This is a genomic window from Acinetobacter sp. A2 (assembly GCF_048537555.1).
Taxonomy (GTDB): Bacteria; Pseudomonadota; Gammaproteobacteria; order Pseudomonadales; family Moraxellaceae; genus Acinetobacter.
This window is the reverse complement of the sequence record NZ_CP183239.1, coordinates 2,132,557-2,363,242: the sequence shown is the minus strand read 5'-3', so window position 1 is coordinate 2,363,242 and position 230,686 is coordinate 2,132,557. Positions and strand designations below refer to the sequence as shown.

Annotated in this window: 197 protein-coding genes, 15 tRNA genes, 3 rRNA genes, 1 other RNA gene, 2 pseudogenes and 1 riboswitch (2 of these 219 running past the window's edge); of the genes and pseudogenes, 119 read left to right on the top strand and 99 right to left on the bottom strand. The window is 42.0% G+C overall.

Going from position 1 to position 230,686, the window contains the following annotated elements; translation table 11 throughout:
• On the top strand, window positions 1-507 hold the 3' portion of the coding sequence (locus ACNS8M_RS11225; RefSeq protein ID WP_228284169.1) for a DUF4422 domain-containing protein. 219 nt of this gene lie to the left of the window's left edge; 507 of the gene's 726 nt are visible here — the last part of the coding sequence; the start codon falls outside the window, past its left edge; it ends in the stop codon at window positions 505-507.
• A gap of 2 nt (window positions 508-509) precedes the next feature.
• On the opposite strand, the gene ACNS8M_RS11220 is transcribed toward ACNS8M_RS11225, so the two are convergent.
• The 4 genes from ACNS8M_RS11220 to ACNS8M_RS11205 form a co-directional block, all read right to left on the bottom strand.
• The gene (locus ACNS8M_RS11220) at window positions 510-1,346 is read right to left on the bottom strand and encodes a capsular polysaccharide synthesis protein (protein ID WP_419224810.1); all 837 of its coding nucleotides are present in this window, start codon (window positions 1,344-1,346) and stop codon (window positions 510-512) included.
• Between the two features lie 215 nt (window positions 1,347-1,561).
• A complete protein-coding gene (locus ACNS8M_RS11215) occupies window positions 1,562-1,780 on the bottom strand; it encodes a hypothetical protein (RefSeq protein ID WP_034686420.1) in 219 nt (72 codons plus the stop codon).
• A 115-nt stretch (window positions 1,781-1,895) separates the two neighbouring features.
• Complete coding sequence (gene aspS, locus ACNS8M_RS11210; protein WP_168542376.1) at window positions 1,896-3,680, bottom strand: aspartate--tRNA ligase; 1,785 nt, start codon at window positions 3,678-3,680, stop codon at window positions 1,896-1,898.
• Window positions 3,681-3,883: 203 nt separating this feature from the next.
• A complete protein-coding gene (locus ACNS8M_RS11205) occupies window positions 3,884-4,639 on the bottom strand; it encodes a DUF4184 family protein (RefSeq protein WP_168542374.1) in 756 nt (251 codons plus the stop codon).
• Between the two features lie 142 nt (window positions 4,640-4,781).
• On the opposite strand from ACNS8M_RS11205, the gene znuD reads away from it, so the two are divergent.
• Together znuD and ACNS8M_RS11195 are read left to right on the top strand one after the other, a co-directional pair.
• Window positions 4,782-6,932, top strand: a complete 2,151-nt coding sequence (gene znuD / locus ACNS8M_RS11200) for a zinc piracy TonB-dependent receptor ZnuD (protein WP_168542372.1) — start codon at window positions 4,782-4,784, stop codon at window positions 6,930-6,932.
• Window positions 6,933-7,037: 105 nt separating this feature from the next.
• Window positions 7,038-8,501, top strand: coding sequence for a phospholipase D family protein (locus ACNS8M_RS11195; RefSeq protein ID WP_168542370.1), 1,464 nt, complete (start codon window positions 7,038-7,040; stop codon window positions 8,499-8,501).
• A gap of 91 nt (window positions 8,502-8,592) precedes the next feature.
• Here ACNS8M_RS11195 and ACNS8M_RS11190 read toward each other — a convergent pair whose 3' ends face one another.
• Window positions 8,593-9,045 carry a hypothetical protein gene (locus ACNS8M_RS11190; protein WP_168397761.1) on the bottom strand — a complete coding sequence of 151 codons (453 nt, stop codon included), beginning with the start codon at window positions 9,043-9,045 and terminating at the stop codon, window positions 8,593-8,595.
• A 178-nt stretch (window positions 9,046-9,223) separates the two neighbouring features.
• Here ACNS8M_RS11190 and ACNS8M_RS11185 point away from each other — a divergent pair, with 178 nt between their 5' ends.
• Window positions 9,224-9,703, top strand: coding sequence for an RcnB family protein (locus ACNS8M_RS11185; RefSeq protein ID WP_168542368.1), 480 nt, complete (start codon window positions 9,224-9,226; stop codon window positions 9,701-9,703).
• A gap of 143 nt (window positions 9,704-9,846) precedes the next feature.
• Here ACNS8M_RS11185 and ACNS8M_RS11180 read toward each other — a convergent pair whose 3' ends face one another.
• The 4 genes from ACNS8M_RS11180 to ACNS8M_RS11165 form a co-directional block, all read right to left on the bottom strand.
• Complete coding sequence (locus tag ACNS8M_RS11180) at window positions 9,847-10,344, bottom strand: phosphate-starvation-inducible protein PsiE (RefSeq protein ID WP_168418561.1); 498 nt, start codon at window positions 10,342-10,344, stop codon at window positions 9,847-9,849.
• A gap of 142 nt (window positions 10,345-10,486) precedes the next feature.
• Entirely contained in the window at window positions 10,487-12,268 is a 1,782-nt protein-coding gene (locus ACNS8M_RS11175) for an acyl-CoA dehydrogenase C-terminal domain-containing protein (protein WP_168542366.1), read from the bottom strand.
• 203 nt (window positions 12,269-12,471) lie between these two features.
• Window positions 12,472-14,274 carry an acyl-CoA dehydrogenase C-terminal domain-containing protein gene (locus ACNS8M_RS11170; protein ID WP_168418591.1) on the bottom strand — a complete coding sequence of 601 codons (1,803 nt, stop codon included), beginning with the start codon at window positions 14,272-14,274 and terminating at the stop codon, window positions 12,472-12,474.
• Between the two features lie 335 nt (window positions 14,275-14,609).
• The gene (locus ACNS8M_RS11165) at window positions 14,610-15,233 is read right to left on the bottom strand and encodes a hypothetical protein (RefSeq protein WP_168542364.1); all 624 of its coding nucleotides are present in this window, start codon (window positions 15,231-15,233) and stop codon (window positions 14,610-14,612) included.
• Between the two features lie 136 nt (window positions 15,234-15,369).
• Between ACNS8M_RS11165 and baeS the strand changes: the two genes are divergently transcribed.
• Together baeS and ACNS8M_RS11155 are read left to right on the top strand one after the other, a co-directional pair.
• Window positions 15,370-17,022, top strand: coding sequence for a sensor histidine kinase efflux regulator BaeS (gene baeS / locus ACNS8M_RS11160; protein WP_168542362.1), 1,653 nt, complete (start codon window positions 15,370-15,372; stop codon window positions 17,020-17,022).
• A 20-nt stretch (window positions 17,023-17,042) separates the two neighbouring features.
• Complete coding sequence (locus ACNS8M_RS11155; protein ID WP_168542360.1) at window positions 17,043-17,729, top strand: response regulator; 687 nt, start codon at window positions 17,043-17,045, stop codon at window positions 17,727-17,729.
• A 107-nt stretch (window positions 17,730-17,836) separates the two neighbouring features.
• On the opposite strand, the gene ACNS8M_RS11150 is transcribed toward ACNS8M_RS11155, so the two are convergent.
• From ACNS8M_RS11150 to ACNS8M_RS11125, 6 genes are all read right to left on the bottom strand, one after another.
• Window positions 17,837-18,223, bottom strand: a complete 387-nt coding sequence (locus ACNS8M_RS11150; protein WP_168542358.1) for an MmcQ/YjbR family DNA-binding protein — start codon at window positions 18,221-18,223, stop codon at window positions 17,837-17,839.
• Between the two features lie 106 nt (window positions 18,224-18,329).
• Entirely contained in the window at window positions 18,330-19,775 is a 1,446-nt protein-coding gene (locus ACNS8M_RS11145) for a protein adenylyltransferase SelO (protein WP_168542356.1), read from the bottom strand.
• Between the two features lie 125 nt (window positions 19,776-19,900).
• Window positions 19,901-21,067 (bottom strand): acyl-CoA desaturase, encoded by a 1,167-nt coding sequence (locus ACNS8M_RS11140; protein WP_168418568.1) that lies wholly within the window; start codon window positions 21,065-21,067, stop codon window positions 19,901-19,903.
• Between the two features lie 291 nt (window positions 21,068-21,358).
• The gene (locus ACNS8M_RS11135; RefSeq protein ID WP_167846257.1) at window positions 21,359-22,072 is read right to left on the bottom strand and encodes a glycerophosphodiester phosphodiesterase; all 714 of its coding nucleotides are present in this window, start codon (window positions 22,070-22,072) and stop codon (window positions 21,359-21,361) included.
• A gap of 168 nt (window positions 22,073-22,240) precedes the next feature.
• Window positions 22,241-22,825 (bottom strand): cob(I)yrinic acid a,c-diamide adenosyltransferase, encoded by a 585-nt coding sequence (locus ACNS8M_RS11130; protein ID WP_168542354.1) that lies wholly within the window; start codon window positions 22,823-22,825, stop codon window positions 22,241-22,243.
• A gap of 139 nt (window positions 22,826-22,964) precedes the next feature.
• A complete protein-coding gene (locus ACNS8M_RS11125) occupies window positions 22,965-24,809 on the bottom strand; it encodes a TonB-dependent receptor plug domain-containing protein (protein ID WP_168542352.1) in 1,845 nt (614 codons plus the stop codon).
• A gap of 35 nt (window positions 24,810-24,844) precedes the next feature.
• Window positions 24,845-25,069: riboswitch (cobalamin riboswitch) on the bottom strand.
• Window positions 25,070-25,261: 192 nt separating this feature from the next.
• Here ACNS8M_RS11125 and ACNS8M_RS11120 point away from each other — a divergent pair.
• The 4 genes from ACNS8M_RS11120 (at window position 25,262) to ACNS8M_RS11105 (ending at window position 29,074) form a co-directional block, all read left to right on the top strand.
• On the top strand, window positions 25,262-25,915 hold the full coding sequence (locus ACNS8M_RS11120) for a phosphoribosylanthranilate isomerase (RefSeq protein ID WP_168418572.1): 654 nt from the start codon (window positions 25,262-25,264) through the stop codon (window positions 25,913-25,915).
• Complete coding sequence (trpB, locus tag ACNS8M_RS11115; RefSeq protein WP_168418573.1) at window positions 25,887-27,131, top strand: tryptophan synthase subunit beta; 1,245 nt, start codon at window positions 25,887-25,889, stop codon at window positions 27,129-27,131. Before ACNS8M_RS11120 ends, trpB begins: the two co-directional genes overlap by 29 nt.
• A 141-nt stretch (window positions 27,132-27,272) precedes the next feature.
• Complete coding sequence (locus ACNS8M_RS11110; protein ID WP_168542350.1) at window positions 27,273-27,794, top strand: DUF1543 domain-containing protein; 522 nt, start codon at window positions 27,273-27,275, stop codon at window positions 27,792-27,794.
• 287 nt (window positions 27,795-28,081) lie between these two features.
• Window positions 28,082-29,074: a DUF2804 domain-containing protein gene (locus ACNS8M_RS11105; RefSeq protein ID WP_168542348.1), complete on the top strand. Its 993-nt coding sequence runs from the start codon at window positions 28,082-28,084 to the stop codon at window positions 29,072-29,074.
• 145 nt (window positions 29,075-29,219) lie between these two features.
• Here ACNS8M_RS11105 and ACNS8M_RS11100 read toward each other — a convergent pair whose 3' ends face one another.
• Window positions 29,220-30,095 carry a metal-dependent hydrolase gene (locus ACNS8M_RS11100; protein ID WP_168542346.1) on the bottom strand — a complete coding sequence of 292 codons (876 nt, stop codon included), beginning with the start codon at window positions 30,093-30,095 and terminating at the stop codon, window positions 29,220-29,222.
• 131 nt (window positions 30,096-30,226) lie between these two features.
• On the opposite strand from ACNS8M_RS11100, the gene ACNS8M_RS11095 reads away from it, so the two are divergent.
• The 5 genes from ACNS8M_RS11095 to ACNS8M_RS11075 all read left to right on the top strand — a co-directional run bounded on the left by ACNS8M_RS11095 (window position 30,227) and on the right by ACNS8M_RS11075 (window position 35,725).
• Entirely contained in the window at window positions 30,227-31,273 is a 1,047-nt protein-coding gene (locus ACNS8M_RS11095) for a helix-turn-helix transcriptional regulator (RefSeq protein WP_323126717.1), read from the top strand.
• Window positions 31,274-31,711: 438 nt separating this feature from the next.
• Entirely contained in the window at window positions 31,712-32,515 is an 804-nt protein-coding gene (gene trpA / locus ACNS8M_RS11090; RefSeq protein ID WP_168418578.1) for a tryptophan synthase subunit alpha, read from the top strand.
• Entirely contained in the window at window positions 32,512-33,408 is an 897-nt protein-coding gene (gene accD, locus ACNS8M_RS11085; protein WP_168418579.1) for an acetyl-CoA carboxylase, carboxyltransferase subunit beta, read from the top strand. The genes trpA and accD overlap by 4 nt, the downstream gene beginning before the upstream one ends.
• The gene (gene folC, locus ACNS8M_RS11080) at window positions 33,405-34,688 is read left to right on the top strand and encodes a bifunctional tetrahydrofolate synthase/dihydrofolate synthase (RefSeq protein WP_168542342.1); all 1,284 of its coding nucleotides are present in this window, start codon (window positions 33,405-33,407) and stop codon (window positions 34,686-34,688) included. Before accD ends, folC begins: the two co-directional genes overlap by 4 nt.
• Window positions 34,685-35,725, top strand: a complete 1,041-nt coding sequence (locus ACNS8M_RS11075) for an SPOR domain-containing protein (RefSeq protein WP_168461650.1) — start codon at window positions 34,685-34,687, stop codon at window positions 35,723-35,725. Before folC ends, ACNS8M_RS11075 begins: the two co-directional genes overlap by 4 nt.
• Before the next feature lie 151 nt (window positions 35,726-35,876).
• Here ACNS8M_RS11075 and ACNS8M_RS11070 read toward each other — a convergent pair whose 3' ends face one another.
• Window positions 35,877-36,518, bottom strand: a complete 642-nt coding sequence (locus ACNS8M_RS11070) for a peroxiredoxin (protein ID WP_168542340.1) — start codon at window positions 36,516-36,518, stop codon at window positions 35,877-35,879.
• Between the two features lie 338 nt (window positions 36,519-36,856).
• Between ACNS8M_RS11070 and secA the strand changes: the two genes are divergently transcribed.
• From secA to ACNS8M_RS11030, 8 genes are all read left to right on the top strand, one after another.
• Window positions 36,857-39,571 carry a preprotein translocase subunit SecA gene (secA, locus tag ACNS8M_RS11065; protein ID WP_168418583.1) on the top strand — a complete coding sequence of 905 codons (2,715 nt, stop codon included), beginning with the start codon at window positions 36,857-36,859 and terminating at the stop codon, window positions 39,569-39,571.
• Window positions 39,572-39,734: 163 nt separating this feature from the next.
• Window positions 39,735-40,097, top strand: a complete 363-nt coding sequence (locus ACNS8M_RS11060; RefSeq protein ID WP_168418584.1) for a hypothetical protein — start codon at window positions 39,735-39,737, stop codon at window positions 40,095-40,097.
• 195 nt (window positions 40,098-40,292) lie between these two features.
• Window positions 40,293-41,513 (top strand): bifunctional glutamate N-acetyltransferase/amino-acid acetyltransferase ArgJ, encoded by a 1,221-nt coding sequence (gene argJ, locus ACNS8M_RS11055; RefSeq protein ID WP_168461651.1) that lies wholly within the window; start codon window positions 40,293-40,295, stop codon window positions 41,511-41,513.
• A 149-nt stretch (window positions 41,514-41,662) separates the two neighbouring features.
• The gene (gene nadA, locus ACNS8M_RS11050) at window positions 41,663-42,730 is read left to right on the top strand and encodes a quinolinate synthase NadA (protein ID WP_168461653.1); all 1,068 of its coding nucleotides are present in this window, start codon (window positions 41,663-41,665) and stop codon (window positions 42,728-42,730) included.
• A gap of 153 nt (window positions 42,731-42,883) precedes the next feature.
• Window positions 42,884-42,960 (top strand) — tRNA-Pro (locus ACNS8M_RS11045).
• 46 nt (window positions 42,961-43,006) lie between these two features.
• Window positions 43,007-43,083 (top strand) — tRNA-Arg (locus ACNS8M_RS11040).
• A gap of 38 nt (window positions 43,084-43,121) precedes the next feature.
• Window positions 43,122-43,197, top strand: a tRNA-His gene (locus tag ACNS8M_RS11035).
• Between the two features lie 18 nt (window positions 43,198-43,215).
• A tRNA-Pro gene (locus ACNS8M_RS11030) sits at window positions 43,216-43,292 on the top strand.
• A gap of 161 nt (window positions 43,293-43,453) precedes the next feature.
• Here ACNS8M_RS11030 and ACNS8M_RS11025 read toward each other — a convergent pair.
• Complete coding sequence (locus ACNS8M_RS11025) at window positions 43,454-43,930, bottom strand: OmpA family protein (protein WP_168418587.1); 477 nt, start codon at window positions 43,928-43,930, stop codon at window positions 43,454-43,456.
• A gap of 131 nt (window positions 43,931-44,061) precedes the next feature.
• On the opposite strand from ACNS8M_RS11025, the gene ACNS8M_RS11020 reads away from it, so the two are divergent.
• The gene (locus tag ACNS8M_RS11020) at window positions 44,062-45,123 is read left to right on the top strand and encodes an RNA-guided endonuclease InsQ/TnpB family protein (RefSeq protein ID WP_168542338.1); all 1,062 of its coding nucleotides are present in this window, start codon (window positions 44,062-44,064) and stop codon (window positions 45,121-45,123) included.
• Here the strand turns inward: ACNS8M_RS11020 and ACNS8M_RS11015 are convergent.
• Together ACNS8M_RS11015 and ACNS8M_RS11010 are read right to left on the bottom strand one after the other, a co-directional pair.
• Window positions 45,097-46,353 (bottom strand): diguanylate cyclase domain-containing protein, encoded by a 1,257-nt coding sequence (locus ACNS8M_RS11015; protein ID WP_168418589.1) that lies wholly within the window; start codon window positions 46,351-46,353, stop codon window positions 45,097-45,099. The two genes, ACNS8M_RS11020 and ACNS8M_RS11015, sit on opposite strands and share 27 nt — an antisense overlap.
• Window positions 46,350-46,856: a YfiR family protein gene (locus ACNS8M_RS11010; protein ID WP_168542336.1), complete on the bottom strand. Its 507-nt coding sequence runs from the start codon at window positions 46,854-46,856 to the stop codon at window positions 46,350-46,352. Before ACNS8M_RS11010 ends, ACNS8M_RS11015 begins: the two co-directional genes overlap by 4 nt.
• Window positions 46,857-47,398: 542 nt before the next feature.
• On the opposite strand from ACNS8M_RS11010, the gene ACNS8M_RS11005 reads away from it, so the two are divergent.
• The 12 genes from ACNS8M_RS11005 (at window position 47,399) to hisC (ending at window position 60,151) form a co-directional block, all read left to right on the top strand.
• Window positions 47,399-48,935 (top strand): 16S ribosomal RNA (locus ACNS8M_RS11005).
• A 61-nt stretch (window positions 48,936-48,996) separates the two neighbouring features.
• Window positions 48,997-49,073, top strand: a tRNA-Ile gene (locus tag ACNS8M_RS11000).
• 64 nt (window positions 49,074-49,137) lie between these two features.
• Window positions 49,138-49,213, top strand: a tRNA-Ala gene (locus ACNS8M_RS10995).
• Between the two features lie 418 nt (window positions 49,214-49,631).
• Window positions 49,632-52,524, top strand: a 23S ribosomal RNA gene (locus ACNS8M_RS10990).
• Window positions 52,525-52,747: 223 nt separating this feature from the next.
• Window positions 52,748-52,862, top strand: a 5S ribosomal RNA gene (rrf, locus tag ACNS8M_RS10985).
• Together the 16S, 23S and 5S rRNA genes with 2 tRNA genes alongside form the textbook arrangement of a ribosomal RNA operon.
• A gap of 213 nt (window positions 52,863-53,075) precedes the next feature.
• Window positions 53,076-54,530 carry an RNA polymerase factor sigma-54 gene (locus ACNS8M_RS10980; RefSeq protein ID WP_168541583.1) on the top strand — a complete coding sequence of 485 codons (1,455 nt, stop codon included), beginning with the start codon at window positions 53,076-53,078 and terminating at the stop codon, window positions 54,528-54,530.
• Window positions 54,531-54,700: 170 nt separating this feature from the next.
• On the top strand, window positions 54,701-55,033 hold the full coding sequence (hpf, locus tag ACNS8M_RS10975; protein WP_096902101.1) for a ribosome hibernation-promoting factor, HPF/YfiA family: 333 nt from the start codon (window positions 54,701-54,703) through the stop codon (window positions 55,031-55,033).
• 138 nt (window positions 55,034-55,171) lie between these two features.
• The gene (gene ibaG, locus ACNS8M_RS10970; RefSeq protein WP_070155716.1) at window positions 55,172-55,423 is read left to right on the top strand and encodes a BolA family iron metabolism protein IbaG; all 252 of its coding nucleotides are present in this window, start codon (window positions 55,172-55,174) and stop codon (window positions 55,421-55,423) included.
• Between the two features lie 7 nt (window positions 55,424-55,430).
• Window positions 55,431-56,687, top strand: coding sequence for a UDP-N-acetylglucosamine 1-carboxyvinyltransferase (gene murA, locus ACNS8M_RS10965; RefSeq protein WP_168418791.1), 1,257 nt, complete (start codon window positions 55,431-55,433; stop codon window positions 56,685-56,687).
• A complete protein-coding gene (gene hisG, locus ACNS8M_RS10960) occupies window positions 56,687-57,394 on the top strand; it encodes an ATP phosphoribosyltransferase (protein WP_168418792.1) in 708 nt (235 codons plus the stop codon). The genes murA and hisG overlap by 1 nt, the downstream gene beginning before the upstream one ends.
• Window positions 57,395-57,573: 179 nt before the next feature.
• Entirely contained in the window at window positions 57,574-58,878 is a 1,305-nt protein-coding gene (gene hisD / locus ACNS8M_RS10955; protein WP_168541585.1) for a histidinol dehydrogenase, read from the top strand.
• Between the two features lie 181 nt (window positions 58,879-59,059).
• Window positions 59,060-60,151 (top strand): histidinol-phosphate transaminase, encoded by a 1,092-nt coding sequence (hisC, locus tag ACNS8M_RS10950; protein ID WP_168541587.1) that lies wholly within the window; start codon window positions 59,060-59,062, stop codon window positions 60,149-60,151.
• A gap of 77 nt (window positions 60,152-60,228) precedes the next feature.
• Here hisC and ACNS8M_RS10945 read toward each other — a convergent pair whose 3' ends face one another.
• Complete coding sequence (locus ACNS8M_RS10945; protein WP_168541589.1) at window positions 60,229-61,566, bottom strand: anthranilate synthase component I family protein; 1,338 nt, start codon at window positions 61,564-61,566, stop codon at window positions 60,229-60,231.
• Window positions 61,567-61,819: 253 nt separating this feature from the next.
• Here ACNS8M_RS10945 and ACNS8M_RS10940 point away from each other — a divergent pair, with 253 nt between their 5' ends.
• The 6 genes from ACNS8M_RS10940 to ACNS8M_RS10915 all read left to right on the top strand — a co-directional run bounded on the left by ACNS8M_RS10940 (window position 61,820) and on the right by ACNS8M_RS10915 (window position 69,985).
• Complete coding sequence (locus tag ACNS8M_RS10940; RefSeq protein ID WP_168541591.1) at window positions 61,820-62,839, top strand: DUF6160 family protein; 1,020 nt, start codon at window positions 61,820-61,822, stop codon at window positions 62,837-62,839.
• 193 nt (window positions 62,840-63,032) lie between these two features.
• Window positions 63,033-63,866, top strand: a complete 834-nt coding sequence (locus tag ACNS8M_RS10935) for a C39 family peptidase (protein WP_168541593.1) — start codon at window positions 63,033-63,035, stop codon at window positions 63,864-63,866.
• 46 nt (window positions 63,867-63,912) lie between these two features.
• On the top strand, window positions 63,913-65,055 hold the full coding sequence (locus ACNS8M_RS10930; RefSeq protein WP_168418798.1) for a hypothetical protein: 1,143 nt from the start codon (window positions 63,913-63,915) through the stop codon (window positions 65,053-65,055).
• A gap of 12 nt (window positions 65,056-65,067) precedes the next feature.
• Entirely contained in the window at window positions 65,068-66,732 is a 1,665-nt protein-coding gene (locus ACNS8M_RS10925) for an OmpP1/FadL family transporter (RefSeq protein WP_168461246.1), read from the top strand.
• Window positions 66,726-68,048 (top strand): putative pilus assembly protein FilE, encoded by a 1,323-nt coding sequence (gene filE / locus ACNS8M_RS10920; RefSeq protein WP_168541595.1) that lies wholly within the window; start codon window positions 66,726-66,728, stop codon window positions 68,046-68,048. The genes ACNS8M_RS10925 and filE overlap by 7 nt, the downstream gene beginning before the upstream one ends.
• A gap of 20 nt (window positions 68,049-68,068) precedes the next feature.
• A complete protein-coding gene (locus ACNS8M_RS10915) occupies window positions 68,069-69,985 on the top strand; it encodes a flagellar protein FilF (protein WP_419224809.1) in 1,917 nt (638 codons plus the stop codon).
• Window positions 69,986-70,078: 93 nt separating this feature from the next.
• On the opposite strand, the gene ACNS8M_RS10910 is transcribed toward ACNS8M_RS10915, so the two are convergent.
• Window positions 70,079-70,627, bottom strand: a complete 549-nt coding sequence (locus ACNS8M_RS10910) for an NUDIX hydrolase (protein WP_168541599.1) — start codon at window positions 70,625-70,627, stop codon at window positions 70,079-70,081.
• A gap of 124 nt (window positions 70,628-70,751) precedes the next feature.
• Here ACNS8M_RS10910 and ACNS8M_RS10905 point away from each other — a divergent pair, with 124 nt between their 5' ends.
• Both ACNS8M_RS10905 and ACNS8M_RS10900 read left to right on the top strand, forming a co-directional pair.
• Window positions 70,752-71,348, top strand: coding sequence for a CoA pyrophosphatase (locus tag ACNS8M_RS10905; protein ID WP_168418802.1), 597 nt, complete (start codon window positions 70,752-70,754; stop codon window positions 71,346-71,348).
• Window positions 71,349-71,395: 47 nt separating this feature from the next.
• Window positions 71,396-71,926, top strand: a complete 531-nt coding sequence (locus ACNS8M_RS10900; RefSeq protein ID WP_168541601.1) for a gamma carbonic anhydrase family protein — start codon at window positions 71,396-71,398, stop codon at window positions 71,924-71,926.
• 6 nt (window positions 71,927-71,932) lie between these two features.
• Here the strand turns inward: ACNS8M_RS10900 and ACNS8M_RS10895 are convergent, their stop codons facing one another.
• Together ACNS8M_RS10895 and ACNS8M_RS10890 are read right to left on the bottom strand one after the other, a co-directional pair.
• Window positions 71,933-72,673, bottom strand: a complete 741-nt coding sequence (locus ACNS8M_RS10895) for a type III pantothenate kinase (RefSeq protein WP_168541603.1) — start codon at window positions 72,671-72,673, stop codon at window positions 71,933-71,935.
• A complete protein-coding gene (locus ACNS8M_RS10890; RefSeq protein ID WP_168541605.1) occupies window positions 72,670-73,440 on the bottom strand; it encodes a biotin--[acetyl-CoA-carboxylase] ligase in 771 nt (256 codons plus the stop codon). Before ACNS8M_RS10890 ends, ACNS8M_RS10895 begins: the two co-directional genes overlap by 4 nt.
• A 28-nt stretch (window positions 73,441-73,468) precedes the next feature.
• Here ACNS8M_RS10890 and ACNS8M_RS10885 point away from each other — a divergent pair, with 28 nt between their 5' ends.
• From ACNS8M_RS10885 to ligA, 5 genes are all read left to right on the top strand, one after another.
• Window positions 73,469-74,278 carry a sulfite exporter TauE/SafE family protein gene (locus tag ACNS8M_RS10885; protein WP_168461233.1) on the top strand — a complete coding sequence of 270 codons (810 nt, stop codon included), beginning with the start codon at window positions 73,469-73,471 and terminating at the stop codon, window positions 74,276-74,278.
• Window positions 74,279-74,528: 250 nt separating this feature from the next.
• Window positions 74,529-75,224: a GntR family transcriptional regulator gene (locus tag ACNS8M_RS10880; RefSeq protein WP_168461231.1), complete on the top strand. Its 696-nt coding sequence runs from the start codon at window positions 74,529-74,531 to the stop codon at window positions 75,222-75,224.
• 10 nt (window positions 75,225-75,234) lie between these two features.
• Entirely contained in the window at window positions 75,235-78,699 is a 3,465-nt protein-coding gene (smc, locus tag ACNS8M_RS10875; RefSeq protein WP_168541607.1) for a chromosome segregation protein SMC, read from the top strand.
• Between the two features lies 1 nt (window position 78,700).
• Window positions 78,701-79,774 (top strand): cell division protein ZipA C-terminal FtsZ-binding domain-containing protein, encoded by a 1,074-nt coding sequence (locus ACNS8M_RS10870; RefSeq protein WP_168461227.1) that lies wholly within the window; start codon window positions 78,701-78,703, stop codon window positions 79,772-79,774.
• Between the two features lie 177 nt (window positions 79,775-79,951).
• Window positions 79,952-81,988 carry an NAD-dependent DNA ligase LigA gene (ligA, locus tag ACNS8M_RS10865; protein ID WP_168541609.1) on the top strand — a complete coding sequence of 679 codons (2,037 nt, stop codon included), beginning with the start codon at window positions 79,952-79,954 and terminating at the stop codon, window positions 81,986-81,988.
• 85 nt (window positions 81,989-82,073) lie between these two features.
• Here the strand turns inward: ligA and ACNS8M_RS10860 are convergent, their stop codons facing one another.
• Complete coding sequence (locus tag ACNS8M_RS10860) at window positions 82,074-83,135, bottom strand: SDR family oxidoreductase (protein ID WP_168541611.1); 1,062 nt, start codon at window positions 83,133-83,135, stop codon at window positions 82,074-82,076.
• 324 nt (window positions 83,136-83,459) lie between these two features.
• Here ACNS8M_RS10860 and ftn point away from each other — a divergent pair, with 324 nt between their 5' ends.
• The 6 genes from ftn (at window position 83,460) to bioD (ending at window position 88,792) form a co-directional block, all read left to right on the top strand.
• Window positions 83,460-83,924 (top strand): heteropolymeric bacterioferritin subunit Ftn, encoded by a 465-nt coding sequence (gene ftn, locus ACNS8M_RS10855; protein ID WP_168418812.1) that lies wholly within the window; start codon window positions 83,460-83,462, stop codon window positions 83,922-83,924.
• 130 nt (window positions 83,925-84,054) lie between these two features.
• Window positions 84,055-84,786 (top strand): hydrolase, encoded by a 732-nt coding sequence (locus tag ACNS8M_RS10850; RefSeq protein ID WP_168418813.1) that lies wholly within the window; start codon window positions 84,055-84,057, stop codon window positions 84,784-84,786.
• 98 nt (window positions 84,787-84,884) lie between these two features.
• Complete coding sequence (gene bioA / locus ACNS8M_RS10845; protein WP_416240597.1) at window positions 84,885-86,168, top strand: adenosylmethionine--8-amino-7-oxononanoate transaminase; 1,284 nt, start codon at window positions 84,885-84,887, stop codon at window positions 86,166-86,168.
• Window positions 86,165-87,322 carry an 8-amino-7-oxononanoate synthase gene (locus tag ACNS8M_RS10840; protein WP_168418815.1) on the top strand — a complete coding sequence of 386 codons (1,158 nt, stop codon included), beginning with the start codon at window positions 86,165-86,167 and terminating at the stop codon, window positions 87,320-87,322. The genes bioA and ACNS8M_RS10840 overlap by 4 nt, the downstream gene beginning before the upstream one ends.
• A gap of 10 nt (window positions 87,323-87,332) precedes the next feature.
• Window positions 87,333-88,139: a malonyl-ACP O-methyltransferase BioC gene (gene bioC / locus ACNS8M_RS10835; protein WP_168541615.1), complete on the top strand. Its 807-nt coding sequence runs from the start codon at window positions 87,333-87,335 to the stop codon at window positions 88,137-88,139.
• A complete protein-coding gene (bioD, locus tag ACNS8M_RS10830; protein WP_168525107.1) occupies window positions 88,136-88,792 on the top strand; it encodes a dethiobiotin synthase in 657 nt (218 codons plus the stop codon). The genes bioC and bioD overlap by 4 nt, the downstream gene beginning before the upstream one ends.
• Before the next feature lie 438 nt (window positions 88,793-89,230).
• On the opposite strand, the pseudogene rluB reads toward bioD, so the two are convergent.
• The 5 genes and pseudogenes from rluB to ACNS8M_RS10805 form a co-directional block, all read right to left on the bottom strand.
• Window positions 89,231-90,103 (bottom strand): annotated as a pseudogene (gene rluB, locus ACNS8M_RS10825) (23S rRNA pseudouridine(2605) synthase RluB); the annotation flags it as partial.
• A 41-nt stretch (window positions 90,104-90,144) separates the two neighbouring features.
• Entirely contained in the window at window positions 90,145-90,738 is a 594-nt protein-coding gene (gene scpB / locus ACNS8M_RS10820; RefSeq protein WP_168525103.1) for an SMC-Scp complex subunit ScpB, read from the bottom strand.
• The gene (locus ACNS8M_RS10815; RefSeq protein ID WP_178319277.1) at window positions 90,735-91,529 is read right to left on the bottom strand and encodes a segregation and condensation protein A; all 795 of its coding nucleotides are present in this window, start codon (window positions 91,527-91,529) and stop codon (window positions 90,735-90,737) included. The genes scpB and ACNS8M_RS10815 overlap by 4 nt, the downstream gene beginning before the upstream one ends.
• Before the next feature lie 232 nt (window positions 91,530-91,761).
• Window positions 91,762-92,379 (bottom strand): L-threonylcarbamoyladenylate synthase, encoded by a 618-nt coding sequence (locus ACNS8M_RS10810; RefSeq protein WP_168418820.1) that lies wholly within the window; start codon window positions 92,377-92,379, stop codon window positions 91,762-91,764.
• A gap of 91 nt (window positions 92,380-92,470) precedes the next feature.
• Complete coding sequence (locus ACNS8M_RS10805) at window positions 92,471-93,133, bottom strand: elongation factor P hydroxylase (RefSeq protein ID WP_104853112.1); 663 nt, start codon at window positions 93,131-93,133, stop codon at window positions 92,471-92,473.
• A 98-nt stretch (window positions 93,134-93,231) separates the two neighbouring features.
• Between ACNS8M_RS10805 and ACNS8M_RS10800 the strand changes: the two genes are divergently transcribed.
• The 6 genes from ACNS8M_RS10800 to lysM all read left to right on the top strand — a co-directional run bounded on the left by ACNS8M_RS10800 (window position 93,232) and on the right by lysM (window position 97,013).
• Window positions 93,232-93,789 (top strand): YceD family protein, encoded by a 558-nt coding sequence (locus ACNS8M_RS10800; RefSeq protein ID WP_104853113.1) that lies wholly within the window; start codon window positions 93,232-93,234, stop codon window positions 93,787-93,789.
• Between the two features lie 76 nt (window positions 93,790-93,865).
• Window positions 93,866-94,051, top strand: a complete 186-nt coding sequence (gene rpmF, locus ACNS8M_RS10795) for a 50S ribosomal protein L32 (protein ID WP_000290730.1) — start codon at window positions 93,866-93,868, stop codon at window positions 94,049-94,051.
• A 204-nt stretch (window positions 94,052-94,255) separates the two neighbouring features.
• A complete protein-coding gene (fabD, locus tag ACNS8M_RS10790; RefSeq protein WP_168541619.1) occupies window positions 94,256-95,242 on the top strand; it encodes an ACP S-malonyltransferase in 987 nt (328 codons plus the stop codon).
• Window positions 95,239-95,973, top strand: a complete 735-nt coding sequence (gene fabG / locus ACNS8M_RS10785; protein ID WP_019837736.1) for a 3-oxoacyl-ACP reductase FabG — start codon at window positions 95,239-95,241, stop codon at window positions 95,971-95,973. Before fabD ends, fabG begins: the two co-directional genes overlap by 4 nt.
• Window positions 95,974-96,056: 83 nt before the next feature.
• Complete coding sequence (acpP, locus tag ACNS8M_RS10780) at window positions 96,057-96,293, top strand: acyl carrier protein (protein WP_001279871.1); 237 nt, start codon at window positions 96,057-96,059, stop codon at window positions 96,291-96,293.
• A gap of 246 nt (window positions 96,294-96,539) precedes the next feature.
• The gene (gene lysM / locus ACNS8M_RS10775) at window positions 96,540-97,013 is read left to right on the top strand and encodes a peptidoglycan-binding protein LysM (protein WP_168418821.1); all 474 of its coding nucleotides are present in this window, start codon (window positions 96,540-96,542) and stop codon (window positions 97,011-97,013) included.
• A 49-nt stretch (window positions 97,014-97,062) separates the two neighbouring features.
• On the opposite strand, the gene ACNS8M_RS10770 is transcribed toward lysM, so the two are convergent.
• The 4 genes from ACNS8M_RS10770 to ACNS8M_RS10755 all read right to left on the bottom strand — a co-directional run bounded on the left by ACNS8M_RS10770 (window position 97,063) and on the right by ACNS8M_RS10755 (window position 102,557).
• Window positions 97,063-97,530, bottom strand: a complete 468-nt coding sequence (locus ACNS8M_RS10770) for a hypothetical protein (RefSeq protein WP_168541621.1) — start codon at window positions 97,528-97,530, stop codon at window positions 97,063-97,065.
• Between the two features lie 302 nt (window positions 97,531-97,832).
• Entirely contained in the window at window positions 97,833-99,116 is a 1,284-nt protein-coding gene (locus ACNS8M_RS10765) for a ribonucleotide-diphosphate reductase subunit beta (RefSeq protein WP_168419341.1), read from the bottom strand.
• A 139-nt stretch (window positions 99,117-99,255) separates the two neighbouring features.
• On the bottom strand, window positions 99,256-99,390 hold the full coding sequence (locus ACNS8M_RS10760) for a hypothetical protein (RefSeq protein ID WP_265087825.1): 135 nt from the start codon (window positions 99,388-99,390) through the stop codon (window positions 99,256-99,258).
• A gap of 344 nt (window positions 99,391-99,734) precedes the next feature.
• The gene (locus tag ACNS8M_RS10755; RefSeq protein ID WP_168541623.1) at window positions 99,735-102,557 is read right to left on the bottom strand and encodes a ribonucleoside-diphosphate reductase subunit alpha; all 2,823 of its coding nucleotides are present in this window, start codon (window positions 102,555-102,557) and stop codon (window positions 99,735-99,737) included.
• A gap of 590 nt (window positions 102,558-103,147) precedes the next feature.
• On the opposite strand from ACNS8M_RS10755, the gene bfmR reads away from it, so the two are divergent.
• Both bfmR and bfmS read left to right on the top strand, forming a co-directional pair.
• Entirely contained in the window at window positions 103,148-103,864 is a 717-nt protein-coding gene (bfmR, locus tag ACNS8M_RS10750) for a response regulator transcription factor BfmR (RefSeq protein WP_168419339.1), read from the top strand.
• Window positions 103,865-103,927: 63 nt separating this feature from the next.
• Window positions 103,928-105,589, top strand: coding sequence for a sensor histidine kinase BfmS (gene bfmS, locus ACNS8M_RS10745; RefSeq protein WP_323126713.1), 1,662 nt, complete (start codon window positions 103,928-103,930; stop codon window positions 105,587-105,589).
• A gap of 86 nt (window positions 105,590-105,675) precedes the next feature.
• Here bfmS and putP read toward each other — a convergent pair whose 3' ends face one another.
• From putP to ACNS8M_RS10720, 5 genes are all read right to left on the bottom strand, one after another.
• Complete coding sequence (putP, locus tag ACNS8M_RS10740; protein ID WP_168541625.1) at window positions 105,676-107,166, bottom strand: sodium/proline symporter PutP; 1,491 nt, start codon at window positions 107,164-107,166, stop codon at window positions 105,676-105,678.
• 225 nt (window positions 107,167-107,391) lie between these two features.
• The gene (locus ACNS8M_RS10735) at window positions 107,392-108,246 is read right to left on the bottom strand and encodes an SPFH domain-containing protein (protein WP_168419337.1); all 855 of its coding nucleotides are present in this window, start codon (window positions 108,244-108,246) and stop codon (window positions 107,392-107,394) included.
• Between the two features lies 1 nt (window position 108,247).
• Window positions 108,248-108,733 (bottom strand): NfeD family protein, encoded by a 486-nt coding sequence (locus tag ACNS8M_RS10730; RefSeq protein ID WP_168419336.1) that lies wholly within the window; start codon window positions 108,731-108,733, stop codon window positions 108,248-108,250.
• A 137-nt stretch (window positions 108,734-108,870) separates the two neighbouring features.
• The gene (locus ACNS8M_RS10725; protein WP_168541627.1) at window positions 108,871-109,788 is read right to left on the bottom strand and encodes a patatin-like phospholipase family protein; all 918 of its coding nucleotides are present in this window, start codon (window positions 109,786-109,788) and stop codon (window positions 108,871-108,873) included.
• A 64-nt stretch (window positions 109,789-109,852) separates the two neighbouring features.
• On the bottom strand, window positions 109,853-110,506 hold the full coding sequence (locus tag ACNS8M_RS10720; RefSeq protein WP_168419334.1) for a 1-acyl-sn-glycerol-3-phosphate acyltransferase: 654 nt from the start codon (window positions 110,504-110,506) through the stop codon (window positions 109,853-109,855).
• A 227-nt stretch (window positions 110,507-110,733) separates the two neighbouring features.
• Here ACNS8M_RS10720 and ACNS8M_RS10715 point away from each other — a divergent pair, with 227 nt between their 5' ends.
• Together ACNS8M_RS10715 and ACNS8M_RS10710 are read left to right on the top strand one after the other, a co-directional pair.
• A complete protein-coding gene (locus ACNS8M_RS10715; protein ID WP_168461209.1) occupies window positions 110,734-112,011 on the top strand; it encodes an MFS transporter in 1,278 nt (425 codons plus the stop codon).
• Window positions 112,012-112,139: 128 nt separating this feature from the next.
• Window positions 112,140-113,261, top strand: a complete 1,122-nt coding sequence (locus ACNS8M_RS10710; RefSeq protein WP_168461207.1) for a porin — start codon at window positions 112,140-112,142, stop codon at window positions 113,259-113,261.
• Window positions 113,262-113,545: 284 nt separating this feature from the next.
• Here ACNS8M_RS10710 and ACNS8M_RS10705 read toward each other — a convergent pair whose 3' ends face one another.
• Window positions 113,546-114,223, bottom strand: a complete 678-nt coding sequence (locus ACNS8M_RS10705; RefSeq protein WP_168525086.1) for a DUF421 domain-containing protein — start codon at window positions 114,221-114,223, stop codon at window positions 113,546-113,548.
• 175 nt (window positions 114,224-114,398) lie between these two features.
• On the opposite strand from ACNS8M_RS10705, the gene ACNS8M_RS10700 reads away from it, so the two are divergent.
• The gene (locus ACNS8M_RS10700) at window positions 114,399-115,445 is read left to right on the top strand and encodes a molecular chaperone DnaJ (RefSeq protein ID WP_168461205.1); all 1,047 of its coding nucleotides are present in this window, start codon (window positions 114,399-114,401) and stop codon (window positions 115,443-115,445) included.
• A 415-nt stretch (window positions 115,446-115,860) separates the two neighbouring features.
• On the opposite strand, the gene ACNS8M_RS10695 is transcribed toward ACNS8M_RS10700, so the two are convergent.
• Window positions 115,861-118,755 (bottom strand): valine--tRNA ligase, encoded by a 2,895-nt coding sequence (locus tag ACNS8M_RS10695; RefSeq protein WP_168525084.1) that lies wholly within the window; start codon window positions 118,753-118,755, stop codon window positions 115,861-115,863.
• Window positions 118,756-119,006: 251 nt separating this feature from the next.
• Here ACNS8M_RS10695 and ACNS8M_RS10690 point away from each other — a divergent pair, with 251 nt between their 5' ends.
• Both ACNS8M_RS10690 and ACNS8M_RS10685 read left to right on the top strand, forming a co-directional pair.
• On the top strand, window positions 119,007-119,675 hold the full coding sequence (locus tag ACNS8M_RS10690) for a hypothetical protein (RefSeq protein ID WP_168541629.1): 669 nt from the start codon (window positions 119,007-119,009) through the stop codon (window positions 119,673-119,675).
• 42 nt (window positions 119,676-119,717) lie between these two features.
• Entirely contained in the window at window positions 119,718-120,524 is an 807-nt protein-coding gene (locus tag ACNS8M_RS10685) for an SDR family NAD(P)-dependent oxidoreductase (protein WP_168417996.1), read from the top strand.
• A gap of 48 nt (window positions 120,525-120,572) precedes the next feature.
• Here ACNS8M_RS10685 and ACNS8M_RS10680 read toward each other — a convergent pair whose 3' ends face one another.
• From ACNS8M_RS10680 to sdsA, 8 genes are all read right to left on the bottom strand, one after another.
• Complete coding sequence (locus ACNS8M_RS10680) at window positions 120,573-121,031, bottom strand: YbjQ family protein (RefSeq protein WP_168417997.1); 459 nt, start codon at window positions 121,029-121,031, stop codon at window positions 120,573-120,575.
• A gap of 31 nt (window positions 121,032-121,062) precedes the next feature.
• Complete coding sequence (locus tag ACNS8M_RS10675; RefSeq protein WP_168417998.1) at window positions 121,063-121,419, bottom strand: YbjQ family protein; 357 nt, start codon at window positions 121,417-121,419, stop codon at window positions 121,063-121,065.
• A gap of 144 nt (window positions 121,420-121,563) precedes the next feature.
• Window positions 121,564-123,009, bottom strand: coding sequence for a multidrug efflux RND transporter AdeIJK outer membrane channel subunit AdeK (adeK, locus tag ACNS8M_RS10670; RefSeq protein WP_168525145.1), 1,446 nt, complete (start codon window positions 123,007-123,009; stop codon window positions 121,564-121,566).
• A complete protein-coding gene (locus ACNS8M_RS10665; RefSeq protein WP_168541631.1) occupies window positions 123,009-126,188 on the bottom strand; it encodes an efflux RND transporter permease subunit in 3,180 nt (1,059 codons plus the stop codon). The genes adeK and ACNS8M_RS10665 overlap by 1 nt, the downstream gene beginning before the upstream one ends.
• Window positions 126,189-126,201: 13 nt before the next feature.
• A complete protein-coding gene (locus ACNS8M_RS10660) occupies window positions 126,202-127,470 on the bottom strand; it encodes an efflux RND transporter periplasmic adaptor subunit (protein ID WP_168460876.1) in 1,269 nt (422 codons plus the stop codon).
• 21 nt (window positions 127,471-127,491) lie between these two features.
• Entirely contained in the window at window positions 127,492-128,109 is a 618-nt protein-coding gene (locus ACNS8M_RS10655; protein WP_168460878.1) for a phosphatase PAP2 family protein, read from the bottom strand.
• Window positions 128,110-128,258: 149 nt separating this feature from the next.
• Window positions 128,259-130,313, bottom strand: coding sequence for a site-specific recombinase (locus ACNS8M_RS10650; protein WP_168418002.1), 2,055 nt, complete (start codon window positions 130,311-130,313; stop codon window positions 128,259-128,261).
• Between the two features lie 12 nt (window positions 130,314-130,325).
• Entirely contained in the window at window positions 130,326-131,303 is a 978-nt protein-coding gene (gene sdsA / locus ACNS8M_RS10645) for an All-trans-nonaprenyl-diphosphate synthase (RefSeq protein ID WP_168541633.1), read from the bottom strand.
• A 452-nt stretch (window positions 131,304-131,755) separates the two neighbouring features.
• Between sdsA and rplU the strand changes: the two genes are divergently transcribed.
• From rplU to ACNS8M_RS10605, 8 genes are all read left to right on the top strand, one after another.
• The gene (gene rplU / locus ACNS8M_RS10640) at window positions 131,756-132,067 is read left to right on the top strand and encodes a 50S ribosomal protein L21 (RefSeq protein ID WP_004972275.1); all 312 of its coding nucleotides are present in this window, start codon (window positions 131,756-131,758) and stop codon (window positions 132,065-132,067) included.
• A 19-nt stretch (window positions 132,068-132,086) separates the two neighbouring features.
• The gene (gene rpmA / locus ACNS8M_RS10635) at window positions 132,087-132,341 is read left to right on the top strand and encodes a 50S ribosomal protein L27 (protein WP_004760935.1); all 255 of its coding nucleotides are present in this window, start codon (window positions 132,087-132,089) and stop codon (window positions 132,339-132,341) included.
• 230 nt (window positions 132,342-132,571) lie between these two features.
• Window positions 132,572-133,270, top strand: a complete 699-nt coding sequence (gene lolA / locus ACNS8M_RS10630) for an outer membrane lipoprotein chaperone LolA (RefSeq protein ID WP_168418004.1) — start codon at window positions 132,572-132,574, stop codon at window positions 133,268-133,270.
• A gap of 568 nt (window positions 133,271-133,838) precedes the next feature.
• A complete protein-coding gene (locus ACNS8M_RS10625) occupies window positions 133,839-134,630 on the top strand; it encodes an RsiV family protein (RefSeq protein ID WP_419224808.1) in 792 nt (263 codons plus the stop codon).
• Window positions 134,631-134,749: 119 nt separating this feature from the next.
• The gene (serS, locus tag ACNS8M_RS10620; protein ID WP_168460884.1) at window positions 134,750-136,021 is read left to right on the top strand and encodes a serine--tRNA ligase; all 1,272 of its coding nucleotides are present in this window, start codon (window positions 134,750-134,752) and stop codon (window positions 136,019-136,021) included.
• 58 nt (window positions 136,022-136,079) lie between these two features.
• On the top strand, window positions 136,080-137,456 hold the full coding sequence (gene cysG, locus ACNS8M_RS10615) for a siroheme synthase CysG (protein WP_168541637.1): 1,377 nt from the start codon (window positions 136,080-136,082) through the stop codon (window positions 137,454-137,456).
• A 39-nt stretch (window positions 137,457-137,495) separates the two neighbouring features.
• Window positions 137,496-137,975: a tRNA (cytidine(34)-2'-O)-methyltransferase gene (locus ACNS8M_RS10610; protein ID WP_168418008.1), complete on the top strand. Its 480-nt coding sequence runs from the start codon at window positions 137,496-137,498 to the stop codon at window positions 137,973-137,975.
• Between the two features lie 193 nt (window positions 137,976-138,168).
• Window positions 138,169-139,391, top strand: a protein-coding gene (locus tag ACNS8M_RS10605) for an IS3 family transposase (RefSeq protein WP_168541639.1) whose coding sequence is annotated in 2 segments (ribosomal slippage) — window positions 138,169-138,505 and window positions 138,505-139,391 — 1,224 coding nt in all. Because the reading frame shifts where the segments join, the coding sequence is not laid out codon by codon here.
• Window positions 139,392-139,449: 58 nt separating this feature from the next.
• Here the strand turns inward: ACNS8M_RS10605 and ACNS8M_RS10600 are convergent.
• The 6 genes from ACNS8M_RS10600 to rpoD all read right to left on the bottom strand — a co-directional run bounded on the left by ACNS8M_RS10600 (window position 139,450) and on the right by rpoD (window position 146,003).
• A complete protein-coding gene (locus ACNS8M_RS10600) occupies window positions 139,450-140,844 on the bottom strand; it encodes an APC family permease (RefSeq protein ID WP_168460888.1) in 1,395 nt (464 codons plus the stop codon).
• Between the two features lie 265 nt (window positions 140,845-141,109).
• Window positions 141,110-142,294: an iron-containing alcohol dehydrogenase gene (locus tag ACNS8M_RS10595; protein WP_168460890.1), complete on the bottom strand. Its 1,185-nt coding sequence runs from the start codon at window positions 142,292-142,294 to the stop codon at window positions 141,110-141,112.
• 1 nt (window position 142,295) lies between these two features.
• Window positions 142,296-142,829, bottom strand: coding sequence for a hypothetical protein (locus ACNS8M_RS10590; RefSeq protein WP_168418011.1), 534 nt, complete (start codon window positions 142,827-142,829; stop codon window positions 142,296-142,298).
• Window positions 142,830-142,904: 75 nt separating this feature from the next.
• Complete coding sequence (gene lipB, locus ACNS8M_RS10585; protein ID WP_168418012.1) at window positions 142,905-143,561, bottom strand: lipoyl(octanoyl) transferase LipB; 657 nt, start codon at window positions 143,559-143,561, stop codon at window positions 142,905-142,907.
• Between the two features lie 150 nt (window positions 143,562-143,711).
• Window positions 143,712-144,005 (bottom strand): YbeD family protein, encoded by a 294-nt coding sequence (locus ACNS8M_RS10580; protein ID WP_168418013.1) that lies wholly within the window; start codon window positions 144,003-144,005, stop codon window positions 143,712-143,714.
• Window positions 144,006-144,116: 111 nt separating this feature from the next.
• Window positions 144,117-146,003 (bottom strand): RNA polymerase sigma factor RpoD, encoded by a 1,887-nt coding sequence (gene rpoD, locus ACNS8M_RS10575; protein WP_168541643.1) that lies wholly within the window; start codon window positions 146,001-146,003, stop codon window positions 144,117-144,119.
• Window positions 146,004-146,376: 373 nt separating this feature from the next.
• Between rpoD and ACNS8M_RS10570 the strand changes: the two genes are divergently transcribed.
• Both ACNS8M_RS10570 and ACNS8M_RS10565 read left to right on the top strand, forming a co-directional pair.
• Entirely contained in the window at window positions 146,377-146,586 is a 210-nt protein-coding gene (locus tag ACNS8M_RS10570) for a PA3496 family putative envelope integrity protein (RefSeq protein ID WP_004972246.1), read from the top strand.
• A gap of 68 nt (window positions 146,587-146,654) precedes the next feature.
• Window positions 146,655-147,179, top strand: a complete 525-nt coding sequence (locus ACNS8M_RS10565) for a YecA family protein (RefSeq protein WP_168418015.1) — start codon at window positions 146,655-146,657, stop codon at window positions 147,177-147,179.
• A 146-nt stretch (window positions 147,180-147,325) separates the two neighbouring features.
• Here ACNS8M_RS10565 and ACNS8M_RS10560 read toward each other — a convergent pair whose 3' ends face one another.
• The 5 genes from ACNS8M_RS10560 to ACNS8M_RS10540 form a co-directional block, all read right to left on the bottom strand.
• Window positions 147,326-147,868, bottom strand: a complete 543-nt coding sequence (locus ACNS8M_RS10560; protein ID WP_168541645.1) for a hypothetical protein — start codon at window positions 147,866-147,868, stop codon at window positions 147,326-147,328.
• Between the two features lie 226 nt (window positions 147,869-148,094).
• Window positions 148,095-148,511 (bottom strand): ABZJ_00895 family protein, encoded by a 417-nt coding sequence (locus ACNS8M_RS10555; RefSeq protein ID WP_168418017.1) that lies wholly within the window; start codon window positions 148,509-148,511, stop codon window positions 148,095-148,097.
• A 45-nt stretch (window positions 148,512-148,556) separates the two neighbouring features.
• A complete protein-coding gene (locus ACNS8M_RS10550; RefSeq protein WP_168418018.1) occupies window positions 148,557-149,171 on the bottom strand; it encodes a DedA family protein in 615 nt (204 codons plus the stop codon).
• Between the two features lie 89 nt (window positions 149,172-149,260).
• Window positions 149,261-149,548, bottom strand: a complete 288-nt coding sequence (locus ACNS8M_RS10545) for a hypothetical protein (protein ID WP_168418019.1) — start codon at window positions 149,546-149,548, stop codon at window positions 149,261-149,263.
• Window positions 149,549-149,883: 335 nt separating this feature from the next.
• Complete coding sequence (locus ACNS8M_RS10540; protein ID WP_168418020.1) at window positions 149,884-150,816, bottom strand: rhodanese-related sulfurtransferase; 933 nt, start codon at window positions 150,814-150,816, stop codon at window positions 149,884-149,886.
• 221 nt (window positions 150,817-151,037) lie between these two features.
• Between ACNS8M_RS10540 and ACNS8M_RS10535 the strand changes: the two genes are divergently transcribed.
• On the top strand, window positions 151,038-151,523 hold the full coding sequence (locus ACNS8M_RS10535; RefSeq protein WP_168418021.1) for a DUF1289 domain-containing protein: 486 nt from the start codon (window positions 151,038-151,040) through the stop codon (window positions 151,521-151,523).
• A gap of 106 nt (window positions 151,524-151,629) precedes the next feature.
• On the opposite strand, the gene panD is transcribed toward ACNS8M_RS10535, so the two are convergent.
• The 11 genes from panD to ACNS8M_RS10480 all read right to left on the bottom strand — a co-directional run bounded on the left by panD (window position 151,630) and on the right by ACNS8M_RS10480 (window position 157,730).
• Complete coding sequence (gene panD / locus ACNS8M_RS10530; RefSeq protein ID WP_168418022.1) at window positions 151,630-152,010, bottom strand: aspartate 1-decarboxylase; 381 nt, start codon at window positions 152,008-152,010, stop codon at window positions 151,630-151,632.
• Between the two features lie 145 nt (window positions 152,011-152,155).
• Window positions 152,156-152,737, bottom strand: a complete 582-nt coding sequence (gene pth, locus ACNS8M_RS10525) for an aminoacyl-tRNA hydrolase (RefSeq protein ID WP_168418023.1) — start codon at window positions 152,735-152,737, stop codon at window positions 152,156-152,158.
• Window positions 152,738-152,755: 18 nt separating this feature from the next.
• Entirely contained in the window at window positions 152,756-153,052 is a 297-nt protein-coding gene (rplY, locus tag ACNS8M_RS10520) for a 50S ribosomal protein L25 (protein WP_168418024.1), read from the bottom strand.
• Window positions 153,053-153,153: 101 nt separating this feature from the next.
• Window positions 153,154-154,107: a ribose-phosphate pyrophosphokinase gene (locus ACNS8M_RS10515; protein ID WP_004972226.1), complete on the bottom strand. Its 954-nt coding sequence runs from the start codon at window positions 154,105-154,107 to the stop codon at window positions 153,154-153,156.
• 36 nt (window positions 154,108-154,143) lie between these two features.
• Window positions 154,144-154,218, bottom strand: a tRNA-Gln gene (locus tag ACNS8M_RS10510).
• Between the two features lie 93 nt (window positions 154,219-154,311).
• Window positions 154,312-154,386: transfer RNA gene (locus ACNS8M_RS10505), tRNA-Gln, on the bottom strand.
• 19 nt (window positions 154,387-154,405) lie between these two features.
• A tRNA-Gln gene (locus ACNS8M_RS10500) sits at window positions 154,406-154,480 on the bottom strand.
• 27 nt (window positions 154,481-154,507) lie between these two features.
• Window positions 154,508-154,582, bottom strand: a tRNA-Gln gene (locus ACNS8M_RS10495).
• The gene (ispE, locus tag ACNS8M_RS10490) at window positions 154,581-155,411 is read right to left on the bottom strand and encodes a 4-(cytidine 5'-diphospho)-2-C-methyl-D-erythritol kinase (protein ID WP_168418025.1); all 831 of its coding nucleotides are present in this window, start codon (window positions 155,409-155,411) and stop codon (window positions 154,581-154,583) included. The genes ACNS8M_RS10495 and ispE overlap by 2 nt, the downstream gene beginning before the upstream one ends.
• Before the next feature lie 19 nt (window positions 155,412-155,430).
• Window positions 155,431-156,009, bottom strand: coding sequence for a lipoprotein insertase outer membrane protein LolB (gene lolB / locus ACNS8M_RS10485; RefSeq protein WP_168418026.1), 579 nt, complete (start codon window positions 156,007-156,009; stop codon window positions 155,431-155,433).
• Between the two features lie 8 nt (window positions 156,010-156,017).
• The gene (locus tag ACNS8M_RS10480; RefSeq protein WP_168460900.1) at window positions 156,018-157,730 is read right to left on the bottom strand and encodes a tetratricopeptide repeat protein; all 1,713 of its coding nucleotides are present in this window, start codon (window positions 157,728-157,730) and stop codon (window positions 156,018-156,020) included.
• Between the two features lie 78 nt (window positions 157,731-157,808).
• Between ACNS8M_RS10480 and hemA the strand changes: the two genes are divergently transcribed.
• Window positions 157,809-159,083: a glutamyl-tRNA reductase gene (gene hemA / locus ACNS8M_RS10475; RefSeq protein WP_168418028.1), complete on the top strand. Its 1,275-nt coding sequence runs from the start codon at window positions 157,809-157,811 to the stop codon at window positions 159,081-159,083.
• Window positions 159,084-159,138: 55 nt separating this feature from the next.
• Here the strand turns inward: hemA and ACNS8M_RS10470 are convergent, their stop codons facing one another.
• Together ACNS8M_RS10470 and ACNS8M_RS10465 are read right to left on the bottom strand one after the other, a co-directional pair.
• Entirely contained in the window at window positions 159,139-161,103 is a 1,965-nt protein-coding gene (locus ACNS8M_RS10470) for a DNA primase (RefSeq protein WP_168541647.1), read from the bottom strand.
• Window positions 161,104-161,301: 198 nt separating this feature from the next.
• Window positions 161,302-162,282 (bottom strand): outer membrane protein assembly factor BamD, encoded by a 981-nt coding sequence (locus ACNS8M_RS10465; RefSeq protein WP_168460904.1) that lies wholly within the window; start codon window positions 162,280-162,282, stop codon window positions 161,302-161,304.
• 71 nt (window positions 162,283-162,353) lie between these two features.
• Between ACNS8M_RS10465 and rluD the strand changes: the two genes are divergently transcribed.
• From rluD to ACNS8M_RS10450, 3 genes are read left to right on the top strand one after another with little or no spacing between them, the layout of a single operon-like run.
• A complete protein-coding gene (gene rluD / locus ACNS8M_RS10460; RefSeq protein ID WP_168418031.1) occupies window positions 162,354-163,406 on the top strand; it encodes a 23S rRNA pseudouridine(1911/1915/1917) synthase RluD in 1,053 nt (350 codons plus the stop codon).
• Between the two features lie 59 nt (window positions 163,407-163,465).
• The gene (gene pgeF / locus ACNS8M_RS10455) at window positions 163,466-164,209 is read left to right on the top strand and encodes a peptidoglycan editing factor PgeF (RefSeq protein ID WP_168418032.1); all 744 of its coding nucleotides are present in this window, start codon (window positions 163,466-163,468) and stop codon (window positions 164,207-164,209) included.
• 39 nt (window positions 164,210-164,248) lie between these two features.
• The gene (locus ACNS8M_RS10450) at window positions 164,249-164,818 is read left to right on the top strand and encodes a flavodoxin family protein (RefSeq protein ID WP_419224807.1); all 570 of its coding nucleotides are present in this window, start codon (window positions 164,249-164,251) and stop codon (window positions 164,816-164,818) included.
• Between the two features lie 98 nt (window positions 164,819-164,916).
• On the opposite strand, the gene smpB is transcribed toward ACNS8M_RS10450, so the two are convergent.
• Complete coding sequence (smpB, locus tag ACNS8M_RS10445) at window positions 164,917-165,393, bottom strand: SsrA-binding protein SmpB (RefSeq protein ID WP_168418034.1); 477 nt, start codon at window positions 165,391-165,393, stop codon at window positions 164,917-164,919.
• Window positions 165,394-165,571: 178 nt separating this feature from the next.
• On the opposite strand from smpB, the gene coaD reads away from it, so the two are divergent.
• The 4 genes from coaD (at window position 165,572) to ACNS8M_RS10425 (ending at window position 166,883) form a co-directional block, all read left to right on the top strand.
• Window positions 165,572-166,063, top strand: a complete 492-nt coding sequence (gene coaD / locus ACNS8M_RS10440) for a pantetheine-phosphate adenylyltransferase (protein WP_168418035.1) — start codon at window positions 165,572-165,574, stop codon at window positions 166,061-166,063.
• Between the two features lies 1 nt (window position 166,064).
• Window positions 166,065-166,328, top strand: coding sequence for a YfhL family 4Fe-4S dicluster ferredoxin (locus ACNS8M_RS10435; protein ID WP_168460906.1), 264 nt, complete (start codon window positions 166,065-166,067; stop codon window positions 166,326-166,328).
• A gap of 27 nt (window positions 166,329-166,355) precedes the next feature.
• Window positions 166,356-166,733, top strand: an RNA gene (gene rnpB, locus ACNS8M_RS10430) — RNase P RNA component class A.
• A 73-nt stretch (window positions 166,734-166,806) separates the two neighbouring features.
• Window positions 166,807-166,883, top strand: a tRNA-Met gene (locus ACNS8M_RS10425).
• A 40-nt stretch (window positions 166,884-166,923) separates the two neighbouring features.
• Here ACNS8M_RS10425 and ACNS8M_RS10420 read toward each other — a convergent pair.
• Window positions 166,924-167,349, bottom strand: a complete 426-nt coding sequence (locus ACNS8M_RS10420; protein ID WP_168460908.1) for a hypothetical protein — start codon at window positions 167,347-167,349, stop codon at window positions 166,924-166,926.
• Between the two features lie 179 nt (window positions 167,350-167,528).
• Here ACNS8M_RS10420 and ACNS8M_RS10415 point away from each other — a divergent pair.
• Window positions 167,529-167,605: transfer RNA gene (locus tag ACNS8M_RS10415), tRNA-Met, on the top strand.
• A 144-nt stretch (window positions 167,606-167,749) separates the two neighbouring features.
• Here ACNS8M_RS10415 and ACNS8M_RS10410 read toward each other — a convergent pair.
• From ACNS8M_RS10410 to gltA, 3 genes are all read right to left on the bottom strand, one after another.
• Window positions 167,750-169,375 (bottom strand): NAD+ synthase, encoded by a 1,626-nt coding sequence (locus tag ACNS8M_RS10410; RefSeq protein WP_168460910.1) that lies wholly within the window; start codon window positions 169,373-169,375, stop codon window positions 167,750-167,752.
• A 354-nt stretch (window positions 169,376-169,729) separates the two neighbouring features.
• Entirely contained in the window at window positions 169,730-170,245 is a 516-nt protein-coding gene (locus ACNS8M_RS10405) for a hypothetical protein (protein WP_168460911.1), read from the bottom strand.
• A gap of 192 nt (window positions 170,246-170,437) precedes the next feature.
• On the bottom strand, window positions 170,438-171,712 hold the full coding sequence (gene gltA, locus ACNS8M_RS10400; protein ID WP_096901013.1) for a citrate synthase: 1,275 nt from the start codon (window positions 171,710-171,712) through the stop codon (window positions 170,438-170,440).
• Window positions 171,713-172,878: 1,166 nt separating this feature from the next.
• Here gltA and sdhC point away from each other — a divergent pair.
• The 9 genes from sdhC (at window position 172,879) to sucD (ending at window position 184,950) form a co-directional block, all read left to right on the top strand.
• Complete coding sequence (sdhC, locus tag ACNS8M_RS10395) at window positions 172,879-173,277, top strand: succinate dehydrogenase, cytochrome b556 subunit (protein ID WP_143228670.1); 399 nt, start codon at window positions 172,879-172,881, stop codon at window positions 173,275-173,277.
• Window positions 173,277-173,642: a succinate dehydrogenase, hydrophobic membrane anchor protein gene (gene sdhD / locus ACNS8M_RS10390; RefSeq protein ID WP_096901012.1), complete on the top strand. Its 366-nt coding sequence runs from the start codon at window positions 173,277-173,279 to the stop codon at window positions 173,640-173,642. Before sdhC ends, sdhD begins: the two co-directional genes overlap by 1 nt.
• A 12-nt stretch (window positions 173,643-173,654) precedes the next feature.
• Window positions 173,655-175,553, top strand: coding sequence for a succinate dehydrogenase flavoprotein subunit (gene sdhA / locus ACNS8M_RS10385; RefSeq protein ID WP_168541653.1), 1,899 nt, complete (start codon window positions 173,655-173,657; stop codon window positions 175,551-175,553).
• A 14-nt stretch (window positions 175,554-175,567) separates the two neighbouring features.
• A complete protein-coding gene (locus ACNS8M_RS10380; protein ID WP_096901010.1) occupies window positions 175,568-176,278 on the top strand; it encodes a succinate dehydrogenase iron-sulfur subunit in 711 nt (236 codons plus the stop codon).
• Window positions 176,279-177,158: 880 nt separating this feature from the next.
• Window positions 177,159-179,981 carry a 2-oxoglutarate dehydrogenase E1 component gene (locus ACNS8M_RS10375; RefSeq protein WP_216076194.1) on the top strand — a complete coding sequence of 941 codons (2,823 nt, stop codon included), beginning with the start codon at window positions 177,159-177,161 and terminating at the stop codon, window positions 179,979-179,981.
• A gap of 16 nt (window positions 179,982-179,997) precedes the next feature.
• Window positions 179,998-181,212, top strand: a complete 1,215-nt coding sequence (gene odhB / locus ACNS8M_RS10370; protein WP_168541657.1) for a 2-oxoglutarate dehydrogenase complex dihydrolipoyllysine-residue succinyltransferase — start codon at window positions 179,998-180,000, stop codon at window positions 181,210-181,212.
• A 60-nt stretch (window positions 181,213-181,272) separates the two neighbouring features.
• On the top strand, window positions 181,273-182,706 hold the full coding sequence (gene lpdA, locus ACNS8M_RS10365; RefSeq protein ID WP_168418043.1) for a dihydrolipoyl dehydrogenase: 1,434 nt from the start codon (window positions 181,273-181,275) through the stop codon (window positions 182,704-182,706).
• 174 nt (window positions 182,707-182,880) lie between these two features.
• Window positions 182,881-184,047, top strand: a complete 1,167-nt coding sequence (gene sucC, locus ACNS8M_RS10360) for an ADP-forming succinate--CoA ligase subunit beta (protein ID WP_168418044.1) — start codon at window positions 182,881-182,883, stop codon at window positions 184,045-184,047.
• A 12-nt stretch (window positions 184,048-184,059) separates the two neighbouring features.
• Window positions 184,060-184,950: a succinate--CoA ligase subunit alpha gene (sucD, locus tag ACNS8M_RS10355; RefSeq protein ID WP_019836778.1), complete on the top strand. Its 891-nt coding sequence runs from the start codon at window positions 184,060-184,062 to the stop codon at window positions 184,948-184,950.
• A 213-nt stretch (window positions 184,951-185,163) separates the two neighbouring features.
• On the opposite strand, the gene ACNS8M_RS10350 is transcribed toward sucD, so the two are convergent.
• Entirely contained in the window at window positions 185,164-186,225 is a 1,062-nt protein-coding gene (locus ACNS8M_RS10350) for a poly-beta-1,6-N-acetyl-D-glucosamine N-deacetylase PgaB (protein WP_228278937.1), read from the bottom strand.
• Window positions 186,226-186,726: 501 nt separating this feature from the next.
• A complete protein-coding gene (trpS, locus tag ACNS8M_RS10345) occupies window positions 186,727-187,740 on the bottom strand; it encodes a tryptophan--tRNA ligase (protein WP_168418045.1) in 1,014 nt (337 codons plus the stop codon).
• Window positions 187,741-187,931: 191 nt separating this feature from the next.
• Between trpS and ACNS8M_RS10340 the strand changes: the two genes are divergently transcribed.
• The 3 genes from ACNS8M_RS10340 (at window position 187,932) to ACNS8M_RS10330 (ending at window position 190,262) form a co-directional block, all read left to right on the top strand.
• Window positions 187,932-188,861: a DUF808 domain-containing protein gene (locus ACNS8M_RS10340; protein WP_168418046.1), complete on the top strand. Its 930-nt coding sequence runs from the start codon at window positions 187,932-187,934 to the stop codon at window positions 188,859-188,861.
• A gap of 70 nt (window positions 188,862-188,931) precedes the next feature.
• Complete coding sequence (locus tag ACNS8M_RS10335) at window positions 188,932-189,837, top strand: neutral zinc metallopeptidase (protein WP_168418047.1); 906 nt, start codon at window positions 188,932-188,934, stop codon at window positions 189,835-189,837.
• Window positions 189,838-189,923: 86 nt separating this feature from the next.
• Entirely contained in the window at window positions 189,924-190,262 is a 339-nt protein-coding gene (locus ACNS8M_RS10330; RefSeq protein ID WP_168418854.1) for an MGMT family protein, read from the top strand.
• Between the two features lie 182 nt (window positions 190,263-190,444).
• Here ACNS8M_RS10330 and ACNS8M_RS10325 read toward each other — a convergent pair whose 3' ends face one another.
• On the bottom strand, window positions 190,445-190,885 hold the full coding sequence (locus tag ACNS8M_RS10325; RefSeq protein ID WP_168418853.1) for a universal stress protein: 441 nt from the start codon (window positions 190,883-190,885) through the stop codon (window positions 190,445-190,447).
• Between the two features lie 189 nt (window positions 190,886-191,074).
• Window positions 191,075-191,713, bottom strand: coding sequence for a CatB-related O-acetyltransferase (locus ACNS8M_RS10320; RefSeq protein WP_168418852.1), 639 nt, complete (start codon window positions 191,711-191,713; stop codon window positions 191,075-191,077).
• 328 nt (window positions 191,714-192,041) lie between these two features.
• On the opposite strand from ACNS8M_RS10320, the gene ACNS8M_RS10315 reads away from it, so the two are divergent.
• Window positions 192,042-193,186, top strand: a protein-coding gene (locus tag ACNS8M_RS10315) for an IS3 family transposase (protein WP_419224806.1) whose coding sequence is annotated in 2 segments (ribosomal slippage) — window positions 192,042-192,306 and window positions 192,306-193,186 — 1,146 coding nt in all. Because the reading frame shifts where the segments join, the coding sequence is not laid out codon by codon here.
• Window positions 193,187-193,343: 157 nt separating this feature from the next.
• Here the strand turns inward: ACNS8M_RS10315 and ACNS8M_RS10310 are convergent.
• From ACNS8M_RS10310 to carA, 4 genes are all read right to left on the bottom strand, one after another.
• Window positions 193,344-193,556 (bottom strand): hypothetical protein, encoded by a 213-nt coding sequence (locus ACNS8M_RS10310; RefSeq protein WP_168418850.1) that lies wholly within the window; start codon window positions 193,554-193,556, stop codon window positions 193,344-193,346.
• A gap of 110 nt (window positions 193,557-193,666) precedes the next feature.
• Window positions 193,667-194,143 carry a transcription elongation factor GreA gene (gene greA / locus ACNS8M_RS10305; RefSeq protein ID WP_168418849.1) on the bottom strand — a complete coding sequence of 159 codons (477 nt, stop codon included), beginning with the start codon at window positions 194,141-194,143 and terminating at the stop codon, window positions 193,667-193,669.
• An 83-nt stretch (window positions 194,144-194,226) separates the two neighbouring features.
• Window positions 194,227-197,457, bottom strand: coding sequence for a carbamoyl-phosphate synthase large subunit (gene carB / locus ACNS8M_RS10300; RefSeq protein ID WP_168542558.1), 3,231 nt, complete (start codon window positions 197,455-197,457; stop codon window positions 194,227-194,229).
• A gap of 15 nt (window positions 197,458-197,472) precedes the next feature.
• Window positions 197,473-198,612: a glutamine-hydrolyzing carbamoyl-phosphate synthase small subunit gene (gene carA / locus ACNS8M_RS10295; RefSeq protein ID WP_168542556.1), complete on the bottom strand. Its 1,140-nt coding sequence runs from the start codon at window positions 198,610-198,612 to the stop codon at window positions 197,473-197,475.
• Between the two features lie 323 nt (window positions 198,613-198,935).
• On the opposite strand from carA, the gene ACNS8M_RS10290 reads away from it, so the two are divergent.
• The gene (locus ACNS8M_RS10290; RefSeq protein ID WP_168418846.1) at window positions 198,936-199,415 is read left to right on the top strand and encodes a hypothetical protein; all 480 of its coding nucleotides are present in this window, start codon (window positions 198,936-198,938) and stop codon (window positions 199,413-199,415) included.
• 123 nt (window positions 199,416-199,538) lie between these two features.
• On the opposite strand, the gene ACNS8M_RS10285 is transcribed toward ACNS8M_RS10290, so the two are convergent.
• Window positions 199,539-200,078 carry a DOMON-like domain-containing protein gene (locus ACNS8M_RS10285; protein WP_070153929.1) on the bottom strand — a complete coding sequence of 180 codons (540 nt, stop codon included), beginning with the start codon at window positions 200,076-200,078 and terminating at the stop codon, window positions 199,539-199,541.
• 9 nt (window positions 200,079-200,087) lie between these two features.
• Window positions 200,088-200,411 carry a ribosome assembly RNA-binding protein YhbY gene (gene yhbY / locus ACNS8M_RS10280; RefSeq protein WP_168418845.1) on the bottom strand — a complete coding sequence of 108 codons (324 nt, stop codon included), beginning with the start codon at window positions 200,409-200,411 and terminating at the stop codon, window positions 200,088-200,090.
• A gap of 297 nt (window positions 200,412-200,708) precedes the next feature.
• Here yhbY and rlmE point away from each other — a divergent pair, with 297 nt between their 5' ends.
• From rlmE to ACNS8M_RS10260, 4 genes are all read left to right on the top strand, one after another.
• A complete protein-coding gene (rlmE, locus tag ACNS8M_RS10275) occupies window positions 200,709-201,359 on the top strand; it encodes a 23S rRNA (uridine(2552)-2'-O)-methyltransferase RlmE (RefSeq protein ID WP_168418844.1) in 651 nt (216 codons plus the stop codon).
• Between the two features lie 136 nt (window positions 201,360-201,495).
• Window positions 201,496-203,385, top strand: coding sequence for an ATP-dependent zinc metalloprotease FtsH (gene ftsH / locus ACNS8M_RS10270; RefSeq protein ID WP_168461406.1), 1,890 nt, complete (start codon window positions 201,496-201,498; stop codon window positions 203,383-203,385).
• Window positions 203,386-203,559: 174 nt separating this feature from the next.
• On the top strand, window positions 203,560-204,411 hold the full coding sequence (gene folP, locus ACNS8M_RS10265; RefSeq protein WP_216075691.1) for a dihydropteroate synthase: 852 nt from the start codon (window positions 203,560-203,562) through the stop codon (window positions 204,409-204,411).
• Between the two features lie 115 nt (window positions 204,412-204,526).
• Window positions 204,527-204,841, top strand: coding sequence for a DUF5713 family protein (locus ACNS8M_RS10260; RefSeq protein WP_168461407.1), 315 nt, complete (start codon window positions 204,527-204,529; stop codon window positions 204,839-204,841).
• A gap of 40 nt (window positions 204,842-204,881) precedes the next feature.
• Here the strand turns inward: ACNS8M_RS10260 and ACNS8M_RS10255 are convergent, their stop codons facing one another.
• The gene (locus ACNS8M_RS10255) at window positions 204,882-205,250 is read right to left on the bottom strand and encodes a hypothetical protein (protein ID WP_228284177.1); all 369 of its coding nucleotides are present in this window, start codon (window positions 205,248-205,250) and stop codon (window positions 204,882-204,884) included.
• A gap of 162 nt (window positions 205,251-205,412) precedes the next feature.
• Window positions 205,413-205,498 (bottom strand) — tRNA-Leu (locus ACNS8M_RS10250).
• Window positions 205,499-205,708: 210 nt separating this feature from the next.
• Between ACNS8M_RS10250 and ACNS8M_RS10245 the strand changes: the two are divergent.
• A pseudogene (locus tag ACNS8M_RS10245) lies at window positions 205,709-207,492 on the top strand (alkaline phosphatase D family protein).
• A 75-nt stretch (window positions 207,493-207,567) separates the two neighbouring features.
• Here the strand turns inward: ACNS8M_RS10245 and ACNS8M_RS10240 are convergent.
• The 3 genes from ACNS8M_RS10240 to ACNS8M_RS10230 all read right to left on the bottom strand — a co-directional run bounded on the left by ACNS8M_RS10240 (window position 207,568) and on the right by ACNS8M_RS10230 (window position 208,592).
• Entirely contained in the window at window positions 207,568-208,299 is a 732-nt protein-coding gene (locus tag ACNS8M_RS10240; protein ID WP_168542554.1) for a hypothetical protein, read from the bottom strand.
• Between the two features lie 118 nt (window positions 208,300-208,417).
• Window positions 208,418-208,503, bottom strand: a tRNA-Leu gene (locus ACNS8M_RS10235).
• Between the two features lie 15 nt (window positions 208,504-208,518).
• A tRNA-Cys gene (locus tag ACNS8M_RS10230) sits at window positions 208,519-208,592 on the bottom strand.
• 153 nt (window positions 208,593-208,745) lie between these two features.
• On the opposite strand from ACNS8M_RS10230, the gene folD reads away from it, so the two are divergent.
• Both folD and ACNS8M_RS10220 read left to right on the top strand, forming a co-directional pair.
• A complete protein-coding gene (gene folD, locus ACNS8M_RS10225; RefSeq protein ID WP_168542552.1) occupies window positions 208,746-209,594 on the top strand; it encodes a bifunctional methylenetetrahydrofolate dehydrogenase/methenyltetrahydrofolate cyclohydrolase FolD in 849 nt (282 codons plus the stop codon).
• 65 nt (window positions 209,595-209,659) lie between these two features.
• Window positions 209,660-210,328, top strand: a complete 669-nt coding sequence (locus tag ACNS8M_RS10220; RefSeq protein WP_168418838.1) for a class I SAM-dependent methyltransferase — start codon at window positions 209,660-209,662, stop codon at window positions 210,326-210,328.
• A gap of 41 nt (window positions 210,329-210,369) precedes the next feature.
• Here the strand turns inward: ACNS8M_RS10220 and ACNS8M_RS10215 are convergent, their stop codons facing one another.
• Together ACNS8M_RS10215 and ACNS8M_RS10210 are read right to left on the bottom strand one after the other, a co-directional pair.
• Window positions 210,370-210,804: a hypothetical protein gene (locus tag ACNS8M_RS10215; protein WP_168461429.1), complete on the bottom strand. Its 435-nt coding sequence runs from the start codon at window positions 210,802-210,804 to the stop codon at window positions 210,370-210,372.
• Window positions 210,805-210,987: 183 nt separating this feature from the next.
• Complete coding sequence (locus ACNS8M_RS10210; protein ID WP_168418836.1) at window positions 210,988-212,817, bottom strand: phosphoenolpyruvate carboxykinase (GTP); 1,830 nt, start codon at window positions 212,815-212,817, stop codon at window positions 210,988-210,990.
• Between the two features lie 406 nt (window positions 212,818-213,223).
• Between ACNS8M_RS10210 and ACNS8M_RS10205 the strand changes: the two genes are divergently transcribed.
• The 5 genes from ACNS8M_RS10205 (at window position 213,224) to ACNS8M_RS10185 (ending at window position 218,450) form a co-directional block, all read left to right on the top strand.
• Window positions 213,224-214,171, top strand: a complete 948-nt coding sequence (locus ACNS8M_RS10205; protein WP_168542550.1) for a diacylglycerol kinase family protein — start codon at window positions 213,224-213,226, stop codon at window positions 214,169-214,171.
• Complete coding sequence (locus ACNS8M_RS10200) at window positions 214,152-214,925, top strand: metallophosphoesterase family protein (protein WP_168525047.1); 774 nt, start codon at window positions 214,152-214,154, stop codon at window positions 214,923-214,925. Before ACNS8M_RS10205 ends, ACNS8M_RS10200 begins: the two co-directional genes overlap by 20 nt.
• Window positions 214,926-215,110: 185 nt before the next feature.
• Window positions 215,111-215,401: a co-chaperone GroES gene (locus tag ACNS8M_RS10195; RefSeq protein WP_004972131.1), complete on the top strand. Its 291-nt coding sequence runs from the start codon at window positions 215,111-215,113 to the stop codon at window positions 215,399-215,401.
• Between the two features lie 60 nt (window positions 215,402-215,461).
• Window positions 215,462-217,096 carry a chaperonin GroEL gene (groL, locus tag ACNS8M_RS10190; RefSeq protein WP_168418833.1) on the top strand — a complete coding sequence of 545 codons (1,635 nt, stop codon included), beginning with the start codon at window positions 215,462-215,464 and terminating at the stop codon, window positions 217,094-217,096.
• A 202-nt stretch (window positions 217,097-217,298) separates the two neighbouring features.
• Window positions 217,299-218,450 carry a LuxR C-terminal-related transcriptional regulator gene (locus ACNS8M_RS10185; RefSeq protein ID WP_160232561.1) on the top strand — a complete coding sequence of 384 codons (1,152 nt, stop codon included), beginning with the start codon at window positions 217,299-217,301 and terminating at the stop codon, window positions 218,448-218,450.
• A gap of 38 nt (window positions 218,451-218,488) precedes the next feature.
• Here the strand turns inward: ACNS8M_RS10185 and ACNS8M_RS10180 are convergent, their stop codons facing one another.
• Entirely contained in the window at window positions 218,489-220,390 is a 1,902-nt protein-coding gene (locus ACNS8M_RS10180) for a hypothetical protein (RefSeq protein ID WP_374855413.1), read from the bottom strand.
• 281 nt (window positions 220,391-220,671) lie between these two features.
• On the opposite strand from ACNS8M_RS10180, the gene ACNS8M_RS10175 reads away from it, so the two are divergent.
• From ACNS8M_RS10175 to ACNS8M_RS10165, 3 genes are all read left to right on the top strand, one after another.
• Window positions 220,672-223,770 carry a multidrug efflux RND transporter permease subunit gene (locus ACNS8M_RS10175; RefSeq protein WP_168542548.1) on the top strand — a complete coding sequence of 1,033 codons (3,099 nt, stop codon included), beginning with the start codon at window positions 220,672-220,674 and terminating at the stop codon, window positions 223,768-223,770.
• A 189-nt stretch (window positions 223,771-223,959) separates the two neighbouring features.
• Window positions 223,960-225,294 carry a magnesium transporter gene (gene mgtE / locus ACNS8M_RS10170; protein ID WP_168542546.1) on the top strand — a complete coding sequence of 445 codons (1,335 nt, stop codon included), beginning with the start codon at window positions 223,960-223,962 and terminating at the stop codon, window positions 225,292-225,294.
• 145 nt (window positions 225,295-225,439) lie between these two features.
• A complete protein-coding gene (locus ACNS8M_RS10165) occupies window positions 225,440-226,030 on the top strand; it encodes a DUF4112 domain-containing protein (protein ID WP_168542544.1) in 591 nt (196 codons plus the stop codon).
• A 96-nt stretch (window positions 226,031-226,126) separates the two neighbouring features.
• Here the strand turns inward: ACNS8M_RS10165 and htpX are convergent, their stop codons facing one another.
• Together htpX and ACNS8M_RS10155 are read right to left on the bottom strand one after the other, a co-directional pair.
• Complete coding sequence (gene htpX / locus ACNS8M_RS10160; RefSeq protein ID WP_168418829.1) at window positions 226,127-227,032, bottom strand: protease HtpX; 906 nt, start codon at window positions 227,030-227,032, stop codon at window positions 226,127-226,129.
• Between the two features lie 122 nt (window positions 227,033-227,154).
• Window positions 227,155-228,021, bottom strand: coding sequence for a lytic transglycosylase domain-containing protein (locus ACNS8M_RS10155; protein ID WP_413784400.1), 867 nt, complete (start codon window positions 228,019-228,021; stop codon window positions 227,155-227,157).
• Between the two features lie 512 nt (window positions 228,022-228,533).
• On the opposite strand from ACNS8M_RS10155, the gene ttcA reads away from it, so the two are divergent.
• Complete coding sequence (ttcA, locus tag ACNS8M_RS10150; RefSeq protein ID WP_168418828.1) at window positions 228,534-229,454, top strand: tRNA 2-thiocytidine(32) synthetase TtcA; 921 nt, start codon at window positions 228,534-228,536, stop codon at window positions 229,452-229,454.
• 236 nt (window positions 229,455-229,690) lie between these two features.
• Window positions 229,691-230,074: an SCP2 sterol-binding domain-containing protein gene (locus tag ACNS8M_RS10145; RefSeq protein WP_004972111.1), complete on the top strand. Its 384-nt coding sequence runs from the start codon at window positions 229,691-229,693 to the stop codon at window positions 230,072-230,074.
• A gap of 134 nt (window positions 230,075-230,208) precedes the next feature.
• On the opposite strand, the gene ACNS8M_RS10140 is transcribed toward ACNS8M_RS10145, so the two are convergent.
• Window positions 230,209-230,686, bottom strand: the end of a protein-coding gene (locus ACNS8M_RS10140) for a transglycosylase SLT domain-containing protein (protein ID WP_168418827.1). 638 nt of this gene lie beyond the right edge of the window; 478 of the gene's 1,116 nt are visible here — the last part of the coding sequence; its start codon lies off the right edge, out of view; it ends in the stop codon at window positions 230,209-230,211.

Below are 230,686 nucleotides of genomic sequence, written 5' to 3'. Positions count from 1 at the left end.
GTTCACTATCGACGTTATTTTGTGAATAAACAAGGTGAGTTACTAACAACAAATGATATTAGCGAATTAGCTGAAAATCATATTTGGGTCGCAAAGAGAAATCAGTTCTTTAAAGTTAAAAAAGTTTTAGGATTACGTTTTGCAAAAAAAGCTATTAGTGTTAAAGAACATTATGCAAAAGATCACTATCTAGCTGACTTTATTTTATTACGTCAAATAATTGAGAAGAATAGTCCTGAATATATTAAGGCATTTGATTGTTTGAGTAATTCGATTAAAGGAATATCTTTATTCAATATGTTTGTCATGCATAAAATTTGGTTAGACAAATACTGTAATTGGATGTTTAAAATTTTATTTGAGCTTGAAAAAGAATTAGATATTTCTTCTTATAATTCATATCAAAAAAGAATATTTGGTTTTTTGTCTGAGCGATTATTTAATGTGTTTTTATTACATCATAATAATGAAATAAAAGTAAGTGAAATTGATGTCGTAATGAAATAATGTTATTTATTTAATATATATTTCTCGTAATATGTGCTGTTGATACTCTGTGATAGGGTATCAACTCTATGAGAAAGCTTATAAATTTTTATACTGTCTTGTTCTAATCGATAATTATTTGTAGGCGTGATAGGTTCGAAAAGTATTTCTGCAAGTAAGAAGATGTTATCGGCCTCAGGAGCGTTATTATCGACTTGTTGTTTAAATGTGAGATTGTTTAAATAATTGAGTTTTATTAAATAATCAATTAAAAAATAGTCAATTAAATAATCATTGTTTTCCCAATAGTTTAAAAAACATTGAAAAATGATTTTTGGCGTTGAGTCACCAGGACTAAATTTTATAAAATTACCAGACCATTTTCCCTCTGGAATCCACTGTTTAAATGTAGAATGATTACTAGAAAGGGTAAAGAAATCATTCATTAACATTTGTTTAGGTACTTTGTTTAGAATTAAATAGGTAGCATCTATCCATGTGCCACCATGTTTAGCTAATAATGCAAATCTTAAAATATCTGAAAAATGAGTTGGAGTGATAATTTTCTTATTGAGCTTATCAATAATAAAATTAGGAATATCTACATATTTTTTATAATTATTAATATCTATTAGGCATACATTGCTATTGTATTGCTTTATAGAATTAATACATGTTTTGACAAGTGGAGGGGCACTTTCTATACCTTGGAGCCAACATACCCAGACTATATCTGAAGATGAGTTTGTAGACTGATTTATAGCGTCTACAAATAGGTATCCATTCTGTTCATATAAATATTGAAGTAACGACTTTTGATAGTATTTTTGAGCGGCTTTGTTGCATAAATATGTAAGCATCTGATTTAAATAAATTTAATTTTGGATAAAAAAATAATCAAAACTTTTAAAATCATATAGTTATGAAATCTTTGTGCAACAAAGCCTTTTTGAGCTGATTTTTCTAAAGAATTTAACCCAAGTTTCTTAAATAATTTGGGGGCTTTTTTAATTAGTCTTAAATAAGTCAAGTTCAAGGGGAACACCAATATTTTGAATGAGTAGGCTAATTTAAATTATTGTTTATCCGCATTCCCCGCCAACACCATATAAATCAGCCCCACAAAAATCACAAACGCACCACCAATACTACTTAAGCTAAAGTATAAAATACGGTCATTGGTGTCTAAGGCAAACAGGTTATTAGCCAGAATATAACGCATGAATAACCATTGAGCGACAGCAAATACAATTAGCATAATGCCACGATTACGAACTGCAGGACGCATAGCCATAGTAACGCTCAACTCAAAATTCAAAACGAAGCGCTATTATGCCACTAGCTTGGCTTTATCTCAATTCATAAAAAAACCCTGCAAATTTGCAGGGTTCTTCTCACATCCTCAAAACTTATTCTTGAGATTCTGCTTTTGGTTTTTCACGTAAACGAATACCCAAATCACGCAATTGAGTCGCTTCAACTGGTGCAGGTGCTTGAGTCAATGGACATTCAGCTGTCTTGGTTTTCGGGAAGGCAATTACATCACGAATAGACGATGCACCTGTCATCAACATCACCAAACGGTCTAAACCAAATGCCAAACCACCGTGCGGAGGCGCACCGTATTTCAACGCATTCAGTAAGAAGCTGAATTTCTCTTCGGCTTCTTCTTCTTCAATACCTAAAGCTTCAAAAATCGCTTTTTGCATTTCTAAAGTATAAATACGCAGTGAACCACCACCAATTTCAGTACCGTTCAAGACCATGTCATAGGCAACAGATAATGCTTCACCTGGATTGCTTTTCACATCTTCAACGCTTGATTTTGGCAAGGTGAATGGATGATGCACAGAGGTCCATTTACCCTCATCTGTTTCTTCAAACATTGGGAAGTCAACTACCCAAAGCGGTGCCCATTCGCAGGTTGCAAGGTTCAAATCGTGACCAATTTTCACACGAAGTGCACCCATCGCATCGTTTACCACTTTGGCTTTATCTGCACCAAAGAATACGATGTCGCCATTTTCAGCGCCTACACGTTTTAATAGATCAAGCACGATTGGCTCAATAAATTTCACGATTGGAGATTGTAAGCCTTCAATACCTTTTTCAAGTTCATTGACTTTAATGTAAGCCAAACCTTTTGCACCGTAGATGCCAACATATTTGGTGTATTCATCAATCGCGCTACGTGGTAATGAACCCGCGCCAGGTACACGAAGCGCAACAATACGACCTTTAGGGTCTTTCGCAGGGCCTGCAAATACTTTGAACTCAACGTCTTGCATCAAGTCAGCAACGTCTACCAGTTTTAGTGGAATACGTAAGTCTGGTTTGTCAGATGCATAATCACGCATTGCTTCTGAATATGGCATACGTTGGAATTTGTCGAATTTCACGCCCAGAAGTTCATCGAACATCTTCACGGTCATGCCTTCCATCAAATCCATAATGTCATCGTCACTCATGAACGATGTTTCAATGTCGATTTGAGTAAATTCAGGCTGACGGTCTGCACGCAAGTCTTCATCACGGAAACATTTTGCGATTTGGTAATAACGGTCAATACCACCCACCATCAACAATTGTTTAAATAATTGTGGCGATTGTGGCAGTGCATAGAAGCTACCGTTAGATACACGGCTTGGCACTAAATAGTCACGTGCGCCTTCTGGGGTAGCACGTGTCAAAATTGGCGTTTCAACATCCAAGAAACCATGGTCGTCTAAATAGTTACGAATTAGGTTGGTGACTTTAGAACGGAAACGTAAGCGATCTAACATTTCTGGACGACGGATGTCCAAGAAACGGTATTTCAAACGAATTTCTTCTGAAATGTTGGTATTTTCGTCGTTCAATGGGAACGGAGGCGTTTCAGATGCTGCAAGAACTTCAATTTCCTTGCCTAAAACTTCAATTTGTCCACTGACCATATTGGCATTTTCTGTGCCTGCATAGCGACGACGTACACGACCTGTAATTTTTAATACAAATTCTGAACGTGCTTTGTCTGCAGTTGCAAATGCTTCTGGAGTGTCTGGGTCGATCACGACTTGCACAAGACCATCACGGTCACGCATATCTAGGAAGATCACACCACCGTGGTCACGACGACGGTGCACCCAGCCACATAGGGTAACAGTTTGATCAATTTGAGCTTCGGTTAAAGAACCGCAATAATGAGTTCGCATCATAGCGTTAAAAATCCAACTATATGGGTTAAGGAAGCGAATACGTAAACAGCGCACCGCCTTTAGCAAAGGTAGGATTATGCCTCTTTGGGCATGTGGCTACAAGAACCTGCTGTAAAAACAGTGGGTTTTTACAAGGAATGTGTCTGAAATAGGATAATGCAGCCAGATTCAGGATAAAGTGATGAGCTTCGACTTTATTTTATCTACCCTTGCCGATCCAAAAACAAAAATAACAGACAACCTAAACTGAACATGAGTAATGCCCCTTGGCTAAACTCATTGATGGCACGCCCTGTAAAGTAATACAGTTCCTCCTGCCAAAGTGCATCGGGAATATGCCGTGCATAATCCCAAAGCGAGAAACAGCCCAAAGCGAAAGATAGTGTAATAAGACCAACTGCATAGCCCAGAACTTTGATGCTTACAGGTTTGATTTGCCGATGCTTCTTATAATAATGCAGGCTCATCCACAATAAAAAAGGTAGGGCCAAAATAGAGCTACCAATTTGCAAGATGCGGTGCATCGGGTAAGTCTGAGTACCCCATTGCACCGATTGTGCTAAAAAATCCTGAAAGGCAAAACTGCGAAAGTCGTGATGGGTTAAACCATCCCAAATTAAATGTGTGGCATTCCCCAGTAATAAGCTGAAGATAATCACCAAAACAAAGCCCAATACGGATGTTGCATGATTCAAATTTAGCGGGTGGTGTATTCCCACAAAGCGATACAACGCAGGGCGATATACCAGATACCAAAGTGCACAGAACATAAGGCCCAAGAATAAGTTTGGATAAAACAAGGCTGACCATAAATGTGGCGTTGGGTCTTGGCGTAGGGTAAACAGGCGATGTAAATCTGGCAGCATACAGCCAATTGCAAGTGCAGCAATGGGTAGCCGTTGTCCTGAGAGTTTAGCTAGCGGAGGCGCAAGTACAGCATGAGATAAGGTAAAGGGCATACCAATAAAAAGAAGAATAAACGTCAGCAGAATTGAAGGCGTAGCTTAACTGAAAATACAGAATGAGAATGTTTTTTATTGCAATACTATTGAAATGTTATATTATAACAACAATTGTTTTTTGCTACTTTGAGCATGGGTCATGGCGTTCCATAAGAATTTAATAACAGTTTCAATTTTTGCAGTACTTAGTCCAGCAGCATTTGCCAATACAGATGCTACAAATACACAATTGGAAACGATTCAGCTACAAGCACATCCTTTGGTACAAACTGCGGCAGATTTCGCTGTAGCAGATCATGTGATTGATCAGAAAACGTTGGCAGAGCGCGGCACCACTATAGGTGATGCAATGGCAGATGAGCTAGGTGTTTATTCTAACCAATATGGTTCAGGTTCTAGCCGACCTGTCATTCGTGGACAAGATGGTCCACGTGTTAAAGTGCTGCAACATGCTTCAGAAACGGCAGATGTTTCTACACTTTCACCTGACCATGCGGTAACGGTAGATCCAATTTTGGCCAAGCAAGTTGAAATTATTCGTGGGCCATCAACTTTACTTTATGGTGCGGGTACCGTAGGTGGTTTGGTCAATGTCACTGACCAAAAAATTCCAACGCAAATGCCAAATAATGGTTTAGAAGGACAAGTCGGTCTGCGTTATAACACAGGCAGTGATGAAAAACTGGCCAGCGCAGGTGTGACCGCAGCAATTGGTGATCAGTTTGCGCTGCGTATAGAAGGTTCTAAGCGTAAGGCTAATGATTACATTACCCCAAACTATTGGGTAGAACATCATAATGATGAAGCAGGACATGACGACCATGATCACGGACATAATGATCCAGGTCATGATCATGATGATGAAGGCACACATTTAGATAAAGCACGTCGTGTAGAGAATACCTTTGCTGAAGGGCAAACGGTGAATATTGGTGGCTCATGGATTCATGATCGTGGTTTTGTGGGCGTGTCATATAGTAATCGTCAGGATAAATATGGGTTGCCAGGGCATAGCCATGAATATCATGGTTGTGGACCAGATCATGACAATCGAAATACGATTAAATGTCTTCCTCATGAGGGAGACGACGATGAACATGCGCATGGCGGTCCATGGGTTGATCTAGAATCACACCGTTATGATTTACGTACCGAGCTTGATCAGCCTTTTGCAGGTTTTGATAAACTACGTGCGCATGCCAGTTTTACAGATTATGAACATGATGAACTGGAAGAAAATAAAGTTATCAGTAACTTTAAAAGCAAAGGCTATGATGCACGTTTAGAGTTGGTGCATCAACCTATTGCGGGTTGGGAAGGTGTGTTTGGTACCCAGTATAGCCAGCAAAAAATTGATTTGACCGGACAGAAAGAAAAACATGGCGATCATTTTCATGAAAGCGTACCTATGCCAGATACGAAAACGCAAAAATATAGTTTGTTCGGTTTAGAGCATAAACAATTTGGCGATGTGCATGTTGAACTCGGCGCACGGGTTGAACATCAAAAAATTGATGTCGATGCGAAGCAAAAAGATTATTCAGATACGGGCGTATCTGCTTCTGCAGCAGCCAACTGGCAGTTTGCACCGAACTATAAACTATCCTTTACAGGCTCACACCAACAGCGTTTACCGTTGGCACAAGAGCTTTATGCAAATGGCATCCACTTTGCAACAAACACTTATGAGCGTGGCAATGCAAATTTAGATGTGGAAAAATCGAATAATTTAGAACTTGGTTTGCACTATGAAGCTGACAAACTGGATTATTCGTTGCATGTCTATCATAACTGGTTTGATAACTATATTTATGGTGCAACCACCGACCATATAGAAACTTTCCGTTTAATTGATTATCAACAAGACAAAGCCAAGTTTTATGGTACAGAAGCTAAGCTAGGGTATCAGATTAGCCCTGATTATAAACTTAGTGTGTTTGGTGATTATGTTCGTGGCGAAATAGATAACCAAAATGCACCACGTGTACCTGCAGGCCGTTTGGGAACTAAACTAGATGCTAACTTTGCCGATGGTTGGTCGGGTATGGCGGAATACTATCGTGTATTTAAGCAAGACAAAATTGCAGCGTATGAACAAGAAACAGAAGGCTATAACATGGTCAATGTTGGCGTAGCTTATGCAGGAAACTATGCCAATAAACAAGATTACCGTGTGTATTTTAAAGCCAACAACTTGTTAGATGATGAAGTCTATTCACATGCATCTTTCTTGTCACATATTCCACAAGTGGGACGTAACTTTACTGTGGGCGTTGAATTTGGTTTCTAAAATTCAATTTGGGCTTTATAGGATGTCTGTGTGAAAACACAGAAATCCTCTTGAAAATCCAAACAATAAAACCTAGTCTGAGCGCATCGGACTAGGTTTTTTGTTATGCGTATTTTTCAGCGAATTCACCAAAAATTGAATTGGTCGCCTCGGGCTTATTTGGGACTGGTTTTAGGTTTACTGGCTTTGGGTTATTTGTCCTCGGCTATTTACCACAGTCTTAAACCGTTACCAGATGGTCTGAATTATACCGGAAAATTACGCCATGCACCTGTCAAATTTATTGCTGATCAGACCTATATTGATGCGCAAGGTGTTCAGCAGCAGCAACACCAAATTTTTAAGGAGATTTTAGGTTTAATTGATGCTGCGCAAACCACCATTGTGTTGGATATGTTTTTGTTTAATGCAGAGGTGGGGACGTCTAAACAACAGCATCAACCACTGACACAGCAATTGACCGAAGCTTTAATTCATAAACGTCAGATGCAGCCAAATATTGAAATTAAGGTCATTACAGACCCAATTAACTCAGTATATGGCGGTATTGCACCTGAGCATTATCGTCAATTACGTCAAGCAGGCATTGATGTGATTGAAACCGATTTAACGCCTTTACGGGCATCGAATCCATTGTGGTCAGGTTTTTGGTATCTCTGCTGTCAGGGTATTCCAAATAATGCAGAAAAAGGTTGGCTGCCAAGTCCTTTCGGGCAAGATAAAATTACCCTGCGCAGTTATTTCAGCCTGTTTAATTTTAAAGCCAACCATCGTAAAACCATTGTGGTCGATACCACCGAAGGTTGGAAAGCGTTGGTGACCTCATTGAATCCGCATGATGGTAGTTCGCGTCATTCTAATATTGCCTTAGTGGTCACAGGCAATACAGCGGTTGATATTTTGCAGACAGAACAAGCTGTAGCACGTATGTCACAAGGCAATGTGTCTGGGGTGATTGTGGGTGAGTTTGAGGCAGATCATTCTTACCCTCAAGTGCAGGTTTTAACGGAACAGGCAATTTGGGATGCTAGTTTAGCAATGATTGAAAATGCTAAGGAGCAAGAGCATCTTGATTTGGCGATGTTTTATTTGTCAGAACGTAAAGTGATTCAGGCTTTAATTGCTGCACAACAACGTGGTGTACAGGTACGGGTGCTGTTAGACCCGAATAAAGATGCCTTTGGTCGTGAAAAAAATGGTATTCCAAACCGACAAGTAGCATCCGAACTGAATGCGGCAGGGGTGAGCGTGCGTTGGTGTAATACGCAAGGCGAGCAATGTCATAATAAAATGATGATCAAATCTAATGCCACACAGGCAGAATTGACACTAGGTTCTGCAAATTTCACCGCACGTAATTTTAAAAATTATAATTTAGAAACCAATTTGCGTGTGGTTGGACAGGTACAAGCCCCTGTATTTCAGGATGCACAACATTATTTTAATACCGCATGGTCAAACCTTGAGGGTAAAAATATGAGTGTGGATTATGCTATGTATGCCGATGAGTCGAAGTGGAAATATGTGGTTTATCGCTTTATGGAGTGGAGTGGTTTATCGACATTCTGACTTTAAACTTTTTCAGTCAGATGTAATATTCCTAGAAAAATCCCTCTTGTTTAAAGAGGGATTTTTAGAAAACAACAATGAAGCTCTAAAATTATTTTTCAGGATTTGGCGGCACCATTTCATCCAAATCTTTATCACTCAGCTGATCTAACTCAGAAATATCAGTCTTGATTTTCCACTGTGCTTCATCATCAACAGGATTCGGCAAACGGGCTTCTAGCCAGTCACAGACCACATCTGGGCTAAATTCTGGATGGTTGCATTGAATCACCCATGATAAAAAATCTTTAGCATCACCATTCATATATGGCGGTGGAGATACAGGCAAGAATTGGGTCGGTAAACGCTCATCTCTGGAAATATAATTCAGGACATGCCCCAATTCTTGTACAGTTTGCCATGCCAGTGGGTGTTCTACATCTATTTGAAATTTAAACCACCATGCATGCTGACCGTCTGAACCATAAGAATCCACACGGGCTTGCTGCACACTTGGAACTTTACAGAAAAACTGATGAAGGCGGTCAAAATTTAATTCAGGCACGAGGTTTCATCCAATTTCAAAAAAAATGTATCTTAGCATAATGTGAAAATGAAACAGGTATGCTGCAGCTTTGTTTCTGTAAGAGCGGAGTTGGAATGAATAAAATTGCTGTTTTTTTATTCATTGTTTATCCTTAATTTGAGGTTAAAATCAAAAGATAACCAGAGGAGTGTTGGATATGAAGGTAGCAATTTTAACTGCATTGAGTGGCATGCTACTTATGGGTACTACGCTGCCAGCATTTGCAGAAACGAATCGTTGGGCAGGTTATACAGGTGTCGATACTCAGCGTTATCATCATCATCCTTATACTTCGCAGCATCATCCTGCATATCCACAACATCGACCATATTATTCACAGCATCCTCAACCGCAGTACTATCCACGACATTACCCGCAGCATCACCCACGTTCTGCACCGCAGTGGGGGCAGCCAACTATTCGGAGTGGTATTAATATTCAATACAATGCACCAAGTACGGTGCAATATAACCACCAAAGCTATAGTTGGGTGAATGGTGAACCGAGCACTGCTCATATTGAAAGTTCGACTTATCGGGTTGTGACCAATTGGCAGCATTTAGGCTTGCCTGCACCGCCACGTGGTATGTATTGGGTTTTTGAGCACGGCCGTTATGTTTTGGTGGAAAATCGTTAGATCATCTTAAGTGTTCAAGAAAAGCATTTGAGCCAAACATATCATTAGGTGAATCTTCAAAAAAAAGCGCGTCATGGTTTATCCTGACGCGCTTTTTTATAGCAGAAGTTTGAGTGGCTTTGAGTGAATTAAGCAATTTCAGTTTAGGCCAGCTCATCATCTTCTGGGCGTGGTGTCTTGCCCTGTGGTAATGGTTTTTCACTGTGTTTATCTCGAATCACCGATGGATAATTCCACGAAGCAAAACGCACCACCAGAATTGCAAAGGCTAGAATTAGAATTGAACCCGTAATAATCACCAAGTCCATATCTGCCTTATGATCATGTTGAATATCGGAAATCAGCAGTCGGGTTAGGGCGGTAATGGCAATATAAATCAGAAAGCGTACTGGCATGTGATTGGTTTTAAAGTAAATTCCAACCATGGCACCAAGTTCTAAATAAATGAAAAGCAGTAAAATATCATCAATCGTGGCATATTGTTTGACGGTTAGAATATCGATCACGGTATGACCAGCAGACCAGATCACCATACAGCCAATGATGAACAGGGCAATATAGTGAAAACTTTCAACGGCTAGATTGCCAAGTCGGTCGAGGAGGGTTTCTATTTTTTCTACTTTGGAATGTTGTGCTTTCATTTGCTCCTCCTGATGATGTTGATGAATGATAAAAACTCATGCAAAAACTGTGCACAACTACAGGAAAAGCTGCGTAAACATAGTAAAAATAAGAGGTATAAAAAACGCCTGACAATGCAGGCGTTTTTTAGAGACAATCGAGTTAAGCTTGATTAGTGAAGTAATCTTCGCTGAAGTTCATAATCACTTCTGCACCCGCTTTTACTTTGGTAATGCGTAATGCAAGTTCTGGTAAAACACGTTGTACAAAGTAGAGTGCCAATGACAATTTGTTTTGATAGAACTCGCCATCTTTTTGCTTAGCGGCATTGGCAATGCGCGCGAACATATAAGCAAAGCTGAGCAAACCTACTGCATGCAAATAATCTACTGCTGCAGCATTCGGGAAGTCTACATTTTCTTTGGCCGCATTAAGAATGTATTGAGTAACTGATTCAACCTCAGTCGCTGCATCCAAAGTTGCATCTTTAATGAAGTTCAGGTCTGCGTCTAAACCATTGGCAAAATCACGGATTTCTGCAATGTATTCTGCAATAAATTCACCATTGCATTTAATGGTTTTACGACCAATCAAGTCTTGTGATTGTACGCCGTTGGTGCCTTCATAAATTTGGGCAATACGTAAATCACGTACACATTGCTCCATGCCCCATTCGCGGATATAACCATGGCCACCGAAGCACATTTGAGCATCTAAAGTCGCTTGGAATGCGGTATCGGTTAAATAGGCTTTTGCAATTGGTGTGAGCAGGGCAACACGGTTATTGGCTTTCTGCACCGCTTCTGCATCGGTAGAGAATTTAGTGATATCGAGCTGTTGACCTACATAAACCGCAAATGCACGAGATGCTTCGTTATTGGCACGCGCATTTAATAGCATACGACGTACATCACCATGCACCAAAATGCTGTCAGCTGCTTTGTTCGGTGACTTAACGCCTGATGCACTGCGACCCTGAATACGGTCAGTCGCATATTGTGCAGCATTTTGATAGGCAAACTCAGATGCGCCTAAGCCTTGAATACCCATAGACAGACGTTCGTAGTTCATCATGACGAACATGGCTGCTAAGCCTTCATTTTCTTTACCCACTAAGTAGCCTTTGGCACCATCAAAGTTCATCACACAAGTTGCAGAGGCTTTGATCCCCATTTTGTGTTCAATTGAACCTGGGCCAACTGGGTTGCGTTCACCTAATGAACCATCTTCATTGACCAAGAATTTCGGTACGATGAATAAAGAAATACCACGTGAACCTGCAGGAGCATCTGGTGTTTTAGCCAAAACCAAGTGAATGATGTTTTCTGCAAGGTCGTGGTCACCACCTGTAATAAAGATTTTGGTACCAGTGATGTTGTAAGTACCATCTGCATTTGGTTCAGCTTTGGTTTTAATAATACCCAAGTCAGTCCCTGCATGTGGCTCAGTTAAACACATGGTACCTGACCACTCACCTGAGTAAATTTTAGGTAAATAGGTTTCTTTTTGCTCTTGTGATGCATAGCTGTTTAAAGCCATACCTGCGCCTACAGACAGCAATGGATACAACATAAATGATGGGTTAGTAGCAAATAGCATTTCATCTGACAAAACAGTCAGCATTTTTGGCATGCCCTGACCGCCCCATTCTTCATCTGCGCCCAAACCAATCCAACCGCCTTCGGCATATTGTTTAAATGCTTCTTTAAAGCCAGCAGGGGTAGTCACTTCACCATTGTTGTACGTTGCGCCTTCTTCATCACCACTACGGTTAATAGGCAGGGTCACGTTTTGGGCAAACTTTGCCATTTCTTCCAAAATTGCTTCGGCCGTTGCAGCATCTAGGTGAGCTAAATTTTCATTGTTTTGCCAGAATTGTTCTGCATTAAAAACATCATTTAAGATGAATTTCATATCGGCAAGAGGAGCATTATAAATTGGCATGTGGTTTCACCTGTTTATTGTTTGAATCTTGATTCGCTGAGTTCAGTGTAATCTACAATTATGAATGTTGTAGGTGGCTCAAACGAAAGAATGCTTTATTTATAAAGAAAAAGGACTGCCAATGCTATGACCGTCCTTTCTCAATTTCTGTACTCAAGAGTACAACATTTTGAATATCTAGTTAAATATTCTCAATATTTAGCTTAGAAAGCAAAGTGTTCAGCATCTAATGCAAGTAAAGGCTCTACACCTGTTGCAATCACATCAACGTGTGAACGAACACGTGGCAAGATTTTTTTGAAGTAGAAACGTGCTGTAGTTACTTTAGCATTGTAGAAGTCTACATCGGTTGTACCTGCAGCTAGTGCTTCTTGTGCAACCAAAGCCATACGAGCCCATAGGTAAGCAAGCGTTACATAACCAGAGAAGTAGAGGTAGTCTACTGCCGCAGCACCAACTTCTTCAGGGTTTTGCATTGCACGCATACCAAGTTGCATGGTCAAGTCGCCCCATTCTTTGTTAAGTGCCGCAAGCGGTTCAACAAATTCTTGCATCGCAGCGTTGTCTTTGTTGGCTTCTGCAAATTTGTGAATAATTTTGGTGAAGTCTTTCAACATTGCACCTTGTGTACCCAATACTTTACGGCCTAACAAGTCAATAGACTGGATTTCAGTTGTACCTTCGTACAAGCAAGAAATACGTGTGTCACGCACAATTTGTTCCATGCCATGCTCAGAAATGAAGCCATGACCACCAAAGACTTGAACACCGTGTTTTGCAGATTCAGAACCTGTTTCAGTTAAGAATGCTTTTGCAATTGGAGTCAGTAAAGACAAGATGTTGTCAGAGAATTTACGCTCTTCTTCAGTTGCACCTTGTTCAACGATGTCTGCATGTTGTGCAAGCAAGTACACCAACGCACGACCACCTTCAGCATACGCTTTTTGAGTTAAAAGCATGTTGCGTACAGCTGGATGCACAATAATTGGGTCTGCTTCTTTTTCAGGTGCTTTCGGGCCAGAAAGTGAACGCATTGCCAAACGGTCTTTGGCATAAGTTAATGCACCTTGGAAAGAACCTTCAGATGCTGCAAGACCTTGTACCGCTGTACCAATACGTGCAGTGTTCATGAACGTGAACATACAGTTTAGACCACGGTTTTCAGGGCCAATCAAGAAACCTTTAGCGTTATCAAAGTTGATGACGCAAGTTGCGTTGCCATGAATACCCATTTTGTGTTCGATTGAGCCACAACGTACACCATTACGCTCGCCTACAGAACCATCTGCATTGAGGTTGAACTTAGGTACGATGAACAAAGAAATACCTTTAGTACCTTTAGGTGCGCCTGGTAAGCGTGCCAATACGATGTGTACGATATTCTCTGCCATGTCGTGTTCGCCAGCAGAGATAAAGATTTTCTCGCCAGAGATTGCATAGCTACCGTCTGCTTGTGGCTCAGCTTTGGTACGGATAATACCCAAGTCAGAACCTGCGTGAGATTCGGTTAAGCACATGGTGCCCGTCCACTCACCCGATACTAATTTTGGCAAATAAGCATCTTTTTGTTCTTGTGAACCGTGGTGTTCTAAGGTACGTACCGCACCATGAGAAAGACCAGGGTACATGCCCCATGACCAGTTCGCTGTACCCACCATTTCTGAAATGGTAATACCTAAAGAGTTTGGTAAGCCTTGACCGCCGTATTGTTCTTCTGCAGAAAGCGAAGGGAAGCCCAGTTCGATATATTTTTGATACGCTTCTTTAAAGCCTGTTGGTGTGGTCACCACGCCATCATTCCAAGTACAACCTTCACGGTCGCCCACTTGGTTCAATGGAGATAATTCATTTTCACAGAAATCTGCTGCAGCTTCCAAATATTGGTCAACCAATTCACGGCTTACGTTTTCTTGGAATGCAGGTAATTTTGCATAGTGTTCTTCAGCATTTAATAATTCATGCAAAACGAATTGCATATCACGTAAAGGCGCTTTGTATTGTGGCATATCGGTTTCCTCAATACTGGTTTGACCAGCGTTATATTTTAAATGGATTTCAAAGCATGCCTTCTCAGACATGACCTGTTGGAATGGTTGTAATCGTGCAACATCTTCTGATTCGGTACAAGCATCTAAATAGCATTTCTTAGTGACTGCAAAGTCAAAGATTTTTATCTTGAAATGGCTAAGTTGTTTGAGTGTAAACAGTTTTACTGAGTTTGAAATGACACAAATAGTCAAAAAGCGTAAAGAGACATGTCTGAGTGCAGTGGATAAAAAGATCAATAAAAAGGCGCTCAATGAGCGCCTTTAAAACAGTGTGAATTGACTGGTACGATTGCTTAACGTGATGCAGATTGCTTGATTTTTAAAGGTTGAATAGGCTGATTTGGCTGAAAACGTACTAAACATTGACCATTGAGTTGTTGGTCGCCTAGTTTAACCTGAACTTTTTGACCATGGGTTTTACCTTCACAAGCTGTGCGCATTGCTTGTTGATGAGCTTGACGCTGTGCCAATCGTTGATCGTACTGTTTGGTCATTTCAGCACGTTGTGCATCGGTCAGTACTTCACCACGTTGCGGGCGCTGCATATTGGCATGCATAGCTTGATGCTGTTTCATCATATATTGACGTTGTTGTTTAAACGATTGACGGTCTGGCTGAAAGCGCATAGTACAGGTGCCCGAAACTGTTTTTTCGCTGAGTTTGAGTTGCAGCTTTGTACCTGCTGCCTTATTGTCACATGCTTGTTGCATCTGGCTACGGAAAGCACGGTGTTCTGCGCGCTTCGCACGATACTGTTCACGTTGTTCTGGGCTAAAACGTGAGTCGGCTACAGCATGATGCTTCATCATACGTGTCTGTTGTCGATCCGTTAAGTCATTGCTGGTTTGACAAGCCGTTAAAGCACCCATCCCCAAAACACTCGCCCCAAGTAACGCGATTTTTGTCATCTGTTTCATCTTACATCTCCTTAACTGGAATCCGACTTTGCTTAAGTTAAGATTAAATAATAAAGATGAAGAAACAATGGAGAGTTTTTTGAAGCGCTGTTGGTTACAATGCTCAAAATTAAGAAAAAATTCTGAGACTGTTCTATTGAAAATTCGCCGCATTCCCATCGCCTTACGCCTGTTTTTAACAGTGCTACTGACGACCTTGCTAATCACCACGGTTAGTTTGGGGGTATTGCATGTCAATATGCAGCGTAACTTCAGTAAATACGTGGCCGACGTAGAAATGCAGAAGCTGGATTTGGTCATCCAAAACTTGGCAGAAGTGTATGCGGTGTACCATGACTGGGGCAATGCCATTCAGGCGCAAATTTTACAAATAGAAGGCGAAGCCGCACCCGATGATTATGACCGTTTATCGCGTTGGTGGTTGCGTCGTCAGTATGATATTGCCTTGCAGCAGCGCTATTTTCAGGAACATAGCTTAGCCAATGTAAATCCGAGTGTGGTTGAGCCGGACCCAATGAAGCGTCAAGCCAATGCAGAAGAGTTACGTTGGTTAGAGCTAAATTTACCTTCGCAGTTTCAGCCTTTTGAGGGGTTAGTATTTCCTTTAAGCGCCAATCAAAATGCATTCCGTTCAGATCGTAAAAACGAAGGGCAGAACAATACAACAGACGCTTCGGGTAAAAAACAGTTTATTTCGATGCCTGACCGTTTGGGGTTGAGTTCACGTTTATCTTTATATGATGCGCAGCGTCAGTTTGTTGTGGGTGAGCCTGCGGAAACTCAGATTTCCTATCGTCCAATTATGGTCGGTGAAAAAATCGTGGGCTATTTGGGGTTAAAACCTGTGCTTGAGCAGGAAGATGCGTTAAGCATTAACTTCTTTAGTAAGCAAACTCGTTATTTATTATTGGTTTATGCCTTAAGTATTTTGGCCAGTTTGATTGCTGCCTTACTGTTGGCGACCTATTTTAAAAAGCCAATTCAGCGTTTATTAAATGGCACACGCGAATTGACCAAAGGCCATTATCAGCATCAGGTCACGGTCAATCGTAATGATGAGTTGGGTGATTTATCGACAGAACTGAACCATTTGGCGGTGATTTTAGATCAACATGAAAACTCACGCCGTCAGTGGGTGGCAGATACTTCGCATGAATTGAAAACCCCATTGGCGGTGTTGCAGGCACAAATTGAAGCCATGCAAGATGGTATCCGCAAAGCCACGCCAGAGCATTTGGCAGCCATGATGCATCAGGTCAATAGTCTGAAAAAACTGACGCAGGATTTGTCTGACTTGGCTCAAGCTGAAGCCATGCAATTGAAGTGCTATTTTGCAAGCATAGACCCTTGGCAAGTGATTGAACAGGAAATTGAAAGCTTCAAGCCGAAATTTGAGCAGGCGCAATTGGACTTGATCGTGTCTGGTGAAGGCACGCAATTACAATTAGATATAGACCGTTTTAAACAAATTATGCTCAACTTATTGAGTAACAGTATTCGCTATACCGAAGCAGGTGGGCAGGTGCATATTCACACCAGTCAAAGCGCAACCGAGTGGACCGTGTATGTAGACGACAGCCCGTTTGGCCTAAGTGATGAACAACTGGCCCGTTTGGGTGAACGTTTTTATCGTGCCGATGATTCACGCACTCGGGCGACAGGTGGTACAGGTTTAGGTTTGGCCTTATCGGTCAAAATTGCCAAAGCATTGGGCGGAGAGTTAAGTTTTGCTCATTCACCGTTGGGTGGTTTACGCTGCAAATTAAGTTTTCCAAAAATCAAATCTTAATGGACTTTAAGGAATCGTGCATGAAACATATCTTACTGGTTGAAGATGAAATTGAACTGGCCCAATTGGTGCGAGATTATTTAGAAGCTGCTGGTTTTGAAGTCAGTATGTTTCATGATGGGCAAGAAGCTTATGACAGCTTTTTGCAGCGTAAACCAAGCCTGATGATTTTGGATTTGATGGTACCACGCATGGACGGCCTGACCATTTGCCGAAAAGTACGTGAACAGTCCGATGTGCCAATTATTATGGTTACCGCTCGAACAGAAGAAATAGATCGGGTGCTGGGTTTAAACATGGGGGCAGATGATTATGTTTGTAAGCCTTTTAGCCCAAAAGAATTGGTCGCGCGCGTGCAGGCGGTTTTGCGTCGCTTAGAACGCAAAGTTGGGCCTGAAAGCAATGATTTATTCCGCATGGATAAAGCGCAGCAGCGTATTTGGTATCAGCAAAAAACCTTGAATTTGACCCCGACAGAATTCCGCTTATTGGAACTGTTTTTAGAGCATGTGGGGCAGGTGTATTCAAGAGCGCAATTGCTAGATCATATTAACCCTGACAGTTTTGAAGTGGCTGACCGTGTGATTGATAGCCACATTAAAAACTTACGCCGTAAAATTTCTGACGCAGCAGAAACAGGTAATCGGCATGAATGGATTCAAGCAGTGTATGGCGTGGGCTATCGTTTTGAGTATCCAGAAGAATAAGTTTAAAAATTCAATAAGCGAATCTTGGAAGATTCGCTTTTGTTTTTCTTAGTTAGATATTATGTTGAAAAAGTGCAGAGCAAATAGCTTTTAAATGTTTTATTGACTCAAGTTGCGCTACGCAAAAGCTCAATCCGTTGTCTTTCTACTTTCTTTAATTTTGCGACCACCAGTTCATAAGAATTTAAAACCAAATCTTGTACCAGTTGTGCATTTAAGTCCTCATCTGCAAAAATTGAAATCCAGTGCTGTTTGTTCATGTGCCAACCTGCACGGATATAGGGATAAAAATCACGTAACATGGCGCCATGTTCAGGCTGAACTTTTAGATTGATTATGGCATGACCATTTAAATACAGACTCAGCATAAACACTTTATCAAATACCTTATGCACCAAACAGCCATCGCCAAAAGGTTCGCTCAAGCTCACTTCTGGTAATTTTTCTGCGGCATTGGCTGCAAGTTGATGCAGTGATTTCTGTGTTTGTGCCATTCATCTTCGCCTTAAAAGTTTATCCTGTGGATAACCACATCTTTATCCACAGAAAATGTGTATAACTTTGCTGGAGTTTTAAACGTCCTGTTGCTTAAAAATAGCATTAAGATGAGCAACTCACCATCACTTCAGGTACATCACTTGGCAAGGGTGCTAAATCTTCAGGCCGTTCCAACTCGGGCTGTTTGCTATACGGTTGGCTGAGTAGGGTAAATAAACGCTCAACTTCTGAAAAATCATCGCGTTCTGCCTGCTCAATTGCCTTTTGTGCCATGTGATTGCGTAAAATATAGTGCGGGTTGGCCTGTTGCATGGCGGCATCTAAAGTTTCAGTATCTTGATGTTCACGAATCTGTAAATACTGTGCCAAAAAGCTTTCCCACTGACGACGATCTAAACAATCATCCAATATTTCTGTGTATTGTTTATTTTGTAGGCGGATAAAACTTTGAGTGTAATCCAGTTGCTCACTTTGCAAAATGCGTAAGAAGTGGGTTGCGCAGTCAAAACTGTCTTTATGGAAGCTTGGCAGTCCCATTTTTTCACACAAGCCGAGTTTGTAATGTTCTAAAAAAGTTGGTTCAAAATGTTCTAAACATGCTGCCAGTGCTTGTTTCCAGTGTTCTTTCTGATCTTGGTTTTGCTCAAGTGGAATTAAATTATTTAGCCAGACCCATAAGTTCCAGTGCGCTACGCTCGGTTGTTGTTGGTAGGTATAGCGCCCTTGGTAGTCCGAATGGTTATTGATCCAGTTCGGGCGAAAACGCTCCATAAAACCATAAGGGCCAAAATCTAAAGTAGAGCCAGTGATATTTAAATTATCGGTATTCATCACGCCATGCGCAAAACCGACCAATTGCCATTTCGCAATCATCACTGCTGTACGCTGAATGACTTGGGTGGCAAAGGCGAGTACAGGCTGTTCGGCAGTCAAGCATTCAGGGTAGTGCCATTCAATACATTTTTGCACAAATTCAGGTAGTAGTTCAGGTTGATACTGATTGATCCATTCGAAATGACCTAAACGAATATGACAGTCAGAGGTGCGTAATAACATGGCGCCCAGTTCTAGTTTTTCACGTTGTACGCCTTGTGTAGATGAAGTGAATCCCACCGCATTGCTTGAAGGTACACCAAGTGCATTTAAAGCATGGCCTGCCAAATACTCACGAATCACAGAACGCAAAACCGCACGGCCATCACCCATACGTGAATAAGGCGTTGAGCCAGCACCTTTTAAATGTAGGTCAATGGTACGCTGTTGCGTGTCTAGCACTTGTGCAATCAGTAAGCCTCGTCCATCTCCCAGTTGACCAGCCCATTGCCCAAATTGATGTCCTGCATACACCATTGCCAAAGGTGGAAATTCCGGAAATGTGGTTTGGCCGCTGCAAATCTCTACCCAGTGCTGCTGTTCCTCGCTACTCCATTGCAGCTCTTTTGCCAATGCTGCATTAAAGTGTCCAGCTTTAGCACCTTTTAAGGGTAGGGGCTGCTGTTGATGATAAAGGCGAGCGGGCAGTGTGGGATAACGTGAATTAAATTGCATAGTGGGGGAGTGTTTGGCACAAAGTGAGGTTCACTATAGCAAACTTGGGCTTTAAAAACTGTAGTCTAAAAATGCATAAAGCCCTGAACAGGTCAGGGCTTTAGCGGTGTATAAGAACACAGTTCTTATTGTGATACTGGATTCTTTTTCAAGTTACGCATTAGCAAATTCAATGTTTCACGATGGTGTGAAAGACGCTGCTCAACCAACTGGAATTCAACTTTGAGTTTGTCATCCATTTGGTGGATTTTTTCAGCCATTGACGCTTTTTTCGCTTGAATTTCTTGCTCTTTTAATTTTGCCCAATCATTTAAAGTTTGGGTAAATGCATCATATTCTTGCGCAATACGACTTTTCACTTGCACAATGTCATCATTCACATTGTGACCATAAACTGCCAAGTCTTGCTCTGCGTATTTAAAGCGCATTGCCAATTCTGCTTTTTTAATATTAAAGCTTGGAATACGACGTAAATTTTTAGCCAAACCTAACTTAGAGCATGTCCAAATTAACCATTTAGTTGGGTCATATTGCCACCATTTTACGCCATTACGATAATCGTATTGGAAAATATGGTGATAGTTATGATAACCCTCGCCCCAAGTGGCAATGGCTAACCAGAAGTTGTCACGCGCAGTGTTTTCGTCAGTGTATGGACGTGAACCCCACATGTGGCACAGCGAGTTAATAAAGAAAGTGACATGGTGGCTTAAAATCAGACGCATTAAACCGCCCAATAGCAACACACCCCACATATCGCCAACAGCCCAGCCAATTGGCACTAAAATGCCAACATGCACTGCAATTACCATTGGCACGTAATATTTGTGCTGGAACATCACCAATTTGTCATTTAACAAATCTGGCGCATTTTTAAAGTTTGGCTCTGCAGCAGGATAGTCACGTAGCATCCAGCCCATGTGCGCAAACCAAAAACCATTGTTGATTGAATACGGGTCTTTTTCGACATCATCAACATGGCGGTGATGGGTACGGTGACCTGAACCCCAGAACAAAATACTGTTCTGAACGGCAAAAGTCCCCATAATCATCAAAAGAATTTTTAAAGGAAGCGTAGCTTCGTAGGCACGGTGTGCCCATAAACGGTGATAACCTGCTGTAATACCCAAGCTACTTACGCCAAGTAATACAAACATACTGATCCAAGCGGCTAAGCTAAAATCATGGTGATAGGCATACCAAGGAATTGCAATCACGGCAACAATAGGTAAGAAAACCAGTGCAAAGATGGCAATCCAGTTGATTGGGGCTTTGGGTAAGGGAGCATTCATCTCCAACAGCACTCCTAGAACCTTTGGGAGGTATAAGTAGACGCTTAATCCGTTATAAAATCATGATCTGCCCGAAGGAAATGATCATAGTATTAAAGTTTATAGGGATTAATTTTTTCGCATATTAGCATGAGCGTATTCACGATCACAGCATTATTGTACAGTTGTATTGTACTGGGTGGTAACAGAATATAATGGTATTTGTAGGTTTTTACGAAAATGTGCGGTATGACAGCCAAACCAGCACAGAAAATCTGTTATTTAAACATATATATGCGCTTAGCCTGCACTTTACAAGTGTTGCATCATCAGTTTTGGATAATCGGTAATTAACCCCTGAACACCCAAATCTTTAAGTTGTTTGGCGCGTTCAATTTGGTTGACTGTCCAAACACTAATATTCAGTTTGGCCTGTTGTGTCGCTTGAATGAGGGCATCTGTGGCGAGTTCGTTCATCCAGCCAATTTGGCAACAACCTAATACTAAAGCTTGATCAATGGCTTGGTATTGCAAATCATCTTCTACCAACAAACCACGTTTAAAGCGTGATTTTTGTTGTTGTAATGCCCAATGAATTTTAGGATCAAAACTGGTGATGATGGCGTTGTGTTCAAAGCCCTGTAAATGTTGCTCTAGGCTTTGAGTGATTTTTTCGGCATCGGCATGTGAATTAACTGCTTTAACCTCAACCTCAATATGATCAAAATTTTGAATAATGGTCATGGTTTGATTAAGCAGGGGCGTGGTTTCAACTTTATTCCAGTCCGACCACATCACTGCGTGGTTATAATGGTTTAAATCTTCCAGACTACATTCATACAGCGCTTTGTCTTGTCCTGTGGTACGAATGAATTGATCATCATGCATAACCACTAAGGCATTGTCTTTGAGTTGACGCACATCAAACTCAACCGCACGAATGCCAATATTTTGAATATATTCAAAACCACCAAGCGTGTTTTCAGGCGCTTCGCCACGCGCACCTCGATGACCAATTATGCGCATAATGTGCCCATGAATTGAAAGTTTGCTTTCATTTTGCAAGTACGACGTGACAAAGAGATGACATCTCTTATTTTGGTCGGATGATGTAAAATTTCAAGCAGCATCCGACGTGATTTTTTAGATGCAAAATCAGGGCTTTATTTTAGTTTCCGATTTTAGCTTGTAATGTTAGTTACCAATACTGTCATTGATGTTCTTTTGCCATAATACTTCGCTGCCTCCTTCGGCACGTTGCAAGCTGCGAGATGCCACAAATAGCCAGTCAGACAGTCGGTTCAGTAGTTGCAAAGACGGTGCCTGGATATTTTGATCACGGTTGTGTACGGTCATTAAACTGCGTTCTGCACGACGGCATACGGCACGAGCTTGATGTGCATAACTACATGCCAATGTACCTGCAGGCAAAATAAACTCTTTGAGCATTGGCAGGCTTTCATTCATGCGGTCAATGTCTTGTTCTAAGTATTCGATCGCAAGCGGTTGTACGAGGTGGTAATTGGGGATACAGACTTCACCGCCTAAATCGAATAGCCAGTGCTGAATCAGGCTGAGCGATTTGTCCCAAGTGTTTTTGTCTTGAATGTTGCTATGTGTAATTTGTGAGCGCAGTACGCCAATACAGGCATTTAGTTCATCGACATCGCCCAGTGCATGAATGCGTAAGTCATCTTTGGCAACACGTGAGCCATCGCCCAATCCTGTTGTGCCTGAGTCGCCTGTGCGAGTGTAGATTTTGCTTAAACGGTGGCCCATGATCGTTCCTTGTTTGAAAGTGAAAGTTGCGTTTACTTGGTCGTAAGAAATAAAAGCTGGCGCAATAAAAAAAGGATAATGTCGGTCATTACATTATCCATAAACTGCGCTGTTTTAAAGTTTTTGTTGTGATGCAGGTTTAGTAGCGGAAAGTTACCCCTGCGGAAGTGAGGCGGCCGCCGTTGATGTAGTAATAACCTTTATCTTGGTATGCGGTCTTGTATTCAACATCCCCGATATTTTGAATATTGGTAAAGAGTTTGACATTTGGGTTTACATTCCAAAACGCATTTACATCAACAGTTGCATAACCCGGGTTCTTATAGTTTTTATCCCAATCTTTAGATTTGGATTTAGCGACCAAAGATGCGCTAATACCATATATTTCATTTTGTAAGCCAGTTGTTAAAGTAAACCCCTGACGTGGACGACGATTTAAATCTTGATGAGTTGCTTCATTTTGAGGTTTAACGTAACTATAGGTTGCTTTAGCAAATAAATCATCTTGCTGCCAGCCTAAATAAGCTTCACCACCTTGGTAAGTTGCCTTTTGAATATTTGTCAGTTTGCCATTTTTGTCTAAGGCGATTAAATCTTCAACTTGTGTGTAGTAAGCAGATAAACCTGTTTGCAAGCCATATGCTAGATTTTGGTCAAAACCAATTTCATAAGATGTACTTTCTTCGGGGTTCAGATCAGGGTTACCATTCCATGAATTATAAAGTTCATTCAATGTTGGTGATTTAAATGCTGTGCCTACATTTACATATGCGCTAGTTGAAGGCAGTAATTGGTAACGAGCAGCAATTTGACCTACAGTATGCACCCCATATTTTTCATTATCTTCTACACGCACGCCCAGTTGGGTGTTAAGTCTACTTCCGTTAAGTTGATGCTGAATATAATATCCAGTTGAGTCTACATCTTCGTTATAGGGTGTGCCATAAGACAGAATATCGCCATCGAGATTGCGATGAGTCACACCTGTAAGTAAAGTCTGCTGAGGCGTGAAGTTCCATTTACTATAGAGTTCTGCTTCTTGAGTTTTGCTATGTGCAAAGTCGGTTGAATCTTTTTGGTCGACTTCATCCGTAAATTGAGATAAACGTGCATTCAGTTCAAATTGATCAGTCAGGTTTATACGACCACGAAGATTGATAATTTCATTTTCAAAGTCTTGTTTCAGCAATGCACCATTAAATGTATAAGCATCATATAAGTTAGTGCCTTTATTTGTGGTGTAGTCAATTGATGTTGCAAAGTTTTCTTTTTCTACACCAAGTTTGGTACTAAAGCCTTTTTGATCAAAAGAAGCAGTTTCATTGCTATAGGTTTTTTGGTTGTTTACTTTTGTTGCATCAGATTCTAATCGTTGGCCACGAATTTGAGCATAAAAACCGTCTTCATATAAATCAGCGCCGATGACAGATTTATAGGTTCTATTTTCGCCTACTTCACCAGTAATAAAAGCACTTGTTTTTTCAGGTTTTTTTGAAATCAATTGGACTACACCGCCAATAGCATCCGTACCATATAAAACAGACGCAGAACCTTTTAGAATTTCGATTTGTTTGATATCTGTAGTGTCAATAAAAGCAAGATTTGCTGTACCAGAAGATGCATTATTTAATCGTATGCCATCACGTAAAATCAAAGTATGGTCTGATTCAGTACCACGTAAATAAATATCGGCAAGTTGCCCCATACCACCACTTTGAACCATGTTGATGGCAGCATCATATTTTAGCAAATCAGGAAAAGACGCAATTGGCGACTGTTCCAAAATCTTTGGCTCGATAATATTAATCCGCGCAGGCACATTACCAATTTTTTCTTCAGAACGAGTTGCCGTGACCACAAGCGTATCTAAAGCAGCATTCACCACACGCTGATCTTGCGATTCTGCAGCAAAAACTGAAGTTGAAAAACCCATTGCAAGCGCAATTGCGCCCACTAAAGCAGTAGGCTGAAAAAGAGTAGACATGACTTTGCTCCGTACATTCACCCCACGTGAATGATTGAGTTAAGGGCACAACAAGCAGGTCTCCGGACTTCAATGTGCCAAGCATCTTCTAATTTATGATTGCTTCGCTGTATATCCACCTTCCCATATTGTTCATACAGTGGTGTAAATCATAAGATTTAAATTGATATACGTTTCATGGTTACCGTTGCGGGGGCAGTGTTGGACTTTCACCAACTTCCCTAAAGCTCAAAGCTAGGACTCGTTGCATTTGCGCGAAGTATAAAGTCTGTATGCCATTTAAACAACGGAAATGCAGAATAATCCGCCTGAACTTCACTCAACCCCTTAAAATTGCATTACAATGATTCGCCCCAATATCTGATTTTGTTAGTGTGAACAGACAATTTAAAAGTCACGCACAGCAAGATCAGCAAAATGAAAATTGAAAATCAGGATTAGAGTCCAAAACGATGCGTACCCGTGCCAAAATTTGCGGAATCACGCGAATTCAAGATATAAACAGTGTTGTGCATGCGGGTGCAGATGCAATTGGCTTGGTGTTTTATCCACTGAGTCCTCGTAATGTCAGCATTGCTGAAGCAGAAAACCTTGTGCAACACATACCCGCTTATGTGCAAGTGGTTGGCTTGTTTGTAAATGCCAGTGCAGACGACATAGCCGCAGTACTAAAACAAGTGCCTTTAGATATTCTGCAATTTCATGGTGATGAAACACCATTGCAATGTCAGCAAATAGCACAGCAAGTCGGACGCAGATGGTACAAAGCCATACAGGTCAAACCTGATTTAAATGTGTTGGATGCGATAAAAAGCTATCAACAAGCAGGTGCAAGCGCAGTATTATTAGATGCGTGGCATCCTGAGCTGAAAGGTGGAACAGGACACAGTTTTGACTGGTCAAAATTCCCCAAACTCGATATTCCTTTAATATTGGCGGGTGGTTTAAACCCTGCCAATATTGAAGATGCAATTCAGACCACCCAAGCCTATGCCGTTGATGTTAGTGGCGGGGTAGAGTCTGCAAAAGGTATTAAAGACCAACAACTCATAGAACACTTCATGCAAGGAGTCCAACGTGGATCAGCAAAGTACAAATCACAATAATCCAGTGATTGACTATACCCAGTTCCCAGATGCAAAAGGGCATTTTGGGATCCATGGCGGACGTTTTGTGTCAGAAACGCTGATGGCGGCTTTACAAGACTTAGAAAAATTGTATTTCCGCATGAAAGATGATCCGCAGTTTTTGGCAGAATTCGACCGCGATCTCGCCTACTATGTAGGTCGTCCTAGTCCTTTGTATTATGCTGAGCGATGGTCTAAAGAGTTAGGTGGTGCGCAAATTTACTTAAAGCGTGAAGACCTGAACCATACAGGCTCACATAAAGTGAATAACACCATTGGTCAGGCATTACTGGCAAAGTTGTCTGGTAAAAAACGCATTATTGCTGAAACAGGCGCTGGTCAGCATGGTGTGGCAACCGCAACGATTGCAGCCCGCTTAGGTTTAGAGTGCGTAGTGTTCATGGGTGCAGAAGACGTCAAACGTCAGGCCATGAACGTGTACCGCATGCGCTTACTCGGGGCAACTGTTGTACCTGTAGAAAGTGGCTCTAAAACCTTAAAAGATGCCATGAACGAAGCTATGCGTGACTGGGTGACCAATGTCGATTCAACGTATTATGTGATTGGTACTGTGGCAGGCCCACATCCGTATCCACAATTGGTACGTGATTTCCAATCTATTATTGGTCGTGAAGCACGTCGTCAAATTCAAGAGCAGGCAGGTCGTTTACCTGACGCACTTGTGGCTTGTGTTGGTGGTGGTTCTAATGCGATGGGCTTGTTCTATCCATTCTTGAATGATGCCGAAGTGAAAATGTACGGTGTTGAGGCTGCGGGCTTGGGCATTGAAACAGGCAAACACTCTGCGCCATTGAATGCAGGACACGTAGGCGTATTGCACGGTAACCGTACTTATTTAATGTCGGATGCGCAAGGTCAGATTATTGAAACCCATTCTATTTCTGCAGGTCTAGATTACCCAGGTGTAGGGCCAGAGCATAGCTTCTTAAAAGATATGCACCGTGTCGATTATGTGCCAATCAATGACCAAGAAGCTTTGCAAGGTTTCCGTGACCTAACCCGTATTGAAGGGATCATTCCTGCATTGGAAAGTTCACATGCGATGGCGTATGTCACCAAGCTTGCGCCAACTATGGATAAAGACCAAATCATTATTGCGACTGTTTCAGGTCGTGGTGATAAAGACTTAATGACTGTTGCACGTTTAGATGGCGTAGAAATGGTAGATATGTAAATTGCCACATGCTCGAAATAGAGCAGGCTAAATTTTTATTCAATCGTGCTGAAGCAATTCGGCACGATTTTTTAATTGGTTCATTTAAAAATTCTCGCTACTTTAAAACCATTAAAGCTAAAAATTATGTAGGGGGCGGGTATGCCTAGTTTATTTATCGTCATGTTGGGTGGGCGTCATGCACGGGCCAATACCGAAGTACATGATGTGGTACTTGCAGTGGGTGATGCTTTAGAAGAAACCTATCCTCAACTCAAGCAGGCTTGGTTTGCAGAACCCAAAGGCTTACATATTGATGCGTGGGCGCAAATCAACGGTGTGGAGTTTGAAGGCAAATCCTACTATTTAAAATTCACAGATGCACAGCCGAATCAATCTGAAAATCGCCTGTATTTAATTAATTTGGGTGGCTATGATCCGCGTGAATTTGGAGAATTGCATCGTTATGTGTTGGTGGTGGCGCAAAATCCAATGGTGGCAAAGCAATGTGGAAAAGCTTATTTTGCCCAGCACTGGCAAAAACAGCATACCGATCGGGTTTTAGAGGTAGATGATTGTTTGGTAATTGATCAGGTGTACGGTCGCTATGTGCAACTGGTTGAAGGTTCATTTTCAGCTAATCGCTGGGAAAATACGTATCTGACTTTGGATTCAGATGTTTAAATCTTCTTAGATTAGCTTTTACTTTAAAATAGATTGTCTTTTATGGGCAGTTTTAGCTACTGCCACCACTCACGTTGAGTCACTAATGTTGAACTCGCGAGCGAAGTCTGATGAATGTACTTACAAGCATTGTTGATTTTATAGTCACTTGAGTGGCGAAAAAAGAAAACAATCTATGTTTTTATAAGTTTTTCAACAAAATCATAAGCTGCGGGTTTTTTGTACATGCATTTGTAGGCATAATACGACCAAAGATGAATTGTTTTAGACAATAGGGAATGTCTTCAATGGATTTAATTCAGGCGAATGGACAACCGCATTATGGACGTTTTAGTGAACTTCCCAAAAAGATTGATTACCAAGCCTACCAATACAAAACACCGTATGGTGAAGTACTGTCGGGTTGGCGTAAGCGATTAAAATATAAAAAGTTTAAATTTTGTAGCATTCAACATGAGCACTATACCATTGGTTTAGCTATTGCAGATATTGCATGGGCAGGTCATGGCTTTGTCTATATTTATAATCACATGACGAGTGAAGTGCAGGAATGGAATGCGATTAATTTTTTATCCCGCAATACCGTGTTGGATGAACAGCCTTTATTCAATCAAAGTTATTTTGATAAATCTCCATTTCAAATTGAAATTCAACATGCCAATGGTGTGCGCTATATCCGTGTGACCAAATATGGCGAAATTAAACTCAGTGCTCGTATTTTTTGTGCAGGTACAGACCCATTAAGTATGTGTAGCCCGACAGGCATTAATGGTTGGACTTATACCCAAAAACTGACCACGTTGGGTTGTGAAGGGTATTTTGTCAATAAAACAGGACAAACTATTCAATTCCATGAACGGACTTTTGCCTCACTAGATGATACCTGTGGTTTTTTGCGCCCTGAAACAGCATGGTTTTGGTTATCGTGTAATTTTTGGGATACCGAAAACCGCCGTGTGGGGCTGAATTTAGCCTCTGGTGTGAATGAAAGTTTTGGCAATGAAAACTGTTTGTGGATCAATGGCGTGCTGTACCCCTTAACAGATGTGCTGTTCCAACATGAAGATGAGGATTTGTGGAGTATTCGCTCATTGGATCATCAGCTGAATTTAACCGTCAGTACAGGTTGGCGCCGTTATGAAAATCTGAATTTGCGTTTGGTGGGTAGCCAGTTTAGCCAATGGCAAGCCAAAATTAGTGGTACGATTCAGCAAGGCGATACCGAGATCATTTTGCTGAATGAATATGGTTTGCTTGAACAGCATTATGCCAAATGGTAATGCTTAGACTAAACACAACCCTGTAGAATTTTAATCACAATCGCTGAGCTACTGAACAGATATTTAAAATATTGAGAGTAGAGCAGCGATTTTTTAATCTAAGAGATAATTTAAGCAAATGCGTTTTCATGGTGCTGCTTAACGACTACTTCGCAGCTTGCCAAAAAGCTTCACCCGCCTGAATTGGATCATTGGTTTCAGCTAAGGTGTGCAGCCAAACATCGTATTGCGCGATAATCGGGTGTTGGCTAGGGTGAAAATCAGGCTTAAACCAGTCTTGAAATTGTGGTTTCATTTTGCGTAATTTTCCATTTTTACCCAATAGCCATTTCAACCCGCGTGCATTCATCTTTAAGCGTTGTATGCGGCTAAAACCATCGTATCTGAGCATGACATTGGCACGGTAAAGGGTAAACCCAAACATCAAGCCTGTGGTGAGTACCAATGCCATTTTTCGGGTCAGTTCAGGCACATTGCCCACCTGTTGCATCACATCAAAAGCCACATCACGATGCTCCATTTCTTCAATCGCATGCCACGCAAATAAAGCACGGACATACGGATGTGCATCTTTCAGGGTGTCTTTTTCGCCATAAAATGTTTCTGCCATAAGTGCTGTTAAATGTTCAGCCGCCGCCGTCATGGCAATGTTGTATTGAGGTGAGCGATATTTCAGTTCAAACTTAAAAATCTTGTTCAGACGCTGAATAAATTGATCTACCGGCATACCTTGATCTTTCATGACCTGATTCATTTTGTCATGTGCAATGCCGTGTTGCGCTTCCTGCCGAATAAAATCTGCAACGCGTTGTTTAAGGTCTGGGTCTTGAATTTGATCGCGAAACAAACGTACAGATTGAATAAAGTAACGCTCTCCGTCAGGAAAGGTCAGGCTAAGCGCATCAAACATACGTGTCAGAAAAGGGTCACCCGCAAACCAGTAACGTGGAATTTCGCTTAACTGAAAATCAAGATTGCTGCGGACAATAGGCGCAGCATGATATTGGACAAGTGCATTCATTTTATTTTACTAAGCAGAGTCGATCATGTTTGCAGTATGTCGGGCTTTCGCGGATTTGTTTTGACAGAACTTGCCAGTTTTTATACATTAAACGACAAAAGAAAATGATTCATGTCAACATGAGCACACACATTCACGAAATTCAAATTCCAAATGGCTATTATCAGTTATGGCTGCGCTACCTTTCTGAGCGTGGTCTAATGCCTGAACAGCTAGGGTTTTCTGCGGCACAATTGCAACAGTTACAGCATGTCCTGTCATTGCCCTTAGATACACAGTCATCTTATGTATTGTTTACTGAGGTTATTCAGCACAGCATCCATTTTTTGAATTGTCCCCAGCTGATTTTTGAGTTGGCAGCTCATATTCAGCCTGAACATTTTGGTGTACTCGGTTATATGGCCTCGCGTAGTAACAGTGTCGCAGAAGCCATTCAGTACATGATGCGCTTTAGCCGTTTGGTGGTGGATGGTTCGGCTGCTGTACCCATGCGTTTATATCAACAACAGGATGCTTTGTATTTGTCTTGGCCCTTGGTCGATGAAAAATATAGTTTGATCCATGAAATGACCTTTGCTTGTATGGTGCAACTGGCCACTCAAATTTTTGACTTTCAACATTCACCCATTCGGGAAATCCACTTTGCCCACGCCGCACGCATGCCTGTGCGACAGTATGAAAATTTTTATCGCTGTAAAATCTTGTTTAAACAAGCGGAATATCAAATTGTTTTAAATTTAGATAGTTTAACGATTCAACCACGACAGGCAGACCCTTCTTTAATTCATTTGCTAACCAAGCAAGCTGAAGATGCGATTGCATTAAAACCGAATGTCGATAGCGTATTGCAGCAGGTTCAGGAAATGGTGGCGCAATATTTACGTCAGGAAGAAAACATCCCCAGTATTGAGTTTGTGGCGCAGGTGTTGTGTTGTTCGGTGCGCACGTTGCAGCGACAGATTAAACAAGAGGGCACAGGCTTTAAACAGATTATTGAAAAAGAGCGCATGCAGCGCTGTGAGCAGTTGCTTATACAAAATCTGGGGCTGTCTGAAATTGCACAACAATTGGGGTATTCAGATCAATCTGCTTTGGCGCGGGCTTATAAGGCCTACACTGGGCAAACTTTGCTTAAAGCCAAACAGGCTTTACAGCAGGGCGAGTATGAAAAGAAATAGATAGACATTCATTCAAGTTCTAGCCTGAAGAAGCACTGTATTTCAGCCCGATGTGTCATAGCATCACGGAACAATAGCATTGGAAAAATAGCGCTGATCAATCGATTTAAATCAGCTTTTGCAAGGTTGTGAAATGAATGATTTAGAAGCTAAGTGTTTTGTTTATATCATTTTTTAAAACTTTAAATGCAAAATTGGGCAAAATGTACAAACCGATAAGCAGGCCAAATTAGGCATCTTTGATCATTGAGAAAAAAGCGCAAATATTAGTAAATGTAGCCTCGCGGTTGTTCTGAATAAATCGTTTTGCAAACAGAAATACAGCAACCCATGCCAGTGCGCTATTCATTGTGTAAAAAATAGCGTTACAATGGGTCGATTTGTATTTCTACAATAGCAAATGTCTCAGTTTTAATCATTCAAGGAAAATACAACCCTATGTCACGTTTAGCCACACGATTTGCACAGCTTGAATCTCAACAGCGTAAGGCCTTGGTTTCTTATGTTATGGCAGGTGACCCTCATCCAGAAGTCACAGTTCCGTTGTTACATCAAATGGTCGAGGCAGGGGTAGATGTCGTTGAATTAGGTTTGCCGTTTTCAGACCCAATGGCCGATGGTCCAGTGATTGCCCTTGCAGCAGAGCGTGCTTTGGCAGGTGGTACCAGTACGCTAAAGGCTTTAGACATGGTCAAAGAATTTCGTCAAAAAGATCAGGAAACCCCTGTTGTGTTGATGGGATACTTAAACCCTGTAGAAGTGATTGGTTATGAAAAGTTTGTTGAATATGCTAACGATTGTGGTGTAGATGGTGTGCTTTTGGTGGATTTACCACCAGAGGAAGCTCAAGATTTTGACAACATCTTAAAGAAATATGAGATGGATCAAATTTTCTTGTTGGCACCAACATCGACACCAGAGCGTATTCAGTTTGTGGCAAATCAAGCCAGTGGCTTTATTTACTATGTTTCCTTGAAGGGCGTGACAGGCGCAGCAACACTTGATGTTGCAGAAGCAGCAACACGCTTACAACAAATTAAATCTGTTACAAATGTGCCGGTTGGCGTAGGTTTTGGTATCAGCGATGCTGCCTCTGCCAAAGCAATGGGTGCAGCTGCCGATGCAGTCATTGTCGGAAGTGCTTTTGTAAAACAATTTGCGAGCCTTGCCCCAGAACAAGCCGTCATTGCAACGGTTAATAAAGTGAAGGAGCTTCGAGCTGCGCTCGATGAGTTAGTATGAATCAAGAAGTGAAAACAGGGAAAATTCTAAGCCCATCGACGCCGTGGACTGAACGTGGTGTGCCTGGTATTGAAACACCAGATGAACAACAAGCCTTAAAAGCTATTTTCACTGAACCAACAATTGAATGTCCTGAATGTCATGCGTTAGTCACCCGTACCGCAATGTCTTTTAATGCGTATGTATGTCCACAATGTGACGAACATTTACGTATGAAAGCGCGTGAGCGTTTAACTTGGTTCCTAGATCAAGTTCAACAAGAATTAGGTCAAGAATTTTCTGCCAAAGACCCGCTGAACTTTGTAGACAGTAAGGCTTATCCTGAGCGTATGTCTGAAGCACAAAAGAAAACAGGGGAAACTGAAGCTTTGGTGGTAATGCAAGGCTTACTCAAAGAAATGCCAGTAATTGCTTGTGCATTTGAGTTCGACTTTATGGGCGGCTCAATGGGTACTGTTGTTGGTGACCGTTTTGTTCAAGCGGCTGAACGTGCTATTAAACAGAAACAACCTCTAATTTGCTTTGCTGCATCTGGCGGTGCACGTATGCAAGAAGGCATGCTGTCTTTAATGCAAATGGCGCGTACCTCTGCAGCGATTCAGCGTATGAAAGAAGCAGGCTTGCCATACATCGTGGTGTTGACTCATCCTGTATATGGCGGTGTAACAGCATCATTGGCAATGTTAGGCGATGTACACATTGCTGAACCTAAAGCGATGATTGGTTTCGCAGGTAAACGTGTGATTGAGCAAACTGTACGTGAAAAACTGGAAGAACCGTTCCAGCGTGCAGAATACTTGCTTGATCATGGCGTGGTCGATCAAATTGTCCATCGTCATGCATTACGTGATACAGTTTATCGCATTGTGTCGAAACTGATGAATTTGCCTTGAACATAGCACCGCTTGCAACCGATGATTTAAATACATGGCTCAATTATTGGAGCCATGTTCACGTTACGGGTATTGATTTAGGTTTGGAGCGGGTGATTCCCGTTGCCGAAAAACTGGGTGTGACTCAGCCAAATGCCAAAGTCATTACGGTTGCAGGAACCAATGGCAAAGGTTCAACCACTACCACTTTGGCAGCAATTTTAAATGCCCAAGGCTATAAGGTAGGATTGTACCAATCGCCACATATTTACCGCTTTAATGAGCGGGTCAAATTAGCAGGAAACGAAGTTGATGATCAAAGCTTGATTGATGCCTTTGTGCAGGTAGATCAAGCTCGACGCGCCTGTGATCTGAGTTTATCTTTCTTTGAAGCGACCACGTTGGCTGCCTTTGTGATTTTTAAAGCACGTGACTGTGATGTTTGGGTGCTTGAAGTCGGTTTGGGTGGACGTTTAGATGTAGTGAATGTGGTCAACCCAGATGTGGCAGTGATTACCAATATTGGGTTGGATCATGTGGATTGGTTGGGCGATAGCATCGAAAAAATTGCTTATGAAAAAGCAGGGATTATTCGTCCGAACATTCCAGTGATTTTTGCAGGTCAGCAAGATTTACCACAAGCTATTCAAGACAAAGCAACAGTGTGCAATGCGCCGTTATTGGTCTTAAATCGTGATTATTTTTATCGTGATTCTGACGATGGCGAATCTTGGATGTTTGCATCTTCAGGTTGTACCTTAAAACTCCCGACAGGTAGCTTGGCATTAGATAATATTTCTACCGCAGTGGCAGCTGTATTAAATAGTGGCCTTGCGGTTTCTCAAACGGCAATTGCAGAAGGGATTCAAGCCGCTAAATTGGCAGGACGTTTTGAAATTCGTCAAATTCAGGGTAAAACCGTGATTTTTGATGCAGGGCATAACCCGCATGGCGTTGAATTTTTGTTAAAGCAATTGCGCAATTTCTTAAATTACAATAAACAGTACACAGAAGTGGTTGGTGTTTTTTCAATGCTGGCAGATAAAGATATAAATTCTGTCGTTGAGTTATTGAAAGATGCGGTGTTAATGTGGAAAATTGCCGCATTAAATGTGCCACGTGCGGCAGAGATCACGGTTTTAGATCAAGCTTTGCAAGGCGAAACAGTACAACACTTCGACAGTGTGCAATTGGCTTTTAAATCAGCGCTGGATGAAACAAAAAATAATCAGCTGATCTTGGTATGTGGATCATTTCATACCTTAGAAGCGGTATGGGAGTATTTGGAAGAATGTCAATGAATAACAAACAACGCTGGATGGGTGGCGTTGTTTTATTAGGTGGTGGTGTTTTATTGGCAGCATTGCTTTTAAAAGGGCAAGAAGAAATACATCAAAATAATGTCAAAACCCCAAGCCAAGCTGAACAAGTTCAGAATAAAAATGCCAATCAAGCAGAAATGGTGCAATTGCAGCCTTTAACTGTAGATGTCGAAACCGAGCAGCGTTTGCTAGAAGAGCAGCGCCGTGCACGTGAAAAAGCGGTAGCAGAGCAAGAAGCGCGTGCAGCCGAATTTTTGGCAATGCAGCAACAGGCTGAAGCTGAAGCAGCACGTAAAGCAGCAGAAGAATACGCAGCTTTAAATGCCCTGCGTTCAGGTCAGCAGCAAAGCTCAGACAATATTCCACCTGAACTGGTAGAAGATGAACAGGCCAAGCAAAAACGTTTGGCTGATGAAAAAGCCGCTCAGCAAAAGAAGTTAGAGCAGCAAAAGGCAGCAGATGCCAAGAAAGCTGCAGAGCAAAAAGCAGCACAAGAGCGTAGTGCCGCAGAGAAAAAAGCTGCAGATGAAAAACGACTAGCTGAAGAAAAACGAATTGCGGAAGAGAAGCGCAAGGCTGAAGAAAAACGCCAAGCCGATGCAAAACGTAAAGCGGAAGAAGAGCGCAAAGCGGCAGAAGCGAAAAAAGAAGCAGAACGTAAGGCTGCTGAAGAAAAACGTAAAGCAGATGAAAAGCGTAAAGCTGAAGAAGCCGCTAAGAAAAAGGCTGAAGCAGAAAAAGCACGTAAGCTTCTGGAAGAAGGCGATAAGCAGTGGATGGTACAAGTGGCTTTGGCAGCCAACCAAGCCAATGCCGATGCTTTGGCAGCTAAATTAAAAGCCAAAGGTTATAAAGTCACACAAAGTCCAACCTCTAAAGGTGTGCGGATTATGGTAGGGCCATCTAAAGATCGTGATGCTGCAGACGCCACTCGTAAAAAAATCACGGCTGACCCTAGTTTGAATATGAAGTCGGCATGGGTAATTGACTGGGTGCCGTTAGAGAAACGCAACTAATTCTTTTTATAAAGTTGTGGTCTTTAAACAGGATTTAATCATTTGGTTAAATCCTTTTTACACGCTATTTATTTAGACATTAAAAACGCCTATCCGAAGATAGGCGTTTTTAATCATTCTGCTAACTTGTGAATTCAGTGTAGAACTAAAATTAAGAGCGACTTGGTTGTTTGGTCAAACGTAAATACGGTTTGATGGCTTTATATCCGCTTGGGAAGCGTTCTTTAAGTTCAGCTTCATCTTGAATAGATGGCACAATCACCACGTCTTCACCATCTTGCCAGTTAGCAGGGGTTGCAACTTTATAATTGTCAGTCAGTTGCAATGAGTCAATCACACGTAAAATTTCATGGAAATTACGCCCTGTAGATGCAGGATAAGTGATGATCAAACGTACTTTTTTATTCGGATCAATAATGATCAGTGAGCGTACAGTCAGTGTTTCACTGGCATTTGGGTGAATAAAATCATACAAAGTAGACACTTTACGGTCTTGGTCGGCAAGAATTGGGAAATTAACTGTCGTATTTTGAGTTTCGTTAATATCTTGAATCCAGCCTTTGTGAGATTCTGCATCATCTACAGAAAGCGCAATCGCTTTAACATTACGTTTGCTGAACTCATCTTTAAGTTTTGCGGTAAAGCCCAATTCTGTGGTGCAGACAGGGGTATAGTCGGCAGGGTGTGAAAATAAAATCCCCCAGCTGTCACCTAAAAACTCATAAAAATCAATCTGGCCTTCATTTGAATCTTGTGTAAAGTTGGGTGCGGTGTCACCTAAGCGAATGGTCATGCTGTGCCTCTAATGTTTTGTGTTGTAGGTTGAATGAACACTACTATGCGTTATTTCTTTTGCAAAAATAAATAGTGTTTTTGTATGTCCTTATGAATAAATAGAATAAGTGATGTGGTTTTTATTGCATTTTCAAAATAGATTCATGTGCTATTGCTATATATCGGCCGCTCGAAATTTGTTACATTAACTGCCACTTAGCAGCGAGAAATGGCAAGTAGAGATTGGAATTTTTAATAGGTTTTTGTGCAAAACCCTTGTACTTCAAATTTCTAGCACCATAATAACCACTAAGAAAAACCTATTTATTTGACAAGCAAGATTTAGAGAGTTTATTCATGTTGGCAAGTCTGATCGGAGGAATCTTCGGTACTAAAAATGAGCGCGAACTCAAACGCATGCGTAAAATCGTAGACAAGATTAATGCGCTCGAGCCGACGATATCTGCCTTAAGCGATGCAGACTTATCTGCAAAAACCGAAGAATTCAAACAACGTTATAACAAAGGCGAAAGTTTAGATAAATTATTACCAGAAGCATTTGCGGTATGTCGTGAAGCGGCCAAACGCGTCATGAGCATGCGTCACTATGACGTGCAGTTGATTGGTGGTATTACCTTGCACGAAGGTAAAATTGCAGAAATGCGTACAGGTGAAGGTAAAACCCTAATGGGAACTTTGGCTTGTTATCTGAATGCTTTGAGTGGTCAGGGCGTGCATGTCATTACTGTGAATGACTACTTGGCACAGCGTGATGCTGAACTCAACCGTCCTTTGTTTGAGTTTTTGGGTTTAAGTATTGGCATTATTTATTCGATGCAAGACCCGACTGAAAAAGCACAAGCTTATCGCGCAGACATCACTTACGGTACCAATAACGAATTTGGTTTCGACTATTTGCGTGACAACATGGTGTTTTCTCTCGCTGAGAAAAAACAGCGTGGTTTGACCTATGCCATCATTGACGAAGTGGACTCGATCCTAATTGATGAAGCACGTACACCATTGATCATTTCGGGTCAAAGTGATGATTCATCTCAATTGTATGCTGCAATCAATACCATTCCACCAAAACTGCATGCGCAAAAAGAAGAAAAAGTAGCAGATGGTGGGCATTTCTGGATTGATGAAAAACAACGAACGGTGGAAATGACCGAAATTGGTTATGAAACTGTAGAAGATGAATTGATTCAAATGGGATTGCTGGCAGAGGGCGAAAGTCTTTATTCTGCATCTAACCTGAATTTGGTGCATCACGTGTCTGCTGCCATTCGTGCGCACTTCTTGTATCAACGCAACGTACACTACATTATTCATGATGGTGAAGTGATTATTGTTGACGAAAATACAGGTCGTACCATGCCGGGTCGTCGCTGGTCAGAAGGCTTGCACCAAGCGGTAGAAGCCAAAGAAGGCTTAGAAATTCAGCCTGAAAACCAAACTTTAGCGACCACAACTTTCCAGAACTATTTCCGTTTATACAAAAAATTATCGGGTATGACGGGTACTGCAGATACTGAAGCTGCAGAAATGAAAGAAATTTATGGTTTGGATGTGGTGATTATTCCAACCCACCGCCCAATGATTCGTAATGACCAGAACGATTTGATTTATTTAAACCGTGCAGGCAAATACAACGCAATTATTCAAGAAATTCAGCGTGTGCATGAAGCGGGTGTAGCGCCAATTTTGATTGGTACCGCAACCATTGAAGCTTCGGAAATTTTATCGGACAAACTGCGTGAAGCGGGTATTCAGCACGAAGTGTTAAATGCGAAGCAACACGAACGTGAAGCCGACATTATTGCACAGGCAGGTTCACCACGAGCGGTGACGATTGCGACGAATATGGCGGGTCGTGGTACAGATATTTTGCTCGGTGGTAACTGGAAAGCCTTGCTTGCCAAAATTGAAAATCCAACCCCTGAAGACGAAGCTCGCTTAAAAGCAGAGTGGGAACAAAACCATGACATGGTGTTAAGTTCAGGTGGTTTGCATATTATTGGCTCTGAACGCCATGAATCACGCCGTATTGATAACCAGCTACGTGGTCGTGCAGGTCGTCAGGGTGACCCAGGTGTGTCACGTTTCTATCTTTCACTTGAAGATGACTTGATGCGTATTTTCGCAGGTGACCGTGTCGTGGCAATGATGCGCGCTATGGGCTTGCAGGAAGATGAAGCGATTGAGCACAAAATGGTGTCTCGTTCCATCGAAAATGCACAGCGCAAAGTTGAGGCACGTAACTTCGATATTCGTAAAAACTTGCTGAAATACGATGATGTGAATAATGAACAGCGTAAGATCATTTATTCACAACGTGATGACGTGTTAGCAGAAAACACCCTGCAAGATTATATTGAAGAAATGCATCGTGAAGTGGTCACAGGCATGATCGCCAATTATATTCCACCTGAATCGATTCACGATCAGTGGGATATTGACGGGCTTGAGCGTGCCTTACGTGATGACTTGGGCATCGACTTGCCAATTAATCAATGGTTGGAAGAAGATCGTCGCCTAGACGAAGAAGCGTTGATTGAACGTATTTCTGATGAAATCTTGGCGCGTTACCGTTCACGTCGTGAGCAAATGGGTGATGAATCTGCAGCCATGTTAGAACGTCACTTTATGCTCAGCTCATTAGATCGCCACTGGAAAGATCACTTGGCGGCAATGGACTATTTACGTCAAGGTATTCATTTACGCGGCTATGCGCAAAAGAACCCTGAGCAAGAATACAAAAAAGAAGCATTTAACTTATTTGTGAACATGCTGGGTGTGATTAAAGCTGATGTGGTCACTGATTTATCACGTGTACACGTCCCAACGCCTGAAGAATTGGCTGCCATGGAAGCGCAACAACAGGCACAGGCCGAAGCCATGCAGTTGAACCTTTCTCATGCAGATGTAGACGGCTTAACGGGTGAAACCTTTGAATCAGAACCGCAAGCGGTAGCTGCTGATCAAGCGGTGGTACCACCTGCAAGCCGTAACTCACCATGTCCATGTGGTTCAGGACTGAAATACAAGCAGTGTCACGGTAAAATTTAAGTTTGATGAACTTTGCAAAGCAGAACTTCGGTTCTGCTTTTTTATCGCATTTTGGCTTAAAACTTTGTAGCAATAGTTTTGCAAGATGTGTATAGCATTTGCAGATTTTGGAATTAAATGCTATTTAGTTGCACATGCAATATATCCATACGTGGAACAAAAAATGAAAAAAGTATTACAACCTTTAATGATTGTCGCACTTAGCTTGCCAACGTTGACCTTTGCGAATGCTACAGCGACAACGACCACTGCTGCAAAAGTTCAGGCTGCTGTAGGACCCACTACAGCACAGGCTCAAGTAGATAATGGTCATGTAACAGTGGCAAGTCCACGTACAGGTATCCGCTATACCTTTGCCAATCCTGATCAACGTCCAATTGTGTTGCATACTGCTGCGATTGCACCAGCGAATGCTGCTAATGTAAATCGTATTGTGGCTTCAAATCCAGCACTGTCTGCAGCAAGCCAAGAACGTGCCAAACAGGCATTGTTGGGCGAAGCAGTTGTGGCAACCAATCCACAATAAGTTTTAAAGCAGACTGGCAAGCGATGCTGCTTGCTCAGCTGTACGTTTAAATATAAAAAAACCAGTCTAAACGGCTGGTTTTTATATTTCAGAGCCTACATAAACAAAAAGCGAAACGACACAGGCGGATGCTCGATTTTTTCTTCATTTTCCACTAAGCTGTGACATTCTCAAATTTGTACTGGAAATTTCAAAATGGCAGTTGGTGACGTCTCTATGCCACATATGCATGTGGTCAAAGGTGTAAAAATTGGTTCAGCTGAAGCCTATGTGCGCTATCAGAACCGACGTGACCTGGTTATTTTTGAATTTGCAGAAGGTTCAAATGTTGCGGGTGTATTTACCCAAAATGCATTCTGTGCTGCGCCTGTGCATGTCTCTAAAGCACATTTAGCACAAACTAATCCACGTTATTTGGTGATTAATACAGGTAATGCCAATGCGGGTACGGGTAAATTGGGTATGCAAAATGCAGAAACCACCTGTGCCAAATTGGCTGAATTGGCGGGTGTATCTGCACAAGAAGTTTTGCCATTTTCTACAGGGGTGATTGGTGAACAATTACCTATTGAGCGTTTGGTCGCAGGTTTAGCACCAGCTTTGGCGTCGTTGCGTGATGATGCATGGCATGATGCCGCCACAGGCATTATGACCACAGATACCAAACCAAAAGGTGCGTCTGAGCAATTTGAGCTCGATGGTATTACATACAGCATGACTGGTATTTCTAAAGGCGCAGGCATGATTCGTCCGAATATGGCGACTATGCTTAGCTATGTTGCGACCGATGCCCCGATTCAACGTGATGTATTACAACAATTGCTCAAGCAAAGTGTAGAGCAATCTTTTAACCGCATTACCGTAGATGGCGATACTTCTACCAATGACTCATGCATTTTAGTGGCGACAGGTCAGGCAGGCGGTACGACAATTAGTAGCAATAATGATCCACGTTATGCGGTGCTATTGGATGTTTTAAATCGTGTGATGCTGCGTTTGGCGCAATTGATTGTTCGTGATGGCGAGGGTGCAACGAAATTCATTACGGTTCGTGTTGAAGGTGGCGCTAATACTCAGGAATGTTGTGATATTGCTTATAGCATTGCACATTCGCCATTGGTAAAAACCGCTATTTTTGCCTCAGATCCAAACTGGGGGCGTATCCTTGCTGCGATTGGTTACGCAGGCGTCCCTAATTTAGACGTTGAAAAAATTCAGGTTTGGTTAGATGATGTGCAAATATGTAAAGATGGTGGCGCTGCCGCAGACTATACCGAAGAAGCAGGTGCAGGCGTCATGGCGCAAACTGAAATGACCATTCGTGTAGATTTAGGACGCGGACAGGCCTCAGATACAGTCTATACTTGTGACTTATCTTATGATTATGTCAAGATCAACGCGGATTACCGTTCGTAAAATTTAAATTGAGTGAGAAAGCCTCCGTTGTGAGGCTTTTTTAGCATTTAATCGGCAAAGGGCTGGTGAATGAGCAAATAGCCCCCATATCATCAGTGACTTGAGTACGCTTGTGTTAGGGCAAGCATGAAGATAGAGAAGACGTTGTTATGAATGATGCGACCAATTTAATTGCCAATGAAGCAAAATCGATTGTGCAGGCGCATTTAGATCGCTTGGGTGAAACCAAAGAGCACCATTTGAGTGAGCAGGCCAAGCAGGAAAAATTTGCGCAAATTAAAGCAGAACTCGAAAAGCGCAATGCTGTCTTGGTTGCCCATTATTACTGCGATCCAGAAGTACAGGAATTGGCAGAGTACACGGGCGGTTGTGTTTCAGATTCTCTGGAAATGGCACGTTTTGGTCGTGATCATGCTGCAACAACATTGGTGGTGGCTGGGGTGAAATTTATGGGTGAAACAGCCAAAATTTTATCACCAGAAAAAACTATTCTAATGCCAACTTTGGAAGCGACTTGTTCACTCGACTTAGGTTGCCCTGTCGATGAGTTTAGCCGCTTCTGTGATGCACATCCTGATCATACTGTTGTGGTTTATGCCAATACTTCTGCTGCGGTAAAAGCACGTGCAGACTGGGTCGTGACATCTAGTTGCGCAGTTGAAATTGTCGAGCATTTAGATAGCTTGGGTGAAAAAATCATTTGGGCGCCTGACCAGCATTTAGGTCGCTATATTCAAAAGAAAACTGGGGCAGATATGTTGCTGTGGGATGGTTCATGTATTGTGCATGAAGAATTCCGTTCGCGCGGTATTGCCAACATGAAAGCGCTGTATCCAGATGCTGCAGTTTTGGTACATCCAGAATCACCTGAAGCTGTGGTTGATATTGCTGATGCAGTGGGCAGTACTTCACAGCTAATTCAAGCTGCGAAAAACTTGCCGAACGAGCGTCTTATTGTGGCAACTGACCGTGGCATTTTCTATAAGATGCAACAAGCGGTACCCAATAAAACTCTGATTGAAGCACCAACTGCAGGTGAGGGGGCAACTTGCCGCTCATGTGCACATTGCCCGTGGATGGCAATGAATGAATTAGATGGAATTTTGCATGTGTTGCAAACTGGTGATCAAGAAATATTCGTTGAGCCTGCGCTTGCAGAACGTGCTAAATTACCGTTAGATCGTATGTTGAATTTCAGTGCGAGTCTGAAACGCTAAAATTGATTGAAAAATATCAAAAATGCTTGATAAATATACGGTTGAAGCTTTTTTTTAATTTTTTTTAAATATAGGTGTTGACGTCTTCGGGCGTCACGCCTAGAATGCACACCGTACCGCACGATGTGCGATACACAAAAAGCTGAGATGAATCGGAGCATAGCACAGCCTGGTAGTGCACCTGGTTTGGGACCAGGGGGTCGTAGGTTCGAATCCTACTGCTCCGACCAATTCTTCAAGGCAACGTATCGCATGATATTATGTATCATCGGTCATGCGCCTGTAGCTCAGTTGGATAGAGCATCCGCCTTCTAAGCGGATGGTCACAGGTTCGAATCCTGTCAGGCGCGCCATTTTTGGGTGGCTTGGTATATAAGAACCAAATATGATGGTGGATGTAGCTCAGTTGGTAGAGCCCTGGATTGTGATTCCAGTTGTCGCGGGTTCGAATCCCGTCATTCACCCCAATCTCTTTAAGAGATAAACGGAGCATAGCACAGCCTGGTAGTGCACCTGGTTTGGGACCAGGGGGTCGTAGGTTCGAATCCTACTGCTCCGACCATTTTCTAAAATAGAAATGGTCAATAGATAAAGATACCGCGTTAAGCGGTTTTTTTATGCCTGAAATTTAGAAAAATACTTTTGTTGATTACATCTTTTAGGTGAAATAAAAAAAGCCTCAATGACTGAGGCTTGATGATCCGTTGAAATTTCTGTAGGGCTTTAAGGTACTATGGTCACATTTACCCGACGGTTAATCGCGCGATTTGCTGGTGTATCGTTGCTCACCATCGGTTGAGATGCTCCACGACCAATCACCTGAATATTGTTTCGTTCAAAACCTTGATCTAAAAAGATCTGAGCGACACTTTGGGCGCGTTTTTCAGAAAGAGTTTGATTGTAGCTGGGTAACCCCACATTGTCGGTATGTCCAATAAATTTAAGTTTATCTAGATCATATTTATGCAGTTGTTGTGCCAGCTGATTCAGGCGTTGTTGCTGAGGTTTTTGGATAGCATATTCATCAAAACCAAATAATAAACGTTCAGGCAAAGCCAGTGTCCAGCCATCATCACTCAAAATAAACCCTTCATTTTTAAGCATACGTGCTTGTTTATAGCTGACATTGCCTAAGCTCATACATGCGCTGAGCGAAACCATAACTAAAATGAGAGAAGTGATCAGAACCTTTTTAAGCATGTGAAACCTGTTTATCAAATGGAGCGTAAAACTCTGTCCTTCAGGGCAGAGATGTAAGCGACACGACATGAAATGTCGTTGGGTTTTTCAAAAATCAACACCTTTAATTTAACATGATCTAAAATAAGCCCATGAAAACACTTAAATTACGCATAAAAGACAAACATTGCAAGGTGCTAGACCAATTAGCATCTGAGGTGAACTTTGTTTGGAATTATGTGAATGATTTGAGTTTTAAACACCTAAAAAGAACAGGTCACTTCTTTTCAGCATTCGACATGGCAAAGTACACCAAAGGTACTTCAAAGCTCTGTGGATTGCATAGCCAGACAATTGATGCAATTAGAGAAGAATTTGTCACCCGAAGAATACAGTATAAAAAAGCAAAGCTGAAATGGCGTGTTAGCAACAAGAAATCAGCAAGAAGATCGCTTGGTTGGATACCATTCAAAAAATCAGGACTGAAATATGCTGATGGATGGGTTGAGTATGGAAAAACCAAATTCGGCTTATGGGATAGCTACGGTTTAAGCAAATATAGTGTTAGAACAGGCTCATTTGTTGAGGATAGTCGTGGGCGTTGGTATGTGTGCCTGGTCGTGGATTCACCTAAGTTAGACAAACCAACTGCAACTAAAGCCATTGGCATTGATCTAGGCTTAAAAGATATAGCCACCTGTTCTGATGGCACTGTGATTTCAAATCCAAAGTTGTATCGTAAATATGAACAAAAACTAGGTATAGCTCAACGAGCGAAGAATAAAAAGCGTATTCGTGCATTACACGCCAAGATTGCAAATTGTCGTAAAGATCATTTGCACAAAGCAAGCACCATGCTTGTAAAAGAAAATGCACTGATTATTGTTGGCGACCTGAGTGCAAAAAAACTTGTAAAAACTAAAATGGCTAAATCTGTTTTAGATACAGGCTTTTCAGCATTCAAAACAATGCTCAAGTATAAATGCGAGAACGCAAGTGTATTGTTTGAGGAAGTCAACGAAAGTTTCACAACCCAAATGTGTTCGTGCTGTGGTGAGATCACCGCAAGCAGTCCGAAAGGTAGAGCAGATTTGCGAATAAGAGTATGGGAATGTGAAAACTGTTTAAATACCAATGATCGGGATTTAAATAGTTCTAAGAACATACTTGCGCTTGGGCTTAAGCGTCTAGCAGTAGGAATCACCTCCGTTTAGGGAGGTGAGGAAGTCAATGTTTGATTGAGGTGAAATATACCATTTTATTTTATCGCGTTTCGCTTTAAGCATGGCACGATCTACATCAGCAATTAAATTTTCTGGTGTCTTGGCATATTCAGTTAATGCCACACCAATACTAACATTTAATGAGACTTGCTGCTGTTCGTATGTAAATGTGGCTGCATAACAGTTGTGAATTTTTTCACAGAAATTTTCCAATTCAGCCTGTGTATATGAACCTGTCAGAATCACTGCGAATTCATCTCCGCCTAATCGTGAAACAAAAGCATGCTCGGGCAAAATATCGATAAGACAGTGTGAAGAATCACGTAAAATTTCATCACCAATTAAATGACCAAATTGATTATTGATTTGGTTGAAATTGTTGATATCTAAAAATAAGACTGCAGCACTGGTAGTTGAACCATTATACAGTTTGAAAAGTGTTTCATAAAAATAATGTCGATTTGGCAGTTGAGTTAAACTGTCATATTGAAATTGATGTTGTAATTTGTTGTTTTCTGAAGTTAAATTCTTATGCGATTGCTCAATTTCCTTTAATAGACTATTAAAGGCATAACTGAGTTCGTGCAATTCCTGAATATCTGAACCAGAAATACGCATTTTGTAATTTTGTTGCGTGCTAATATCACGTGCAGAATCAACAATTGAGGTTAAGGATTGCATGAGATATTGATAAATTGAATTAATCGACCAAAACACGGCCATCAACATTAAAATAAAACCAAAACTTAGCCCAAGAACAATTTTGAGCAAAAAGCTGATCAGGTCGCTCGAATTACCGTAGACTAGCAGTTCGCCATATTTTTGTTGATCGTGATTAATACTCAGACGAACAGGGTCGTGGAAAAACAAATAATCTAACAAGGCTTGAATTGAAAATCGGTCAAGGTCTTGTTGTTCAATAAATGCCATACGCTTTTGTTGGGCTGAAAGCACTTCAATGGAGCGGACAGGATGGCGCTGTGTATGTTCAGTTAAGATTTCATTCAAAGTGATCTGATCGTTAAATACAACTGCAGGTTGAATACGTTCATTCAATGTGGTTGATAAATTTTGCAGACTATTTTTAGCGTAGGTGTTCATGGTGTAAGTCGAAATGACCAAAAAAATTCCAGAACAAATACAAAAGGTCAGTATAAAAATAGTGAGTTGAGAGCGCGTAAATAACTGATGCAAGGTAATAGGAGTGTATAACTGCTTCATGAGTTAGGCTCCGTTGGTTTTGCAAGTAATAACACTCGTGGATCAATATGCACTTTCGACTGAGTTAAGCTTTCTAAGTTGACTTTAAAAGCGTAGTTTTGATTCTTTTTATATAAACAAAAAGCGCTGCCTGTTTCACAGTCCACATTATTCAAGCTAATCGAAAGTGCAGGAAAATCGACTTGATGAATTAAAATCTGCTGTTCTTCAATGGCTGATAGAGTTGAAAAGATCAAAATTTGACAATCATTCTGCTTAATAGCATGCGTTTGAATGGCATGAATATCGTATTTATGATGTGCAGATGCATAGTTTTTAAAATGTTGTGCAACACTCGTGTTATCCACAACACAGAGTTTAGGCGTGTCTAGTCGCCATTTAGCATAAGCCAAAATTGAAAATGTGGTGCTGTACACACTTGGAGGTGGTGCTGCATGTAAAGTAGGGGCTGAAATTGCTATGAATGACAGTAAAATTATTTTTTTTTTAAAAGTTCGAGTCATCTCAACACAACATTAAAATAGATCAAAAAATAGTTTAGCTAAAATTTAAAAATAAACATACTGCTAATTTTGGCTAAGAATACGACAAAGTTTAGAATTGTTGATTAAATATTGCTCATATAAGCGCTATTTTTGCTAAAAACAAAAAACAGGGCTTGCAAGCGATGGGAATTCATCTATAATGCACATCCATCGGCGGTGATGTTGGTAAAAACTTGTTGAAAAACAATAGCTTGGTTGATTGATTCAAGATTAATTGAGTTTGTTTTGAGTAGATGGGTTTGAAAATAAAATCAACATTACATGTTGACTTTCTTAAAATAGAGAGTAATATGGCCGACCTAGCTTGATGCTGACGAAGCATCGAGAAGATCATTAAGAGATTATGAAGAACAACTTGTGTGGATTTTTACTGATTGATTAATCGAAATATTATCATTGATTGATTGGTTTAAATTACTCGAAGTTTATTTGAGCGAAATTTAAGTCAGAAAATTGATGAGCCAGATTTGGAAGTTTAGATTAAAACTTCAAAATGATTTTAACTGAAGAGTTTGATCATGGCTCAGATTGAACGCTGGCGGCAGGCTTAACACATGCAAGTCGAGCGGGGGAGGTTGCTTCGGTAACTAACCTAGCGGCGGACGGGTGAGTAATGCTTAGGAATCTGCCTATTAGTGGGGGACAACATTCCGAAAGGAATGCTAATACCGCATACGTCCTACGGGAGAAAGCAGGGGATCATTTGACCTTGCGCTAATAGATGAGCCTAAGTCGGATTAGCTAGTTGGTGGGGTAAAGGCCTACCAAGGCGACGATCTGTAGCGGGTCTGAGAGGATGATCCGCCACACTGGGACTGAGACACGGCCCAGACTCCTACGGGAGGCAGCAGTGGGGAATATTGGACAATGGGGGGAACCCTGATCCAGCCATGCCGCGTGTGTGAAGAAGGCCTTTTGGTTGTAAAGCACTTTAAGCGAGGAGGAGGCTCTCTTGGTTAATACCTAAGAAGAGTGGACGTTACTCGCAGAATAAGCACCGGCTAACTCTGTGCCAGCAGCCGCGGTAATACAGAGGGTGCGAGCGTTAATCGGATTTACTGGGCGTAAAGCGCGCGTAGGTGGCTAATTAAGTCAAATGTGAAATCCCCGAGCTTAACTTGGGAATTGCATTCGATACTGGTTGGCTAGAGTATGGGAGAGGATGGTAGAATTCCAGGTGTAGCGGTGAAATGCGTAGAGATCTGGAGGAATACCGATGGCGAAGGCAGCCATCTGGCCTAATACTGACACTGAGGTGCGAAAGCATGGGGAGCAAACAGGATTAGATACCCTGGTAGTCCATGCCGTAAACGATGTCTACTAGCCGTTGGGGGATTTGATCCTTTAGTGGCGCAGCTAACGCGATAAGTAGACCGCCTGGGGAGTACGGTCGCAAGACTAAAACTCAAATGAATTGACGGGGGCCCGCACAAGCGGTGGAGCATGTGGTTTAATTCGATGCAACGCGAAGAACCTTACCTGGCCTTGACATAGTAGAAACTTTCCAGAGATGGATTGGTGCCTTCGGGAATCTACATACAGGTGCTGCATGGCTGTCGTCAGCTCGTGTCGTGAGATGTTGGGTTAAGTCCCGCAACGAGCGCAACCCTTTTCCTTACTTGCCAGCATTTCGGATGGGAACTTTAAGGATACTGCCAGTGACAAACTGGAGGAAGGCGGGGACGACGTCAAGTCATCATGGCCCTTACGGCCAGGGCTACACACGTGCTACAATGGTCGGTACAAAGGGTTGCTACACAGCGATGTGATGCTAATCTCAAAAAGCCGATCGTAGTCCGGATCGCAGTCTGCAACTCGACTGCGTGAAGTCGGAATCGCTAGTAATCGCGGATCAGAATGCCGCGGTGAATACGTTCCCGGGCCTTGTACACACCGCCCGTCACACCATGGGAGTTTGTTGCACCAGAAGTAGGTAGTCTAACCGCAAGGAGGACGCTTACCACGGTGTGGCCGATGACTGGGGTGAAGTCGTAACAAGGTAGCCGTAGGGGAACCTGCGGCTGGATCACCTCCTTAACGAAAGATTGACGATTGGTAAGAATCCACAACAAGTTGTTCTTCATGACGATGTATCTGAGGGTCTGTAGCTCAGTTGGTTAGAGCACACGCTTGATAAGCGTGGGGTCACAAGTTCAAGTCTTGTCAGACCCACCACTACTGACGACGCAAGAGATTGCAGAGTAAACGGAAATCAGAAACATTGACTTATTGATAAGCTGGGGACTTAGCTTAGTTGGTAGAGCGCCTGCTTTGCACGCAGGAGGTCAGGAGTTCGACTCTCCTAGTCTCCACCATACATTACAAAGTAATGTAAAACTGAAGTTAAATTCCAAAGATAGCTTATAGAATTTAGTAAATAGGTTAAATCGTAAAGATTTAATGATTTATTAAATTCTGTGATTTATCACAGTGAACTACTCGCTGACGAGGCGGTAGGAAATCATTAACAGATTGGCAAAATTGAGTCTGAAATAAATTGTTCAACTCATTTAATTCAAGATTGACAGTAATACTTCGGTGTTACGTTTTAATTACGAATTGAAATGAGAACTAGCAAATTAACTGAATCAAGCGTTTTGGTATATGAATCTAATTGAAGCTGTACAGTGCTTAAGTGCACAAGACGTCAAACTGTGAATTAAATAAATATTTTATATTTATTTAATTGTCTTAACTCTACTTGTAGGGGTTAACGACTGTTTGGGGTTGTATAGTCAAGTAATTAAGTGCATGTGGTGGATGCCTTGGCAGTCAGAGGCGAAGAAAGACGTGATAGCCTGCGAAAAGCTCCGGGGAGGCGGCAAATATCCTTTGATCCGGAGATTTCTGAATGGGGGAACCCACCTACCTTAAGGTAGGTATTGCAACATGAATACATAGTGTTGCAAGGCGAACGCGGGGAAGTGAAACATCTCAGTACCCGTAGGAAAAGAAATCAATTGAGATTCCCTCAGTAGCGGCGAGCGAAAGGGGAAAAGCCCATTAAGTTATGTGTGTTTTAGTGGAATGCTCTGGGAAGTGCAACCATAGTGGGTGATAGTCCTGTACACGAAAGGGCACACATAATGATGACGAGTAGGGCGAGGCACGTGAAACCTTGTCTGAATATGGGGGGACCATCCTCCAAGGCTAAATACTCCTGACTGACCGATAGTGAACCAGTACCGTGAGGGAAAGGCGAAAAGAACCCCTGTGAGGGGAGTGAAATAGATCCTGAAACCGCATGCATACAAGCAGTGGGAGCCGACTTGTTCGGTGACTGCGTACCTTTTGTATAATGGGTCAGCGACTTATATTCAGTAGCGAGGTTAACCGCATAGGGGAGCCGTAGAGAAATCGAGTCTTAATAGGGCGTCTAGTTGCTGGGTATAGACCCGAAACCGGGTGATCTATCCATGAGCAGGTTGAAGGTTGGGTAACACTAACTGGAGGACCGAACCCACTGTCGTTGAAAAGCCAGGGGATGACTTGTGGATAGGGGTGAAAGGCTAATCAAACTCGGTGATAGCTGGTTCTCCCCGAAAGCTATTTAGGTAGCGCCTCGGACGAATACCATTGGGGGTAGAGCACTGTTTCGGCTAGGGGGTCATCCCGACTTACCAAACCGATGCAAACTCCGAATACCAATGAGTACTATCCGGGAGACAGACTGCGGGTGCTAACGTCCGTAGTCAAGAGGAAAACAATCCAGACCGCCAGCTAAGGCCCCAAAATCATAGTTAAGTGGGAAACGATGTGGGAAGGCATAGACAGCTAGGAGGTTGGCTTAGAAGCAGCCACCCTTTAAAGAAAGCGTAATAGCTCACTAGTCGAGTCGGCCTGCGCGGAAGATGTAACGGGGCTAAAACTATGTGCCGAAGCTGCGGATGTATACTTTGTATACGTGGTAGGGGAGCGTTCTGTAAGCCGACGAAGGTGGATTGAGAAGTCTGCTGGAGGTATCAGAAGTGCGAATGCTGACGTGAGTAACGACAAAACGGGTGAAAAACCCGTTCGCTGAAAGACCAAGGGTTCCAGTCCAACGTTAATCGGGGCTGGGTGAGTCGACCCCTAAGGCGAGGCCGAGAGGCGTAGTCGATGGGAAATTGGTTAATATTCCAATACTTCAGTGTAATGCGATGAGAGGACGGAGAAGGTTAAGTCAGCCTGGCGTTGGTTGTCCAGGTGAAAGGAAGTAGGCATGCATCTTAGGCAAATCCGGGGTGCTCTATGCTGAGATCTGATAGCAAGCTGTACTTGTACAGTGAAGTGGCTGATACCCTGCTTCCAGGAAAAGTCTCTAAGCTTCAGTTACACTGGAATCGTACCCGAAACCGACACAGGTGGTCAGGTCGAGTAGACCAAAGCGCTTGAGAGAACTCTGCTGAAGGAACTAGGCAAAATGGTACCGTAACTTCGGGAGAAGGTACGCTGTTGATGGTGATAGGACTTGCTCCTTGAGCTGTCGACAGCCTCAGAAACCAGGCCGCTGCAACTGTTTATTAAAAACATAGCACTCTGCAAACACGAAAGTGGACGTATAGGGTGTGATGCCTGCCCGGTGCTGGAAGGTTAATTGATGGGGTTAGCGTAAGCGAAGCTCTTGATCGAAGCCCCAGTAAACGGCGGCCGTAACTATAACGGTCCTAAGGTAGCGAAATTCCTTGTCGGGTAAGTTCCGACCTGCACGAATGGCATAATGATGGCGGCGCTGTCTCCAGCAGAGGCTCAGTGAAATCGAATTCGCCGTGAAGATGCGGTGTACCCGCGGCTAGACGGAAAGACCCCGTGAACCTTTACTGCAGCTTGACATTGAACTTTGACCTTACTTGTGTAGGATAGGTGGGAGGCTTTGAAACTCGGACGCTAGTTCGAGTGGAGCCGTCCTTGAAATACCACCCTGGTAATGTTGAGGTTCTAACTCTGTCCCGTTATCCGGGACGAGGACCATGTCTGGTGGGTAGTTTGACTGGGGCGGTCTCCTCCTAAAGAGTAACGGAGGAGTACGAAGGTGCGCTCAGCGTGGTCGGAAATCACGCGTAGAGTATAAAGGCAAAAGCGCGCTTAACTGCGAGACCCACAAGTCGAGCAGGTACGAAAGTAGGTCTTAGTGATCCGGTGGTTCTGTATGGAAGGGCCATCGCTCAACGGATAAAAGGTACTCTGGGGATAACAGGCTGATACCGCCCAAGAGTTCATATCGACGGCGGTGTTTGGCACCTCGATGTCGGCTCATCTCATCCTGGGGCTGAAGCAGGTCCCAAGGGTATGGCTGTTCGCCATTTAAAGAGGTACGCGAGCTGGGTTTAGAACGTCGTGAGACAGTTCGGTCCCTATCTACCGTGGGCGCTGGAAATTTGAGAGGATCTGCTCCTAGTACGAGAGGACCAGAGTGGACGAACCTCTGGTGTACCGGTTGTGACGCCAGTCGCATCGCCGGGTAGCTATGTTCGGAAGGGATAACCGCTGAAAGCATCTAAGCGGGAAGCCTACCTCAAGATAAGATTTCCCCGAGGCTTTATGCCTCCTAAAGAGCCGTTGAAGACTACGACGTTGATAGGTTGGATGTGGAAGCATAGCGATATGTGAAGCTGACCAATACTAATTGCTCGTGAGGCTTGACTATACAACACCCAAACAGTTGTTGTATCACAAGCATCAATCGATTCATAAAAGATCACTTAAACCTGATCAGATCAAATATCTTGATTCAGCCCTTGCTGAACATGAAATTTCAGATACAATAGCCAACCTGTTAATAACTCATTTGGAACGAAGTAAGGCATTACAAGCGAAAGCATCGAGCTTAAGCAATGTAACTAAGACCCGAACAAGTCCATAACAGTTGTGCTGGCGACAATAGCAAGAGTGAACCACCTGATCCCTTCCCGAACTCAGAAGTGAAACCTCTTCGCGCTGATGGTAGTGTGGGGTTACCCATGTGAGAGTAAGTCATCGCCAGCTCATTATTCAAACACCCTCAACTAACGTTGAGGGTGTTTTTTTATGCATAAAATAAAATGTTAAGAATAAAGACTACTAAAATATCCGTATTAAAAAATATTTATGATTTTAAATAAATCTATGTTATATCTTATAAAACGGCATAAAAATTGCTTATTAGAGCTTATTGGATTAAGTTGTTGAAAATCAATTATTTTAAAAGAGTAGTAAGATATGAAGTTATCGGTTGGACTTAAAGTTGCAAACTCCTTGTCACTGACACCGCAGTTACAACAAGCCATTCGTTTGCTTCAACTTTCAAGCTTGGAGTTAGAACAAGAAGTTCAAATTCAATTGGATAGTAATCCTTTATTAGAAAAAATCGAAGAACAAAGCAGTATTGAAAGCTTATCAACACTCGAAGACCAAGAGCGAGATCAGAAAGATTTAACAAAAGAACTAAATGCAGATCATTTGCCAAATGATTTGCCGGTAGATACGGATTGGGATGATGTGTATACCCACTTACCGACCAGTTTAGGGGCGGCAGAATATGAAGAGCGAGAGGATAATCGTCAAGGCCACTTAGGGCTAAAAGAACACATGCATACGCAAATTAATTTGTTGCATTTTTCGCAAGTTGAACAGTTAATTGCATATTGTATTGTCGATGCTTTGGATGACAATGGTTTTTTGGATTGTGAAGTATCGGAAATTACTACATCGGTGCAGCATCTATTGGCATCTATGGACTACGAAGATGAAGTGGAAGATGACGAAGTTCTAGTGGTGCTGAAACATATCCAGCGTTTAGATCCAATTGGGATTGGTTCACGGAATTTGGCTGAGTGTTTATCTATTCAACTTGAAAGTTTGGCTATAGATGTGCCATACCGTCAGGAAGCGCTACAGTTAATGCAGCATTATGAGCTTTTAATCTCGAATGATTTGCCGAAACTACTGAAGCAAACAGGTTTGAACGCTACGCAGTTACAACATGCCGTGGCATTGTTGAAAACATTACAAGCACATCCTGGTACTGCATTTGAAGATCAGGATTCAGACTACCAAATTCCAGATGTGGTAGTTAGTAAAAAACAGGATCATTGGCATGTGCAACTCAATCCAGATGTTGTGCCTAAGCTTAGAATTAATTCCTTTTATGCCAATATGATTAAACGCGCAGATCAAAGTGAAGATAATCAATATTTGCGTAATCAAATGCTAGATGCGAAAAACTTTATAAAAAGTGTTGATGAACGTCATAAAACCTTATTAAAGGTAGCGACTTGTATTGTGCAACATCAACGTGAATTCTTTGAAATTGGCGCAGAAGGCATGAAGCCTTTAATTTTACGTGACGTAGCTGATGAAGTTGAATTACATGAATCGACCGTTTCACGGGTAACGACCAATAAATATATGCTCACTCCACGTGGATTGTTTGAATTGAAATATTTCTTTTCAAGTCATGTTGCGACCAGTTCTGGTGGAGAAGCATCTTCAACTGCGATTCGTGCAAAAATTAAAAAACTCGTCTCTGAGGAAAATCCGCGTAAGCCTTTGTCTGATAATACAATTGCAAATTTGCTGAAAGCCGAAGGTATTGATGTGGCGCGCAGAACGGTGGCGAAATATCGTGAGTCATTAAATATTGCATCATCTTCTGAACGAAAAGTCTTGATCTAATTTTTAAAATCGGTCTATTCTAAGGATTCATTATGACTAAATAATGAATCTTTTTTCTTTGAAGGAATAGTTAGACATGATTTAAAGTGACCTCTACAGTGATCTGTTATTTGGCAATCAATCATGTGAACTATGCCTTCCTAATCCTAATGAAGGTGAGGGATAGAATTATGCAAATAACAATTCGTGGACATCACTTAGCTATCACCCCTGCAATTGAAGAAAATATTCGACTTAAGTTTGCACAAATGACCAAACATCTCGATCAGGTCAATAGTATGCAGGTGAAATTAAGTAAAGATCATCAAATCGATAAACATTCTAAAAAAGGCAGTGCCAATCATATTGCTGAAGCGATTATTCGCTTGCCCGGCACCGAGCTGTTTGCGCAAGCTTGTGCGGATGATATGTATACTTCTATTAAGATGATGACTGAAAAATTAAAACGCCAATTAGAGAAGCATCGGAAGATGCAACTGGACTACCAGCCTTTAGCGATTTAGCCTTAAGGTGGTTTTAAAAGAGGTTTTTGATAAACCTCTTTTTTTATTGCGATAATGTATACGATTAATGAATAATTTTTTCTATTTATAGTAAAATGACAGGTTTTTACACCGTTGGTCCTATAAGAGGTCTTTGTGATGAATAGTGAACAGCTCACTGAAATTTTAAAAGCTGCTTTTCCAGAGGCTGAAGTTGCTGTAAGTGGGCAAGGCGGCAAGTTTGATCTTCGTATTGTAGATAATCAATTTGATGGCAAACGTCCTGTTGCTCGTCAACAAGCTGTGTATGCACCATTGAATAGCTATATTGCCAGCGGTGAAGTTCATGCGGTAACAATTCGTGCAATGACACAAGAAGAATGGCGTAAAGCAAGCTTATTTGGAGCTTAATAATTTAATGGATAAATTTTTAATTCAGGGCGGTAAAAAGCTCGAAGGTGAAGTGCGTATTTCTGGTGCAAAAAATGCAGCGTTGCCACTTCTTGCTGCAATGATTCTTGCAGAAACGCCAATTACATTGAAAAACGTTCCAAATTTAAAAGATGTAAATACCTTGGTGAAGCTGATTGCGGGTCTAGGCATTACTATGTCCTATGAAGGCGACACAGTAATTGCAGATACTTCAACACTTGATAACCAGTTTGCACCGTATGAGTTGGTAAAAACCATGCGTGCCTCTATTTTGGTGCTTGGCCCATTGGTGGCGCGCTATGGTAGTGCAAAAGTATCTTTACCTGGTGGATGTGCCATCGGCTCACGCCCTGTTGATCAACATCTTAAAGCACTAGAAGCTTTGGGTGCTGAGATTGAAGTTGAAAGTGGCTATGTGCACGCTAAAGTCAACGGGCGCTTAAAAGGTGCTGAAGTGGTTTTTGATATGGTGACTGTGGGGGGGACTGAAAACATCCTCATGGCTGCAGTGCTAGCAGAAGGTGTGACTACCATTCGTAATGCTGCACGTGAACCAGAAATTACCGATTTAGCACAAATGCTGATTAAGATGGGCGCTAAAATTGAAGGCCTAGATACAGATACTTTAGTGGTAACTGGTGTTGAGCATTTGCATGGTTGTGAATATTCAGTAGTCGCTGACCGTATTGAAACAGGTTCATATTTAGCTGCTGCTGCAATTACGGGCGGTAAGGTGAAAACCACGCATACAGATCCTGCCTTATTGGAATCTGTATTAGACAAGTTTGAAGAAATGGGTGCAGAAGTCACTCGTGGAGATGACTGGATCGAGTTGGATATGACTGGTAAACGTCCTAAAGCAGTAAGTTTTAGAACGTTGCCACACCCTGAGTTTCCAACCGATATGCAGGCACAATTGATGGCTGTGAATGCGATTGGACGTGGTTTTGCTACAATTTCTGAAACAATTTTTGAAAACCGTTTTATGCATGTCCCAGAGTTGTCACGTATGGGTGCCAATATTCAGGTGGAAGGCAACGATGCTGTCGTGACAGGGGTGGAAAAATTATCTGCTGCACCTGTGATGGCAACGGATTTACGTGCATCGTTCTCTTTGGTATTGGCAGCATTGGCGGCAGAAGGGGAAACATTGATTGACCGTATTTATCATATTGATCGCGGTTATGAGAATGTAGAACAAAAGTTACAAGGTTTAGGCGCCCAAATTAAGCGAGTAAATTGATGAATGACATGAGAAACGATGATCCTAATTTTGACGTAATGGGTAATTTTGATCATGGTTTAACTTTGGCATTAAGTAAGGGGCGAATTCTAAAAGAAACTTTGCCTTTATTGGAAACTGCGGGAATTAATTTACTAGAAGACCCAGACAAGTCACGTAAATTAATTTTCCCGACCACACACAAGCAGGTGCGTATTCTGATTTTACGTGCCTCAGATGTGCCAACTTATGTTGAAAATGGTGCGGCGGATATTGGTGTTGCAGGTAAAGATGTGTTGATGGAGCATGGCGCGCAAAATGTATATGAGCCGCTTGACCTGAAAATTGCCAATTGTAAATTGATGACTGCTGGAAAAGTTGGTATGCAGCGCCCGAAAGGTCGTTTAAAAATTGCCACTAAATATGTGAATTTAACCCGTCAATACTATGCGAGCTTAGGCGAGCAGGTTGATGTAATTAAACTTTACGGTTCAATGGAATTAGCACCATTGGTCGGTTTAGGTGATTACATTGTCGATGTGGTGGATACAGGCAATACTTTGCGTGCCAATGGTTTAGAGCCTTTGGAAGAAATTTGTAAAGTATCTTCACGTTTGATTGTGAATAAAGCCAGTTTTAAACGTAAGCAGCATTTGTTGAATCCAATTTTAGCACAGCTTGAAAAAGCAGTGGCAGAACGTGAGTTAGCCAAACAACAGTCGGCTTAATCACAAACAGTAAATCAATCTTAAAAACCGCCATTCAATGGCGGTTTTTTCATGTTTGCCATTATTCTATTCTTGAATGATTTTGAACGTGAATTTCCATAAAACATGCTTGCTTCGCAATGCATAGATTCCCACAAAGCCCTTGAAACAAGGTAAACTAAAGTTTTCTATCTAACCTTGTGGGTAAATTGATGCGACGTTTATCGACTCAAGATCAAAGCTTTAAACAAGCCTTTGCAGACTTGTTGGCTTTTGAAACTGTCAGTGATCCTGAACTTTTAAAAACTGTAGATCAAATCATTGCTGATGTGCGTCAGCATGGCGATGCTCAGGTTCTTAAACTCACTCAACAGTTCGATCGACATCCAGCGCATCAGTTTTCAGAACTTGAGTTAAGTCAGGAACAACTCAAAGCTGCTTTTGATGGTCTGAGTATAGAAGTCCGTGAAGCTTTGGAATTGGCTGCGATACGTATTCGTGAGTTTCACCAAGCGCAAAAACAAGACGGCTGGACTTATGTAGATGCCTTGGGCAATACGCTTGGACAAAAAGTGACTCCTTTGGATCGTGTAGGTATTTATGTACCAGGCGGTTTAGCGTCTTATCCATCTTCGGTGTTGATGAATGCAATACCTGCGCATGTGGCGGGTGTGCCTGAAATTATTATGGTTGTACCAGCACCGAATGGCGAGCTGAATCCACTGGTTTTAGCAGCGGCTTATTTGGCAGGAGTCACCCGTGTCTTTACCATTGGTGGAGCGCAAGCCGTTGCAGCTTTGGCCTATGGAACAGAAAGCATTTCATCTGTAGATAAAATTACAGGGCCGGGTAACCGTTTTGTGGCAGCTGCGAAACGTGCTGTTTTTGGTCAAGTCGGTATTGATATGATTGCAGGACCATCTGAAATTTTGGTCTATGCTGAAGGGGAAAATAACCCTGAATGGTTGGCGATGGATTTATTGTCTCAAGCCGAGCATGATACCGTGGCGCAATCTATTTTTATTACACCAGATGAACAGTTGCTGAATCAGGTAGAACAAGCGATTGAACAGCACTTGGCGAATTTGCCAAAAGCTGAAATTGCCCGTACTTCTATTGCAAATCGTGGGGCATTGGTTTTAGTAAAAGATCGTCAGGAAGCGATTGAACTGATTAATCAGGTTGCGCCTGAACACTTAGAATTGTGTATGGATGAGCCACAAGTGATGGCTGAGGAAATCCGTCACGCAGGTGCAATCTTTATGGGGCGTTATACCCCTGAAGCGATTGGTGATTATTGTGCAGGGCCGAATCACGTTTTACCAACCTCGGGTACAGCACGTTTTTCATCACCTCTTGGCGTGTATGATTTCCAAAAACGCTCAAGCTTGATTATGTGCTCGGTAGATGGGGTGAAATCTTTGGCGCGTACTGCTGATATTCTGGCGCAACAGGAAAACTTGGATGCGCATGCGAGATCAGCGCGTTATCGTTATCAACCATAAATAAAAAGCCAACCTCCCCCTAACCCTCACTTGCGCTTCATTTTAAAGCAGTACTTTAAAACTTGCTCAGGAGAGGGAACTTACATTGAAAGAATTAGTTGTCCGCTAAAGCAATATGTAGGTTATAGGAGATTCCTCTCCCTTTGGGAGAGGTTAGGAGAGGGGAAATAAGAGAATAAAGATGTCAAATATCACCACAGAACAAATGCGATTTTGGAGCCCTGAAGTACGTGAGCTTGAGCCGTATGTACCGGGTGAGCAACCCAAAATCCAAAATTTATTAAAACTGAATACCAATGAAAATCCGTACCCACCCTCATCTAAAGTGGTGGAAGCGGTACAGCAGGTTTTAGAAAACTCGGCTGATGCACTGCGTTTATATCCTGACCCAGATGCAAGCGAGCTAAAGCAAGCTATTGCCAAACAGCAACATGTGGCTGTTGAAAATGTCTTTGTGGGCAATGGTTCCGATGAGGTTCTTGCGCATATTTTTAAAGCATTTTTTGTTCAAGAGTTGCCGATACTTTATCCTGACATCACCTACAGTTTTTATCCTGTTTACAGCCAGTTCTTTGGGGTAAAAACCAAAGTGCTGCCGCTAAATGATGATTTTGAAATTGTAGTCGCCGATTATAAGCAAGCCAATGGCGGTATTATTATTACCAATCCGAATGCACCGACCAGTATTGCTTTAGGTTTATCTGCCATTGAAGAAGTTTTGCAAGCCAATCCAAATTCTGTGGTGGTTATTGATGAAGCCTATGTCGATTTTGGTGCAGAATCTGCAGTGAAATTAGTGGAAAAGTACGACAATTTAGTCGTCTGTCAAACGACTTCTAAATCACGTTCTTTGGCGGGTTTACGTGTTGGATTTGCCATTGCACAGCCACATTTAATTGCCGCATTGGCAGCCGTAAAAAATAGTTTTAACTCTTATCCAATGGATCGTTTTGCGATAGCCGCTGCCGTAGCATCCTTTGAAGATCAGGCTTATTTTGAGGCACAATGCCACAAAGTAATTGCTAGCCGTGAGACATTGGTTGCAGATTTAACAGTATTGGGTTTTAAGATATTGCCATCAAGTGCCAACTTTATTTTCGCATCACATCCTGAACATGATGCAGGTGAATTGGCTGCAGCATTACGTGAACGTGGCATTATTGTGCGTTATTTTAATAAGCCAAGAATCAACCAATATCTACGTATTACCATTGGTACAGACCAACAAAATCAGCGCTTGGTCGACACCTTAAAACAAGATATTTTGGCTTAATTGCTTGCATTATAAAAAACGAGTGGATCAAATCATCCACTCGCTTTTTTGTGATTCAGCTTTTTAATTGAATTGTATTATTTGTCAGGTGTGTACCATGTTTTGAGTAAGTCGAGCATTGCCGAAACTTTATCAAAACATTCCTGATATTCTGCCTCACAATCTGAAGCGATGGTAATTCCACCGCCCGCCCATAATGAAACATCCTGCTGATATTTTTGAATAGAACGAATGAGTATATTCCAAGAACCTGTGCCATCGGCATCAAAATAACCCATCGATCCACAATATGCGCCACGAGGCGCGCCTTCCAGTTCATCTATAATTTGCATGGCCCGAATTTTAGGGGCACCTGTAATTGAGCCACCGGGCAAGGCCGACATCAACACATTAAAAGGATTAATCTCAGCTTTTAAGGTTGCAGTAATCTCACTGACCATGTGGTGCACTTGATTAAAAGATTCAATATCAAATAATTTAGGTGTTTTTACGCTACCAGTTTCGGCATAAACACTTAAATCATTACGTAATAAATCCACAATCATGACATTTTCAGCTTGATCTTTTTGGGACGTTTGTAATTGAAGTTTAGATTGCTGATCTAAAAGTGGATCATCATAGCGTGGTGTGGTACCTTTAATGGGCTTGGTGGTAATTTTCCGCTCTGCTTCAAATTCAATAAATAGCTCTGGTGAGCAGCTTAGAATTTCAAAATCATGGATGCGTAAATAACCTGCATAAGGCGCATTGGTCAGTTGCCAGAATTCTGCGGCAGTTGTTAAAAGCGGACCCTCAGCTTGGGCTGTAAACTCTTGTGTCAGATTGATTTGGTAGCAATCACCCGCCACGATATAGTCTTGTACACGCTTAAATGCCTGTTGATAGTCGGTGAAATCCCAGCGTGCCTGACAAGGCGTCATGAGATGGAAAGGCTTGGCGGGTGCTGTTTGAAGTATATGGTGTGCGATAAAATCATAAATTTCTGCAGCAGATTCATCTGAGCTATAAAAATACCAACCAGACGCTTCTTGTTGTAAATAACTTTTAAATTGACCTAAAAATAATGTGGGTTGCTGACGTGCCTGTAAATTAATGTGTTGTTGGGCGGCAGCATCATAACTGACAAAGCCCATCACACTACATAAAGCCGATGTATCTGTTGCTGATGGAGAAAGATATGCAGTTAAATCTAGTGTATTGGCACTACGGGCATATTGGTCTAATGCTGTTTTTTCATAGAATTCAAGCTGCTGATTTTGTTGAATACAATAAGTTTCTGCCAAAAAAGCAATCCGTGACTGTCCATTATTTTGCAAATAAATACTATGTGAAAGCCCAGCAAGTGCTTGCAAAATTCTTTCCGCTAAAAAACTGGCATCACATAATAATTTTTTAAAATGAATAGGATAGGACATAAAGCAGAATGGTTGAGAGATTAAAACTGCTATTTTACATGATTGCAGCAGATAAAAAGCAAATAACCGTTTGTCGGTAAGATGTGGATTGCGACCAACAGCAGTTGAACAAAAAATAACTCAGATATACCTTTGTATGTGCAAACCGGCTACTCAAGGAATGTGTGTCAGTGTTGTCCTCATCAAATAAAAATACAATCACTGGCACTGAGTGGTAAAACCAAAAAAATAATACTCTCGGGAGAGTAACAAGATGAAAAAATTTACTAAACTTGCTTTGGTATCATCAATCGCGTTAACGACAAATGCAATGGCAATGCAGGCAATGGACGATACTGCATTAAGCGCAACTACTGGTCAAGATGGTTTAAGCATCGGGATTGGTATTTCTAAAATCGAAATCGAAAAACTTTTAATCCATGATAATGATGGTTTGGCTGCAAAAGGTGCTGCTGGTGACCTAGGTTATGGTGGTACTGGAGATGCTGGTGCTATCGTAATTAAGGGCAATGGCGAAGGAAAAACAGCGAATCATGGTGTAGTGATTGAAGCTAATATGTCTGATTTAAGTAATCCGACAAAATATTTATTAGAATCTCATAATTTAGCAGATTTAGTCATTGATACAGATGCTGGTAATACTGCTGATGGTGGTGCATTTATTAACGTAGCTGCTCAAGTAGCTGGGCTTGAAATTAATATTGGTGAAATTGGTGTCTCTGCATCGAATGCTAAGCCAGTAGCAGGTGCTACGAGCATTCGTCGTGGTAATGATGATAAAAACTATAATGCAATTTTATCTGGCTTAACGTTAAAAACAGGTAAAATGGATGCCAATATTCAATTGGGTGCAGCGCCACAAGGTGCCATGATTAAACTTGATACCACAATGGTGGGTGGTTTAGAAATTGCAAACTTAGGTATTTTAGATAACTCTACTAAAGAAGGTACTGGTGATGGTACTGTAGGTAATCGTGCAGCAGGTGAAATCTTTATTGAAAGTATTAAGTTTGCAGATGCTAATTCTACGGACTTAACCTTAAAGCAAGATATTAGTGTGATAGGTAAGGAAGGTGCAAACAATGGCTATATTCAAATCATTAGCCATGGTGGTGCAAAAGATAATTATGTACAAGGTATCCGTTTAGGCAGTAAGACTGCTGCTTCTATTGGTGATATGGAAGTTCAAGGCTTACAAACTTATTACGGTGGTAGTACATTGCAACCTGCTGGTTATACACAAGGTGCAAAAATCACCATTTCGGGTCACTAATTTAAACACTGAAAAAGCGCGTGAATTCACGCGCTTTTTTTTACAAATAAACTGATGAGTTCGCAAAAAAATAAAGAAAGCACTGTTTTTTTTCTATAAAACGAGTATCTTTCTAAATACAAGGAAGTAGAGTGAAAACTCTAAAAATAAAAATATTAGGCAGGTATTGCCGAGAACTAAAAAGTAAAAATATATGTTAGAGATCGCTTTGGGCTCGGCATTGATCTATTACGCTGCCACACAAGCCTTTGATTTAAAAGAACAGCATCCAGAAGCTGTGCACTATACAGAAACTTTGGATTCTAGAAATAATTCATTTACCCGTATGCATAGAGAACCTGTGCAAATTAAACCTGCTTTAGAAGATCAATTCCGTGGCATTGTACGCCAAGCCTATGACTATAGCTGTGGTTCTGCAGCGTTAACGACTTTGCTCAATGGTTATGTTGGCACACAACTGAACGAACAACAGACCATGAGTGGTTTACTTCGTTATGGAGAGTATGAGCGAATTATCGAGCGTCGTAGTTTTTCATTGTTAGATATGAAGCGCTTTGTTGCTGCTTTGGGGCTAGAGAGTGGGGGGTATCGTGGTGAATTTGAAGATTTAGTCAAGCAAGGGCAGCCTGCAATCGTACCAATTTCTTATGCAGGTTTTAAACATTTTGTGGTGTATAAAGCCTATAAAAATGGGCGGGTTTATGTGGCTGACCCAGCTTTGGGCAATATTAGTTTTGATGAAGAACGATTTAAGGACGTTTGGGAAAATAACACCCTGTTCTTAATTAATGTAGCACCTCAGCATCGACAAAATATGTTGGCATTACATGAAAAAGATTTACGTCATGTTGAGGATGCTACTGTGAATCGCTATGCCTTTGTCGATATTCAATATCCACAATTTGCCATGGAAAAAATTGCAGATAAAGCATCGACTATACGTTTAGAGCGTAATTTAAATAAAGATTCTGAAAATTATGGACAGTATGAGCATCGCTATTTAAGACTCTACTACAAAAACAAATAATACATTGTTCACAACATACAAAAATAAAAAATGGAAGGGGTAAATCATGGAACGTAAATGGATGAATAAAACCTTATTGGCGCTTAGTATCCAAATGGTAATTGGGGTAGCGTATGCTGCAGAAGAGCCACAGCTAGGGGAATATGAAACAACAGCTGAACAACAGGCTGAAGTATCAGAAGCAACAACTGAAGTTTCCGCCACAACAGCTGAAACAAACAGTACTGAGGCGGTAGTGACTTCAACAAATGGGGAGCAAGCCGCTTCTACTGCATTGCAGCAACAAGAGGGTGATGCAACCAAAGAGGCCAACTTAGAAGAAGTCTTTACCTCAAATGAACGTCAATATTCATTGATGAAACAAGGTGAAATTTCATCTTACTACGACATTGATTATACCTATTATCGTGATACCCAACTTGATCTTGAAATGGCACAAGGTCAATTATATCAATTACGTGTACAAGAAAATGCTTCTCATGCTTTAACCAATACCTTTACAGCACAGTATGGCTTGCGTGACAATCTGACCTTGTCGGCATCTTTACCTTTAGTGGCAAAAACAGATTTATTAAAAGATACTACAGCTGCAGGTTTAGGGGATATTTCATTAGGCGCACGTTGGGAACCGTTCCCACTTAAAGCAGGTCGTTTGCCTTTAATTTTATTTGCCAACCTTTCGACCAAGACTGGTGATAGCCCGTATGAAATTAACCCCGTCAAAGATTTGGCTACAGGGAAAGGTTATTACTCGGTCGGTTTTGGGGCAAGTACCCGTAAATATATTGATCCTGTAGTCTTGTTTGCCTCAGCTTCTGCCAACTATGGTTTAAAAGAAAGTGGCTTAAACCAAATTCGTGGTGGGCGCATTATTGAAGAGTTTGAACCGGGTGTTAGCGGTGGTTTTGCATTTGGTTTTGCCTACTCGTTTAATTACGATGTGTCTATGACTATGTCATATCAGCAAAGCTTTAATACTGGTTCTGAATTTTTTTATGAAGGTGGTGAAAGTTATTCACCAGCCGATCAAACCAGTTCAACTTTAGCAATTTCACTCGGGGTGCGTGTATCACCAGAAACCATTGTTAATGGTACGGTGGGTATTGGTTTGACTGAAGATGCACCAGACGTGTCACTTGGTTTGTCTTTCCCATTAGATATTCTCGGTTTTGGTAAAAAAATTCGCTAAGAGGCTAGTCGCATGAAAATGATACGACTTCGCCCGTTAGTGACTGCTATTTTACTGTCGGGCTGTTCGGGCGCTGCATTTGCGCAGCTTGGGCAAAACTTATCTGTAGATATTCGCTCTTTAACCATGGGGAATGCAGTTACTGCCGATCCACCTGGTATTAGCGCGATTCACTTTAACCCTGCAGCACTGACTAAAATTGAAGGTCTACAAACTGATGTGCAAGGGGTATTGGCACATTTTGATGTGCAGCGCGAGCTTTCTGTACCTGCTGGTTATGATGTTTTTGGATACTCTGATGACCCTGTCGTGTGTAATGATGGGCCAGAGATCATGGCAGATTTCTGTACCGACTTTAAGGGGACAGTACAGGCAGATGTAGAGTATCCGACCCTTTATGTGCCTATTCTGAAAAAGTTTGTGGATTTGGGTAAGGGCATGCCGTTGGCAGCTCCAACCAATGGGATTGCCTATAATCCTCCAGGGTCAAAAGTGACTTTTGCCACGGCACTGTATGCGCCTTTAATTGCAGGCTTTGGCGCAGAAGATGGTAACCCAGGTAATTTTATGGGGCAGCAAGTAGCGCTAGAGCGTATTACTTATTTGTCACCATCCATCGCTTATCAAGTGAATGATGAGTTGTCGGTTGGGGCTTCCATTGGTATGTCTTATCAAGCCATTGCCATGAACACCGATTTACGTTTCCCGAATGAGTTGATCGGGATGTTGCGTATGGTGGATGAGGTCGTTTGTACCCCATTTAAAGAAAACTCAGACATTATTACTGATATTTTATTGCTCGGTATTTGTAATGCTGAAGAAGGGATGAACCCTTTTTCTCGCTTTGGACAAATGCAACTGGCAGTCGAACAGAGTCTGAGCCCAAGTTATAACTTGGGGATTCTATGGGAACCAACTGAAGATTTTAGCTTTGGTATGGTGTACCAAAGTGCCGCTAAAATGCGTTTAAAAGGCAAATATCATATTGATAACTCTAAAGCACCACGAGAGTTAATCAATGGTTTGATGTCATCTCCGACAGGGCAAATTCTAGCGGCGATTCTTGGCTTTCCAAGCTATATTCCAGCCAGTGAATCTGGTTTGGTATCTATGGATTTTGAATATCCTGCGCACTTTCAGGCGGGGATTAAATACAAAGTCATGCCTGATTTACAGGTGAATTTTGATGTCGGTTGGACAGATTATAAAGCTTGGGATAAATTTAAATTTGAGTTTGATCGTCAAATTTCTGCCCTTAAAATTGCAAAACTACTTTCAGAACATGTTTCTGATAGCTCTTTGGCTTTGCCGCTTGAGTTTCAGTCGCCATGGAGTTGGGGAATTGGTGTTGAATATTCAGCAACCGATCGCTTAAAACTACGTGCGGGTTATGAACCACGTGGCAGTGCCATTCCTGATAATAAACGTAACACCATGGTACCTATCAACAATGCGCGTTTGTTTGGTTTGGGCGTAGGTTATCGTTTTGATGCAGATACAGATTTAGATTTATCGATTGGCTTTTTACAGAGTAAGGACAAAATACCTGCCAATACCAGTAGCTTAGCCAACAAAGAAGGTGTGAATAACTTGTTATTAAACCCTTATGCGGGGCTAAACGTAAAAACAGATACCAAAATTACAATTCTTGGATTGAGTTATAGAACACGATGGTAAGTTCAGTACAGAAAATAAAACGGACTTTATTTTCAAAGTCGATTGTGTTGCTGCTCGCCAGCACAGGATCGGTGTGTTACGCCAATCAGTTTTACACCATTATTGGGCCAGATGGTCGTCCGATTGTGGTGCAGCGTAATGCCGCAGAAAAAAAGAAAACCATAGCCGCGCTGGAAACAGCACAAAAACAAAAGAAAGAGCAGCAAAAACCAGCTCAACCCGTTGTTCAAGCTGTGCCTACACAACAAGTGATACCAGCCACCTCACCACAACTTAAAAGTGCATCGGAAAATGCTGCTCAAAAGACTCTCAAAGAGCAAATACAAGAAACTGCACCAAGCTCTAAAGTTGTTGTTCAGCAAGCAAGAACGATGCAACAGCAGCAAAAAGTACTCGTAACTCAAGATGTTGAACAATCCAAGCCATCTTTAATTGCAGAGAACACTGACATAGCCTCAAGCACACAGAAGCTTGTAAAAGCATCTAGCGTAGATGTTGCGAAAACCAAGCCAAAAATATCGAGTGTAATCGGCTTGGAAGAAAATTCTGCATCACCTCTTTCTCAGTCTGCAATTGTGGTTGAGGCGAAAGCTGAAACAGATGCGACATCATCAGGTTTTATGGAGATGGCGGGTGAGAAATATGTCAAGAGTGAATATTTAGAAGACCAAGAATTTAATTTAGAAGGGAAAAAGCGTTTTTACAGCATGCCTGAAGGGGTAATTGATACGAAGCATGGTGGTGGTGCACGTATGCAGGTGGTTGAGCGTGAACGAGGTGTGAATCGTTCTGTTCTACAAAAAATTTTCCAAAAGAAACCAGTAATTGAGCCACAAGCAATTGTTTTAGCAGCAGACTATTATCGTGTGTCCCATGCAGAAGCAGTAGCTAGTTTGGGGCAAAGTTGTTTTACTGAAACTAAAAAAAACAAAGCCAAAGTTTTAAAAGCACAACAGGATTTAAACTTATGGCCGCGCGCGCCACTTACTGAAAAGTTTGATTATGAGTTGGTCAAAGTATCCGATTCAATTCAGAATATACAAATCAACTCTTATGCGACTAAACAAAATAATCCGACTTTTTATTGGCCATTTGTGGTATTTCTAGATCAGAAAGGTTGTGTGATTGAAGGTGCTGGCGGCTTTAGAAATCAGGATACTGCCAGCAATGGATTACGCCATGAGGTTATTGAAGGTATTATTCAGCTGCCTGCAAACAGTCATTATTTACTCTTAACCCCATTGGCTTCTGCGGTAGATATGGAACATCGAGCGCTCAGTAACCAAGGACAATTAAAACTCATTGCGATACGCTAACAAAAATAAGAGAATTCAGGATGAAAATTAGACAGATTTTACCTTTTGCGAGTACGGCATTGCTGGCAGCTTTAAGTGGTTGCGGTGGAGAAAGTGCCAACATTAATCCAGAACCAAACCCTGTACTCTACGTGAATGGAAGTTGCGCCTCGAATACTACCGACTGTGTCGAGTTTGCGTTGGATTACCCAGTTGATGGTTTGAACTTTACCTGTAGTAGTGATGCCAGTAAAACTTATATGACCTTCATTGAGCCAACGAGTAATGCTGCTACTGGAAAATGTAAGGCAGGCGATAAAGTACACTTCTTTATTCAGGAAAAGACCAATCAGCAAATTGATTTGGGCACAGTATCACTAGCAGATATTGGGGTAGTGAGTGCGGCAGGTGCAGGGTTCCCACGTTTAAGCGTGTTGGATATGGCAAGAGGCTTAACTGGTCGAGCAGCCACAAGTTTAAATAATCCTAGAGATGATACTGTTCAAGTGGCGACTGCCATTGTGAGAATTTTACAGGCTTTGTCTGTTGAAACAGGAAAATCTGTCCCGGGTGATATTCAACCTTTATATATTTCAACCCTGAAAAAAGAACAATTGGCTGATATAGGCACTTCTGTTAAGGCTACTGATTTTAGTTCAGGTGCCTACGCTTTAATTTTACGTCCTTGGGTAGATGTGTCCCCAATTTCTCAGGAAACAGCATCTCAGGCCCTGAATACTTTGGTATATATGAATAATTCGGCATTGTATCAAGCCAATTATCCAATTTTGGCTAAAGAAGATTCTCAATTACCCCAAGGTTTATATGGTTGTAACTTAACAGATTGTAAGACAGCAACCCCTGCATTAAAGCACTTAATTGGACAATATCAGCTGATTACGGACCGTGCAGGTTATACTTTCGGTTACGGCGTGCAGTGGAAAGGGGCTGTAACAGCAAGTAGTGCTAATCCAATCTTATCTGTGAGTGGTGACCTGATTCGTAACGCACGTCCTGACCGTATGACAGCAGCTCCACAAACGACTTGGGTTGATCCGCTTACCAAGCGTATAACAGAACCATTCCGTTTTAGTGTAAGCACCAATACTGCCGATGATTTTCAAATTACTCAAGGTAAAGTCTATAACGACTATTTGATTGCGGGCACAGAGGGCTTTTATAAACTTCTGACTAAATTAAGTACAGCAAATCCTGCCGATTACGGTTTGTGGCAGCAAACTATTGGGACGGATCAGTTTAAAGGTTCATTTGATGCCTATAAATTTTTTCCAGTGAACTTTTTAGATAATCGTGTTTTTAAAACCGTGAAAAATGTGAATGTTGATGAGTCTTATATTTTCCCTTTATATGCGACCTTAACTTTCAATTTTGCGAATAGCACGGCTACGCCAGTCAAACTGGGAATTGTGCTGGATGAACATGGCAATATTCGGACAGATATTGGAGCAAATGCAACGGAAACAGACATGTCGGGTCAGTGTGCAACTCTGAGTCAATCTGAAGCAAATTTGGTAGATACAAATGGTATCACTCAACATCGTATTGGAGTTTTAGGTACAGCTGATGTAGATAATAAGGCCGTAACGTTGCGTATGATATTGGCCAATTCACGTTTTCAGCAATTGGATGGAGCTGTGATTGGTTTAAATACCAAAATTGAACAGGTGGAAGGGACTAGCAATCAAAGTATCGTAGTGGGTGGGGCTCGTGCCAATATTGGCAATTTGGTGGCTGGAAATTCGACTCATATCACCTTGTCAGACTTTAGTGGTTCTACGGTGCATTGGAGTAATATTTATAATGCACAGTTAGCGACTTACGTGAATCAGAGCACAAATCAAGCTTCTGAAGCTGATCAGGCCTTAAGTAAAATTCAAGGTGGTACCGTAAGTATGGCGGTGGCAAGTTGCGATCAGGCAAATAAAGTCCGTACCTAATCGCTTCATCATGTTGAAAACAATAAGCCCATCTTGACGATGGGCTTATTTTTTAACTGTTTGTTACTCGCTGTGGAATTAAAGCTTTCATACTTAACCCGTATGATCGGTACGAGAACCTAATGTTTCTAAATGTGTGGTGAAATGATTGTTCTTTCGATCTGCAAAGTAGTGTTGCAAAGTTCTTTCTACACTCGGGAAAGCCAGTTCTGACCACGGAATTTCATCTTCGCTAAATAGGCGTGATTCAATGGTTTCCTCACCTGCACCAAATTGACCATTCAACAATTGCGCCTTGAACAGCACATAAATTTGTCCAATACGCGGAATGTTGTACATACAATACAGTTGTTCAATCTTAATTTCTGCTTCGGCTTCTTCACGGGTTTCACGTGCTGAACCTTGTTCCATGGTTTCAAACATTTCCATGTAGCCCGCAGGTAAAGTCCATAGACCATAACGTGGCTCAATGGCACGGCGGCACAACAAAACTTTATTTTCCCAAGTGACTAAGGCACCGCAAATGACTTTAGGATTGACGTAATGAATCGTGCCACAGGCACGACATACCTGACGCAGTTGTTGATCGCCAAGCGGTATTTTAGTTATTGTTTTTTGCCCACAATTGCCACAAAAGTTCATATTGATCGTCATTGCCGAAGGGAGTTCTCAGAATAACTGAAAATTTCGACTTTGGCATCCTCTCTATCTATTGCTCGTGCATTTCAGCTATGATGAAATAATAAAACAAGGAGAACAATAAAGTATGTTTGATCATTCGCTCACGCATCTATTACAGCAACGTTTGCGCTTTTCCAAAACACTTAGAGAAGCGCATGCTGCGGTATTGATTGCAATTACAGATGAGCATGATCCTAAAGTACTGTTAACACGCCGTTCTACTTTATTAAATAACCATGCAGGCGAGGTGTCTTTTCCTGGGGGGAAACGCGATCCACAAGATACCAGTAATATTGTGGTGGCATTGCGCGAGGCACAGGAAGAAACTGCGTTAAATCCCTTTGATGTGCAATTGATCGGCGACTTGCCTATGCAAAAAGCCCGTAATGGGATGTTGGTTAAACCTGTGGTGGGGCTCATCTCTCCAGAAGTTGAATTAATTCCACAACCTTCAGAAATTGATCGAATCTTTTTTGCATCGTTGCAGCATTTGATGGAAGCACCACCCATGCCTTATGAGGTGAATTTTGCTCAACAAAAATTATACTTTCCGAGTATGCAAGTTGAAGATGAAGTGGTTTGGGGTTTAACTGCGCGCATGTTGGTGTCCTTGTTTGAATACGGTCTGGATTATCGTAAAGAATGGCCGTTCTTACTGAACTCACCCAAATTTAAAAAATAAGCTGACTTTATAACAAATACCGACATTTACACTCAAAGGAAGGAATCATGCTGTATAAATTTCAAGGTCATGCACCTAAAGCTTTACAACACCCATGGGATGGCTGGGTGGCTGATAATGCCACAGTGATTGGTCAGGTAGAGCTTGGACAGAAAGTTAGTGTCTGGTTTGGCGCGGTGATTCGAGCCGACAACAGCAAAATCAAAATCGGGCATTTTAGTAATGTGCAGGAAAATGCGGTTTTGCATACCGATGCAGGCATTGAAATGAATATTGGTGATTATGTCACCATTGGGCATCAGGCCATGCTACATGGTTGTACCGTGGGTGATAATAGCCTGATAGGCATTAATGCTGTGGTGTTGAATCATGCTGTGATTGGGAAAAATTGTATTATTGGTGCCAATGCTTTAATTCCTGAAGGCAAAGTCATTCCAGATAATTCTGTGGTGATGGGCTCACCAGGTAAAGTCGTGAAAACTTTAGATGAGTCGGCTGCAGCGCGTTTAAAAATGAGTGCTTTGCATTATGCAGAGCACTTTCCGCATTTTGTGAACTTGGAGCCTACTACGCTTTAGGGGCGTCTATTCTGTTGCTATAGGTGCGTATTCAATATAACGCTGCAAACCTTTTAGCAATAAATCTTGCTCGACTTGTGGTTGATATTGTTGCAAAAACTTGGCAAATAGCGGGGCATCGCCACCTGTTAAAATTAGTTTGCGTGGCGATTGCCGAATTACATGTTCAATGGTGCTAAGTAAACCCAATAAAATACCATGATGAACCGCATCGATGGTGCTGCGTCCTGGGGTGAGTTCATCAAAGGCCGCATCTGGAATTTTAATGCCTTTGGTATTTTGAATGAGCGCATCACGTTGTAAATACAGATTCGGTAAAATGTAGCCGCCTATATGAGTTAATCCATCAGCTAAATCAATAGTCAAAGCTGTACCACAACTGATGACACAGTAGTTTTCTTGTGGATCACTGGCAACGGCAAGCACTTGTAGCCAGCGGTCAATCCCAAGTTGCTTAATGTCATATTCACAGTGCAAGCCTGCATAATCAGCATGTACTTTGGCATAAATCACAGGCACATTCAGAGTCTTTAAAATCAAATGAATGCGTTGGTTGTTCTTCTGATCTTGTACTGAAGACACACCGACTTTATGCACATTCAGGCTTTTAAAATGTTGAATTAAGCCAAGTAATAAATCGGCAGGAGATTGCAAATGTAATTCTGCCTCATGCTCGATCACACGTTCATTCTCAGTTACCCAGTACTTCAGGCGGGTATTACCAATATCTAGCCATAAATTTTTCATGATGTTGACTCGGTGGCTAAATCAAGCGGGCGTAATCGACCTTGATAAAAAACTTCGATACCCTGTGCCGTTTCAATTTGCACTGCGCCATCATCCTGAATACCTAAAAACACACCCTCGCACGTGCCTTTAAAGTGTTCAAATTCCACTCGTTGTTGTTTGAATGCTGCATAGTGATTAAAGCGGGATGCTAAATTGTAGCAATCATGATTAAACCAGTCGCAGGCTTGCTGGATAGCAAGATAAAGTTCTGCAACTAAACTGATACGGTTTATTGAGGTTAAACCAAGCTCGGTCAGAGATGTGGTTTTTTGATCAATGACGGGTGAGCTGACAGGTGAAAGATTGAGTCCGACACCGACGATTACTTGCTGAGCCGAAATTGGCTCAATTAAGATGCCGCCCCATTTGCCTTGTGGGCTGTATAAGTCATTCGGCCATTTTACTTGTAGATCAAGCGCCTCTAGACTCGGCATTTGCAAGATATTTAACGCAACTTCTAAAGCTAAACACCCATTTACAGGTGTTCGTAAATTTAGCAATGTGCTTAAATAGATGTTCCCTTCGGGTGATACCCATTGCCGTTGACGTTGTCCTCGACCATGCGTTTGTCTGGTACTACAGACCAAGACACTCTGCACACCTTTTTGTGCAATTTCCCGTACATCATCATTGGTAGACGTGGTAATCGGCTTCAGGATGAGTACTTCTGGAAGCTGACCTGCTTCTGTGAGTTGTTGTTGCAGTTGTCGGGTTTCTACATCCATACGAATTTACAAATAGTGGAATATATTTATGGAGTTAATCATATATTTATTGATTGGTGCAATTGCCGGATTTACAGCAGGGCTGTTTGGTGTCGGTGGTGGCTTAATTATTGTGCCAATTTTATATATTGTGTTCACTCAACTCAATTATGATCCTTCGGTGTTAATGCACATGGCCGTGGGAACGTCATTGGCGACCATTATTGTGACTTCAATTAGTTCAGTCAGTGCGCATCATAAAAAAGGTGCGGTGATGTGGTCTGTGTTCCGTAATCTTGCACCGGGTTTGGTGGTTGGTGCATTTGTGGGAGCCGGCATTGCCGATTTTCTTTCTGGTCAAGGCTTACAGTTACTCATTGGTGCTTTTGCGTTGTGGGTCGCTTTTAAAATGTTTAGAGGGGCAAATGTTGCAGTAGCTCCATCTCATCATTTGCCATCTACACCAATGCAAGTCATGGCAGGCGGTGGAATTGGCATCGCCTCTGCGATTTTTGGTATTGGCGGCGGCAGTTTAACTGTGCCGTATTTAAGCCGTTATGGTGTCGTGATGCAAAAAGCTGTAGCAACTTCAGCAGCTTGTGGTTTGCCAATTGCAATTGCAGGCGCATTGGGTTTTATCTGGTTTGGTAAGCAAGCAGAAGTCGCTGTACCGAATACCATTGGTTATATTCATATTTATGCCTTTATTGGTATTAGTGTGATGAGCTTTATTACGGCAAAAGTAGGCGCTAAAGTCGCACATCGCTTATCGCCAGCAATGCTAAAAAAATGTTTCGCCTGTTTGTTGACCACAGTCGGATGTTACTTTGTCTATCAGGGGCTGCGTGCATTTTTCTAATTTCTGCGGGCAGTATTCTTTATTTTTTATCTATTTTCTTTATTTTAAGCCGTGTAAAATTGGCTATAGCGCCATGAAATTGTCAGACAATGTCATGGTTATGTGATCTGTTTCGCAGTAAAAAAGTCAGATGCTTCGTTTGGGACTGTGGTGTTACAGTAAGTTTGCTGCTCAATACTTATGCTGTAGCTGTAAATCATACAGTCCTGAACTTCATCGCTGCATCTTATAAAAACAAGATAGGAACAGTATGCAACAACAAGAATCAGAGAGTTTGTCGGAACAAATAGCCCAACATATTGCTGAGCAAATTATTAGTGGTGATTTGGTTGAAGGTGAGCGTATTCAGGAACTGCGCATTGCCAAAGAGCTAGATGTCAGCCGTGGATCGGTGCGTGAAGCGTTGTTGTTATTGGAACGTACCCATCTAATTGAAATTTTTCCGCGCCGTGGGGCAATGGTGACAGAAATGTCGGCACAGCAAGTGCGGGCGTTATTTGATAGCAGCAGTTTGCTGTTGGGCTATATTGTGCAACGCATTGCCGATACGTGGCGCATAGATGAAGCTGAAATCTTACAGCAGCTTTTGCTGCAGTTGGCAGAGCAATGTCGTTTGGGCAATACCGAAAAATTTTATGATTTAATATTTCAATATTTGGCACAGCAGCCCGACATGGTTGGCAATATCTATTTGATGAAGTTTTATCAGGAATTGTTGCCTTCACTAAGACGTAGCTATTTTTTAACCTTAAATACCTCGCGTCGGGAGTTACAAGAATCTTTGGAATTATTTAAACTGGTGAGTGATGCAATTTTAAGCAGAAAATCACAACAAGCCACTTTATTTATGGAAGATTTTTGCCGACACTTGCGCAACTTGGTGTTGGAATCTCTGACCCGTATGAAACAGATCGAGCTTGCCTGGGCAAGACGTTCACGCCGTTAATTGGGACATTATGCGTTTAAGCAGCTTAAAACTTTCTGGCTTTAAATCTTTTGCCGACAGTACGACCTTACATTTTAAAGCCAACCGTACCGCTGTGGTGGGGCCAAATGGCTGTGGTAAATCCAATGTGATTGATGCCATTCGTTGGGTGATGGGTGAGTCCAGCGCACGTCAGCTGCGTGGTGGCAGTATGCAGGATGTCATTTTTACGGGAACCGCCAAGCGTAAACCAGTGGGCGTGGCCAGTGTAGAACTGCGTTTTGATAATACCTACGGCAAATTAGGCGGTGCCTATAATGCCTATAATGAACTGTCAGTCCGTCGACAGGTCAACCGTGATGGCAAGTCAGAATATTTTTTAAATGGTACCAAATGCCGCCGTCGTGACATTACCGATATTTTCTTAGGCACAGGTCTAGGCCCACGTTCATATGCAATTATTGAACAGGGCATGATCAACCGTTTGGTCGATGCCAAACCTGAAGAAATGCGGGTGTTTATTGAAGAAGCCGCAGGTGTGTCACGTTATCAGGCGCGTCGTCGTGAAACCATGTTGCATTTGGATCACACCACACAAAACCTTGCGCGTTTGGAAGATATTGCAGCTGAACTCAAATCACAGCTGAAAACTTTAAAGCGTCAGTCTGAAACAGCCATTCAGTACAAAGCACTTGAGAGTGAAATTCGTACCATTAAAGTAGAAGTGCTGTCTTTTCAATGCGAACACAGTGCACGTTTACAGCAAGAATATACCTTGAGTATGAATGAACTTGGGGAAAGCTTTAAACTGGTACGTTCGGAGCTGACTACTTTGGAACATGATTTAACTGCAACCAGTGAATTATTTCAGCGTTTAATTCAGCAATCGACACCGTTGCAGCAAGAATGGCAGCAGGCAGAAAAAAAACTGGCTGAACTCAAAATGACACTGGAACAAAAACAAAGTCTGTTTCAGCAAAATACTGCAACCTTATCGCAGTTAGAACAACAAAAAGCACAAACCAAAGAGCGTTTGCAGTTAATTGAATTGCAGCTAGAGACTTTGTCCGATCAACAAGATGAACAGCAGCGTAATGTGCAGCAGCAAGATCAGTTAGCGCAGCAACATCAACAGCAGTTGCAGGATTTAAAAGCCCAGCAAAGTGGTCAAACCGAGCAGTATGCACAAATCAAGGCACAAGTAGAGCAACAACAACAAAAACATGTGCAAATGCAGGCACAAAGTGAGCAGCTTGCCAAAAATATCAGCCGCATTGAACAGCAAAAACAAACCTTGACTCAGCAATTTGCTCAGATTCAGCAGCAGGATGGGCAAGACAACCTGCAGCAATTACACGATGAAAAGCAGCGTTTGCAGATGGAATTAGGCGTTTCAGAACAGCTTATTCAGGAAACTACGCTGCAACTGAGTACATTGCAGGCACAGTATCAATCGCATCAAACACAGTGTGCAGCGCTGAAATCCGAAATTCAGATTTTGCAGTCTGAGCAGAAAAATCTAAATCAATTGCTCATTAAGCAAAGTCCCAAAGTGGCAAACGATGTAGTGCAGTTGATGCAAGTATTACAACTTGCAGATACAGCCAAAGCACATGCCAGTTTGATTGAAAAGTTTTTATCTAAATGGCTATCTGCACAGTTGGTCGATTTAAATAGCGCCTTTCAAGACAGCTGCGCACGTCAGTTAAAAGTAAATGCTGTTACAGATCACCAAACATCGGCCATGCAATTGTCTGGCTGTGAATGTTTAAGTGACTGGATTACTGCACCACAAAGTTCTTTGTGGCAGCAGGTTGCGATTGCAGAAAATTTATCACAGGCTTTGGCTTTGCAAACGCAATTGCAAGCAGGGCAATCTATTTTAAGTTTAGATGGTTATCATGTTGGCCCTGATTGGGTGATTGGGCTGTTTTATGATGAAGCCGCGCAGGCGGGGCAAGGGGCGCTCAGCCATCGGATTCGTTTGGATGAAATTGAGCAGGCTTTAGCGCTGCAATTGCCGCAATGGCAACAGGCAGTGCAGCATTTACCCGAATTGCAGCAACAATTACAACACATACAACAGCAATTGCAGCAGCAACAGCAGGCGTTGAAACAGCAGCAACTGGCTGTACAGGCAGTGGATGTGCAAATTGCGAAAGCCGAAAGTGCAGCGCAGGCCTTTGCTGTACAGCAACAGCAGTTGCAAAATCAATTGGCACAGTTAGATGAGCAACTTGAAGAAGATGCCATGCAAAAAGATGATCTGGAAATTGATTTGCATGCTTTGGCATTTAAACTTGAGCAGGCTTTGCCGCAATATAAAACCTTGCAATTTCAGGTCGAGCAGCTGAATGAGCAATTTGATACAGCACAGCAAACTTTTCAGCAGCAGCAACAAGAGCTAGAGTTGCTGCGTCGTCAAGCAGTGCAAACCCAGCAGCAGACTGAGTTATTGGAAAAAGATGCCACTTTCTTAAAAGCACAATATCAACAGATTGTGGCGCAAATGGAACAAGCCAAAAAGTTTGTCGATCCAGTCCAACTAGAATTACCTGCGCTGGAAACGCAGTTTTCCGAGCAGCAGCAACAGACTGAAAAACTGCAAAAAACTTGGCAGGAATGGCAAGTAGAATTGAACAGTGTGCAGTCCAAACAGCAGCAATTGACCGAACAGCGCCAGCAACAGCAGCAGCAAGATGAGCAGCTACGTGCACAGCTTGAAGAAAAGCGTTTGGCGTGGCAGTCGGCCAAGTCGGACTATCAGCATTATTCTGAACTGTTAAAAGATTTAAACAGTGAAATCATTACTGGTTTACAAATTGATGTGACTGCACATCAGCAGAAGCTGGCCAAAGCGCAGCAGCAGTTTGATAAATTGGGTGCAGTCAATTTGGCAGCTTCGGAAGAATATGAAGAAGTATCTGCCCGTTTTGAAGAATTAAGCCATCAAATTGAAGATTTGGAAAATACTGTGTCGCAGTTGCAGGCGGCCATGAAAAGTATTGATCAAGAAACCCGTAAATTGTTTATGAGTACTTTTGATCAGATCAATGCCGAATTGCAGGAGCTGTTTCCAAAAGTCTTTAATGGCGGTGAAGCGAGTTTGAGTTTGGAAGATGATTGGCAGTCTGGAGTAAAATTAATGGCACGTCCGCCAGGCAAGCGCAACAGTTCCTTAGCTTTACTTTCTGGTGGTGAAAAAGCACTGACTGCGTTGGCATTGGTTTTTGCAATTTTCCGTTTAAATCCAGCGCCATTTTGTGTGCTCGATGAAGTTGATGCACCGCTAGATGATGCCAACGTGGGACGTTTTTGTAATTTAGTAAAAGAACTTTCTGAACAAGTCCAATTCATTTACATTACACATAATAAACTTGCTATGACGATGGCAACCGACCTCTTAGGTGTTACCATGCCTGAACCGGGAACCTCAAAATTAGTAACCGTAAATTTAGAAGAAGCCGCAGAATACGGCCTAGTCGCGGAGGCATAATATGGAAATCACCACAATCGTTGGAATTGTCATCGCTATTATTATCATGGCGTTTGGTTTAAAAATGATTCTGAAAAAACCAGCAGATTCAGCGCCGTCATTGGACTCTGAATTGCAGTTTAATGCAGATAGTCAAAAACCAATTATTCCACGGCATGTACGTGATCAATTGCAGAGCGACGCCACTCCAGTTCGGGTAGAACCGACTTTGACTGCAGATGCCGTTCATGAACCCCCAGTTTCTGCCAAGACTGAACCACAGGCATTTTCTGATGATACTGCAGATAAAAGTACTGAAGCGACTCAATCTACGGCAAATCTACAGACCGATGTGTCAGCTCAAGATGCCTCTGAAACGACTGCTCAGGTAACGACTGAAACAGCGCCAGTAACTGCCGATGTCGCTGAGCCAAGCACTGCAACAGTATCGACCACATCTAACACGACCGAATATTCATTGTCAGATGAAATTCAACAGGTAATCGCAGAAACTGAGCCAAACACCAGTGAACAGGCCAAAACATCAAATGAATACAGCCTGAATCAACACATTGAAACTGCGGAAATTTCAGAATTTAACGAAGAAAGTAGCATTTTAGATTCGCACTTGCATGAACAAAAAATCATGGATGAAGAAAGTGCTTTGGCCACAGCGGAATCTTTTATTGCGCTGAATGTATTCCCAGAGCGTCGCATACTTTCGGGTGATAAGGCCTTAAAAGTATTAATGAAATACGGTTTGCGTTTTGGTGAAATGTCATGTTTCCATCGTTATAACGAAGATGGCACTAAGCTATTATTCTCTGTGCTACAAATTAATGATGAAGGCGCAGATGGCTTTGATTTAGAAACGCTATCGACTGAACAGGTTAAAGGTTTGGCATTTTTCCTCGCTTTACCGCATAGCGATGTGCAAAATGCTTTTGACACCATGGTTAGTATTTCGGGACTGATTGCGCGTGAAATTGATGGTACGGTCTATGACCAAAACCATTTGGAATTTACCCCACAATTACGTGAGCACTGGCGTCATCAAGCGATTGATTATCGTGCGGGTCAGGCAAGTCATAGCTAACATGCTGCATTTTTGCGCAGTGTAAGCTTAATTGCGTAGAGTATTATTAATCAAAGTGATCTGAGATAAATTGCAACTTAGGGCAGGCATTTTTATAATGCTGTCAGCAAAATGGTAGCCTCGGCTACATAGAAACAGAAGGGCGGAACAAGACCGCCCTTTTTTATGGTGGAAAATATGTCTGTAGATTTAACTGTCGTGGCGCAAATGCGTCAATTGATTCAACTGCTTGCCAAGCACAATCATGCCTATTATGTGATGGATCAACCGACAATTACAGACAGTGAATATGATCAGCTTTTCCATCAGCTCAAAGCGCTAGAACAGCAATATCCAGATTTGGTGCAGCCTGATACCCCAACCAATAAAGTCGGTGGTACGCCTTTGGCGAAATTTACCAGTGTGACGCACACTGTACCGATGCTGTCTTTAGGCAATGTTTTTAATCAGGAAGAATTATTTGCCTTTGCACGACGTGTTGAAGAGCGCTTGCCTAACCAAACTATTGAATACGATGTTGAACTCAAATTTGATGGTCTGGCCATTTCGCTTTGGTACGAGCATGGGGTATTGGTGCGTGGTGTGACCCGTGGTGATGGCGAAACTGGAGAAGATATTACCCACAACGTCAAAACCATCCGTAATTTGCCTAAAGTCTTGAGTGCGGATGCAACTGCCATTCCTGAATTTTTGGAAGTGCGTGGCGAAGTGCTAATGCCAAAACTTGGCTTTGAAAAACTTAACGCTGCCAATACAGCCAAAGGTGAAAAAACTTTTGCCAATCCACGTAATGCGGCAGCGGGCAGTTTACGTCAGTTAGACCCGAGTATTGCCGCATCGCGACCTTTGGCATTCTATGCTTATGGTATTGCGCAATGTGTACCGCATCATGGGCAAAGTACCATGTCAGACAGTTTAACGTGGTTGGAACAGTTTGGTTTTGAAATTGGTGAACGTCATTTTGTTTGCAAGAGCATTCAGGAAGTTCAAGCCGCTTATGAACAAATTAACCTTGAACGCCCGAATTTAAGCGTTGAAATTGATGGCATGGTGGTCAAGGTCAATGAGCTGAAACAGCAACAGCTATTGGGTTTTTTAAGTCGTGAACCACGTTGGGCAACCGCTTATAAATTCCCTGCCGTGGCGGCTTTAACTACTATTGAAAATATTGACTGGCAAGTAGGTCGTACAGGTACGCTAACCCCTGTAGCGCGTTTAAATCCAGTCGCAGTGGGTGGTGTGACAGTATCTAATGTGACCTTGCATAATATTGGTGAAATCCATCGTTTAGATGTGCGTTTAGGCGATACTGTTAGCGTTTACCGTAGTGGTGATGTGATTCCGAAAGTGGAAAAAGTCTGGCCAGAATTCCGCCCTACAGATGCGCAGGAAGTCCATTTGCCAGAGCAATGCCCAGTGTGTGATTCACCTGTGGTGATGCCTGAAGGTGAGGCGTTGGCGCGTTGTTCAGGCGGTTTGTATTGTGCAGCACAGCGTATTGAAGCGATTCGTCATTTTGTATCGCGTAAAGCCATGGATATTGAAGGTTTGGGCGATCGTTGGGTCGAATCCTTGCTGCACTTGAATTTACTGCAAAATGTAGCCGATATTTATCATTTGCATGAACACCGCGATGCTTTGCTCAGCATTGAAAAAATGGGTGAAAAGTCAGTTCAGAACCTGATTGACTCGATTGAAAATAGCAAAAAAACCACATTGGCTGCGTTTATATATGCTTTGGGGATTCGGGGTGTGGGCGAAACCACAGCACGCATGCTTGCCAATACTTTCCAGACTTTAGAGGCTTTGCGTAAAGCTGACCTAGAAGCATTAAAGAAAACTCCAGATGTGGGGGACATTACCGCAGAATGGATTTTAGACTTTTTCCAAGCACCGCATAATTTAGAAGTATTGGACCGATTATTGGCAGCAGGCATTCATTGGGATGCTCCGATAGCACCAACACGCCAGCCGTTAAATGGTGAGAGCTGGGTGATTACGGGTACTTTAAGCCAAATGGGACGCGATGAAGCAACCCAATTATTGCAAGCGTTGGGTGCACGGGTCAGCGGCAGTGTGTCGGGCAAAACCAAATGTGTTGTGGCTGGTGAGAAAGCTGGCTCAAAGCTAGAAAAAGCCGAGAAGTTGGGTGTGCAAGTGATGAATGAAGCTGAGTTTATTCAGCTCATGCAAGAATATGGTGTGCTTGAATAAGCATGATTCATGCGCATTTTATCTGCTTAAAAACAAAGGCACTTCCATGATGAAGTGCCTTTGTTTTATTAGAAAAGTTGATGATTTAGCGTTTTTTGACAATCCCGTCATCAATCAATTGCTGAAAGTGCTCTATCAAACTGGTTTCAATATTGCGGTAGTGCATGCCCAATTCACGCTGACTTTTTTCCGCATTAAAATAAATTGGGTAGCCCATATTCAGTTCCACAAATTTACGGGAAAAACCAAGTAAAGGACCAAAGGCTTTAAAGGCAAATTTAGGTAACTGATTACGTGGGAACGGATATTTACGTCCAAAATGCTGTGCCAAAATTTTGCCCATTTCCAGTAAGCTGAATGTACCACCACTAATAATATAGCGACCTTGCGCTGCAGGGTTGAAAGCGGCTTGAATGTGGGCATCGGCAACATCACGTACATCTACAATACCATTCCACATGGCTGGCACACCTGCTAGCGTTAAGCCATTGGCAAATTGCAAGAGAACCTCCACGCTGCCCGATTGCGTGTTTTTGGTTAAGGATGGCCCGAGCACCAAAGCAGGGTTAATACAGACCAAATCCCAGCGTTGCTGTGCTTGTACCATTTCCCAAGCTTTACGTTCTGCTGCTACTTTTGAATAAGGATAAGGCTGATGTTCAGGACTACTGGTCGTATTCCAATGGCTTTCATCAAAACGGTTGTGTGCAGTCTTTAAAATATCAATCGCATCACCATAGGTTGCGGCAATACTAGAGGTGACCACCACACGCTTTACCGATGCAGTACGGTTAACACTGTTTAAAACATTTTCGGTGCCAATCACCGCAGGTTCAATAATGTCTTTTACTGCGTCTTTATAATTGGTGACCACAAAGGGTGAAGCCATGTGCAGCACAATTTCACAGCCCTGCATGGCGGCATCAAACGCACCATCTTCAAGTAAGTTGGCCTGAAATAATTGCAAGCTGCCAGTGCTGTTGGCTGCAATATCGGTCAGGTGCTGAAAACTGTGGGTTTTGTTGAGGTCACGGACTGTGGCATGCACTTGATGACCTTGCTCCAATAAGTTTTTAATCACCCAACTGGCAATATAGCCTGTTGCGCCTGTGACTAAAATGGGTGCAGAGGGATTTAGATTTGTCATTATTTTACGTAAGTGATGGAACTTGTGGCTATGATAATGCAGCTGGGTTTTAAAATCCGCTTTTTGGGTATTTTTCACAATATCCGAACGTCAAAATGAGTTTTCATTCTGTATTTACAAAATGATGCAAAATCATTGTGTTGTCATTTTTATTGCACCGTTTTTCCAAGCGTTTGTTTTATATATGGGAATTTTTAAACTAAATTGCAAATGCGTATGTTTCTCATTTTAATTTTATAAAAATCATAGGTTTACAATAATTAACTTTTGCAATTTAAACCGAATATGTCCATAATGACTAGATCAAGAAAGGGAGTGAAGCAAATGCGTGGCAATCCAGAAGTCGTAGACTATCTAAATATGTTGATCGGTGGCGAACTGGCTGCTCGCGATCAATACCTGATTCATTCGCGTATGTATGAAGATTGGGGCTTAAGCAAAATTTTTGAGCGCATTGACCATGAAATGCAGGAAGAAGCGCAACATGCAGATGCCTTGATTCGCCGTGTGTTATTCCTTGAAGGCACACCGAATATGCAACGTGATGATGTTGATGTGGGCGAAGATGTGGTGTCTTGCTTAAAAGCCGATTTAAAACTGGAATACGAAGTGCGTGAAAAATTGGCGCAAGGCGTAAAATTGTGTGAAGAAAAAGGCGACTATGTCAGCCGTGATATGTTGCGTCAGCAAATGAGCGACACCGAAGAAGACCACACTTACTGGTTAGAAAAACAATTACGTTTAATTGAGCTGATTGGTTTGCAAAACTACATTCAATCGCAAATGTGATGTAAACAAATACCCCAAAGCCCGATCTATTCAGATCGGGCTTTTTTATCTGTGTTTTAAATTGAACAAGCTATGATGGCTGAGCAGATTGGGTATACTGAAGCTATTTTTCAATTTGAGAGTAAGCAGCGTGCAACAACAAATTTTATTGATTACGGGCTGGGGCGGTGGCACTGCTTTATTGAACCCATTGCAGCAAGCTTTGATTGCACAAGGTTTTCGGGTTGAACTGATCAATATTTTTAACGCTGCCGATGCACAAGTGTTACAGCAACAGGTGGAATTGGCACGCCAGTTTGATGTGATTATGGGCTGGTCACTCGGCGGTCAATTGGCAACACTACTGGTCGATGCGATTGCCCATCAATATGCAGAATATAAAACCTTAATCACGATTGCGTCTAATCCGTGTTTTGTGGCACACGCAGGGTGGGATACCGCTATGCCTTCAGCGACTTTTACTCAATTTAAACAATCTTTTGAACAAGACCCAATTCTGACGTTAAAGCGATTTGGTTTTATGGTGTGTCAGGGTGTCAGCAGCAGTAAAACCGATTTGCTGCAATTGCAAAGTTTGGTGCAGGCACAGCCTCAATCTTTACTCAAACACGGTTTGGCTTTACTGGAAAACCTAAACTTGGTGAATAAGCTACAACAGTATGTAGGTCAGCAGTACCATATTTTTGCCGAGCAAGATGTTTTAGTTGATTGCAAAGTTGCTACTAAACTTCAAAATTTAGCTGCAAAGTTCTTAAGTGTAGATGTTATATCAGGCTCGCATGGGCTGCCATTGTTCCATGCAGATGAGCTGACTAGCAAAATCTGCCAATATTTACAGAAAAATCCGTCAACTCAGGGATAAGTGACAAATCTCGCAATTTATTTTGCAGGCAGACAGGTTTAAGATTTACGACAGCTTAGTTTTGTAATTTCAAGGATGAGGACAGGATGACAGAACAGATGGATTTGGTTTTTGATCGTGAACATCTTTGGCATCCTTATACCTCTATGACTCAGCCGCTGCCGACTTTCAAAGTAAAGCGGGCATTTGGCAGCACCATTGAACTTGAAGATGGTCGTCAATTGATTGATGGTATGTCATCGTGGTGGTGCGCGATTCATGGTTATAATCATCCTGAACTGAACCGTGCTGTCACAGAACAACTCGACAACATGGCACATATCATGTTTGGTGGTTTAACTCACAGCCCAGCCATTGAACTTGGGCGTTTGTTACTGCAAATCACGCCACCAAGTTTAGATAAAATTTTTTATGCAGATTCAGGTTCAGTTGCGGTAGAAGTCGCCTTGAAAATGGCCGTGCAATATTGGACTGCACAAGGCAAGCCTGAAAAAACCAACTTTATTACCACTCGTTCTGGCTATCATGGCGATACATGGAATGCCATGTCAGTCTGTGACCCTGTCACAGGGATGCATCAGGTTTTTGGCTCAAGTCTGGCACAGCGTTATTTTGTTTCCGCACCGCAAGTCGCATTTGATCAAGAGTGGAATCCTGACGATATTGCAGAGCTGGCGCAAAGTTTGGCAGACCAGCATCACAATATTGCTGCCATGATTATTGAGCCAATTGTGCAAGGTGCAGGCGGTATGCGCTTTTATCATCCCGAATATTTGCGTCAGGCTAAATTGCTCTGCGAACAATATAATGTTCTGCTAATTTTTGATGAAATTGCTACAGGGTTTGGGCGTACAGGCAAGCTCTTTGCGTGGGAACATGCACAGGTCGAACCCGATATTATGTGCATAGGCAAAGGACTGACAGGCGGTTATATGACTTTGTCTGCAACCTTGGCCACAAAACAGGTGGCAGAAACGATTTCGCAAGGTGAAGCAGGTGTGTTTATGCACGGCCCGACCTTTATGGGCAATCCATTGGCCTGTGCGGTTGCGCTAAAAAGCACTCAATTATTATTGTCACAAGACTGGCAAGCCAATATTCAACGTATTCAGCAGCAACTTGAACAGCATTTAACGCCATTAGCGAATTTGGCATGGGTGCAGGATGTGCGGGTACTTGGTGCTATTGGTGTCGTGGAGTTGAAACATGCGGTAGATATGCAACGTCTACAACAACAATTCGTGCAACGTGGTATTTGGGTACGTCCATTTGGAAAATTGGTATATGTGATGCCACCGTATGTGATTACAGCACAAGAGTTGGATACGTTGTTGCAGCAGCTGGTAGCCGTAGTGTGTGAAATGCAGGAAGCAGACGCATGAATTTACTTGACCACTACGCAGAACAGCTCGATCAACTTCGTCAGCAAGGTAATTTTCGTCAATTTCGCAGTAATCAGCAACACGGCAAAATGATTGAAATTCAGCAACAACACATGCTGAACTTATCTTCCAATGATTATTTGGGTTTGGCCTCTGACTTGCGCTTGCGTGAACAGTTTTTTGATGAAACGCCAAATACTGAACGCTTGATGAGTGCATCTTCATCACGTTTGTTAACAGGAAATTTCCCTGCCTATGAACAGCTTGAAGCCGAGCTGAGTCAATTATTTCATGGACGTGCCGCCTTGCTGTTTAACAGCGGTTATCACATGAATATTGGTATCTTACCCGCCTTAGCAGATGCAAAAACGCTCATTTTGGCCGATAAACTGGTACATGCCAGCATGATTGATGGGATTCGCTTGTCATCTGCCAAATATTTGCGTTATCGCCATAATGATTTGGCACATTTGCAGCAATTGCTCAGCCAATATCATGCCGATGATAATTATGAACGCATTATTGTGGTGACCGAATCCATTTTTAGTATGGATGGCGATGAAACTGATTTAGCCGCTTTAGTGGCGCTTAAACAGCAATTTGCCAAAGTCATGTTATATGTAGATGAAGCACACGCCATTGGCGTACGTGGCGTGCAAGGTTTAGGTTGTGCTGAACAATATGGCGTGATTGATGCAATTGATTTTCTGGTCGGGACTTTTGGTAAAGCCGTTGCTTCGATTGGGGGATATTTGATTTGTGATCCGATTATCCGTGATTACTTAATTAATCGGATGCGTCCACTAATTTTCAGTACCGCACAACCACCTGTTTGTATGGCATGGACACAATTCATGCTCAAGCACATTGTGCAAATGCAGGCACAGCGTCAGCATTTGGCTGCCTTGAGCCAATATATGCAGCAGGGGATTCGTGCACAAGGCTTTGCGTGTCCATCTAGCTCACAAATTGTTCCTGTGATTATCGGCGACTCCAGTGCAACCGTAACTAAAGCTCAACAATTACAGGCCGCAGGTTTTTATGTGATGCCTGTGCGCCCACCCACCGTACCGCAAGGCAGTTCACGTTTGCGCATTTGTTTAAATACGCAATTTGAAACAACAGACTTAGCGCCGTTGCTGAGCATGCTTTGAGTATCTTGGCATGAGTATAGATAAAGCACAGGTCGCACAGCGTTTTGCCCGGGCACATGCAAGTTATAAATCGCATGCGGTGGTACAGCAGCAAATTTGTCAGCATTTAATCACTAAAATGCAGCAATGTTTTGTGCAGCACTCAAGTCATACACAGCCTTGCACAGCACTATCGCATGTACTTGAAATCGGTTGTGGTTCAGGCAATTTGACTGACTTGTTGTTAAGCAAGTTTGATATTCAGCAGCTGACTTTAAATGACTTATATACTGAAGTTTTACAGCCTTATCTGCACTTGCCGCATACAACAACACACATTCACGGTTTAATTGGCGATATTGAACAGTTGGCTTTTCCTGAGTCGTTGGATTTAATTTGTTCCAGTTCAGCCCTGCAATGGGTTGAAGACCTAGCTGCGTTACTACACAAGGCCCATCAAGCGTTAATACCACATGGATATTTGTGCTTTTCGACATTTGGCCCTCAAAACTTGATGGAAATGAAGCAACTAACAGGGCAGGGCTTAGACTATTTCAGTGCAGCTGAGTTACAACAACTGCTGCAACAGCAAGGCTTTGAAGTGCTACATTGTTCAGAGCAATTACAGCAACTGAATTTTCAGCATCCCAAACAAGTTTTACAGCATTTAAAAGCCACAGGGGTGACAGGCACCGCGCAAGGTCAGCGTTGGAGCAAAGCCAGTTTAATGCATTTTTATCAGGGCTATGAACAATTTAGTCAGCAGCATCCCACCCTGCCAAAAAGCTATACATTGACCTATCATCCTATTTATTGTCTTGCACGGAGAATGCCATGACCGCCCAAGTGTACTTTGTCAGTGGTATAGACACAGGTATTGGTAAAACTTATGCCACAGGCTATTTGGCCAAGACCATGAATGCACAAGGCATCCGTACCATCACTCAAAAATTGATTCAAACGGGCAATCAGCATATTTCTGAAGATATTGAGCAGCACCGTAAAATTATGGGCAGTGAATGGTTACCTGAAGATGATGACAAGCTGACCATGCCTGAAATTTTTAGCTATCCTGCTTCACCGCATTTGGCGACACAAATTGATGGTCGAGAGATTGATTTTGCCAAAATTGCAGCAGCAACTGAACAATTGGCAGCCAAGTATGATGCGGTGTTATTAGAAGGTGCAGGTGGTTTAATGGTGCCGCTGACCACAGATTTACTCACCATCGACTATATTGAGCAAAAACAATATCCTGTTATTTTGGTGAGTTCTGGGCGTTTGGGTAGTATCAACCACACTTTGCTCAGTTTGGAAGCTTTAAAAACACGTGGTTTGAACTTGTATGCACTGGCCTATAACTTAAATGATGAATTGCAAGACCCTTTAATTTCGCAGGATACTGCCAAGTATTTAAAAAATTATTTGGCTCATAGCTTCCCGAATGCACAGTGGATTGAGATTCCTGTATTAGCAGCTGCTGAATTTTGATTTGAAAAGCTTTAAACAGCAGTCTGAATGTACTTCAGTCCAAAATGCAAAAAGCCACTGTGAAAGTGGCTTTTTGTTGCGTATTAAGTTTTCAGTTTTGATATTGAAAGCTTAAAACTTTTTAAAGCTTTTATTGCCAAACGGTTTACGTGGTGCATTTTCGTCACGGCGTTCACGGTTGCCATAACTGTTACCGTCTTGGCGCTGCTCACGATTGCCGTAGCTGTTACCGTCTTGGCGACGTTCACGGTTGCCGTAGCTATTACCTTCTTGACGATAGTCACGGTTACCGTAGCTATTGCCATCCTGACGGCGTTCACGCTGAGCATATTGGTTGCCTTCACGACGCTCACGGTTGCCATAGCTGTTAGCATCCTGACGTGGTTCACGGTTTGCATAGCTATTGCCATCTTGACGACGTTCACGCGGTGCTACAAAACCTGTATTTTGCGCAGCTTCTTCGGTGTCACGGCGTTGCTGACGCAAGAAACCACCACGACGTGCTGCTAATGGTTTTTCCTGCATACGTTCATTGCGGCGTTTTGCCATGCCATACAAACCTGTGCCTTGACGTGGTTTAAGTTCTACCGCTTTGGCAAGGTTGTCGATGTCATTTTTATCTAATTCCATCCAGCGACCTGTACGCAATTCACGCGGTAAAATCACGGTACCGTAACGAGTACGTAATAAGCGGCTGACTTTCAAACCTTGTGATTCAAAAATACGGCGAACCTCACGGTTACGCCCTTCTTTAACCACCACTTGATACCAGCGGTTAATACCATCACCGCCAATTTCAGAGAAAGATTCAAACTTGGCAGGGCCGTCATCTAGCACGACACCGCGCAGCATGTTGTTTTTCAGTTGTGGCGTCACTTCACCCATAACGCGAACCGCATATTCACGTTCAATTTCGTTAGATGGGTGCATTAAACGGTTGGCGAGTTCACCGTCATTGGTAAATAACAATAAGCCTGTCGAGTTAATATCCAGACGACCAACCATCACCCAGCGATCATTTGCAATTGCAGGTAGGTTGTCAAATACAGTTGGGCGCTGTTCTGGGTCATTGCGTGAGCAAATTTCGCCTTCTGGTTTGTAATAAATCAGAACACGACGACGAATTTCATCTTCAATTTGGAACTGAACTTTACGACCATCGATGCGAAGCTCATCACCTGGTTCGATTCGTTCACCCACTTGGGCAACTTGGCCGTTGACACTCACACGACCAGCGGCAATGACTTCTTCCATATAACGGCGAGAACCCAAGCCTACTCGTGCGAGTACCTTTTGCAACTTTTCACTCATGACAGCACAACCTTAGAAATGATCATCAACAGTTTACCTATTCAAGACACAGACGCAGATGCATCGAGTGCCATGAAAGCTTCCTTGGCATCCTGTAGGGGAGGCAATTGGCTTAAGGAATTCAAGCCAAACGCATTTAAAAATTGGGGCGTTGTAACTAACAACGCAGGTCTTCCTGGGAGTTCTCGAAAGCCAGATTCCTTAATCCAGTTCCAGTCAAACAATGTACGTAAAATTTGACTATTGTTTGATACTCCGCGAATTTGTTCAATATCTGCACGGGTCACAGGCTGGTGGTAGGCAATCACGGCCAATATTTCCAGCATAGAGGGTGAAAGTCTAGTCGGACGTTCAGGCCACACCTGTGTGATAATTGTACGATACTTTGCCCGTACCTGAAAACGAAAACCTTGAGCGGTTTCGATCAGTTCAATCGAGCGACCATGTTGTAGCATGGCAAGTTGTTGTAAAAACTGACGTAATTGTGTTTTGCTATATTTATCCTGAAAGGCTTCTTTTAGGCGCGCCAAAGACACTGCGCTATCACTGGCAAAAATAATAGCTTCAAGTTGCATTAGCAATTCATGCTGTTGCTCACCTTCAGACAGGTTTGAAACAATCTGTTCTGAGTTCATGCCTGCGCCCCTTGAATACTCAATGGTGCTTCAATACCACTGCTCACAATGCATACCTTCTGCTGGCGAGTCAGTTCTAAAATAGCCATAAACGTCACCACCATACCCATTCGCCCCTGACTTGGCTTGAGTAGCGCATCAAAACTGAGAATTTCACCCGAGGCGAGTTTAGCTTCAATAAACGCAATTCGTTCTTCGAGCAAAACAGGTTCTTGCAAAATTTGATGGGTCACAGGTTCAGGACGGTTAAAAATGCAGAACAACGCATCACGTAATTGATCGGCCGCATAGCCGACATTATTCACAGCAGTGTGTCCTAAGCCAACATTGGTGGCAAAGGTATCACGTTCTAAAACTGGCATTTGCCCAAGGCGTTCCGCCGCTTGCTTGACTCTTAAATATGTTTCTAGGCGGTCAATCAGTTCTTGTTTCGGGTCTTTCTCAATTGCACTGGCGCTTGGTGCTTTTGGCAATAACAGCCGTGATTTTAAGTCGGCCAATAGTGCAGCCATCACCATATAGTCAGCAGTGAGCTCAATATTCAGTGATTTCATAGCATCCATATACGACAGATATTGCGATGCAATAGGGGCAATATCTAACTGGAGTAAATCGAAGCCATTTTTTTGAATCAGGTAAATCAGAAAGTCGAGTGGTCCTTCGAAATGCTCTAACAGAATTTCAAATGCTGCAGGAGGAATATATAAATCCTCTGGAATCGACTCTTGCCATTCATCTAACACACGAATGTGTTGGGCAGGTTCCATCGCATTGTGGAGGGATTGATTCATTACAGTATTGGGCCACGCGAATTTTCAAAAGCATGCAAACGCTATTTCCGCTTTAGATAGGAGGAGCGGTAGAGAAATAGCACAAAATTAATAGCGGCTAGTCTAAAGGATATCGTGGTTGAAATAAATCTGTTCTACAACCAAATGTCAAAAAAAGCCAAAAATAAATAGGGGTATTTTCTTGGGTGATGATGTCACGAAAATAATAAATACAATGTGAATCAAGGAGTGCTTATTCAAAAGCACTCACATCACCCACACCACGACGCATAATTTGCGGGCTGTCACCCGACAAGTCCACAATACTGGTGGTGCTGAGTGTGCCTAAGCCACCATCAATCAGTACGTCTATGCGTTTACTGAGCTGTAAATCAATCTCGTAAGGATCATCTAATGGGTCTTCCTGACCTGGTAAAATCAGGGTGCTGGTCAGTAAAGGTTCACCCAGCTCTTTCAGCAGCATGCGGCAAATTGGGTTGCTTGGAATACGCAAACCAATAGTTTTTTTATTCGGATGCATTAAGCGACGTGGCACTTCACTGGTCGCAGGCAAAATAAAGGTCGTTACCGCTGGGGTATTGTTTTTTAGTAGACGATACATGGCATTGTCTACTTTGGCGTAGGTGGCAATATCCGATAAATCGGCACAAATAATGGCGTACTGGTGTTTGGCACCTAAACCACGAATTTGTGAAATGCGCTCCATCGCATTTTTGTTACCAATCTGGCAACCAATTGCATAGGCAGCATCGGTTGGATAAACCACCACATCGCCCGCGCGTATGCGTTCAACCGCTTGGCTGATGAGACGCGGCTGCGGATTTTCAGGATGTACTCTTAAATGCAACATATGAATTCCCTCAGTGCGTAATTGTGTTCGTCGCTTCATTATGAAAGGGGATGGATGTCACTTGCAATCATTGCCCCATGCTTTATTGCATTTAATCTAGATTTTTACGTTCAAATTCTTCAATTTGTAATGTTTTGCCACCTCGGGTGCAGTAACAAATACATTCAATCAAGCGTTTTGCATCGCGTGGTAATTTGGCTTCGCCATTAAAATAACGCTGCACTTGTGCAAAGACATTGTCTTTAAAAGTGCTGCCATCTCCACCTTCACCCGTCAGGTTGTCTAAAGACACGCGGAATTTACGCCCAAACGCTTGAGCAAACAGCCATTCTATTGCCTGCGGCTTTATTTCGACTTGTTCAAACAAGGCTTGTTGTTCTTGAGTGCGACCATCGGGGGCATACCAATAGCCTAAATCGGACAATAGGCGGCGTTGTTCACCTGCAATGGTCCAGTGGCTAATTTCATGCAGTGCACTATTAAAGAAGCCATGCGCAAATTGAATTCGTGCAGGTTGGTCTGTTGTTGCAGGAAAGTACTCAGGTTCAAAGTCACCTTTGACCAAGTTCACATTTAGGTGGGAAAACCAGTGATTAAAGTGTAAGATGAGCCAGTCCACCTGTTCCGCTTCTGTATTCAGTTTGGCCCAGTCCGAGAGTTGCACTTGGGGGGGCGAAGTGTCAGAATTGGTGGTTGGAAGTGTGCTCACAAGTGATGAAAAATTCACTTCTGTTTGCGGCTGCAACAGATGCATGACTGTGTTACCCAAAATTGGTCTGTCTAAATAAGTACAAAATTGTATCTTAATCTTTGACAGAGTACTGATGAATTTGTAGAATTGCCGCCTTAATTATGTCAGCAAATACCTTTCCGGCACAGATTGAGCCGTTTAAATGGGCTGAACAGGGCTTTACATGGTCAGGTAACCTGCCATTGTCTCGCTTTGCTCGTATCGCCCGTGAAGCTGTTGGATCAATTGATGATCAATTGGTTAACATAGACTGTAAGCTATCAATGGATGCGTATCATCGCATTGCATGGCTAGATGGTCATATTGAAACGAAAGTTCCAATGGAATGCCAGCGTTGCTTGGGTTCTGTAGAAATAGACCTCGTTTCAGATTTTCATCTAGCTCTTGTGGATGATGAGTCACTGATAGAGCGCTTGGATGAGGATGCTGATTTCATTGTATTAGGTGAAAGTGAAGCCACCAGCAAAGGCGATTATGACTCGCCAGCGACGGCTAATTTACTGACACTTATAGAAGATGAATTGTTATTGTTGTTGCCTTTATCTCCTAAGCATGATGCTTGCGAGCATAAGCATCAACCTGCCATTCAGAACATTGCTGAAGAAAAACGTGATAATCCGTTTGATGTTTTGGCAAGTTTGAAAGGTAAACTTAACTGAAAATTATGTTATAATTTCCAGTTAAGACAACTCAATTTGTTCTGATCCATTTTTTCGATCTTTGTAAGGAGCCATCATGGCCGTTCAGCAAAACCGTAAAAGTCGCTCTCGCCGTGACATGCGCCGTTCACATGACGCTTTAACCGAGAATGCATTAACTGTAGACCAAGCTACTGGTGAAACTCATCGTCGTCACCACGTAACTAAAGATGGTTTCTACCGTGGTCGTCAATTATTCGCTAAAGCAGCAGATGCTGAATAATTGGTGATGTATTAAGCGTCAAGCTTAGTAGAAAAAATGGGAGCGTAAGCTCCCTTTTTTTGTGCCCGATTTTTGTTGTATTTGGCAATTACTAAAAGCAAAATTAAGTGTTAAATTTTCGCTCCATAACTGAGCTTACATGAGAAGGTGTGGATTGTAGCTGCTAAAAACTACAATTTGCGCATCTTAATTAAAGGATTTTTTATGTCTGCTAAACGACTCGAGCAAGCAGCTCAAGCCACTAAAACTGCATTTGTCTTTCCTGGTCAAGGCTCACAAAAAGCCGGTATGTTGGCTGAGCTTGCAGAACAGTTTAGCGGTGTGCGCGAAACATTTGCAGAAGCCTCTGAAGCAATTGGCTTTGACTTATGGCACATTGCACAAAGTGGTGAAGGTTTAGACCAAACAGAATTTACTCAGCCGGTATTACTCACTGCAAGTATCGCATTATGGCGTGAGTGGTTAGAGCTGGGTGGTGTTGCACCAAAATACTTGGCAGGGCACTCATTAGGCGAATACAGCGCATTGGTTGCAGCAGGCAGCCTAAGCTTGGGCGATGCAGTCAAATTGGTGAACTTACGTGGTAAGTTAATGCAAAATGCTGTACCACAAGGGCAGGGCGCTATGGCGGCTATTTTGGGTCTTGAAGATGCCAAAGTGCTAGAGCTATGTGAACAAGTCAATGTACAAGGTCGTGGCTCGGTAGAAGCAGCGAACTACAACGCGCAAGGCCAAGTCGTGATTGCAGGCGATAAAACTTTAGTCGAAGCTGTGATGGCATTGGCTAAAGAAAATGGTGGCAAAGCTATTGCACTGCCTGTATCTGTACCTTCGCACTGTTCATTGATGAAACCTGCGGCAGAACAGTTTGCACAAGCTTTGGAACAAACTGCCATTGAGCTACCGCGTATTCCTGTAATACAAAATGTCAACGCTGGAATCGCGGCAGATGTTGCGCAATTAGGTCAGGCACTTACTGCGCAATTGTATCAATCGGTGCAGTGGACACAAACTATGCAATATCTACAAGATCAAGGTATTGAATATATCGTGGAATGTGGGCCAGGCAACGTATTGGCGAATCTTGCGAAGCGTTTACCGAATATCGAAAAAGCATTCCCACTCGACACACAAAGTCGTATGGAAGATGCGCTAAATGCCATTTTGGTGGCAGAAGGGAAAATTGCATGACACAAGAACGTAAAGTTGCATTAGTCACAGGTGCAAGCCGAGGGATTGGTGCAGCCATCGCTCAGCAACTTATTCAAGACGGTTTTTTTGTGGTAGGTACTGCCACTTCTGAAGCGGGCGCAGAAAAATTATCGGCAAGTTTTGCAGAAAACGGTGCAGGTAAAGTTTTAGATGTTCGTGATGGTGCTGCCATTGATGCCTTAGTTTCTGACATTGAACAAAGCTATGGTTCAGTTTTGGTATTGGTTAACAATGCAGGCATCACCAAAGATAATTTGTTACTGCGTATGTCAGAAGATGACTGGGATGACATTCTCAATATCCACCTGAAAGCAGTTTACCGTTTATCTAAACGTGTCTTGAAAGGCATGACCAAAGCACGTTTTGGACGCATTATTAATATTAGTTCTGTGGTGGCACATTTTGCGAACCCAGGACAAGCCAACTATTCTGCGGCAAAAGCTGGTATTGAGGCATTCAGCCGAAGCCTTGCTAAAGAAATGGGCAGTCGTCAAATTACAGTAAACTCGGTTGCGCCGGGCTTTATTGCAACTGAAATGACAGATCAGTTAAGTGAAGAAATTCGCAAAAAAATGAGTGAGCAAGTGGCATTAAACCGTTTAGGTGATCCACAAGATATCGCAAATGCAGTGAGTTTCTTGGCTTCTGACAAAGCTGGTTACATCACTGGTACAGTGTTACACGTAAATGGTGGTTTATACATGAGCTAAGCTCAAGTATAAACTTTCAAAATTTTATAGATTCAATTAAACTAACGGCATTAAAAACGCCACAAGCAATGAGGAGAATTCCTGTGAGCGATATCGAACAACGCGTTAAACAAGCGGTTGCAGAACAACTTGGTCTTAAAGCTGAAGAAATCAAAAACGAAGCATCTTTTATGGATGACTTAGGTGCTGACTCTTTAGACTTAGTAGAGCTTGTAATGTCTTTCGAAAACGATTTTGACATCACAATCCCAGACGAAGATTCTAACGAAATCACAACAGTTCAATCAGCAATTGACTACGTAACTAAAAAACTTGGTTAATTGTTGATTTCAGCACTGCTGAAATGAAAGCCACCGCAAGGTGGCTTTTTTATGTGCTGGAGTTTTAAAATGAAACATGAAAAACGGCTTGTTTTTGAATATGTGATGCAGTTTACATTTTGTTACCAAGCTAATGTCTAATCACAACCGAAGTGGCTTATTTTTTAGTTATAAATAAATGAGAACATCGTGCTCATGCAAATGAGTGACGCTTTATAACAGCAGAAAAGAAAATAGGAGCACCTCATGGGTCTTTTTGATTTTGTAAAAGGGATTGGTAAGAAAAACACAGCACCTGCAGAGCCACAAGCTGCACCAAGCACACCGGCAGAACCTTCTGCACAAGAAATTGCCAACAAACTTTTGGGGCATGTAAAAAGCTTAGGTTTGCCAATTACAGGTTTATCGGTCAGCTATAACGCAACGACAGACTTAGCTACGGTGCGTGGACAGGTAAATAGTCAGGCAGACCGTGAAAAAATTGTTCTTGCGGTAGGTAATATTGACCACGTTGCACAAGTAGATGATCAACTCACTGTTGCAACACCAGAGCCAGAAAGCAAGTTCTACACAGTAAAATCGGGCGATACTTTGTCTAAAATTTCTAAAGAATTTTATGGCGATGCCAACCAGTACAACAAAATCTTTGAAGCTAACCGCCCATTGCTGAAAAATGCCGATGACATTTTCCCAGGGCAAGTGTTGCGTATTCCTGCTTAAAACTAGGCAATCTAAAAAAAGGCGCAATATGCGCTTTTTTTGTGGGGAGTTATTGATCCATCCAAATACTAAATAAAAACAGTGAAAAACCCAAGACTAAAAATAATTTGGCAGATGCTTGAACAAGGGTAAACACGGTGGAATCTTTAGGTTGTGGATTCAGTAAATGGTCTTCTGAATTGTAAACATGCACAACTCTTGCGCCTGCGGCATAACCAACTTCTGATATTGCCCGAATTTCTAAATGGCTGAGTGGATGATCAAGTGGTTCTTTGACTTGTAACAATAGAATAGATGCAGGCTGATACCACGGACGTTGGGCTTGTTTTAACAAAGTCTTTAGGGTGAGTACAGTTGCATCAAAATCTGCAATAAGCGTTTGTGAATGCTCATGCTCCAAATGGGAGTGTACAGTTGTGATTATATTTTGCTGCGGATGTTCAAGCAGATGCATGTGTTTGCTGTATAGGTGTACCCACACCGCTCTAGGGTGTTGTTTTAAATGATGATCTAGCATATTTGTAACCCCCACCTATAAATATTCGTTATTTTAACAGCACAATTTTTGTATGCTTATAGCTTTTTATGCCTAATGATATGGATTAACTAAATTTTTCTAATTGCTCTAGTGATGAGCGCCTTATCATTATCTAAATGTCGTTTTTAAAGTGCTTATTTGGTTTTATATAAAACACCTAAATTTTTCAAATAAAAGCCGATGTTTGGTTAGTTGTATTTATTATTTTGGACTATAGCAATTAGAGTGATAAATTGAAAAAAATCATCCTGCAAAGCTTGCAGGATGATTTTTATAATAAATTACCAGCTTAACGCACCACCAGTCTGATAGTCCGTCACACGCGTTTCAAAGAAGTTCTTCTCTTTACGCAAGTCCATCATTTCAGACATCCATTGGAATGGGTTGTTTACGCCAGCAAACTGTTCAGGTAAACCCAACTGGCTTAAACGACGGTTACAGATGAATTTCAAGTATTCTTCCATCATGCCTGCGTTCATGCCCAATACGCCACGTGGCATCGTGTCACGTGCATATTCAATTTCAAGCATAGTACCTTCAAGAATCATTTGAATTACTTCTTGCTGGAATTCTGCTGTCCATAGATGAGGGTTTTCAATCTTGATTTGGTTAATCATGTCGATACCAAAGTTCAAGTGCATAGATTCATCACGTAAAATGTACTGGAATTGCTCTGCAACACCATTCATTTTGTTACGACGACCCATCGATAAGATTTGGCTAAAACCGCAATAGAAGAAAATACCTTCAAGTACACAATAGAATGCGATCAGGTTGCGCAGCAAAATTTGGTCGTTTTCAGGTGTACCAGTTTTGAAAGTTGGATCACTTAAAGATTGCGTGTATTTCAAGCCCCATGCCGCTTTACGTGCAACCGATGGTACTTCACGGTACATGTTGAAGACTTCGCCTTCGTCCATACCCAAAGACTCGATACAGTATTGGTAGGCATGAGTGTGAATTGCTTCTTCAAATGCTTGACGCAAAATGTATTGGCGGCATTCTGGGTTGGTGATATGGCGATAAATAGCCAATACCAAGTTGTTTGCAACCAATGAGTCTGCAGTAGAGAAGAAACCGAGTGAACGCATTACAATAGTGCGCTCATCTTCAGTTAAGCCATTTTCAGACTTCCACAACGCAATGTCGTGGTTCATGTTCACTTCTTGTGGCATCCAGTGGTTTGCACAACCATCTAGATATTTTTGCCATGCCCATTCGTATTTGAAAGGTACAAGCTGGTTTAAGTCTGCACGACAGTTGATCATGGCTTTATCATCAACCTGTACGCGTGACGCACCCATTTCCAGCTCTTCAAGACCTGGAGCTACATCCAGTTGTTCTAGAGCGTTAGATGCTCTTGCCAACGGATCGGTTGAATCTGTTGTTCCACTTCTAACGGTTGCAGCGGGTTGTGCAGTTGCCACAGGCGTCTGTGGTTGCTCTGCATCAGATACCATCTGCGGATCATGCGCTTTTTGCGGCTCGACGGGCGCAGGCTTGTGTTCAGGAGCAGCCGGTTTTTGCGAATCATCTTCGAAATCGTCCCAACTTAGGATAGACATATCAATTCTCTCTTCGTTGCTTTATATCTTTTATGGACATCCAGCCACGCTGAGATGTCTTACTATACGCTTAATTTGTGAAAGCAAAATTAAGTTTTGCTCATCTTGGTCTGAAAAATGTACGTTCTGATCAAGCTGCTCACGACTTATTTTGCTTTCGCTGTTGTTTCACCGCTTGCACCCAAAAGTAAGCAATCGGTGCGTAAAACAATACAACAAAGGAAATCAGCAAGACCGCAAGTCCTAACATATAGTTGTGGGTCATGTGTGGCATGATGATTTCCTTTAATGTTTAGATTGGTTGAAACCCACGAATGAATTTCAACTTATAAATGTTTTAGCGAAATAAGCAACGCATCCTAAAATACTTAATCCACAAAATCTAAGAGTCAGAATACTGGTTAACCCTTTTAGGATTATCAAGCACATCACAGTAAAAACAATGATGCCTTGAATTAATTGCATTTCTTTTTGAGAGGGTCGGTATTTCCAACCAAAGATATCTATATTTTTTTGCATAATTATTTTCTCAAAATAACTCTGCCAACGTAGCCTTACGTCAAAGTTCAGAGAGGCTACTGGCGTAGCCTTACTTCTGAGTCAGATACCTTTAGTTAATTACTGACACGCCTCACAATCAGGGTTGTCAATTGAACATGCCATTGGCACTGGCGCTGCTTGTGCAAAATCTTCATCAACTGCTGCAGCTGCTTCTGGTGCAACGGCTGCCACAGGGGCTGCGGTTACGGTTGCAGGTTTTACTGCGTTCAATGCACCTGTGTTAATGGTCGATTTCTCTGCAGAAGTCGCACCTAATGCACGTAGGTAATAGGTGGTTTTCAGACCACGTAACCATGCCATTTTGTAAGTCAGGTCAAGTTTCTTACCGTTTGCACCTGCAATATACAAGTTCAACGATTGCGCCTGATCAATCCATTTTTGACGACGTGATGCTGCATCTACAATCCAGCGTGGTTCGACTTCAAACGCAGTCGCGAAGATTGCTTTCAATTCTTCAGGAATACGTGAAATTTTTTGTACTGAACCTTCAAAGTGTTTCAGGTCGTTAACCATCACAGAATCCCACAAATCACGCTCTTTTAATGCACGAACAAGATAAGGGTTGATTACCGTAAACTCACCAGATAAATTCGATTTCACATATAAGTTCTGGAATGTCGGCTCAATAGACTGAGAAACGCCACAAATATTTGAAATGGTTGCTGTTGGTGCAATAGCCATTACGTTTGAGTTACGCATACCATCTTTTTGAACTTTGGCACGTAGGCTGTCCCAATCTAAACGCTGAGTACGGTCAACTTCAAACATACGTTCAGGACGTGATTTCGCTACGATGTCTAAAGAGTCGATTGGTAGGATGCCTTGATCCCACAATGAACCTTTAAATGTTTCGTAAGTGCCACGTTCAACTGCCAAGTCACTTGAAGTTTGAATTGCGTAGTAGCTAATTACTTCCATAGACTCATCGGCAAAATCAACCGCAGCATCTGAACCATAAGCCAAGTTCATTTCATATAGCGCATCTTGGAAGCCCATGATGCCCATACCCACAGGGCGATGCTTCAAGTTTGAATTTTTCGCTTGTGGCACTGCGTAGTAGTTGATGTCGATGACGTTGTCGAGCATACGTACCGCAGTTTTAATGGTGCGTGCTAGTTTTTCACGATCTAACACACCGCCTTGAACGTGTTGCACAAGGTTGATTGAACCTAGGTTACATACTGCAATTTCATCTTGGTTTGTGTTTAGGGTGATTTCTGTACACAAGTTAGATGAGTGCACTACACCAACGTGTTGTTGTGGTGAACGTAGGTTACATACGTCTTTGAACGTGATCCATGGGTGACCAGTTTCAAACAGCATCGATAACATTTTGCGCCATAAGTCTTTAGCACGCAGTTTCTTATGCAGCATGTTGGTTTCTTTGGCAATGCTTTCGTAATACGCATAACGCTCGGCAAAGGCTTCGCCTGTTAAGTCGTGCAAGTCTGGCGTTTCAGATGGCGTGAACAGTGTCCATTCAGCATCTTCAAAAACACGTTGCATGAACAAGTCTGGTACCCAGTTTGCTGTATTCATGTCATGGGTACGACGACGGTCATCCCCCGTGTTTTTACGTAGTTCTAGGAATTCTTCGATGTCTAAGTGCCAAGTTTCTAAGTAAGCACATACTGCACCTTTACGCTTACCACCTTGGTTGACCGCAACCGCAGTATCGTTCGCCACTTTTAAGAATGGCACAACACCTTGAGATTTACCGTTAGTACCTTTGATGTATGAGTTCAAGGCACGAACTGGTGTCCAGTCATTGCCTAAACCACCTGCCCATTTAGACAGCATTGCGTTATCTCGCATTGCGCCATAAATGTTGTAAAGGTCATCAGAAATGGTAGTCAAGTAACAGCTCGATAACTGTGGACGTAGCGTGCCTGAGTTAAACAGGGTAGGTGTAGACGCCATATAGTCGAAGCTAGACAATAAGTTATAGAACTCGATTGCACGTGCTTCACGGTCATCTTCATTGAGCGCTAGACCCATCGACACACGCATGAAGAACAATTGTGGAAGTTCAAAGCGTACGCCATCTGAGTGAATGAAGTAACGGTCAAATAAAGTTTGCAGACCTAAATAGGTAAACTGGTTTGAGCGCTCAGGCTGAATTGCAGCTGCAAGTTTAGCAAGGTCAAACTCAAGCAAGTCTGCAGAAAGCAAATCAAGTGCTACACCTTTTTTCAGGAAGGTTTCTAAAGCGTCGCCTTCTGGAGTGTCTACAGCTAAGCCCAAGAATTCTAACCCTGTTGCCACCAAGTCATTACGCAATAAACGCGCAGTCACATAAGTATAGTTTGGTTCTTGTTCAATACGGGTACGGGTCGCCATCATCATGGTGGTAGAGATGTCTGACTCTTTTACGCCGTTGTAAAGATTTTTTACGGTTTCATCAATGATGGCATCTACATCAATGCCTTCTAAACCTTCAGCAGCTTTATTTACTGTCGCTTTTAACGCACCTAAGTCGAGTGGTTTAAGCTGACCGTTGGCATCGGTCACTTGTAAGGTTGGGTGATGATTTTCACCAGCTTGCTTACGTGCTTCAGAGCGTTGTTCACGGTAGATGACATAAGCACGGGCAACTTTTTGTTCGCCAGTACGCATCAGCGCAAGTTCAACTTGGTCTTGAATTTCTTCAATGTGAATAGTTCCGCCAGACGGTAAACGGCGATTGAACGTATTCAGCACCATTTCTGTCAGTTGTTCGATACGATCATGAATACGGCTTGAGTCTGCGCTTTGTTGACCTTCTACAGCCAAAAACGCTTTGCCAATTGCAACTGCAATTTTTTCAGCATCGAAAGCGGCAACATCACCAGTGCGTTTAATCACTTGTAATTGACCGGGGGTTGATGTGATTACGCTCATGTCAGCATAGCTCCATTGTCATCTATTGTTATGTTTATGGACCATTTAAACTGGGCAAAATTTAGGCCACAGCGTTTGAGGAATAAACACAAGACTTAGTGGTTTAAAATTGAATTGAACACAAGATACGGGAAAATTGAGGGTAGATCAATATTGACTTTTTTTTTAAATTTTGACTTTTTCTGAATTAAAATTTATCTCAAAAATACCGAATTTTGTCCTATTGGCTATAAGCCTTATCAGACAAGGGCATAGCATAACAAAGCTCGGAAAAACTGCTTATAGATAACCTTGTGGATAACTTGAAAAGTTAAGAGATAATTTTTCCAAATCAAGCAAGGGCTTGATCTAGTGCAAAAAATACCCATTTTGTAACTTAATATTTCTTAAAAGTGCCCAAAAATTACTAAAACTAGAAAAATACTATAAATTCAATGCTTAATAAAAATATAACAAAATAATACGCAGATGTATCAGTTTGGTGAACGGCATCTTGTTTACAATGTAAACGTGTGTATATTGCAAATTATACAAAGACCTATCTGTCAGATTTTAAAAGTGATAGGTCGAATCCAATAAAGGGATAGGTTATGAGTCAAGAAGAAAAGTTACCAAAAATTTTAATTGTTGAAGATGATGAACGCCTTGCACGTCTTACGCAGGAATACTTAATTCGCAATGGTTTGGAAGTTGGGGTAGAGCCAGATGGCAACCGTGCCATTCGCCGTATTATTGCAGAGCAACCCGACCTTGTGGTGCTAGATGTGATGTTACCAGGCGCAGATGGTTTAACCATTTGTCGTGAAGTTCGTCCACATTATCATCAACCAATTTTAATGCTTACGGCTCGTACCGAAGACATGGATCAGGTGCTTGGTCTGGAAATGGGTGCAGATGACTATGTCGCAAAACCTGTTCAACCACGTGTGTTATTGGCGCGTATTCGTGCTTTATTACGCCGTACCGATAAAGTCACTGAAGATGAAGTGGCACAGCGTATTGAGTTTGACGACTTGGTGATTGATAACGGTGGTCGTTCAGTCACACTGAATGGTGATTTGGTTGATTTCACCAGCGCAGAATATGACCTGTTATGGTTGTTGGCGTCGAATGCGGGACGTATTTTGTCTCGTGAAGATATTTTCGAGCGTCTGCGTGGCATTGAATATGATGGTCAAGACCGTTCAATTGACGTGCGTATTTCACGTATTCGTCCAAAAATTGGCGATGATCCTGAAAATCCTAAACGTATTAAAACTGTACGCAGTAAAGGTTATTTATTTGTCAAAGAAACCAATGGCATGTAATTTACGTTTCACTGAGTCAGACCCTGACTCAGATATAAAAATAAGTCACATAGGACGGGTTTAGTGCTTAAACACAGTATATTCTTGCGTATTTATGCAGGGTTGGTAATTTTGGTCGCCATAGTCGCTATTCTGGGCTACTTATTGGTGCAAATTATCAACTATCAGCGTGCGCAGGAATATCGTGAATCTTTGACCGATGGTATGGCATATATCATCAGTGAAGGCATTGCACGGCAGCAAAATGAACAGCAAAAGAAAGACTGGATTTCTGATGCTTCCGATTTGCTGGAATTGCCCATTTACTATGTGCAGGCAGACAAAGTTGATTTGTCGCGCGCAGAGCTGAGACGAATAAAAGAGCGTAAAGCCGCTGTGCGCTATGATGCCGAAAATATGATTGCCTATATTATTTTAGGCATGAAAGATGATCCTAATCATTATTTATACATCAAGGCAGATAAAATTACAGAACGGCAAATGAAAGCATTGCCTATTTTTGTTTTAGATTATTTGGTGTATTACCCAGGTCAAGAAAAAGAATATCTGGCCAAGATTCAGCAGCATTTTTCTTACCCGATCAATATTAAAAATATTCAGGAATTACCGCTCGATTCTGAACAGATTGGGCGTTTAAGACTCGACCATAGCATTATTTTATATCGTGACAATGCCACAGTGCGTGGAACCACCATTTCAATTGTCTCGCCAATGCCGAACTCACCCTCAGAAGTGCTGGTTTTAGGGCCTGTACCGTTGTTTAACTGGATGCCATTCCAGTTGGCAGCAGGGATTACCTTACTGAGTATGTTTATGTTGAGTTTGGGTGTATATGGTCTGATTTTGCCAATGCAGCGTAAAATTCGTGAAGTGAACTATGCCTTAAACCGTACCAAATCGGGTGATTTAAACATGCGTTTACCCGTAGATGGTGCCGATGAAATGGCAAGTTTGGCATCTAGCTATAACAGCATGTCAGACCATATTCAGCGTTTGATTGAAGCGCAGCGTGAGCTGATGCGTGCGGTATCGCATGAACTGCGCACACCTGTAGCACGCATCCGTTTTGGCATGGAAATGCTGGCAGAGGAAGATGACTACGAGTACCGTTTACAGCAAATGGAAATGATTGATAAAGATATTGAGGCACTGAATACCTTAATTGATGAGATCATGACATACGCCAAGCTGGAACAGGGCATGCCATCTTTAGAAATTGAAAAGATTGTTTTACTGGAAGTCTTGGAACAGGTTGCCACTGAAACTGAAGCCTTAAAAACCCAGAAAGATATTCAGTTGATTGCCCCACCAGATACTTTAGAAGTGGAAGCAGAACGCCGCTACCTACACCGTGTGGTGCAAAACTTGGTGGGCAATGCCGTGCGTTACTGTGACCATAAAGTGTTGGTCAGTGGTGGTATTAATCCGCAAGGAATGGCCTATGTTTGTGTGGAAGATGATGGCCCAGGAATTCCGGAACAAGATCGCACACGTGTCTTTGAAGCCTTTGCGCGTTTAGATGACAGTCGTACCCGTGCATCGGGTGGTTATGGCTTGGGGCTGTCGATAGTGAGCCGTATTGCGTACTGGTTTGGCGGTAAAATTGAAGTCGATCAAAGTCCAAATTTAGGCGGAGCACGTTTTACTATGAGCTGGCCAGCCAAGCGTTTTAGCAAAGTGAAAAAGAAAGGACCTGTAGAGAAAACGACAGATTCATTGACGTGATTTGAATTTTAAAGCACCTCTTAACAATAAAAAAACCAGTGCAGTTCAAGGCACTGGTTTTTTATATCTAGGTTTATAAATTTAGCTTAACTTAATTCTTTATATTGTTGATCAGCCTGTTCAAAACGCGCTGTTACTTCCTGACTTGGTGCTTTGCCCAATAAACTCACCACCACAATTGCAAGCCATGAACAGATAAAGCCTGGAATAATTTCGTAAACATCCGTATCTGCCCCTAAGTTTTTCCAAAGAATGACCATGACCGCACCAACAACCATCCCCGCCAATGCGCCATTTAACGTCATACGTTTCCAGAACAAAGAAAGAATGATGAGCGGACCAAATGCAGCACCAAACCCTGCCCATGCATAAGACACTAGCCCGAGTACTTTCGCTTCAGGGTTACCTGCCATCCAAATGGCCAATAATGCAATCATCAGTACCATGCCACGCCCGACCCAAACCAATTCATTCTGTGAGGCATTCTTGCGTAAGAAAGATTTGTAAAAGTCTTCGGTTAAGGTACTTGAGCAGACCAAAAGTTGACAGCTTAAGGTACTCATAACCGCTGCTAGAATTGCAGCCAAAACCACACCTGCCACCCATGGATTAAACAAAATTTTTGTCAGTTCCATAAATACGGTTTCAGGGTTGGCATTGACCACACTTGCAAGCTCAGGATGTTGCTGGAAGTAAGCGATACCAATAAAACCTGCTGCAACAGCACCGCCTAAACACAGGGTCATCCAAGTCATACCAATACGACGTGCTTTAGGAATAGATTTCACAGAATCTACGGCCATAAAACGCACTAAAATATGTGGTTGTCCAAAATAGCCAAAACCCCATGCCATCAGAGAAAGAATCGCCACCCAACTTAAATCTCCCATAATATTTAAGGCTTGTGGGCGTGCTGCTTCTAAAGCAAGAGTGACTTGGCTAAGGTCTGAAAAACTGAGTAGGGTGATGATTGGTGTGAGCAAGAGTGCAAAAATCATGAGGCCTGCTTGAATGGTGTCTGTCCAGCTGACGGCCAAAAAGCCACCAATAAACACATAGCTGATGGTGGCAATCGCACTAATCCACAATGCTGTGCTATAAGACAGATCGAACATGCTTTCAAAGAGGCGTGCACCTGCGACCATGCCTGATGCGCAATAAATAGCAAAGAAAATTAAAATCACGCAGGCAGATACAATGCGCAGCACTTTCTTTTGGTCATTGAAGCGATTTGAAAAATAGTCGGGCAAGGTCAGTGCATTATTTTGTACTTCAGTATGTACCCGTAAGCGACCTGCAACCAATAACCAGTTGAGCCATGCACCTATAATCAGACCAATGGCAATCCACATTTCAGACAAACCATACAGATAAATAGCGCCAGGCAAACCCATGAGCAACCAGCCACTCATATCGGATGCGCCTGCAGATAATGCCGTGACCAGACTTCCTAAACGACGACCACCCAAAATATAGTCGGAGAAGTTGCGGGTTGCACGGTATGCCAACAGCCCAATCATAAGCATGGCAATAATATAAAACAGGAAGGTAATGATGGTGGGATTGAGTGCGCTCATAGGGTATCCATTTTTGGATTGGACAGTCGATAGAAAAATGCAAAGGGTGATGTCGGGCAGTTTAGTCGCTCAAAGTGGTCTGTACATGCGCTTCATCTACCAAGTTGCTTCCATCAATAAACGCGAAATTTAACCATACATTAAAAAATATTTCAGTTTTATTTCTTCTTCTGCATAAAAATAGGCAGCTTAATAGCTGCCTATTGAGTTGATTTATAAATTGAATTAATTGTTGCGACCCATCACGCCACGAATGGTATTCAAGACATCAGCAGGTAAAACCACAGTTTTAGCATTGTTGGATTTCGCCATATCTTGCATGGCTTTCACATATTGTTCACCCAACAGATACGCTACAGGAATTTCTTTATCACCCACTGCTGAGCTGACCATTTCAATTGCACGTTGTGAAGATTCAGCCAATACAACCTGTGCTTCTGCATCACGACGTGAGGCTTCCAAACGACCATCGGCTTCTAAAATAGCAGCTTGTTTTTCACCATCTGCTTTGGTCACTGTCGCACGACGTTGACGTTCAGCCGCAGCCTGTTCTTCCATAGCCGCTTGCATGGTGTGTGATGGTTTAATATCCTGAATTTCTACAGTTTTAAGGGTAATCCCCCAATCTGAAATATCGTCAGAAATGGCTGCTTTCAGTTTGGCTTTAATGTGATCACGTGAAGACAAGGCATCATCTAAATCCATTTCACCCACAATCGAGCGCAGCGAAGTTTGCACTAGGTTTTGAATCGCCCAAGTATAGTTTTCAATGCCGTACACCGCTTTTTCTGGTGTAGTCAGGTTGATATAAGCCACAGCGTTCATAAGCAGTACTGCGTTATCACGGGTGATCACTTCCTGAGATGGAATGTCTAAGACAATGTCTTTGGTGGTGACTTTATAAGCCACTTCATCTACATACGGAATGACGAAGTTTAAACCAGGAGCAAGGGTGGTGTGGTATTTACCCAAACGCTGCACGATCCATTTATAACCTTGCGGAACAATGCGCACACCTTTAAAAATAGTAATACTGACAAAGGCTAAAATCGCTAAAACAATAATAGAACCACCAGACATTTTAATTTCTCACTTTTTCGTTGTCATGTGTGCTGTGATGCGGCTGCACCACTAAATCATTACCCAAAATATCAATCACGCGAATACGGTCACCCACTTGCACAGGGCTGGTGGTACGGCAGTTCCACTCATCTGAACCAAGTACAGGCATTGGAAAACGGACTTTAATTTGGTCATGCTCCAAATTAATTTGAATCACCATGCCAATTTGTCCAATGGTGGCTTCGCGTGACAGGCCTGCTTTGGTTTTATCGGTAGATAGGGGCTTAATAAATTTAAACCAAGCCAAAGTACAGAGTACCGATAGGATAATCCACATCACCAATTGCGTGGTGGTGCTCATCATGGGGAACATCCAATATAAAATACCCACCATGATTGCCCCGACGCCAAACCATAAGGCGGCAAAAGCAGGCAACATGAGTTCGGAGAGCATTAACAGAACGCCTAGTACAAACCAGTGCCAAGGTTCAAGAACGAATTCCATACATCTACTCGCGTATTTTTACTGTGAATTGAAACTGTTAGTGTGATGTGTGCTGGCATCATGGTTAGATGATATTTTGCACTTTCATCACTTTAACAGATCAATAAGTTTCTGAATATTAAAAAAATCACTGAAATTTAAAATTTCGGACGTGGTGCTGGTTTTAATGCAGCCGGTGATTTTTTAAAGTTCTGAATCGCTTGCTGGATGGCACGAATTTTAAGTTGTGCCGCTTTTTCACCTTCCAAAATAGTTTGGTTACTGGCTTTTAAATCGAGCGTGCCAATATGACCGACTTTGGGTTGAATCACGATATTGGCTTGAGCCAGTTCCTGATTGATACTTTGCTGCCCCATAATATTTAGGGTTTGATCGAGTAAACCCCACATATTTACAGGTTGATTACCTGTTGGACGTGCTGAAATATCAACAGCAATCACCAAGTCTGCCCCCATGGCTTTGGCTGTTTCTACAGGAATCGGACTGACCAGACCGCCATCGACATATTGTGTTCCGCCAATGGTGGCAGGTACAAAGACATTCGGAATACTGCAAGATGCACGAACGGCTTGACCTGCATTGCCTTTAATAAAGTCGGCTTTGCGGCCATTATCTAAACGTGTGGCAACGGCAGCAAAACGAATTGGAAACTTTTCAATAGGTTTGTTGGCCACGTGTTGATTGACATAATCTTGTAGTTTTTGTCCTGCAACAAAACCTTGACGGCTTAATGTTAAATCACGAATGTCAGATTCTTTAAACGTCAGGGCAATATGCTGAAGCTGATAAGGACTTTTACCACTGGCATATAAGCTGCCCACAAAACTGCCAGCACTGGTGCCTGTAACAATTTTAGGTTTAATACCGTGGGATTCTAAAACTTTAATTACACCAATATGGGCAAAACCTTTGGCACCGCCACCACCAAGTGCCAGTGCAATGACAGGTTCACGAGCCTGAATCGGTGTCGTACTTGGTGGTGTTTTTGTCGTTTTATCGCAGCCCGCTAAACTCAGGGCAAGTACGCCCAGCAAAGAATAATGAAGAAATCGCATATCAGCCAATTATAATCAGATCAAACAAACTGGTGACCATCTCAACAAAAAATGAAAACTTTGACTAGCCTTTTTTCAAAAGCTTTTGTAACGGTTTGGCCAGCCAATGCGGATTTTTAGCCGAAAACTTACCGGTATAGTGTTGATAAATGGCTTCTAAATCTTGACCATAATTCCCTGTAGGATGAAACACCCCCAAAATATGAATGGTTTTGTGGGCATAATCAAAAGAGAACATCACAATGGGGATGTTGGCACCATGGGCAATATGGTAAAAGCCACTGCGGATATTTTCAGCCTGTTTGCGTGTACCTTCGGGTGCCATACCAATCCAGATTTTTTCTTTTTGCCGCACAATTTCAATAATGTCCTGCGTATGACCTTGTGGAGAATGACGCACCACAGGAATTACCCCAATCCAGTTTAAAAGTGGTTTGAGCGGTGTTTCAAACAACGTATGTTTGCCAAAAATGGTAATTTGAATACCCAGACCAAGTAGTGCGGTGAAACCGTGCCAAGCATCAATGTTTGACGTATGCGGAGAAATAATAGCAACGGCTTTGGGCAAGTTTGGAAATTCACCCACCATTTGCCAGCCTTGAGCCAAAAAGATATTTTTAAATACAGCACGGCTCGAGGCTGTACCACGTTGTGGAACTTGGTCTGGTAATTGTGGAAATTGCCGTGTCGTACGTGAAAGTGGATTGGTCATTTTCATGGGGGCAGTGTCATCCTGACGTGCATAAAGAACAACGATGTAGATGCCATATCATGACGCATGCATCTAAATCTATTCAAGATATTAGACTTTCGCTTTGTCTGATTCATTGGCAAAATAGTCGAAATCTGATGATGAAAATGATGAAAAATAACAATCCATGATTCAAAATTTTAGTGCAGTACTGCGCTATTTTGATTGATTACCAATATTTTGATTGAGAAGCCATGCCCAACTTGCGCCAGACCTATTTGTTACTGTTCTCTTTATATTGGGCGCAGGGTTTACCTGTTGGGTTTATGACCCATGCCTTGCCTGTTATTTTACGGGCGCAAGGTGTGTCTTTAGCGCATATCGGTGGTTTTGGTTTATTGATGTTGCCGTGGTCAATTAAGGTATTTTGGGCACCTTTGGTTGATCGTTTGGGTTATCAACCGCTAGGGCATTACCGTAGCTGGATTTTACCTTGTCAGTGGCTTAGCGTGTTGGTACTGATTGGGCTGTCGTTTTTACCCATTGAGTCTTTAAATCATCCTATTTATTTGTGGGTGTTTTTTGTGGCTTTGCTGAGTATGAATTTAGTCGGTGCTACGCAGGATATTGCCACCGATGGTTTGGCCGTCAATATTTTACAGGCCAAGCAGCAACATTGGGGCAATACTTTTCAGGTGGTTGGCTCTCGACTTGGCTTTATTGTTGGCGGTGGTGCAATTCTGTGGGCATTGGACTGGCTAGACTGGCAAAAAACTTTTTTGATTTTGGCGGCATTGGTTTTTTTAAATACTTTACCCATTTTGCTGTTTAAAGAACCACAGCATGCTTCCAAGCGAGCACTTGCTCAACCTTTGGTCAAAATGTCATTTCGCGCACGTCTTGCTGCTATTCGGGAATATCTACAATATTTTGTAGAAACACCTGTGTTGTACGCATGGCTCTGGGTCTTGCTCAGTTTTAAAATTGCTGATGGTCTTTCTGGCCCATTACTGAAACCGTTAATGGTCGATTTAGGTTTAAGTTTTTCTCAAATTGGTATTTATGTGACCATGTTAGGTGCGCTAGCGGCTTTGTTAGGCGCAGGCATTGCGGGCTTGATGCTGAAATGGTACTCACGCATGCAAGCCTTACTGATTTTTTCGGTACTGAAAATTTTGAGTTTAGCGGCCTATGCTTATTTGGCTTGGCAATATGAACAGCAAACTCACGTTCCACACTGGCTCATTTATAGTATTAATGCAGCAGAAGACTTATGTTCTGCCATGTTATTGGTGGTCATGCTGACCTTAATTATGCAATACAGCCGTAAGCAATACGCAGGCACAGATTTCACATTTCAGGTGGCCATTATGGCAACCATCAGTGGAGTGTTATATACATTGAGCGGTATTTTGGGCGATGTTTTAGGCTATGCCCATTACCTGATGCTGATTTGTGTGGTGGCATTGTTATGTCTTGTTCCGATTTTGAAATGGTCAAAAAAGGCCAAATTACCCCATCCTGATTATTGATTAAATTGGCAATCAAGAACAGCAAGTTTAATGATAAATATAAGATAAATTTATAAAAATTAATTTATTTTTATCAATATGACAGCGCTGTAACATCTGTTGCAAATGATTTCTCAGGATGAAACAACATGAAAACTCAACTTGCAACAGCGCTTGCGCTTAGTCTTTTTTCTAGTGCTGTCTTTGCAGCGCCGTCATTTTATGGCGAGATTGATGTCTCGATTGATTATCTGTCAGAAGATAATCGGGCAGGGGTGAATCAGCGTGATGTGGTGGAAATTAATTCAAATAGCTCTTTTGTTGGGCTAAAAGGGGAAGAAAAAGTTACAGAGCGTTTAAATGCACTGTATCAGGCAGAATTCACCATTCATGTAGATGATGGAGAATCCAATTCAGATACTTTTGTGCCACGCAATTTATTTGTTGGGCTTAAAGATGCGCAATTGGGGACGGTCAAAGTCGGCAAAATTGATACACCGCTGAAACAACTTTCTGGTGCGGTAGATAACGTTAATAACTATGTCGATAACAAAGCCGATGTAGCGGGCATTTTTACAGGTGAAAACCGCATAGATAATGTGGTGGTTTATGAATCGCCTGCATTTAAACTGAATGATGCACAGCTAAAAGCTACGCTACTATTGGCTTCAGGTGAAGCTTCTGGTATTGCCAAAGGCAAGGGCGCATCTAAAGTAGCAGGTCGTGGTTTAGGAGATGCTTTTTCGAGTTCACTGGTTTATGACAACCAAACAGTGTTGCTTGGTGTGGGGTATGACAAAGCAATTCCATCCAATTTTGCAGGCGGGGGTATTTTAAATACCAAACAGGGTGAAATTGGGGAAGTTAAGGCCATTTTTGCAGCAGCAGATACCCTACGTGCAATTGGCCGAGTGAATTTAAATCATGGAGTTGTACTAAAGACTTTATATCAAACTTCGGAAGTTGCTGCAGTTGCGGGGAATGATACGCGAGCCGCCACAATTGATGATTCTGAAGGGTGGTTAATTGGTGCTGAATATAATCTGTCTGCTATAAAGGCATGGACACTGAAAGCACAATACAGCCAAAATACAACTCGCTTTAAGGGCGCACAAGCAGACTTTGATGCACAGCAACTATTCGCAGGGGCAGAGTATGCATTGAATAAACAGCTGAAAACTTATGCTTATGCAGGTTTACTGACCTTAGAACAAGGGCCAGCAGAAACCAAACAGCCTGTGGTGGGCACAGGGTTTGAATATAAGTTTTAAATTTTTACAGAACAGGGTGTTGTATGACAGCGCCCTGTTTTGACTTCTGAAATATGTGTATTAAGTGAATATCAATAAAAAAGCGACCCTGACGGAGTCGCTGGAGTATAAGACGCATCTACATTGTGCATGATACGTAACTAAATTTTTATGATGGATGCAAATTATTATTTGCGCATTCAGTGCATCACCGAAGCAGCGGGTACAGTATAAATCTAAATTATGACAATACTGCGACAGCTTAAGTCGCATGGGTGTTTTTAAACCGATCCCGTGTGAATCTACTAAGCGCGATAAGGCGTATTAATGGCTTGTGTCCATTGCTGTTTGCTGCAACGTGGACAGACGACATTGGCATGTTCGAGTAAACTGACATGACCACAATACATACAGGCATAGTAGGTATGCGGTTCTGTACGGTGAATGGCTTGGCAGGCTTTAGGGAATAACGGCAAGCCGTATCGTGTTGCTTCGCCTAGAAAAAATAACATGCTGAATTTGCCATCACTTTCCAGTAAACCAACACGCACCTGACCTAAATGTTCAACTCCTTGCTGGCGCATTTCTGCAAAGAATTCATCATGCGACATTTTGCCCAGTTTAATCTTTTCTAAAACCAGTTCACCATCTTCTACAATATAAAGTGATTTGCCCTCCACCAAATCTTCAAAGGCTTGGTATTTCATCATTAACCATGTAATGAGGCGATACATGGCAATCACCACCGCCATGACCACTAAAGCATGTACCAATGGCAAATCTTCGGTAAACATCGGGTCGCCAGCAATAGACCCGAGCGATAAAATAATAGCCAATTCAAAAATAGACAGTTGGCGTACGCCACGTTTACCTGTTAGCCGTAAAAATATAATGATCATGCCAAACATGAGTGCGGCACGAATAATCAATTCGGCAACAAAGACCCAAGTGGTGTCGTGAATAAAAATCTGCTGCACGTCCATGCGTTATACTCATTAAGATGCTTTTAGCAATGTAGCAACTTTAACTTACTCATTTTTTAGTGTTTTTGTGAAGTTTATAAGTGGCTCTGCTACGGGAGAAACCAATCAAGCCGTGACTATGCGAGTTGTATGCATGACGGCATAATACAATTTACCTTTTACTTTAATTTTAACTATGACTTTTGCATTAAGCGCTACACCTCAAACGGTGCTTGAAGTTACACCACAGCATAAAAAACTAAATGTGTTGATTGAGCAGATTGAACAGCAAAAACGGTTATTGCTTGCTTGGCAAAATGCCAAAGATGAAATTCGTGCTTATAGTCAAAAGGCGTTGATGCCTGCTTATCGTGAGTTATATCGCACGCTGTATGAGCAGATGCAGACGCTGTGGAATAGCCTCAGTCATTACCATTTAAGTAAGTCAGATACGGTAACTGTTGAAGATAAAATTCAGGCACTCACTTGCTTGTTGCAAGGTTCGCATTTGTTAACCCAAATGCAGGTAGATGAAGTGGAAAAGATGTATATTTACTATGCACAGGCAAGTGAATATAGCCAGAATAAAAAATCTAAGCAGAAATCTAAAAAGAAAATGGAAACGTCTTTTGATGTGCCTGAAACTTTAGATACTGAAAATGAAAGTTATGATGAAAATTGGAACAGCGAACAATATCAACAAGTACGAGAGCAGGCCAAGTTAAAACGTCAGCAAGATAAGCAAGCTCAAGCTGAAAAGATGGTGAATCAATCGCTTAAAATGGTTTATTTAAAAATTACCTCGATTATTCACCCTGACCGTGAACCTGATGAATCTAAGAAAGCAGAAAAGACTGAACTTTTACAACGTGCTAATGCGGCTTATGAACAGGAAGATTTATTCTTTTTACTGAAACTGCAGCTTGAAGTAGAACAAAGTAAACAGGGTACAAATAAAGGTTTAAGTGTGGAGCAAGTGAAGTTTTACCAACAGGCTTTAGAAGCCCAAAGCCAAGCCTTGCAAAATCAAATTCAGGAATTGATTAACTCACTGGTTTGGTCAAATAAAGCCAAAATTGCGGTGCAGAAATCCAAAGGACAATTGAATATTGCTAATTTATATAAGCAGATTGATGCGGATGCATCTGCGGTGAAGCAACAGCTTAAAGCGGAGAAGCAACGGCTAAGTTTTATGGGGAAAGAGAGTGGGTTGGAGATGCTGTTGGAGCATCAGGTTTTATGATTTACCTCTAACTTAGCGAGAGAGGTAAATATATGGAATAATCTTATTTACTACGCATAGCCTCAATGATTTTTAACAGAGCATCTTGCATTTGCCCAGAGGTAGCTGTTGATAAGTCAATTTCGAGTAAATTATCTATAATTTGAATTTTTTTGCCGCTCATAGGCTTTGTTGCACAAAGATTTCATAACTATATGATTTTAAAAGTTTTGATTATTTTTTGATCCAAAATTAAATTTATTTAAATCAGATGCTTACATATTTATGCAACAAAGCCGTTGATAAATCTAAAATAGATTTATCAACAAACTTTAAAATTCTTCTATTTTGCGTTATAGATTCTAATACAGACATGAAAAAAATCCCCTCAATTATGAGAGGATTTTAGCTTTATTTTTAATATTTTAGCAATAAATTAAAGCGCCGCAATTTGCTCCATATTCGCTTTAATCTTCGCTAACTGGTCAGCAAATTCAGCAAGTTTCACTTTCTCGCCTTCAACCACAGCAGCAGGGGCTTTCGCCACAAAACCTTCATTCGCAAGTTTAGTTGCAATTTGGGCATGCTGTTTTTGAACCTTGTCTAAATCTTTTTGTAGACGACCCAATTCCGCTTTAGGGTCAATTAAGCCCTTCATTGGAACGAATACAGATACGTGACCAACGACAGAAGATGAAGACAATGGTGGTTGTTCGCCATCTGCCAAGAATGTAATGCTCTCAACTTTTGCCAATGCTTTAAACAATGGTTCAATGCGTGCGATCTGTGCTTTTTCAGCATCAGTTGTGTTTTGAAGCAGAACAGGCAACAAACGTGCATTACCTAGACCCATTTCACCACGAATGTTACGCACCGCACCAATCAAACCTTGTAACCATTGCATATCTGCTTCAGCTTGATCATTGATGAGCGCTTGCTCAGCAACAGGGTATTGCGCAAGCATGATGGTTTCACCACCCAAGCCAATCATTGGTGCAAGTGTTTGCCAAATTTCTTCAGTCAAGTACGGCATGATTGGGTGTGCAAGACGTAAAGATGCTTCCATCACTGCAAGTAATACACGGCGAACTTCGGCTTTACGCGCTTCTGAAACATTTTCGTCATTCAGAACAGGTTTAGTCAGCTCTACATACCAGTCGCAGTATTCATTCCAAATAAAGTCATAAATTGCTTGCGCAGCCAAGTCTAAACGGTAGGTTGCAAACGCTTGGTGAACAGCCTGTTCTGCCTTTTGTAAACGGCTGACAATCCACTGCTCAGGCAACTCCCAAAGGTCTTGACGTACTTCTTGGCCTACAGTTTGACCTTCAACATTCATTAATACAAAACGGGTTGCATTCCAGATTTTGTTGGCAAAGTTACGATAACCTTCAACACGTTTCATGTCGAACTTAATGTCACGGCCTGTGTTTGCAAGTGCACAGAAAGTAAAACGAACTGCATCTGTACCGTATGCTTGAATACCTTCAGGGAATTCTTTACGGGTTGATTTTTCAATCTTCGCTGCTTGTTTCGGGTTCATCAATCCCGTCGTACGCTTTTGTACTAAAGTTTCAAGATCTACACCGTCAATCAGGTCGAGTGGGTCAAGCACGTTCCCCTTCGATTTAGACATCTTCTGACCTTCACTGTCACGTACCAAACCGTGTACATACACAGTTTTGAACGGTACTTGTGGTGTGCCATCTTCGTTTTTCATGAAGTGCATGGTCATCATGATCATGCGCGCCACCCAGAAGAAAATGATGTCAAAACCAGTCACCAATACATCAGTCGGGTGGAAGGTATTTAAGAAATAGTTTTCTTTATCCTTCGCTTCGTCACCAGTCCAACCTAAAGTGGAGAATGTCCAAAGTCCCGATGAGAACCATGTATCGAGTACGTCTTCATCTTGGTTCAATTCAACATCGGCAGGGATGTTGTTTTTCGCACGAACTTCAGCCTCGTCACGGCCAACAAATACATTGCCTTGCGCATCGTACCAAGCAGGAATACGGTGACCCCACCACAATTGACGTGAGATACACCAGTCTTGAATGTTGTTCATCCACGCCATATACATATTGCTGTATTGCTCAGGCACGAACTTGATACGACCATCTTGTACTGCTTCAATTGCAGGTTGTGCAAGAGGAGCGATCTTCACATACCATTGGTCTGTCAATAATGGCTCAACGATCACACCTGAACGGTCACCACGAGGTGGCTTAAGCGTGTATGGTTGGATTTGATCTAACCAGCCTTCAGCTTCTGCTTGTTCAACTAACTTTTTACGTGCTTCAAAACGCTCTAAACCAATGTAGTCTGCAGGTGCAGCAATGGTTTTAGAAATTTGCTCGCCCGCTTTTGCGATGTACTCAAACTCAGCCAATACTTCCGCATTTTTATTGAAGATGTTGATGATTGGCAATTCGCAGCGTTTACCCACTTCATAGTCATTGAAGTCGTGTGCAGGCGTGATTTTCACACAGCCAGTACCAAATTCTTTATCCACATATTCATCTTTAACGATTGGAATGGCACGACCTGTAATTGGCAGGATGATGTTTTGACCTACCAAATGTGCATAGCGTTCATCATCTAGCGCAACAGCAACAGCTGTATCACCTAACAACGTTTCAGGACGAGTGGTTGCAACGACGATGTGATCTTTGCCATCGTGCGTACGCAGTGACTTGTCTTCAAAGAAATATTTAAAGTGCCACAATGAACCTGCTTCTTCTTTATCTGATTCAACTTCTAAGTCAGAAAGTGCAGTTTGTAATTTTGGATCCCAGTTAACCAAGCGTTTACCACGGTAAATTAAACCTTCTTCGTGTAATTTCACGAAAACTTCTTTCACCGCATTCGATAAGCCTTCATCCATGGTGAAGCGTTCACGTGACCAGTCTACCGAAGAACCTAAACGACGGATTTGACGGGTAATGTTGCCGCCAGATTGTTCTTTCCATTCCCAAACTTTTTCAATGAACTTTTCACGGCCTAAGTCGTGGCGGCTGATGTTTTGTGCACCCAATTGACGCTCAACCACCATTTGCGTGGCAATACCTGCGTGGTCTGTACCTGGTTGCCATAAGGTATTTTTACCCGACATACGGTTAAAACGAGTTAGGGCATCCATAATGGCATTGTTAAAACCATGACCCATGTGCAAGCTACCAGTGACGTTTGGCGGCGGAATCATGATACAGAATGATTCACCCTTTTCAGACGGCTTGAAATAGCCGTTGTCTTCCCAAGTCTTGTACCATTTTTTCTCGATCTCGGTTGGATCGTAGGTTGTAGCAATATTTTGCGCTGAATCAGTCATAGTAAGAACAGGTTAAAAGTGAATAAAAAATTGCGTCTATTGTAGCAAAAAAATTGCCAGCTAAGCGAGATTCAGTATCGTCAAACTTCTTGCAATTGGCAGTTGGGCAAACTCATCGTATGATGAGCAACAGGGATGATAAAAACTTGAAGATGCTCATTGCATATTACTCGGTTTTAAACTGGGATTAAGCAAGGAGTTTTAAAATAGATGACAACACATCAATACGGTCAAAATAGGCAAGTTCAGTTATGACTTATGCTGTAGCATTAAAATTAAAACCAGAAACCTATCAAAAATTTCAACAATTGCATCAACAGTTCAATGCAGGTGAAACCGAAAGTTTGGCCAAACCTTTAGGAGCAGTCTTAACCGAAATTTCCTGTGAAGTGATTGAGCAGTTGTTTGGTGAAATGTCACGCTCTAAACATGCGCTAGACAATGAGTCTGAAAAAACCATTCAACAGGTAACCGATACCATGCAAAAATATATGCCGTGGTCGGTTTCATTTTTTGGCAATGAACGCTTAACGCCTATGGTTAATTATTTGGCCGAGATGATGGATCAACAGGCAGGTCAGGCAGTTTTAACCTATCCTGTAGATAGCATTTCAATCAAAGAAACTTTAGGTAATATTGAGCAGATTAAGCAGGGCAACAGTGCCTATATTGACCCTGCCTTTAAAGGATTTGTTCAAATTATTGATCAAGGCGTAAGCTGTTTAATTCGTGATCCGAAAAAAATGCTGAAATTTAATTTGGTGGTCGATAAAACCTTAAACGGTGTGATTCAGTTAACCACGCAACTGGGCTATAAACGTCTGGAAAAAATGGGTAAGCAATTTGATTTAGAAAGTGCAGAAATTTATTCGAACCATTTTCTTGGTTTTTTACAGCATCCTGCACAGCTGAAAGCTTAAATTTTAATGACTTAGATTCTTCAATAACGCGGACAAACGGTTATGGCAAAACGAGAAAATTTAGAACATAAAGTGGTGTGGATTACAGGCGCATCTTCAGGAATTGGTAAGGCACTGGCCAAAGAATGTGCTTTACAGGGTGCGCAAGTCATTTTAACAGCACGCCGTTATGAAGAGTTGGAAAAAGTACGTGTGAGTTTATTAAACCCTGAACGCCATCTTTCAGTCTGTGCAGACATCACCAATGAAAGTCAGGTTTTGCATGCTTATGAGCAAGTTTTGGCACGTAAAGGGCGGATTGACTGGTTAATTAATAACGCAGGTTTAAGTCAGCGTGCCTTAATTGCAGATACCACCATGCAAACCGAACGCACCATTATGGAAGTCGATTATTTTTCACAAGTATTTCTGACCAAAACAGTCTTGCCGACCTTTTTACAGCAAAAACACGGGCGCATTATTTTTGTATCTAGTGTTGCGGCATTATTAGGTACTCAATATCGTGCTTCCTATTCAGCAGCGAAAAGTGCCATTCACATGTGGGCCAACAGTTTACGTGCCGAAGTGGCAGAGCAGGGGGTACAGGTCTCGGTGATTTTCCCAGGCTTTGTGAACACCAATGTATCTTTTAATGCGCTTAATGGTGAAGGCAAGCCACAAGGGCATCAAGATGAAGCCATTGAAAATGGTTTAGATGCAGATGAATTTGCCAAAACCACAGTAAAAGCCTTGATGGCAGGGGAAGAATATATTGTAGTGGGTGGTGCTAAAGAAAAGCTGGGTGTATTGGTGTCTCGATTATCACCAAGCGCTTTATATAAAATGATACGTAAGACTAAGGTCAAGTGAGTTAAAGGCTCTCAGTATCATCATCTAGATGATGATACTGTTTTCATTTTAGTGTGCATGAGGAAGTGTGGTGGAAGAATGAATCGCCGTGCCATAAGCAAAGACTTCGACCATGCCGCCTTGCATCCCTAATTCTGTGGTACTTAAACGCAGTCCCATAATTTGAGTTGCACCTACTTTTTCAGCTTCAAGTTTTAAGCGCACCACTGCTTCACGACGTGCACGCTCAACAATGCTTTCATAACTGGTTAAACGACCACCAAAAAAATTCTGGATGTTGGCAATCACAAACTTAAAATAATCATGTGAAATCACCACATTACTGTGTACTAATTGTCCCGTCTGGGTGCTAGTTTGAAAACGGTTGTTATCTACCCGAATATAGCTTAAGCGCTGTTCTTGCTCTGCCAAATATTTGAAATGTTTGCGCTCATTATGTCGACCAAAGCCAAAACCAACAGCAAACAAAACAGCAAAGACAATAATTTGTAGAATTAAATTATCCATGTGGTGTTATCCCCATCAAATCACCCCAGTCTTAATTTTGCACAGGGAAAGGGTCTGGAAGTTTAGGGATGTCAGCTTCAACTACAACCGCAGTGCCGTAAACGAACAGTTCCGAAGCACCTTGCGCAATATTGGATGTAGAAAAACGTATTCCGACGATGGCATTTGCACCTAAACCACGTGCTTTTTCAATCATACGGTTCATGGCTTCTTGACGGGACTCTTCTAAAAGTTCGGTATAGGCAGTTAATTCACCGCCTACAATATTTTTGAGTCCAGCCAATAAGTCACGCCCAACGTGTTTACTGCGCACAGTGCTGCCATATACCACATCAATTTGGCGGGAAATGCGATGCCCCGGAACAGATTCAAGATTGCTGAGTAACATATTTTTTTGAGTGAAGAGAAACGAATCTACTGAAGATATGGAATGTACCTCAAAAAAGCAATAAAAAAGCCCACCGAAGTGAGCTGATTTAGGTCTTTGTAAATGGTGTGGTTTCACCATCTAATTATGTTTTGCTGTACTAAATTACTGCGCTTTCCGCTCAGCCGATGATGCAGGTTGTAAAGTTGCATCTGAAGTATTGGCTTTTACACCGCCACCTAAAGATTTGTACAACTCGACCTGATTGTTCAGATTGGCTTGCTCAAGTAGCAACAAACCTTGCTCTGCGGCATAAGCGGTACGTTGAGCGTCTAACACGGTTAAGTAGCTGTCAATCCCTGCACGGAAACGTGCATTAGAAAGCTTATAAGTCGTGTTGGTTGCTTCAACCAAGCGTTTTTGAGCAGCTAAACGGTCCCCAATATTTTGACGAACTGCCAAGGCATCATTCACTTCACGGAATGCAGACTGAATTGACTTTTCATAATCTGCCAAAGCAATTTGCTGATCGGTTTCTGAAATTTTGATGTTGGCTTGGCGTGTACCCCAATCGAAAATTGGCAGGTCTAGACTTGGGCCAACTGCCCACACAAAGCTGCCCGATTTAAACAAATCACTTAAATCTGTTGACGCATATCCAGCATTGCCTGTTAGGCTGATGCTTGGAAATAAACGTGCTTTGGCCGCACCAATGTTAGCTCCTGCAGCAGACAGTCGGTACTCGGCAGTACGGATGTCGGGACGGTTGGTCAGCAAGTCACTTGGTAAGCCTGCACCCATTGCATTGTTTTTCGTAATGCGGGTAACACGCTGTGCAGGTAGCAAAGTGTTTGGAACAGGTTCACCCACCAGCAAGTTCAACAAGTTTTGTGCTTGGGCAACTTGGGTTTTGTAGTTAGCAACATCATTACGTGCCGTTTCTACAGAAATTTGCGCCTGACGCACAGGCAGCTCGCTATCAATACCAACATCAAAACGCTTTTTGTTCAGATTGTAAGATTCAAGCTGCGTTTTTAACGTCTGATCTGCCAGTTTTAAATTGGCATTGGCAAAAGAGTAGTTCAGCCATGCTTGTGCAACCTGACCAATCAGGGCAATTTGCGTGGCATCACGTGAGCTTTGAGTTGCCAAGAAGTTATCTAAGGCATTATCTTTTAGGCTGCGTACACGACCCCAAAAATCTAGCTCATAGGCAGTAACACCTAAGCCGACGTTATAACGGGTATGTGTACCTAATCCATTGCCCTGATCTTGACGTAGTACGCCACCGCTAGCACCAATGGTAGGCAATTGGTTGTTTTCTGTAATTTGATAAGCTTGCTGCGCACGCTGGATGTTCAGGGTTGCAGTGCGCAAATCACGGTTATTGTTCAGTGCCATATCCAGCACTTGCAATAAGCGCTGGTCGGCAAAGAAATCTTTATAGCCTTGTTCGGCAACCGATGTACCCGTTGCTGTTGCTGTATAGCTGCTCGGAATACTCGCCTGAGCGACGGGCTCTGGCCCACGCATGCTTTGACAGGCTGTCAAAGCAAGCGCAAGGGCAGAAACCGCAATGCCACGGCCTGTAAGAGACCATAAGTTTTGCATCACGATACATGCTCCTGTTGATTTTGTTGTTTTGGTTTGTATTTAAAGATACTTCTGATCCAAACGTAGAACACTGGAATAAAGAAGATCCCTAACAAGGTTGAGCTAATTACACCGCCCAAGACTCCATAACCGACTGAATGTTGGCTACCTGCACCTGCACCAGATGAAAGAGCAAGTGGCAATACACCAAAACCGAAGGCAAGGGTGGTCATAATAATTGGACGTAAACGCATTTTTGCAGCATGCAAAGTGGCTTCAAATAGGTCTTCACCTTTTTCTTGTAGCTCTTTGGCAAATTCTACAATCAAAATGGCGTTTTTCGCAGACAAACCAATCACAGCAATAATTGCCACTTGGAAGTAAATGTTATTGGATAGGTTCGGGTTCTTGAACAAGATCATGCCCCCAAAGGTGAGCAATAATGCCCCGACAATCCCTAACGGTACGACCAAGAGTACTGAGAATGGAATAGACCAGCTTTCATACAAGGCTGCCAAACACAGGAATACAATCAGTAAAGACAACGCATACAAGAACGGTGCTTGGTCGCCCGATTCACGTTCTTCTAGCGATAGGCCTGTCCATTCATAGTCAAAGCCATTTAAGCCCATAGACGGTAATTTAGCGACAATTTCTTCCATGGCTTGCATTGCTTCACCTGAGCTGACGCCCGGAGCAGGTGCACCCTGAATGTTCTTGGCAGATACGCCGTTATAGCGTTCTAAGCGCGGCGAACCATAAGTCCACTCACCTGTTGCAAAGGCAGAGAACGGTACCATTTCACCACGGTTATTGCGCACATACCACTTGTTTAGGTCTTCAGGCATCATGCGTGAGTCTGATTCAGCTTGAACATAAACTTTTTTCACACGACCACGGTCAATAAAGTCATTGATGTACGAACCACCCCAAGCCATGCCCATCGTGCTGTTGATTTCAGCAATGCTGACACCTGCTGCACCTGCTTGCGCCTGATCAATCAGAATACGGTACTGTGGTGTATCTTCCTGACCATTTGGACGTACGCCTATTAAGCGAGGGTCTTTGGCTGCTTCACCCAAGACAATGTTACGTGCCATGGTGAGTTTTTCGTGACCATTACCTGCAGCATCTTTCAGCTGTAAGTTAAAGCCTGCACTCACACCCAATTCAGGCATTGCTGGCAGCTGTAATGGCATGATGTAGGTCGCATCTTTCACAATCATGTTCAGCGCCATACCACGTTGAATAATGGCACCCACTTGTGATTCTGGACTTGTACGTTCACTCCAGTCTTTTAACTTAATGAATGCCATACCAGCGTTCTGACCAACACCCGAGAACGAGAAGCCAGAAACACTAAACACCGACTGCACATGCTCTTTTTCATTTTCTCTGAAGAAGTTAGTCATGCTGGTCATCGTGGCATCAGTACGTTCCAAAGTCGCATTTGGTGGGAGTTGCACCAGTGTCATCACCACACCCTGATCTTCATCAGGTAAGAACGATGATGGAAGTTTCTGGAACAACAACACAATAATACCCAACACCACTGCATATAAAATTCCTGAGAAAATTTTGCTGTGGGTCATACGGTCTACACCGCCTTGATATTTGACTGAAATCTTGTCAAAGCTGCGGTTAAACCAACGGAAGAAACGGGCAAATACGCCGTTGCTTTCAGGTTTGTTTGGATCATGCTGTTTGAGAATGGTGGCACACAGGGCAGGGGTAAAGGTCAAGGCAACAACCAGTGACAGCACCATGGCAGTCACAAGGGTGATTGAGAATTGACGATAAATAACCCCTGTTGTTCCACCAAAGAATGCCATTGGAATGAACACCGCAGACAGTACTGAGGTAATCCCGACCAGTGCACCTGAAATCTGTTTCATGGACTTTTCAGTCGCAGCCACAGGATCAAGATGTTCTTCCACCATGACACGTTCTACGTTTTCCACTACAACAATCGCATCATCGACCAGAAGACCGATGGCGAGTACCATGGCAAACATGGTGAGGGTGTTGATGGAGAAACCAAACATATTGATCACGGCAAAAGTACCGAGAACCACCACAGGCACAGCCATGGTTGGAATAATGGTGGCGCGCCAGTTCTGTAAGAACAGGAACATCACAATAAATACCAAGATGATTGCTTCAATCAGCGTTTTAACCACACTCTTGATTGAAAGTTCAATAAATGGCGTGGTATCAAACGCCAATTCATCCTTTAAACCCGCAGGGTAGTTTGGACGTAATTGTTTTAAGCGTTCTTCTACAGCAGCAGCGGTATCTAGCGCGTTGGCACCAGTAGACAATTTAATTGCCACACCACCAGCAGGTTTACCGTTGTATTTAGAAATAAACTGATAGTTGTCTGCACCAAGTTCAATACGTGCTACATCACCCAAGCGAACTTGAGCACCTGAAGCGGTATTTTTGAGGAAAATATTGCTAAATTGTTCAGGTGTTTGTAGCAAGCTTTGTGCAGTAACCGTTGCGTTCAACGCCTGACCTTGAACAGATGGTGCACCACCCAATTGACCTACAGCTACCTGAGCGTTTTGGGTACGAATGGCTTGTGCAATATCACTTGGTGTAACTTGCAAGCTTGCCATTTTGGCTGGATCCATCCAAATACGCATGGCGTATGAGCCACCAAATACTTGTACTTCACCCACACCTGCAACACGGCTAAGCGGTTCAGAAATGTTGGAGTTGACATAGTCTTTAATGTCATCTGCAGAAAGGCTTTCATCTGGCGAATAGAAGGCTAAAACCTGTAAGAAGCTTGCACCTGATTTGGTGACTTTCACCCCTTGACGTTGTACGTCATCTGGTAATAAAGCCGTTGCAGATTGTAGCTTGTTCTGTACTTGAACCTGTGCAATATCAGGGTCAATCCCTTGCTCAAAGTTCAAGGTGATTGATGCAGAACCATTCCCCGCACTGTTCGATGAAATGTAGCGCAGACCATCTAAACCATTCATTTGCTGCTCAATAATTTGAGTCACTGTATTTTCAACAGTTTCAGCAGATGCACCCGGATAAGTCGCAGCAATGGTGACCGTTGGCGGTGCAATGGTCGGATATTGGGCAATTGGCATGTTGGTGAGGGTAATAATCCCCGCCAGCATGATCACCAATGAAATCACCCACGCAAAAATGGGGCGATGAATAAAAAAGTGTGCCATTGAAGTCTACCCCTTATGCATTTGAAGTAGCTTTTTGTTCAGTCGCTTGAGCTTCTGATGCTGGTGCTTGTTTTGCATCATCTGATTTTGCTGGTGCAGCAGGTGCACCTTGCGGGGCAGCGCCTTGAGGTTGATACGGTTTAGCCACAACTTGCTGTTCAGGTTTTACTTTGGCAATCCCTTCAACAATGACTTTATCGCCAGTTTGCAAACCTTCAGTCACAATCCAGTTGTTGCCTTGTGAGCCTACAGTAGTCACAGGACGAGGCTCAACCACTCCTTTTGCATTCACGAGCATCACCATCGCCTGACCTGTTGGGGTGCGGCTAAGTGCAGCTTGTGGAATTAAAATCGCATTAGGAATAACACCTTGCACAATTTGTGCGGTGGCGAACATACCTGGCAATAATAAGTGGTTGGCATTTGGGAAAACCGCACGTAAGGTCACAGTACCTGTTTCAGGATTCACACTGGCATCAGAGAATGCTAAACGGCCTTCAATCGGGTAATAGCTACCATCTTCAAGTTTTAATTTAACTTTAGTGTTGTTGCTGCTGTTAAGGCTACCCTGACTGAGTTGCTGACGTAAACGTAACAGTTCAGCACTAGACTGATTGATGTCTACATAAATTGGGTCTAAACGCTGAATGGTAACCAATGGCTCAGCTTGACTGGCAGTGACTAAAGCACCAGCCGTCACAGTAGAACGGTTCGTTTGCCCAGAAATAGGTGCACGTACAGTTGAATAGCCTAAGTTAATTTCAGCATTGCGCACTTCTGCCTGAGTTGCTGCAACGTCCGCTTCGGCAAGTTTTACTTGAGCCACAATATCGTCATATTCTTGTTTGGAAATGGCGTTGCTGCCCACCAATTGACGATAACGACCTTCTTTTACCCGTAGCACATTTAATTGTGCCTGTTGGCGGGTTAAAGCTGCACGTGCGCTGTCTAAAGAAGCACGATTGGTACGTGCGTCAATTTCATAAAGCGCTTGACCTTCACGTACATAACTGCCTTCGGTAAATAAGCGTTTCAAAACGACGCCACTGGTTTGTGGGCGAACTTCTGAAATTTCAAAGGCAGTGGTACGACCAGACAATTCAACAGACTGCTCAACGCTTTGTGGTTGTGCCACAAGCACGCCAACCTCAGTCGGTGGCATTTGCTGGGCTGCACCTGCTTGCTGTGCATCTTTTGGATCTTTGCTACAACCCACAAGCGCTAAACTTGTGGCTAATGCGCAAGCAGTCAGGGCAGGTGCCCAAAGCTTTGCAGACATCATTTTTTCACCTCAATTAGATTTTTATCTAAACTTATGTATTGGTTTGCATTGCAGATATTTCGTGCAAAACAGATACCACAATGTGATCCAAATAAAACTTATGCTCCAACCGGAGAGGACATCTGAAGGATAGTGCACTCCCAGATATACACGGGAAATACCCATCAGCACCATCCACAACGCTGCACATACGGTTAAAATTCTATGCGCTGGATGTTGCAAACTTAGGTAAATGACTAAACAGCCTAAGCTTGCGGCATAAAAGCTATGTGCACTAGGAAACGCTGCACCATAACTTTCTACCAAATGTAATGCTTCAGGCGGGCGTGGGCGGGCAATTACAGATTTGAGCAGCCACGCAATCGCTATACTTCCAAACAGTCCTACACTGATAAAAACAATTTTTGTGTATTTTTTATACCATGCCCAGTAGAAACACCATAGGCTGGATAAAAATAATACAAATGGCATGCCACCCAATACAGAAAGTAGCTGTGCCAATTGATTCAAATGTGCGGTGCGTTGTGTACTTAAAAACTCTACAAGTGCAAAATCGAACTGTTGCAAGCTTGCAATATTGAGTACTAACACACTGATAATAAATAGCAAACTACCGAGATAAAGCAGTTTTTTAGGCATGCTGAAATCTCCGAAAGTTTAACCGATTTGAGCACGGTTGATGAATGGATTAAAGTGTACTAATCAGTACACTTTATTTCAAGTCAATGGAAATGAGAAGGATTTCTTTTTTTCCTGATTTGTGAGCAAGCCAGAAATCCGTACATTTTTTAAGTATTTCGTTCAGAGTTTGATGTGCTGTCATCATCCACTGTAATAGGTTGTTTCGGGGGCCAAAAGAAATCACTTGGACGGGTCAGAAAATGGGTCAGCACCAATTTTGCCAGAGGCTTCCATTGTTCAAAACGTACCCGACGTGCACGTAGTGCCACAATAATTGTTAAAGTAAAACTCACAAATAAGTTGGTTAAACCAATCAGTAGTACCCCTAAAAATGACACAATAATGAGGCCAATTTCAGGTGAGCCATTCACATTCATTAAACCTTGAATAAAGTTGGCAGAGGCAAAGGCAATATGGCGAATATCAATTGGTAAACCGAGAATATATCCGAGCGTGGCAGTACTGCCGAGCATAATCCCGAATAAAAAATTACCAGCCAATGCACCTAAATTACGTTCAATATAATTCGCAAAGCTATTCAGGCGTTCTTGTCCGAGCAGCATTTTTAGGTGGATGTGGGCTTTTAAACGTGGCCCAACTTTACGATACACCGCCATGTTGTCAAAATAACCAGCAATCAGACCTGACAAAAATAAAAATACCCCCGCAATAGCTGCATGCGGAACCGCTAAAGAGGTAAAGGGGTTTAAGTCATGTAAGGTGTCTGATGCTTTGGCATGTGACATTAAAGGTTCATGCAATGCGGCATCCCAACTAAAAGCAATTAAAGCTGCAATTGGAATGGCAATGGACATATTACCCAAAATAGCAATGAACTGTGTGCGAATAATATTAATAATGAGTGCGGCTAATTCGGCAATTTGTGCGGTCTTTGAACCTTTACGATGCTGAACGGTCGATGCCAAGGCCGCAGCAGTCATCGCGGGCTGTTTGGTGGCAACAGTAAAGTGCAACACATGAATAATCATAAAGCCAAATGAATAAATCATGCTGTTTATGATGGCTTGCATCATTGGAGCCAGCACTAAGCGAGAGGCGAGGGTTTTGAGCGTTGCCATAGCGGCAATTAAAACCCCCGCACCTGCTGCGGCTTTGTACATGCCCAAAAAGCCGTCTTTGTCGGTACTTACATAATGCTCGCCTGTTTTACTGGCATTTTCCGTGACTTGTAAGGCAATTAATTCACTGTTTTCTGCCAAGAGCGAACGCACACTGCGCTCGCTATACAGTGCTGCGGTAACATCTACCAATAACTGTCCCATTGAAATATGGCGAACTTTGTCTTGTGCCACAATCAAATTAATTAGCAGTTCAATCCGTTCCAGACATTGTTCCAGCAAGGACAGTAAATAGGTCAGACTAATACTGACTCCAGTGCGTTTGGTGGCACGTCTAATTTTGCTACTGACATTATGACATTGATCAATCATCACCAAAGCTTGAGCGGCATCGGGTGGTTGGATGGCACTCATTTGATCATGTTGCAGATCTGCAGTTTTATATTGCTGAATAAACTCATTGATTTCACGGTTTTGTGCCAAGAAAGGCGAGTCGTATTCACTCAGTTCAGGGTAGGCACTAATAAATTCAGGATATAAACCAATGCCACTGACCCGATATGACAATACGGTCAGGGCTTTAATAATTTCACTGCGAATCAGACGCTTCTGGGTTTGCCCGCCATGCCCACGATTAAGCAGGGTGAATAACTGTTGCCATTCAGCATCATCAATATTGTCTAACCAATATTTGTCGCTGCGCAGAGGAAAGACCCGACGCACTAAATCTTGCAGTTGGCTTTCATCATTAATTAGCGGTAAAAAGTGTGCGCCTAAGCGCTGGAACAGCTGATTCCAAAAGCCATCTAAAGACAGAATGCCAGTGTCAGCATATAAACTGGTTTGTTTGTACTGATTAATTAAACGTAAAACAAAATGTTGCAGGGTCGAGCTTGCGTTTGGAGTGATCAATAAAGCATGCAAGAGTGCCTGAAACTTTTGATGGGTTTCTTCTAAATTTTGGGTGTCTTGAGGACGAATACGATTGACCAGCTCAATCAGGAGATTTTCATCAAGAACAGCTTTGGGCGTGTCCAGCTGTTCTTGCATTTTATTAAATAAATCGTTGAGTTTTATATGCATAAGCAGCTTAAATTATTGAATACGGTGTAAAGCCAACAAGGCTAAATTCTTTAAGGCCTGACGATAGATCGACTCAGGCAGTGCTTCTAAAGCAGCAATAGCCGCTTCGGTTTCTTCTGTAGCACGCTGGCGGCAATAATCGAGAGCGCCTGAAGATTGCACAATGGCAATGACCTGATCTAGGTCAGCTGTGCCGCCTGTGGCAATACTGCGACGAATAATTTGATGTTGTTCGCCTGTTGTATTTTGTAAAGCAGAGATTAAAGGCAAAGTCGGTTTGCCTTCCATTAAATCATCGCCAATATTTTTACCTAATGTTTCAGCATCTGAGGTGTAATCCAAAATATCATCAATGATTTGGAAGGCATTACCAAAGTGTCCTGCAAATAAACGCAAAGGCTCACGGTATTGCGGTGTACCAGTTAAAATTGCAGCACCTTCGGTTGCCAGTTCAAATAAACGTGACGTTTTACCGTGAATAATATCCAAATAAATTTTTTCAGTGGTGTCTGGTTGATGCTGTGCCTGTAGTTGTAAAACTTCACCTTCGGCAATTTCACAGGTACCTGTAGAAAAGTCTTTCAGCAATACCATGTCATTTAAATCGACCAATAAGTCGAACGAGCGGGAAATTAAGAAGTCACCCACTAAAACTGCAGTCTGGTTATTCCATGTTGCATTGGCTGTTGGGCGACCACGACGTAAACCTGACTCATCTACAACATCGTCATGCACCAAAGTTGCGGTATGTAGCATTTCAATAATGGCCGCCAGTTTACGTTGACGTTCCAAATCTTCTGCACCACAGGCTTTGGCTGCAAGCAGACACATAATTGGACGCATGCGTTTGCCGCCTGCTTCGACCACGTGTTTACTAACGGCCATGACCAGGGCAACTTTTGAGGTAATTCCTTCATTAATAAATGTATCCATCGCGGCAAAATCAGAAGCAACAGGGGCGAGAATGTCTTGCTTAAAGTCGATGGTCATGTGAAAGGAAACCTCAATAATATTGAATTACAAACTTAGTGGAATCTATTGTAACTTTGGTTACAGCCAAGAAAATTAACTCAGTCTGCGAAAATAACACGCTGAATGCAATAGCTAGGCAATTGTATAATTGTTAAGTCTAATTGAAAACTAAGTAAATAACTTTATTGGTAAATTTGGCATTTGCTTAAGTTGCGCCTGATTCTAACAAGCGTAACGGCTTGCGCCAATACAATCTGTCTATTTACCCTTAACCAAGGGGTATAAAACATGACAAGTAGAGGTGTTTACTAAATAATCAATGCGCGTATACAATAATTGCCGCAAATGACTTGTTGTTTGTGTGAATATCCCTTAAAATCCTTGCCCTTGAATAACCCCCAGTGGCGTTCGTTTTAAGATCGATATATCCCTTTATCGGCACGACGACACGGGCATGTTTGGAGTACATTATGTACGCAGTAATCCAAAGCGGTGGTAAACAGCACCGTGTTGTTGAGGGTGAAACCCTTAAAGTTGAATTATTGAAAGCTGAAACTGGCGCAACTATTACGTTTGATGACGTATTAATGGTTGTAAACGGTGACAACGTTCAAATCGGTGCTCCAGTTGTTGCTGGCGCTAAAGTAACTGCAGAAGTGGTTGGTCATGGTCGTCACGACAAAATCCGTATTGTTAAAATGCGTCGTCGTAAACACTACCGTAAGCAACAAGGTCACCGTCAATGGTTTACCGAGTTGAAAATTACTGGTATTGCAGGCTAATCACTAGGAGTAAATAGACATGGCAACTAAAAAAGCCGGTGGATCGACTAAGAACGGTCGTGATTCGAATCCTAAGATGTTAGGTGTTAAAGTTTACGGTGGTCAAACTGTAACTGCTGGTAACATCATCGTTCGTCAACGTGGTACAGAATTCCACGCTGGTGCAAACGTAGGTATGGGCCGTGACCATACTTTATTTGCTACTGCTGACGGCGTAGTAAAATTCGAAGTGAAAGGTCAATTTGGCCGTCGCTACGTATCTGTTGAAGCGTAAGCAACAATAGAAAGAAACCCACAAGTGATTGTGGGTTTTTTTACGCCTATAAGATTGCAAAAAACTCAGAAGTAGATGCTTTTTATATCTTCATCATGATGGATAAATTTCTACATATTATATTAATAACAATACAAAACTTCTTATTTTCTATCATATTAGCGCCAGAAATTGGTTTAAGATGGGACATCCAAAACATTGCGACTAAGCAAATATAAAAAGGTGAATCTATGAATATGCTTCGTAAAACCATGTGTGCTGTGGCATTGGGTGCAACGACTTTAGCACCAATCATGAGTACCACAGTGTTTGCTGCGCCAGTGGCAGCATCGGAGCAACAGGCGACAGCAAATTTAGTTAAACAATTAAACGGTATTAAAAGTTTTACGGCCAATTTTGAGCAAACTACCAAAGTCAGCAACAATGGTAAGGCTTTACCAAACCGTGGTCTATCTGCTCAACACATGAACCAGAATTTTAAAGGCGTGATGAAAGTTGAACGTCCGGGTAAATTCTTCTGGGAAACCACCAGTCCAGCCAAACAGACCATTGTGACCACAGGTAAAACGGTATGGATTTATGATCCAGACTTACAGCAAGCGGTACGTCAAAGTTTAGATGATCAAGTAGCGAACACACCCGCATTATTACTTTCGGGTAATACCAACCAAATTATGCAGTCTTATCGTGTAACGCAGCCGAACAAGGCTAAGACTTACTACACTTTATATCCAAAAAGTGATGATGGTGTATTTCAAAGTCTGACCATTAGTTTTGGTGCACGTAATGCACCTACCTTGATGATTTTACAGGACTCGTTGGGGCAAACCACACATGTACGTTTTAACAATGTGAAAGTTAATGCCAAAATTCCTGCATCGACCTTTAATTTTACTCCGCCAAAAGGTACGGATATTATTGATCAATAATCAACACATCGAAGTTAAAAGTGATGATATTTAGGGCGTTTTAAACGCCCTAATTTTTTATGGATCATATGTCCTTGCAGGTTATCCCTTATTTTTAGGTTAGAAAGATTTGGGGCGGTAATACTCGCCTTAAATTATACGCAAAGCAGATTGTGAATAATTTAGTGTCTGGCACAACAATTCAGCGATTTAAAACTCAGCCTACATATTTATCTGTAGATTCATTCTAAGAAATCCACAATTTCTGTGGATAAATCTTGGGATAATTCACATTTTAAAGAAAGAGGTACGCAGATTGGGTCGTTGCTTATGGGTGTCTAGGTTCTGGTTGTTGTGTTTAAGATTCTGATTTATATATAAAAAATAAAGCAAGCTCTGTATCAAACATTGTATTAATTTTAAACTCGGTTATCCCCTATAAATTCCGTTACACAACTGCTCTAGGATTGAACAGCAAGAGTTGCCTATAGTCTTGACGAGCAAATTGGGTTGTGTATCACCATCAAGTTGCTTAATAGATAACGCATCGCAGCATTTTATTTTTAAAGCAGGACAGGGGGGAGGTTTAATGCAACATTTAAAATCACAGGTCTGGGTTAGTGCTGTCGCTTTAAGTTCAGTCTTGTTGTTCACCGCATGTCAGCCAAAAAATGACACAACATCTAAAACAGAAGCAGGCCAAGTGGCGACTTCATCGGTTGCAGATATTCCAGTGGTTCAAGCCAAAGTGGTACCTGTTGAGTTGGCGCAAAAACAAGTCTGCGATGAAGAAGGCTGTACCGCCTACGACATTCAGACGGTCAAAAGTAATGTGGCATGGATAGATAATTATTTTATGCAACGCTTGCAAAAAGCCGACCCAATTGCATTTTCTAAATCGGCTGCTTCAGCCGCTACGCCAGAAGAAGAAACGAATCCGATGGATTTGAATCAGAGTTCATCTTATGTGCGTTATATCGGGCAACATGGCAATTTAGCGACCTTTAGTTTACAAAGTTATTATTATCCTGCACGTGCAGCACACGGCATGCATCATCAAGAATTTGTGACCTTTGATTTAAAACAACAAAAGCGTTTGGCACTCCAAGATATTTTATTGCCCAATGCTGAAGCCAAAGTAGTAGAGGAATTGTTCAATCATAATTTTAATTGGTTAGATGAACATGATATTTCCCGTGAAAAATTTAAACTGAGTGATAACTTTTACTACGGTGCCAATGGCATTGTGTTTGTCTATCCATTGTATGAGCTTGCCTCTTATGCAGAAGGTATGCCTGAATTGGTGCTGCCGTATTACGCAACAGCACAATTGATCAAGCCTGAATATTTACCAAGTTTGCCTCAGTACCCTAACCAGTAAAAGTGAAAAATAAGCGCTGAGATTGCTGTAATAAGGTGCAGCTGTGAATCGGGTTACTGTATTTTTTAACCCGAAGCGCTTACACTATAGCCAGTTTTTTTCTTATTCCAAGATTGGCTATGATTGACCCGAAATTACTCAGAAATAATATTGAGGCTGTAAATTTAGCCTTAGCAAAACGTGGTGTGCAATTAGATGTAGCAGAGTGGGCAGCACTTGAAGCACGTCGTAAAGAATTGCAATCTAAAACCGAAGCATTACAGGCAGAACGTAATTCGGGTGCAAAACAAGTCGGTCAAATTAAAAAAGCAGGTGGCGATGCCTCTGAAGTTATGGCACGCATGTCTGCAATTGGTGATGAAATCAAAGCTGCTGAAGTGGCTTTGGCAGAATTGCAAGATGAATTAGAAGCCAAATTACTGTCTATTCCTAATATGCCAGATGAGTCTGTACCTGAAGGTAAAGACGAAGCTGATAATGTAGAAGTATTGAAATGGGGCACACCACGCCAGTTTGATTTTGAAATCAAAGATCATACCGATTTAGGCGAAATGATGGGTGGTTTGGAGTTTGAAACTGCAACCAAACTGACAGGCTCACGTTTTAGCGTACTCAAAGGGCCTTTGGCGCGTTTACAGCGTGCGATTACCCAGTTTATGCTAGATACGCATACAGATAAAAATGGTTATACCGAAGCTTATGTGCCGTATTTGGTCAATGCAGATTCATTGCGTGGTACAGGACAACTGCCTAAGTTTGAAGAAGATTTATTCAAGCTTCAAGGCGAAAAAGAATATTATCTGATTCCAACCGCAGAAGTGCCAGTGACTAACTTTGTGCGTGATGAAATCATTGATCCTGAGCGTTTACCGCTAAAATATGCCGCACACACGCCTTGTTTCCGTAGTGAAGCAGGTTCTTATGGTCGCGATACCCGTGGTTTAATCCGTCAACACCAGTTCGATAAAGTTGAAATGGTGCAAATTGTTAAACCTGAAACATCAATGCAGGCTTTAGAAGAGTTGACTGGGCATGCAGAAGGTATTTTGCAGGCACTTGGTTTGCCGTACCGTAAAATTATTTTATGCGGTGGCGATATGGGCTTTGGGGCGACCAAAACTTACGATTTAGAAGTTTGGGTGCCAAGTCAAAATACCTATCGTGAAATATCTTCATGTTCAAACATGGGGGATTTCCAAGCACGCCGTATGAAAGCGCGTTACCGTGCCGATCAAAAGAAAACTGAATTTGTGCATACGCTAAATGGTTCAGGTTTGGCAGTTGGTCGTACCTTATTGGCGGTAATGGAAAACTATCAACGTGCCGATGGTTCAATCGAAATTCCAGAAGTGTTACGTCCATATATGGGCGGTGCAGCGTTTATTAATTAAGTTGTGCACAGCTCGGCTTAAAATTGCTTACAGTCAGATTTAAATATTGAGGTTTAGTGTGGATATTTTTCCAATCTCGTTAAAGTTGCAGCAGCAACCTTGTCTGATTGTGGGCGGTGGGCATATTGCCTACCGTAAAGCGGTATTGTTGGCTAAAGCAGGTGCACAAATTGATGTTGTTGCACCTGAAATTGATGCAAATCTCCTGCAACTGGTTCAGCAGAGTCAAGGGCAGTATTATCCGGCTGAATTTAGCACTGAGGTTGAATTGCGAGCATACCGTTTGGTAATTGCCGCAACAGATAGTCATGCCGTCAATCAGCAGGTTTTTGAAGCCTGTGAAGCCGAAAAAGTATTGGTGAATAGTGTGGATGATCCGCCACATTGTCGCTTTATGGTGCCTGCCATTATTGACCGTTCACCTTTGATCATTTCAGTGGCCAGCAATGGCACATCTCCTGTGTTGTCGCGTCAAATTCGTACCCAACTGGAAAGTACAATTCCGCATGGTATGGGCAAACTGGCTGAATTTTCAGGTCAGTGGCGTGCCGCAGTAAAACAGAAAATTGTCAATCCAGATGAGCGCCGTATTTTTTGGGAGGAACTCTATGCGAGTCCCCTGAAAGAACAGGTGTTCAATGACAATCTTGAGGCTGCTAATCAAAGCATCCAACAAGCTTTGGCTGAATGGGACACGCCAAAAGGTGAAGTCTATTTAGTGGGTGCAGGCCCTGGTGATCCTGAATTATTGACTTTAAAAGCACTGCGTTTAATGCAGCAAGCCGATGTGGTGATTTATGACCGTTTGGTGGCTGCTCCCATTTTGGAGTTGTGCCGCCGTGATGCCGAAAAAGTTTATGTCGGCAAAGCACGTTCCAATCATGCCGTGCCGCAGGAAGGCATTAATGCCTTATTGGTCAAATACGCACAAGCGGGTAAACGTGTCTGTCGTTTAAAAGGCGGTGATCCCTTTATTTTTGGGCGTGGTGGCGAAGAAATTCAGGAGCTGTATGAAGCAGGTGTCTCCTTTCAAGTGGTGCCAGGCATCACAGCAGCTTCAGGCTGTTCGGCTTATGCGGGGATTCCGCTGACTCACCGTGACTATGCACAAAGTGTGCGTTTCCTGACAGGACACTTAAAGGAAGGTTCACCTGAGTTGCCGTGGTCAGAATTGGTGTATGAGCATCAAACGTTGGTGCTGTATATGGGCTTGGTGGGTTTGGAAACCATTTGTGAAAAACTGATTGCACACGGACAGCGTGCCGACATGCCAGTGGCGCTTATATCTAAAGGTACTACCCCTGAGCAGAAAGTCGTGGTAGGTACCTTGGCAGATATTGCCAGTAAAGTGGCGCAGCATCAGATTCAAGCACCAACCTTGACCATTATTGGTGAAGTGGTGAGTTTGCGTGAACAATTAAAGTGGCAAGGGTAAATTGATCCTTGTTTCAGCGTTTAAGAGAAGAGAAATCAAGTGATCCATGTCGTTTTGTATGAGCCAGAAATTCCAGCAAACACAGGCAATATTATTCGTTTGTGCGCCAATACCGGTGCACAACTGCATTTGATCAAGCCTTTGGGTTTTGAGTTGGATGATAAAAAATTGCGCCGTGCTGGTTTGGATTATCATGAATGGGCACGTATGCAAATTTGGGACAATCTTGAGCAATGTTTGGCTGATTTAGACAGCAAAGGTGTGGGCTTGGATGCGATTTATCCACTAACGACTAAAGGCACAGAAACACCACATACGTCAAATTTAAACCGACCTGTGGCTTTGCTGATGGGGCCTGAAACACGTGGTTTGCCTGAAGCAGTACGCATGCTATTTCCACAGCAGCACTGGATACGTTTACCAATGGCAGAAAACTCACGCAGTCTAAATTTGTCTAATGCCACGGCAGTTATTTTGTATGAAGCATGGCGTCAGCAGGGGTTTAAGGCGCTGGTTTAATCTGTATTTGGATTATAAAGTTGCCGTAATGAATAAAAGCTGAGGTAAATCGCGCTCAGCTTTTTTGTTCCTGCTATTTTTTGATTTATTAGTGAAATTATTTTAGGCATAAAAAAGGCGCATAAAGCGCCTTTTTTTATTTGAGCTGATTGTCCCGTCCTGAAATAAGTTTACACCTTAAGAGACTTATTTTATGGAACATGCACGAGAACAACGAGTTAAGCGCACACAACGTGATTATAGCTTCGCCTTTAAAATGATGGTGGTACATGAAGTAGAAAAAGGGCAAATTACTTATAAACAAGCTCAGGTAAAATATGGTATTCAAGGACGATCAACTGTGCTGGTATGGTTACGCAAGCACGGACAACAGGACTGGACTTCGAATATGCCGACTTCTTCTAAACGCCAATTGACACCCCAACAACGAATCCGCCAATTAGAAAAGCAGTTAGCCGCAGAAAAGCTTAAAACTGAATTTATTCAGGATGTGATTTATCACATTGATAAAGAATGTGGGACTGATCTTGGAAAAAAGTATACCGAGCACGTTTCAAAGATTGGCAAAGCCAAAGAAGACTAAGCGTTTCACGTTATTGTCAGTGGTTAGGAATCACTCGACAAGCTTATTATCAAGCAGAAAAACGTGCTCAAATGACTGCACAAGCAACTGAACAAATACTTGAGTTGGTTATGGAATATCGCTGTCTCATGCCAAGTATCGGAACACGTAAGCTGTATTGGCTTATTAAAGGCAAATTGTTGCAACGTGGTTTAAAGTGTGGACGGGATCAGTTATTTAAAATATTGAAAGAAAATAACTTATTGATTCGCCCTAAGCGTCGCTATACAAAAACTACGGATAGCAAGCATTGGATGAAGAAGCATCCAAATTTATTAAAGGATTATTCAGCAGTGCAAGCCAATGAAGTCTTTGTTAGTGATATTACCTATGTTGAGAGTGCTGAAGGTGTGCATTATTTATCCTTGGTGACAGATGCTTATACCCGACAGATTAAAGGTTATAAGTTATCGAATGATATGCGTGCGGAGAATGTTGTGCAGGCTCTACATATGGCGATGCAGCAAGCGACAGATCGAGCGACTAGGATGATTCATCATTCAGATAGAGGTGCTCAATATTGCTCTGAGCTATATCAATCGGCATTGCGCCATTATGGGATATGTCCTTCCATGACAGATGGCAAGGACTGTTATCAGAATGCATTAGCAGAGCGAATTAATGGAATATTAAAGCAGGAGTTTTTAACCACGCGATGTCAAACCATGAAGGAGTTAGATCACTTAATTGCGGAATCTATCATGATTTATAATTGCTATAGACCACATTTAAGTTTAAATATGAACACCCCGAATCAGACGTATGAGCAAACTAAAACCGAGCTAATTGCTTAACTCGGTTTGAAGTGGAATACTGTCAATCTATTTCAGGACAAGACATGAAGTACAGAGATTATCTGTCATCAAACTCGTTATGTTGTGGCGCAGGGTGTTTAAAGCCTTTGGTCTTATAACCAAGATATAAAACCCCAAACATTGCCCACCACAAGCCATACTTCAATGAAGTTTCATCAACTTCGAGCCATAACGCAAAGACTGCGATAAAACCACATAAAGGAATGACAATGAAATTGATAATATCCTTAGGTGTTTTGTTGCGACCATCGCGTAGCGCATAGCGTGAAATTACAGATAAGTTCACGAAGCTGAATGCGGTGAGTGCACCAAAGCTGATCAATGAAATCACAAAATCTAGATCCATAAAACCAGCAGTTAAGGCTACAGCACCCACAATTAGAATGTTGTATGAAGGCGTGTAGTTACGTGGGCTGATATGACCAAAGAGTTTTTTGTTGATCACACCATCACGACCCATTACATACATTAAGCGTGATACACCTGCATGCGCTGAAATACCTGATGCCATGACCGTTACAATTGCAAAGGTCAGTACATAAGATTGGAACAACGAGCCACCCACCAACAGTAAAATTTCTGGCTGAGTTTCTGCGATATTTTTAAAGTAGCTACCTGGTTCATTCGGGAAATAAATCTGCATGAAATAGGTGCTAACAATGAAAATTACGCCTGCAATTAGTGCAGTTAAGAAAATCGCTTTTGGTAAGGTTTTCTCTGTATCTTTGGTTTCTTCTGCAAGTGAGCTGAGTGAGTCAAAACCTGTAAATGAGAAGCAGAGTAGGGTTGCACCTGTAATTAATGCGCCTACCGAGGTCAGTTCATTCCAGAAAGGCTCTAAGCTCCATAACTGATAGCGTTGTTCGGCAGTGATTGGACCATCGGCATTGAAACCTGCCTGAAGTTTGGTGTACATCATCCATGTAAATACGCCAATGACCACCAACTGCACCAAAACAATCATACTGTTAAAGTTGGCGACAAAACGCGCACCACGCAGGTTGATACCTGTCATAAATGCCGTGAGTACCACCACCCAAATCCAGTGATTCACATCAGGGAATAAGGCTTCCAAATAAATCACCGCCAAAATAATGTTGACCATTGGCGAGAGCAGGTAATCCAGCCAAGATGACCAACCCACCATAAAGCCGACGTTGGGGTGTATGGATTTTTGTGCATAGGTATAGGCCGACCCTGAAGATGGGTAACGACGAATCATGTGACCATAACTCAAAGACGTGAGCAAAATGGCAACCAGTGCAAAAATATAAGATGTGGGTACGTGAAAATGACTTTCTTCCGATACTAAACCGAAAGTGTCAAATAACGTCATCGGTTGAATATAGGCTAAACCAATAATAATGATGTGCCAGAGCCCTAGCGTTTTTTGCAGTTTAGCTGCCGATTGAGTCCCAGAGATATTTGTCAACGGCGTTATCCTCTTAATCGTTGATCAAGGATCAGTCATGTTTGTTCAGGATTGTTTGAGACGAACAATCCCCCCTACATAAAAAGTAAAAACGCGCCAATCTACTCCATAATGACGCGCTTTGTCAGTATCTTTGTTTTCTTTTTTAGCAGAAAATATGCCACATTGATGAAAAAAATCAGACACAGCAGTCTACCAAAGAAAAGCCCGATGTTTAAAAAACATCAGGCTGGTTTTTTGGCTATGTTCGCCTATTTTTTAGTAATTACCAAGCCTTTTTTAAGATGGCTTTGAGTTCTTCTAAATTGGCTTCTTTCGGGTTGTAAATAATCGAACCATCGTTCAGGGCTTTTTCAGCCACTTCATCTAATTGTGCTTCGCTTACTTTGCCTGTTTCCTGCAAGGTACGTGGCAATTTAGTGAGGGCGTATAAGCGGTCACGAATAGCAACAATTGTTGAAATGGTTTTGTCAGCACGTAAATGCGCTGGGGTTTGTGCATATACATCTGCACCTGCCAATGGCAAGAGTAGATCTGCAATTTTATCGGCATTTACTTCTTTGTTGTATTCCAGTACATACGGCAAGAATAAATTCATGCACAGACCATGTGGTAAATGCGCAACTGCACCCAAGGCATGACCTAAAGAATGTACTAAGCCCACCATAGAATTTGAGAAAGCAATGCCCGCCATGGTAGATGCCTGTGCCAATTCTAGACGACCTTGTTCATCGCTTGGGTTATCTAACACATTAAACAGGTTGTTGCTGATTTTCTTAATTGCTGCAGTGGCATAGGCATCAGAAATTGGATTGGCTGCCATGCAACTATAGGCTTCAACTGCATGCGTCATCGCATCCATAGCGGTCATAGCTGTTAAATGTGGTGGCAACGTTTGCGTCATACGTGGGTCTAAAATGGCAGCATGTGGCATTAAGTAATACGATGCAAATGGCATTTTAACGTTCTTTTCAGTGTCTGAAACTACTGCGACCATGGTCACTTCTGAGCCTGTGCCTGAAGTGGTTGGAATCACAAAAAAAGGTTTGAGTGGACGCGGTAAGTTATGTGCACCTGAATATTGCAATAAGTCATCGCCACCTTCACTCACTAAAATATTAGTCGCTTTGGAGGTGTCGATTACCGAACCACCACCCACCGCAATAATGGCATCACAGTTGTTTTCACGGTATAGCTGAGCAGCACGACGCACAGTCATAACACTTGAGTCTTGCGGAACATCATCAAAAATACAGCCGATCACCGCATCGGTAGATTCAAATGCAGCTTCAATCGGTGCAAGTAGATTGTTGGAACGCACGCCTTTGTCGGTAATGATCATTGGGCGTTGAGAACCTAGTGTCGCCAATTCAAACGGGATGTGTTCAAGTGCGGCATGACCCGCAATGACTTTGACTGGGCAAAAAAATTCGTAATAAGGCTTCGCCATGTTATGCACTCCGTTTGAAATAAGATTGGGCAACTTTTAGATAAATATTGGCTGCACCTGATAGTTTTTCTTTTAAGCTAAGTTCGCTTGGATATTGTTTTACTGCCAATTCTGCCAGTAATTTAGGCAAGATCAGTGCTTCCATTTTATTCAGGCAACGCACTAAACGAATGGCATAAGACACATCACCATCGGCAATCATGCGGTCATGTGCAAAGGCTTGTGCTGTGCTTTCCTGAAAGGAAAAAACCAAATAGGCATGGTTTAAATGTTTGAAGGTAATGGTTAAATCTGGTTTTTGGGCTGTATTTTGCAGCAATTCCAGTTGGTGGTCTTCAGTGACTTTGGCAATAAAGGCTGGACCATTTGGAAAAACTTTCATAGACAAGACAAAGTTGCTTGGGAATTTGGCAACTTCTTGTTTAATTTCTTCATCGACCTGACTTGCCATGACTAAACCTCTGCCAATGATATCCATCATGAGTTTGACATAGGCCAGTTGCAAAGCGGGTTTCACAGATTTAGTTGAAATCACGCGCTGAATCCCTGTGTTATAAATCATTATTTAGAGTAAATACTCTATTTTATTTCTTATTGAAAAGAAAGCCATTTATACGTGAATGACTTGAACGTCATTAAAGTAACCGCTGTTTTGTAAAGTTTCAATGATATCTGCACATAAGTTTTCAAAATGTGGATAGTTCTCGACTAAATCCATCACACGCACCATTTCCAAACCTGCATAGCCGCAGGGGTTGATGTTTTGAAAGCCTGTTAAATCACAATCAATATTGAGGGCTAAACCGTGATAGCTACGACCTTTACGAATTTTAAAACCCAGTGAGCCAATTTTACGTTCATTGACATATACGCCTGGTGCATCGGCTTTGGCATAGGCATCAATGCCGTATTTTTTAAGCAGCTCAATCATCAAGTTTTCAGCATAAGATACCAAAGTACGGACATTCCAACCTAAACGGTTGAGGTCAAACATGAAGTAGGCGACCAATTGGCCTGGGCCATGCCATGTGACTTGGCCTCCTCGGTCAGTTTGTACTACAGGAATATCCGTAGCCATTAAAATATGTTCAGCTTTGCCTGCTTGCCCCTGAGTGAGTACATTCGGATGCTGCAAAATCCAGAGTTGGTCAGGACTGTCTGCATCACGTTGCTCCGTCCAGTGTTTCATTTCCTGAAAGCGTGCTTCGTAGTCTGTCAGGTCATGGTATTGACGAATAATCAGGTTTGGCCGTTGTGCAGTGTCCACAGTGATGCAGTCCTATCCGTAAAAGCAAGAAATTGATTTTATTATACGAAAATGTGGCGGGTGTAGGGGATTTGTGGAATGAATAAGATTTTGTGAGTTCAGAAACAAAAACACGCTCGAAAGCGTGTTTTTAAAGATGAATCTGCAAAATTACAAGGCAGTTTTAATTAGTGGGCAAGCGGCTAAATCTGCATAAATTGCATGCACTTGTTCCAATTCTTCAAAACGCAATTGTGCGGTAATTGAATGATACTTACCTGTGCGTGATGGGGTAATGCGCAGGCTTTGTGTATCAAATTCAGGAAAATGTTTCACTAAAATTTCAACCACGGCAATACGCAGTTCATCACCCGCGTCTCCAATGAGTTTAATTGGGTAATCCATTGGAAATACCCAAAGATGCTCTTGTAGTTCACGAGATGGGGTACGGTTGAATAACGTCATAAGCGTGATCTCTATCTCTATAGCAAACGCCTGCATTGAAGCAGGCGTGTTGGTCTTGTATAAATAAATGAGGCTGAATTTTAAATTTTCAACCAATCATCTAAGTAACAATTAGTCATTTTCCAAGAAAGAACGTAAGTGTTCAGAACGCGAAGGATGACGCAGTTTGCGAAGTGCCTTAGCTTCAATCTGACGAATACGCTCACGGGTCACGTCAAACTGTTTACCTACTTCTTCCAATGTATGGTCGGTTGGCATATCAATACCAAAACGCATTTTCAGAACTTTGGCTTCACGTTCAGTCAAGTTTTCAAGCACTTCACGGGTCGCTTCTTTTAAGCCTTCAGAGGTTGCCGCATCGACTGGTGAAGTGATGTTGCTGTCCTCAATGAAGTCACCCAAATGTGAATCTTCATCATCACCAATTGGCGTTTCCATAGAAATCGGCTCTTTGGCAATTTTCAGAACTTTACGAACTTTGACTTCGTCCATTTCCAAGCGTTCGCCCAATTCTTCTGGAGTTGGCTCACGGCCCATTTCCTGAAGCAATTGACGCGATACACGGTTGATTTTGTTAATGGTTTCAATCATGTGTACTGGAATACGAATGGTACGTGCTTGGTCGGCAATTGAACGGGTAATCGCCTGACGAATCCACCAAGTTGCATAAGTCGAGAACTTATAACCACGACGGTATTCAAACTTGTCTACCGCTTTCATCAAGCCGATGTTACCTTCCTGAATTAAGTCAAGGAATTGCAAACCACGGTTGGTGTATTTTTTCGCAATCGAAATGACCAGACGTAAGTTGGCTTCAACCATTTCTTTCTTCGCACGGCGGGCTTTGGCTTCACCAACGGCCATACGTTTAGAAATGTCTTTAATGCCTTTTACATCTAGACCTAGCTCTTTTTCAATATCGGCAATCTTTTGTTGGAAAGCCAAAATATCTGGACGTACTTTTTCCAAATAGCCTTTTTGATCTGCAGCAGCTTTGGCAATCTGTTCATCTAACCAAGCAAAATTAGACTCTTGACCTGGGAATGAAGTACGGAACTGGGTACGATCCATACGACCACGACGCACCGCATAGCGCATCACTTCACGTTCAGCCGTACGGATTTGTTCATGTGTGCCACGAATCATTTCAGAAATGATATCAAACAAACGCGGTGTAAATTTGAACATCATAAACACGGTAGCCAATGCTTCTAAAGCTTCTTGAGCTTCAGCACTTTCACGGCCATGTTTTTCAATCGCTGCAATTTTTGCAAGATAGGCTTGTTCTAATTCACCAAAACGCATTTTGGCAATTTCTGGGTCTGGGCCTGAATCTGCTTCAGATTCTTCTTCAGTTTCAGCTTCTTCTTCCTCATCGTCATCATCAAGTTTGACGTCTTTGGTTGGTTTGTCGCTGGTGTCTTTTTCTTTGTCTAAATCGGCTTCGTCTTCTAAAACTTCTGGAATTTCTTCATCGGTTTCAGGGTCTAAATAACCCGATAAAATATCGGCAAGGCGGCGTTCACCCGCTTCATAATCTTTATATTCTTGCAGTACCACTTGCACTGCGTTTGGCCAGTAGGCAATCGAGTGAAGTACATCGCGAATCCCTTCTTCAATACGTTTCGCAATGCTAATTTCACCTTCACGCGTTAACAGCTCAACCGTACCCATTTCACGCATATACATACGCACAGGGTCTGTGGTGCGACCAGGCTCATTTTCTACAGAGGCAAGTACCGCTGCAGCTTCTTCTTCAGCAACTTCGTCGGCAGCTTCTGCATTGTCTTCGAACATTGCATCATCAGATTCAGGCGCACGTTCATGCACAGGAATACCGACGTCTTGAAGCATTTGAATAATGTCTTCAATCTGTTCGCTTTCCGTGATTGAGTCCGGGAGATGATCGTTAACCTCAGCGTAAGTTAGGTAACCTTGCTCTTTGCCTCGGCTAATCAGAGCCGCTACTTGCGAAGTAGGGGAATTCATATCGCTCATCTTTGCTTACTCTTCGTTGAATCTGTGGCAGTGAAAAACCGTGCATGATAGCACAATTCGCTTTAAATAGGGTTGGAATTGATCAATCAAGCATGATTTTAAAATGATGTTTGAATGAAGAATTGAATAGGAATATGGGGCTTCATTACTGTTTTTCAAGTCAATTTCCTTTTTGCCCGCAAAATATTTTTATGATTGGGGCCAATCCTGAATAATGATACTAACTTGCTAATATATACACAAATTTTAAAGTATGTTGCAATGTGCGTATGTTGCAGTTTTTTGAAAAAAATAAATAAAACTTGACAATATTTATAAAGGCAGATAAATAGCGGCTAGACCCTTCACATTTTTTCATTCTGAGGTAGTTTTAGTGTCTTCTACAGATTTTGAACTAGATGATAACTACGGTGATGATGATGTTAATTTCGATGAGGCATCAAACAAAATAAGCGCGAAAGAATCTTTAGAAAAGCGCCGTTTGATTGATGATTTACTCGCACAACGTCGTTTGGAACGTGAGCTCAAAGATTTTGATTATGATTTTGACGATGACGACGATTTTGACGACGAAGACGACTAAAATCAGGTTCTGCATCACCCGCTGAAAATGCTATGCTACATCCCTAAATTGACACCTATGGATTTGAAATGACTGCTTTAGATTTAGACCTGTTAAGTGAATATCTAGATGGTGACCAAAACGAATATGGTCTAGACTTCGCTGCAACACATGGTTTCTTGTGTGCCATTGCAGTTGGACCTCAATTTGACCCATGGTTAAATGAATTATTTGAAGGCAATCAAAACAAAGTGCCTGCCGAAATTATCGCGCAAATTAAGGCATGGTTAGAAAGTATTCGCCAAAGTTTAGCCAATGAAGAAGGCATTGAATTTCCATTTGAAATTGAAGAAGCAGAAGTTGATTCAAGCTTAGGTGACTGGAGTGTTGGTTTTGTAGATGCCATGTTCCTGAATGAAGAAGCGTGGTTCACACCTGAATTTGAAGAACAACTGGTCGATTTAACTTTGCCAATGATGGTATTTAGTGGCATTGATGAAGAAGACCCACAAATGGAATCTTTCCGTCGCAATGGTCAGTTAATGGACGAGATTGCAGAAGAAATTCCTGAAAATCTGAATGAATTGTATTTGATGTATCACACACCTGAATAAACTGTCGAATCTATTGGTTAGATTCATGTTTTTGCATATTTGAAAGCATGAATACCTAAAAAAGCACTGCTAAATGCAGTGCTTTTTTGTGGCTAGGATGAATACATCAATGATGTATTGTTTCAACCTTAGCAGAACTATGCCAATTAGCGTGTAGCATGATCCCAAGCATCTTTTACCGCAAATTTTGCTTGTTCCCAAGTTAAGCGAGAACTGCCTTTAATTTGTTCCCATTTGCTTTTTAAATCGGGTTCGACATCTTCAAAGCGGGTATGTGCATCATAATGCGGGCGGTTTTCATAACCAACACGGTAAGCATTTTGGTAGTCACGGTCATATTCTAAATCGGGGTAATGACTGCGTGTTTCTGCATAATAGACAGTATTGAGACTATTGGCACGCCAGTACGCTTCTTCTTCGGTAGGATTGACTACTTCTGCAGCGCCCTTACCAGCTAATCCACCAACAACAGCACCTACAGCACCACCAACCACTGCACCTACAGGGCCGCCTAATGCGCCAACGGTTGCACCTGTTGCAGCACCACCAACTGCACCTAGACCTGTACCAACAGGGTGGGCACCCGGCTCACCTGTAATCGGGTCGGCATTTAAACGATCACGTTCTTCTTTGGGTAAATTTTTAACCACATCACGGTCAATCTGTTCATTGCGTTCAAAATCCGACATGCGAATCACCTTTTATCGTTGTATGAGTTATTGCTGTGTTCATATTCATAATCGCTATGAATGAACTAAGCTTAGGCGATGAAAATGTAGCCTTATACTCCATTCACAAGGTGTTTTAGTTACAGCGCATGTCTGAAGTAAGTTTATATATGATGCTGCGCGTGGCTGTAGTTTTTAGGTGTGCGCTGTTGTTTTTGGGTGTCTAATACAGCAATTCAGTAAAATTTTATAAGAATTTCTTGTGGTAGTAACGGTTTGCGTACCAGTTGTAGGCAATATGAAACACAGCACCATGAATGGCAATCAGGCACAGCATGATCACGGCAGCCAAAGCCAATCCTGCTTTATCTGCTGCTTTTAGAATTTCTTCTGCATTTGGGTTCATGAGTACCAAGAAAAATACAAAGAAGCTGCCAATAATAATGGCCACCGCGCTTGAGCCCCAAACCAACTGGATTTTTTCGTCACTGCTGGGTAGGCGTTGTTCTTTTTTTACAAAATGGCCTGCGCTAATAAATGCTGCAGCAATTAAGGTCGGTAGCAGAGTCAGTCCACCCAAGTTCAACCCAAAAATTAATACAGTAATCAGCAAAACCAGCGCAATACTATAAACTGCGGCGAAGAAGAGTAAATAATGTTTCATGTCTGGTTTTCCCCGAAAAGATATAATTTTACAGTGTTGTATTGATTAATGCTGTTGTTTACGGCGGTATCTACGGTACAGCACCACAGCAACAAGTAGCACTACAATGGCAATAATTACATGGCTGACCCGATTGAAAATTTGATGCATAAGTTGCTGATTTTCACCAAAATAATAACCGACACAGGCTAAAAATGTTGTCCAAATAATGGTGCCCAGACCACTATAAAACATAAATTTCCAAAATGGCATGCGACTCATACCGGCAGGAATACTAATCAATGAGCGGATTGCAGGAATCATACGCCCAAAAAAGACAATGCGATGTCCGTACTGTTCAAACCAGTGTAGAGATTTTTTGACGTCCTGCTCTTTAATGAATAGATATTTGCCGTAACGATTGACCCAGCGATAGATACTGTCGTGTTTACAACGATAGCCAACCCAATATAAAACTGCGGCTGCAACTAATGAGCCTATACAGCCTGCAATAATCACACCCAATAGCAACAATTGCCCTTGAGAGGCAGAATAGCCTGCTGAAGGCATAATAATTTCTGAGGGAACAGGCGGGAAGACGTTATCCAGAAACATTAACAAGGCAATACCGAGGTAGCCGAGTTGTTCCATAATGGAAATAATCCATTCAGTTACATTCATGCAAGTCGTGTTTTAAAAAAGTGCTCCTATCCTAAGCACTCTTGCATAAACAGTAAAGTATAAGAACGGTAAAGCCTTGCGCTTTAGGCTTAATCAAGTTCTGAATGGGTGAGGGTGTAGATATAGACTCGTCTTAATGTATATGCCATAAGAATTGGAACTGCACACAGCAAGGCGTAATTAAAAAAATTGGCAGGTAAATGATAGCCAATAAAAGCTGCAATAATGCCACCTAAAATTGCACCCATAGCCACAATAAAGGTATGTGACTCATCTTCCAAACGATTTTGTATTTCTGTATGACACAGAGCAGATAAAGATTTTACAGGGGTGAAACGTAATGTTTGCATTGAATTTGAAATTGTTGTTTTTGGCATAATTTCACTCCTGATAATAGCGTATAGGTTTAGGAATACATAACGATCCTTAAGTTTTGGTTATGGGTGATATTATGTGTTGTTGCTTATCCACCAATAACAGCCACAAATTTTGTGGCTTATTTAGCATGAATGCTATCACCCAATCTGGGGATTTTTGCGCAATAGTTGGTAAAAATGCGTTGTATTTTTATGTGCTATGTAATCTTACGTGAATGCGTACCAACTGAATGCTAATAAAAAAGCCCTCAAAAATGAGGGCTTAAGTTTATTCTCCAGCATGCTAAAGACTACGTCAGACATGCTCGAGAAATATTTATTACAACCTGTATGTATTACAGACGTTTGCGTTTAGCAGCAGCAATTTGTGACTGACGCATACGGAAACCTTCTTTTTGTTTCTCTGTGGTTTTATCAATACAGTACACGCAAGATACGCCGTGTTCATAGCTTGGCAGTTCAACTTCTTCTGGAAGCAATGGCCAGCCACAAGCATGACACTTGATGTTTTGGCCTTCCTGCATACCGTGAGTTACTGCGGTACGACCATCAAACACAAAACATTCACCTTCCCATAAGCTTTCATCGGCAGGGGTTTCTTCTAGGTATTTTAAAATACCACCTTTAAGGTGATATACCTCATTAAAGCCTTCCTGAAGCAATAATGAGGTTGATTTTTCACAGCGAATTCCGCCTGTACAGAACATCGCAATTTTTTTGTCTTTGTGTTGTTCTAGGTTTTGCTTAACGTAGTCAGGAAATTCACGGAAAGTTTCAGTTTTTGGGTCAATCGCACCTTTGAATGTACCTGCCTTGTATTCGTAGTCATTACGAGTATCAATCAAAATCACATCATCACGGGCAATCAGTTCGTTCCATTCTTTCGGGTCTAGGTAGTGACCGACCAAGTCACGTGGTTTGACTTCTACACCTAGCGTAACAATTTCTTTCTTCAGTTTAATTTTCATTTTACGGAATGGTTTTTCAGAGCTATGCGACTCTTTATATTCCATTGCGGTAAAACCTTCGTTTAACAGAAATTGGTGTACTTGATCAATCGCCGCACGATCACCTGCGATGGTACCGTTAATGCCTTCACCCGCCACAATAAGAGTACCGCAAAGGTTGATTGAATTTACCAAATCTAGCAGGCGTTGTTGAAGATCGGAAGGATCTGCAACTTCTTTGAATTGGTAAAGTGCGGCAACAACCCAAGTCGTGGTCGCTGGCTGTTCTACAGGTGCAAGCTGTTCTACAGTAGCGTTCATGGAGTACTCCAATATGTGAAAGACAAAATTTAAGGCGCATATTCTAACCCGCTTTGCTTGAATATGCGAGAAATCCGAGTGAGGTGCATGGTTTTAAAGCGTGACACAGCATTTTAAAAATGTACCAGAACGGGGTATGATGCCACTCGGTTTGAACTGCAATATTGCAATTCAAACTTGATACCTCTAACTGAATGTTGTTTAAATTTTGGAGTGCTAGATTGAGTAAGGATCGTCCAAGTGCCACTTTAACCCCGTGTGCAGGTCGTTGTTCTACGGTTTTTGGTGATTCTGTCTGTCGAGGTTGCCGTCGTTTTAACCATGAGGTGATTCAGTGGAACACGTATAGCACCGAACAACATACTGCAGTTTGGCGTCGTTTGGATGCACAGTTAGATCAGATTTTAGTACCAATGTTGCCTTTTGCAGATTTACGTCATGTAGAAGGCTTTGTACGTTCCAAGCGTGTGCGTTTACGAGAAGATGCCTCTAAAGGTCGTAAGCTGTACCATGCGCTTAAGCTCTGTGAGAAAAACCGCCATTTTACCGATGAAAGTGGTTTGGGTATTCATTACAAAGAGGTGCGACCGTTGTGGCAAGAGTTTGAGCGCCGTATTTTGGCATTGGCAACCGCAAGTTATGATTTTGCATTTTTACGTGCCGATGGCATTAGTCATAGTCTGTTGCAAAACCTGCAAGAAAGTTAATCGCTCATTCAAAAGCAATTCATGCTGTTGTCATGAAATGACCCTAAATTCGGATATAAAAAAACTCGCAAAAATTGCGAGTTTTTTATTGCATACAGCAGGGGAATTACGCCACTTGTACTGGAATACAATTTGCTGTGTGACTGACTGTGTTGTCTGGGTTTGCATAAACCAAACGCGGTTGATGTGCATTGGCTTCTGCTTCAGTGAAATCACCAAAGGTTGCAATGATAATAATATCGCCTACATCGGCTTGATGTGCTGCGCCACCATTGACAGAAATGATCCCTGAATTGTCTTCACCACGAATGGCATAAGTCGTGAAGCGCTTACCATTGGTCACGTTCCATACGTGGATTTCTTCATATTCACGAATGCCAGCCAAATCCATAAGCGTTCCGTCAATTGCACAAGAACCTTCATAGTGAAGTTCTGCATGAGTTACAAAAGCACGGTGGATTTTGCATTTTAATAAACGAGATAGCATGGTGAGCGTCTCCTTAGTGGACCTAAGATTTTATCTTATGGTGAATTCAATCACTGCTTGACTGAGGTCGGTACTGAGCAGAAAGCGCATTTTGCTCTCAAAATAGCGACAAGGCAAGTGTGATTGTTCAACAATTGTAGATTCATTAGTTCGGTTTATAGGCATTGATTTGATTCATGGCTTGTTGTACGTCGCCATTGACCAGTAATTTGATGCGACCCAAGGCATGTGCAAGAGCATCATTCATGAGGGTTTGTTCGCTACTTGGTGCTTTGCTGAGTACATGGCCTGATACGCGTTCTTTTGAACCCGGGTGCCCAATACCAATGCGTAAACGATGAAAATTTGGACCTGTATGCGGTACGATGTCACGCAAACCGTTATGACCACCATGACCACCACCTGTTTTTAGGCGGATGATCCCTGGGTTCATGTCCAGTTCATCATGAGCAATCAGCATAGCTTCAGGCGCAATTTGATAGAATTTGGCGAAGGGAACAACACTTTGACCAGAACGGTTCATAAAGGTTGTGGGTAATAACAGACGAACGTCTTGACCTTCGATATTACCGCGACCGCTGATCCCGTGAAATTTAGGATCGGCTTTTAACGTAATGCCATATTGATCTGCAAGCTGTTCTACAAACCAGAAACCTGCATTATGGCGGGTTTGGGCATACTCTTTACCAGGGTTGCCCAAACCAACAATCAGTGAAATATTAGCCACTAATTACACCGTAAACACTTATGCGCGTTTGAAGTCAGCGTGCATAGGTGTGTTTTTAGCAGGGTGACGTTGTAAAGCTTGGATTTTAACGCTTTCAACTTTGTCGCCTACTTTGATTTCTACAACTTCTTCAAAGAAAGCGTTGCTTTCTAAAGCTTTTACAAGCTCACGAAGTTCTAAAGTAACAGCTACTGGCTCAGCGTCGCCACCATAAATGATAGCTGGAACTAATGCAGCGTGACGAAGGCGGCGGCTCGCACCTTTCCCTTGGTTAGCTGCTTCACGCGCTTGAGCGTTTAATACGAAGTTTGCCATGATAGACATCCTTATTTTGAGTTTAAATAAACTAGATCTGCGACCAATCTAGTGATAGAAAACCCTGCCAATTGGCAGGGCTTTGAAAATTCAGCGCTCTATTATAGATAAGAATCGAACATTGCGCTAATAGATTCTTCGTTGTTAATACGACGAATTGTTTCTGCAACCATACTCGCAACAGACACTTGACGGATTTTGCCAAGCGCTTGCGCTTCTTCTGAAAGAGGAATAGTGTCAGTTACAACCAATTCATCAATTACAGAATTTTTAAGGTTTTCAATTGCTTTGCCTGAAAGTACAGGGTGGGTTGCATAAGCAACAACACGACGTGCACCAAAAGTTTTCAGTGCATCAGCGGCTTTGCATAATGTGCCCGCAGTATCTACCATGTCATCTACAATGACACAGTCACGATCTTTTACATCACCAATCAAATGCATCACTTGTGATTCATTCGCTTTTTGACGACGTTTATCGATAATTGCAAGATCGATATCACCCATTTGTTTTGCAACAGCGCGTGCACGAACCACACCACCAACGTCTGGTGAAACCACCATTAGGTTGTCGTGTGACTGTTGACGCAGGTCAGCCAATAGCGCAGGCGTACCATAAATGTTGTCTACAGGGATGTCGAAGAAACCTTGAATTTGGTCTGCGTGCAAGTCAATCATCACCACACGGTCAATACCCACAGTCGTTAGCATATCTGCAACCACTTTGGCTGTAATTGGAACACGTGTAGAACGAGGACGACGGTCTTGGCGGGCATAACCGAAGTAAGGAATAACGGCAGTAATACGACCAGCACTTGCACGACGCAAAGCATCAGCCATCACCAAGATTTCCATTAGGTTGTCATTGGTTGGCGCACAAGTAGGTTGTACGATAAATACGTCTTTACCACGGACATTCTCGGTAATCTCTACAGCAATCTCACCATCAGAGAAGGTAGAAACTGATGCAGCACCTAAAGGAATGTGCAAGTGGCTTACGACTTTTTGAGCGAATTGTGGATGCGCGGTTCCACTAAAAACGACAAGATTGGGCATGAAGCACCCTTGGCGGTTGGTGTATGTAGGAATAGATGGCAGGGGTAGCTGGATTCGAACCAACGGATGCCGATATCAAAAACCGGTGCCTTACCACTTGGCGATACCCCTAATGCGGCAGAACTTTAATATTTTTACGGCGTTCTGTCAAGGTAAATTAACAGGATGGCGCTAATATTGGGGGTTCTGTCTAATGCGAGAAAATGGCAGGGGTAGCTGGATTCGAACCAACGGATGCCGATATCAAAAACCGGTGCCTTACCACTTGGCGATACCCCTAGATTTGATCACTGTAAGATGGCAGGGGTAGCTGGATTCGAACCAACGGATGCCGATATCAAAAACCGGTGCCTTACCACTTGGCGATACCCCTAATACAGTAATCTACAGGTGAAAGAGATGGCAGGGGTAGCTGGATTCGAACCAACGGATGCCGATATCAAAAACCGGTGCCTTACCACTTGGCGATACCCCTATTGTACTGTGAAATGTCGTAATGGAGATTCATCTAGGCTATTCACGCAGTACGCAGTACATGGTGAGTTTGCCAAAATGTATTCAACATTCATTTCTGCAGTCACTTCAGTAAAAACACAAGCACCTGTACCTGTAAGCTTTGCTTGACCAAATTGGTCTAAATAACGCATTGCTTCATCGACTTCAGGATATAAATTTCGTGCCACAGGCTCAAAATTATTTCCAAAGTCAGATGGCTTTATCTGATAGCCGCAGAATTTAGTGGGCTTCGAGTTTCTTGTCAATGTTTTTTGTGAAAAAAGTAGTTGAGTGCTGATAAAACAGTCAGGTTTTAACACAATATATTGTTTCGGGGCTAAGTCTATGAATGTTAACCGTTCACCAATGCCTTCTGCCCATGCATTGCGCCCATGTACAAAAATGGGAACATCTGCACCTAGTTGCAAACCCAATTCCGCCAATTGGTCAATTTCTAAGCCACATTGCCACAGCTGATTGACCACAATTAGCGTGGTTGCCGCATTAGATGAGCCACCGCCAAGCCCTGCACCCATTGGGATGTGCTTTTCAATCGCAATATTTAACCCAGTCACTTGTTTGGCGTATGGCTTTAAAATTTGCGTGGCCTTATAAATCAGGTTTTGCTCTAAATCGACACTATTTAAGCCCTGAATGTGAATGTCAGTTGTGTCATTCACTTCAAATTCCAGCCAGTCATATAAATCAATCAATTGAAAAATACTTTGCAGTTCATGGTAGCCGTCTTCACGACGACCCGTAATGTGCAAAAACAGATTCAACTTAGCAGGTGAGGGAACACGAGTCATGGCGAAATTTAGCAAGTGATTAACGATTTTGGATGAGCATTGTAATACGGTTTTCCTGCCCTGACTCAAGTGCCTGTTTCAAAATCAGGCGGTTGGGTAAAGGGGCATTGTCGTTATAACTTAAATCGACTGTCCAATCATCTTCAATAAATTGCGTAGGGCGTTGTTGACTGTCTTTTTGAATTTGAGCATCTACGGTTGCAGGTCGGGCTTGTACCCAGTCGATTAAATGGGTAATAGGCGCTTGCCAGCCTGTGGCACGTTCCAATAACTCTTCAGGACTTTCTGCATAAATTAAACCCGTTTTGGCGCTGTTCAAGGTGACTTGCCCAGGTTGTCCGCTAATTTGGGTCTTACCAACACCTAAAATACCACTTAGCTCAATATCAAACTGTTGTTGCTGTTGTACCCAAGTGAAAAAGGCACTGCCAGACTGTTGCGGGGTACGCACGCCAATTTTACCTTGTAGGTTAAACTGATTTTCTGCTTCGACCTGTTGTGAAACATGGGCGGGAGATTGCACAAAAGGCTGACAACCTGTAATGAGCAGACTGCTACTGACAAACAGGGTAAGACCTAATTTTGAAAATAAACGCATAAAATCACTTAACTCTTTTTAACGGGCTGCGCTAACAATAGCGAATTTAATTGTTGCAATTGCGGATCATTCGGATGATTTTGTTGTAATTGTTGTAACACTTGGCTGAATTTTTGGATATCACCTTGCATATACAGTGATTTTGCATAGCGTGCACCAATTGCTGCACTGTGGCTCAGCAAATAAGCTTTTTCTAAAGCCTGAGCAGACGCGGTATAGTCATTTTGCAAATAGCTGACATAACCCAAGGTATCTAAAATAGAAGCTTGCTCAGGTGCAAATTCAAGCGCCTGCTCTACATAGCGACGCGCTTCTTCCAAACGACGGTTTTGCAGCGCAAGGGTATAGGCGTAAGCATTTAAATAAGTTGGGCTATTTGGTTCAATTTCCAATAACTTGGTGAGCAATTGATCTAGTTTGTCTTTTTCTTGATGTGCATCGAGCAGCAAGACTTCTGAATAAATCAGGTCTGGATCATCAGGCAAGTTCTTGATGGCTTCATCCAATAAACGCAGTGCTGCTTTTTTATTGTTCATGCGTTTTAAAATGTCGGCCTGTGCCTGATACAAATAGCTGGCGTGTTGTGGGTAATTGACACGTTCCTGTGTTAAAAAGCGCAGGGCATCGTTTAGTTTATCTTGCTGGGCAAAAATACTGATCATGTTGCGGCGTGAAACCGTATATAGGCTGCCATCTACAAGTCGGTAATAGGCTTTTGCTGTTTCATAGTGCTGTTTACGTTCTGCATTGACTGCTAAATAATAATAAGCTTCATTTTGATATTGCGCAGAATAGCGCAGCTCGACCAAGTATTTTTCGGCCTTTTCGTATTGCTTTAAGTCGATACTGGTTAAACCCGCAAGAAACAAAGCTTCGTCTTCATCTGGCCATTTTTTTAAAATAGCTTCGAGTTTGCTTAGCGCCTGTGTCGCTTCATTCTTTTTGACTAGATATTTGGCTTCGGCTAGACGCACTTCAAAATTATTTTTATGCTTACGACTAGACTTTGCATACCATGCGGCTGTTTCAGCTTCATTGCCCAATACACCTAATAAATTGGCTTTCATTAAGATGTAGCCAGTCACCTTAGGGCGCTTTCTCAATGCTTGATTAATGGTATTGAGCGCTGCTTGGTATTGTCCATTTTGGGCTTTTAAACCTGCAATCAGCACTAAAATGGAAGGGTTGTCTTTGGCTTTACTGGTGCGCAAGGCCTGAATCAGAAACTCACGGTCTTCCGCAGACTCAGGGGCAATCCCTGCCAGAATTTGTTCTAGGTCTGCTGTGGCATCAATATTCAGAATTTTATCTAAGGTTTCTGCGGCCAAATCATATTCATGTGCTTTAAGGGCAATGTGCGCTAAATAGAACAGTGCAGGGACATCAGAAGGCTCTTGTACTACCCAATGCGTTGCAACATCGAGCGCCGCGCGTAGGTCATTTTGCTCAATTGCTATGTTTAAAGCACGCTGTTTAATTGAAGTTGAATTGTTTTTGATTGCCAGTACAGTGTAGTTGTGCAAAGCGGTGGGAATATCGCCATAGGCCAAGGCAAATTCGGCCACCATGGTTTGGTTTACAGCATTATAATTTGAATTTGCATGATAAATTTCTCCAGATGCACTAAGATGAGCACTAGAAGCCATGCTACCGACCAGTAAGAATGTGGTAGAATATTGCTTAATTGTCGCGCCGTATGGTCGGCTATTTGTTTGACGCAATTTTTCTTGATCCAAGTAATGCTTTTTATGACACCGTTATTGCACAATAGCATAAATTTAGCGAAATGATGATCTGATATGTCTTTCTTTGCATTGGGTGTCAACCATCAAACCGCCTCTGTCGAGTTGCGCGAGCAAATTGCATTTAACCCAGAAAAGTTAAGTGCCTTGCTTGCTGAGCAAAGCCATCACCCCGAACTGAATGATTTGGTGGTCGTGTCAACTTGCAACCGTACCGAAGTCTACGCCATGTCTGAACATCCAGAGCAGGTGTTGAATTGGCTCGCCCGTGTAAATGGTATTGATGCTCAGCAATTAAGTCATCATGTTTATCGTTATGAAAATGCACAGGCTGTATCACATTTAATGCGCGTGGCCAGTGGACTAGACTCGCTCATGTTGGGTGAGCCGCAAATTATGGGTCAGGTCAAAACTGCGCTGTCTTTAGCCAAAGACTCTCATACCGTTTCGCAACAACTAAACCGAATTTTTGAATATGCCTTTTACGCAGCCAAGCGGGTACGTTCTGAAACTGCTGTAGGCAGCCATGCGGTGTCTATGGGTTATGCTGTTGCGCAACTGGCTTTGCAAGTGTTTAGCCATCCTGAAAAATTAACAGTGATGGTGGTGGCGGCAGGTGAAATGAATAGCCTTGTGGCAAAGCATTTAGCAGAAATGGGTGTCGCTAAAATTTTGATTTGTAACCGTACCCGTGCTCGTGCCGAAACATTGGCGCAGGAAATTGCACATCGGGTAGAAGTTGAAATTATTGAGTTTGATCAGCTTGCCGCCAATTTACATCGTGCCGATGTGATTTCAAGTTGTACAGGCAGTTTGCATCAGGTCATTGCTTATCCTGAAGTAAAGGCGGCTTTAAAAAAACGCCGTTATCAGCAAATGTTACTGGTCGATTTGGCCGTACCACGTGATATAGATCCAAAAATTGAAAATTTGGATGGTGTGTATTTGTATGGGGTTGATGACCTGCAAACCGTGATTGATGAAAACTTGGCGCAACGTCGTCAGGCGGCGGTTGAGGCAGAAGTCATGGTCAATCAACTGGTGACAGAACTGGTGACTCAGCAAAAAGTCCAGCAAGCGGGTGCAACCATTCATGCTTATCGTGAACAAGGTGAAAGTTTGCGTGAGGAAGAGCTAAGTTTGGCAATGACACGTATTGCCAAAGGTGAAGATGCTGCACAGGTTTTGCAGGAATTTTCTTATCGTTTAACTCAAAAACTGCTGCATCCAACATCGATTTTGTTGCGCGAAGCAGCCAAAGGTGATGAGCCTGAGTGTTTTGAGTTTATGCAGGAAAACTTGGCAGAGATTGCCAAACGTCGTCGTAAATAAATACGACTTTAGGCCTAAAATTTATTTCTAACGATTAAGAACGAGCGCAGATCGCTTACTCTTCTAACAAGGTAAGCGATCTTTTTTTATCAATTTCATAAATTTGATGCTTTAAGCGTTTCATTTCTTCAATGCTGCTGAATTTCTTGGAGCGGATTTTTTGCTGTAAGTAATCGTATTGCAGTTTGGTTGAAAAATCCTGCGCCAGTTTATCGACATGTTCAGGGGAAGTGGTGTAATCGCTGACATTGGCTTGTTGTAAAATACGATGTAACTCAAAATGATAGGCTGCACATGCACCTAAAATATAATATTTAGCCTGTTCGGGATCATCTGGTAAATCATCAAAAATAATATTTAAAATATTTAAAATTTGATGCAGTAAGTGATCACTTGGAATCAAAGCACGTAAAGGCTCGAAGTGAATGTATAAATAGGGATGATTGATCAGAATCGCAATCACATATTCTTCGGCATCGACTTTGGTGCTAAAACTTAGGGATGCGTCATTATTGGTCTGTGCCTGCCATTTACGGTTAAAACCTAATTTTTCACGGAAAAACTGTTGCAGCAAATAGCGATAAGAGCCAGTTTTGGGTAATAGCTCGGTCAATTGTCGCAGTTCACCCATGACCTGACTTTTGCCTTCAGGGGTGCTGACATTATGGTTTTGGGTCAGATGTGCAAATACAAAGTCAGATAGTAAAGGAGCTTGATCGAGCAGGCGGCGGAAATTTTCAATCCCTTCACGGCGGATGAGTGAGTCTGGGTCGTGCTCATTCGGTAAAACAAAGAATTTCAGTTCACGCCCATCATTTAACAAAGGCAGCGCAATTTCCAATGTGCGACGTGCGGCTTTCTGACCTGCGGCATCGCCATCAAAAGCAATGGTAATACGGTTGTTTTGACGGAATAGAATGTTTAAATGTTCAGTATTACTGGCTGTGCCCAAAGTTGCGACAGCACCATGAATACCGTATTGCTGCAAAGCAATCACATCCATATAGCCTTCAACCATTAAATAGTCTTGGGCTTTTTGCTTACGGCCTTCATATAAACCATAGAGCAATTGGTTTTTATGAAAGACTTCCGAGTCGGGCGAGTTGATGTATTTGGGCTTGATTTCATCATTGAGTGCACGGCCACCAAAACCGACTACACGACCTTTACTGTCACGAATTGGGAAAATTACCCGATCACGTAATAAATCGAAGTCACGTCCCTTGTCACTGGTACGAATCAAGCCTAGAAGTTTTAAGCCTGCAATGTCTTGTGGAAAGGCTTTTTCCAAATGTTGCCAGTCTTCAGGTGCATAGCCTAAACGCCAGAATTGCAGGGTTTGTGCAGTTAAACCACGTTTTTGGAAATACTGTTGTGCGGCAGGGCTATGCGGTAATTGCTGCTCATAATATTGAGCCACGTTTTCGAGTAAGTCGTATAAGTTACCTTCCTGCGCAGGTGTTTCCTGTATGGCATCCCATTGTTCAAAACCTGCAAACGGGTCTGCACTGTTCTGAAATTCAGAACTTGAGTATTCAGTGCTTTGAAACTCAGCAAAAGGATCGAAGTCGATTCCCACACTCGTGTCAGCATCGTTAGCATGTTCGTTTGTTGCAGTTGGAGCCGCAGCAGTTTCGTGTTGATTTTTTACAGGCGCTTTTAGCTTTGCAATCGTTGTAGGTTTTTTGACTTCACGTTTATAGGAGAGTTTTTTGCTGTCGTGCTGATCTTTCGGGAGTTCGATGCCTGTTTGACTGGCCAAGTCTTTCATGACATCCACAAAATTTCGGTTATCAACATCCATTAAAAAACGGATAGCGTTACCATTGGCCTGACAGCCAAAACAATGATAGTACTGCTTGTCACGGTAGACGTGAAAAGATGGTGTTTTTTCCTGATGGAATGGGCAACAGCCCGAATAGGTACGACCTGTTTTTTTTAGTTTCACGCGCTGACCAATCAGATCGACAATATCGGTGCGATCTAGAATTTGATCAATTGTGTGTTGTGGAATGGCCATACGTTTCGGTCTTTTATCTCTTAATTGGTTTGAAAGCAGTTTTTGCCGAACAGGTCGGAAACTGAGGTCAGTGTTGGCAGAATTATTCTCTTTTGTAGCTGTTTCTGCTGTTTGAAACAAGCCCTAGTAAAACAAAAGGCAAGTATCATAACTTGCCTTTGGTATTTTTCAAGATTGTCAAATCAGCTTGTGCTTATTTTATTCAGCACTGTCGTTTTGAGACTTAGGACGATCTAACAAACCAAAACTTAAACGGTTGGTTAAGCTGCGTGATGGTGCTGCTTGTGCATTGGCTTCAGATTGCTGTGCTTCGGTGCTGCTTTTCGCTTCACGTCCGAAAATACCCAAAGTGGCACGGTTAATCCAACTTGCATCGTGGCGTGCGGCACGCAAGTTCACGCTACCATCAGCTTTGACTAAGTTTGGATAGTTCAGTTTCAACACATCAATATATTGTTGTGCTGTTGCCTGATCGCCTAGTTTGCCATAACCATAAGCAACAGTTGCCAATGCTTCAGGAATTTGTGGCGTTTGTGGATAGTGTTCAATCACCCACAAAGAACGCTCAACTGCAGCGACCCATGCTTTACGTTTAATGTTGTAACGTGCCGCATTCATTTCGGCTTCCGCCAGTTCTTGACCAATAAACTGCATACGCTGTGCAGCGTCTACAGCATAAGTGCTTGAAGGATAACGACGAATAAAGTCGACAAAGTTTTGATAAGCCACTTTTAAATAGCTGACATCACGGTGCGATTGCTTGAGTGAGGTATAGCGCAACAAGCCATCATAGTTTTGTTCCATATTCGCCACGCCACGCACATAGTAGGCATAATCGGCTTTAGGATGCTGCGGGTTCATGCGGATAAAACGATCTGCAACTGCAATTGCACCTTCATAATCTTTTTGCTGGAATTTTGCATACAATAATTCAAGCTGCGCCTGTTGCGCATAATCACCTGTTGGGTAATATGTTTCTAAAGCTTCCAGATGCTTCACCGCATCGGTATATTGACCACGATCCAGTGCTTTTTCTGCTTTTTCAATATAAACCTGTTCGCTAGACTGCGGACCAGTATCGACCACTTCTTTTTTTGGATTGCTGCTACAGCCCACAATTGCAGACGCAACGCCGAGTGAAAGAGCAAGCATTGTTATTTTATAACGTGGTAGCGACATAAAAATTCCTCTGTTAATACGGGCAATGAGCTACAATTGCGCTATTAAACCACTTTTGTCTGAATGAGCAAATGAGTCAAGCACAATCTACCCATTCCAATTTACCTGAAACTGAGTTCAATTTACTTGAAGATGCTGAGGATGCAGATAACCATACTTCAGACTCAACTGCAACACGTTTATCGTTGCAATTTCAATTGGATGACAGCCATTTGGGACTACGCATCGATCAGGTTGCCGCGATCATTTGGAGTGAATTTTCACGTGAAAAGCTAAAACAGTGGCTGAAAGACGGTCATTTGTTGGTAAATGGTAACACGGTCAAACCTAAATATAAGTGCGAAGGCGATGAGCTTTTGACTTTAGAGGTGGAGCTTGAAGCGCAAACCCGTAGCCTGCCAGAAGATATTCCACTCGATATTGTTTATGAAGATGATGACATCATTGTGATCAATAAGCCTGTGGGCATGGTGGTGCATCCTGGAGCTGGTAATAGCTCAGGAACTTTGGTGAATGCCTTGCTGCATCATTATCCTAAATCTGCCGAATTGACCCGTGCAGGCTTGGTGCATCGTATTGATAAAGACACTTCAGGCTTGTTGGTCGTAGCGAAGAACTTAGAATCACAGTTTGCTTTAACCAAACAACTGGCGAAGAAATCAGTTTATCGTTTATACGACTTGGTGGTGTATGGCAACATGATTGCAGGCGGCACGGTTGATGAACCGATTAAACGCCATCCTGTAGATCGAATTAAAATGGCGGTCTTGCCGGGCGGTAAAGAGGCCGTGACGCATTACAATGTGAAAGAGCGTTTTCAGCACTTCACTCGCGTTCAGGCACGTTTGGAAACAGGGCGTACCCATCAAATTCGTGTGCATTTAAGCTATATTGGTTTTGGTTTGGTGGGCGATTCTGTCTATACCCCACGTGTGCGTGTCCCTGCGGGTGCATCGGCATTGTTGAACGATACATTGCGTAACTTTAAACGTCAGGCTTTGCATGCGGTCAAATTAGGTTTGGTTCATCCGAGAACACATGAAGAAATGATGTTTGAAGCGCCGTGGCCTGAAGATTTTAAGCAATTGGTAGATGTATTACGCAGCGAAAATGCAGCGTACTGATGCCATTCAACATCTGTCAGCTCAGATGGGGCTTTATATGCATTTAAAAGGATAGAGGCATGCAATTTGTTCAAGGACTCCCTGCAGGAGTATATGTCGGGCAAACCCGCATACAACATGTGCAGGCACTGGAAACAAGTTCTACAGAACTGTCTGGGTTTAATTTGGCACTGCATGTGCAGGATGATGCATGGCGTGTGCAGCAGCATCGTATGCGTTTGCTGGCAGAGTTTGCTAAATATGGGGTCGATAAACTGACTTGGATGACACAGACGCATAGTGTGTTGTGTCAGACCATTAATGAGCAAATCACTTTTGAAGCCTTAGAGGGCGATGGCTTGGTCACACAGCGTAAAGCACATGTTTTAATGATGATGACTGCGGACTGCTTACCTGTGGTTTTAGGCAATGCGGAAGGCACAGAAGTGGCCAACTTGCATGCAGGCTGGCGAGGTTTAGCCAACGGTATTATTGAAAACACCATTGCCGAAATGCAAAGTGCACCAACATGGGCGTGGTTAGGTGCTGCCATCAGTCAGCCATGTTTTGAGGTTGGAGCAGAAGTAAAACAGGCCTTTTGTGATAAATATTCTGAACTGGAAACGGCCTTTATAGATGGGCAACAATCTGGTAAATACTTTGCCGACTTGTATGCGATTGCACGCTATATTTTGCAGCAGCATGGTGTCATAACGGTATTGGGTGGTGATCAGTGCTCATATTCGCAGGCCGATCAGTACTATTCTTACCGCCGTCAGCCACGTACAGGCCGCATGGCAACATTCGTGTTTATGCAGGCTTAGTGTTAAACTTGACTTAATTATTTGGTTTTAAACATTCTCATGTCAGTGTCTCATACAACATCTTCTTGCGCTGCAATTCGTGTGGCGGTGGTTTATCACAGTCCTTATGGCCATACTGCTAAGGTGGCACAGCATATTGCGCAAGGTGCTGCACAAATGGGCGCACAAGTTGAGTTGATGGCAGTCACTGAAATTGAATGGGACAACTTAGACCAAGCCGATATTATTATTATGGGCTGCCCAACGTATATGGGAAGCATTACCTCTGCCTTAAAACAGTTTATGGAAGAATCTTCCAAACGCTGGTTGGCCAGAACTTGGCAGGGCAAACTTGCCGCAGGCTTTACCAATGGTGGTGGTTTAAGTGGCGATAAACTGGCAGTCTTGCAACAAATAAATTTATTTGCAATGCAGCACGGCATGTTGTGGTCAGGTTTACCGTTTATGCCTACAGGCCGTAGCCCACATGACATTAATCGTATGTCGAGCTTTTTGGGTTTAATGACGCAATCGGATAATGCCAGTGTAGAAGTTACACCACCAGAAGGTGATTTAGAAACTGCGGTCAAATTTGGCAAGTATTTGGTGGAATTAAAACTTAAAGCTTAAGTTTGATTCGATTTTTACAAATGCCATAAAAATGCTCGATATTTAATCGAGCATTTTTATTGGTGATGCTAATTTTTAAATGATGGTAATTTATTAAATTACTTGTGCATCAAACGTGCTTTATCACGCTGCCAGTCACGGTCTTTCTCTGAAGCACGTTTATCATGCAATTGTTTACCTTTAACCAAGGCAATTTCCAGTTTTGCCAAAGGGCCTTTCCAATAGCAAGCCAAAGGTACACAGGAATAGCCTTTTTGATTCACAGCACCCATCAACTTTTCAATTTCACGACGTGACAATAAAAGTTTACGGGTACGGGTTGCTTCAGGTACAACGTGAGTAGATGCAGACAGTAGCGGCTGAATTTGTGCACCAAATAAATAAGCTTCATTGTCACGAAATAAAATATAACTTTCGGTGATGGTCATGCGCCCAGCACGTAAAGATTTGACTTCCCAGCCTTGCAGTGAAAGTCCAGCCTCAAATTTTTCTTCAATAAAATAATCGTGACGTGCACGTTTATTCTGTGCAATTGTGCCGCCCGTATTTTTTTTAACTACAGTTACCTTCGCCATAATCAATTACTTCCAAACTTATGACTATTGTGCCTCAAACAAGGACTGGCTGACAAATCAAAATCGTTGCAACTATAGACCATATATCTGTGAAGTTTCATAATTCGGTAGACTTTGTTCACTAAAATTTTTTGTATTTGTTAAACTAACGCCGACAAAACCAACTAGAGCTTAATGGATGTCTAAAACTCGCGTAATTTATCCGGGCACTTTTGACCCGATTACTAATGGTCATATTGACTTAGTGACACGTGCTGCAAAAATGTTTGATGAAGTCGTGGTCGCGATTGCAATTGGACATCATAAAAACCCAATTTTTACTTTGGAAGAACGTGTTGAATTGGCACAAGCCTCTTTAAAACATTTGCCAAATGTTGAGTTTGTAGGCTTTGATGGTTTGCTGGTCAATTTTTTCCGTGAGCAAAAGGCCACAGCTGTTTTACGTGGGTTACGTGCGGTTTCAGATTTTGAATATGAGTTTCAGTTGGCGAATATGAACCGTCAATTAGATGGTAAATATGAAGCAGTTTTCTTAACGCCGTCAGAGCAATACTCGTTTATCTCATCTACACTGGTTCGTGAAATTGCACGCTTAAAGGGAGATGTGACCAAGTTTGTATCTCCAGTCGTGGTCGAAGCATTTGAGCGTAAACTGCAACAAGGTTGGTAGCGTGTCTTTATATATTACCGATGAATGTATTAACTGTGATGTCTGTGAGCCTGTATGCCCAAATGAGGCGATTTTTATGGGTGAGTTGATTTATGAAATCAATCCAGCCTTATGCACTGAATGTGTTGGGCATCATGATCAGCCACAATGTCAGTTATTTTGTCCAGTCGATTGTATTCCGCCCGATCCGCAGCATGAGGAAACGCAGGAACAATTAATGGAAAAATATAAAAAACTAATTGCTCAAAAAAGCGCAAGCAATTAAGTCATAATTTTGCTAAGATGCGCCTTCGAAGTGAACCAGACGATCGCTGCTGTGGAGGTCTCCGTGACTAAAGCAGGGGAGGAAAGTCCGGGCTTCATAGGGCAGGGTGCCAGGTAACGCCTGGGCGGTGTGAGCCGACGGAAAGTGCAGCAGAGAGTAGACCGCCTTCGTATGGTTTCTTTTTCGGAAGAAATTGAAGGTAAGGGTGAAAGGGTGCGGTAAGAGCGCACCGCATGGCTGGTAACAGTTCATGGCATGGTAAACCCCACCAGAAGCAAGACCAAATAGGAATCCTGAGGTACGGCCCGTACTGGATTCGGGTAGGTCGCTTGAGCGTATGAGTGATTGTACGCCTAGAGGAATGATCGTTCTTGACAGAACCCGGCTTATCGGTTCACTTCACCAAATTTTAAGCAATAGTTGTGTGATAATGCTTGACGTCTATAGCATTACAGCAGATAATGCGCGCACAGTTTTTGGCTATGTAGCTCAGTTGGTTAGAGCACCGCACTCATAATGCGGGGGTCACAGGTTCAAGTCCCGTCATAGCCACCATTTTTCAGACCACGTTCACTAACGTGGTCTTTTTTTATCTTTAAAATTTTCCTGTGCAATCTATGTTGTTGGTATTGAGCTGAATTTGCATTTGCAGGTTTTGAATATGTTGCCAGTTGGCTTGCTGATCAGGATAGCTAAAAATTTTGGCATCCACCTGATTTAACTGTTTCAGTGAAATATGCTGTGATGCGCAATAACGTCCCACCGCACGCTCATAGGCCAATTGTTGCTGGGCTTCAGGACTGAGACGATCTGCAGTAAGAATCTTTTGCTGACCTTTGGCATAGGCCACCAATACACGTTTGTCAGCAAAGCTGTAGCTCATTTTTGAGTTGATATATTGTGCTACGTCGCGGCGTACACCGTTGTAGTCGACCAAAATAGGCCCAACGACCTGACATGCGCTTAAGCTCAAAGCTAAGCCTGCAACAGCAAACCATTTAAAACGAAGAGTAGAAGACATAGTATTTTCTTTGGTCATTTGAATAAATTTTGCAATAAATATGGATGATAATCCGTAAGAAAAAGGTAAATTGCCTAAAAACTAATAAATTGAAAAGTATTTGTTTAAACTGTGAGCGTTTGTAAATTAAAATACTTGACGATGCAGAGCTAAGTTTAGATAATGCGCACACAGTTTATGGCTATGTAGCTCAGTTGGTTAGAGCACCGCACTCATAATGCGGGGGTCACAGGTTCAAGTCCCGTCATAGCCACCATTTTTATAGACCAAGCTCTCAGCTTGGTCTTTTTTTATGTCTAAAATTTAAGTTGAGCTTTATTGACCTATTCTTAAAATACAGACAATAAAAAACCAAGCCTTCGCTTGGTTTTTTACGCTTCTGTTTAAGCCATAGTTTCGCTTAAATTCCAGGTTTCCAGCCATTCACCAATGGGTAACGACGTTCACGGCCAAATGCGCGTGAACTGATACGTGGTCCTAGGGCACCTTGGCGGCGCTTATATTCATTGCGATCAACCAATTGAATCACTTTCTCAACCATTGCACGTTCAAAGCCTTTGCCAATAATATCTTCTTGGCTTTGATCTTCTTCAATGTAGGCATACAAAATTGCATCCAAAATTTCGTACGGTGGTAAAGAGTCTTGGTCTTTCTGATCTGGGCGTAATTCTGCAGAAGGTGGGCGAGTAATCACGCGTTCTGGAATAACAGGCGTATCAGCAATACTGTTACGGTATTTTGCCAGTTCAAATACAATGGTTTTATACACGTCTTTGAGTACGGCATAACCACCGACCATATCGCCGTATAAGGTGCAATAGCCAACAGCCAGCTCAGATTTGTTGCCTGTAGACAGGACTAAATTACCAAATTTGTTGGAAAGCCCCATCAAAATTGTACCGCGTGCACGGGCTTGTAAATTTTCTTCAGTGGTGTCACTTGGGCTATTGCCAAAGAACGGATACAAGGTTTGCATGAAGCTATTCACTACAGGATGAATTTCGGCAATGCCGAAGGTAACACCTAATGCTTTGGCTTGCTCTGCCGCATCTTCAACACTGATTTGTGCTGTATAAGTATATGGCATCATCACCGCTTGTACTTTGTCTGCACCAATGGCATCGACTGCAATTGCAAGTGTCAGCGCAGAGTCAATACCACCCGATAAACCTAAAATAACCCCAGGGAAGCCTGAACGTTGTACATAGTCACGTGTAGCTAAAACCAAGCCTTGGTAAATTTCTGCCAACGTATCTAAAGCGGGGCTAATCTCTGCAGTTTTAAAGTGTTTCTGAGCAGCGTCATATTCAACGAAGAATACACCTTCCTGATACGTCGGCGCTTGTAGTGCAACATCGCCCGCTTGGTTGATCACGAAGCTAGTGCCATCGAAGATTAAATCATCTTGACCGCCCACTTGGTTCACATATACAACATTTAAGTGGAGCTGCTTAGCCAACTCAGTCATGGTTTGTACACGATGTTGTGGCTTGCCCACTTCATAAGGGGATGCATTGAGCACCAATGCTGTTTCAACATTGAGTTGTGCGAGTTGCTGTACCGTTGGCAGTGCCCATAAGTCTTCGCAAATCAATACGCCAAATTTATGTCCAAGGTATTCAAATACCAGATGTTGATGACCCTCATCGAAATAACGTTTCTCATCAAATACGGCATAATTTGGTAAATTTTGTTTGTTATAAATACCAAGAATATTGCCATCTTTCATGACTGCAGCAGAGTTGAAACGTTGACCATCTTCAGTTTCATTCACAAAACCGAAAACTAAAACGATATCTTTAATTTCACGTAATTGTTCAAATGCTTGTTGAGTGCGTTTGTTCAAGCTTGGGCGCAGTAATAAATCTTCTGCTGGGTAACCCAAGAGAGAAAGTTCAGGGAAAATAATCAGATCTGCGTGTTGTTTTTTCGCTTCATTTGCCTGTTCAAGCATTTTTTGCGCATTTGCTTCGAGATTGCCGATGTGTGGAGAGAACTGTGCAAGGGCAATTTTAAAAGATTTCATTTAAATTAAGTCCTATTCCTATAGGTTTAAAATACACATAAACAACTGATTATTATTGTTATAAAAATTTCAGCGCAGTGTATTGTGGATTAAACGACTGCCGAAAGGCACAAATAAAAACCATTTATTATCTAACAGATAAAGATCTTATTTTGCGGTGCAAAAATAGAGACTTTTGCTATTTTATCGTAATTTAGAATAGATGCTAGCATCGAATACACTTTATTCTTGTATGCTGCAGAATATCATTGAAATGTGACAGAATTTTTATGCTATTTATTTGAAATTATTATATTTTAAGATTAGGTTTGTCTGTGGTTTTAAGCCTGATTGCTCAAGTTAAAGAATATTCAGTTAAGCAATTGGTTTTGGTGGATTCAGAATAATATTGTCAATTTTTTTCAGGAAAATATCTTTAGCGATGTCGCCTTGTTGTTCAATGTTATAGGCAAAAAAAGGCTTGTTTGTAATCAATTGATAGCGATATGGATTGTACTGTTTAAAACTTAAATAATATGCCGTTTGTAAGAGTGCGCCATGTAGAAAGACATTAATTTTATGTTGGTATTGTAAAACATGCGCCATTTCGTGAATAAAAATAGCTTGATAGCCTAAATGTGCTTGTGTGTAGTCTGAACGGTAATGCAAATTGCGCACATGAATATCACCACAGGGTGCCATAAATATATGTTGTGGTTGCCAAGGTAAATAGGGGTGATTCATGACTCTGACTTTGCTGTAGTCAATTAAATGGCCGAACACAGACTGGCAGAGCTGTATTTCTGCAGGTGTTAAGTAGCGATATTTAAACTGCGCAAGTTTTAAAAAACGCATGAGCAGACTTAAAAATAAGAAATGCAGTTGCAGCATGTAAATTGATCATGAAAGGCTGACATTAAAAATATAGCGTAAAATGGGTTGCGACCCAATTTAATTATGTTGTCTAAGTCAAACTACCAAGGCTTTGTATTCTAGTGTGGATAAATATTCAAAAATAAAAAAAACCACCCGAAGGTGGTTTTTTGAGTCGTACTCATTTTACAAGGTACAACGCGAACCGAATTAACGGTTGATGTCGCGTTGAGTGTAACCTGTGTAAAGCTGACGTGGACGACCGATTTTGTAAGGACCGCTGTGCATTTCTAACCAGTGGCTGATCCAGCCTACAGTACGTGCAAGAGCGAAAATTACAGTAAACATTTCTGTTGGGATACCAATCGCTTTAAGAATGATACCTGAATAGAAGTCTACGTTAGGGTATAAGTTACGCTTGATGAAGTATTCATCAGATAACGCAATACGCTCAAGTTCCATTGCAAGTGCAAGTTGTGGATCGTTGATACCTAAGTCGTTAAGAACTTCGTCACAAGTTTGCTTCATTACTGTTGCACGTGGGTCGAAGTTTTTATAAACGCGGTGACCGAAGCCCATAAGCTTCACTTCTTTAGTCTTCACTTTTTCCATGAAGTCTGCAACGTTTTCTACAGAGCCGATTTCGTCAAGCATCTTAAGAACAGCTTCGTTCGCACCACCGTGAGCAGGACCCCAAAGTGCAGAAATACCTGCAGAGATACATGCGTATGGGTTAGCGCCAGTAGAACCAGCTAAACGTACAGTTGAAGTAGACGCGTTTTGTTCGTGGTCAGCGTGAAGCGTGAAAATACGATCCATAGCGCGTGCATGAACAGGGTTAACTTTGTAGTCACGGTCTGCTGGTGTAGCAAACATCATGTACAAGAAGTTTTCTGCGTAGCTTAAGTCGTTACGTGGGTAAACGAATGGTTGACCAACTGTGTACTTGTAGCTCCAAGCCGCTAAAGTAGGAATCTTCGCGATTAAACGAATCGCTGTGATTTCACGGTGGTTAACATCTTCGATGTCCAAATTGTTGTGATAGAACGCAGATAACGCACCAACAACACCAACCATGATTGCCATAGGGTGAGCATCACGACGGAAACCGTTATAGAAACGCTTAACTTGGTCGTGAACCATAGTGTGGTTGCGAACTTTTGCGTCAAAATCAGCTTTTTGTTCAGCTGTTGGAAGCTCGCCATTTAATAATAAGTAGCAAGTTTCTAAGTAGTCAGCTTTAGTTGCCAATTGGTCAATTGGGTAACCGCGGTGTAAAAGAATACCTTTGTTACCATCAATAAATGTGATTTTAGACTCGCAAGACGCTGTTGCCATAAAACCAGGATCAAAAGTAAAGTGACCTGCCGCCAACACATCCTTAACGTCAATTACATCTGGGCCTAATGTGCCGCTGTAAATTGGTAATTCAATTTCTTTTCCATCAAGCTGTAATACGGCTTTTTTGCCAGTTGCTTCAGACATTCAATAGATCTCCTGTCCTGGTGAATGTTGATCTGACTCGAAGTATCAATCTTTTAATGCGCAAGTCAGACGGATTAAAAATTTGCTCTAAGATTAGAGAGTACTGAAATTTTGTCAATTATACTTATGGATTAAGTAGACGACTGTTTGCAGAAAAAGCCGAAAAAATTCCAGTAAAAAAATCAATAAAATCACAGCACAGCCGCAGTATCATAAGTCAAAATTTGTTGGATGTGCAGAAAAAAATCATCGTTTGGGATTAATTGTAAGCAATTTTAAATAATGGTTTTGCTGTGGTGATTCTGCGGTGGGTTGCAGCCCAAAACTTAAATTTATCTAATTCTCATAACTTACACGTTTTTGCATAGGCATCAGGTAGGTTTGTCTTTTGGATACAGGCTGCAAGTCGGGTATTTAAAATAGATGTTAATTGATCAAAAAATGACTGATTAAACTCAGAAAAAATTTTAGGAATAAGCATTTTTTGGGCAAAAGAATATGGGGTTCTGCATAAGATTAAGAGTTTCTTGTTTTGTGTAATATTGGAAAATACTGGATAAGTCATTCTTTCGCATGATGATTATGGTAAAAAAGGTAGATTGGTATTTAGAGCGGACGCTGAATATAAGTTTGAGAAATAGTCTGGGTTGTAAACCTTGTAATCGGGGAAATATAAAACAGTCTAAGTCTTTTGATTATAAATAAATAAAAGTTATCCGAGTGTGAGTAAGCCAATAATTGTTGCTTTGCAGCAACGTATCACAGCTTTAACAGTAAAAGATGCGAGTGTCCGATAAAGCTGTGTGCTCAATGTTTGTAGACACGAATAGATATGATAGAGAGTAAGGTGCAAATTTATCTTTAGTCTAAATATTCTAAATAGATATAAAGCTATATATAGAGCCTATTGCTAAATAAATTGTATAAAAACATTGTGTTATAAGTATGATTGTAATTTAGTTAAGCAGGTTGTTGCTTCTTATTGTTGTTAATGATTCTTATTTAAAGGATTTTTGGCAAAAAAGCCGAGCTGTGTTGTTTGTATTTTGACAGTTGACGTTTTATAATTCAGTGTCGTTTTAAGGTTAGGCATGAATTTGCCTGACAATGCCAGCTTTCCTTCGAATTTATTCCAACAAACTCCGGATGGAGTTTTTACTTACAGGATGCCCGCTGTGAAAAGCAACAGACCTGTCAATTTGTCCATGGGTCAAGTTTTAGAAGTAAACTTAAAATCGCCCGTGGCTATTGCATCAATTCTACACCGTCTTTCTGGTGTCATCGTATTTTTACTCGTACCGGTACTTTTATGGTTGTTAGACAAGTCATTGTCTTCACCTGAAGGTTTTGCTCAAGTTCAAGAAATTTTTAACGGTTTCTTTGTGCGCTTTATCGTATGGGTATTTGTAGCCGGCTTAATTTATCACTTCATTGCTGGTATTAAGCACTTACTTGCTGACCTTGGTTTTGCAGAAGAACTGCAAAGCGGTCGCATTGCAGCTACTATTTCATTGATCTTGTCTGCAATTGGTATCGTTGCAGCATTTGTATGGATTGTAATCTAATGAAAAGTGCTACAGGTTTAACGGGTTCAGGTTCTCGCGATTGGTATATCCAACGTGTTAGTGCTGTAGTTCTTGCTGTTTATACCGTTGTGGTATTTGGTTGGATTCTTCTTAACGGTGGATTCAACTTTGAACAGTGGTACGGCTTTATGATGACATTACCAATGAAGATTATGTCTTTATTGGCAGTCTTATCTCTTGTTGCACACGCTTGGATTGGCATGTGGCAAGTATTCACTGACTATGTGACTACTCGTCAAATGGGTCCTTCAGCTTCAGGTTTACGCCTAGTGCTGACTTCAGCAGTGATTATTGCTGTTTTTGCATACGCAATCTGGGCTATCCAGATTTTCTGGGCGAATTGATAGGAAAATATCATGGGCGCGATTAACCCTAAAGAAGATTATACAAATATTCCACACCAATTTTTTGACGCAGTCATCGTTGGTGGTGGTGGTTCAGGTATGCGTGCATCTTACCAGCTTGCTCAAGCGGGTTTGAGAGTTGCGGTACTGACCAAAGTATTCCCAACACGTTCGCACACTGTTGCGGCGCAAGGTGGTATTGGTGCATCTCTTGGTAACATGCAAGAAGATAACTGGCACTACCACTTTTATGACACAGTAAAAGGTTCTGACTGGTTAGGCGACCAAGACGCGATCGAGTTCATGACGCGTGAAGCGCCACAAGTGGTTTATGAATTAGAACACTTGGGTATGCCATTTGACCGTAACGCAGACGGTACAATTTACCAACGTCCATTCGGTGGTCACTCTGCAAACTACGGTGAAAAAGCTGTGCCGCGTGCATGTGCTGCAGCTGACCGTACTGGTCACGCACTTCTTCACACGCTTTATCAAAGCAACGTGAAAATGGGTACTCAATTTTTCGTTGAATGGATTGCTCTTGATTTAATCCGTAACGAAGCAGGCGATGTACTTGGTGTTACAGCAATTGACCAAGAAACTGGCAAAATTGCAGTATTCCAAGCGAAAGCGACATTATTTGCTACAGGTGGTGCAGGTCGTGTTTACCGTGCATCTACAAACGCATATATCAACACTGGTGACGGTCTTGGTATGGCTGCTCGTGCGGGTATTCCATTACAAGATATGGAATTCTGGCAGTTCCACCCTACGGGTGTTGCGGGCGCAGGCGTATTGTTAACGGAAGGCTGTCGTGGTGAAGGTGGTATCCTTCGTAACGATTCAGGCGAGCCGTTCATGGAGCGTTATGCACCAACTTTGAAAGACTTGGCGCCACGTGACTTCGTATCACGTTCTATGGACCAAGAAATTAAAGAAGGTCGTGGTTGTGGTCCAAACAAAGACTACATCTTGCTTGATATGACGCACTTGGGTGCAGACACCATTATGAAGCGTCTTCCATCTGTATTCGAGATTGGTAAGAAATTCGCGAACGTTGACTGTACAAAAGAGCCAATTCCAGTAGTACCGACCATCCACTATCAAATGGGTGGTATTCCAACAAACATTCATGGTCAAGTGGTTGTGCCAGAAAGCCGTGAAACTCAAGAGTTGGTTGCGAACTACAACGCAGAAACTGATACTTATACAACAAACTCGGGCGACCGTGATTTTGCTAAACCAGTAAAAGGTTTCTATGCAATTGGTGAGTGTTCATGTGTATCCGTACACGGTGCAAACCGTTTAGGTACAAACTCATTGCTTGACTTGGTTGTATTTGGTAAGGCTGCTGGTCAGCACATCATTGAGTATGTAACTAAGCAACACGATGGTGAGTACGAACCACTTCCAACAACTGTACTTGAAAACACTGTGAACCGTATTCGTAAACTTGACGAATCGACTTCAGGTGAAAACGCTCAAGAAGTTGCAGATACGATTCGTAACATCGTTCAAGATCACGCAGGTGTATTCCGTACTTCAGCATTGCTTGAAGAAGGTGTTAAGCAAATTCTTGCGCTTGAACCACGTGTTCGCAACATTCATTTGAAAGACAAATCTAAAGTATTTAACACTGCACGTGTAGAAGCTTTAGAAGTTGAAAACTTATATGAAGTTGCTAAAGCGACATTAATCTCAGCTGCTGCACGTAAAGAATGTCGTGGTGCGCATACGGTTGTAGACTTCGAGTTACCACCAGATCACCCAACTTATTCTTATGGTCGTCGTGATGATGAGTGGATGAAGCACACCTTATGGTTCTCTACAGATAACCGTCTTGAGTACAAACCAGTACGTTACAAGCCGCTTACTGTAGCTGCTATTCCACCTAAACCACGTACATTCTAATTGGGAGAAGTAAGATGAGTAGAGGTACTCGTACATTTAATATCTACCGCTACGATCCTGATAAGGATAAAGCACCGTACATGCAAACTTTTAAGCTTGAATTGACTGATAAGCACCGTATGTTGCTTGATGCGCTTCTTGCATTGAAAGTACAAGACGAAACTTTAACGTTCCGTCGTTCATGTCGTGAAGGTATTTGTGGTTCTGATGGTGTAAACATCAACGGTAAAAATGGTTTAGCGTGTCTTTGGAACCTAAACGACTTACCAGAAGTGATTACGATTCGTCCACTTCCTGGTCTTCCAGTAATTAAAGACTTAGTTGTTGATATGAATCAGTTCTACGATCAGTACAACAAGATTCATCCGTTCTTGATCAACAACCAGCCTGCGCCTCCAAAAGAGCGTTTACAGTCTCAAGAAGATCGTGAACACCTTGATGGTTTGTATGAATGTATTCTTTGTGCATGTTGTTCAACTTCATGCCCATCATTCTGGTGGAACCCAGACAAGTTCTTGGGTCCTTCAGCATTGTTGAATGCATACCGCTTCATCATTGACTCTCGTGATACTGCAACTCAAGAGCGTTTGGCTCGTCTTGACGACCCATTCTCATTGTTCCGTTGTAAAGGCATCATGAACTGTGTGTCTGTTTGTCCGAAAGGTTTGAACCCGACGAAAGCAATTGGTCACATTCGTAACATGTTATTAGACCAAGCTGGCTAAGCGAGCTAAGGTTGAAAAAAGCACATCTTCGGATGTGCTTTTTTTATGGTCTAATATTGCTGTAAAAGTAAAATAATAACGAGGTGTGTTTTTTTAATATCGAACATAAAAACGAAGTATAAAAAGAAGTGATTAAAAAATGAGTGCTTGATATTTTTTAGGTATAACTGCTGGATTAATAGACAAAAACCGATAAAAGGCGACTAAAGTTGCACACAATTGTAATCCAGTGCTGCTATTTTGTTGTAAAGCATAGGCAAATGCCAAGATTAGCTGCAATATTTGTTTTTAGATGTTATCATGTAACATGTAATTGAGAGGGCAGATTGAGAGATGTGCTCTCTTTTCTTTTATCTAAAATAGCAGGGGTTGGACTTTGGTCTAAATTGCTTCTGTTTTTTAAATAAAGCACCATATATTAGATGAAAATAGAATCACTGTATTTCGCCAATTTATAGGAGGTATGTGTCAAAAAAATCAATTGGTTTATGAGATCATGTTACGATTAATGAACCGCTATATTTAAAAAATGTTGAAATTTTGTACATTTTATCAACATTTTAACGCTGTTTAGTGTGCTATTTAATCTGATTAAAAGTATAAAAGTCGGGTTAGAAAAGCGAAGTGAGTGAACTTCATTTTTCTAAAACGATTTTGCAAAAAATTGCTCGGCTTGGGTCGAGTATATAGATGAGTGATGATGCCAATGAGGGCGTTATGATTCATAAATGACATTGGGTTTTCCTAATGTAGTGATAACGCCTCATGACATTTGTCAACTGGGGACTAATGTCATGTTACCAATTTGACATTATCAATCATGGGTTTTGCTTAAAAAGCATCCTGGAAAATGTTTTTGCAATAGGAAATGGGTCCACAAATGCAAGAAGTTGCTGACGCACTGCGTCTTGACACTGAACTTTCCGCTGATAGTGCAGCGTATATTGAAGAACTTTACGAGCATTATTTGACGTCACCGGAATCAGTCGGTGCTGATTGGCGTGAATATTTCGATAAATTCCCGAAGGGTGATCAACCACACAGCAATGTACGTGAGCAATTCCTTTTATTAGGTCGTAATTCAAATCGCGTTCAAGCCATTGTTCAAGGTTCAGTGAGTTCTGAACACGAACAACGTCAAATTGGCGTGTTGCAACTGATTGCAGCTTACCGTAACCGTGGTCACCAAAAAGCAAAATTAGATCCATTAGGTTTGGCAAAACGTGAAGACGTGCCAGATTTAGATCTTGCTGCGCATGGTTTAACCAAGTCAGATTTAGACACGGTATTCCACACAGGTAACTTGGCGATTGATAAAGCTGAAGCGACCCTAGGTGAAATGGTTGAAGCCATGCAGTCAATCTACTGCGGTTCAATTGGTGCAGAATACATGCACATTGTTGATACCAAAGAGAAACGCTGGATTCAACAACGCTTAGAGAGCGCACGCGGTAAATTTACGTTCACTGCAGACCAAAAGAAACATGTACTTGAGCGCTTAACAGCAGCTGAAGGTCTAGAAAAATATCTAGGTAACAAATACGTGGGCGCTAAACGCTTTGGTGTAGAAGGCGGTGAATCATTTATCCCAATGGTCAACGAAATTATTCAACGTGCAGGTGCTGTAGGTTGTAAAGAAGTTGTGATTGGTATGCCACACCGTGGTCGTTTGAACCTACTTGTGAATATCATGGGTAAAAACCCAGCAGACCTATTTGGTGAGTTCGAAGGTAAGAGCTTACATAAAAAAGGTTCGGGTGACGTGAAATATCACCAAGGTTTCTCATCTAACGTGATGACACCAGGTGGTGAAGTACACTTGGCACTTGCGTTTAACCCATCACACTTGGAAATTGTTGGTCCAGTGGTTGAAGGTTCTGTTCGTGCACGCCAAGTACGTCGTAAAGACATTGGTGGTGATGACGTATTGCCATTAATCGTACACGGTGACGCAGCATTTGCAGGTCAAGGTGTTAACCAAGAAACCTTCCAAATGTCACAAACTCGCGGTTATACCGTAGGTGGTACAGTTCACATTGTGATTAACAACCAAGTTGGTTTCACAACTTCTGACCCACGTGACGCGCGTTCTACAGAATACTGTACTGACATTGCAAAAATGATTCAGGCGCCAATTTTCCACGTGAATGGCGATGACCCTGAAGCTGTGATTTTTGTATCTCAATTGGCACATGATTTCCGTCACACATTCCGTAAAGACGTTGTGATTGATTTGTTCTGCTACCGTCGTCGTGGTCACAACGAAGCTGACGAGCCAGCAGCAACTCAGCCGATGATGTACCAAGTGATTAACAAAAAGACCACAACACGTACTTTATATGCTGACCAATTGGTACAAGAAGGTGTGTTGGATCGCGCTGCGGCAGATCAAATGGTTGAAGACTACCGTTCTGATTTGGAAGCGGGTAATCACGTTGCGAATGCGTTGGTACTTGAGCCAAATACCAAAATGTTTGTAGATTGGTCTCCGTATTTAGGTCATGACTATACAGACGTTTGGGATACGACTTTCCCGGTTGAGCGTTTGAAAGAACTTGGTCAAACCATGCGTAAACTTCCAGAAGGTTTCGTGATGCAGCGCCAAGTTGCAAAAGTGATTGATGATCGCTTAAAAATGCAAACGGGTGAAATGCCACTGAACTGGGGTGCAGCTGAAACTTTAGCTTATGCAACTTTGTTGGATGAAGGCTATTTAGTTCGTTTGACTGGTGAAGACGTAGGTCGTGGTACTTTCTCACACCGTCACGCAAAATTGCACAACCAAGTCGATGGTAAAACTTATATTCCGTTATGCCATATCAAAGAGAACCAACCACGTGTTGCAATCTACGACTCTTTATTGTCTGAAATGGCAGTATTGGCATTCGAATACGGTTATGCAACGACACTTCCGAAGAGCTTGATCATTTGGGAAGCACAATTTGGTGACTTCGCAAACTGTGCTCAAGTGGTGATTGACCAGTTCATCTCATCTGGTGAAACCAAGTGGGAGCGTGTGTGTGGTTTGACTATGCTACTTCCACACGGCTTTGAAGGTCAGGGTCCAGAGCACTCATCTGCACGTTTAGAGCGTTTCTTACAGCTTTGTGCGGAAGAAAACATGCAAGTGATGACACCAACAACACCAGCACAGATTTTCCACGCTTTACGTCGTCAGGCGATTCGTCCAATCCGTAAGCCAATGATCATCATGTCGCCGAAGTCTTTACTTCGTCACAAGTTAGCTGTGTCTAGCTTGGATGAGCTTGCAACTGGTACATTCCAGACTGTGATTGATGAAACTGATAACATCAACAAGTCAGACGTGACTCGTCTAGTGCTATGTGGTGGTAAGGTTTATTACGACTTGCTTGAAAAACGTCGTGAATTAGAATTGAACAACACTGCAATTGTTCGTATTGAACAGTTGTACCCATATCCAGAACAACGTATTGCTGAAGTTCTTGCTTCTTATCCAAACGTGAACGAACTTGTTTGGGCTCAAGAAGAACCGAAGAACCAAGGTGCTTGGTTATTCATCGCGCCACGTTTATATGATGACGTAATGAAAACTGGTAAACAGATTCGTATTAGTTATGCGGGTCGTGAAGCATCTGCAGCACCAGCGTGTGGTTCACCATATTTGCATGCAAAACAACAAGCTCAGCTCATCAATGACGCGCTTGCGATCGTAGCTGAATAACAGGAGATTCGAAGTAATGGCAACCGAAATTAAAGCACCGGTATTTCCAGAGTCAGTTGCAGACGGTACGATTGCAACTTGGCACAAACAACCAGGTGAAGCAGTATCACGTGATGAAGTGATCTGTGACATTGAAACCGATAAAGTTGTTTTGGAAGTAGTCGCTCCTGCAGATGGTACGATCTCTGTCATCATTAAAAACGAAGGCGACACCGTTCTTTCTGACGAAGTAATTGCTCAATTTGAAGCTGGCGCTGTTTCTGGTGCGGCTCAAACTCAAGCAGTTCAATCTGAAGGTCAGGTAGAGCAAGCTGCAGCACAAACTGAAGCGGGTGCTGCACCTGTTGTTGAGCGTGCACAACCTGTTGCTGACCAAGCGCCAGCAGTACGTAAAGCCTTGACTGAAACAGGTATCAATGCTGCAGACATAGCGGGTACAGGTCGTGGTGGTCGTATCACTAAAGAAGATGTTGCAAATCATCAAACTAAACCTGCTGCTGCAGCTGCGCCATTAAGTGTTGCGGTAGGTGAGCGTATCGAGAAACGTGTTCCTATGACACGTTTACGTAAGCGTGTTGCTGAGCGTTTACTTGCAGCGACTCAAGAAACTGCAATGTTGACTACGTTTAACGAAGTAAACATGAAGCCAATCATGGAAATGCGTGCACAATACAAAGATGCGTTTGAAAAACGTCATGGTGCACGTTTAGGCTTTATGTCTTTCTTTGTGAAAGCTGCAACTGAAGCACTTAAGCGTTATCCTGCTGTTAACGCTTCAATTGATGGCGATGACATCGTGTATCACGGTTACTACGACATCGGTGTAGCTGTATCTTCTGACCGTGGTCTAGTGGTTCCTGTATTACGTGATACAGACCGTATGAACTATGCTGAAGTAGAAAACGGTATCCGTGACTATGCTTACAAAGCACGTGACGGTAAGTTGGGTATTGAAGACATGACTGGCGGTACATTCACCATTACTAACGGTGGTACTTTCGGTTCATTGTTATCTACTCCAATTCTAAATACGCCACAAACTGCAATTTTGGGTATGCACAAAATCCAAGAGCGTCCTATGGCGGTTAATGGCCAAGTAGAAATCTTGCCAATGATGTATTTAGCGCTTTCTTATGACCACCGTTTAATTGATGGTAAAGAAGCTGTAGGTTTCCTTGTAACAATCAAAGAATTGTTAGAAGAACCAGCTAAACTCATCCTTGACCTTTAATTCTAAAGAATAAATCAGTGGGCTTGGAGCGATCCTCTAAGCCCATTTTTGGAGATAAAAATGTCTCAACAATTTGATCTTGTTGTTATTGGCGGTGGCCCAGGTGGTTATGAAGCGGCAATTCGTGCTGCACAACTTGGTTTTAAAGTTGCGTGTATCGAAAAACGTATTCATAAAGGCAAACCATCTTTAGGTGGTACATGCTTAAACGTGGGTTGTATCCCATCTAAAGCATTACTTGATTCTTCACATCGTTATGAAGATACAGTGCATCACTTGGCTGATCACGGTATCACCACAGGCGAAGTACAGTTTGACCTTGCAAAACTTTTAGCACGTAAAGACAAAATCGTTGACCAATTGACTGGCGGTATTGATCAGTTATTAAAAGGTAACGGTATTGAGTGGTTAAAAGGTACAGGTAAATTACTTGCTGGCAAGAAAGTTGAGTTTGTTTCTCACGAAGGTGAAACTCAGGTTCTAGAGCCTAAATATGTCATTCTTGCGACAGGTTCTGTACCAGTTAACATTCCTGTAGCGCCAGTAGATCAAGACCTGATTGTTGATTCAACAGGTGCACTTGAGTTCCCTGAAGTACCTAAGCGTTTAGGTGTGATTGGTGCAGGTGTCATTGGTCTTGAGCTTGGTTCAGTATGGCGTCGTTTGGGTGCAGAAGTTGTAGTATTTGAAGCAATGGATGCATTTTTACCAATGGCTGACAAAGCATTGGCTAAAGACTACCAAAAACTGTTGACTAAGCAAGGTATGGACATCCGTATCGGTGCAAAAGTTGCAGGTACTGAAATTAACGGTCGTGAAGTTACAGTTAAATATACCCAAGGTGGCGAAGATAAAGAACAAACTTTTGACAAGTTAATTGTTTGTGTAGGTCGTCGTGCTTATGCAGAAGGCTTATTGGCTGATGACTGTGGTATTAAACTGACTGAACGTGGTTTAGTTGAAGTAAACGATTGGTGTGCAACTTCTGTTGAGGGTGTATATGCAATTGGTGACTTGGTACGTGGTCCAATGCTTGCACATAAAGCAATGGAAGAAGGCGTGATGGCTGTTGAACGTATTCATGGCCATGCTGCACAAGTGAACTACGACACCATCATTTCAGTAATTTACACACACCCTGAAGCGGCGTGGGTAGGTTTAACTGAAGAGCAAGCCAAAGAAAAAGGCCATGAAGTGAAAACTGGTCAATTCGGTTTCGCTGTAAATGGTCGTGCTTTAGCTGCTGGTGAAGGTGCAGGCTTTGTGAAGTTTGTAGCAGATGCAAAAACAGATCGTCTATTGGGCATGCATGTAATTGGCCCTGCGGCGTCTGACATTGTTCACCAAGGTATGATTGCCCTTGAATTTGTATCTTCAGTTGAAGATTTACAATTAATGACATTTGGTCACCCAACTTTCTCTGAAGTAGTGCATGAAGCTGCTTTAGCGGTGGATGGGCGTGCGATTCACGCGATTCAGCGTAAACGCAAATAACACTAAAAAGAGCGGCTTAGGCCGCTCTTTTTACATTTGATGGTTGTGTTTGTGGGAATAATCATCTAAAAATAAAGAGCATAGAAAATAGCACCACCATGGAAGACCAAGATCAAACCAAGATTTGATGCGGGTGGTGAGAACTGAATAAAAGAAGTAGTAAAAGGTTAGTCAATGAATTTACATGAGTATCAAGCGAAAGCGCTATTAAAAAAATATGGCATGCCTGTTCAGGAAGGAATCTTGGCCACGACAGCAGTAGAAGCTGTGCAGGCCTTTGAGCAACTTGGTGGAAAATTTGCCGTAATGAAGGCGCAAGTACATGCGGGTGGCCGTGGTAAAGCGGGTGGTGTAAAAGTGGTGAAATCTGCACAGGAAGCTGCAGACTATGCCAATGAAATTATTGGTACACGCTTGGTCACTTATCAAACTGATGCTTATGGTCAGCCGGTAAACAGTATTTTGGTTGCAGAAGATGTCTATCCTGTAGAGCGCGAATTGTACTTAGGTGCTGTGGTAGATCGTTCAAGCCGTCGTGTCACCTTTATGGCATCTACCGAAGGTGGGGTTGAAATTGAAAAAGTCGCAGAAGAAACCCCTGAAAAAATTATTAAAGTAGAAGTCGATCCATTGGTGGGGTTATTGCCATTTCAGGCGCGAGAAGTTGCTTTCGCCTTAAAACTAAAAGATAGCCAAATCACTCAGTTTGTAAAAATTATGACTGCGGCTTATCAGGCATTTATTGATAATGATTTTGCATTGTTTGAAATTAATCCACTTTCAGTGCGCGAAAATGGTGAGATTTTATGTGTCGATGCTAAAGTCGGAATTGACTCTAATGCGTTGTACCGTTTACCTGAGGTATTGGCGCTGCGAGATAAGTCACAAGAAAATGAGCGTGAATTGCGTGCTTCAGAATTTGACCTGAACTATGTAGCTTTGGAAGGCAACATTGGCTGTATGGTCAATGGTGCGGGCTTGGCAATGGCAACGATGGATATTATTAAGTTGTATGGTGGCCAGCCTGCGAACTTCTTAGATGTAGGTGGTGGTGCAACCAAAGAGCGTGTGATTGAAGCCTTTAAAATTATTTTGGCAGATCACTCAGTCAAAGGCGTGTTAATCAATATTTTTGGTGGAATTGTACGTTGTGACATGATTGCAGAAGCAATTATTGCAGCGGTTCAAGAGGTAAATGTTACTGTGCCTGTGGTGGTTCGTTTAGAAGGAAACAACTCAGAGCTAGGTGCTAAATTACTAGATGAATCAGGATTAAAACTTATTTCTGCAAATGGCTTGTCCGATGCTGCAGAAAAAATTGTTGCTGCAGTGAAAGCTTAAGGAGAATCAGGCATGAGCGTATTAATTGATAAAAACACCAAAGTATTGGTTCAGGGTTTTACGGGTAAGAACGGGACTTTTCACTCAGCACAAGCACTCGACTATGGCACGAAAGTGGTGGGTGGGGTCACGCCAGGTAAAGGTGGTCAAACACATTTAGAATTACCCGTGTTTAACACTATGAAAGAAGCGGTACGTGAAACAGCTGCAGATGCATCCGTGATTTATGTACCAGCACCATTTGTTCTAGATTCGATTGTGGAAGCTGTAGATTCAGGCGTAGGTTTAATTGTCGTGATTACAGAAGGCGTGCCAACCATCGACATGCTCAAGGCTAAGCGCTATTTGGAAACCAATAGCAATGGAACACGTTTAGTTGGGCCGAATTGTCCAGGCGTGATTACACCAGGCGAATGTAAAATTGGCATTATGCCAGGACATATTCATCAACCAGGCCGTATTGGAATTATTTCACGTTCAGGTACGCTGACGTATGAAGCGGTAGCTCAAACTACAAAACTTGGACTTGGACAATCGACTTGTATTGGTATTGGAGGGGATCCAATTCCAGGAATGAATCAGATTGATGCTTTAAAATTATTCCAAGATGACCCAGATACTGATGCCATTATTATGATTGGTGAGATTGGCGGAACGGCAGAAGAAGAGGCTGCTGAATATATTCAGTCCAATGTCAGCAAACCTGTAGTGGGTTATATTGCAGGTGTGACTGCACCAAAAGGCAAGCGTATGGGGCATGCGGGTGCAATTATTTCAGGCGGTAAAGGCACAGCAGAAGAAAAGTTTGCTGCCTTTGAGCGAGCGGGAATGGCATATACACGTAGTCCTGCAGAATTAGGTTCTACCATGCTGCAAGTACTTAAGGAAAAAGGTTTGGCTTAAGCTAAATTTCGGCAATCTAATTAACAGATCATTCAATCATTAGATTGCCTATTAAGCAGAACATAATGATCGATTTAATCCCCGTAAAAGGGGATTTTTTATGTGTGAAAGCGTGCAATAATTGAAATATAAAGTTTTTTTAATCAATTAATTAAGTAAAAATTATGTAATAAGTAATATTTTATAAGGCTCTAGACTAACATATCTATTCTGCTAGTCTAGAGCCTCAAAAATAGTACGATCCAAATTTGGGTCGTATTTTTTTGCATGTCGAATTAAATCTAAATAGAATTTTTTGTGATCTTTAGCTTGTTCCATATAGGGCATGGCCATAATTGCGTTGTAATCATAATAACGGTAGGTACTTGGCATGGATTGTGAAAACCACTGTTCGCTTTGTGGTTGAAGCACCACAGGTGCATACATGTTCCGAGCAACCAATAAATTCGGTTGGTATTGCTTTAAAACTTGGGTGATGCCCGCAGCCAATTGATCCAAGTACGCAGTTTTGTGTTTGGCTAAACGTCCCTGCAAAGGGTGTCGAATATTGTTGAAAATTCGTTTTGAAAAGCCCCATTCTTGATAGTACTTACGTGCCGAAGCCGAAGAGTCTTCATAATCTGACAAGGTAATATCATCATGGTACAGCACACCATCTACAGGGTTGTGCTGAATAAAATCACGGAAAATATCGACAATAATTGCCAAGTTTTTCTCTTCAAAAGGAGAAAGGCGAATATAGCCTTTTTGACCGCCTTGACGATGTTCTACATAGTTTAAATCTTGAGCTTTGGGTAATTCCCAAGCCAGCATTGGTAGCCAAGCATAGACTTGTTGAACCTGAGTTTTATCACGAATGAGTTGATGCACCTGTTGAAACAAATTGTCCCGTACTGGCACATGGCGGTTCTCAAAATAAACCTGATCGGCTGAACCATTGGCATCTGGGTCGGCAAAAGCCTGCAAAAAAATGGTATTGGGTTGAATAGCATTAATGCGCTGAATTAAGGCTTGTATATTTCGCTTTTGTTGGGCTTTGTCGCTGTCAAACACATAATCTAAATCAATGTGCATGATGCGCATTTTTGCAATGTGATGCTTGTGCAGATTAGGTTTATGTGAATTTGTGTTAGGCAGTTTTAGCGGCTCATGCAAAACATACTGAATAGGGTGGTCTGGTATCACCACCAAGGCGTGTACTTGTGCGTAAGTGGAAATCGTCATCAAGAGTCCAATTTGACTGATACGCTGAATAGTTCGGATGAGTCCAGACATAAATAAGGGCATCACATTTAAAGCTGTACAACAGAATAGAGTTACTTTAATTGGAATACCGTTGGCTTCAAGTAGAATTTTGCAATGATGCTGTTGAGTCCTGTATTACCTCTAATAAAGAGTCAGTTGTGATGTATACAATTTGCTAAAAGTTTAGGTATATGCAGGTATCAAGGCGATAATTCAGACAAAAAAATACGCAATGATTGGGGTGATCATTGCGTAGGAACTACGAATCTGCATACACAGTTTCGGTAAAGGAGAAATGTTATGAAATTAGGATTGCTCCTAAAGCATGTGATTATCATAAGCAAAACCTGAATACTTTTCCTCAGTATTCGAGTTACGTGATGTTAAGTAACGTAACTAATAAGTGTTTTGTGTGAGTAAAATAACGAGATTTTGAAGGTTTTGCAGAAATAAAAAAGCCTCTAATTTTAGTAAATTAGAGGCTTTGTGTTTAAATAATACGTGATAAAACAGGTGTTTAGGGGAGTTGATTTAGAAGCGGAAAACGCCTAATCCAGCTTTCACTTCGTCTAAAGTTTGCTGAGTAATATCACGGCATTTGTCTGTACCCGATTTCAAAATGTCCATAATGTAATCTGGGTCTTTTGCCAACTCGATACGACGTTCACGGATAGGGCCAATCAATTCTTTTAAAATACCTTCTAAACGCTTTTTCACGGTACCATCGCCCAAACCACCACGACGATAATGCGCTTTCAGTTCTTCAAGCTCTTCTTTATTGGTGTCAAACGCATCTAAATAGGTAAATACCACGTTGCCTTCAACCTGACCTGGGTCTTCAATACGCAGGTGATTCGGGTCGGTGTACATGGCATTCACCGCTTTTTTAATGTCTTTGTCGGTGGCGTCTAACACAATGGTATTGCCCAAAGATTTAGACATTTTAGCTTTGCCATCAAAACCTGGTAAGCGACCCACATTAGACAATAAAGCCTGACATTCAGGTAACAGGTCTTGTCCAATCTGACGATTCACACGACGTACAATTTCATTGGTCTGTTCAATCATTGGAATCTGATCTTCGCCGACTGGCACTACAGTCGCTTTAAATGCAGTAATATCGGCTGCCTGTGCCACAGGGTAGCAGAGGAAACCTGCAGGAATATCACGCTCAAAACCACGCATCTGAATTTCAGATTTAATGGTTGGGTTGCGCTCTAAACGTGCCACAGTCACGAAGTTTAAATACAACATGGTGAGTTCGTTTAGCGCAGGCAAACAAGATTGCACGCAAATGGTGGTCTTGGTTGGGTCAATGCCTACAGCTAAATAATCGGTAGCAACTTCAATAATATTACGACGTACTTTTTCAAAGTTATCGGCGTTATCGGTCAGGGCTTGAGCATCGGCAAGTAACAGATGTTGATGATGCGAGTCTTGTAAACCTACACGTGAACGTAAAGAACCCACAAAGTGACCTAAATGTAGCTGTCCAGTCGGACGATCGCCCGTCAAAATCACAGGACGATTATCTTGATTACTCATTTTTTATTCCAAGTCGTATCTACGACATCTATGTACCGATGAATTGCTACATTGTAAGGCATAACATTTTTCAATGTCACTTCCTTAAACAGATTGAATTGAATTCGTTTAAAAAATTAATGAAGTAAATACAGAGTTTATTTGCGTACAGTTTTAAAATAGATAGAAAATCGCATAAGGATAACAAAGCAATGGCGAGCAGCTTATTACTTTTATTAGATGACATTGCAACCGTTTTAGATGATGTAGCCGTCATGAGTAAAATGGCTGCTAAAAAAACAGCAGGGGTATTGGGTGATGATCTGGCATTGAATGCGCAGCAGGTCAGTGGTGTGCGTGCAGATCGTGAGTTACCTGTAGTGTGGCGGGTAGCTAAGGGCTCTTTTGTTAATAAATTGATTTTAGTACCGTTGGCACTGCTCATTAGCGTGGTTGCCGCATGGTTGATTAATCCATTATTGGTCATTGGTGGGTTGTTCTTAAGCTATGAGGGTGTTGAAAAGATCATGCACACCCTACAGCACAAAAAAGCAAAAACTGCCGCAGAAGCGCAATTAGAATTGATTCAGACTGAGCAAGACCTTGCTCGTTTTGAAAATGAAAAAATTAAAGGTGCAGTGCGTACTGACTTTATTCTATCGGCTGAAATTGTGGTGATTTCATTAGGTACAGTCGCAGCCGCCAGTTTCTTAACCAAAGTGACCGTATTAAGCGTAATTGCCATTGCCATGACCGTTGGGGTCTATGGCTTAGTTGCATTTATTGTCAAAATTGATGACATTGGTTTACATCTGACTGAACAACCATCTAATTTTAAACAACGTATTGGTCGTGGCTTATTGGCATTCGCCCCGATATTAATGAAAACTTTGTCGGTTGTTGGGACTGCTGCCATGTTTTTAGTGGGTGGTGGTATTATCAATCATGCTATTCCATTTGTGCACCATTTCACAGAAGATACAGTAGAGTATGTTCAAGACATCCCAACTATGGGCAGCATTGTAGGGGCTGTAACGCCAACCTTAATGAATTTTGCGGTGGGTATTTTAGCGGGTGTATTGGTTGTGATTGTGGTTACACTGATTCAAAAAGTATGGCCAAAGTCTAAACAGAGTCAATAAGCCCTGCTTCAAGACTTAGACTATATTTAGAATGAACTATCATTCAAAAAATTGAGAAAGGATAAGAATAATGCGTTGGAAAGGTCGTCGAGTTAGTACGAATGTAGAAGACCGCCGTGGTGGCGGTGGAGCAAAAGCGGGCGGTATCAGTATCTTGGGCTTGGTGGTGGCCTTTGTTGCATGGAAGTTCTTTGGGGTCGACCCTCAATCTGCTTATCAGGCAACTAAGCAAGTCACCTCACATGCACAAAGTGCTGAAACCAAAGGTTTAGATAACCCAAGCCCTGAGCAGCAAGAAGCCATTGAGTTTGTAGGTACTGTTTTGGCAGATACTGAAGACACCTGGTCACAAGTGTTTCAGCAGCAGTTAAATAGCCAATATATTCCACCTAAACTGGTACTGTTTACGGGCGTGGTGAATTCGGGTTGTGGTACTGCACAATCTGCCATGGGGCCATTTTATTGCCCTGCCGATCAAAAAGTATATATTGATACTTCATTCTTCCAAGCCATGCGTCAGCAAATGGGGATTGGTGGAGAGCAAAATCAGACTGAACTTAGCCGAAACGATCAGGCTGGTGATTTTGCACAAGCTTACGTGGTGGCACATGAAGTTGGACATCATATTCAAACTATTTTAGGCATTTCTGAACAAGTGCATAAAGCACGTCAGCAAGTCAGTGACGTGCAGGGCAACCAGCTTTCAGTTCGTCAAGAATTACAGGCAGACTGTTTATCGGGTGTGTGGGCGCATCACAACCATCAACGTACTCAATTCTTAGAACAGGGCGATATTGAAGAAGCGATGGACGCTGCACATAAAATTGGGGATGATTACTTGCAAAAACGTGCACGTGGACAAGTCGTACCTGATAGCTTCACGCATGGTACTAGTGCGCAGCGTGTGCAATGGTTCCAAACAGGCTTAAAGTCAGGCTTGATTAACGATTGTGACACCTTCAATGCCGCAATATAAGTGACTTAAACTTGTATGATTATGATAAAAGGAGTGATTGATTCACTCCTTTTTCTTTTTAACAATTGCAGGAAATCAGGCTGTTTATGAAGCCAAATATTTCTACTACAAAATCCAGTGATGAATTAGCACAGCAGATTTTAGCCGTGGTGTGTCTAATTCCTAAAGGGCGTGTAGCAACTTATGGACAAGTGGCGGCATTGGCAGGTTTACCCAAACATGCGCGATTAGTGGGTTATGTCTTAAAGCATTTGTCAGCAGATCATCAAGTACCGTGGCATAGGGTGATTAATGCACAAGGCAAAATTAGCCTAAGTAAGTTGAATGCTCAGGGTGAAAATGTGCAGGCATTAAAGCTAATGGCTGAAGATATAGTTGTGCTGGAAGGTAGGGTAAATTTAAAACAATACCAATGGCGACCTTGAGTCGTTGAAGAAACAAGAGGGAAGAAAGTAAAGGTTAAGCAGATGAATTATTATGCAGTCAGGAAAGCGATTTAAGGAAATTGTTGAAATGAAAAACAGTATAGTTTTGAGTGCATGAAGATGTGAAAAAGAAAGAAAAAGCGAAAAGTTCCCCATTTCCGTAGAAATGAGGAACAAGAAACTTATTGGCGTACCACAAGTACAGGTGTTGTGCCTTCGCTTAAAATGCTTTGAGCAACACTACCTAAGAATAATTTTTTCAAGCCAGTACGACCATGAGAACCGATCACGATTAGGTCAGCATTTAACTCTTTAGCAGCATTGCTAATTTCACGTGCAATGACTTGACCTTCAAGTAATTTAGTTTCAGCTTCAACACCTTGCTCAGTGAATTTTTGTTTCGCCTCTTCTAGCGTTTTTACGATAGAAGCACGCGCACGTTCAATTAAGTCATTGGTTTGGTTTGCTGTGATGTATTCTGCAGCAATGTATGGGTCAAGAGTAAGTACTTGAACCACAGTAATTTTACTACCAAATGCTTTTGCAAGTTCAGCAGCTTTTGCAACAGCAGCAAAAGAAGTTTCAGAACCGTCCACTGGTACGAGGATGTTTTGGTAAGCCATGAGTGTTTCTCCTTATTGTAATTTCAATACTTTAATAAAATATTCGCTCTGAGTCCTGTCTTATCTTACGCTGAATTCATAGAGAATAAAACCCAGTAATTTCATAAAGATAATTGAGTGCTGTAAGTCCTTATTTCACCTTAATTTAGCATGAAATTATGACGCTGTGCTTGAAATTCAACTAAAGTTTTAGTCCTTATTGTTGTGCTGATTTTTAAAAAATTCCACCAGTTTTTTAACATCATCTGTCTGCAATTGTTCTCGTATTTGTAGCAGATATTTTTCATCTAAATCATACAGTTTTAGTGCCAGAATGTCGGAAATTTCAGCTGCATTAAAACGGTATTTAATCACTTTAGCAGGTACGCCTGCCACAATGGCATAAGGTGGTACATCTTGCGTAACCACTGCACCTGTAGCCACAATTGCACCTTCACTCAGTTCAACCCCTTGCATAATCATGGCACGACTGCCAATCCAGCAACCATCACCAATTTTAGTATCACCTGCGGCAACAAAGCTGCGAGTATCAAACGGAAAAGCCGCAATCCAGTCACTGCGATGCAATTGATTGCCGCCCATCATAATCACACATTCCGCACCAAAGCAGACAAAATTACCAATATAGAGCTGATCAATTGGTTTTTCTGCTGTGGCGGGTTTGTCGTGCAAATAACGCACTACACAACGCTCAAAGCCTTGATCCCAATAAGCTGAATAATACGAGTAATTGCCTTTAATATGGATATTCGGATTTTTTACAGTTTTGGAGATAAACTCAAATTCGCACCAGTGTTTAACAGGGGAATTAATCAGCGTTTCAGACATGGTGTATGTGTAAAAAATTAATGAAATAGAATTATATATGAGTTACTTTTGATTTCTTATAATATTCATCCTGACAGAAGCTTGGTGGGCAGAGAAGTTAATGTTTGTCTAAAATGAGTTTGAGGAAAAAATAGCAGATGAAATAAAAAGAATCATTCATACCTTTACTTTGGTAATCCCCCCTAAAAAAATAATAGGATTTAAAAGTAGAATTTTCCCTTAAGATACAAGCTAGAGATTCTGCATGAAAACAGAGATGGATCCGGAAATTTGAACAACTCCTATAAGTGATATTCTGCTCCTCAAATGATGTTATAAACATCAATATATGGAGTATTTTATGGCACGTAGACCAAGAAGAAATCATTCAAATGACTTTAAGGCCAAGGTAGCACTTGCTGCGATCAAAGCAGAAAAAACACTTGCTGAATTGAGTTCTGAGTTTGATGTTCATCAAAACCAAATTATTGACTGGAAAAATCAATTGATCTCAGCTTCCTCGCAAGCTTTCGATCAATCAAAAGCTCCATCAGAACCCCCCATTGATCTAAAAAAACTACATGCAAAAATCGGTGAGCAGGCATTAGAAATTAATTTTTTAGAAGGTGTGTTGAAGAAACTGGGCCGCTTCAACCACAAAAGTTAATCGATCACTCACTTCAGATTTCAGTATCTAAACAAGCTAAGTTACTGAAAGTCTCTCGTGGTTGTTATTATTATCGCCCAAAACCTGTTAGCTCATCAGATCTGAAGCTGATGCGATGTATTGATGAATTACATATGCAATATCCTTTTGCAGGCAGTCGTATGATGCGTGATTTGTTGAATCGTCAAGGGCATCATATAGGACGACGTCATACACGTACTTTAATGAAGAAAATGGGTATTCAGGCGTTATATTGCAAACCAAATTTAAGCCAGGCTAATCAAGCTCACCGTAAATATCCATATCTGCTCAAAGGATTGGCTATTCAGCGCAGTAATCAAGTGTGGTCTACTGATATAACGTATATCCCTATGGCAAAAGGCTTTGTTTATTTATGTGCTGTGATTGATTGGCATAGCCGCAAGGTACTTGCGCATAGGGTATCGATTAGTATGGAGGTGGATTTTTGTATTTCGGCATTAAATGAAGCGATTGAAAAATATGGATCACCTGAAATATTGAATACAGACCAAGGCAGTCAGTTCACCAGTGATGCATTTATTGATGTATTGAAATCAAATGGCATTCAAATCAGTATGGATGGTAAAGGTCGATGGGTAGATAATGTGATGGTTGAACGATTATGGCGGAGCGTTAAATATGAAGAGGTGTATCTCAAAGCTTATAGCAGTGTCACAGATGCGAAAAAGCAATTGAGTGCATATTTTGAGTTTTATAATCTGAAACGACCTCATTCGAGTCTGGACAAAATGACTCCAGATGAGTTTTACTATGACCAGCTACCACAACAAAATAAGGTAGCTTAACTAGAGCGGAATATCACTTATAAATACGCTTTTAGTTGTTCAAACAAGTGGAACCACCTCTGTTAGTCTAGATAGTTCAACCACCAAAAGGCAACTTTAATTGATAAATAATAATTCTTCAAAAGAGGTTGCTTTAGTGATTTAAAGCTTAAAGTATTTATCTTAAAAAATTCCACAAAAACATAAAAATATTTTTGACACTATGGGGAAAGATGAAACCCCAAATGCCAAAAAAGAGTGATGCTGCCAATATGATGTTGATGGGATTGCTCTGTGTATTGATATAGAGTCCCCAAACTGGAATCAAAATAAGTCCTAAAACAGCCCCTGAAAGTGCATAAACAAATGCATGAATGAAGCGATTTTCCATCTTATTTTCCTAAATTTTTTTCGCAGTATAATCTATGCATCATTCATTGTGACTTTTAGACAATAAAAAACCCCTCAAAGAGGGGCATCGTGTGCAGTTATCTTTAATACTTAAAGATATTCTACATTCACAATTTCGTATTCTACTTCGCCTTGCGGGGTCACAATTTTGGCTTCATCGCCTTCATTTTTACCCAATAAGCCACGTGCGATTGGCGAGTTCACTGAAATTTTGTTGATTTTAAAGTCAGCTTCGTCATCACCTACAATTTTGTAAGTTTTTTGCTCTTCGGTGTCTAGGTTTTCAATGGTCACGGTTACACCAAAAACCACACGTCCGTTTTGTTCAAGCTCTTTCACATCAATCACTTGGCAAGCGCCCAGTTTACCTTCGATGTCTTGGATACGGCCTTCACAGAAACCTTGCTGTTCACGCGCAGCATGATATTCGGCATTTTCTTTTAAATCGCCATGTTCACGTGCTTCTGCAATCGCAGCAGTAATACGTGGACGTTCAACCGACTTAAGCTGTTGTAATTCTTGCTCTAAAGCGTATTTGCCTTCAGGCGTCATAGGATAACGTTGCATGTTGTCCCTCTTTAAAAATATTGAAGTCTATAAATGAAAAAAAGCCCGCCACCCGAAAGGTGACGGGACTTTTCATAAATGTATTAACCTACAGTAAGGTCTTGCAGGCGATATACATCCATTGGTAATTTGATTGCTAAAGCTTGGCAAACGGCATCTGCACCATTCAAAGTTGTGGTGTAATACACTTTACCTTGTAATGCAGAACGACGGATTGAGAACGAATCCTGCTGTGCTTGCTTGCCTTCAGATGTATTGATGATGAGGTGAATCTCACCATTTTTCAAGCGGTCTACAATGTGTGGGCGACCTTCAGTCACTTTGTTCACACGTTCACACTCAATACCTGCATCAGTGATTACTTTGTGTGTACCACCTGTTGCAACAAGTTTGAAGCCAAAATCAGCCAGTTGTTTTGCAATACGTGCCACATGCGGTTTATCTGACTCACGTACAGACAAGAATGCATGTTTTACTTCGCCTTCAGTTGGGATACCTGGTAAGCGATCATTCGAGCCTAACACAGCTTTATAGAATGCTTCACCAAAAGTTTTACCCACACCCATCACTTCACCTGTAGATTTCATCTCAGGCCCAAGCACTGGGTCTACACCAGGGAACTTGTTGAATGGGAACACGGCTTCTTTTACAGAGAAGTGTTGCGGAATGATTTCTTTAGTAAAGCCTTGCGCTTCTAAAGACTGACCCGCCATACAACGTGCTGCAACTTTAGCCAATGATTCGCCAATACACTTAGAAACGAATGGCACAGTACGTGATGCACGTGGGTTCACTTCTAAGATATAAACGTCATTGCCTTTAACGGCAAACTGTACGTTCATCAAGCCAATAACGCCCAATTCTTTTGCCATTGCAACAGTTTGACGACGCATTTCGTCCTGTACTTCATCTGACAATGAATAAGGTGGAATTGAACATGCAGAGTCACCAGAGTGAATACCTGCTTGTTCGATGTGCTGCATAATACCGCCAATCACCACATCTTTACCGTCAGATACGCAGTCTACGTCAACTTCAATCGCATCATCCAAGAAGCGGTCTAACAATACAGGCGCATCGTTAGAGGCTTGAACTGCATCACGCAAGTAGCGTTTAAGTTCTTCTTCGTTATACACGATTTCCATTGCACGGCCACCCAATACATAAGATGGACGAACAACTAACGGATAACCTACTTTAGCTGCTTCTGCGATACCTTCTTCAGCAGATTTTACAATGCTGTTATTCGGCTGACGCAATTGCAGACGTTGAATCATTTGTTGGAAACGTTCACGGTCTTCTGCACGGTCAATTGCATCTGGTGATGTACCAATAATTGGTGCACCTGCTTCTTCTAAAGCGCGCGCCAATTTCAGTGGAGTTTGACCACCGTACTGCACAATAATGCCTTTTGGCTTTTCTGTACGTACGATTTCAAGTACATCTTCCAAAGTAATTGGTTCAAAGTACAAACGGTCTGAAGTGTCGTAATCGGTAGATACGGTTTCAGGGTTACAGTTCACCATAATGGTTTCGTAACCATCTTCACGCATAGCAAGGGCTGCGTGTACACAGCAGTAATCGAATTCGATACCTTGACCAATACGGTTTGGACCGCCACCAATGACCATGATTTTGTCTTTGGTAGATGGATTTGATTCACACTCTTCATCGTAAGTTGAATACATGTAAGCAGTGTCAGATTCAAACTCTGCAGCACAGGTATCTACACGTTTGTAAACTGGATATACACCCATGTTCCAACGTTGTTTACGGAATTGCTTTTGTGAAATGCCCATCAAGTTGGCAATACGTAAGTCAGATAAACCTTTGCGTTTAAATGAACGTACATTTTCAGCAGTTAAGTCACCAAAACCTAAAGATTTGATTTGTTCTTCAGTTTTAACAATGTCTTCAATCTGAACGAGGAACCATTTGTCAATTTTGGTCGCTTGGAATACGTCTTCTACAGAGAAGCCATGACGGAAAGCGTCTGCCACGTACCAAATACGCTCTGGGCCAGGAACTTTGAGTTCAACCAAAATTTTGTCACGTGCGCCTTCAGCACCCACTTCAATTTGTTCGTCAAAACCGCAAGAACCAGTTTCCAAACCACGAAGCGCTTTGTTGATCGACTCTTGGAAGTTACGGCCAATTGCCATCACTTCACCTACAGATTTCATCTGTGTGGTTAAAGTCGCATCTGCTTGTGGGAATTTTTCAAAGTTGAAACGTGGAACTTTAGTTACAACGTAGTCAATTGATGGTTCAAATGACGCAGGGGTTGTACCGCCTGTGATGTCGTTTTTAAGTTCATCTAGGGTATAACCAATAGCAAGTTTCGCAGCAACTTTTGCAATTGGGAAACCTGTTGCTTTAGATGCAAGCGCAGATGAACGTGATACACGTGGGTTCATCTCAATTACAACCATACGGCCAGTATTTGGACAAATACCGAACTGTACGTTAGAACCACCTGTTTCTACACCAATTTCACGAAGTACCGCTAAAGATGCATTACGCATCAATTGGTATTCTTTGTCGGTCAATGTCTGTGCAGGTGCAACGGTAATTGAGTCACCTGTGTGTACGCCCATTGGGTCAAAGTTTTCAATTGAACATACGATAATACAGTTGTCGTTTTTGTCACGAACAACTTCCATTTCGTATTCTTTCCAGCCAATCAATGATTCATCAATCAATAATTGTTTGGTTGGGGAAAGATCGAAACCTCGTTCACAGATTTCTAGGAATTCTTCTTTGTTGTATGCAATACCGCCACCAGAACCACCCATGGTGAATGATGGACGAATAATTACAGGGAAGCCGAAGCGAGATTGAATTTCAAGCGCTTCTTCCATAGATTCAGCAATTGCCGCTTTGGGACATTCAAGACCAATTTTGCGCATGGCTTGGTCAAATAATTTGCGGTCTTCAGCTTTTTCAATAGCGTCTTTGGTCGCACCAATCAATTCAACATTGTATTTTTCTAAAATACCGTTGGCATCTAGTGCAAGCGCACAGTTCAGTGCAGTTTGACCACCCATGGTCGGTAGTACTGCATCTGGACGTTCTTTTTCAATGATTGCTGCAACAGTTTGCCAAGTGATTGGTTCGATGTAAGTTGCATCTGCCATTACAGGGTCAGTCATGATGGTCGCTGGGTTAGAGTTGACCAAAATAACACGGTAACCTTCTTCACGAAGTGCCTTACATGCTTGAGCACCAGAATAGTCAAACTCACAAGCCTGACCAATAACAATAGGACCAGCACCAATAATTAAGATGCTTTTAATATCCGTACGTTTAGGCATTATTTCGCTCCTTAATTACTTCTTAGCGGCTTCAATAAGTTCGATGAAATGATCGAACAAGAGTGCGCAGTCATGTGGACCTGAACTTGCTTCTGGGTGACCTTGGAAGCTAAATGCAGGCTTGTCTGTACGATGAATACCTTGGTTTGTGCCATCGAACAATGAACGGTGCGTTGCACGTACATTGCTAGGTAAGGTACTTTCATCTACCGCGAAGCCGTGGTTCTGAGAAGTAATCATCACTGTACCTGTTTCTAAGTTTTGTACAGGATGGTTTGCACCATGGTGACCATGCGGCATTTTCATCGTTTTTGCACCCGATGCAAGCGCAAGGATTTGGTGACCTAAACAGATACCAAATACAGGAGTATTTGTGGTTTGTACAATTGTTTTTACAGCTTCAATTGCGTAGTCACATGCAGCTGGGTCGCCTGGGCCATTTGATAAGAAAATGCCATCTGGGTTTAATGCAAGGACTTTTTCAGCAGGGGTTTGTGCAGGAACAACGGTCAGTTTACAACCGCGGTCTGCCAGCATACGCAGGATGTTGGTTTTGACACCGTAATCGTATGCAACCACATGATATTTAAGTTCAGGTTGAGTAAAGCCTTTGCCAAGTTCCCATGAACCTTCAGTCCATTCAAAACCTTCAGGATCACAACATACTTTTGCAAGATCTAAGCCGTTTAAGCCGCCAAATGCACGTGCTTTAGCAATTGCTTCTTCTTCAGTGATATTTTCACCAGCAAGAATACAGCCGTTTTGCGCACCTTTGGCACGTAAAATACGGGTCAATTTACGGGTATCAATATCTGCAATCGCAACCACGTTGTGTGCTTGCAAATATTCCGCTAAAGATTGATTAGAACGGAAGTTACTGTGTAGTAAAGGCAAATCACGGATAATTAAACCGTTTGCCCATACTTTATGAATACGACCAGACTCGACATCTTCATCATTACAACCTGTGTTCCCAATGTGCGGGTAAGTTAAAGTCACAAGTTGCTGTGCATAACTCGGGTCGGTCAAAATTTCTTGATAGCCAGTCATGGCAGTGTTAAAAACGACTTCACCAGTCGTACTTCCCGTTGCACCGATAGACGTACCTTTAAAGATTGTACCGTCGGCAAGGGCTAAAATGGCGGGGGTGCTCAAACCAAAGCTCCTGAACTAAAACCACAAAAATAGGGCTGTAAAAAAGCGAGTAGACGAAAAAAAAGGAAGGTCAATGTTTAAACCTACCCTCCTATGTCTGCTCGCTTGAACTTAACATTGCATTATACGCATGAGCTCGCCAAAAGTCCATTCAGTTTCTGATGAATATGTAAGATAAAGGGCTTGCTTTCTTTAGCCGATTTATGTTTTAGCAATGTAGTAAAATGTAAGTAATCTACGATTGTCTAACAATACAAAACCCATATTCGAGCAAATTCACTTATGCTGAAAATATAAACAACAACGACCTTGGGTGAAGCAAAATGACTGAACAAGAAAAATCAGTAGCTGACAATAAAGCAATCAAAGATGCGGTGCATGAGGGTGCTGAAAAGCTTGAAAAAGTCACTCATGATGCCAAAGAACAGGTGCTAGAAGTTGTCGCTGAAACGCAGGAAAAACTGCAAAACGAAGCGAAGCAATTAAATGCTAGTGTGCAAGAGCAATTGGGTCAATTAAAGCAAGATGTATTGCAAAAAATTGAAGCATTGAAAGCACAGTTTGGTGGTTCACCTAAAGACTTAGGTGAGTTAAAAGAGTTTGTGAAAACTGAATTTAGCGCAATTATTGATGATCTTTCTAAACTGGGTAAAGAGTTGAAAGAAGATGTCAGCAGCATTTCAGTGAAACATAAAGACCAATTGGTTGAAACGTTTCAGCGTTCTAAAGAACACACTTTGGAAGCGTGGAAAAAAGTTAATCCACAAAAAACAGAAACGAATGACGAGACTGATCAAGCTTAAACAAGTAAGACTTATAGCCTAATCAGCCATAAAAAAAGTGAGGTTCGGCCTCACTTTTTTTATTCAAATTTCTGCTCAAGTACAAAATGAAAATCTGATTACGCATTTTGAAACTAGACAAGATTAGAACTGATGTAACCAATCTCGTTTATTATGAAAATCGGCTGCAGGACTGCTGTGTTGCATGGCATAAAACTGTTCGCCCTGACTGGTTTTTAGCACTGCCGTCAGACCTATAAACAAATCCGTCCATTTTAGTTTATGTTTCAGCATAAATTCGGTTAAATCCAGACTCACATTCAAACCATAATGTGTGCGTTTCAGCTGATTCAGTTCAATATCGTAAGCAGCCACGGGCGGCATTTGCTCAGGATAACGATACTCTTCAAAGGCGTAGGCTTGCCAAGCTTGAGAAGGGGATAAATTGATTTCACGATAAAAATCTTCGCCCTGAACCCCAATGAAAATTTCAAAGCAGGTGTGTTCCCACAAAAAATCCTGACGTGGATGTGACGCTACCAAAGCAGGCCATTCGACCCACTGATTTGGATCGCGCAGCCAAAAGCCTACATTTAACGTAAATGGGCTTTGTTGTTCAATTGCACCGACCAAAGAAATGGCCTGAAATTGACGATTAAAAGCACTGAGTTCGTAACTTGCCATTGAGGGAGATTAGTTAGACAAGTGAGCGTGGCGAACTAAATTAGATAATTTAGCATTTTGTTTGGCTGCTTTTTTGTAGAGTAAGACAATTTTACCAATGCTTTGTACCACTTCAGAACCTGTTGCTGCTGCAATTTCAGTAATCACAGCTGCACGTACCTCACGGTCTTCACCGCCAATTTTGACTTTAATCAATTCGTGATCGTTTAAAGCACGGTTGGTTTCTTCAATCACATTTTCAGTCAAACCTTGCCCGCCAATCATCACTACAGGGTTGAGTGCATGACCAATTTGACGTAAACGCTTGCGTTCCTGAATAGATAGAGCCGCCATAAAGATAACCTAATTTTAAAAACGGCTTAGTATAACAAAAGCCAGTTTGAAACGCTGTAAATTCTATGCAAATAATCTGTGATCTTACTGCCATGTAGAAATATTGAAACTGAATACTTGGTGATATTTCTCTGTAACAGTCAAAGTGACTTTTTTAAGCCTCAGTACAGAAATAAGCGATGGATTTAATAGAAAAAATAGGTCAGTTCTTGGTATTTAGATACAGATGTCTACTGCAAGCGGGTGAATTTTCACGTACAATCGCAATTTAGATGTCTATTCATTATTAAGAGAGTTATGGCAACACGCATTACCAACCAAAAGTTATCCAAAAGTAGTCGTGCGTGGATGAGAGAGCACTTAGATGATCCCTTTGTGAAACGAGCACAAAAAGAAGGGTATCGTGCACGTGCTGCATACAAACTACTTGAGATTCAAGAAAAATATAAACTGATCAAACCCGGTATGACTGTGGTGGACTTAGGTGCTGCTCCAGGCAGTTGGTCACAAATTGCAGGGCAACTTGTGGGCGACAAAGGCTTGGTGATTGCTTCCGATATTTTGGAAATGGACGCACTACCAGATGTGACCTTTTTACAAGGTGACTTCCGTGAAGAGGAAGTGTTCGAAAAATTGTTAAATATTTTAAACGGACGCACGGTAGACGTTGTAATTTCTGATATGGCCCCCAATACATCAGGTAATAAAGCTGTAGATCAACCGCGTCAAATTTACTTATGCGAGTTGGCGCTCGATTTTGCCAACCGTGTATTGGGACCCAATGGCCAGTTTGTGGTCAAAGTGTTCCAAGGTTCGGGGTTTGACGAATTTCGTAAACAGGTCGTGGACAGTTTTGATGTTCTAAAGACAGCAAAACCCGCTGCTTCACGGGCGCGTTCCAAAGAAGTATTCCTTATTGGACAAGGACGTAAAAAGGCGTCTAAATAAAGTTTACTTGCCAAGCCGTTAAAAATTGTGCATTTTGTACGTTTTTAACGAATTGTCTAGCTGATCTTCAGCTTTTTGAATGAAAGGTCACCCAGTAACGGGCATGATCAAATTAGATTGATATGGGAATAAAGCTTTGAGCGATCTCTTCAAGAATGCCGTATTGTGGCTGATTATACTTGGTGTGCTGATTCTAATTTTCAGCAACATCAATAACAGTGAAAAGCCAACTGCAATGAACTACTCAGAGTTTGTTACAGCGGTGAATGCTGGTCAAATTAAGCAAGTCACAATTGATGGCGAAAGAATTAGTGGCGAAAAAGTCAACGGCTCGTCCTTTGAAAGCATTCGTCCAGCAGTTCAAGACCCTGAACTGATGCCGAATCTGATTAAAAACAACGTTGTTGTTGAAGGTACTGCACCTCAACGTCAAGGTTTGTTAATGCAACTATTGATCGCAAGTTTCCCTGTACTTTTAATCATTTTGTTATTCATGTTCTTTATGCGCAACATGGGTGGCGGTGCAGGTGGTAAAAACGGCCCGATGAGCTTTGGTAAATCTAAAGCTAAAATGTTGTCTGAAGACCAAATTAAAGTCACATTTGCAGATGTTGCGGGTTGTGATGAAGCAAAACAAGAAGTAGTTGAAATTGTAGATTTCTTAAAAGACCCTGCAAAATTCAAACGTCTAGGTGCAACAATTCCTAAAGGCGTGTTGATGGTTGGCCCACCAGGTACAGGTAAAACCTTACTTGCTAAAGCCATTGCAGGCGAAGCGAAAGTTCCATTCTTTAGCATTTCAGGTTCTGACTTTGTTGAAATGTTTGTAGGTGTGGGTGCATCTCGTGTTCGTGATATGTTCGAGCAAGCCAAACGCCATGCGCCATGTATTATCTTTATTGATGAGATTGATGCAGTTGGTCGTCACCGTGGTTCTGGTACAGGTGGTGGTCACGATGAGCGTGAGCAAACGTTGAACCAGATGCTGGTAGAAATGGACGGTTTTGAAGGCAATGAAGGCATTATTGTCATCGCTGCGACGAACCGTGCCGATGTACTGGATAAAGCCTTGTTACGTCCTGGCCGTTTTGACCGTCAAGTGATGGTTGGCTTGCCTGACATTAAAGGTCGTGAGCAAATTCTGAATGTACACTTGAAAAAGTTACCTTCAGTTACGGGTGTAGATGTCAAAGTATTGGCACGTGGTACACCAGGCTTCTCAGGTGCACAATTGGCAAACCTTGTGAATGAGGCTGCATTGTTTGCTGCACGTCGTAATAAAAACACGGTAGATATGCACGACTTTGAAGACGCCAAAGACAAGTTGTATATGGGTCCTGAACGTAAGTCGATGGTACTGCGTGAAGAAGAGCGCCGTGCGACCGCTTACCACGAAGCAGGCCATGCGATTGTCGCTGAAATGCTACCAGGTACAGACCCTGTGCATAAAGTTACGATTATGCCGCGTGGTTGGGCATTGGGTGTGACTTGGCAGTTGCCTGAGCATGACCAAACTAGCCATTACAAAGACAAAATGCTGAATGATCTGTCAATTTTGTTTGGTGGTCGTATTGCTGAAGAAGTCTTTATTAATCAAATGTCGACAGGTGCATCTAACGACTTTGAGCGTGCAACTAAACTTGCCCGTGCAATGGTGACGAAATACGGTATGTCAGACAAACTGGGCGTCATGGTGTATGAAGATGATACACAACAGTCGTTCATGGGCAGTCTAGGCAGTCGTACAATTTCTGAAGCGACTCAGCAGCAAGTAGATGCTGAAGTGCGCCGTATCATTGATGAGCAATACAGAGTTGCGCGTGATATTTTGGAAAATAACCAAGACATCGCACATGCAATGGTGAAAGCATTGTTGGAATGGGAAACGATTGATCGTGACCAAATCCGTGACATTATGGAAGGTCGTGAGCCACAGCCACCGAAGGTTTATATTGCAGATAATCCTGTAATTGATGTAACCCCAACCGATGGCCCAAGCACACCGCCACCATTGCCAGCGAGCTAATTAGCTCACATGATGTTAAAAAAGAGCCTTTAAATAAGGCTCTTTTTTTTTCGCTATAGCATGTGCGCAATCTTGTACTTATAGGCTATAAAATGGTTTGAGGGTGAAAAGAATTCAACATCTTAAAAACTAGCCTTGTTAAAATATGACTTTCAAATGAAGAGGAAGATCAGCATGCAGCTCATGCCATTACCTAAATGTGTATTGCAATGCGGACGTTTGAGTTTGGATTTATCTCAACCGCATGTCATGGGAATTTTGAACGTGACACCAGACTCGTTTAGTGATGGTGGTCGTCATAATGAAAAAGAGGATGCTGTAGCACGTGCTTTGGAAATGATTGCGGAAGGTGCGACCGTGATTGACATCGGGGGAGAGTCAACTCGCCCAGGTGCGAGTCCAGTCAGTGTTGAAGAAGAAATTCGTCGTGTCGTACCTGTGGTTGAGGCCTTATCACAACATAATGTGGTGCTATCCATTGATACCTCTCAGCCTGAGGTAATTCGTGCTGCTGTGAATGCGGGTGCGCATATTTGGAATGATGTGCGTGCCTTGACACGTCCTTATGCACTGCAAACGGCTGCTGAATTAAATATCCCTGTGATCATTATGCACATGCGTGGCGAACCGACCACCATGAACAATTTAGATCAATATGATGATGTGACGGAAGACGTGATTGCTGAGTTGCAACAACGTGTTCAAGATGCGTTGGCTGCAGGTGTGAAGCCTGAAAATATTGTGATTGATCCAGGTTTTGGTTTTGCAAAAAATGCGCAGCAAAACCTGAAATTGCTTAATGAGCTGTATCAACTCAACCGCATGGGTTATCCAATTTTATCGGCATTGTCGCGTAAGCGTTTTATTGGTGAAGCTACGGGTGCGGTAGAAGCTACAGAGCGTGCCGTGGGGTCAGTGGCTGCGCATTTACTTAGTATTCAGCAAGGTGCATGTATGGTACGTGCGCATGATGTAAAAGCCACCTCAGATGCCATTAAAATATGGCAAGCCATGCAAAGTGCTTAAATAAACGTACTTGAATAAATCATTCAGGCCTGTGAAATTTTGCCTAAGCTAGTATAAAGGCTAGGCTTATGGTATATAGGCACGCTTAAATCTCTGTATTTTTTTGAGTGCCTGTATGTTTGCAGATTTACTTCTCCCGATGTTTGATGACGAATACTACCCAGATATTTTGGTTGCTGAACTTAAGCAACTCATTTTGCGCTTTGCAAAACAGGTATCGCAAGCGGGTGTTTCGGAAACTGATATTTACTACTTTGCAGATCAGACAGTGCAGGCGATTAACCAAATGAAGCCACAATTTCAAGACTTAGATTCAGATTTAGATGATGCTGCAACTGACTATATTGCAGAAGCGATGATGATGGTACTGCAAGATCAGGGTCATTTTGACATTGAAATGGAAGCTTTGGTCGCTAATCGGGCCTGGTAAATATTTTTACATTTTTTAAATATCTTGTGGTTTTAGTTAATTATTCGCTGAATAGCTCATCTAAAACCTCATTTAAATGACAGCTTTCTTGTTCATGTAGTTCTGCAATTTCCCGAACATGGAGTGAGTATTGCCCATCTTGCTCACTCACTTGTGCAACCACATTTACCCAAAACTTTGTGTTCTGTTGTAGCAGGTTGCGTAGCTGTTTTTCATCTTCAGGGTTTTGAAAGTTTAGGTTGTAAATATCACTTCCTAAGCTACAACGGCGCAAATGCAATTTTTGTTGTTGATTGTGCACAGTCCCTGCAAATAAATCATAAAATGCTGATTCAGTTTGAATTGGGCCTTCCGCTTGGGTTGCTGTTTGAGTGGTAGGGGATTGAGCATAGCTTATAAAACTCAGCATGCCGCATAAACAGGTAAGACTTAAATAATGAACACAACGTTGTAGATGCATTTTTGACGATCACTATAAATTATTATTTTAAGATTGTATTTTCATTAGACATAAAAAAAACCAGCTTTCGCTGGGTTCTTTATTTGCACCATCGATTTTATAGCAAAAAGATGGTGCCCGAGGCCAGACTCGAACTGGCACGCTTTGTGGGCGGGGGATTTTAAATCCCCTGTGTCTACCGATTTCACCACTCGGGCATGTGCGCAATAATAGAGGACGAAATAAATCTTGGCAAGTAAATTTATTTACAATTGCTTTCTTTTCAATCAATTCAACCGATTAGTGCGCTGAAATGGCACTAAAACATTGGTTTTTTAAGGCCCGTCATGAATATTTCATAAATTTGAGATCAAAGCGAAATCATTAATTTCTATGGTGAGCGCTCTAGAAAAATAAAAGGCAAATTTATGAAAATTAAACTTACACGCCGTGAACTGCTACAAAAAAGTTTGGCGAGTTTAGGGGCATTGTCGTTGCCTGTGGCACTCACCGCATGTGGAGATGACAATGAAAATAATATTGAAAATGGCAAGGAAAACTCACTCAAAGTAGAGTTTTTACATGGTGTTGCTAGTGGTGATCCATTACATGACCGTGTCATTTTGTGGACACGAGTAACACCAAATGACACTACAGCACACCTTGAAATTGTATGGGAAATTTCAGCAGATCAAGAATTTAAACAACTTATTGGTACTGGAAAAGTTCAGACCACTGCAGCGCAAGATTTTACCGTAAAGGTTGATGCAGACCGTTTGCAGGCTGGGGCAAATTATTATTACCGTTTCCGTTTTGGCAAGACAATTTCACCTGTGGGGCAAACCAAAACATTGGCTTTACGCAGCGATCAGGTGAAATTTGCGATTTGTTCATGCTCGAATTACCCTGCAGGCTATTTTCATGTTTACAAAGAAATGGCACAGGAAAATAATCTGGATGCGATTATTCACTTGGGGGATTATATCTATGAATATGGGGAAGGTGAGTATGCAACTGAAGATGCTGAAGCGTTAGGTCGCGGTTTTGCTGCTGACAATAATAAAGAAATCATTCAACTAGATGACTATCGTAAGCGCTATGCCTTGTATCGCACTGATTTAGATTTACAGGCTGCACATCAACGCCATCCGTTTATTGTGATTTGGGATGACCATGAGCTTAGTAATGATGCATGGCAAGAAGGTGCGGCAAACCATCAAGAGAGTGAAGGGAGCTTCATAGAGCGCCAGATTGCAGCCTTGAAAGCCTATTTTGAATGGATGCCGATTCGTCCAGTTGCAGAAAATGATCACTTAAATATTTATCGTCAATTTGATTTTGGTGGTTTGGTCAATTTGATGATGCTGGATACTCGTATTTTGGCACGCCATAAGCAATTAGATTATGCAGATTATATGACGGCAACAGGTATGGATGCTGCCCGATTTATGGCAGATTTAAGCAGCAATAGCCGTAGTTTATTGGGCGTAAAACAACTGCAATGGTTACAAGCACAATTGATGCAGTCCACTGCCAAATGGAATGTGTTGGGCCAACAAGTATTGATGTCTAAGATGTTTATTCCACAAGAGCTGTTATTGCTTTTAGAACAAGTGACCAGTGGCAATGCTACTGTAGAAACGCTTGCACAGATTAAACAAAAATTGCTGATTTACTCACACTGAAAATGCGTTTAAAAGCTGGTGATCCTACGCTATCAGCAATGGATAAAGCACGTTTGAGTACAGTTGCACCCTATAACTTAGATGCCTGGGATGGTTATGCCTACGAGCGCGAAGTTGTGTATGGTACCTTGCAACAGTTAGGCAAAAAAGCGGTAGTGTTGGCGGGTGATACGCATAATGCTTGGGCATCCAGTTTACATCCACAAAATAGCAATCATGTGGTTGGGGTAGAGCTTGCGACCAGTTCCGTATCATCGCCAGGAATTGAGTATTACTTAAATGTGACTGCAGCAGAAATGGTAGAGTTGGAATATGCATTTAAAGAACTGATTGATGAGCTGAATTATTGCAATTTAAATCAGCGTGGTTATTTAACTGTGGCTTTTGATCATACTCAGGTGGTGGCTGACTGGAAGTTTGTGAATACCGTGAAAGCAAGCGAATATAAACTTGATGAAATACGTGCTCATCAAATGACTTATGATGTTCAATTGAATCCAATCATCGATGTTGCAAAATCGGCCTAAATTTATAAGTTCTAAAAAAACCGAGCGCAAGTTGCTCGGTTTTTTTATAGATAAGTTGGATGAAAGAGGTGATTTTTAATCCAGTTTATCTTGAATATAACTGTCTAAATCAATGTATTTAATACTTTTACATAAGGCTTGCTCGGCCTGCATAATCTGTTGATGTAACTCAAGTGCTTGCTGATATTGCTGAGTGAGTTGTGTAAAGCGGGGGCTATTTTTATTGGTGAAATATAAACGGAATTGAATTTTAGCAGCCTGACGATACGACCAGTAAGCAGCACGACGAATCTGAGTTAAACAATATTTTTGTTCCAGACTGGCGTGGTCACGAAACATATTTTCTTTATACAAGCGCACAAAGCCAAAACTGATGCAAAAAAAGAAAAGAGCTCCTTGCAGAATTGTACTTTGAAAATAGGCAAAATTTAGCGCTTGTAAAATAATCAAGACTGCAATTTTGAGTGGGGCGTGTTGCTGAAACTGATACCACGATGCAGAGCTATGTTTGATCTGATACAACACATAAGGCAATAGCAGCATAAAGCCGAGCATAATAGCTAAAATAGACAAGGCTTTGGCTTGAAAAGCATCATACTGTGCTGTGGTGTTTTGAATCCCCAAAGCTAAACTGATCGAAATAGGAATAAAAATCATACAGGCCAAGAGCCATGGAATAAACTCTTTCCATTCATCCAGCATGCCTTTGCTTTGTATAAAACCGTAAAACAAAATATTTTGTTTAAAGGTAGCAGGGTATTGTTGCTGTAATTGCTGCACATAAAGCAGTGCTTGTTGGGGCTTCATAGGCAGGTCATACAGAGAAATGAATATGAATATGGATAGGAGAGGGCTAAATCGCAGGCATAAAAAAACCAGCTAAATGCTGGGTTCTTTACTTGCACCATTTTAATGTGTTTTAAAATGGTGCCCGAGGCCAGACTCGAACTGGCACGCTTTGTGGGCGGGGGATTTTAAATCCCCTGTGTCTACCGATTTCACCACTCGGGCATAGTTTTACAAGATTGGAGGCGGAGGTCGGAATCGAACCGGCGTCCACGGAGTTGCAGTCCGCTGCATGACCACTCTGCCACCCCGCCACGTCTTGTTGATGCGTATATTAGCAAGCTCTGAAAAAAAAACAATACTATTAAATGAGCAGATGCACATTAATTCGGCATATAGAATAAAATAGTCTAAATAATCATGTATTATTTGCAAAATTGATTCATATCAACATTTGGAGATGTGCCGTGGCATTAATTTTAGACGGTCGTGCATTGGCAAAACAAATTGAAGCTGATCTGTTAACACGTGTAGAAGCGTTAAAAGCAAAATCAGGTCGTACCCCAATTCTAGCGACTATTTTGGTCGGTGATGACGGTGCATCTGCAACTTATGTGCGCATGAAAGGCAATGCTTGCCGCCGTGTGGGCATGGATTCTTTAAAGGTGGAATTGCCTACAGAAACCACCACAGAACAACTTTTGGCAGAAATTGAAAAATTGAATGCGAATCCGGATGTGCACGGTATTTTGTTGCAACATCCAGTTCCTGCGCAAATTGATGAGCGTGCTTGCTTTGATGCAATTTCGCTTGAAAAAGATGTAGACGGTGTGACTTGCCTTGGTTATGGGCGCATGGCGATGGGTGAGGTTGCTTATGGTTCTGCAACGCCAGCAGGCATTATGACCATTTTAAAAGAAAACAACATTGAAATTGCAGGCAAACATGCTGTTGTTGTAGGTCGTTCAGCAATTTTAGGTAAACCAATGGCTGCGATGCTGCTTGAAGCCAATGCAACGGTAACAACTTGCCATTCACGTACACAAAACTTGGCAGACTTTGTAAAACAGGCCGACATTATTGTGGGTGCTGTTGGTAAAGCAGAATTGATTCAAAAAGACTGGATTAAGCCGGGTGCGGTAGTGGTTGATGCCGGTTTCCATCCACGTGATGGTGGCGGTGTGGGTGATATTCAACTACAAGGGATTGAAGAAATCGCTTCTGCATATACGCCTGTACCGGGTGGTGTTGGCCCAATGACAATTACGACATTAATTCGTCAAACGGTTGAAGCTGCTGAGAAAGCTTTAGGTTAAGTCTATTCTCCCTCTCCTTTAAGAAGGAGAGGGGACTTTTTTTAAATTAAAACGAATAAAAACCAATGAGCTGTACCTTTCAATTTCTTCAAGCGCCTGAGCATCTTATACACGCTTTGCATGATGTGATACCAAATTGTGAATTGCAGGCTCAGCAGTTGCCAGAAACCGCTATTTCACTGTGGCTTATTCCGCCTGTATTTCCTACCGATAAGCTTGATGATGAAGTGATTCGTCGTATTTGGAATGATACGCCGTACTGGATTTTCTGTTGGGCTTCTGGACTCGCTATGGCGCAATGGTTGCTGGCAGAGCCGCAGCATGTCAAAGATAAGGTGGTTTTGGACTTTGGCTCAGGTTCTGGTGTGGTGGCTATTGCGGCTAAAATGGCAGGTGCAAAACGAGTGATTTGCTGTGATATTGACCCAGTGAGTCTGGCGGCTTGTCGTGCCAACGCAGAATTAAATGATGTCGCGCTTGAGTATTTAGATGACCTGTATCAAGCCGAGCAAGTGGATGTATTGTTGGCAGCAGATGTGTTGTATGACCAATGCAATCGTTTCTTTTTAGATGAATTTTTAAAGTTTGCACCCGAAGTGTGGGTGGCAGACAGTCGTGTGAAAAATTTTAGCCATCCACAATATATAAAAATAGATGAACGCAGTGCGACCACATGGCCTGATTTAGATGAAGCCAAAGAGTTTCGTAATGTGAGTTTTTATAAGACGCGATAAATCATCACGTCTTATATTTTAGATATTGTCGTTATATAAAATTAAGAACAGCTATAACGCACAATACGCAATGTGCTCGGGCGTGCATCTAGGGCTTGACGGGTGGCATAGTTTTCGCTGCTGTGTAATTCAGGTGTGTTCGACAAGCCAATAGAGGTGCGGCTTTGACCAAGTTGACGGCCATACGGGTCTTGTTGATGCGCAGCAGGATTGGCAATTTCATTAATACTTAATACACGCAATTGATAGGTTTTATGTGCACCTAGCTCTTTCTGGCAAGCACGTTGTAATTTGTTTTCATCACGTTGTTGATTCTGACGGCCTGCAAGGGTGTAAGCTAAAATAGCAGTATTTGCTGTTTTACTTTCAACTTTATATCCAACAAAGCTATTTTCACTTTGTTCAGGCAGGCTTTGACAAGCAGATAAACCTAAGCCAAATACCGTCATACCCAAAATAATCATTGTTGTGTTCATGGCTTTATTCATGATCATGTCCCATGTTTTGATTGTCATTTCATTCTTGTTTTAAGTATGCCATAGCTACCACCACAAAGCATGCTAAAGACTGTTTTTAAGATTTCTGCGAGTTAGGTTTTTAAATTTATGCGCAATAAAAAAGGTCACCGAAGTGACCTTTTTTTAGCAGTTAGCGTTGAATTACGCAGATTTAACTGCTTCAAGTAACGCTTCTTGACGTGCTTTCAATGCAGCAGGTAAACGCTCACCAAGTTTGTTGAATAACTCAGTGTGGCTTTCCAACTCTTTGATCCACTGTTCTTTGTCTTGCGCTGTAACAGTTTCAAATTGTTCTTTAGTGAAATCTAAACCAGTCCAGTTCAATTGTTCATAAGTCGGAACGCGACCAATTGGTGTTTCAACTGCATCTGCACGACCTTCGCAACGATCAATGATCCACTCAAGAACACGCATGTTTTGACCAAAACCAGGCCATACGAAGTTGCCTTCTGCGTCACGGCGGAACCAGTTTACGTTGTAGATGCCTGGTAATTTGTTGCCAGCAGCTTTTGCTTTCTCGCCAACTTTCTCACCCATTTCTAACCAGTGAGAGAAGTAGTCTGCCATGTTGTAACCAGCAAACGGAAGCATAGCAAATGGGTCACGGCGTACAATACCTTGTTGACCAACTGCAGCAGCAGTCGTTTCAGAGCCCATTGTTGCTGCTTTATAAACGCCATCTACCCAGTCAAATGCTTCTGAAATTAGAGGCACTGTGTCTGCACGACGACCACCGAAGATGAATGCAGAAATTGGAACACCTGCTGGATTTTCCCAGTCAGCATCAATAGAAGGGCATTGACCAGCTGCAACCGTGAAGCGCGCATTAGGATGAGCTGCTTTTTCTTCACCAGTGTGTGGTTGGTTTTTCCAGTTTGTTAAGTTTGCAGGAACTTCTTTGGTTAGACCTTCCCACCATACTTCACCGTTATCAGTTACAGCAACGTTGGTATAAATTACGTCTTTGTGTAAGGTTGCCATACAGTTCGGGTTAGTCTTGGTATTTGTACCAGGTGCAACACCGAAGAAACCAGCTTCTGGGTTAATTGCATATAAGCGACCATCTTCACCTGGTTTGATCCAAGCAATATCGTCACCTACAGTTTCAATTTTCCAGCCTTCGTAACCTGCTGGTGGAATCAACATAGCGAAGTTGGTTTTACCACATGCAGAAGGGAATGCTGCTGCGATATAGTGTTTTTCACCTTTAGGGTTTGTCACGCCTAAAATCAGCATGTGCTCTGCTAACCAGCCTTGTTCACGGCCCATTGCAGATGCGATACGAAGCGCTAAGCATTTTTTACCCAATAATGCATTACCGCCGTAACCAGAACCATACGACCAGATTTCACGAGTTTCTGGATAATGTACAATGTATTTTTCTTTGTTACATGGCCAAGCAACGTCTTTTTCGCCTTCAGCCAATGGAGCAGCAACAGTGTGTACGCAAGGTACAAATTCACCGTCTGTGCCAAGTACGTCATAAACAGCTTTACCCATACGAGCCATTTTAGACATGCTAACTGCAACATAAGGAGAGTCAGTTAATTCAATACCGATGTGCGCAATGTGGCTACCCAATGGGCCCATAGAGAATGGAACCACATACATGGTACGACCAGCCATTGAGCCGTCGAATAAACCGTTTAATTTAGCGCGCATTTCAGCTGGCGCTTCCCAGTTGTTGGTCGCACCAGCATCTTCTTTGTTTTCAGAGCAGATGAAAGTACGGTCTTCAACACGAGCAACGTCAGAAGGATCAGAGTTTGCAAGGTACGAACCAGGGTGTTTTTCTTGGTTTAATGCTTGCATGGTGCCGTTAGCGATCATCAAGTCAATAAGACGTTGATATTCTTCAGCGCTACCGTCACACCATTCAATTTTTGCTGGTTTCGTTAACTTTGCAATTTCTTCAACCCATGCAATAAGCTTAGGGTGACGAACGAATTCTGGTGCGTTCACTTGGGTCATGGTGAGGCCTATCTTAAATGTGTACAAATGATGTACAAAGTACAATCTGAACAATGGGATACATCGTTCAGATGAAATATGAAAAAAAAGTGGCTGTATTAAAGCACAAAATCATAAAAAAAATAAGACTTAGGCATGATTTGGCTTTCTGATAAAAAAGTTTGGATAAATTAATAATACTGTATATTAAACATATACTTACATTTTTTGGTTGCTGCATTTTTTATTATTTAAATATTTGATGGACATTATTTATTTAAATTATTTTTATATAATTCAATGTGTTGAGTTGGGATTTTTTGATCGGTTTGTCATTGATTTAATGAATGGTCATCATTTGAATTTTACATAAAGCTGCTTTTCATTCCGTATCAATTGACTGAAATTAGAACAAAAGCTTTAAAAAATGACACAGAGGTTTATGCAGCTACAGCCCTTATCGATTGTTTATAATCAAAAATCTGGATTTCATGCTAATCATAAAGACGATATTTATGAAGAGTTGTTGCACGTTTTATCGCAGCATGGCTTCGAAATTCAATCTTTTGATATTGGGGCGAGTACGGGCTTTGATGCGTTAATGCAACAGGTGTTGGCACGTCATCAACATCCTGATTTAGCGGGTGTGGTGGTGGCAGCGGGTGGAGATGGTACTTTAAATGCGGTTGCTGCAAAGTTAAAAGGGACATCTATCCCTATGGGGATTTTGCCTTTGGGCACGTTTAATTATGTGGCACGCTTACTGAATATTCCGTTAGATTTAATTGAAGCAGCACATGTGATCGCAACTGGCAGTACGCGTGCAGTGCATGTGGCGCAAATCAATCAACACATCTATTTAAATAATGCCAGTTTGGGTTTATACCCTTTATTTATTCAAAAACGTGAGCGTTATAACCGTTATTTAGGACGCTTTCCTTTACATGCCTACACCTCGGCTTTAGATGTACTGCTGCGTGACCGTAAAGAATTAAAATTAGAAATAGAGGTCGATACAAAGCGCTATCCGCTGAAAACGCCGCTCATTTTCTTTGGGAATAATCAATTGCAACTGTCTGAAATGAATTTACGTATTGCCAAAGCTGCTGCAGCAGGCAAAGTCGCAGGTGTTGCCGTGGCAAAGTCTGATAAATTGACTTTGTTTAAAATTCTGTGGCAATTAATTCAGGGGAAGGCTGAGCAAGCCAATGATATGTACAGTTTTGCAGCAGAGCAGGTGGTCATTCATAGTAAACGCCCACAACTGACCGTGGCGCTTGATGGAGAAATTGTCAAAATGCGTCCGCCGCTACGTATATCTGTATTGAAAAATGCATTAAAGATTAAGGTGCCGCATGCTGCTGCATCTGTCTGATTTGCACTTTGGCACTGAAAATGTGGCTTGTATGCAGGCAGTACAACAACTGTGTGCAAGTATGCGACCAGAAGCGGTCGTGGTCAGTGGTGATTTAACCCAACGTGCACGCTACGCACAGTTTTATGCCTGTAAGCATTTTTTAGACAGTTTGAATTTACCGTATTTGGTTGTGCCAGGTAATCACGATATTCCGCTATATCACCTTTGGAATCGTTTTTTTAGTCCGTTTGCACGGTATCAGTTGTTTTTTGGCCGTATGGAAACAATTTTGGAAACTGCCCATTTTTATGTGATAGGGGTGAACAGTATTCGGCGACGTTTTCATACCCGTGGGCATATTTCTTTGCATCAAATTCAGGAGATCGACGCCTTATTGCAAGCTGCGCCCAGCAATAAGTTAAAAATTTTGGTGGCACATCAGCCATTTTATACACCGCCCGATAATGTGCACGGTATTAAAGATTGTCCTGTGTTGGGACGTATTGCGTTGGAACAATGGAGCAAAAAAGGCTTGCATGCCTTGCTGCATGGCCATTTACACCAGCCTGCTGTATATGACCTCAATCAAATCTATGCACTTGGTGCAGCACATCCTGTGCTCGATATTCATGCAGGAACTGCAATTTCACAGCGTTTGCACCAAGGTATGCCGAATAGCTTAAATATAGTCTGCAATAATGGTGATGTGCAGCATTACATCTTTGATGTAGAACAAAAACAATTCGTGTTGTGGCCGCAAAACACAGAATAAAAGGTTGATCCACTCAACTTGTCTAAAAAAACAACAAAAACTGAAATATTTTTAGCGTTTCCCCTTGAAGCGAATTTTTCCATCCCCACAACTGTGTCATCTAAAATTTATTTTGATGATGACACATGGAATAAATAAGTCGTCATCAGGAATCTATACATAGACTTAGTCTGATGGAGTTATTTATGAGCAACATTCGTCCATTACATGACCGCGTAGTTATTCGTCGTGTTGAAGAAGAAACAAAAACAGCTGGCGGTATTTTGCTTCCAGGTTCTGCTGCAGAAAAACCAGCTCAAGGTGAAGTGATTGCAGTAGGTAATGGTCAAATCACAGACAATGGCGTGCGCGCTTTAGACGTTAAAGTGGGCGACAAAGTCTTGTTTGGTACGTATGCAGGCACCACAGTTAAAGTAGACGGTGAAGAACTTCTTATTATGAAAGAGTCTGACATTTTAGCGGTACTTGAAGGCTAATTTCAGCACTCGTTATTCAAAGTCAATTTGAACATTATTTAAAGATATTTGGAGTCAAACATGTCAGCTAAAGACGTAAAATTTGGTGATTCAGCCCGCACAAAAATGATTGCAGGCGTAAACATCCTTGCAGATGCAGTAAAAGTAACTTTAGGCCCTAAAGGTCGTAACGTAGTGATCGACCGTTCTTTTGGCGCACCGCACATCACTAAAGATGGTGTATCTGTTGCTAAAGAAATCACCCTAAAAGATAAATTTGAAAACATGGGTGCACAGTTGGTTCGTGAAGTGTCAAGTAAAACCAACGACATCGCAGGTGACGGTACAACAACTGCAACTGTACTTGCACAAGCCATTTTAAATGAAGGCATCAAATCTGTAACTGCGGGCATGAACCCAATGGATTTGAAACGTGGTATCGACATTGCTGTAAAAGCAGTGGTTGAAAACATTAAAGCGACGGCTAAACCTGCATCAGATACTAAAGCGATTGAACAAGTTGGTTCGATTTCTGCTAACTCTGATACGACTGTAGGTAAGTTAATTGCAGAAGCAATGGAGCGTGTGGGCAAAGAAGGCGTGATTACCGTTGAAGAAGGTTCAGGCTTTGAAGACTCACTAGACGTTGTAGAAGGTATGCAGTTTGATCGTGGTTATATCTCACCATACTTTGCAAACAAACAAGATACTTTAACTGCTGAACTTGAAAACCCATTCATTTTGTTGGTAGACAAAAAAGTGGGCAACATTCGTGAATTAATCACAGTTTTAGAAGCAGTTGCGAAAACAGGTAAGCCATTATTGATTATCGCTGAAGATGTAGAAGGCGAAGCGTTAGCAACACTTGTTGTAAACAACATGCGCGGCATTATTAAAGTATGTGCGGTGAAAGCACCTGGTTTTGGTGACCGTCGTAAAGCAATGCTTCAAGATATCGCAATCTTGACAGGTGCAACTGTGATTTCTGAAGAAATTGGTATGTCTTTGGAGCAAACTTCACTAGAGCACTTGGGTACTGCACACAAAGTAACAGTATCTAAAGAAAACACCGTGATTGTGGATGGTGCAGGTAATGCAGGTCAAATTGCTGAGCGTGTACAACAAATCCGTGCGCAAATTGAAGAATCAACTTCAGAATACGACAAAGAAAAACTTCAGGAACGTGTTGCTAAGTTAGCGGGCGGTGTTGCAGTGATCAAAATTGGTGCGGCAACTGAAGTTGAAATGAAAGAGAAAAAAGACCGTGTAGATGACGCACTTCACGCAACTCGTGCTGCGGTTGAAGAAGGTGTTGTTGCAGGTGGTGGTGTTGCGTTAGTACGCGCAGCGAAAGCACTTGACGGTGTAACTGGTGCAAATGACGATCAAAATGTCGGAATTAACATTTTACGTCGTGCAATTGAAGCGCCTCTTCGTCAAATTGTGGCAAACGCAGGCGATGAGCCATCTGTAGTGATCAATGCAGTGAAGAGCGGTGAAGGTAACTACGGTTATAACGCTGCAACTTCTGAATATGGCGATATGCTTGAAATGGGTATTCTTGACCCAGCGAAAGTAACCCGTTCTGCACTTGAGCATGCTGCATCTGTTGCGGGCTTAATGCTCACAACTGAGTGCATGATCACTGAAATCCCAGAAGAAAAACCAGCAATGCCTGACATGGGCGGCATGGGTGGTATGGGCGGCATGATGTAATACATCTGCTGGTCATTCGATCATAAAAATCCCCGCAATTGCGGGGATTTTTTTATATGCAGGTCAATAAAAAACACAATGCAGTAAAACTAAACTTAATGCATAAAAAAGTAAGAAATAGATAAATGGTTCAAAAATAATTAAATGTATGATGAGCTTTTGTATTAAATTGGTAGGGCTTAATGATTAAGCTGGGGGAGAGATGAAAGAACAAGAACACCAGATCATTGGGTTAATTTATGATGCCGCGATGGATACGCGTTTATGGCCGCAAGTAATTGAAGCCATTGTGCACTACACCAACAGTAAAACCGCGATTTTTACCGCTTTGGACCAATTGAGTCCAAGTTATGACTTTGTGCATACTTATAATATTCCGCAAGCCTGTATTGATGCCTATCAGGACGAACGGATTAAAGTCATTGATATGAAACTGCATGCGCCGTTATGGCAGCAAATCGGGGTGGGGGATACTATTGAACAAAACTTGCAGTCCTATGGCCAGATGCCAGGCACAGATGAATATATCTTTTATGAGCGCTGTCTGGAACCAACCGGGATTTGTCATATCGCAGCTGTTTTACTTGATCAGGGGCAACATCGTTGGGCGGTCTTGGGTATTCACCGGGCGCCCGATGCTCAGCCTTATAGTCCGGAAGAGCATGAATTTCTTAAGCGGATCGGTAAGCATTTACGCCGGGCTTTGCAAATTCACCGGCAAATCAACTTGATTCAACAAGATAATTTAAGCTTGTATACCGTATTGGATAGTTTAAAAACCGGGATTGTACTGCTCGATCAAAACCTGTGTTTAAGTTATTCCAATCCTGTTGCGCAAAAGATGCTTGATCAGAGTTCATGTCTGGATCTCGATATACATAACCGTCTAAAAACCAATTATGCTCAGCAGGTACGTTTTGATCAGCTTCTGGAAAGTGCTTTGCTGGAAGATACGACCATTCAGACTGAAGTAGGTGGAGTCTTGGCGTTGAGTGATGGGGCAGGCTCACAATTCATGCTGACGGTGGTGCCATTTAAAAAATTAAGAAATATGCAACATTTACAGTCTGCTCAGCATCAGATTGCCTTATTTATGACAGATAAAAACCAGCATTATTCCCTGTCAAGAGCTTACCTACAACAGTGTTACCAGCTTTCCAAACGAGAGTTTGATTTATGCGAGTTGTTAATTAATGGTTATAAAATAGAAGATATTGCAGAACAGTGTGGCATTACGTTGAGTTCGGTACGGACGTATTTTAAAAATATTTATGAAAAAACCCAATGTTGTTCGCAAATCGAACTGATGCATTTATTGATGGGCTGTACCATTCATTTTGAGCATATTAAATAAAATGCCCCAATCTTATGATTGGAGCATTTTAATTTGGTTTAGTTTAGTCGAGAGAGTGTAAAAGTACCTTCGCCACTTACAGTAAATGTTAGTGTATTGGTACCAATAGTGCCTGATAAACCTAAATGTGCATTGGTATCAGAGAGGCCTGCACAACCATTTGTATCGATAGCGATAGCATTAACAAATAATTTACCATTTTGAAGCTGGTAGGTACCATATTCGATACCTGGTCCACCACAAGGTGTTTCCCCAGCTTCAACTTGATCATCTCCTACAGCATCAATTAGGGTATAGGTATTATCCGTTTTGAAAACAAATAATTGTTTACCTGAGCTTGAACTCCACGCACCTATAATTCCTGAGTTATGACGAGGAAATTTAGTAAAAGTTGCACTTTCATTTGGATTTTGGGCTTCTGAAATTTTTAATTCAGTGCCATTCAATGATATTTTCATATCACGTGTAACACCGAAATCCGTTAAACCCCAATCTTCATTCGTATCGATTGACGCTTGAGCTCGTAAAGTTCCCGACTTGGCATCAATAGATAATTCACCGTATTCCATGCCATTGGCGCTATCTGATGGTGCACTGAAAATCGGTTCACCAAGCATATATTTTCCGTCTTTGGTGATTTGCAGTACAACTTCTGACTCTTCATTCTTCGCATACCAAACACCTGCGATATCTTTTAAGAATGTTTGGTTGACGTCTTCTACCTCTGTGTCTTTTCCATTTAGTCTAGAGAGGGTAAATGAGCCTTCATCGCTTACCGTGAACGTTAGTGAGTTAGTTGCAATTGTGACTGGTAAGCCTAAGTGTGCATCATTATCGGATAGACCGGCACAACCGTTTGTATCGATGATAGGGGGAGTATTCACCAATAATTTACCATTTTGGAGCTGATAATTACCATATTCGATTCCTGGTCCACCACAAGGTGTTTCCCCAACTTCGACCTGATCATCGCCTACAGCATCGACCATGATATATGTATTATCTGTATTGAAAACAAATAATTGCTTACCTGAGCTTGAACTCCATGCACCTACAATTCCAGAATTATGGTGAGGAACTTTGGTAAAAGTTGCACTTTCATTCAGGTTTTGGGCTTCTGAAATTTTTAACTGTGTACCATCAAATGATATTTTCATATCACGTTTTTTTCCAAAATCATTTAAGCCCCAATCTTCATTTGTATCAATTGAAGATTGCGCCCATAACTCTCCAGCAACAGCATTCACCGATAACTCACCGTACTCCATGCCATTCGCACTATCAGATGGTGAGCTAACAATAGGTTCGCCAATCAGGTATTTCCCGTCTGAGGTTACTTGAAGTACGATTTCTGATTCAGCATTTTTTGCGTACCAAACCCCAACGATATCTTTGAGGAGTGTTTGGTTAAAGTTAGCTTGTGCTTCTGTTGCGCTAACTACGACTTTATCTTTAAAAATTTCTATTTTTTGTAGAACAGGTTGAAAGCTTGTAATAAATTCTGTTGTTGGTTTAGAGAAGTCAATTGAGTCTGCATCGAGTTCACTCACTGAGTCAGGGATTTGAATACCATCGTCATGATCACCCTCAGAATCTAAAGATTGTAAAAAAATAAGTAAATTTGTTCGTGTTGTTACATCATCGGCTAACTCCACAGGGGTAATACGATCAGCACCAGTTACTGTGCCAATTTCAATATTTCCGATAGAGAAAGTGATTTCATCACCCTCTTGATATTCAAACTCCCCTTGAGCATTTGTACGTTTAGAGACACCATTAATTGTATAAGTTGCACCACTCACAGGCCCATCGGTCAGTACGCCAGTTTTTGTGGTGTTTGATGGTGATGGATTTGGACTGCTACTAGAATCATTGTCTGAACCACCACATGCACTGAGTAAGCCTGCTAAAGTTAAGCATAATAAGGTTTTTTTCATCATGAATTCCTTGTCATCCAAATTGTTATGTCAGAAGTATAGAAATAAGATGAATCTAGGAGCTATCCCAAAATTGGGAGGGCAAATACAAAAATCTGTGAGAAAAAATGAAGACCAATCAATATTTTTGTGACAAAACTGCATTTTTTGATAGGTCGTCATAGAAGATCTATTTAGCTGTGGTAATTTGAGAAACCCTTTTAAGCTTTCTGATTTTGCTGATAAATTTGATGCTCTAGCAAGACTTAAATAACAACGCTGCCACCGAAAAGTGATCCTGTTTTATGCTGTCAAAATTTTTTATTGAACGTCCTATTTTTGCTGGAGTCCTGGCCATTATTGTCATGGCGTTTGGTATTTTTTCCATTTTAGGTTTGCCGGTCGAGCGTTATCCGGATATTGCACCACCCCGCATTACCGTGAGTGCCACTTATACTGGAGCTTCGGCAGAAACAGTGGAGGAGAGCGTGACCCAGGTGCTGGAGCAGCAGATTCGAGGGCTGGATCATCTGCTGTATTTTAGCTCGAGCAGTGATTCTTCGGGTCGGAGCCGAATTAGTATCAGCTTTGAAAATGGAACCAATCCAGATACCGCACAAGTACAAGTGCAAAATGCCATTAATGGTGCAATCAACCGTTTACCTGAAGATGTGCAACGTCAGGGTGTAAATGTGTTCAAATCGCTGGGTGATATGCACATGGTGATTGGCTTGTACGATGCTACAGGCAAAAGCAGCAATATTGCTTTATCAGATTATATGATGAGCCATTTGGAACAAGACCTTGCCCGTATTGAGGGTGTAGGAGAGGTCGATGTTTTTGGTTCACAATATGCCATGCGAATTTGGCTAAATCCCTTAAAGCTTAAGCAATATGCATTAATGCCCAGCGATATTCAGGCAGCAGTACAAGCGCAAAATACGCAGGTTGCCGCAGGGGCAATAGGAGAGTTACCGACTGCTCAAGATCAATACCTCAATGCCAAAGTTACGTCAGGTTCACGCTTAAAAACTGTAGAAGAATTTGAAAATATTATTTTAAAGGCCAATCAAACAGGCGGCTTTGTTTATTTAAAAGATGTTGCACGGATTGAGTTGGGCGCAGAAAATTACCAAAGTTTTAATACCATTAATGGTTTTCCATCGGCAGGTATGGGGATTTCCTTATCTTCAGGGGCGAATGCGCTGCAAACCTCAGCTTTAATTCAAAAAGAAATACAGCACTTAAAACAACAGTTACCTGATGGCTATCAAATCGTATTTCCAAGAGACAACACGCCATTTGTGCAGGAATCAATTAAAGAAGTGGTGAAAACTTTAATTGAAGCGGTCATTTTAGTCGTGATAGTCATGTTCCTATTTTTACAGAATTGGCGTGCCACGCTTATTCCCACCGTGACTGTGCCTGTGGTGATTTTGGGGACAATGGCCATTCTGCAAGTATTTGGCATGAGCATCAATACCCTGACTTTATTTGCGTTGGTCTTGGCGATTGGTTTATTGGTGGATGATGCGATTGTGGTGGTGGAGAACGTAGAGCGCTTAATGCATGAACAGCAGCTAAACGCTAAACAGGCCGCCATTGCATCCATGCAGGAAATTAGTGGTGCTTTGGTGGGTATTACTTTAGTACTGACAGCAGTATTTATTCCTATGGCGTTTTTTGGTGGGTCAACAGGCGTGATCTATCGTCAGTTTTCCATTACGTTGGTTACGGCAATGTCTTTATCCTTACTGGTTGCGCTCATTTTAACGCCTGCATTATGTGCTTTGATTTTAAAGCCGAATCCACAGCCTGCAAAATGGGCGTTGTGGTTTAATCAAAAACTGGAACAATTCAAACAACGCTATCTCCAGCTTTCTGCATGGACCATGCAACATAAGAGCATCTGTCTGGTTGTTTTTGCCAGTTTGCTCACGGTCTTTGCCTTATTTTACCGTGCCTTGCCAACCAGTTTTATTCCCAATGAAGATCAAGGCATGTTATCTGTCCAGATTAAATTGCAAGAAGGTGCGCCATTATCGAAAAGCCGAGAAGTGGGAGAAAGTGTCCGTGAATATTTTATGCAGCAAGAGGCAGACAATGTTGACTTGGTGATGCTGCGCTATGGACGTAATTTTTCGGGAACGGGACAGAATTTAGGCCAAGGCTTTATAGCACTTAAACATTGGGATGAACGAACGGGTAAAGCGAATACTGCAGAAGCCATTCGTGAACGGGCGATGCAACATTTTCGTCAGCATCCTGATGCCCAGATTATGATTGGATTGCCTGCTTCAGTACGTGGCTTGGGGCAAACCGACAGTCTAGAGTTTTGGATTCGGGATGTGAATGGTGCAGGGCGGGACTTTTTAACGCAACAGTTTGAGAACTTAGCGAAGCAAGCGAGCCAATACTCAAGTTTTGAAAATTTGGATCAGCGTGCTAACCCAGAAAAAGCTGAATTAAATGTCACGATGGATCAGAAACAAGCCATGGCAGCGGGTCTAACCCAAACTGCAATCAACAGCACTTTGTCGGCTGCATGGGGTGGCAATTATATTAATGATTTTATTGATCGCGGCCGAATTAAACGTGTGATTATGCAAGGCGATGCAGAGTTTCGTGCTCAACCTGAAGATTTATATCAGTGGTCGGTACGTAATCAACAAAACCAGATGGTGCCATTTAGCCAGTTTGCCCAGCTAAGCTGGGGTGGTGGGCCTGAAGTGGTCAATCGTTTCATGGGATATAGCGCCTTGCAAATGGAAGCCGATACGACAGAAGGCAAAAGTTCTGGTCAGGCTATGCGTGATTTGGAACAATTAGTTGCACAGCAACAAGGAATAGATTTGGCATGGAGTGGATTGTCTTATGAAGAAAATCAGTCCAGCGCTCAAGCCTTAATTTTATATTTGGTTTCAATTGGTTTTATTTTTCTGTGTTTGGCTGCCTTGTATGAAAGCTGGAGCATTCCAACCGCAGTAATGACTGCAATTCCATTGGGTATAGGTGGCAATATTCTATTTAGTTATTTTGCCGGCTTTCCTAACGACATTTATTTTCAAATTGCCTTACTGACCACCATTGGTTTGTCTTGTAAAAATGCAATATTAATTGTGGAATTTGCCTCTGTGGCGCAGCAGCAGGGAAAACAAGTGGTGCAAGCTGCTTTAGAAGGTGCGAGTTTACGGCTTAGACCAATTTTAATGACTTCATTGGCATTTGGCGCAGGTATATTACCATTGGTCTTCGCTTTTGGTGCAGGCGCAGCAAGCCGTCAGGAAATTGGCGTAAGTGTGTTGGGTGGGGTAGTGTTTGGCACAATTTTAGTCTTAATTTTTATTCCGTTTATGTATGTGTTGATTCGTTCGGTGTTTAAACCTAAAGTACAAAAAATCTAAGCTTGTTATCGCTTAAAAAATGATTTTAATGAAATGCTTAGCTGAGTTTTAGGCTATGATGTTGCTCCAAGCTCAAGCCTGTAAAATTAGCAAGCTTAATCTTAAATTTACTAAATACTGTGAAAATCTTTAGCTCATATTTCATTCGTATTTGGCTACGCCCGTGGGCTGATGGTATTGGTGTTTGGCATGAAACTTTTACACACTGAACAGTTAGAACATGCACTGCAATCACATCAATACAGTGCCGTGCAGGAGATGATTCAAAATATTAACCCTGCCGATTTAGCCGATTTAATACAGTATTTAAGTCTGCAAGCTCAGGTCAGTTTAATTGAACAATTAGACAGTGCTGCCTTGGTGATGGAGTTTTTGCCCTTACATTCACAGCTAAAAATTGCTGAAACCATTGCTCCTCTGAAATTGGTTGCTTTGATTTCAGAGATGCATTCGGATGATCGCACAGACTTATATAAATTACTGTCCCCCAATTTACAGCGCTATATCAGCTTAAATATTGCAGAAGAAAAGCGCGCTCAAATTCAGTCCTTGGCGCATTATCCCGAAGAGTCGGCTGGCGCCATTATGAGCTCCGACTTTGTGGTGCTTTCGCCTGAATTAAATATGCAGCAAGCCATAGATGAACTGCGCACAATGACAGCAGATCGGGAAACTTTATACCTGATTTATATTGTAGATGCGGCCATGAAACTGCTGGGCGTCATTTCTTTAAGAGAGATTATTCAAAATCCGCCTGAGCAAAAAATTAAACAGGTGATGTGTACCGACTTGGTGACGGGTTTGGTCACTGAAGATCAGGAAAGTATTGCCCTAAAGCTCAGTCATTATGATTTCCTAGCCTTGCCGATTGTAGATGATGAACAGCATTTGTTGGGGATTGTCACTTATGACGATGCAATGGATGTGGTACAGGCTGAAACTACGGAGGACTTTTTAAAGTCGAGTGCGGTAGCGTCTTCACCTGGCATGAGTATAAAAACTGCGCCAATTTTATTTTTATATCGCAAACGTGTGTTTTGGTTGGTGATTTTGGTATTTGGCAGTTTATTGTCTGGAATTGGCATTGCGCATTATGAAGACATTATTGCAGCACATATTGTACTGGTTTTTTTCTTGCCGCTTTTGGTCGGTAGTGGTGGTAATGCGGGTTCTCAGTCTGCGACCTTAATGGTACGGGCACTGGCTACAGGTGATGTGCAATTTAAAGATTGGCTGCATTTACTCGGACGTGAAAGTTTGGTGGCGCTATGTTTGGGTGGAACTATGGCTTTTGCGGTTTCAATTTTAGGCTATTACCGTGGCGATCTTATGGTTTCACTGGTGTTGGCTTTGAGTATGATGGGCATTGTGCTGATGGGCTGTTTAATTGGCATGAGTTTGCCTTTTATTTTGCATCGCCTGAAACTAGACCCTGCCAGTGCCTCTGCGCCTTTGGTAACCTCGATTTGTGATGCAACGGGCGTGGTGGTGTACTTATTTATTGCTTCACAGTTGTTACTTTAAACACTGTCGGTGATGATGACTTATTCAAGACCTCATCTTAAACTTTTTGCATTGATCAAAATTCTGTTTATAAAATCATAACAGACCTGAGTAAAAAACTGCTTTATTCTCAAGTAGATTGCATTTACCCAACGATACGTTTTCTATGCCAGAACCTGCATCTTCAAAAAAACTTAGCCAGCAAGAGGTGATTCGCTTAGAGCGCGATTTAGCCAAGTTTGCCAATATGATGGATTCTGTGGTGCGTATTCCATTTACCAAGCAGGGCGTGGGAGCAGATGCCGCATTAGGCACTGTACCTGTCGCGGGGGATGTCGCAGGTTTTGCACTGACCTGTTATGCGATTTATAAAGCCAAACAAATTGGTGTACCACAAACCAAACTCACTCCCGTGATTAAACTTGCTGTGATGGATGCAGTAGTTGGTTTTGTGCCAATTGTCGGCACAGTATTTGATGTATTTATTCGTCCAAGCCGTAAAGCTTTAGATGTAGTGCATACGCATATCCGTGAAGAATATCAGATTCACAGTGAGCATCATGTGGTACATCCTTTTTTACATGAGCGATTGGAACGTAAACAGCAGCAGTCAGCATTTTGGCGTAATCCTGTTGTGGCATGGCTTTGGATTCATTTACCCGATTTATTGGGAGTACTGTTTTTAATCTTGCTCGTTTGGGCTATGTGGTTGGGCGCAAACTGGTTGTGGCAGTGGTCACAAACTTTTGCAGTATAAAATAAGTAAAGTTTGGCTTTTGGCTTGCATGCAGTCATAAAAAAAGCTTCCCGAAGGAAGCTTTTTTGTTGTGAAAGCACAATGTGTTGAACAGTCTTAAGGCAAGTTTAATTGTTGTAATGCCGCAACACGTTGTTCAATGCTCGGGTGAGTTTGGAACAATGCGGCCAAACTAAAACCTTGTTCCTTACCAGCAGAAATTGCAAAAGCTTTCATTTCTTTTGGCATAGCATCAGGCATTTCAGACTCTGCTTGTAAACGCAATAACGCAGAAATCATAGCTTGTTTACCTGCTAAACGTGCACCTGCTTCATCTGCACGGTATTCACGTTGACGCGAGAACCACATCACAATTGAAGATGCCAAAATACCAAAGACAATATCTAATACAATGGTAATTGCAAAGTAAGCTAAGCCTGGGGCTTCGCCATCTTCACGACCAAAGACATTACGGTCAATAAAGTCACCTGCAACACGAGCAAAGAACATAACAAATGCGTTCACAACACCTTGAATCAGTGCCAGTGTAACCATGTCACCATTGGCAACGTGGCCAATTTCGTGTGCCAGTACCGCGCGTAATTCATCTTTATTCATGCGCTCAAGCAAGCCAGTAGATACAGCCACTAAAGCATCATTTTTGTTCCAACCCGTTGCAAAAGCATTAGATTGATAAGAAGGGAAAATACCCACTTCTGGCATTTTAATACCAGCACGTTGCGACAATTGTGCAACTTCATTTAATAACCACGCTTCAGCTTGGTTACGAGGGGCATTTGGGTCAATTAATTCAGTCCCAGTTGTTTTTTTCGCCATCCATTTAGACATGAATAGAGAAATTAAAGAGCCAACCATACCAAAGACAAAACAGATGACCAACAGGTTGCCTAGGTTTAAGCCACCCGCGCCATGGTAACTACCGACACCGAAGAGTGACAAAATTATGCCAGCTACAACCAGTACCGCGAGGTTGGTTAGCAAGAACAAACCAATCCGCATCATTGAGTAAATCCTCTTATATTGAAAATGTAATCTGATTTGTTAATAAATCATGTCGTTAAATATGCGGTGTATGTCTTAAAAATTCAAGAAAAAATAATAAAACTGTACCAAAAATATCGACTTTATTCTGAAATGAAAATACGTGCCGATGCAGTGGCATTGCCCGTGGCATAAGAGCCCGTTGGGGCATCGGTAAAGCTACCATCTGCAGCCATAATAATTTGTCGTTGTGGGCGTTTGTTCACGCTGACTTGATGGTTGCTGGCGCTATAATTATCTGACTGCGCAATAATTTGTGCATTTTGGGCAGTACTGCTGCTTGAAGTATTATTATTTTGAGGGCTACCAGCGCTCACCCCATTGGCATATAGGTTGCTATAGCGGCTGGTAACACGACGGACGTAGTCCTGTGTTTCACGAAAAGGTGGTACACCGCCGTATTTTGCGACGTTGCCTTCACCTGCGTTATAACCTGCCAAGGCCAAGGTGGTATTGCCATTAAAGCGTTTTAATAACCATGCTAAATATTTTGCACCCGCCATAATGTTTTGATGCGGATCATAAGCATTGCTGACATTAAAACGACGTGCTGTCGCAGGCATAAGCTGCATTAAACCTTGCGCACCAACAGGGGAACGTGCGTTTACATTAAAGCCCGATTCGGTATGCATGACCGCTTTAATTAAACCTTCAGAGATGCCATGTTGTTGTGCGGCTTGCTGAATAATATGGTCAAAGGCATTTTTATTGCGGCTATAACTTGGCAATACTGAAGCTTCAGATGAACCCCAGTTGCGATAGCTGTGAATATTGCTGTCTGCGTAATAGGTGACTTTAACTTTTTTTAGGGAACGGTCGTTACTTTTACGATTGGTCAGTAGGGTGCTGCCATTATTGTCTTTATACATATAAATCTGACCTGCATGTGCAGCCGTAAGCAATGGCATGCTACTAACAGATCCAAAAAAACACAGTAAAAAAACCTTCATTTTATTTTTCATGGTGTGATTACACTAAAAGCTGTCCCCAAACAGTTGTTACGAGTTTAACAAAAATCTCACAGATGAAAAGACTTTGTACAAATTCATTTACAGGAGTAGCGAAAAAAATCAAGCGAAATTGCTGACAGAGTAATCAAAAAAAATATTTATTTTTTTTTAATTGGCTTAGCTTGACACACTTAAATCATTGATTTTTATTTAAAATAAAAATGATCACAAAATGATCAATTTAAAGAGAAGCCTTAGAATATCGGCAAGAGGCCTTGTCAAGTTGTTTTAAATCCACAAAGTTATCCACAGGATTTGTGGAAAACTGTGGAAAAGTCCAAAAGATAAGCATCTTGCCGAAAAACTGAACGCGAAGGTTCAAAATAACATGCGGTTCAATACAGCCCGATGACAAAAATTTTGATTCCGATGAATTTGCATTCTTTTGATGCGATGTTGGTCTGAATCGGCTAAAATTGCGCGGTAATTTTTTTCATGGGTTAATCTCGTCTATGTTCTCACCCGTTGAGTCCGATCAAGGATTTAATTTCAAGCCAGAACTCCCAACCAGCTCTGCGTATTATCGTTTGTTGAAAAAGCTGCGTCGCCAAGTCGGGCATGCGATTCGTGACTTCAATATGATTGAAGATGGCGATAAAGTCATGGTGTGTATTTCTGGCGGGAAAGACAGTTATACCTTGCTGGACATTATGTTGCAGTTTAAACGTATTGCGCCAATCAATTTTGATGTGGTGGCAGTCAACCTAGACCAAAAGCAACCTGGTTTCCCTGAAGATGTATTACCGCGTTATTTAGAAGAAAATAACATTCCGTATTATATTTTGGAAAAAGACACCTATAGCATCACCAAGCGTTTAACCCCTGAAGGAAAAACCTATTGTGCGGTATGTTCACGTTTGCGCCGTGGTTCGCTCTATGGCTTCGCACAGGAAATTGGTGCGACCAAAGTGGCGCTTGGACATCACCGTGATGATATTTTGGCGACTTTTTTCTTGAACTTGTTCCATGGGGGCAGTTTAAAGGCGATGCCGCCAAAGCTACTTTCTTCAGACAAGAAAAATATGTTGATTCGTCCATTGGCTTATGTGGAAGAAAAAGACATCATCAAATATGCAGAAATGCGCAAATTCCCAATTATTCCGTGTAACTTGTGTGGTTCACAGGAAAACTTACAACGTGCGATTATTAACGACATGCTGCGTGAGTGGGATAAAGCGCATCCTAAGCGTTTACACAGTATTTTTGGTGCTTTGCAGAATGTATCGCCATCCCAATTGGCAGATCGCGAATTATTTGACTTTGAAGCTTTAGATAGCCAGCGTGTATTTGATTTTGCAGATCAGGTTGAACAAAATGCTGCTGAGCAGAACAAGCGCATCAATATGGTCAATTTAGGCTACGCTGCAGACTAAGTTTAAAGAGTGCGTTAATCTTAGATTCAATATAAACACCAAGCTTCGGCTTGGTGTTTTTTTATGCTATTGATTTATTTGATAAAGTATTAAATATACAAAAACTGAACGTCCCGTACAAAATTTCTTAGCCTTTATTCAGGTTATCATGCTATAACAATCATCAAGCAAAATAGCTTAATAATGATGGTGTCTGGATAGACAACACACATGCACAAATATATTGAGGAAGAATCATGCCTGCTTTTTTAACTGATGATTGGTTTGCGACTGTAGAAAACTTAACGGCTCAAGCTGGTGATTTAAATTTACCTCCTGCATTGGCAAATCTAGCAATTAACTTAGTGGTGACTGATGCTGCAGGCAACACCGAGTTGTCTTTAGATGGCGGTAAAATCCAAAAAGGTTTGGCGGACAACGCGAAAACAACATTAAATATGGATGCGGAAACCTTACGCAAAGTATTCTTAGAATTTGATATGGCTGCTGCAATGCAGGCTTTCATGACAGGTAAAATCAAAGTACAGGGTGATATGTCACAATTAATGGCATTGCAAACTGCAAAACCAAGCCAAGAACAAAAAGATTTGTTTAAGAAGATTCTTGAGCAATCTGCTTAATTAAAGTCATTTCTGCTGTAGTGGGTATTTATTGCCGCTACAGCATTAAAAAAGCCTAGCTGACGTATCAACTAGGCTTTTTTATTTGGGCTATAAATAAGAAGCTACAAAATCAAATTTGCGATTTAAGCGACTTAGATGTTAACCAATTGTGGTGTGGTCTTAATATGCTCTAAATAAGCACGAATACGGGTCACGTATTGCACCGCTTGACGATAACGTCCATTGCTGGCTTTGTTACGGTCTAAATAAGCATATAAGTTCACCCAGTTATTTGGGTTCTTACCTTGCGCACGAATTCGCTTCTGAATCTGACTGACTGCGCCTGGACCCATGTTATAAGCCACCAGTGCGTACCAGTTACGATCAGGGAACGGAATATGATCATAGCGGTTTAGCATCTGATCATAATACTTGGCACCACCCTGAATACTTTGAGCAGGATCGGTACGGTTACTGACACCCATTGCTTTGGCTGTATTGTTGGTCAGCATCATAATGCCACGCACACCCGTTGGCGATACAGAATTAGGTTTTAGGTAAGATTCCTGATAACCAATAGCTGCCAAAAGATGCCAGTCCAAATCATACTGTGTTGCTGTCTTTTTAAAG

Coding starts and splice junctions, on each gene's coding strand:
- ACNS8M_RS11125 (WP_168542352.1), bottom strand. CDS start 24,809: ATGTCTACTCTTTTTCAGCCTACTGCTTTAGTGGGCGCAATTGCGCTT.
- hemA (WP_168418028.1), top strand. CDS start 157,809: ATGTCTTTCTTTGCATTGGGTGTCAACCATCAAACCGCCTCTGTCGAG.
- bfmR (WP_168419339.1), top strand. CDS start 103,148: ATGAGTCAAGAAGAAAAGTTACCAAAAATTTTAATTGTTGAAGATGAT.
- ACNS8M_RS10205 (WP_168542550.1), top strand. CDS start 213,224: ATGACACAGAGGTTTATGCAGCTACAGCCCTTATCGATTGTTTATAAT.
- accD (WP_168418579.1), top strand. CDS start 32,512: ATGAATCAAGAAGTGAAAACAGGGAAAATTCTAAGCCCATCGACGCCG.
- ACNS8M_RS10735 (WP_168419337.1), bottom strand. CDS start 108,246: ATGTCTGGTGGTTCTATTATTGTTTTAGCGATTTTAGCCTTTGTCAGT.
- ACNS8M_RS10465 (WP_168460904.1), bottom strand. CDS start 162,282: ATGTCGCTACCACGTTATAAAATAACAATGCTTGCTCTTTCACTCGGC.
- ACNS8M_RS10650 (WP_168418002.1), bottom strand. CDS start 130,313: ATGCATATAAAACTCAACGATTTATTTAATAAAATGCAAGAACAGCTG.
- lpdA (WP_168418043.1), top strand. CDS start 181,273: ATGTCTCAACAATTTGATCTTGTTGTTATTGGCGGTGGCCCAGGTGGT.
- ACNS8M_RS11130 (WP_168542354.1), bottom strand. CDS start 22,825: ATGGGCCACCGTTTAAGCAAAATCTACACTCGCACAGGCGACTCAGGC.
- ACNS8M_RS11135 (WP_167846257.1), bottom strand. CDS start 22,072: ATGCGCATAATTGGTCATCGAGGTGCGCGTGGCGAAGCGCCTGAAAAC.
- pgeF (WP_168418032.1), top strand. CDS start 163,466: ATGCAATTTGTTCAAGGACTCCCTGCAGGAGTATATGTCGGGCAAACC.
- ACNS8M_RS11150 (WP_168542358.1), bottom strand. CDS start 18,223: ATGGCACAAACACAGAAATCACTGCATCAACTTGCAGCCAATGCCGCA.
- aspS (WP_168542376.1), bottom strand. CDS start 3,680: ATGATGCGAACTCATTATTGCGGTTCTTTAACCGAAGCTCAAATTGAT.
- ACNS8M_RS10555 (WP_168418017.1), bottom strand. CDS start 148,511: ATGAAACATTATTTACTCTTCTTCGCCGCAGTTTATAGTATTGCGCTG.
- ACNS8M_RS11075 (WP_168461650.1), top strand. CDS start 34,685: ATGAATAACAAACAACGCTGGATGGGTGGCGTTGTTTTATTAGGTGGT.
- ACNS8M_RS10180 (WP_374855413.1), bottom strand. CDS start 220,390: ATGATGAAAAAAACCTTATTATGCTTAACTTTAGCAGGCTTACTCAGT.
- sdhA (WP_168541653.1), top strand. CDS start 173,655: ATGGGCGCGATTAACCCTAAAGAAGATTATACAAATATTCCACACCAA.
- yhbY (WP_168418845.1), bottom strand. CDS start 200,411: ATGGCGGCTCTATCTATTCAGGAACGCAAGCGTTTACGTCAAATTGGT.
- ACNS8M_RS10660 (WP_168460876.1), bottom strand. CDS start 127,470: ATGATGTCTGCAAAGCTTTGGGCACCTGCCCTGACTGCTTGCGCATTA.
- rplY (WP_168418024.1), bottom strand. CDS start 153,052: ATGGCAAACTTCGTATTAAACGCTCAAGCGCGTGAAGCAGCTAACCAA.
- ACNS8M_RS11155 (WP_168542360.1), top strand. CDS start 17,043: ATGAAACATATCTTACTGGTTGAAGATGAAATTGAACTGGCCCAATTG.
- putP (WP_168541625.1), bottom strand. CDS start 107,166: ATGAGCGCACTCAATCCCACCATCATTACCTTCCTGTTTTATATTATT.
- ACNS8M_RS10350 (WP_228278937.1), bottom strand. CDS start 186,225: ATGTCTGGACTCATCCGAACTATTCAGCGTATCAGTCAAATTGGACTC.
- ACNS8M_RS10885 (WP_168461233.1), top strand. CDS start 73,469: ATGGAGTTAATCATATATTTATTGATTGGTGCAATTGCCGGATTTACA.
- murA (WP_168418791.1), top strand. CDS start 55,431: ATGGATAAATTTTTAATTCAGGGCGGTAAAAAGCTCGAAGGTGAAGTG.
- ACNS8M_RS10470 (WP_168541647.1), bottom strand. CDS start 161,103: ATGGCCATTCCACAACACACAATTGATCAAATTCTAGATCGCACCGAT.
- ACNS8M_RS11020 (WP_168542338.1), top strand. CDS start 44,062: ATGAAAACACTTAAATTACGCATAAAAGACAAACATTGCAAGGTGCTA.
- ACNS8M_RS10210 (WP_168418836.1), bottom strand. CDS start 212,817: ATGACCCAAGTGAACGCACCAGAATTCGTTCGTCACCCTAAGCTTATT.
- bioC (WP_168541615.1), top strand. CDS start 87,333: ATGAGTATAGATAAAGCACAGGTCGCACAGCGTTTTGCCCGGGCACAT.
- ACNS8M_RS11110 (WP_168542350.1), top strand. CDS start 27,273: ATGCCTAGTTTATTTATCGTCATGTTGGGTGGGCGTCATGCACGGGCC.
- lolB (WP_168418026.1), bottom strand. CDS start 156,009: ATGCGTTTATTTTCAAAATTAGGTCTTACCCTGTTTGTCAGTAGCAGT.
- ACNS8M_RS10720 (WP_168419334.1), bottom strand. CDS start 110,506: ATGAAAATGACCAATCCACTTTCACGTACGACACGGCAATTTCCACAA.
- ligA (WP_168541609.1), top strand. CDS start 79,952: ATGTCTGTAGATTTAACTGTCGTGGCGCAAATGCGTCAATTGATTCAA.
- rpmA (WP_004760935.1), top strand. CDS start 132,087: ATGGCAACTAAAAAAGCCGGTGGATCGACTAAGAACGGTCGTGATTCG.
- hisG (WP_168418792.1), top strand. CDS start 56,687: ATGAATGACATGAGAAACGATGATCCTAATTTTGACGTAATGGGTAAT.
- ACNS8M_RS10290 (WP_168418846.1), top strand. CDS start 198,936: ATGACTGAACAAGAAAAATCAGTAGCTGACAATAAAGCAATCAAAGAT.
- ACNS8M_RS11010 (WP_168542336.1), bottom strand. CDS start 46,856: ATGACTCGAACTTTTAAAAAAAAAATAATTTTACTGTCATTCATAGCA.
- ACNS8M_RS10815 (WP_178319277.1), bottom strand. CDS start 91,529: ATGAATCAATCCCTCCACAATGCGATGGAACCTGCCCAACACATTCGT.
- nadA (WP_168461653.1), top strand. CDS start 41,663: ATGAATGATGCGACCAATTTAATTGCCAATGAAGCAAAATCGATTGTG.
- ACNS8M_RS10755 (WP_168541623.1), bottom strand. CDS start 102,557: ATGAGCGTAATCACATCAACCCCCGGTCAATTACAAGTGATTAAACGC.
- ispE (WP_168418025.1), bottom strand. CDS start 155,411: ATGACTCGTGTTCCCTCACCTGCTAAGTTGAATCTGTTTTTGCACATT.
- ACNS8M_RS10905 (WP_168418802.1), top strand. CDS start 70,752: ATGTTTGATCATTCGCTCACGCATCTATTACAGCAACGTTTGCGCTTT.
- ACNS8M_RS10340 (WP_168418046.1), top strand. CDS start 187,932: ATGGCGAGCAGCTTATTACTTTTATTAGATGACATTGCAACCGTTTTA.
- ACNS8M_RS10325 (WP_168418853.1), bottom strand. CDS start 190,885: ATGGCTTACCAAAACATCCTCGTACCAGTGGACGGTTCTGAAACTTCT.
- ACNS8M_RS10700 (WP_168461205.1), top strand. CDS start 114,399: ATGACTTTTGCATTAAGCGCTACACCTCAAACGGTGCTTGAAGTTACA.
- sucD (WP_019836778.1), top strand. CDS start 184,060: ATGAGCGTATTAATTGATAAAAACACCAAAGTATTGGTTCAGGGTTTT.
- smpB (WP_168418034.1), bottom strand. CDS start 165,393: ATGGCGAAGGTAACTGTAGTTAAAAAAAATACGGGCGGCACAATTGCA.
- ACNS8M_RS10320 (WP_168418852.1), bottom strand. CDS start 191,713: ATGTCTGAAACGCTGATTAATTCCCCTGTTAAACACTGGTGCGAATTT.
- znuD (WP_168542372.1), top strand. CDS start 4,782: ATGGCGTTCCATAAGAATTTAATAACAGTTTCAATTTTTGCAGTACTT.
- hpf (WP_096902101.1), top strand. CDS start 54,701: ATGCAAATAACAATTCGTGGACATCACTTAGCTATCACCCCTGCAATT.
- ACNS8M_RS10890 (WP_168541605.1), bottom strand. CDS start 73,440: ATGGATGTAGAAACCCGACAACTGCAACAACAACTCACAGAAGCAGGT.
- ACNS8M_RS10310 (WP_168418850.1), bottom strand. CDS start 193,556: ATGGAAAATCGCTTCATTCATGCATTTGTTTATGCACTTTCAGGGGCT.
- hisC (WP_168541587.1), top strand. CDS start 59,060: ATGTCAAATATCACCACAGAACAAATGCGATTTTGGAGCCCTGAAGTA.
- ftn (WP_168418812.1), top strand. CDS start 83,460: ATGCGTGGCAATCCAGAAGTCGTAGACTATCTAAATATGTTGATCGGT.
- ACNS8M_RS11205 (WP_168542374.1), bottom strand. CDS start 4,639: ATGCCCTTTACCTTATCTCATGCTGTACTTGCGCCTCCGCTAGCTAAA.
- ACNS8M_RS11175 (WP_168542366.1), bottom strand. CDS start 12,268: ATGCCAATTTATAATGCTCCTCTTGCCGATATGAAATTCATCTTAAAT.
- ACNS8M_RS10940 (WP_168541591.1), top strand. CDS start 61,820: ATGAAAAAATTTACTAAACTTGCTTTGGTATCATCAATCGCGTTAACG.
- ACNS8M_RS10930 (WP_168418798.1), top strand. CDS start 63,913: ATGGAACGTAAATGGATGAATAAAACCTTATTGGCGCTTAGTATCCAA.
- carB (WP_168542558.1), bottom strand. CDS start 197,457: ATGCCTAAACGTACGGATATTAAAAGCATCTTAATTATTGGTGCTGGT.
- ACNS8M_RS10810 (WP_168418820.1), bottom strand. CDS start 92,379: ATGTTGCATTTAAGAGTACATCCTGAAAATCCGCAGCCGCGTCTCATC.
- ACNS8M_RS10665 (WP_168541631.1), bottom strand. CDS start 126,188: ATGGCACACTTTTTTATTCATCGCCCCATTTTTGCGTGGGTGATTTCA.
- trpS (WP_168418045.1), bottom strand. CDS start 187,740: ATGAGTAATCAAGATAATCGTCCTGTGATTTTGACGGGCGATCGTCCG.
- adeK (WP_168525145.1), bottom strand. CDS start 123,009: ATGCAAAACTTATGGTCTCTTACAGGCCGTGGCATTGCGGTTTCTGCC.
- ACNS8M_RS11140 (WP_168418568.1), bottom strand. CDS start 21,067: ATGAATGCTCCCTTACCCAAAGCCCCAATCAACTGGATTGCCATCTTT.
- htpX (WP_168418829.1), bottom strand. CDS start 227,032: ATGATGCGGATTGGTTTGTTCTTGCTAACCAACCTCGCGGTACTGGTT.
- argJ (WP_168461651.1), top strand. CDS start 40,293: ATGGCAGTTGGTGACGTCTCTATGCCACATATGCATGTGGTCAAAGGT.
- ACNS8M_RS10560 (WP_168541645.1), bottom strand. CDS start 147,868: ATGTCGGATTTTGAACGCAATGAACAGATTGACCGTGATGTGGTTAAA.
- ACNS8M_RS10240 (WP_168542554.1), bottom strand. CDS start 208,299: ATGAAGCCCCAACAAGCACTGCTTTATGTGCAGCAATTACAGCAACAA.
- odhB (WP_168541657.1), top strand. CDS start 179,998: ATGGCAACCGAAATTAAAGCACCGGTATTTCCAGAGTCAGTTGCAGAC.
- ACNS8M_RS10220 (WP_168418838.1), top strand. CDS start 209,660: ATGAGCTGTACCTTTCAATTTCTTCAAGCGCCTGAGCATCTTATACAC.
- ACNS8M_RS11015 (WP_168418589.1), bottom strand. CDS start 46,353: ATGAAGCAGTTATACACTCCTATTACCTTGCATCAGTTATTTACGCGC.
- ACNS8M_RS10255 (WP_228284177.1), bottom strand. CDS start 205,250: ATGCTGAGTTTTATAAGCTATGCTCAATCCCCTACCACTCAAACAGCA.
- ACNS8M_RS10145 (WP_004972111.1), top strand. CDS start 229,691: ATGCCTGCTTTTTTAACTGATGATTGGTTTGCGACTGTAGAAAACTTA.
- ACNS8M_RS10260 (WP_168461407.1), top strand. CDS start 204,527: ATGTTTGCAGATTTACTTCTCCCGATGTTTGATGACGAATACTACCCA.
- bioA (WP_416240597.1), top strand. CDS start 84,885: ATGGATTTGGTTTTTGATCGTGAACATCTTTGGCATCCTTATACCTCT.
- sdsA (WP_168541633.1), bottom strand. CDS start 131,303: ATGACCATCGACTTTAAGCAAGACATTCTCGCCCCTGTTGCTTCTGAT.
- ACNS8M_RS10760 (WP_265087825.1), bottom strand. CDS start 99,390: ATGCCACACATGACCCACAACTATATGTTAGGACTTGCGGTCTTGCTG.
- ACNS8M_RS10215 (WP_168461429.1), bottom strand. CDS start 210,804: ATGAACACAACAATGATTATTTTGGGTATGACGGTATTTGGCTTAGGT.
- lolA (WP_168418004.1), top strand. CDS start 132,572: ATGAATATGCTTCGTAAAACCATGTGTGCTGTGGCATTGGGTGCAACG.
- ACNS8M_RS10860 (WP_168541611.1), bottom strand. CDS start 83,135: ATGACAAATCTAAATCCCTCTGCACCCATTTTAGTCACAGGCGCAACA.
- ACNS8M_RS10335 (WP_168418047.1), top strand. CDS start 188,932: ATGCGTTGGAAAGGTCGTCGAGTTAGTACGAATGTAGAAGACCGCCGT.
- ACNS8M_RS10550 (WP_168418018.1), bottom strand. CDS start 149,171: ATGAATGTAACTGAATGGATTATTTCCATTATGGAACAACTCGGCTAC.
- rluD (WP_168418031.1), top strand. CDS start 162,354: ATGAGTCAAGCACAATCTACCCATTCCAATTTACCTGAAACTGAGTTC.
- ACNS8M_RS10680 (WP_168417997.1), bottom strand. CDS start 121,031: ATGGATAATTTAATTCTACAAATTATTGTCTTTGCTGTTTTGTTTGCT.
- scpB (WP_168525103.1), bottom strand. CDS start 90,738: ATGAACTCAGAACAGATTGTTTCAAACCTGTCTGAAGGTGAGCAACAG.
- ttcA (WP_168418828.1), top strand. CDS start 228,534: ATGTTCTCACCCGTTGAGTCCGATCAAGGATTTAATTTCAAGCCAGAA.
- ibaG (WP_070155716.1), top strand. CDS start 55,172: ATGAATAGTGAACAGCTCACTGAAATTTTAAAAGCTGCTTTTCCAGAG.
- ACNS8M_RS10375 (WP_216076194.1), top strand. CDS start 177,159: ATGCAAGAAGTTGCTGACGCACTGCGTCTTGACACTGAACTTTCCGCT.
- ACNS8M_RS10725 (WP_168541627.1), bottom strand. CDS start 109,788: ATGCGATTTCTTCATTATTCTTTGCTGGGCGTACTTGCCCTGAGTTTA.
- ACNS8M_RS10285 (WP_070153929.1), bottom strand. CDS start 200,078: ATGGCAAGTTACGAACTCAGTGCTTTTAATCGTCAATTTCAGGCCATT.
- ACNS8M_RS10870 (WP_168461227.1), top strand. CDS start 78,701: ATGGAAATCACCACAATCGTTGGAATTGTCATCGCTATTATTATCATG.
- ACNS8M_RS11120 (WP_168418572.1), top strand. CDS start 25,262: ATGCGTACCCGTGCCAAAATTTGCGGAATCACGCGAATTCAAGATATA.
- ACNS8M_RS10185 (WP_160232561.1), top strand. CDS start 217,299: ATGAAAGAACAAGAACACCAGATCATTGGGTTAATTTATGATGCCGCG.
- sucC (WP_168418044.1), top strand. CDS start 182,881: ATGAATTTACATGAGTATCAAGCGAAAGCGCTATTAAAAAAATATGGC.
- ACNS8M_RS10710 (WP_168461207.1), top strand. CDS start 112,140: ATGAAAACTCAACTTGCAACAGCGCTTGCGCTTAGTCTTTTTTCTAGT.
- ACNS8M_RS10580 (WP_168418013.1), bottom strand. CDS start 144,005: ATGACGTTATTCAACCGTACCCCATCTCGTGAACTACAAGAGCATCTT.
- ACNS8M_RS11220 (WP_419224810.1), bottom strand. CDS start 1,346: ATGCTTACATATTTATGCAACAAAGCCGCTCAAAAATACTATCAAAAG.
- ACNS8M_RS10800 (WP_104853113.1), top strand. CDS start 93,232: ATGTCAGCAAATACCTTTCCGGCACAGATTGAGCCGTTTAAATGGGCT.
- ACNS8M_RS10765 (WP_168419341.1), bottom strand. CDS start 99,116: ATGTCTATCCTAAGTTGGGACGATTTCGAAGATGATTCGCAAAAACCG.
- gltA (WP_096901013.1), bottom strand. CDS start 171,712: ATGTCTGAAGCAACTGGCAAAAAAGCCGTATTACAGCTTGATGGAAAA.
- ACNS8M_RS10690 (WP_168541629.1), top strand. CDS start 119,007: ATGACTTATGCTGTAGCATTAAAATTAAAACCAGAAACCTATCAAAAA.
- ACNS8M_RS11165 (WP_168542364.1), bottom strand. CDS start 15,233: ATGAAACAGATGACAAAAATCGCGTTACTTGGGGCGAGTGTTTTGGGG.
- rlmE (WP_168418844.1), top strand. CDS start 200,709: ATGGCAACACGCATTACCAACCAAAAGTTATCCAAAAGTAGTCGTGCG.
- ACNS8M_RS10910 (WP_168541599.1), bottom strand. CDS start 70,627: ATGAACTTTTGTGGCAATTGTGGGCAAAAAACAATAACTAAAATACCG.
- ACNS8M_RS10805 (WP_104853112.1), bottom strand. CDS start 93,133: ATGCATCTGTTGCAGCCGCAAACAGAAGTGAATTTTTCATCACTTGTG.
- ACNS8M_RS11195 (WP_168542370.1), top strand. CDS start 7,038: ATGCGTATTTTTCAGCGAATTCACCAAAAATTGAATTGGTCGCCTCGG.
- ACNS8M_RS10675 (WP_168417998.1), bottom strand. CDS start 121,419: ATGTTACTCAGCAATCTTGAATCTGTTCCGGGGCATCGCATTTCCCGC.
- ACNS8M_RS10945 (WP_168541589.1), bottom strand. CDS start 61,566: ATGTCCTATCCTATTCATTTTAAAAAATTATTATGTGATGCCAGTTTT.
- ACNS8M_RS10165 (WP_168542544.1), top strand. CDS start 225,440: ATGCCAGAACCTGCATCTTCAAAAAAACTTAGCCAGCAAGAGGTGATT.
- fabG (WP_019837736.1), top strand. CDS start 95,239: ATGACACAAGAACGTAAAGTTGCATTAGTCACAGGTGCAAGCCGAGGG.
- ACNS8M_RS10405 (WP_168460911.1), bottom strand. CDS start 170,245: ATGCTGCAACTGCATTTCTTATTTTTAAGTCTGCTCATGCGTTTTTTA.
- ACNS8M_RS10925 (WP_168461246.1), top strand. CDS start 65,068: ATGAAAATGATACGACTTCGCCCGTTAGTGACTGCTATTTTACTGTCG.
- ACNS8M_RS10655 (WP_168460878.1), bottom strand. CDS start 128,109: ATGCCTAAAAAACTGCTTTATCTCGGTAGTTTGCTATTTATTATCAGT.
- ACNS8M_RS11100 (WP_168542346.1), bottom strand. CDS start 30,095: ATGAATGCACTTGTCCAATATCATGCTGCGCCTATTGTCCGCAGCAAT.
- ACNS8M_RS10695 (WP_168525084.1), bottom strand. CDS start 118,755: ATGACTGATTCAGCGCAAAATATTGCTACAACCTACGATCCAACCGAG.
- serS (WP_168460884.1), top strand. CDS start 134,750: ATGATTGACCCGAAATTACTCAGAAATAATATTGAGGCTGTAAATTTA.
- ACNS8M_RS10410 (WP_168460910.1), bottom strand. CDS start 169,375: ATGAAATCTTTTAAAATTGCCCTTGCACAGTTCTCTCCACACATCGGC.
- ACNS8M_RS10900 (WP_168541601.1), top strand. CDS start 71,396: ATGCTGTATAAATTTCAAGGTCATGCACCTAAAGCTTTACAACACCCA.
- rpmF (WP_000290730.1), top strand. CDS start 93,866: ATGGCCGTTCAGCAAAACCGTAAAAGTCGCTCTCGCCGTGACATGCGC.
- ACNS8M_RS10895 (WP_168541603.1), bottom strand. CDS start 72,673: ATGAAAAATTTATGGCTAGATATTGGTAATACCCGCCTGAAGTACTGG.
- rpoD (WP_168541643.1), bottom strand. CDS start 146,003: ATGAGCGATATGAATTCCCCTACTTCGCAAGTAGCGGCTCTGATTAGC.
- ACNS8M_RS10915 (WP_419224809.1), top strand. CDS start 68,069: ATGAAAATTAGACAGATTTTACCTTTTGCGAGTACGGCATTGCTGGCA.
- greA (WP_168418849.1), bottom strand. CDS start 194,143: ATGCAACGTTATCCTATGACGCCTGAAGGCAAATACGCTTTAGAGCAA.
- ACNS8M_RS10175 (WP_168542548.1), top strand. CDS start 220,672: ATGCTGTCAAAATTTTTTATTGAACGTCCTATTTTTGCTGGAGTCCTG.
- ACNS8M_RS10200 (WP_168525047.1), top strand. CDS start 214,152: ATGCTGCTGCATCTGTCTGATTTGCACTTTGGCACTGAAAATGTGGCT.
- coaD (WP_168418035.1), top strand. CDS start 165,572: ATGTCTAAAACTCGCGTAATTTATCCGGGCACTTTTGACCCGATTACT.
- secA (WP_168418583.1), top strand. CDS start 36,857: ATGTTGGCAAGTCTGATCGGAGGAATCTTCGGTACTAAAAATGAGCGC.
- ACNS8M_RS10330 (WP_168418854.1), top strand. CDS start 189,924: ATGAAGCCAAATATTTCTACTACAAAATCCAGTGATGAATTAGCACAG.
- ACNS8M_RS10935 (WP_168541593.1), top strand. CDS start 63,033: ATGTTAGAGATCGCTTTGGGCTCGGCATTGATCTATTACGCTGCCACA.
- ACNS8M_RS11145 (WP_168542356.1), bottom strand. CDS start 19,775: ATGCAATTTAATTCACGTTATCCCACACTGCCCGCTCGCCTTTATCAT.
- ACNS8M_RS11215 (WP_034686420.1), bottom strand. CDS start 1,780: ATGGCTATGCGTCCTGCAGTTCGTAATCGTGGCATTATGCTAATTGTA.
- rplU (WP_004972275.1), top strand. CDS start 131,756: ATGTACGCAGTAATCCAAAGCGGTGGTAAACAGCACCGTGTTGTTGAG.
- ACNS8M_RS11070 (WP_168542340.1), bottom strand. CDS start 36,518: ATGACCATTCGCTTAGGTGACACCGCACCCAACTTTACACAAGATTCA.
- ACNS8M_RS11170 (WP_168418591.1), bottom strand. CDS start 14,274: ATGCCACAATACAAAGCGCCTTTACGTGATATGCAATTCGTTTTGCAT.
- ACNS8M_RS11180 (WP_168418561.1), bottom strand. CDS start 10,344: ATGAAAGCACAACATTCCAAAGTAGAAAAAATAGAAACCCTCCTCGAC.
- ACNS8M_RS10705 (WP_168525086.1), bottom strand. CDS start 114,223: ATGGACGTGCAGCAGATTTTTATTCACGACACCACTTGGGTCTTTGTT.
- ACNS8M_RS10155 (WP_413784400.1), bottom strand. CDS start 228,021: ATGAAGGTTTTTTTACTGTGTTTTTTTGGATCTGTTAGTAGCATGCCA.
- bioD (WP_168525107.1), top strand. CDS start 88,136: ATGACCGCCCAAGTGTACTTTGTCAGTGGTATAGACACAGGTATTGGT.
- ACNS8M_RS10450 (WP_419224807.1), top strand. CDS start 164,249: ATGTCAGTGTCTCATACAACATCTTCTTGCGCTGCAATTCGTGTGGCG.
- ACNS8M_RS10770 (WP_168541621.1), bottom strand. CDS start 97,530: ATGCTAGATCATCATTTAAAACAACACCCTAGAGCGGTGTGGGTACAC.
- panD (WP_168418022.1), bottom strand. CDS start 152,010: ATGCTATCTCGTTTATTAAAATGCAAAATCCACCGTGCTTTTGTAACT.
- fabD (WP_168541619.1), top strand. CDS start 94,256: ATGTCTGCTAAACGACTCGAGCAAGCAGCTCAAGCCACTAAAACTGCA.
- smc (WP_168541607.1), top strand. CDS start 75,235: ATGCGTTTAAGCAGCTTAAAACTTTCTGGCTTTAAATCTTTTGCCGAC.
- ACNS8M_RS10880 (WP_168461231.1), top strand. CDS start 74,529: ATGCAACAACAAGAATCAGAGAGTTTGTCGGAACAAATAGCCCAACAT.
- ACNS8M_RS10515 (WP_004972226.1), bottom strand. CDS start 154,107: ATGCCCAATCTTGTCGTTTTTAGTGGAACCGCGCATCCACAATTCGCT.
- ACNS8M_RS10980 (WP_168541583.1), top strand. CDS start 53,076: ATGAAGTTATCGGTTGGACTTAAAGTTGCAAACTCCTTGTCACTGACA.
- ACNS8M_RS10420 (WP_168460908.1), bottom strand. CDS start 167,349: ATGTCTTCTACTCTTCGTTTTAAATGGTTTGCTGTTGCAGGCTTAGCT.
- ACNS8M_RS10540 (WP_168418020.1), bottom strand. CDS start 150,816: ATGAACGCTACTGTAGAACAGCTTGCACCTGTAGAACAGCCAGCGACC.
- trpA (WP_168418578.1), top strand. CDS start 31,712: ATGTCACGTTTAGCCACACGATTTGCACAGCTTGAATCTCAACAGCGT.
- groL (WP_168418833.1), top strand. CDS start 215,462: ATGTCAGCTAAAGACGTAAAATTTGGTGATTCAGCCCGCACAAAAATG.
- sdhD (WP_096901012.1), top strand. CDS start 173,277: ATGAAAAGTGCTACAGGTTTAACGGGTTCAGGTTCTCGCGATTGGTAT.
- ACNS8M_RS11025 (WP_168418587.1), bottom strand. CDS start 43,930: ATGCTTAAAAAGGTTCTGATCACTTCTCTCATTTTAGTTATGGTTTCG.
- ACNS8M_RS10715 (WP_168461209.1), top strand. CDS start 110,734: ATGCCCAACTTGCGCCAGACCTATTTGTTACTGTTCTCTTTATATTGG.
- ACNS8M_RS10545 (WP_168418019.1), bottom strand. CDS start 149,548: ATGCCAAAAACAACAATTTCAAATTCAATGCAAACATTACGTTTCACC.
- ACNS8M_RS10625 (WP_419224808.1), top strand. CDS start 133,839: ATGCAACATTTAAAATCACAGGTCTGGGTTAGTGCTGTCGCTTTAAGT.
- ACNS8M_RS10730 (WP_168419336.1), bottom strand. CDS start 108,733: ATGGAATTCGTTCTTGAACCTTGGCACTGGTTTGTACTAGGCGTTCTG.
- filE (WP_168541595.1), top strand. CDS start 66,726: ATGGTAAGTTCAGTACAGAAAATAAAACGGACTTTATTTTCAAAGTCG.
- folP (WP_216075691.1), top strand. CDS start 203,560: ATGCAGCTCATGCCATTACCTAAATGTGTATTGCAATGCGGACGTTTG.
- ACNS8M_RS10380 (WP_096901010.1), top strand. CDS start 175,568: ATGAGTAGAGGTACTCGTACATTTAATATCTACCGCTACGATCCTGAT.
- ACNS8M_RS11105 (WP_168542348.1), top strand. CDS start 28,082: ATGGATTTAATTCAGGCGAATGGACAACCGCATTATGGACGTTTTAGT.
- mgtE (WP_168542546.1), top strand. CDS start 223,960: ATGAAACTTTTACACACTGAACAGTTAGAACATGCACTGCAATCACAT.
- ACNS8M_RS10595 (WP_168460890.1), bottom strand. CDS start 142,294: ATGGCGAAGCCTTATTACGAATTTTTTTGCCCAGTCAAAGTCATTGCG.
- ACNS8M_RS11185 (WP_168542368.1), top strand. CDS start 9,224: ATGAAGGTAGCAATTTTAACTGCATTGAGTGGCATGCTACTTATGGGT.
- ACNS8M_RS10840 (WP_168418815.1), top strand. CDS start 86,165: ATGAATTTACTTGACCACTACGCAGAACAGCTCGATCAACTTCGTCAG.
- sdhC (WP_143228670.1), top strand. CDS start 172,879: ATGCCCGCTGTGAAAAGCAACAGACCTGTCAATTTGTCCATGGGTCAA.
- ACNS8M_RS10685 (WP_168417996.1), top strand. CDS start 119,718: ATGGCAAAACGAGAAAATTTAGAACATAAAGTGGTGTGGATTACAGGC.
- ACNS8M_RS10195 (WP_004972131.1), top strand. CDS start 215,111: ATGAGCAACATTCGTCCATTACATGACCGCGTAGTTATTCGTCGTGTT.
- ACNS8M_RS11060 (WP_168418584.1), top strand. CDS start 39,735: ATGAAAAAAGTATTACAACCTTTAATGATTGTCGCACTTAGCTTGCCA.
- ACNS8M_RS10565 (WP_168418015.1), top strand. CDS start 146,655: ATGACTGCTTTAGATTTAGACCTGTTAAGTGAATATCTAGATGGTGAC.
- lysM (WP_168418821.1), top strand. CDS start 96,540: ATGGGTCTTTTTGATTTTGTAAAAGGGATTGGTAAGAAAAACACAGCA.